The organism is Bacteroides sp. BFG-606 (assembly GCF_024788145.1).
GTDB classification, from domain to species: domain Bacteria; phylum Bacteroidota; class Bacteroidia; order Bacteroidales; family Bacteroidaceae; genus Bacteroides; species Bacteroides vicugnae.
Genome location: NZ_JANUIL010000001.1, coordinates 5,133,716 through 5,364,401, shown reverse-complemented (window position 1 = coordinate 5,364,401; position 230,686 = coordinate 5,133,716). Strand labels below are relative to the sequence as shown.

Below are 230,686 nucleotides of genomic sequence, written 5' to 3'. Positions count from 1 at the left end.
ATGTGACATTCCCATTGATAGCTCACAGAAAGTATCGGAGTGGATGAACCAAGTTGTTTTTATCTCGTTAAAGAGCCCATTTAGTAAACAAAATTCTCGATTGATTTGTTCAATACAATCGGTGTTGCTGGCCATCCCCATTAATCCGCAGATGCGTACATGAGTCAGCTCTTTCCATTCTCCGGCATTCAACATCTCCTTGCATTCTTCGGGACTGAAACCAAATTTGGTTTCTTCCTGCGCAACGTGAATCTGCAACAGGCAGTTCACTGTACGTCCCGCTTTGACAGCTTGTTTGTTGACTTCGACCAGCAGTTTATAACTATCAATTCCATGAATCATCGCTACGTATGGTATCATGTATTTGATTTTGTTCGTCTGCAGGTGTCCGATGAAATGCCATTCAATGTCTTTTGGGCAAACTTTCGTATTTAGCTGTCATTTCCTGCACTTTGCTTTCTCCAAAAATACGCTGTCCCGCCTGATATGCTTCTTCTATCGCTTCATTGGGATGGAATTTTGAGACAGCAACCAGCCGGACTCCTTGCGGGAGTTCGGCCAGCACTTGCTTTAAATTGTCAGCAATACTCATTGTTACTTATGCTTTTGACGGATCAAACTCCGGTTTGTCATTCGGTTCGGCGCTGTAAGGATATACATCCATGAGCGGAGTTTCGGATACCATACCGATCTGATAATCAGCCATGGTTCCTTTCATCCCTTCATCCAGCTTCTTGACTGCGTCACGCAAGTCGGCAGCTTGTACCAATACTTGAGTGGAAGTCTTTTTTTCAGCACCGCTTTTTTCATCCAGAGTGATGAAAATAAGTTTGCATTTGAACCAGCGGTCGGCACTTTCTTCGTCGCTGGGGAAAAGTTCGCTATAGTTGGCACGTTTAATATCCGAAACGGTAAATTCTCCGGAGATAAACGGAGTCATTTCTTCAATAATCCGTGCTTCTGCTTCTGTAAAACTGAGTGCGTCAACAAGATAAGGTTCAGTTACTTTCTTCTGCATTCCGTTTTCCATTACTTTTTCATAACGGATCTTGCACTCAAACCATGTATGCATTGCCATAATTTTCTTCCTTTTTAATTAATTGATTGATGTAAATTGCCTACAAAGATAAACAAAATCCCAAAGTAAGTGCCGAAAGCTTTTTATTTTCTTTTATGTAGATTCTTTAGTTCAAATGAAAGCATGACACGGAAAAGTCCGATGATGAGGAAAGCAAAAGAAATCATATACACTGCGTAGAGCGCTCCTATGGCGGGTTGCCATAATATTAAAAGAGAGCACAGGATGGCAAGAATACCGAAAGCCATGTACCAGCCCCAGTCGCGGGTTCCGTAACGTTTCAGGTCGATGGAATAGCCGGTGGAGGAGAAGCCGCGGAACATAAGCCAGAAGGCGATAATGAAAGGAATAACTTCCATACTGACCATCGGATAGGCAATCAGGTAAATACCTAGAACGAGGTCGATCAGTCCTCCTACGATATACCATCCCCAGCTCGGGACGCCTTTCCGGTTGCTAAGGGCGAAGATGATTTCCAGAATACCGCTTATCAGCATCGATACACTGAAAATGATGCTTAGAGCTACATAGGTGCTTACGGGTGAGAACATGAGCCAAAGGGCTACAATGATATACACGATTCCCAAAAGAAGAGAAGTCCACCAATTTTTTACTGAATGTTGAATCTCATTGAATACAGTTTCCATACATTTTATATTTTAAATTGAACACTAAAGTGATTTCGTTGGTGAATAACAAATTGAATTTAGAAAAGGTTTTCCGTGAACATATTTGGGGGAATAGTTGTTTCCTATATAAAGTAAATTTTAAATATACATGCATTATGGCAACAACAAATTTCAAAGGACAACCGGTGAAACTGATCGGTGAATTTATACAAGTAGGTAAGGTAGCTCCTGACTTCGAGCTGGTAAAAACAGATTTATCTTCTTTCTCTCTGAAAGATTTAAATGGTAAAAATGTGATTTTAAATATTTTCCCCAGTCTGGATACCAGCGTATGTGCAACTTCTGTACGTAAGTTTAATAAGATGGCTGCCGGACTGAAAGATACGGTAGTATTGGCTATTTCTAAGGATCTTCCTTTTGCACACGGCCGTTTCTGTACGACAGAAGGTATTGAAAATGTAATTCCATTGTCTGATTTCCGTTTCTCTGATTTCGACGAAAGTTACGGAGTGCGTATGGCAGATGGACCGTTAGCAGGACTTTTGGCTCGTGCCGTAGTTGTGATTGGCAAAGATGGCAAGATTGCATATACGGAACTTGTTCCTGAAATCACTCAGGAGCCTGATTATGACAAAGCCTTAGCTGCGATACAATAATAAAGTATTAAGTATAAAGTATTAAGTATTAACCGCGGCAAATCAGCGGCTACGACTAATACTTAATACTTAACACCTAATACTTATTTAAACTTTTTGACCTAATGGGAACTGGTAAAAAGGCTTGGTAAACTGCCATAGCTCCGTTCTTGTTAGGTTGTGTTTTTTCTACACTAAACCTCAACTATCATGAACAAAATGAAAACTCTATTCATCGCCCTGTTATGTATGGGCGCTGGAACTTTATCGGCCCAAACTGCCGATAGTACACAAACTTCTCCCTGGACAAAAGAAGGATTTGCCGGACTGAAACTAACGCAAGTGAGCCTCACTAATTGGGCTGCCGGAGGTGATAACTCTGTTGCCTTTGACTTGCAGGGCACTTATCAGATTAACTATAAGAAAGGAAAACATCTGTGGAATAACCGTATTGAACTGGCTTATGGATTAAATAAGACTGGTGATGACGGAACCCGGAAAGCGAATGATAAAATCTATTTGAATACGAATTATGGCTATTCTATTGCCAAAAACTGGTATGCCAGTGCGTTCGCCACTTTCCAGACACAGTTTTCTCCGGGATATGACTACTCTGTTAATAAAGACATTGCTATCTCCGAATTTATGGCTCCTGCCTATTTGACTACCGGTTTGGGCTTTACGTATGATCCGGGTAAGATATTTACCGTTGTATTGTCTCCGGCTGCGTGGCGCGGAACATTTGTACTCAATGACCGTCTCTCTGACGAAGGAGCTTATGGAGTTGATCCGGGCAAACATCTATTATCCAGCTTCGGTGCTAACTTGAAAGGAGAAGCTAAATATGAATTCTTAAAGAATATGACAGTATATTCACGTTTGGATCTATATTCCGATTATCTGCATAAGCCGCTGAACATAGATGTGAACTGGGAAGTACAAATAAATATGATTATCAATAAATGGTTCTCAACCACACTTACTACTAACCTGATGTATGACGATGATGTGAAAATCGTGCAAAAGGATGGTACAAAAGGTGCTCGTGTGCAATTTAAAGAGATATTGGGAGTAGGAGTCCAGTTTAATTTCTGAGTACCAAGTATTAGGTATTAAGTATTACCATGGCTGTTTGATTAATTGTGTAAACAACAATTAGAGCAAAATACCAGCTACGGTTAATACCTAATACTTAATACTTAATACTTATTTTTTCTTTTTCAGCCCTTTATAAGCCAGAAAACCGATTACCATTACCACCACTGCTATAATGACATAGCCAATTTCGTGACTGTATTCGGTTGCCATTACATAGACATCATTAGTCGTTTTGAGGTCTGTAAAACGGTAAATCAGGTATCCGAGCAAAGCTAATATACTGTTCCATATAGCAGCGCCGAGAGTTGTATAAAGCAGGAAAGAACCTATTTTCATGCCGGCTAATCCTGCAGGAATACTGATAAGTTGGCGTACAGCCGGAATGAGGCGGCCAAAGAAAGTGGAAGCTGCACCGTGCTTTCTGAAATATTCTTCCGCATGATGTATTTTTTCTTCATCAATAAGGCACATGTGCCCTAAACGACTGTTAGCAAATTTATAAATGATAGGGCGACCCAGCCAACGGGCGAGGTAATAATTTACTAATGCACCGATATCGGCTCCTATGGTTGCAAATAGGATGACGAGAAAGATATTCATACTGTCGTCAGCCATTGCTTTCCATGCGGCAGGTGGCACTATGGCTTCCGAGGGGAAGGGAATAAAAGAGCTTTCGATAGCCATAAAAATGGTGACTACCCAATAGTTCAAGTTTTCTAATACCCATTTAAGAAGTTCTGCTACTGATTCCATGTTTTTTGAGGATAGAATTTATAAATTGATTTATTTTTTTCCTTTCGGTTTTTTCTTATTCTCTTTTTTCATGCGTTCCCATACTTCTTTGAGAGTTCTTTCGTCTTCTTCTCTATGTTCGGGACTGTTCAACAGATCCAGAATCATGTCTTCTTCCAATGGATGCTCGCATTCCTTATTATATTTAAAGAAGTTGTCGATTTCGCCGTGCATAAGGCAAAGAACACTCAATTTCTCCGTCACGTCTTCGTATTTCGGATTCATCTGGTATGCTTTCTCAAAGTATTCTTTCGCTTCGAACAGATAGTCACTTTCCGAATAAGCAGAGGCAATCATATACCACATTTCTATGTTAGGGTTCGTCTCTATCGCTTTTTCGAAAGAGATGGCAGCTTCGTCTTCCAGTTCCTCTGCGAGGTATAGTTTCCCCTCTGTCAGATAAATCAATCCCTCATTCGGGTTTATCTCTTTGGCTTTTTCGCATAACTCATGCGCTTCTTCATACCTTGCCAGATGTGACAGGGCGAAAGCTTTGCTGGTATAAGTGTCTATCAATAAAATAGACTGTTTGTCTCCGTTTTCTTCAAAACGTGCGATTACTTTGTCGTAATAGTCATCGGCTTTCTGCCATTCTTCTTTATTGCCATAGGATATTCCCATAAACATATAACCCAGTTCGGGGGAATGGATTTGAACTCAATCGCCTTTTGGTAATTCTCGATGGCTTCATCCGAATTGTTCAGATAGAAGAAACAATGTGCCTTGTAGGCGTAAGCTTCTCCGTATTGATCGTCGGCTGCCAATGCAAAATCACAGGCTTCGATGGCTTTGTCTATTTGTTCCTGAACAAAGTAACATTTCACCAGCCCCATCCAGTAGGACGGGTTGAACGGGGATTTGTCAATGAGTTTGTTGTAATAGGTGATGGCCGGTTCTACCTGATGGGTCGATGCCAGATAATCGGCTGTGAGAGCCATATATTCTTCATCTTCGGCATAGCGGGATTTCCCTTTGTCGAGCCATTCTTTGGCTGCTTCCGGATATCCCATGTCCAGATAGAGAAAGACAACATCAATGATTGTTTCCAGTTCGTCGGCATCCGCTATTGTGCTTAACAGCCATTGGGCTTCTTCCAGTTTTCCTCCATTCAGCAATAGTTCGGCTTTCAGCAGTTTCACTTCGGAGTCAAATTCTTCGGTAATTGAATCTGCCACTTTCTTTGCTTTTTGTAGCTTTTGGGTGTCCAGGTAAAGATAGGCTTGTTCTATAAGCAAATCTGTATTTCCCGGATGTATTTTAAGCCCGTAAGTGATTGCTTCTTGTGCTTCTTTGAATTTTCGTTCGGAGGCATACCAGTCAGCGATGTCAGCCAATTGGTCAGCATCCAGATAAAGTTGTCGGTTTTCTGCTTTTGCTTCTTCGTAGTTTGTGATTAGTGTGACTAGTTCCTTTTTTGCTGATGGTGAATTTTTCCTACCCATTTTATTTTAGATTTTTAATTGCTAAGATGGGGCTGTTGCAAAAGTTTTGATGATGATCCTTTTGACACAGCCCCATTGTAAAGTTAAGCTTGAAAGCTTAGTTATTTATTAATCTTCCCCCATGTGTCTTTCAACCCTACTGTGCGGTTGAAGATTAGTTTTTCCGGGGTTGATTCTTTATCGATATTAAAGTAACCGATCCGTTGGAACTGCAGGTAGGAGAGTGGAGGCAGGGTAGCTGCGAACTTCTCTATGTAGCAGTTGGGCAGAATTTTCAATGAGTCCGGATTAATGATTTCCTTCATGGCTTCCAGTGCTTCACAATTTTTTGCTTCGCGGATGGCAGCCAGTTCGTCGCGTGGATTTTCCACTTTCCACAGGCGGTCGTACAAACGTACTTCTGCTTGCAGGCAGTGGTTACAGCTTACCCAGTGGAGCGTACCTTTCACCTTGCGGTTAGCATCCGGCATACCACTGCGGGTATTTGCGTCATATTCGCAATATACTTCTGTGATTACACCGTTTTCGTCTTTCTTGCAACCGGTACATTTCACGATATAAGCATTTTTGAGACGTACTTCCTGTCCCGGTGTCATGCGGAAATATTTCTTGGGAGCATCTTCCATGAAGTCTTCGCGTTCCATCCACAACTCGCGGCTGAACTCGATCAGGTGACTTCCTGCTTCCGGATCTTCCGGATTGTTGATTGCTTCCAGTTCCTCAACCTGTCCTTCCGGATAGTTGGTGATAATCAGTTTTACCGGGTTGATAACGGCAGATATACGGGTAGCACGGCTGTTCAAATCATCCCGGACAGAGCTTTCCAACAGGGCGATGTCGTTCAGGGCATCGTAAGTGGTATAACCGATTTTATCGATAAACTTATGAATGGACTCCGGTGAATAACCGCGACGGCGGAAACCGCAGATAGTCGGCATACGGGGGTCGTCCCATCCGTTTACCAATCCTTCTTTCACCAGTGTGAGCAGGTTACGTTTGCTCATCAGGGTATAGCTTAGATTCAGTTTGTTGAATTCAGTCTGACGGGGACGGTTGTCGTTCAGGTCTTTTCCTTCTTTCAACCAATCGATGAAGAGGTCGTAAAGCGGACGGTGTACCACAAATTCAAGTGTACACAGAGAATGAGTCACTCCTTCGAAGAAGTCACTCTGTCCGTGGGCGAAGTCATACATCGGATAAGCTTTCCAGGTAGTACCCGTACGGTGGTGCGGGTGTTTCACTACACGGTAAATAATCGGATCGCGGAAGTGCATATTCGGATTAGCCATGTCAATCTTGGCACGAAGCACCATGGCGCCTTCTTCGATCTCGCCGCTATTCATTTTCTTAAAAAGTTCGAGGCTCTCTTCGATAGGACGGTTCCGGTAAGGGCTTTCCACACCCGGTTGGGTAGGAGTGCCTTTCTGCTGTGCGATCAGTTCGGAACTTTGTTCGTCGATATATGCTTTTCCCTCCTGTATCAGGCGGATCGCGAAATCCCATAATTGCTGGAAGTAGTCAGAAGCATAATATTCATTTCCCCACTGGTAGCCTAACCATTGGATATCTTCTTTGATAGCTTCTACATATTCCACATCTTCCTTGGTAGGGTTTGTGTCGTCGAAACGAAGGTTACATACACCGCCGTGTTTTTCTGCGATGCCGAAATCAAGGCAAATAGCTTTGGCATGGCCGATGTGAAGGTAGCCGTTGGGCTCGGGCGGGAAACGCGTCTGCACTTTTCCACCATTCTTACCTTCTTTCAAGTCTTTCTCTACTGCCTGTTCAATAAAGTTCAAGCTTTTCTTTTCGCCTGCTTCTTCGTTTTTAATATCTGTCATAACGGTTAATGTTATCTGTATTTAGGCTACAAAAGTAGGACATTTTTTTTATTTAACCGGAATATAACCGCTCTTTTTTATAATGTCTTGTCCGTCGGATGAAAGAATAAACTGAATCAGGGGACTAACTTGTTCCTTATTTTTTACATTATAATAGTAGTAAAGCGGGCGGACGATAGGGTAGGTCTTGTTGGTGGCATTCTCTACCGTAGGGGTGGCGTAGTGGCTTCCGTCATAAGATACGGAAAGCGTTTTGACACGAGGAGATACGTAGGCAAGTCCGACATATCCGATGGCTCCTTGGGTCTGGCTGACGGACTGGATAATGGCACCCGTTGCCGGCATGGAAAGGCTGCTTGCCATGTAGTTTTTATTTTTCAATACGCTCTCTTTGAAAAATTCGTAAGTGCCGGACGATGTTTCACGCGAGTAGACCACTATTTTGCGGTTGTCTCCGCCTACCTGTTTCCAGTTGGTTATCTTCCCCCGGAAAATATCCTCCAGTTGTTGGCGGGTCAGCTGTTTCACCGGATTGGAGGGATGCACCACCACGGCGAGGGCGTCGTAGGCAACAATCACTTCGTTTACTTCTTCTCCTGCCGCTTTAATTTTCATCTTCTCGCTGAACTTGATCGGGCGGGAGGCCATCGCAATGTCCGTTGTATGATCCATTAAGGCGGAGATACCCACACCGGTTCCGCCACCGGTTACTGTGACACGGGCATCCGGATGCTGGTTCATAAACCGCTCTGCTGTCTGTTGTGCGACAGGTAGTACCGTGTCGCTACCTTTTATACGTTGCGCGTTGGCACCGAGCGAGAGTAAGGAAAGGGCGATTAATAAGTTTCTTCTCACTTTCATATTTCTTCTTTTTATTGACTTTGCAAATTAAGCAATCGGATATTACATTTCCATTTCATCCGGAATGGAAATATTGCTTGTAACACAAATGTAATACGATTGAAACATTTCCTTCAAACATTAGTCACACCTCCTTAATAAAGAGACGCTTTCTTTGCATCAGAAATCATAGTAGGTATGAAAAAGGTATTTGAAAGGATTGTGGAAGGAATGTTGACTTGTAGCGGTTTCGTGACAAGTATTACTATTCTGCTGATTGTACTCTTCCTTTTCACGGAAGCTTTCGGGCTGTTCAAGAGCAAGGTGATTGAAGAGGGATATGTGTTGGCGCTGAATAAGAGCAACAAAGTTAGTGTGTTGAGCCCTGCACAGATAAAAAATGTTTTTGATGAGGAGATCACAAACTGGAAGGAGCTCGGTGGGGAAGATCTCCCTATCCGGGTTTTTCGTTTGGAGGATATAACGCAGTATTATACGGAAGAGGAGCTGGGACCTGCTTATGAATATGCAGGCGACAAGATTACGGAACTGGTAGAGAAAACACCGGGTATCGTAGCTTTTGTTCCGCAGAAGTTTATTGTTCATCCGGACGCGGTGCATTTCATAGAAGATAACACCATTTCTGTGAAAGATGTATTTGCGGGTGCCGAATGGTTTCCTACGGCCACTCCGGCAGCTCAATTCGGCTTTCTGCCGTTGATTACCGGTACGTTGTGGGTGAGTCTGTTCGCCATTCTTTTTGCTTTGCCGTTCGGGCTTTCGGTTTCTATCTATATGTCTGAAGTGGCAAACCCGAAAGTGCGGAACTGGCTGAAACCGATTATCGAACTGTTGAGCGGTATTCCTTCGGTGGTCTATGGCTTTTTCGGGTTGATTGTCATTGTTCCGTTGATTCAGAAGTTGTTTAATCTTCCGGTAGGAGAGAGCGGCCTGGCAGGGAGTATCGTACTGGCTATTATGGCATTGCCTACCATCATAACGGTGACGGAGGATGCGATGCGCAACTGTCCGCGTGCTATGCGGGAAGCGAGCCTGGCATTGGGGGCTTCTCAATGGCAGACTATATATAAGGTAGTGATTCCTTATTCTATTTCGGGTATTACATCCGGTGTGGTACTTGGCATCGGACGTGCTATCGGGGAGACGATGGCGGTATTGATGGTGACGGGTAATGCGGCCGTGATTCCGACAACTATTCTTGAGCCTTTGCGTACCATTCCGGCTACGATTGCCGCCGAACTGGGAGAGGCTCCTGCAGGTGGTCCGCACTATCAGGCATTGTTCCTGTTGGGTGTCGTACTGTTCTTCATTACATTGATTATCAACTTTAGTGTGGAATATATTTCTTCTAAAGGATTAAAACGTAGTAAATAAGATGGAAATACGGAGTAATAATAAAGCTAAACACCGTTCGCAGAAATTTGCTTTCGGAATTTTCCGGTTGTTGAGTCTTTGCATTGTATTGATATTGTTTGCGATTCTGGGATTTATCATCTATAAGGGAATCGGTACTATCAATTGGGATTTCATCACTTCGGCTCCTACGGACGGAATGACGGGTGGCGGTATCTGGCCGGCTATTGTAGGTACCTTCTATCTGATGGTGGGAAGTGCGCTGTTTGCATTTCCGATAGGGGTGATGAGTGGTATTTATATGAATGAGTATGCGCCGAAAGGCAGGTTGGTACGCTTTATCCGGGTGATGACCAATAACTTGAGCGGTATTCCTTCCATCGTATTCGGATTGTTCGGTATGGCGCTGTTTGTCAATTATATGGGGTTCGGTGATAGTATTCTGGCAGGCTCTTTGACATTAGGTTTGCTTTGCGTACCTTTGGTTATCCGGACAACGGAGGAAGCCTTGAAAGCCATTCCTGACAGTATGCGTGAAGGTAGCCGGGCATTGGGAGCGACGAAGTTGCAGACGATAGGACGCGTCATTCTGCCGATGGGTATGCCGAACATTATAACAGGGTTGATTCTCGCATTGGGACGTGTTTCGGGAGAGACGGCGCCGATTCTGTTTACTTGTGCCGCATACTTCCTGCCGCAACTGCCTACCGGCATTCTGGATCAGTGTATGGCCTTGCCTTACCATTTGTATGTGATTTCCACCAGTGGAACGGATATGGAGGCACAACTGCCGCTGGCTTATGGCACGGCATTGGTATTGATTATGATGATCCTGTTGGTGAATCTGCTGGCTAATGCCTTGAGAAAGTATTTTGAGAAAAGAGTAAAAACGAACTAAATTAGTATATGGATACAGTGAAAATTGATACGCGTGATGTGAACTTCTGGTATGGGGACTTTCATGCATTGAAGGGCATCAGCATGCAGATTGAGGAAAAATCGGTTGTTGCTTTTATCGGACCGTCCGGTTGCGGCAAGTCTACTTTCCTCCGGCTTTTCAACCGGATGAATGATTTGATTCCTGCTACCCGTCTGGAGGGAGAAATCTGTATCGACGGACATAATATCTATGCGAAAGGCGTGGAAGTGGACGAACTCCGCAAGAATGTGGGAATGGTGTTCCAACGTCCCAATCCTTTCCCGAAAAGCATATTCGAGAATGTGGCTTACGGACTTCGTGTGAACGGAATAAAAGATAATGCTTTCATCCGCCAGCGTGTAGAGGAAACGTTGAAAGGAGCGGCTCTTTGGGAGGAGGTGAAAGATAAGTTGAAGGAATCGGCTTATGCACTGTCCGGCGGACAGCAGCAGCGTCTTTGTATTGCCCGTGCGATGGCTGTCTCTCCTTCGGTATTGCTGATGGATGAACCTGCCTCTGCGCTCGATCCTATTTCTACGGCGAAAGTGGAGGAGTTGATTCATGAACTGAAGAAGGATTATACGATTGTAATCGTTACGCATAATATGCAGCAGGCAGCCCGTGTCAGTGATAAGACGGCGTTTTTCTATATGGGAGAAATGGTGGAATTCGATCAGACGAAAAAGATATTCACCAATCCGGAGAAGGAGGCTACCCAGAATTACATAACGGGACGTTTCGGGTAATGAATTAGGCACGGATTACACGGATTTCACGGTTTTTAGAAATATGCTTGTTTAAAGCAACAGCGTCATCCGTGTAATCCGTGCTTAAAATTTATCTCTGAAATCTAATTAGCAGAATATTAATCATTTATATATAATAGACTATGGTAAAGTTTATAGAATCGGAACTCATCCTATTGAAGAAGGAAATTGATGAAATGTGGACCTTGGTGTACAACCAGCTTGACCGTGCCGGAGAGGCTGTGTTGACCCTTGACAAGGAGTTGGCTCAACAGGTGATGGTTCGCGAACGCAGAGTGAATGCTTTCGAATTGAAGATAGATAGTGATGTGGAAGATATTATCGCATTGTATAATCCGGTGGCGATTGATCTTCGTTTTGTGTTGGCTATGTTGAAAATCAATACGAACTTGGAACGTTTAGGTGACTTTGCGGAAGGGATCGCCCGTTTTGTACTTCGTTGCAAAGAACCGGTATTAGATGCGGAACTGTTGTCTCGTCTTCGCCTGGCAGAAATGCAGGCAGAGGTGTTGTCGATGCTGGAACTGGCGAAACGTGCCTTGAATGAAGAGAGTAATGATTTGGCGGCAGGAGTGTTTGCCAAGGATAATTTGCTGGATGAAATCAATGCGGATGCAACAGGGATTCTTTCAGACTATATTATCGAACATCCGGAAGCTGTACATACTTGCGTAGATTTAGTCAGTGTGTTCCGTAAACTGGAACGCTCGGGAGATCATATTACCAACATTGCCGAGGAGATTGTTTTCTTCATTGATGCCAAAGTGTTAAAACATCGTGGAAAAACGGATGAAAATTACCCGGAAAAGTAATTTTCTGCCGATTTTTAAACAGAAATTAGGGCTCCTTAAAAAATTATCTTATATTTGTCTCCTGTAACGGACAAGTTACAGGAGTTTTTGCTTCAAATGATAATAAATCCAAAGAATTTTCAAAAAGATGTTATATGACATGTTTTATAATTTGGATAGTATCGGTAAAACCGCCTATATTTGCACCGTTATCCTGAAAACAATCTTTTTACCTTAAAAAAAAACTAATACCTATTGAAAACTGAAAAATGGGGCTTTGTGAAAAGCCCTATTTTTTTTGCTCTTATTTTTTAAGCTCCTTTCTAATTCGTATCTTTGACCCTTGCATTAAAAGAGTATTTTCAATCGTAAAATAGTAAATCAAAATAGTAAATAGTAAATCGTAAAATAGTAAATAAAATTATGTTTTCTGGAATCGTAGAAGAATATGCTACTTTGGTAGCACTGGTGAAAGACCAGGAGAATATACACTTTACATTTAAGTGTTCGTTTGTGAATGAGTTGAAAATTGACCAGAGTATTTCTCACAATGGTGTATGCCTGACGGTGGTGACTCTGACGGATGATACGTATACGGTGACTGCCATGAAAGAAACGTTGGAGCGTTCTAACCTCGGTTTGTTGAAAGTGGGGGATAAGGTGAACGTTGAACGTAGCATGATGATGAACGGTCGGCTGGATGGACATATCGTTCAGGGGCATGTGGACCAGACTGCCACTTGTATTGATATTAAGGATGCGGAAGGCAGTTGGTATTTTACATTCCGGTATGCGTTTGACAAGGAGATGGCGAAACGCGGATATATCACTGTGGATAAGGGTTCGGTGACTGTGAACGGCGTTAGCCTGACGGTATGTAATCCGACGGATGATACTTTCCAGGTGGCTATCATTCCTTATACTTACGAGCATACGAACTTCCATACATTTGAGATTGGCAGTGTGGTAAATATCGAATTTGATATTATCGGTAAGTATATCAGCCGGATGATTCAATATAAATAAGGAAATATAAATAAGTGACCGGAGGATTGGAAATGGCATATACTGATTTTCTTCAATTGGTGCAGGCTCGTCAAAGTGACCGTTCGTATGATAAGGAACGTCCGGTGGAGCCGGAAAAGTTGGAACGGGTGCTTGAAGCTGCACGTTTGGCGCCTTCGGCCTGCAACGCACAACCTTGGAGGTTTGTGGTCATCACAGACAAGGAACTGGCTCAAAAAGCCGGGAAAGCTGCTGCTGGCTTGGGAATGAATAAGTTTGCCAAAGATGCTCCCGTGCATATTTTGGTTGTAGAAGAATCTGCTAATATCACTTCCCTGCTTGGTGGAAAGGTTAAAGGCAAGCATTTCCCGTTGATCGACATTGGAATAGCGGCTGCTCATATTTCTCTGGCTGCTGAAGCCGAAGGATTGGGCTCTTGTATTCTGGGTTGGTTCGATGAAAAAGAGATGAAACAACTTGCCGGTATTCCTGCTTCGAAACGTTTATTGCTGGATATTGTCATTGGCTATCCGGCAAAGGAAAAACGTAAGAAGACGAGGAAGCCGAAAGAAAAGGTGATTTCATACAATCGTTATTGATTGAAAAATAATTATATTCTTAGGCTTTTAGGATAAGCATATAACAGAAAGCATCGTTGGTTTAAAAGGAACGTCCCTTTCCTTTAAAACCAACGATGCTTTCCTTTTAAAGGAACGACCTGTTTCTTTAAAACCAATAATGGCTTTTCTAAGGTGTTGATAATTAACTTATTATTGATGCCGCTTTTCCGGCGGCATCAATAATGCAGTATTTATTTCTTTTTTGACAAATCTTTTAATAGGTAGTCTACTGCTGCTTTCAGTTGCGCGTCTTCTCCTTTCAGGCTGGCTGCCGGTTCGTTATAGACTAGAATATCAGGTTGCAAGGTCTGATTTTCGAGATAGTTGCCTTGCATATCCATGCAACCTACCTGTGGGATACCGAATACAATAGACGGATCTATCTGGCGCTCCCACCACACGGCTGTCATCGTTCCTGCCACCGGGGCGCCTATCAGTTTACCAATGCCTAGAGTCTTATATACGTAAGGAGTGCCATGTGCATTGCTGTAATTGTCTTCACAAGTTAGCATGCATGAGGCTTTCAGCCATTTGTTGAATGGATCGCTGCCAATATATTGTCCGCGTGGCACGAAACGTTGATATTCCTTTCCGCTAAGTAAGGTGACCACATCATCGTGCAGCCATCCACCACCATTATGACGGGTATCTACCACTACGGCTTCTTTATTGCGATAACGACCGAGCAATTCGGAATAGATCTTGCGGAAGCTGGGGCTGTCCATACCTTTAATATGTACATAAGCAATGCGTCCGCCGGAAAGCTCTTCAACTTTCTTGGCGCAACGCTCTACCCAACGTTTGTAAAGCAGCTCGCTTTGAGTGCCATAGCTGATTGCTTTTACTGTTTCTTCAAAACGTTTTTTAGTGGAAGGATCGTATACGGTAAGTACTACTTTGCGTCCGACTTTGCCTTCAAATAACGGGAAGTAATCAGCACCGGCTTCCAATCGTTGTGCCGTCTACTTTTTCAATGATGCAACCTGCCTTCACTTCTGTCTTTTTCTGGGTGAAAGGACTTTGCTTCATGATTTCCTTGATCTTTAACCCGGCACCGTTGTATGACTCATCGTAAAAGACTCCCAGAGTAGCGGTAGGCATTGCGCTGCCTCCTGCTGCAAACCGGGCTCCGGTATGGGAGCCGTTCAGTTCGCCGAGCAATTCACTCAACATTTCTGTGAAGTCATAATTGTTACTGATGTGGGGCAAGAAGCGTTCGTATGCTTTTTTATATCCTTTCCAGTCTACTCCATGCAGGTCGGCAATATAGAATTTGTCATTTACTTGCTGGCAAACGTGGTCGAAGATGTATGCACGTTCATCATAAGGGCGGTAATCGAAGAATGCTTCAAATTCTATCGGTGTAATTTTGCTACCGGCAATCTCTATTTTCTTCAATCGGCCGCCTGTGCACATAAAGATATTCTTTCCTTCTTTATCCGGTATGAGTGAGCCGCCGCCAACTCCTTTTAATAATATTTTAGTTGTGTTTTCTTTCAGTTTATGCTCCCAAAGGTCGTAGTCTCCTTCAAAAGCTGCCAGGTAATAAAGAATATCACCCTTCGGACTCATGACAGCGTCACCCAGGCGGGAAGAATTTACAGTTAGACGAACGATACGGTCAAAACGATTTTCCAAATCGAATGTAAGAGGTTTTACCTCTGTACTGTCTTTTTCGCATTCTCATTTTGGGTAGTTTTCTTCTTACTGTCTTTAGTATCTTCTTTCTTCTCTGCCTTTTCTTTCTTGGCTTTTTCTTTTTCTGCTTTCTCTGCCTTTTCCGCTTCTTCAAGTAAGGCAATGTCTTCTTTGCTCATCAGGAAGCGGTTGTAGGCATCGACGTCGAAAAACATAATATAGGTGTCGTCTTCACTTCCCCAGCTACCATGGCTACGGTATCCGGCACGGTCACTGTTCCATATCATCGCTTTTCCACCCAACACCCATTTGGCGTTGCTGTCGCTGTATCCGCTTTCGGTAAGATTGACCATTTCGCCTTTTCCGTCGGCTTTCAGCAAAACGACGTCTTTATTGTTCCAGCCTCCTATGCCGATGAAGTCTGATAGAATCCATTTGCTGTCAGGGCTCCATTGGAACCATTGGTCACCGTCGGCATAAGAATATTGATATTTGGCATCCATCACTGTGCGTACAGCCTTGCTTTTCAGATTGATGACACGGATAGCGGTACGGTTTTCGAGGAAAGCAACCTCTTTACCGTCAGGGCTGAATTGTGGTTGGAAAGAAGCCACTTTGGAGTTTGTCAAACGTTCTTCTTTCAATTCTGTGGCATAGGTGAATTGTTTCTCCTCTTTGCGTACGATGGTGGAAGTGTAAAGCTGCCACAATCCATCGCGTTCTGAAGAATAGACGAGTGTGCGTCCGTCGGGTGCGAAACTGATGTTACGTTCCTGATCGGGTGTGTTGGTGATTTGTTTGGTTGTTTTGTAGTCAATGGAGGTTACGTAAACATCACCGCGCATAATGAATGCAACTTCTTTTCCTTTGGGAGACACAGCGATATCGGTAGCTCCGTTGGATTTGATTTGGCGGATAATATCTTTGTCATTCTTGTCTGCCAGGATACTAATGTTCACCTTTTGGGGTTGTTTGCCCGGAACAAGTGTATAAATCTCACCGTCATAACCATAACAAAGCGTGCCTGTAGTTGAAATGCTTAGAAAGCGTACGGGATGCTTTGTGTGGAAAGTGATTTGTCGGGAAGTAGTGGCTCCGGGAGTACGTTGGAATATATTGAAGGACCCTTTCTCTTCACTTAAATAATAGAATGATTGGCCATCAGGACTCCATACCGGTTCACGGTCTTCACCTCCGAAGGTTGTTTGTTTTTGATAAATAGGGGCTTTTCCGGGAGTGTATGTCCAGATGTCGCGGGCAATAGGGGATACCTGATGTTTACGCCAATAGTCTTCGTATCCTTTCTTGTCTTGATAGAGCATCACTCCCTCCTTATTGATAGAGATGCATTCCATTGGCATGGATGAGAACATAGTGGGGCGTCCTCCCGTCACGGGCACTTCGTATACTTGCTGGAACTGACCGGAAGGAAATCCGGCATCTTCGGCAGAGGGAGCAATGTTGGCTGTGAATAAAATGTGTTTGCTATCTTTGTAGGCAACGGGTTTCTCACTGCCCGAATGAGTGGTCAGTCGCTGGGGCGTTCCTCCTTCACTGGATACGACGAAAACGTCGAGACTTCCCATTCTGTCCGATGCAAAGGCAATCTGTTTGCTGTCGGGACTCCACACCGGTTCCGTATCAAAAGCCGGATTGGTAGTGATTTGTGTGGCACGTCCGCCGGTTGACGGTACCGTGTAGATGTCTCCTTTGTAGGTGAATGCAATGGTGGTTCCGTCTGGCGAAAGAGCGCAGTGGCGCATCCATAAAGGAGATTCTTGTGCAATGCTTGTCCCTGCTAGACAGATGACAAATGCACTTAGCAGTAGCTTTTTCATTTTTTCTAATCTAATTGTGTTAAGTTCTTTTTCGCGATTTAAGTTTTGGCCTTCCTACAAATCCTTCAGTAATACTTTACTTGCTTTTTTATAGTATTCTTCTCTGGATTCGGTCAGCACCTTCCATTCGTCGTTGAATTCTTCATCTTTGTCAATTTTGAAATTCTCGGAGCCGTATGTGTCCAAACGGTCTAGCAGGACAGCCACATTTAATTGATTGATATCCATTGAAGGCTGGTAACCGATTTCTTCACTTTTTTCGTCGGTAACCACCTCGTGAATCAATTCTATTTCCTGTAACTGATAAAGTACCTGGTTTGTCAGCCGGATAGGAATCTGGTGTTCTTCCGATATTTCTGCAGCCGTATAGGGCGGTTTGTTCTTTTCGAATCGTTTGGCTATGAGTGACATAATCAGGATGGATATAAAATCCCGGTATCGTCTGCTGATGTTACGGGTGTCCTGGTCAAAGCTGAAGCTGCGGATATTTTGTCCGGCATACGTCAGTTCAGCTCCAAACAAACAGATTGTCCAGGATATCTGCAACCAAAGCAGAAATAGGGGGAGTGCGGCAAAACTACCATAAATGGCATTGTACTTTGACACCCACAACTGGCTGTTGATGTACAGAAACTGAAAAGCCTGATAAGCGGACCCTGCCAGAATACCTGCAATGAGTGCATGCTTGAATTTCACTTTCGTATTCGGCATAAAGATATACAGTCCGGTGAACATCAGCCATGTCAGGACGAAAGGAATAAGCCGTATCATGAATTTCATGACAGGAGCGAGCAGAACAAAATCATCCATCTGTTTGAGAATGGTGCTCATAAACAGGGAAAGTCCTCCGGATACCACGATCAGAATCGGCATCAGCAGGAACATGGAGAAATAGTCCGTAATCTTGCGATACATGGATCGTGCTTTTTTCACTTCCCAGATACGGTTGAAGGTGATTTCAATATTACTGACCAGATTGATAACCGTCCATAACAACATCACCAAACCGACTCCAATGAAAATACCTCCTTTAGTCTGTGAAAGATAGGAATTGACAAATGAGAGAATGGCCTCCGTTGTTTCTATATTCCCTCCGAAGCCGTTGCGGAACTGATGTTCCATCAGGTTGTCAAATCCGAAACCGCGTGCTACGGCAAACAGAATGGCAAGTATCGGTACAATGGCAAGCAATGTGCTATATGTCAGTGCAGAAGCCTTATTGGCCATTTGGTCTTTGGTAAACCGGTTGATGCAAAGATAGACGGTCTTTATAATATTGTAGAGTGAGAACTTGGTCCGGGTCACTTCGTCTTCCGTAATGCGCCAGATGTCATACGTAAGAAACTTCCATATATCGGTGATTTTCTTCTTCATGGTTCTTCGCTGATTACTAATTGCAAGCAACTAATTACTGATTACAACAGCCTTGCTCGAACAGTCGATCCTCATCCATTAGTCATTTGTAATTAAATGGATAATTAAAAGAAAAAGCAGTCAGCCTATAAGCCGAGTTCTGTACCCCATATAATTTCCGATTATTAATCTTTAATTATATCAGGTGCCTGTCATTTATCTGAGTGGCGTGTCACCACGACACTTTAGCGGTCTACCCTCCGACATGGAGCGAGCAACTCTCATAACGCCGGTTTACATGACCTTACAACTCCTAAGACGTACAGCCCGCATGTCGCCATGCGACTGGTGGGCTCTTACCCCACCTTCTCACCCTTACCTCTCCCCGAAAGGAGCGGCGGTTATTTTCTTCTACGTTACTCTACCCTCGCGGACAGCTTTCTGTTAGGAAGTAGGATGCTCTATGTTGCCCGGACTTTCCTCCTGCACGAAACATGCACGCGACAGACCGGCCAACTGCTTTAGGCTGCAAAAATACGTCATTTATTTTGTTTTAGCCAAAGAAAGTGTCACAAATAGAAATAATTTCTAACTTTGCTATCATTAAAATGGATTTTAATGAAGAAGAATATCCTCCTTTTCTATTGTTTCCTGGCGATGACGGCAGCTAGCCTGAAAGCACAGGAAATACGCCCCATGCCTGCCGATTCGGCTTATGGGGTAGTACATATTTCAGTTTGCAATTTGCGCGAGGAAGGCAAATTTACTTCCGGCATGAGTACGCAGGCATTGTTGGGAATGCCGGTCAAGGTACTTCAGTATAACGGTTGGTACGAGATACAAACACCGGATGATTATACCGGATGGGTGCACCGGATGGTGATTACCCCCATGTCGAAAGAACGGTATGATGAATGGAACCGGGCGGAAAAGATAGTGGTTACCTCGCACTACGGATTTGCGTATGAAAAGCCGGATGAGAGTTCCCAACCCGTATCCGATGTTGTTGCGGGCAATCGTTTGAAGTGGGAGGGGAACAAAGGACATTTCTATCAAGTATCTTATCCCGACGGGCGGAAAGCATATCTTTCGAAATCCATTTCCCAACCGGAAACAAAATGGCGTGCTTCACTGAAACAAGATGTTGAAAGCATCATTGAAACCGCTTACTCAATGATAGGAATTCCTTATCTTTGGGCAGGAACCTCTTCCAAGGGAGTGGATTGTAGCGGACTGGTACGAACCGTACTTTTTATGCATGACATTATTATCCCTAGAGATGCCTCTCAGCAGGCCTATGTGGGCGAACATATCGATATTGCCCCTGACTTCTCTAATGTCAAACGGGGGGATCTGGTGTTTTTCGGCCGGAAAGCGACTGCGGAACGTAAAGAAAGTATTTCTCACGTCGGCATTTACCTCGGAAACAAGCAGTTTATCCACGCGTTGGGAGATGTGCACGTCAGCAGCATGAATCCTGCGGATCAAAACTATGATGAATTCAACACGAAGCGTTTACTTTTTGCTGTCCGTTTCTTACCTTATATAAATAAGGAGAAAGGAATGAATACCACAAATAAGAACCCCTTTTATAAATAAAAGAATGCAGAACAGGAGAGATTTTTTGAAAACGGCAGCTTTGGCTGCTTTTGGTTCGGGGTTAGTAGTCCGTCAGGCATTAGCCGGAGAATCGTCGCTTTCTACCATTCATATAAATAAGCTCGGTTTGGGAGGGAAGATGAAAATGACTTTTTTTCCTTATGAACTGAAGTTGAGGCACGTGTTTACAGTTGCCACTTATTCGCGTACAACAACTCCCGATGTGCAGGTAGAAATAGAATATGAAGGCGTGACGGGGTACGGAGAAGCCTCTATGCCTCCTTATTTGGGAGAAACAGTAGAGTCTGTGATGAATTTCCTGGGGAAAGTGAATCTGGAACAGTTTAGTGATCCTTTTCAGCTGGATGACATTTTGTCATACGTTGACAGCCTCTCACCAAAGGATACGGCAGCGAAAGCTGCGGTAGATATCGCCCTTCATGATCTGGTAGGGAAACTGTTGGGCGCTCCCTGGTATAAGATATGGGGATTGAACAAAGAAAAGACACCTTCCACTACCTTTACGATAGGTATCGATACGCCGGATGTGGTACGGGCGAAAACAAAAGAGTGTGCCGATCAGTTTAATATATTAAAGGTGAAACTGGGACGGGACAATGATAAGGAGATGATTGAAACCATTCGTTCGGTAACAGACCTTCCGATAGCAATAGATGCCAATCAAGGATGGACAGACCGCCAATATGCGCTCGATATGATTCATTGGTTGAAAGAAAAAGGCGTTGTGATGATAGAACAGCCCATGCCTAAGGAGAAGCTAGAGGATATTGCCTGGATAACGCAACAGAGCCCGCTACCGATATTTGCGGATGAATCCTTGCAGCGTTTGGGAGATGTAGCCGCTTTGAAAGGCGCTTTCACGGGAATCAATATAAAGCTGATGAAGTGTACCGGTATGCGTGAAGCATGGAAGATGGTGACATTGGCTCATGCACTCGGCATGCGTGTGATGGTGGGCTGTATGACAGAGACTTCCTGTGCTATTTCTGCAGCTTCACAGTTTTCGCCATTAGTTGATTTTGCCGATCTGGATGGCAACCTGCTTATCTCTAATGATCGTTTTAAAGGGGTGGAAGTGGTGAAAGGAAAGATCACCCTGAATGACTTACCCGGAATCGGTGTCATGAAAATCTGACTTTACTGAATGAATGTCAGAGTGTTAAAGCCATCTGACATACAACGAATGTAAATTTGTCAGGTGTTGTCGTTAACCGCTGTTAAGCTCCAAATATTCTCTGTTAAAAGTGGACAAAAAAGAGTGACAAGTAGAATAAGTGAACGATATTTGTTATTATTTTAACGTCGTAAAAGTTAAAACAATGTCGAATATTAACATTTTAAAGAATTATAAATCATGAAACAAACAACAAAGAACATTCTGGGAGTAGGAGCAATCGTTCTTCTTAGCTCAGGAGTTGCAGGATTGACAACTTACAAATTGTTGCAATCTAACGAAGCTGCCAAAGAGACGTCTTTCAATGAGATGTTCAAGCAGAATCCCAATGTAAAATTGGCTGCTTTTGATGCTGTGAACGCCCAACCTGTTGATTTGACCCAGGCTGCTGAGAATTCGCTTCATGCTGTCGTACATATAAGGTCTACTCAAGAAGCTAAAACAAGAACTGTTCAGCAAGCGCCGGACATTTTCGATTTCTTTTTGGTGATGGACGCGGACAGCAACGTCAGGTACAGTCTCAACCTCGTGTAGGTTTTGGTTCGGGAGTAATCATCTCGAAGGATGGATATATCGTAACGAACAATCACGTGATTGAAGGTGCGGATGAAATCAGTGTGAAACTGAATGATAACCGTGAATTTAAAGGACGCGTGATTGGTACTGACCCTAGCACCGACCTTGCGCTGGTGAAAATTGAGGGTGATGATTTCCCGACTATTCCGGTGGGAGACTCCGAAGCGTTGAAAGTAGGAGAGTGGGTATTGGCAGTAGGTAACCCGTTCAATTTGAACTCTACTGTAACTGCCGGTATCGTAAGTGCAAAAGCCCGTTCTCTGGGAGTATATAATGGTGGTATAGAATCATTCATCCAGACGGATGCTGCCATCAACCAGGGTAACAGTGGTGGTGCACTGGTAAATGCCAAAGGTGAATTGGTTGGTATCAATTCAGTGCTTTCTTCTCCGACAGGTGCTTATGCAGGATACGGTTTTGCTATCCCGACCAGCATTATGACGAAAGTAATTGCCGACCTGAAACAATACGGAACAGTACAACGTGCATTGCTCGGTATTCGTGGTGGCTCTATCGGTAGCAGTTTGATGGACGACCGTCAGCCGATTGACAAATCCGGTAAGACACTGGCAGATAAAGCTAAAGAACTGGGTGTTGTAGAAGGAGTATGGGTCTCTGAAATCGTAGAGAATGGTTCTGCTGCAGGAGCTGATATCAAAGTCGATGACGTAATTATCGGTGTGGATAATAAGAAAGTGTCCAATATGGCTGACTTGCAGGAAGCACTTGCTAAACATCGTCCGGGTGATAAGGTGAAAGTGAAACTGATGCGCGATAAGAAGGAAAAGACCGTTGAAGTAACGTTGAAGAACGAGCAAGGTACTACCAAGATTGTGAAGGATGCAGGTATGGAAATCCTGGGAGCTGCTTTCAAAGAGTTGCCGGATGACTTGAAGAAGCAATTGAATCTGGGTTACGGTCTGCAAGTGACAGGAGTTTCCTCCGGTAAGATGTCGGATGCGGGAGTTCGTAAAGGCTTCATTATCCTGAAAGCTAATGACCAGCCGATGCGCAAAGTCAGCGATCTGGAAGAAGTGATGAAAGCTGCTGTTAAGTCTCCGAATCAGGTATTGTTCCTGACTGGTGTGTTCCCATCTGGTAAACGCGGATATTTCGCTGTCGATCTGACTCAAGAGTAATATATAAAATAAGGTAAGAAGATCACAGGATAAGCTAATGAAATAGAAAAAGGATGCCGCCAATCAACTTGTCGGCATCTCTTTTTGTTTTATTAGATGAAAAATATAGTGTAAAAGTTACTTAATTTTGTATGTTAACAAATTATTTGTCGTAACTTTGCACTCCAAATCTGTTTTTAAAGAATGAGACAACTAAAGATTACCAAAAGTATCACTAACAGAGAGAGCGCTTCTCTTGATAAGTATTTGCAGGAAATCGGCCGTGAAGACCTGATTACTGTCGAGGAAGAAGTGGAACTCGCTCAACGCATTCGTAAGGGTGACCGTGTAGCATTGGAAAAATTGACACGTGCCAATCTTCGTTTCGTCGTATCTGTGGCTAAACAGTACCAAAACCAAGGTTTGAGTTTGCCTGACTTGATTAATGAAGGCAATTTAGGACTGATTAAGGCTGCCGAGAAATTTGATGAAACACGTGGATTTAAGTTCATTAGCTACGCTGTATGGTGGATTCGCCAGTCTATTCTGCAAGCATTGGCAGAGCAGTCGCGTATTGTTCGTCTCCCGTTGAATCAGGTAGGTTCGCTGAATAAGATCAGCAAAGCCTTCTCGAAGTTTGAACAGGAAAACGAGCGGCGTCCGTCTCCCGAGGAGTTGGCAGACGAACTGGAAATTCCGGTTGATAAAATCTCTGATACGCTGAAGGTATCCGGCCGTCATATTTCGGTGGATGCGCCTTTTGTGGAAGGGGAGGACAACAGCCTGTTGGATGTGTTGGTTAACGATGATTCGCCAATGGCGGACCGCTCTCTGGTTAATGAGTCTCTTGCGAGGGAAATTGATAGAGCTCTTTCTACGTTAACCGATAGAGAAAAAGAAATCATTCAGATGTTTTTCGGTATCGGACAGCAAGAAATGACATTGGAAGAAATCGGCGATAAATTTGGCCTCACACGTGAGCGCGTTCGTCAGATTAAAGAAAAAGCAATTAGAAGACTTAGACAAAGTAATCGTAGTAAATTGCTCAAATCTTACTTGGGATAAGTAAGGAATATCAGTTTCTGAAAGAAAAAAGAATTTGAGTCGCATAAGTCGCACTTTTCATATAGAAGAATGTACTTATGCGACTTTTTACATAAGCCCCATTCTATAATTCAATCTTATACTATGCGAGTTTAATGAAAAGGTCAGTTTTAATATCATTGGTTCTTATTGCTTTGGGAGCTGGGATGGTGGCATATGCAAAATGTGCGGCATCCTCTTCTGATTCGGTGCCTGCTAAAGTAGAGCAGCGTTTGCGGGAGAAAGCACAGGCGGGAAAGGCTTATTGTGATAAGAACGGATATAATACGAATTATTGCTTTCTGGTAGATTTCAGTATTCATTCTGGTAAGAGGCGTTTCTTTGTATGGGACTTCAAGGGAGATTCTGTGAAATATGCTAGTCTCTGTGCTCATGGATATGGGAAAAATAGCACTGTGTCCAAGCCTGTATTCAGCAATGTGGAAGGTAGCTATTGCTCTTCGTTGGGGAAATACAAGGTGGGTATCCGGTCGTATAGCAAGTGGGGAATCAATATTCATTATAAATTACATGGATTGGAAGCGACGAATAATAATGCCTTCAAGCGGTATATCGTGTTGCATTCTTATACTCCATTGCCGGAAACAGAGGTATATCCTTTGCATCTTCCGTTAGGAATCAGTCAGGGGTGTCCTGTAATATCTGATGAAGTGATGAGGAAAGTTGACGGGTTGCTCAAAGCGGAAAAGAAACCAGTCCTGTTATGGGTCTATGACTAAGAAATGCTATTTATTTGAGATAAATAGAGGTAATCTCCTCTTTTTTGTTACCTTTGCAAGGTTAAAAATTATATGATATGAAATACGTAAAAATACTATTTGCAATTGCACTTGTGTTTACCATGTGCTCCGCTTTTTCCTTGAAAAAAGACCACTCTAAACCAGTTTATGCTTTTGGAATTTCTGCTTCATTTACGGATACAGTAGTCTATTTCACGGACATTCAGATATTAGATAGTGCGAAGGTCAGCAAGGAAGGTTTCTTGTCTCACCGTGAGTTATATAGTTATCAGTTGAAGAATTATCTGGAGGATAATCAGTTGCAGCAGAATAGTACATGTATGATTTACTTCTCGGAAAACAAGAAGAAATTAGAGAAAGAAGCAACGAAGATTCTGAATAAATACAAGAAGAATAATAGAATGACGGTGTCGCGGATTGATTCCGATAAATTCCATTTTACGAAACCGGAAGAGTAATAAGCAATAGTTGAATTGTTAATATAATAAGAGATGCAGTTTTGCATCTCTTATTTTTTTATCTTTGCCTCGTCATTAATAAAAAATATTATGAGAAAGATTAAAATATTATCCCTTTTGTTCTGTGTTGCAATGTTGGTGGCAGCTTGTCACGATGATGAAGAAGGTCCTATTACACCTCAACCACGTGAACAGGTGGGGCGTACTGTGTTGATATATATTGTAGGTGATAATGGGAACAACGAACTGTCTACTCTCTTTAAAAATAATTTTAGAGACATGAAAAAGGGGATGGAAGAGGTTGACTATTCCAAATGCAACTTAGTGGTTTATAGCGAAATGGTTGATGATGTTCCCCATCTTATTTCATTAAAAAATCAGAATGGTGAAGTAGTGGCAGATACCCTTTTTACTTATGCTGAGCAAAATCCTTTAGATAAGAATGTGATGTCTGCTGTTATTTCTCAAACAGTTAGTTACTTCCCTGCAGATAGTTATGGCTTTGTTTTTCTATCTCATAGTTCTTCATGGGTGCCGGCTACTAAAGATGCAAACTCTCGCTCAATCGGATATTATCGTCTAACCCAAATGAATATCCCGGATTTTCATGAAGTGTTATTGTCTTCTTTTCCTAAACCTCTGAAATTTATCTTATTTGATTCGTGTTCTATGCAGGCTGTTGAAGTAGCTTATGAGTTACGCGATTGTGCAGAATATTTTATTGGTTCACCTACTGAAATACCAGGGCCTGGAGCACCTTATAGTGCGGTTGTTCCGGAAATGTTTACTGAAAATAATTTACCCATTAATATCGCAAATGCTTATTTTGATTATTATGAAAGATATTATACAGGTGAAATACCATGGAGTGATGCTAACTGGACAGGTGGAGTTGCTATTTCTGTGATTAATAGTACTGCTTTAGACAATTTCGCTATGGTTACTAAAACTATTATTCCTAAGTATATCAAAGATGAAAGCGTGGTAGATCGTAATGGTATATTGCTTTATGATTTTAATAATCATGCCAATTATGATTTTGATAATTTAATTCAGACTTTGACGGGAGGAAAAGATAATACAGATTATCAGTTATGGCGTCAATCCTTCGTTGAGACTGTTATATATTCTAAGACTACCTCAAAAAATTATTCGGGAATAACCAAGAATATGTTTTCTATGGAAAAAGCAGAAGGACTTTCTACATACATTCCTAATGGAACGCATAGTTCTGCAATGAATAATTTTTATCGAACATTACAATGGTATTCCGCTGCCGGATGGAATGAAACTGGTTGGTAAATGCGAGAGGGAGTTTTCCAAATACCAACGCACGCAGGAGCCACCCTTGCAAAAATAAAGTCATGAATAGTGGAGCAGGTACAAAGGGGACAGTGGGGACACCGCATAATATTCTCACACACACACACACACACATGCGCGCGTATAATAAGGTAGAAAATAATGAAACGATGGGGGAAGAAGGGGATGGCGGTGAAGAATGAGTGTTATCGGGTAGTGAACCGCAATATCTCATTGTTTTTTTCTCCGAAGCTGACTGGCTGAACTGGTGAGCGTCTTATGAACCACGGAAGTCCTGTAAATGTCCGCAAATAGAGTGATCTTTATTTTGAGGAATAATATCCATAGGTATTCTGCAAACATTGACGTTAACGGAATAGGGCTTATCTGTAAAGCCGGAGCGGACACTTCTACTGCCCATGTCACGCATATTCTGCCGTTCCTTCTTTCTGTAGACATTAGTTATCGTATGAATGTTGATGAGAATTTCTTCTTTGACAAGTAGAGAGCAGAATTGGTCTGTACATAGGTATGGTAGCTGGTGGCTGCCATGAGGTGAAGGAAGATATGTACCCCTCCTGACTTCTGACCCAATGCGGAATGTTTATCAATGTAGCTAGTCAGGGAGCATATATATGTACGCGTGTGTGTGATGGTGCCTCGAAAAAGTGTCCCTACTGTCCCCGCTTGTTATTAACAATGCGGTGATTTGACAATGCTAAAGCGGTGCTTTACGAGTGCTAAAGCTATGCTTTAGCACTCGTAAAACCATAGCTCTTCTAAGGCTTTCCTAATGCATCTGGTATTACTCTCATTTCCTCGTCTATTTCTACGCCCTTCTAATCCTATCAAAAAAATATGTTCTACAACATCGTTCTGCTTCAGCACTTTAGCAAATGTATTCAAAAATAATTAGAAAAAATAGTTTGATATATTTGGATTGTATACCAAAAGGGGCTACTTTTGCACCCGCTTTCCAAGAGAAGAAAGCCTTGAAAAATTGACTTAGTGAAAAAGCGGAATCCCACTTAAAGAAAAGAACAAAAAACTTCCGAAAAAGTTTGGATAGTACTAAATAAAGTTCTTATCTTTGCAGTCCGATTCGCAAAGAAAACCGGCGAGTTCTTCTTTCATACATTCTTTCCCTTTCGCATAGAGAGCCAGAGAAATTGAGTAAAAAGAAAAACTGAAAAAAAACTTCCGAAAAAGTTTGGTAGTTAAAAATAAAGCCCTTACCTTTGCACCCGCTTTTAAAACGAAAGCAACAAGTTCTTTGAAATATTGATAAACAATACAAGTAGTACAAGTAAAAATAGAACCGTCAATACTTGTCTTATGAAGTAGCGATACAATTAAGACTAACAGGTATTTGAATAAGGTCAATAAAATTACGGCGTCCTGAACAGAGCAAAAAGATCATCTTAATCGATGATAAAAATACTTTTACAATGAAGAGTTTGATCCTGGCTCAGGATGAACGCTAGCTACAGGCTTAACACATGCAAGTCGAGGGGCAGCATTTCATTTTGCTTGCAAAGTGAAGATGGCGACCGGCGCACGGGTGAGTAACACGTATCCAACCTGCCGATAACTCGGGGATAGCCTTTCGAAAGAAAGATTAATATCCGATAGCATATCAATCCCGCATGAGATTGATATTAAAGAATTTCGGTTATCGATGGGGATGCGTTCCATTAGTTTGTTGGCGGGGTAACGGCCCACCAAGACTACGATGGATAGGGGTTCTGAGAGGAAGGTCCCCCACATTGGAACTGAGACACGGTCCAAACTCCTACGGGAGGCAGCAGTGAGGAATATTGGTCAATGGACGTAAGTCTGAACCAGCCAAGTAGCGTGAAGGATGACTGCCCTATGGGTTGTAAACTTCTTTTATATGGGAATAAAGTTTTCCACGTGTGGAATTTTGTATGTACCATATGAATAAGGATCGGCTAACTCCGTGCCAGCAGCCGCGGTAATACGGAGGATCCGAGCGTTATCCGGATTTATTGGGTTTAAAGGGAGCGTAGGTGGATTGTTAAGTCAGTTGTGAAAGTTTGCGGCTCAACCGTAAAATTGCAGTTGAAACTGGTAGTCTTGAGTACAGTAGAGGTGGGCGGAATTCGTGGTGTAGCGGTGAAATGCTTAGATATCACGAAGAACTCCGATTGCGAAGGCAGCTCACTAGACTGTTACTGACACTGATGCTCGAAAGTGTGGGTATCAAACAGGATTAGATACCCTGGTAGTCCACACAGTAAACGATGAATACTCGCTGTTTGCGATATACAGTAAGCGGCCAAGCGAAAGCATTAAGTATTCCACCTGGGGAGTACGCCGGCAACGGTGAAACTCAAAGGAATTGACGGGGGCCCGCACAAGCGGAGGAACATGTGGTTTAATTCGATGATACGCGAGGAACCTTACCCGGGCTTAAATTGCATTTGAATATGTAGGAAACTATATAGCCGCAAGGCAAATGTGAAGGTGCTGCATGGTTGTCGTCAGCTCGTGCCGTGAGGTGTCGGCTTAAGTGCCATAACGAGCGCAACCCTTATCTTCAGTTACTAACAGGTCATGCTGAGGACTCTGGAGAGACTGCCGTCGTAAGATGTGAGGAAGGTGGGGATGACGTCAAATCAGCACGGCCCTTACGTCCGGGGCTACACACGTGTTACAATGGGGGGTACAGAAGGCAGCTACCTGGTGACAGGATGCTAATCCCAAAAACCTCTCTCAGTTCGGATCGAAGTCTGCAACCCGACTTCGTGAAGCTGGATTCGCTAGTAATCGCGCATCAGCCATGGCGCGGTGAATACGTTCCCGGGCCTTGTACACACCGCCCGTCAAGCCATGAAAGCCGGGGGTACCTGAAGTACGTAACCGCAAGGAGCGTCCTAGGGTAAAACTGGTAATTGGGGCTAAGTCGTAACAAGGTAGCCGTACCGGAAGGTGCGGCTGGAACACCTCCTTTCTGGAGTGATGCCGTAAACGATGTAATTCTGCATGAATAATGTAAAATACAACATCGTAAAAAAAAGTGACTTTAAAGGTTCTGTTTTTTGTACTACTGGTACTTGTTTATTTATAATATATAGATCAACCATCTATAGAAGTATAGATAGAGATAAACAAGAGAAAAAAGAAGCCGAGTCTAACATACAGGTAGACAAGGTTGAACTAGTCCTATAGCTCAGTTGGTTAGAGCGCTACACTGATAATGTAGAGGTCGGCAGTTCAACTCTGCCTGGGACTACCAAGCTCAAGAACGAGGAAATGCCGCGTAAGCGGAATGCAGTAATTCTTGATAACCTCTTGGGGGATTAGCTCAGCTGGCTAGAGCATCTGCCTTGCACGCAGAGGGTCAACGGTTCGAATCCGTTATTCTCCACGATCTCTGAAAAAGAGAAACGATCTTTGACATGATGTACAAAAAGTAAAATTTTAGTAAGAGCTAAAAGTATATATCAAACCGTACGTGTTCGAGTATGCAATATTGACATCGGGAAGCAATTCCAAAGTCAATACCAATACGAGAATAAGAAGTTTGAAAGAAAGTAAGCAAGGGCGCATGGCGGATGCCTTGGCTCTCGGAGGCGATGAAGGACGTGATAAGCTGCGATAAGCTTCGGGCAGGTGCAAATAACCTTTGATCCGAAGATTTCCGAATGGGACAACCCGGCATTCTGAAGGAATGTCATCCATCCTAGATGGAAGCTAACGCAGGGAACTGAAACATCTTAGTACCTGTAGGAAAAGAAAATAATAATGATTCCCCTAGTAGTGGCGAGCGAACGGGGATTAGCCCAAACCAATGTTGTTACGGCAATATTGGGGTTGTAGGACCACGACATCGCAAGACATTTCATGAGTAGAACCCTTTGGAAAATGGGACCATAGACGGTGATAGTCCGGTATACGAAGTGAAACGAAGCGTAGTGGTATCCTGAGTAGCGCGGGACACGAGAAATCTTGCGTGAATCTGCCGGGACCATCCGGTAAGGCTAAATACTCCCGAGAGACCGATAGCGAACCAGTACTGTGAAGGAAAGGTGAAAAGCACTTCGAATAGAAGAGTGAAATAGTCCCTGAAACCGTGCGCCTACAAGCGGTCGGAGCTGCGTAAGCAGTGACGGCGTGCCTTTTGCATAATGAACCTACGAGTTACTTTTTCCGGCAAGGTTAAGTGTCTCAAGACATGAAGCCGAAGCGAAAGCGAGTCTGAACAGGGCGATTAGTCGGAAGGAGTAGACGCGAAACCAAGTGATCTACCCTTGGTCAGGTTGAAGGTTAGGTAACACTAACTGGAGGACCGAACCGATAAGCGTTGAAAAGCTTCCGGATGAACTGAGGGTGGGGGTGAAAGGCTAATCAAACTTGGAGATAGCTCGTACTCCCCGAAATGCATTTAGGTGCAGCCTTGGGAATTACTACTGTGAGGTAGAGCGACTGATAAGATGCGAGGGCTTCACCGCCTATCAAGTCTTGATAAACTCCGAATGCGCAGTAGTTCGATCCCAGGAGTGAGGGCATGGGTGCTAAGGTCCATGTCCTAAAGGAGAAGAATCCAGACCATCAGCTAAGGTCCCGAAATAATTGCTAAGTTGAACTAACGAAGTCAGATTGCTAAGACAGCTAGGATGTTGGCTTGGAAGCAGCCATTCATTTAAAGAGTGCGTAACAGCTCACTAGTCGAGGAGTTTGGCGTGGATAATAATCGGGCATCAAGCAATTTACCGAAGCTATGGGATCCGTAAGGATCGGTAGGGGAGCATTCCACTCCGCGTCGAAGGTGAAGCGTGAGCTTTGCTGGAGCGTGTGGAAAAGCAAATGTAGGTATAAGTAACGATAAAGGGGGTGAGAAACCCCCTCGCCGAAAGACTAAGGTTTCCTGATCAACGCTAATCGGATCAGGGTTAGTCGGGTCCTAAGGCTCAGCCGAACGGTGAGGCCGATGGCAGAACAGGTTAATATTCCTGTACTACCTTAAAGAGTGACGTGGAGACGGAGGAGTGACAGCGCCGCGGACTGACGGAATAGTCCGTTGAAGGGTGTAGATGTTGATTGCGGCAGGCAAATCCACCGCAAGAGTCGAACCTGATAGTATACCGAATTCTTCGGAATGAGGTAATAGTGCGTGTAAACATACTCCCAAGAAAATCCGCTAAACTTAATCTTTAAGGTACCCGTACCGCAAACGGACACACGTAGTCGGGTTGAATATACTAAGGCGCTTGAGTGATTCACGGTTAAGGAACTAGGCAAATTGACCCTGTAACTTCGGGATAAAGGGTCCCAACGAGAGTTGGGCGCAGAGAATAGGTCCAGGCAACTGTTTAACAAAAACACAGGGCTGTGCTAAATTGAAAGATAACGTATACAGCCTGACACCTGCCCGGTGCTGGAAGGTTAAGAGGAGATGTCATCGCAAGAGAAGCATTGAATTGAAGCCCCAGTAAACGGCGGCCGTAACTATAACGGTCCTAAGGTAGCGAAATTCCTTGTCGGGTAAGTTCCGACCTGCACGAATGGTGTAATGATCTGGACACTGTCTCAACCGTGAGCTCAGTGAAATTGTAGTATCGGTGAAGATGCCGATTACCCGCGATGGGACGAAAAGACCCCGTGAACCTTTACTATAGCTTAACATTGAATTTGGGTAATTGATGTGTAGGATAGGCCGGAGACTTTGAAGCAGGTACGCCAGTATTTGTGGAGTCGCTGTTGAAATACGGCCCTTTGATTATTTGAGTTCTAACTCGCTGCTGCGAGGACACTGTTTGGTGGGTAGTTTGACTGGGGTGGTCGCCTCCAAAAGTGTAACGGAGGCTTCTAAAAGGTGCCCTCAGGACGATTGGTAACCGTCCGTAGAGTGTAATGGCATAAGGGCGCTTGACTGGGAGACAGACAAGTCGATCAGGTAGGAAACTAGAGCATAGTGATCCGGTGTTTCCGTATGGAAGGGACATCGCTCAAAGGATAAAAGGTACTCCGGGGATAACAGGCTGATCCCTCCCAAGAGCTCATATCGACGGAGGGGTTTGGCACCTCGATGTCGGCTCGTCACATCCTGGGGCTGGAGAAGGTCCCAAGGGTTGGGCTGTTCGCCCATTAAAGTGGCACGCGAGCTGGGTTCAGAACGTCGTGAGACAGTTCGGTCTCTATCTATCGTGGGCGTATGAAATTTGCGTGGCTCTGACACTAGTACGAGAGGACCGTGTTGGACTGACCGCTGGTTTACCAGTTGTGCCGCCAGGTGCATTGCTGGGTATCTAAGTCGGGATTGGATAAGTGCTGAAAGCATCTAAGTACGAAGCCAGCCACAAGATTAGATTTCTTAGGGTCGTCAAAGACGATGACGTTGATAGGATGCAGGTGTAAAGGTGGTAACATCAAAGCCGAGCATTACTAATTGCCCGTTCACTTTCTTTCGAACATGTACCGGTTGGGTATATACGTTTAGCTTGCTAGACACTGAAGTTTTACTTTTCATCATGTCATAACCTTATTCAGGTGGTTATAGCACGAGGGTTCCACCTCTTCCCATTCCGAACAGAGAAGTTAAGCCTCGTCACGCCGATGGTACTGCGTAACAGTGGGAGAGTAGGTAGCCGCCGTTTTTGAAGAAGCCCCTTGATTCATTTTGAGTCAAGGGGCTTTCTGTGTTTTATCACTTCTGTTTTTATTAATATTCAACTTCCGTGAGCTTGGTTTCCTGTTTTTTAAGAATTTGGTGAAATACCGATAGCTTTTGTTATTTAATCTTGTATTAATATCCCATTTGCCGTTTTAAGTATCTACATGTTTCCAAATGTCTTTTGGATTTCTTATATTTGTTTTCCGGCTTGAAAAATCCGGTAAATGTGTCATTTAGTAATAAGAAAAGGGCTAAATCGGAACAAAATAGGTGTAGGACTGTAATTTTTTCGCAAATGGTTCTTTTTCTTTTCTTCTTTCTCTTTTTTATCAAATTGATTTTTGTAAATTTGGCGAGAATCTGATAAAGGACACACAGTTAAGTTAATATAGTAATAATACTAAATTCTCCTGTTAATATGGAAAACAAAATTCAAGAGTTGACCGATAAGATTTATCGTGAAGGCGTGGAAAAAGGAAACGAAGAAGCGCAGAGACTTATCGCGAATGCTCAGGAAGAAGCTAAGAAAATCATTGAGGATGCCCGCAAGGAGGCAGAATCAATTGTAAACTCCTCTCGTAAATCTGCTGATGAGTTGGCAGAGAATACTAAATCAGAGTTAAAACTATTTGCCGGTCAGGCTGTGAATGCACTCAAATCTGAGGTGGCTACAATGGTAACTGACAAGTTGATAACCGCTTCCGTGAAAGATTTCGCCCAGGATAAAGATTATCTGAATGCGTTTATCGTAGCATTGGCATCCAAATGGAGTGTAGACGAACCTATCGTTATCTCAACAGCCGATGCGGAATCACTGAAAAAGTATTTTGCAGCTCATGCAAAAGCCTTATTAGACAAGGGAGTGACTATCCAGCAAGTAAATGGTATCAAAACTCTGTTCACAGTTTCTCCGGCGGACGGTTCGTATAAGGTGAACTTCGGAGAAGAAGAATTCATGAATTACTTCAAAGCGTTCTTGCGTCCTCAATTAGTAGAAATGCTATTTTAAAAGAAGCGACTATGAGTAGTAAGTACTATTACTTGGTAGCAGGTTTGCCGGAACTTTCGCTGGAAGACAGCAAACTGAGCTATACAGTAGCCGATTTTAAAACTGAAATCTACAATGGATTGTCTGTTTCAGACCAGAAGTTGATTGACTTGTTTTATCTGAAGTTTGATAATGCAAATGTGCTGAAACTTCTCAAAGATAAAGAAGCGGAAATCGACAAACGGGGAAACTACTCTGCTGAAGAACTCTCTGAATATATTTCTATTCTGAGAGAAGGCGGAGAAATCAGTCCAAAAGAATTCCCAGTCTATCTATCCACTTTTATAACTGATTATTTGAATACTCCGGCTGAAAGTACGGTTTTGCACGAGGATCATCTGGCTGCTCTATATTATGAGTATGCGATGAACTGTGGGAATAAGTTTGTTGCTGCCTGGTTTGAATTCAACCTGAACATCAATAATATTCTTGTCGCATTTACTAGCCGTAAATTCAAATGGGATATTGCTTCCAACGTGGTGGGAAATACGGAAGTATGCGAAGCATTGCGTACATCGAGTGCCCGCGATTTCGGACTGTCCGGTGAAGTGGATGTGTTTGAATCGTTAGTGAAAATCAGTGAGATTACAGAATTGGTGGAGCGTGAGAAGAAGTTGGATGCCCTGCGGTGGAATTGGATGGAGGATGCTATTTTCTTCGACTATTTCACTATCGAACGTATTTTCGCTTTCCTGCTGAAGCTGGAAATGATTGAACGGTGGATTTCACTGGATAAGGAAAGAGGTAATCAGTTGTTCAGAAGCATTATCGAATCGCTGAAGAATGAAGTGCAGATTCCTGCAGAATTCAGATAATAAAATAAAAAAAATATATGGCAACAAAAGGAACTGTTAGTGGCGTTATTGCCAACATGGTGACCCTCGTCGTTGACGGACCGGTAGCTCAGAATGAGATTTGTTATATCTCGACCGGTGGCGATAAGTTGATGGCGGAGGTGATTAAGGTTGTAGGTTCACACGTATATGTCCAGGTGTTTGAAAGCACACGTGGACTGAAAGTGGGTGCTGAAGCCGAATTTACAGGACACATGCTTGAGGTGACATTAGGCCCGGGTATGTTATCGAAAAACTATGATGGTCTGCAAAATGACCTCGACAAGATGGATGGTGTCTTCCTGAAAAGAGGACAATATACATATCCGTTGGATAAAGAACGTGTATGGCACTTCATACCCTTGGCGAATGTAGGTGACAAAGTGCAGGCTTCTGCATGGTTGGGACAGGTGGATGAAAACTTCCAGCCACTTAAAATTATGGCTCCGTTCACTATGAAAGGAACGGCTACCGTAAAAACAATCATGCCGGAAGGTGATTATAAGATAGAAGATACAATTGCTATCCTGACAGACGAAGAAGGAAATGATATTCCTGTGACTATGATTCAGAGATGGCCTGTGAAACGTGCGATGACGAATTATAAGGAGAAACCGCGTCCTTTCAAATTGTTGGAAACTGGTGTACGTGTGATTGATACGCTGAATCCGATTGTGGAAGGTGGTACGGGATTTATCCCCGGTCCGTTCGGTACTGGTAAAACGGTGCTTCAGCACGCTATCTCTAAACAGGCGGAAGCGGATATCGTTATCATTGCGGCTTGTGGTGAACGTGCCAATGAGGTGGTGGAAATTTTTACCGAGTTCCCCGAACTGGTAGACCCGCATACGGGACGTAAGTTGATGGAACGTACTATCATCATTGCGAATACTTCCAACATGCCGGTAGCTGCCCGTGAAGCATCTGTATATACAGCAATGACACTGGCGGAATATTACCGTTCCATGGGATTGAAAGTCTTGTTGATGGCGGATTCTACTTCCCGTTGGGCACAGGCTTTGCGTGAGATGTCCAACCGTATGGAAGAATTGCCTGGGCCGGATGCTTTCCCGATGGATATTTCGGCTATTATCTCCAACTTTTACGGTCGTGCGGGATATGTAAAACTTAGTAATGACGAAACGGGGTCTATTACGTTTATCGGTACGGTATCCCCTGCGGGTGGTAACTTGAAGGAGCCGGTGACTGAAAATACGAAGAAAGTAGCCCGTTGTTTCTATGCTTTGGAGCAGGATCGTGCCGATAAGAAACGTTATCCGGCAGTGAATCCGATTGATTCTTATTCAAAATATATCGAATACCCGGAATTTGAGGAATATATCAAAAATCATATCAACAGTGAGTGGATTGGAAAGGTAAATGAACTGAAAACCCGTTTGCAGCGCGGTAAGGAAATTGCCGAACAGATCAATATCCTCGGTGATGATGGTGTACCGGTAGAATATCATGTGATCTTCTGGAAATCAGAATTAATTGACTTTGTTATTCTGCAACAGGATGCTTTTGATGAAATTGATGCGGTAACTCCGATGGAACGTCAGGAAGACATTCTGAATATGGTAATCGACATCTGTCATACGGAATTTGATTTTGATAATTTCAACGAAGTAATGGATTACTTCAAGAAGATGATTAATATCTGTAAGCAGATGAACTACTCGAAGTTCAAATCGGAACAGTATGAAGGATTCCAGCAGCAACTGAAGGAATTGATTGAAGAGAGGAAACTTCAATCGTAATATAGTAAATTGTTAAATCGTAAATAAGTAAGATGGCAACAAAAGCTTTTCAAAAGATATATACCAAGATTACTCAGATTACCAAGGCTACTTGTTCGCTGAAAGCGACAGGAGTAGGGTATGACGAGCTTGCCACCGTGGACGGTAAACTGGCACAGGTGGTTAAGATTGCCGGTGACGATGTCACTTTGCAGGTATTTGAAGGTACGGAGGGTATTCCGACTAATGCCGAAGTAGTATTCCTCGGCAAATCGCCTACATTGAAAGTGAGTGAGCAGCTGGCCGGACGTTTCTTCAACGCTTTCGGTGATCCGATTGATGGAGGTCCGGACATTGAAGGACAGGAAGTGGAAATTGGCGGTCCGTCTGTGAACCCGGTTCGACGTAAACAGCCGTCGGAACTGATTGCAACGGGTATTGCCGGTATCGACTTGAACAATACACTGGTATCGGGTCAGAAGATTCCGTTCTTTGCCGACCCCGACCAGCCTTTTAATCAGGTAATGGCAAACGTAGCTTTACGTGCTGAAACGGATAAGATTATCCTTGGAGGTATGGGTATGACGAATGATGACTACCTGTATTTTAAGAATGTGTTCTCTAATGCAGGTGCACTGGACCGTATCGTGAGTTTCATGAATACGACCGAAAATCCTCCGGTAGAACGTTTGTTGATTCCGGACATGGCATTGACTGCTGCAGAGTATTTTGCAGTAAATAATAATGAGAAAGTGCTGGTACTATTGACGGATATGACGAGCTATGCGGATGCGCTGGCAATCGTATCTAACCGTATGGATCAGATTCCTTCGAAAGACTCTATGCCGGGATCGCTTTATTCGGATTTGGCAAAGATTTACGAAAAGGCGGTGCAGTTCCCTTCCGGCGGTTCAATCACTATTATTGCGGTGACTACTTTGTCTGGTGGAGATATTACGCACGCTGTGCCTGATAATACGGGTTACATCACTGAAGGTCAGTTGTTCCTGCGTCGTGATAGTGATATCGGTAAGGTTATTGTTGACCCGTTCCGTTCATTGTCTCGTTTGAAACAGCTGGTAACCGGTAAGAAGACACGTAAGGACCATCCGCAAGTGATGAATGCCGCTGTACGTCTGTATGCCGATGCCGCTAACGCTAAGACGAAGATGGAAAATGGTTTCGACCTGACCAACTACGACGAACGTACGTTGGCTTTTGCGAAGGACTATTCCAATCAGTTATTGGCTATTGATGTCAATCTTGATACTACTGAAATGCTGGACGTTGCCTGGGGCTTGTTCGGTAAATATTTCCGTCCGGAAGAAGTGAATATCAAGAAAGACTTGGTGGATCAATACTGGCCAAAACAAAATAATTAGACGATTAGACGATTTACCATTTACGATTGAAGTTTGTTAATTGTAAATGGTCATAAAAGTAATTTCAGTCGTAAATCGTAAATAGTTAAATAGTAAATAGAACATCGTGGCTATAAAGTTTCAATATAACAAAACTTCTCTTCAGCAGCTCGAAAAGCAACTGAAAGTGCGGGTGCGTACGCTTCCTATTATTAAGAATAAGGAAAGCGCCCTCCGCATGGAAGTGAAACGCTGTAAAACGGAAGCTGCCGATCTGGAGGATAGGCTCGAACAACAAATTCAAGCCTATGAAGCCATGTTCGCCCTTTGGAATGAGTTTGACGCTTCATTAATAAAGGTGAATGATGTTCATCTTGGCGTGAAAAAGATTGCGGGTGTGCGCGTACCGTTGCTCGAAAATGTGGAATTCGAGATACGTCCGTACAGTATGTTTAATGCTCCCAAGTGGTATGCCGACGGTATCCATCTATTGGAAGAGCTGGCTCATACGGCAATTGAACGTGAATTTATGCTCGCCAAGCTGAACTTGTTAGAACATGCAAGGAAAAAGACCACTCAAAAGGTGAACCTTTTTGAGAAGGTACAGATACCGGGCTATCAGGATGCATTGCGAAAGATCAAACGATTCATGGAAGATGAAGAAAACCTGTCGAAATCTTCGCAAAAGATCATGAAGTCCCATCAAGAAAAAAGGAAGGAGGTAGAGGCATGATTACAAAAATGAAGAAACTCACATTCCTGGTTTATCACAAAGAGTATGAAGAATTCCTGAACAGTCTGCGTGAACTTGGGGTAGTCCATATTGTGGAGAAACAACAGGGGGCTGCTGATAACACGGAGTTGCAGGAGAATATTCGTCTTTCCAATCGCTTGGCGGCTACCTTGAAGTTGTTTCAGAATCAGAAGCATGAAAAGAATGCTGTGATTGCTACGGAAGGCGGAACGGCCGCCCGTGGTATGCAAGTGCTGGACGAAGTGGATGCCCTGCAAACAGAGCATGGAAAGCTGTCGCAGCAATTGCAAAGCTATGCCAAAGAGAAAGAAGCGCTGGAAGCCTGGGGGCAACTTTGAACCGGATAATGTTCAGAAGCTAAAAAATGCCGGTTATGTAATCGGTTTTTATAGCTGTTCGGAAGGAAATTACAAGGAAGAGTGGGAAACGGAATACAATGCAATGATTGTGAACCGCATCTCTTCTAAAGTATTCTTCGTGACTCTGACGAAAGGCGGGCAGGAAGTGGATTTGGATGTAGAACAGGCGAAATTACCAGCATACTCTTTGGCACATCTTGAAACGCTTTACAATACGACCGAACAGGCCGTTGAAGAGAATGAAAAGAAGCTGGTTGCACTTTCCGAAACGGAAATTCCTTCCTTGAAGGCTGCCCTGAAAGAGTTGCAAAGTCAGATTGAATTCTCTAAAGTCGTGTTAAGTACCGAGCAGACTGCCGGCGACAAACTGATGTTGATTGAAGGATGGGCACCTGCATTCAGTCAAGTGGAGATAGAGGCTTATCTGAATGACGCACATGTATATTATGAGATTACCGATCCGATGCCGGGTGATAATGTTCCTATTCGATTGAATAATAAGGGATTCTTTGCCTGGTTCGAACCGATCTGTAAGTTGTATATGCTTCCGAAGTATAATGAATTGGACTTGACACCGTTCTTTGCCCCGTTCTTCATGATCTTTTTCGGACTTTGTCTGGGAGATTCCGGATATGGTTTGTTCCTGTTCCTGGGAGCTACTGCCTATCGGTTGATGGCGAAGAAAGTGACCCCGTCGATGAAATCAATCATTTCATTGATACAGGTATTGGCGGTTTCAACATTCTTCTGCGGTTTGCTGACAGGTACGTTCTTCGGAGCGAACATCTACGATTTGAACTGGCCGATTGTTCAACGTCTGAAACATGCTGTCCTGATGGATAACAATGATATGTTCCAATTATCGTTGATATTGGGAGCTGTCCAAATTCTATTCGGTATGGTATTGAAGGCGGTGAATCAGACCATTCAGTTTGGTTTCAAATATGCAGTGGCAACGATCGGATGGATCATCCTGCTGGTTTCCATGGCAGTTTCGGCTTTGTTGCCGGAGGTAATGCCGATGGGAAGCACTGTGCATTTGGTTATTCTGGGTGTTTCGGCTGCTATGATTTTCCTTTATAACAGTCCGGGAAAGAATGTTTTCCTGAATATCGGACTGGGATTGTGGGATTCATATAATATGGTTACCGGTTTGCTTGGCGATGTATTGTCTTACGTTCGTCTGTTTGCCCTCGGACTTTCCGGAGGTATTTTGGCGGGAGTATTCAACAGCCTGGCAGTAGGTATGAGTCCGGATAATGTAATAGCAGGTCCGATTGTTATGGTACTGATTTTCGTTATCGGTCATGCCATCAATATCTTTATGAATGTGCTGGGTGCAATGGTTCACCCGATGCGTCTGACGTTCGTTGAGTTCTTCAAGAACTCCGGATACGAAGGGGGCGGCAAAGAGTACAAACCGTTCAGAAATTGAAAATTTGAAGATTAAGAATTAGAAATTGAGAATTAATATTTTAAGAATTAAACAATAAAAAATAGAATAAGATTATGGAAATGAATTTGTTTATCGCCTACATTGGCATCGCGATTATGGTTGGTTTGTCAGGCATTGGTAGTGCTTACGGAGTAACTATTGCAGGTAATGCTGCTATCGGAGCATTGAAGAAGAATGATAGCGCATTCGGTAACTTCCTGGTATTGACAGCTCTTCCGGGTACACAAGGACTTTATGGTTTTGCCGGTTATTTCATGTTTCAAACGATCTTCGGTATTTTGACTCCTGAAATTACAGCTATCCAAGCATCAGCAGTGCTTGGTGCAGGTATTGCTTTGGGATTGGTTGCTTTATTCTCTGCTATCCGTCAGGGACAAGTTTGTGCAAATGGTATCGCAGCGATCGGACAGGGACACAATGTATTTAGCAATACGTTGATTCTTGCCGTATTCCCTGAACTTTATGCAATCGTTGCTTTGGCTGCAACCTTCTTGATCGGTAGCGCACTCGTTGCATAATTTTTAGCAAGAATATTTCCTATAAAAGACTTTCAATCCCCTTGTACATGCAGCTTCGCATGTGCAAGGGGATATTCTTTTTTCATTGTAAGGCAACGTTTCTTTCTTCTTCTTAACTCATATTTTTTGTATAAAGTATTATTTTTCAAAGAATAATGTGTACTTTTGCACTCGCATACTAAAAAGAGTTTTAATATATTATATGGTAAAAGATTTATTAACCCCCGATTATATCTTCGAGTCCAGCTGGGAAGTATGTAATAAAGTGGGAGGTATATATACCGTCTTGTCGACACGGGCAAATACATTACAGGAAAAATTCCGCGACAGAATTTTTTTCATAGGTCCTGATGTGTGGCAAGGAAAGGAGAACCCTCTATTCATCGAGTCGGATAACCTATGTGCTGCCTGGAAAAAGCATGCGCTTGAGAAAGACGAACTTTGTGTCCGTGTGGGACGATGGAATATCCCCGGTGAACCCATAGTCATTCTTGTTGATTTCCAACCTTTTTTTGAAAAGAGAGACGATATATACACAGAAATGTGGAATCGTTATCAAGTAGATTCGTTGCACGCCTATGGCGATTATGACGAGGCTTCTATGTTTTCCTATGCCGCAGGAAGAGTGGTGGAGAGTTTCTATCGCTACAACCTGACGGAAACGGATAAGGTGGTATATCAGGCACATGAATGGATGACTGGAATGGGAGCACTTTATGTACAGGAAGCTGTGCCGGAGGTTGCTACTATTTTTACGACCCATGCTACTTCTATCGGCCGTTCCATTGCCGGTAATCATAAGCCGTTATATGATTATCTGTTTGCTTACAATGGCGACCAGATGGCGCAGGAACTGAACATGCAATCGAAACACTCGATTGAGAAACAGACTGCACACTATGTAGATTGTTTTACTACGGTGAGTGAAATAACCAATAATGAATGCAAGGAATTACTGGATAAACCGGCAGATGTTGTTCTGATGAACGGTTTTGAAGATGATTTTGTGCCGAAAGGAAGCACATTTGCCGGCAAGCGTAAACGTGCACGTGCCTTGATGCTGAATGTAGCCAATAAGTTATTGGGAACAAATCTGGGTGATGATACGTTAATTGTCGGAACCAGTGGACGATACGAGTTCAAGAATAAAGGTATTGATGTTTTTCTGGAATCATTAAACCGTTTGAACAGGGATAAGAATTTGCATAAGAATGTTTTGGCATTCATTAATGTACCCGGTTGGGTGGGAGAGCCTCGCGAGGATTTGCAGGCACGTTTGAAGAGCAAAGAAAAGTTTGATACTCCGCTTGAAGTGCCGTTTATCACCCATTGGCTGCATAATATGACTCATGACCAGGTGCTGGATATGTTGAAATATCTGGGAATGGGCAATCGTCCTGAAGATAAGGTGAAGGTGATTTTTGTTCCTTGTTATCTGGATGGACGTGATGGTATCATGAATAAAGAATATTATGATATATTGCTGGGACAGGATTTGAGTGTCTATGCTTCTTATTATGAACCGTGGGGATATACTCCGCTGGAAAGTGTAGCATTCCATGTGCCGACAATCACTACGGATCTGGCTGGGTTCGGACTTTGGGTAAACAGCCTGAAGAACCAGCATGGCATTAATGATGGAGTGGAAGTGTTGCATCGTTCGGACTATAATGATTCGGAAGTGGCGGATGGTATCAAAGATACGATTACGTTATTTGCGGATAAGACAGAGAAAGAAGTGAAGGAAATCCGTAAGCGTGCTGCTGAAGTTGCAGAGCAGGCTTTATGGAAGCACTTTATACAATATTATTATGAAGCTTATGATATCGCTTTGCGTAAGGCAAGGATACGTCAGTTGAGTTAAGAAAGAAATTATTTATCAATAAGTAAACGAAAACATTATGAAAATCAAAGTTAGTAATGTGAATACTCCCAACTGGAAAGAGGTTACTGTGAAATCACGTATACCGGAAGAGTTGGAGAAGTTGTCTGAAATCGCACGCAACATTTGGTGGGCATGGAATTTTGAAGCGACTGAACTGTTTAGAGATCTAGATCCGGAACTTTGGAAAGAATGTGGACAGAATCCAGTACTGTTGTTGGAACGTATGAGCTATGAGAAGCTGGAAGCGCTGGCAAAAGACAAGGTGATTCTAAGAAGAATGAATGAAGTTTATACGAAATTCAGAGATTACATGGATGTGAAGCCGGATGAGCAACGCCCATCTATAGCTTATTTCAGCATGGAATATGGCTTGAGCAGCGTCCTGAAAATATATTCCGGTGGTCTGGGCGTATTGGCAGGTGACTATCTGAAAGAGGCTTCCGACAGCAATGTTGATTTGTGTGCGGTAGGTTTCTTGTATCGTTACGGCTACTTTACTCAAACGTTGTCTATGGATGGACAGCAGATTGCCAACTACGAGGCACAAAACTTCGGTCAACTTCCTATTGAACGCGTAATGGATGCCCACGGTCAGCCGTTGGTGGTAGATGTTCCTTATCTTGATTATTATGTTCATGCAAACGTGTGGCGTGTGAATGTTGGACGTATTTCTTTGTATCTGCTTGACACAGACAATGAAATGAACAGCGAATTCGACCGTCCTATCACTCACCAGCTTTATGGTGGCGACTGGGAAAACCGTTTGAAACAGGAAATCTTGTTGGGTATCGGTGGTATCCTGACTCTGAAAGCTCTGGGTATCAAGAAAGATGTTTATCACTGTAATGAAGGACATGCTGCATTGATTAATGTTCAGCGTATCTGCGACTATGTAGCTACTGGATTGACTTTCGATCAGGCTATTGAGTTGGTTCGCGCTTCTTCTCTTTATACTGTTCATACTCCGGTGCCTGCAGGTCACGATTATTTTGACGAAGGTTTGTTTGGCAAATATATGGGTGGTTATCCTTCCAAAATGGGTATCTCATGGGATGACTTGATGGACCTTGGACGTAACAATCCGGGCGACAAGGGCGAACGTTTCTGTATGTCTGTTTTTGCTTGCAACACTTCACAGGAAGTGAACGGTGTAAGCTGGTTGCACGGAAAAGTTTCTCAAGAAATGTTCTCTTCTATCTGGAAAGGTTATTTCCCGGAAGAAAGCCACGTAGGATATGTAACGAATGGTGTTCACTTCCCAACTTGGAGTGCAACAGAATGGAAAGAATTATACTTTAAATATTTCAACGAAAACTTCTGGTTCGATCAGTCTAATCCTAAGATTTGGGAAGCTATCTACAATGTGCCCGATGAAGAGATTTGGAAGACTCGTATGACTATGAAGAATAAGTTGGTTGACTATATCCGTAAGTCATTCCGCGATACATGGTTGAAGAACCAGGGAGATCCTTCTCGTATCGTTTCACTGATGGATAAGATCAATCCGAATGCATTGCTGATTGGTTTCGGTCGTCGTTTTGCTACTTACAAACGTGCACACTTGTTGTTCACCGACTTGGATCGTCTTTCTAAGATCGTGAACAATCCTGATTATCCGGTACAATTCCTGTTTACAGGGAAAGCTCACCCGCACGATGGAGCAGGTCAGGGCTTGATTAAGCGTATCATTGAAATCTCTCGCCGTCCGGAATTCCTGGGTAAGATTATCTTCCTCGAGAATTACGATATGCAACTGGCTCGTCGTCTGGTTTCCGGCGTTGATATCTGGTTGAATACTCCGACTCGTCCGTTGGAAGCATCCGGTACGTCTGGTGAAAAAGCTTTGATGAACGGTGTTGTCAACTTCTCTGTATTAGATGGATGGTGGCTGGAAGGTTATCGTGAAGGTGCAGGTTGGGCGTTGACCGAAAAACGTACTTACCAGAATCAGGAACATCAGGATCAGTTGGATGCTGCTACTATTTACAGTATTCTCGAAACTGAAATCATGCCTTTGTATTATGCACGTAATAAGAAAGGATATTCTGAAGGCTGGATCAAAGTGGTGAAGAATTCTATCGCACAGATTGCTCCTCATTATACCATGAAGCGTCAGCTGGATGATTACTATAGCAAGTTCTATTGCAAACTGGCAAAACGTTTCCAGACTTTGGCTGCTAACGATAATGCGAAAGCAAAAGAAATCGCAGCTTGGAAAGAAGAGGTTGTTGCTAAATGGGATTCTATTGAAATCGTGTCCTGCGATACTGTGGAAGAACTGAAGAATGGTGATATCGAGAGCGGAAAAGAATATACTATTACTTACGTTATCGATGAGAAAGGTTTGAATGATGCAGTGGGTCTTGAATTGGTTACTACCTATACAACAGCAGACGGAAAACAACATGTTTACTCTGTAGAACCGTTCAGTGTAATCAAGAAAGAAGGTGACTTGTATACATTCCAAGTTAAACACAGCTTGTCAAATGCAGGTAGTTTCAAGGTGGCTTACCGTATGTTCCCGAAAAATCCGGAACTTCCACACCGTCAGGACTTCTGCTACGTACGTTGGTTTATCTAATAGCTTAAATGGTGGAGGTAGGGAAGTGCTACTTCCTTACCTCTCTGTAGTATAATAAAGATAGCCCCTGCAATCGATCGAATTGCAGGGGCTATTTCATGATGTGCAGGATAAAATTAAGGAAGTTGTACTAGAAGCAGTTGGACTTATATCACAATCAACTACGTTAACGGAAATAGGATACGATTTTAAGAACTGTGCCACCTTATTGTCACAACTGTGCCATCAGTGTGGCACGATTGTGACAATAAGGTGGCACAACTGTGACAATGGAGTGTCACAACTATAACTACTCTGTCAAGTGCAGAACCTTCTCTTTAACCTTTGGGGCTTACTTTACAGCTTCTGCAATTTTAGCTTGAAGTTCTTCTCCGTGCAGACCGCGGGCAATAATCTTGCCGCTACCATCGATCAATACAGTGTGAGGAATGCTGTTTACAGCATAAAGCTGTGCACCTTCACTTTGCCAGAATTTCAGGTCGGACATTTGCGGCCAAGTCATGTCTAGCTTCTTGATTGCTTCTTTCCATGCAGCACCATCCTGATCGAGAGATACACCTACGATTTCGAAGTTTTTGCCTTTGTACTTAGCGTATGTTTCTACCAGGTTAGGCATTTCGCGACGGCAAGGACCGCACCAGCTAGCCCAGAAGTCAACCAATACCACTTTTCCCTTACCTACATAATCAGACAACTTCACGCTCTTTCCTTCCGGAGTCTGCATTTCGAAATCAACAAATTGAGTGCCTACAGCAGTCTTTTTCTGTTTGTCAGTCATCTCTTTGATTCTTACGATTGTTTCGTCATTCTGGAAATTTGCAGGAATTTGTTGCAACAAAGCTTCGTTTTCGTCCGTAGAGTTATTGTAGAAAGTTTGTTTAAACAAGAATACTCCAACCGGGTTGGTGATATTCTTCTGTACACCTTCTTTGATTGCTTTGTCGTATTGTTCTTCCAGCTGGGCACCTTCTTTTTGTTTGGCCTCTTTCTGCTCATCACTTAAAGATGTGTCGCCCATTGCTTCATAAATGGCATTCATTTTTTTGCTGATGTCATTGATTTGAGCTCTGATTTCCTGGTATGCATCGTTGTTGGGAGTACCGGTAACAGCATCATTGTCCTTGGTCAGGGCAACATTGATTTTTCCGTTTTCCAGGAAGAAGTCGATCATCAATGGCTCTCCGTTCACTTCACAAGTGACATAACGGCTAACCACAGAATCTTGTGTGCCTTCGAAGGTAAAAGTGCCTTTGGTGATAACAGCTGTATCTAGTTTGGTCAGATTTCTACCATTGGCTTCTTGAAGATAGACGGTGTCACCATCGCTTGCACCTTCTACTGTGCCTGTGATAGTATATCCGGCTTTGTTTCCGCCAGTACAAGCTATCATGCTTAACGCTGCCGTTGCGATAATTAAATAAGTAAACTTTTTCATGCTTTTGTAAAATTGGTGAATAAATATTTATGCAAAGATAGATTTTTTTTCTGTCGGGCATCGAAAAACACTGTTATATTAGATTAACACGTAGGTAGAAACCGCAGAAATGTGTACCTTTGCAGCCCAAACTTTAGTATGAATATGCAAGAAGATAAATCCATCATTGAGGTGAGCCATGTATCGAAGTACTTTGGCGATAAAACAGCATTGGATGATGTGACTCTGAACGTGAAAAAGGGCGAGTTTGTGACTATACTTGGTCCTTCCGGTTGCGGTAAAACCACGTTGTTGCGTCTCATTGCTGGTTTTCAGACAGCTTCGGAAGGCGAAATCCGAATTTCGGGGATGGAAATAACACAAACCCCTCCCCATAAGCGTCCGGTGAATACGGTATTCCAGAAATATGCCCTATTCCCGCATTTGAATGTGTATGATAACATCGCTTTCGGTCTGAAACTGAAGAAAACACCGAAACAGACCATTGAGAAGAAAGTGAAAGCTGCTTTGAAAATGGTAGGTATGACGGATTATGAATACCGTGATGTGGATTCTCTTTCCGGTGGTCAGCAACAACGTGTAGCCATTGCCCGCGCCATTGTGAATGAGCCGGAAGTATTGCTGTTGGATGAACCGCTGGCAGCACTCGACCTGAAAATGCGTAAGGATATGCAAATGGAGCTCAAAGAAATGCATAAATCTTTGGGAATTACGTTTGTTTATGTCACTCACGACCAGGAAGAGGCACTTACGCTAAGTGATACGATTGTCGTGATGAGTGAGGGAAAGATTCAGCAGATCGGTACGCCGATTGATATTTATAATGAACCTATCAATGCTTTTGTAGCAGACTTTATCGGAGAAAGTAATATCCTCAACGGTACCATGATTCATGATAAACTCGTACGTTTCTGCGGTACGGAGTTTGAATGTGTGGATGAAGGATTTGGCGAGAATGTTCCCGTAGACGTAGTCATCCGTCCGGAGGATCTTTATATTTTCCCTGTTTCGGAAATGGCACAGTTGGTAGGAGTGGTGGAGACTTCTATTTTTAAAGGGGTGCATTATGAAATGACGGTGATGTGCGGTGGATATGAATTTCTGGTGCAGGATTACCACCATTTTGAAGTAGGGGCGGAAGTCGGTCTGTTAGTAAAGCCTTTCGATATCCATATCATGAAGAAAGAGCGTGTTTGCAATACGTTCGAAGGAAAATTGCTGGATGCTACTCATGTGGAATTCCTGGGTTGTAACTTTGAATGTGTTCCGGTGGAAGGAATCGCTTTCGATACGAATGTCAAAGTGGAAGTAGACTTTGAAAAAGTGATTCTTCAGGATAATGAAGAAGACGGAACGCTGACGGGTGAGGTGAAATTCATCCTTTATAAGGGTGACCATTATCATCTGACTGTATTGTCAGACTGGGACGAGAATGTATTTGTAGATACGAACGATGTATGGGATGACGGTGACCGTGTAGGTATTACCATCCCTCCAGATGCTATTCGTATAGTTAAAATAACCGATTAACAGGAAAGGAAGTGAATAAGAGGTTTATAGTCTTTTTGTCATCACGTAAGAGTTGGACTCTCCCTTACATTATTTTTTCGGCGATCTTTGTGATCATACCGTTGTTCTTAATTGTCGTATATGCCTTTACTGATGATAGCGGTCATTTGACACTCGCCAATTTCCAGAAGTTCTTCGAACATCCCGAAGCAATCAATACCTTTGTCTATTCGATTGGTATTGCCATTATTACCACCCTTGTTTGTATTTTGCTGGGTTATCCTGCTGCCTGGATCTTGAGCAACAGCAAGCTGAACCGTTCTAAGACGATGGTTGTACTGTTTATTCTGCCGATGTGGGTGAATATTCTGGTGCGTACCCTTGCCACTGTTGCCTTATTCGACTTTTTCAGTGTGCCGTTGGGCGAGGGAGCCTTGATATTCGGTATGGTGTACAACTTTATTCCCTTTATGATTTATCCTATCTACAACACTTTGCAGAAGATGGATCATAGTTATATCGAGGCTGCGCAAGACTTGGGAGCCAATCCTGTGCAAGTCTTTCTGAAAGCAGTCCTTCCGCTTTCCATGCCGGGGGTGATGAGTGGTATCATGATGGTGTTCATGCCGACCATATCGACATTTGCCATTGCCGAGTTGCTGACGATGAATAACATCAAACTCTTTGGTACGACGATTCAGGAAAATATCAATAACAGTATGTGGAACTATGGAGCGGCACTTTCGCTCATTATGTTGCTATTGATAGCTGCTACTTCCCTGTTCAGCACCGATGATAAGGAAAACTCAAATGAAGGAGGCGGGCTATGGTAAAGAAGATATTTGCACAGACTTATTTGTGGATATTGCTGCTCTTGCTTTATTCTCCGATCGTGATTATTGTGATCTACTCATTTACAGAGGCGAAAGTGTTGGGTAACTGGACGGGATTTTCTACCAAACTTTATTCTTCGTTATTCACTACCGGTGCTCATCATTCTTTGATGAATGCATTGATTAATACAATCACTATCGCTCTATTGGCTGCAACGGCATCTACATTGTTAGGAAGCATCGCTGCTATCGGTATATTCAATCTGAAAGCCCGTTCCCGCAAAGCGGTCGGATTTGTGAATAGTATTCCTATTTTGAATGGTGATATTATCACTGGTATATCACTCTTTCTCTTGTTTGTATCATTGGGAATCACCCAAGGCTACACAACCGTAGTGCTTGCTCATATTACTTTTTGCACCCCATACGTTGTTTTGAGTGTGTTGCCTCGTTTGAAGCAGATGAATCCGAATATTTATGAAGCTGCCCTTGACTTGGGAGCTACTCCTATGCAGGCCTTGTGGAAAGTCATTATTCCGGAGATTCGTCCGGGAATGATTAGCGGTTTTATGCTTGCACTGACACTATCCATTGATGATTTTGCCGTAACTGTCTTTACTATCGGTAATCAAGGTTTGGAAACGCTCTCTACCTATATCTACGCCGATGCCCGCAAGGGAGGTTTGACCCCGGAACTTCGTCCGCTTTCGGCTATCATTTTTGTCGTGGTACTGGCGTTATTGGTTGTAATCAATTACCGGGCAGGAAAAACGAAGAAAAAAGATTAATAGACTATCAAATGTGCTACTACGTAAATAATATGAAAAGAATAATTCCTGCTATCCTGCTCTTATTGGCTTTGACCGGGTGTTATAATTCCGGTGAACCTCGTGAGCGGGTTCTTAAAATCTACAACTGGGCGGATTACATCGGTGAAGGTGTACTTGAGGATTTCCAGGCATATTATAAAGAACAGACCGGTGAGAATATCCGTATCGTTTACCAGACATTCGATATCAACGAAATCATGTTGACGAAGATTGAAAAGGGGCATGAAGATTTTGATGTGGTTTGTCCTTCGGAATACATCATCGAGCGTATGCTGAAGAAGCATTTGTTGCTACCCATCGATACGAATTTTGCCCATTCTCCCAATTACATGAATAATGTGGCTCCATTTATTCGTAAGCAGATTAATAAATTGAGTCAGCCGGGTGAGAAGGCAAGCCGCTATGCTGTATGTTATATGTGGGGAACGGCTGGTATTTTGTATAACCGGGCTTATGTGCCCGATTCGGTAGCTTTATCCTGGGATTGCCTTTGGAATAAAAAGTATGCCGGAAAGATCCTGATGAAGGATAGTTATCGTGATGCTTACGGAACAGCTGTGATCTATGCACATGCAAAGGAACTGAAGGAGGGAACAGTGACAGTGGAAGAGCTGATGAATGACTACTCTCCACGTGCGATGGAGTTGGCTGAAAAATATTTGAAAGCTTTGAAACCGAATATTGCCGGTTGGGAAGCGGATTTCGGCAAGGAGATGATGACGAAAAATAAAGCCTGGCTGAATATGACTTGGAGCGGTGATGCGATTTGGGCGATTGAAGAGGCTGATGCGGTAGGAGTGGATCTGGATTATGAAGTTCCGGAGGAAGGAAGTAATATCTGGTATGACGGTTGGGTGATCCCGAAGTATGCCAAGAATCCGGAAGCAGCCAGTTATTTTATCAACTTTATGTGCCGTTCGGATATTGCCTTGAGGAATATGGATTTTTGCGGATATGTAAGTTCCATAGCCACTCCTGAAATACTGGAAGAAAAGGTAGACACTACACTTCAATATTATTCCGATTTAAGTTACTTTTTCGGACCGGGTGCAGATAGCATACAAATTGACAAAATACAATATCCGGATCGCAAAGTGGTGGAACGATGCGCCATGATTCGCGATTTTGGCGATAAGACAAAAGAAGTTCTTGATATTTGGTCGCGTATTAAAGGAGATAATTTGGGAGTGGGTATCACTATTCTTATTTTTGTTGTCGTTGCGTTGATGAGTGGTTGGATGATTTATAAAAGATGGCAGCGTTATAGCCGTCAGAAACAACAGAGACGCAGAAGCAGAAGGAAAAAGGTCAGGAGGAATTAGTTTTTCTCCGGATTACAAACATAAATAAATGACGCAAAAATAAAAGCGGTATCTACAGAAAGGAATAAGAAGCACGGTGAACGGAATGCTGATGGCAGGATGTTTACCGTACTTTGTTTTTATCGTCTTTTCATTTTCCGGAGAATGTCCTTGGTATCCTTATCTACCCGGAATGACTCGATTGTTTTTTGCAGTGCCTTGTTGTAAGTCCAGTTATCCAATGCGCTATGTTTCAGATACTCCATTGTCTTTTGGGGAAATTTGATAAAACACAGTGATATCATCCATGCCATAGCCATGCGTGCATAATAGGCATCGTGATTGAATGAGTCGGCATATTTCAGTAACGAATCAATATGTGCGTCATCTACATAATGGAAAAGCATCACAATTCCGAAACGTATTTCAAATTCTTTAGAGGATTTCAGATAGGGTTGGATAAATTGCCATACGTTTTCTTTTCCTTTTTTCACGGCAGTTTTCAGTTCACTGCAGAATATGTCGCATACAGCCCAATTATCTATGCGGGGAATGAACATCGTTACGTATTTCATTTGTTCTTCAAGTTCCATTTTTGCTAGTCCGATAATCATTCCCTGAAGCATTGTTTCTTCATAATAGTTAGTCTCGGTTGATTCGACAAATGTGCGCCAGTCTTCTTTCTTTATAATTTCTTTGGCCATTGTTCGCAGTTGGGGGATGCGTACGCCGAGAATGTTGTTAGCTCCCGGGAGGAGGGAAGAGTGAAATTCCTGATATTGGGAATCTACTAGCGCCTGTAATTCTTTCCGGATGTTTTCAGTTATAGTCATTTTTCATATCGTTGGTTATTTCACAAAGGTATAAAAAAGAGTATGCGTACTGTGGCAGGCATACTCTTTTTTGAGACAATTCCCATCATAATGAAAATACTTTGGGAAAGCTTGTCCGATCGGTTACTTCTTGACCATGTCGAAACTGAATGTGGTAATCGGGAAGTCTTTCAACGGCACTCCTTCTACTTCCACCTGGGTTGCTTTGATCACAAAGGTAAGTTTTTTATCTTTATATGTATATTGACCCTGTTCTTCTGCTTCTATGGTTACTTTTACAGTAATTTGAGGATCTTCTTCTCCATCCGCTTTTACTTGGGTCGGGGGCGTATATTTTATTTCCAAAGGTTCAGGTTTCAATTGAAGTAGAATGGAGCCTTTGCCATCATCATTAAAGGCAGCAGTATAAGGAATGTTGTAATTGATATCGTCCAGATTCTCAATGATAACTTCGGCAGCTTCTTCACCGACGATACTTCTGATCAAATCGTCAACCGGAAGTTTTTTAATCATAATTTGATTGTCTTTTACTTCAGCGGTAACTGTGGCTCCTTGCGGTTGTTCTTCTTTGGAGGAGTAGTTTTGTGGATTGACGGATGGAGCGGTTTCTGTCAACATCTTACCGGAATAGTTTCCATCCACATCTTTAAGTGAATATACGGGAATATCTGAATCGTCATCATTGCTGCATGCAGTGAAAGTGCTTATCAGGCCTGGCAATACTACAAGGAGAACAAAGCGATTAAAACAACGAGTTTTTTTTATTTCAGTTAAAATTTTCATACTGTTTAAAATTAGATTATTAATTTTCAAAATTAAGGTGTACGTACATAGAGTAAATGCCGGTATTTGTGAAATACTGCGTATGGAAATAAAAACAAAATGTTTTTTTTGCAGGAATGCTGTTGCAGAGGTCCCATTCATCAGGACCTTTGCAACAGATAGCAGACTTCGTATACTATTGTTTTTTTATAATAGATTCGCTTGGTGTTATTCCGAAATATTCTTTATATTTATGTCGGAAGTTTTTTAGATTCTTTAATCCTATCATTTCCGGAACCACATTTACAGAGTATTTTCCGCTTTCTAACAGTTCACGGGCTTTTTCCATTCGGATTCGGTATATAAAAAATTTAGGTGCTTCTCCTGTCAGCGATTTCCATTTATTGAAGAAAGTAGTTCTACTCATATATAGTTCGGACGCGACTTCATCAATAGTCAGGTTTTCCTGATCTATATTTTTTAGAATATAGTCTTTCACACGATCGATGAATACGTAATTATCTTCATTCAGGTTTTCGTTCTCTTTTATCTTTAAGAATTGTTCCCCGAATATTTTTTGTAGGAATGATTTTCTAAGGAAACGACTATTTTTGATTAGAACGTTTATTTCTATTTTTAAATCTTCTACATGAAAAGGAGTATGTAAAAAGACATCGGCCAGCGAGGCCTCTCTTGTGTTTTGTTGTTTGCCGTCCAGATATGAACCGTAAAGGATAATAGGTATAATAGAGGTCTCTCCGGACGTTTTCAGTCTTGAAGAGAGTTCGTTTCCATACATCCCATGCAACATCATGTCACAAATCACGATGTCCGGGTATTCTTCTCTGATGTATTTCAGGGCTTCCAGACCGTTGTCGAAGCTTTTTACAATGAAGTGTTCGGATAAGCGTGTTTCCAGATAAGACCTGAAGTCTGCATTACTGTCAGCAAGGAGTACTGTAGGCTTGGCTGACTTTCTTTTATGAGTCTCTTTACAGAACAGAGAGTCAATCTTTTTTTCTTCCTGATTGACTGTGAACTGTATGGGAGTATATTCGGACATATTTTTATGTGTATATTTTAATGGAAATCTTAGTAAAACACTCTGTTGGGAGTGATTGATGAGAATCTTGCCGTTGCACAGTCTTAACAGTTTCTTATAAAATATACTTTTATCGAAACTATATTCAAGTTCTTCTCCCCGTTTGAGTAATTGAAGCTTTTTGTATGTGTAACATTGGGTCAATCTCCTGCTTTTGTAACCGGTTATTCTAATTTGCCAGTGTTGAGGGTTTATAGAAATAGCCAAGATAATTGTTTGCTTTTGTCCGGCGTGGTCTATGGCGTTTCTTATGAATTTATCAATGATTGGAGATACCTTACTTTGGTCGAACCAAGTACTGGCATACTTGAATTCTGTCTTTATTTCCAGTTTTATTTGATTGTTGATGGCATGTTCTCTTAAAGAGTCGACTTTGTTCCTGATAAACTTTCCGAGTTCATATTCTGCAATATCCACACTTCCGGAATGGGTGAATAACTGTTTCAAATTCATCAGTCCGGTTAAATGTTCGTTGAGACAATCGATCTTTCGGATTGCCAGTAATAACTCCGTTTTGGCATTTTCGGGACAATGATCATTGTATATTGTTTTTAATGGAGTATGAATCGATGTGATCGGGGTACGAATATTCCCGAAGGAGTCCATTAAATATTGAATCCCTTCTTTTAATAAATTCTTTTCTTTTTGTATAAATATGAAAGACCAAATCCAATAAATTGAAATTCCGCCTGCAATAAACAGTGGGACAAGGTATAATTGATAAATAAGAAGTATAGTTATGACAACGGGAACGAGAGGTGATGTTGTTATTGAGTATTTCATTTTAATTTGTTTTAATGGTGCCACTTAGATGGGATACACCTATTTCCTACGTTTGAGATAAAAGAGTAAATTCACTGTAACTATAATCTCACAGTTATGTATTCATAAACTCAAAATATAAATATTTATGGATTTATATTTTGAGAGGTGATAGTTGAAAGTAAAATTTATATGAGGAGCTTGAATCCTAACAATTTGAATCATTCTTTGAGAAATGGTGGATTTCCTCCTGGCAACAATGATAAATAGATCTATTTTTGTTTATTGAATGTTTTTATTTACCGTGTGGTAATACTGATGAGGGGGGAACGTATTGCATATTCGGTACTATCGATACATATCCCGATAAGTACCACTTTGGATTTTCTCATATAAAGATAGAAAGGAAGTACGATTTATTCCTGCGAAGTAAAAATAATGATAAGTTGTAACAAGTGGATGATGATATGAATATTGGATGACAGTTTATTGTCGTTTGGTGTGTTTGTTGTGAAAGATGGTGAATTATAATTGTGATTTTTTAACCAACTGTCTGTCGTCGATAGAGTAAGGTTCCGTTTTCGTATTCAACTCATATAAAAAGTTGTATCATTAGATGGGCAGGACTATAGAAAGGTGCGGCGATGTTGAGAAAACCATATTTCACTTCTTCGTTGTCGAATCTCAACATATAGGTATGAAAACGTTGGTCGTATGACTTTATCGCTAAGTAGCCGCTTTGATAAATCATCGGAACAGGATTACTGATGTTCGCTCTGTTATCACTCAATGAGGCGGAAGAGACTTCAATGCCATCCAGTTGGCGAAAGTCGAAGTCCTTCTTTTTAAGTATTTCTATCAAGAATGTTGGTGTTCCGCTGGCAAACCAATAATCGCCGAAACGTGACTTGGAAAGGGCACTACATATTCAATATAACAGTACTATATACAAAGGTAACAAACATTTGTATATTACGTAATGAACATTAGTAATAATAAATTCAGGCTTCCTGTTAGCTATTTTATATGGATGTTTTAATCTTGCTGTTGGGTAACTGTAGGGATGCATAACTGAATCAGGCTTATTGCATAAGTCTGTCCATATAAATGCACAAGTGTAATTTCATTGTTGTTTTATTATCTGATAAGTCATGTCGTAAAAAGTGCAGTTCTCTTCTGATAAAATGTGGCAGCATTTAAAGTTTAAGAAATTTCGGTTGCTACTACTCTTATTTTTGCTCGAAACTTTCCCTCCAGTTAATTCTATGAGCATTGGAAGAGTTAGTAGCTTCCGAAGGATAATTGTTTGAATAGGGGAAGACCGGACACTGTTCTGTAATAGAACAGTGTCCGGAATCTTCCTACTTGGTTATTCTTTATTTTTCTGAGTCACCTCGATACCTGCAGGCCACAATACTGCTTTATTATGGGCTTTTGCATCATTCCCGTGGCCGGAGAAATCTTTGGCTATATCGCCTTCGCCTTCGTTGAACTTCCAGTAGGCGCATAGACCCGGGGCATTTTCTGGGTCTTCTATATTATACATGTTTTTGTAGATTTCCTCTTGAGTGCGGGCTGTGTTCCATATGCGTACTTCGCAGATTTCGCCGTCAAGTTGTCGACTCATGTCGTCAGGCTCACCATAAGAGTGGCCTATTTTGAACATGAATTGTTTACCACGCTCTTGCATACCGAGGTTGATGGGTAAGCCGTTTCCGTAGTCTTCGGCGCGGCTTTGTTCACGTCCATCAAGGTAGATGGAGGCGGTACGCGCTTCAGTGTCATAAACTACGGCTACGTGGTACCATTCATTGGGAAGTAGTAGTTTACTGTTGTCAGCGTTGGGTATTTTGTTTTCGTTGGCGGCGAATTGTAGTTGTTGTAAGGGGAATCCTGTATCGCCAAGGCGCAACAGACAATATTGCTCAATGCCCATGATGGTACAGATGTTTTTCGTTTTGGCGCCGTATTTGAAGTCATTCACACGAATGATGGCTTCGTAGGTGAGTTGCTTCAGATCGTTGACGATGTCGGCAGTGGGGCTGTTTTTGTCGAAGCCGGGCACTTCGAAGTAATTATCTTTCAAATTGACAGCGGTGGTGATGGCACTGGAACGTCGGATGATATAGCAGATGGTTTTCGAACCGTCGAGAATGCCGATTCCTCCTGTTGCCTGACTGATGGTGACGGGGAGTAGATAGCCGGCGTCGATAGTGAGTTCGGTGAGGGCGTCGAAGTCAATGGTGACAGGCGCTGAGATGGTTTTACCTTGCGGAATAACGGCTTGCTCGGTGGAGAGAGTGTAGTATTTGGGGGCGAGCAGGGTGTAGTCTGTTTCCAGGCGGGCGTTGTAGGTGTTTACCAAGGTAGGATCTACTTTAATGCTGACGTTGACGTCGCTTCCCGTCGGCTGTGAGAGCTGAGCGGCGATTGTTTGTTGACCGGTTTCGATGAGGCGGTTGAAGGTGAAGCTCGTCACGTCCTTCTGTTGGGCGACATCGAGGTAGACTACGCTGTCGAATGGGGAGGCGTTGCTATAGTCCTTGTTGTCGCAGGCGGCTAGTGACAGTAGCATAGCTGCGGTGAGGCTTGAGAGAGAGGCTGTGCATAGGATGCTTCGGAAGATTTTTGTTGTTTTCATGGCATTTGAATTTTTTGTTTCTTTACGGGATTGATAGATATATGTTGTTTCGAATTTCTTCGTTGATATTCTGTTTTTGTTAGCGTCCGTCCGTCGGGTGTTGCCGATGGGGGGGACGTTGCTGATGCTTCTTTTTACGGGGAAGCATTGTTATAAGGATTAGCGTTGTTCATAGCTGCTGGCTCTGGTTTCGAAATGAGAGAAGCCGGGAGTGCTGCTTGTGGAAGCATAGCTTTCGGAACAGTCTACTTTCGTGCGGACACTCCCGGTCTTTTCTTTTTTTAATTTGCTTTGTTTAGCGCAATGCTTACTTTTCAGCAGCCGTTGCAAAAAATTTAGCTATGAAGGCCATGACCCTACTAGTAGTTTTTAGGATATGAAGTACCGGTATAGCTAACTGTTTTTCCACCCCATACTCGTGAAGCAAAATTGTTCATTGTTCCGGAAGCATCATAATTACGTACATTAAACATCATGATTGCACCATAATCGCCATAGTTTTGCGCAGCACTTTGGATTTGTCTTGCACTAGGATAACCGTCGGTGTATTGTATTGACATACTTGCCCATTTGCTGTTTGAAAATCCGGAAGGAGCACCATATCCGTAACCGAAGTTAGGCCACATATAATTCATAGCGTTCAGAGCATTCTGATTGAAATATTGGGCATAGCCGTAATGGAAAGCAGTAATTAACTTACCAGACATTTTCGGATTCGCGCGTAAGGCTGTAATCAACGAACTGAAGTTAGTACCGCTGGGTGACGGGGTACCTGATATTTTTCCGTATTCAGCATATTCGTCATCAAAGTCTACACCATCAAGTCCATTAACTTCAATACAATCAGCCACTTGGTTAGCGAATGAAGTTATTTGCGCACTGGTTAGATTAGCAAATCCCACACCTGTATGATCACCCAGCAAACCGAGCAATACTTTGATACCCTTGTCCTGCAATGGTTTCACCAATGTATTTCTGTTGTTCAGAATGTAAGTCTGATTCGGGTTGTGATATAACTCTACAGTCGAAACTGTGCCGCGAATGTTCGATGCGAACAATATCACGTGATCCACTACATAGTCTTTGTCCGCTTCTGTACCGGTGAAGTAGTATTCACCCATATTTAACGGATTGATATCGTTTGTCTCGATATACGTTGTCAGTTTCGGTGTTTTAACGGATACACCACGGGTCGCTACCGGCTGGGCATCTTGAGATGCTACTACCAAGTCTTCATTGTTGCTGCAACTTGTAACGAACAATACCATAATTAATGTAACTAGAGTAAAAAATAAATTCTTCATGATTTTTTGATTTAAAAGTTAATAACTAATTGTGAATGGGAATTTTTTCACATATAAACACCTCCTTTTTTCTTTTAATTCTTATTATCTGATTATCATTTTTTATCTTGGTTTCTTTTGGTCAGATTATGATTGATCTTTATTTACCAGTCTTTCCTATAAGGATTGTTTTCAGGACCTCCATTTATCCTATTGTCCAAAGCTTTTCCATCATACAATACATCTCCCCATATTACTTCGTCTCTATTAAAATCCCAACTATCACCGTCATCCATGAATGGAAGAAGGCTATATGTGCCTAACATTATACCAACTGCTGTTTCATAGCCACCATACTCATTACCGATGAGATCATTTCCATAAACTATAATATTGCTTTTTTTATATCCTGCGGATTTCCATTTAGCTATTGTCTCTGCTGCCTGGTCTCTATGTTTTATATCAGTGCTAGAATACAGAGGTACATTTACACTACCGTAACATTTTTCATCCAATCCGGCAATGGGTTTTCGCGTGTATTTACTATAAACCTGTGTACCTTCCGGGTTGGGAGTGATGGCTTGCAAGTCTTCCGTTGGCGAAACGTAGCCGTGCCATGCATAATCAATGTGTTTGCCTACTTCGATGCCTCCACATTTGTTGATGTCGTAGAAATATTCCGTAGCGTCTCCTTTATCTACCAATGTGAGCAATTTGCCGGGTAAGGCTTCACGCAATGTCTTGATCAGCATGGGGTATGAAGTGGTGTTCATTGCCGGTGTTCCTGCTTTGCCGTATTTACTGTCATCATCCAATAGGTTTACGCCATCTAGTTGATAACGATTTACCGTAGCTTTCACTTGACTGACGAAATCGGTTATCTGTGTGTTGGTCATGCTGCAAAAGCCTATTCCTTTGCCACCATTTTCAATACAAATGCATACTTTGTGGTCATACTCCTGGAGATGGCGGATGTATTTATCTCTATGTTCCAATACGTAAGACAGGTCGCTACCCAAGCTGAACAAAGCACGTCCACTGGTAGCGTCATAGTCTATTGTTGCTTTTTTGAGGTTTACAATATTCCCCATGTTATATATTGGTGCAGGCATGGTTGAACCTTCCGCTTTGACACTCCATGCGTTGGCGATCAAAGGCTGATACGTTTCTGTATTTACATAAAATACTGAAGTCAGACCGGGCATCATCGGTGGGATTGGTATTGGTTCGTAGCCAGGTGTGCATGTCGTTATCTTTTCCCGGAAGCTTATTCTGTAATAAATCACTTGTTTGGCAGCTTGCACTTCTATACCTGCAAAGTCCCGTTCGAGCGTAATTGCCAACAGGTAGAGCGTTCCAGCTTCCAGTCCTTCGGGAGAAAGGGTGACACTAATATTTTCGGATACTTTCTTTCCAGTGGGTATGGTGAGTGAACCGCCGTCCTCAAAGGTCACATTGGTGACAGGAAATTCTTTCATTTCGGTGCTGTTGTCACTGTTGTATTTCGCTACGAGTTCCGGTGATGGAACAACTTTTACTGTAACGGTCGTTGTAGCGGGCTTGGTTAGTGCGTAAACTATTTCTTCGGTGGCTGCGCCATCGTCTTCATACATGCCCACGGTAATCATGTGGGAAAGAGTCTTTCCACTGTATAGCTGTCCTCCCATGCTATTCATAGGTGTTTCGTCAGGCAGCACACCTCCGATTTGTGTGATATCTCCTGCGGTGCATCCCGTCAATGCTACCAACAACATGGAAAGGGCGAAGTATTTGAATGAGTTATTCATAAGATTGATTTTATAGTATTTATGCATTGTTTTTTATCATTAGTTTCGGTTTCCTGCAAACTAATATTCCATAATTTCCATCCTCTTACTTTCGTCTACATGGATGGATTCATCGTCTGTATAGCCGTCCGGCAAGTATGGTAATTCTTTTCAGGTTGATAATAATCTTCACCTATGGAGTATATTGCCATTCCTCCCAAAGGACCCAAGCCAACTACACGGTTAGGTATTTCGAGCACGGCGTTATGCCATGTTCCGTTTTCGTCCGCTAACTTGCCGTTCATCTTGGTGGCTAGTATCAGTTGCTTTTTTGATAGCGTTGTATGCGTCTCCAGTGTATTTGCCACAAGCAGTTTCAATGCCACGGCTCTCTCTATGTCGGCGGTGTTGAGCACTACGTAGTTCAGTTTCTCCATGTCGGCAGCGTCTACAAAGGTGGGATCCCCTTCAAAAACGAGTGCTTTTCCTGTGGCGGATAGTTTGGAGACAATTAACCGTGCGGACGCTTTGCGTGCAGCCTGTTCAGTATCCGTACCACCATAAAGTGGTATGCCGCTGAAAGCGAAACCATCCATGTTTAACTCTGCAACAGTGGCTACCGCTTTGTCCAACCATGCGCCCAAAGCGGCGTCATCGGGAAGTTCCGTCATTTTCTTGGCATAATCTACGTGGTAGAGCACGCGGGTACTTTTCTCTTGTAGTCCGGGGATATCCTCACGGTCGGCAGCGGTGATGTTCTCAGAGTTTGCCAACGTAACAAAGTCCAGTGAATCGGGCAGGGAACGGAGATAGTTGCCTTCGTTCTTTGAAGGCTCAACGCCGTTGTTGAAGCTCGCGTATGTGATGTAGTGTTCGCGTTCGAGCTTGTAGATGCGAAGCGATTCCATATAACGTGCCCAGAGTTCGGGATTTTGCTTGTCCGGGCCTTGGATGGTGTAGTCCACCTCTTCCGGATCTGTCCAGTCTTCACAAGACGTAAACAGATATCCTCCGGCTATTGCGATTGTCAGGAGACAAGCCATTAAATTGGATCTCAAATAGCTGTGTTTCATATCTTTTTGTTTTTCAAGGTTTTACTTTTATTAATTATTCGGTTTGCAATCCCACCAGAGGCGAATATTTATTTGGTCTCCTCCCAGCATCTGTGCGGCTTCTTCCACGTGTCCTCCGTTGAGGCTGTATTCACTGGCAGGGTATTGCAGGCGACGTATTCCGATGTTAGTAAGTTCGGAATATGAGCTCTTATTGTCAACGATGGGGAGCATTTTGGGATAACCCGTGCGGCGGCGTTCACTCCATGCTTCGATGCCCAGCGGGTAAATGGCAATCCACTTCTGGGTGATGATGCGTTCGAGGTTTTCTTCAAAATGATCTTCCTTGCTGTCCGTGTTCCACGCGATTTTGATGTTGGATGGGGCACTGGTGTCGTATTTGCCCAGCGGATCGGCATAGGCTGCTGGCACCATGCTGTTGTCGGCAGCGTAAGCTTCGGCTCCCGATGCTCCGTGTTGGGCAAAGGAGAGGGCTATGCCTTGCTCATAGAGGTCTTTGGCCTCTCCACCCATTGCCCATCCCCGCAATGCGCCTTCGGCACGGAGGAATGCCACTTCGGCGGCGGTCATCCAGGTGTAAGGGTCGGTGGCGGTCATGAGGCGGTTGGAGTAGACGCTTTTCAGTTGGTCGTCGGTCACGCCTGTCGGTAGTGTGCCGATGCGGATACCGTAATAGCCTTCTTTACTGCCGGCGGTGCCGTCTGTTTTGCCGTTGCCTTTACCCATGGTGAAGTATTTTTCGCGGCGAGAATCCTGATAACCGTTCATGTAGCATAGAATGTCGGCACCAATCCGATAGTCGTTCCAAGTGTTGAAACAGAGGGCAGAACGGTTTTCGGCTACGTGAAATAGGGCGTTGTCGGCATTGTCAGTAATCACACCCGCCTTCACTGCCGCTTCGGCTATCCGTTGCACTTCTTCTTTCATCTCTGGCACGTAGCAGAGACGCATCGCCATGCGAAGTTGCAGAGAATGGAGGTATTTGCGCCATTGCTCCACGTTTCCGTAATAGACGTCGTCAAGCTTCTTCAGGGCATCGGGGTCGAGTGTGAGGTTGTCCTCAAATGCTTGGTCGGCTTCATCCAGTTCCTTGAACATCTGCTTGTAGATAACATCCTGCGAGTCGTAGGGAGCACTCAATGCAGCGGCTTCTCCTTCCACCACTATCTTGCTGTAGGGGATGGGTCCGAACATGTCGGTAGTGCGTTGCATGATCGCCACTCGCAGCACTTTGGCGATGGCTTGCGGAACGGGCACGTCATTCAGTTTCATCAGATTGCGGTAGTTAGGATAGGTGTTGGTGAAGATGGTGGAAAAGGCTCCTTCCAACCAATCCGACTTGGGATTATATGTTGAAAATTTTTCAATCCATCCGGTGTGCGTGTCACTAAAATATCCACCATAAGCACCACCGCACATGGCTTCCATAAATTGATACAAATGTTCCTGCGTGGGGATCACCTGACCTTCAAGTGTTTTTAATTTGGAACCTACGTTATAGTTGTCTCTCCCCATCTCTTCCTCAGTGGTTTCAAAAGGGTTTCGATTGATATCATTGTCCATGCAACTACTAAAAATAAGCAGCGTGGCAATTGATATCATTGTCAGATTGAACTGTTTTATGTATTTCATGCTATTCATCGTTTTTAGAAGTTAAGCTTAATGTTGAACCCGATGTTGCGGCTGCTCGGCATCATGAAGTAGTCGATACCCTGGTAGAAGTTGCCGGTAGAGGCTACGCTTTCGGGGTCGAACGGCGCTTTATTGTATATCATCCAAAGATTGCGGCCTACAAGTGATACATTGATGTCGCATACGTTGCCTATCCAGCGGCGGGGGATGGTATAACCGATGCGCGCTTCCTGAAGGCGGACATTCGTTGCGCTGTATGTATAGTACTGTGGCAATCCGCTGGAACCGGCGATGACCTCAAACCACTTTTGTGCGTCTACCATCGTACGGCCGTTGACGAGCACTCCACCGGCATCACGGGCGGCAGCGGTTCTTTCGGAAACTCCGTACTCATCCATAGCGGCCTGTGTAGCTGAATATGCGATACCACCGATGCGGGCGGAAATAAGGAATCCCACGTTAATGCCTTTGTAAGAGAAGGAGTTGTTCCATGCCAGATTAGCTTTCGGGAATACGCTTCCCAGTTTGATGTCGTTCAGGTTACCCACTTTGGAGACGTTGCCGGTGGCGTCTATCTGGACTTTTCCCTTGTCGTCGCGCACCACGTCGGAGCGGGTGTAAAGGTCGCCTAGCGAACCACCTTCTTTCAAGATGAACTCAGCCTGTGCCAATCCGCGTCCGTCAGACGTCTTCAGCGGAAGCCGGTCTTTGTTGATGATTTCTCCGGTTTCGGGATGCACGTAGTTTCTTACCAGTTCGGTCAGCGTGTTCTGGTTGCTGGAAATGGTGAAGCTGGTGTCCCAGTTGAAGCCGCTCCAAGTGTGTGCATAGCCTAACATAGCTTCCACGCCCACATTGCGCACGGAACCGGTCTGCACATACAGCTTGTCGTAACCGGAAGATACCGTAATCTGCGGGTCGAACGTTTGGTTGTGCGTGTTGGCGTAATAGAAGGAAGCGCTTATTTTGAAGTCACGGAACAGCGTTGCGTCCAAGCCTACTTCCCAAGAATTGGTGCGTTCGGGATAAAGTGTGCCGATGGGGTAGATGGATTTCTCTTTCCACTGTTGCAGTGTGGCGTCATACGGAAAAGTCGGTATGGTCAGGTAGCGGGGGTAAGGAGAACCCACAGAACTGTATGAACCGCGCACTTTCAGGTAGCTGACCCATTCGGGCAATTTCACCATTTCGGTGATTACTGCCGACAGACCTACCGATGGATAGAAGAAGGAAGGGTCTGTGGTGCCGTGAATTTGTGAAGCCCAGTCGTTACGTCCTGTCAGGGTGAGGTAGAGCATACTTTTCCAACCTACTTCCACGTTGGCGAAGATGGAATACGTTACGTCTCTCCACGCTTCCTGAACGGCACGTTTTTTCACATTGTCGAGGTCGAACACGTTGAATACGTTCGGGATTCCGTTCTCTTGTATCGGTCCACCGTAACTAAAGGTACTGCTGGCATTGTTGCTCAAACTGGTACCGATGTTGGCTACGAGGGTGAAGTCTTTGATACGTTTGTTGATATTCACCAAAAAGTCGGCGTACGTTTGGCTCGTTTCATTCTTAGCAATTGTATAATGCCCCTGGTTGCCGTCGGTCAGCGTGGCGATGGTTCCGGCATAAAGTTTCTGCTCGTATGTATTATTGGAGTTGTCGATACGGATACGCCCCGACAGGTTCAGCCAATCCAGTACATCGTAAGTCAGTCCGGCGGACATCATATAACGCTTCTTGTTGTTCTCGTGGAGATTGCGGTATGAAATCCAATACGGATTCTGCATACGGAGGTTACCTTCGCCCTGTGGCCAGTAAGGTAAGTTGATCTTGCGCGCGTCGCTCCAGCGTTCAAAAATCTTCACCAATGAGAAGTCATCGCTTCGAGGGAACAGGTAAGTCGATACCAAAGGGTTGGAGTATACACCCTGATTAACCATGTTGCGGTCATTCTGGATGATGTAACTGGCTCCTACATCGAGCTTCATCTTGTCGTTAAGGAAACTGGTCGTGTTGCGGAAAGTAAAATTATATCTGTTATACCTATTGTTGGGAACCATTCTGTCGGAATTAGTCGCTGCTGCGGAGAAGAAGGTCTGGTTCTTTTCCGTTCCGGCAGACAAGTTGACGGAGTTGGAATATACTGCTCCCGTCTCGAAAAAATCAGTGGGTTCGTACCCCATACGGCTCGCTTCGTTCAGCTTCGGTCCCCAACTGAGAGTTGTAGAGCCGTTTGCTTTGCCATAGCTTCCTGTTCCGTAGCGATTCTGGAATTTAGGCATTACGAATGGATTCATCCAGTCGATGCCGGTGGACACGCTTGCCTGTAGCTTTCCTACTTTTCCTTTTTTGGTGGTGACAACAATAGCTCCATTGGCTGCGTTGCTACCGTAGAGGGCTGCCGCTGCCGCACCTGTCAGTACGGAAATGCTTTCGATGTCTTCGGGATTGATGTCGGCGATACCTTCCGTAGCACCTTTTGAATCGAATTCCGTACCGCCACCACCGCCGAAATTAAACATCGGGATACCGTCGATCACATACAGTGCATTGCTGCTCTGCTCAATGGACTTCGTTCCACGCATCACCACTTTACTGGCACCACCCACACCGGATGAACTTGAATTGATTGTGACACCCGCTACTTTACCGTTCAGGCTATTAACGAAGTTCGCGTCTTTGATTTGAGTTAATTCGTCTGATTTTACCTGCTGTACATTATAACTTAATGCCTTCTGTTCGCGCTTGATGCCGAGGGCTGTTACTACTACTTCACTTAATTGCTTGGTGTCGCTCAGTAATTTTACGTCATAGATGTTTCTATCTGTTATTTTCACATTTTGAGATGCATATCCTATATAAGTGAAACTTAATGTACTGCCTGGAGAAGCGGTAATTGTGAAATTACCATCTATATCGGTGATAGCTCCTTCGGAACTTCCTTCCACCTTGATGTTTACTCCGATCAAAGGTTCATTGCTCTCGTCAACGACTTTTCCTGTTACTTTCTTTGCAGGAATTTCTTTAGGCTTGTTGTCCGGAATAATCATAATATATTTCCCCTTGAACAGGTAAGTGAATCCGCTCCCTTTAAGGATTTGTGAAAGGGCGTTCTCTAATGTGACAGCTCTTAGGTTAAGATTTAAGACGGGCTTGTCTTTCAACTGGGAATCATTGTATCCGACAGACAAGTCGGATTGTCTTTCAACTTCTTTAAGTGCCTCAATAATAGATATATTTTTCTTTTGAATGGTAATTTTGGCACTGTTTTGCGCAAAGGAGGGGGTCTGCATCAATAACATGCAGAAAAAAAGAATAAAACTTCTTCCCTTTGCTGTTTGGTTTACTATAAATTCATAAATTTGTAGCATTTTCTTAGTATTAGGTTATTAACTAATTTATTTCACGGTAATTAAGAGTAGAACTCTAATATTGAGAATCTTGATTTCATATCCGGGATAGAGTTCGGGCTCTGTTCCGGATACTTTTTTGCATGTCTGTAAAGGGTTAAAAAGGTTTGTTCTATATTGTATATTTTTACTGTTTGCTGTTTTTTCAGGTCATCTGTTACTTGGGAATCAAATAACAGCGTTTTCCTTTTATTTTATAGTCCATTTGACCGACAACATTTACTATAACGTCCATCACTTCTGATAATGTGGCCTGTTCTTTGAACCGGAAACTATATTTGTCTTCTTTTATATTTTTGAGCTGGTACTCGAATGTGTACGGATATTTGCGTTCGAGTATCGTTATTATGTCTTGGATATTCATTTCTCTGAATACTAGCTCACCACGTTGCCAGGCTGTCACATCCATCATGTCGGGGTTGTTCAGACAATGGAAGCGTGTATGCCTGTTGTACGCCAATTGCTCGTTAGGGCTTAAAATGACTTGTGAGTTCAGATTATTATATTCCACAAGTACGCTTCCCGAAATCAGGGTTGCAGCGGTTATCGCATTTTCCGGATAAGCTGACACATTAAACTCTGTACCTAATGCTGTAACTTGAAAGTCGTTGGATTTGACGATAAACGGGTGTTTTTTGTCAGGCTTGACTTTGAAATTGGCTTCACCAAGAAGAAATACACTACGGTCTTTGCCTGTGAATTCCTGCGGATATAAGAGCGTACTTTGTGAGTTCAGTTGCACTTCGGTTCCATCGGGCAGGATAAGAGTCCGTGTTTCTGCTGTCGGGATGTATTGTTGCAGCAAGTCAGGGGTTGCATCTTTTCCTATTGTAGAGAGATAGATGGAAGAAGCTGCCAAAAGGAAAAAGACGGCGGCGACTGCCTGCCAGATATGAACCGGACGAATCCTGCGTTCTTTCCGTATGGAAGGAATATTCGCATTCTTTCTTAATTGCTCGTATGATTGGTGTGTATTAGATACAATCTTTTGTTGAAGAGCTTCCTGCCAGAGAGTAAGTAATGCATCTTCTTTTTCGGAAGTATGTTCTTTGTCTACCAACCATCTGTAAAATTCTTGTTGAGTAGATTTCGGATATTCGCTTCTAGTGAATAAGGTCAATATTTTCTGGAAATAATTTTTCATTTATGCTATTTATTATTGGTGTTATATAAATAGCACACTTGAAGCGGATGAACTACTTACACGAAATAGAAAAAAAATGCAATAAAAATAATCTTTTTTAATTCCAGCATGGTTCGGTAGATTTGATGTTCTACTGTGCGGACGGAAATATTCAGTTTTTCGGCAATCTCTTGATTGCTCATATTTCTAAGACGGCTTAGTACGAAGATTTCTCTACGACGTTCCGGAAGACGGCTCAGAACCAGACGTACCAATAGCTCTGCTTCTTTATAATAGATAGGTTCGAGTGTGTTATCTGTTTGGAAAAGTTCTTCGATGAGGCTTTTTTCGATCACGCTTTCCTGATATTCTTCTACTATTCTTTTATGTTTGATGAAGTTGATAGTGATGTGTTTGGTCATGGCAAAGATATAATTGGATATCTCTGTGCTATCCCGATCCGACCATATTTGAGGTTGCGTCCATAATTTGGTGAAAACATCTTGGGTGATGTCTTCCGCATCCGCTTCGGATTTTAGTAGCATGAAGGCGAAATATTTCACCGCTGAATAATATCCGGTAAATATCGTCTCAAATTCGTGTGCTAGGAGTATGTCATCTCGGCTTTCGGTCATCGAATTAACAAATTGTTGGAAATTGATTGACAAATTTAAACAAATAAATTAAGATACGAAGAAAAAAAGAATTCTTTATAAAAAAAGAAAATAAAATAGTGACGCTATCCGGGTGGGATGGTGTCACTATAAGTGTTGGATAGTGACGGTATCTTATCGGGATAGCGTCACTATTTTTTAGTCTGTATTTTACCAGTTTCTTTTCACTGTACGGTAGCCATAGCCGATAATTACAAGGAAGCAAATAAACGGAAGAACGAATGAAGCGTTGACAGCGGGCAACCAGCCGACTTCTTTCAGATCAATAATGCTTGCTTGTAGCGGAGGGAGAATGGAACCACCCAGAATAGCCATGATGAGACCGGCGGCTCCGAACTTGGCGTCGTCTCCCATGCCTTTCAGTGCGATGCCATAAATGGTGGGGAACATCAACGACATACATGCTGAAACTGCCACAAGGCAATATAAACCGAGGATATTCTGCAGGAAGATGGTACCTAATGTAAAAATACCTCCGAAGATAGCAAGAATCATCAGTAACTTTCCGGCATTGAGATAGCGCAGGATAAAGGTACAGATAAAGCGGCTGATACAAAAAATAACCATTGCCACGATATTATATTGTTGTGATAACACTTCTGCACTTTTTTCGTCCATGCCTTGTGACATAAACAGTCGTGTTCCATACTGAATGATGAACGTCCAGCACATGATTTGTGCTCCCACATAAAAGAACTGGGCTATCACACCTTCACGATAACGTGTTTCCTTGAAAATGCGTTTGAGTGTAGGGAAGAAGTCTATTTTGTGATTCTGATCTCCGTTTTTAGGCATTTTGACGAATCGTATCAATAGCAGCATGGCAACGATAACCAGTCCGATGATGAGATAAGGAGCGATCAGGACACTAAGGTCACTCTCTTTGATCGCCTGAAATTCGCTGTCGTTAAGCAATGCGCGGTCTTCGGTACACATCGGATGCAATTTCGCTTGAATGAACTGCATGGCTACATACATTCCGAGAAGCGACCCCATCGGGTTGAAAGACTGTGCAAGATTCAAACGCCGGGTAGCCGTTTCTTCCGTTCCCATGGAAAGAATATACGGATTACAGCTTGTTTCGAGGAAAGACAATCCGCAGGTCAGAATGAAATAAGCAATCAGAAACGGATAATACTCACCCGTCATTTTGGCGGGGAAGAATAAGAATGCTCCGAAAGCATACATACCCAGTCCTAACAAAACACCTGCTTTGTAGGAATATTTGCGGATGAAGATGGCAGCCGGAAAAGCCATTGCAAAGTACCCTCCATAGAAGGCAACTTGTACCAATGCTCCATCGGTGGCACTCATCCGGAAGATTTTAGAGAATGCCTTTACCATCGGATTGGTAATGTCATTGGCAAATCCCCATAACGCAAAACAGGAGGTAATGAGAATAAAAGGTATAAGATAACTGATGCCATCTTTCGAAAGGATGGACTGCTTGGTGTGTTTCATGGTTGTTTCTGGTATTTTTTTAAGTATTATACAAATGGAACATTCTTTCCATCGGTTTCCATTTCTCTGCGGAACTCATTCCGGGTGCGGCTTGTTGGAAGATAGCCATATATTCTTCCCACTCCTGTTGGCGGGGAAGGGTGTTCAGGCGTTCCATAGCTGTGTCCCAGTCAAAATCAAGGGGAGTTTCGACAATCATAAACAGTCGTGTTCCCAGAATATAAATTTCCATTTCCAGGATGCCAACTTCCCGGATACCGGCAAGGATTTCCGGCCATGCTTCCGCTTGGCTATGTCTTTTCCGATATTCGGCGATTAGTTCCGGAGAATTGCGTAAATCAAGGGTTTGGCAATATCGTTTGACGGGAACGTCATAAGATTGAACCTGATAACCGGTTTTGGATGTTTCCATATACTTTTATTTTTTAGGGTAATATACTTGTGGTGTAACGCTGCGAGTGACAATTTCTCGCAATTCACGAAGATCGGCAATTTCTCCTTTAGCCATTGCCTGCGTCAGAATGTTTCCCATTGCAGTAGCTTCCACCGGACCTGCATAAACAGGAATGCCGAGTTCGTCAGCTGTCAGTTGGTTGAGTAACTTATTTTGTGACCCTCCGCCGATGATATTTAACTGACGGATCGGAGCGGGGAGACAACGGTTGAGCTGTTCCACAGCCTGACGATATTTGAAAGCTAATGACTGGAGTACACATCGTACAGTCTCTGCTTTGCTTTGGGGAACTTGCAAAGCATGACTCCGGCAATAATGAATAAGCGCGTTTTCCATATTTTCCGGATTCATGAATGTGGCGTCGTCTACAGGGATGATTGTATCAATCTTGGCTTTGGCAGCCTGCGGGATGATTATATTATAATCTTGTTCCTCACCACATACTTTCCACTCATTCATCAAGCGTTGCAGAATCCATAATCCTGTTATATTCTGGAGGAAACGGATCTTGCCGTCAACACCTCCTTCATTGGTGAATTGAGCTTTTCTTGCTTCTTCCGTCAGTATAGGTTCGTCCACTTCAACTCCCAGTAGCGACCAAGTGCCGGAACTAAGGAAAGCGATGGGGCTTTCTGTGGCAGGAACTGCGGCTACGGCACTGGCTGTATCGTGTGAACCTACGGCAATAACGTCTACGGCACCCAGTCCGGTTTCGCGTGCGATATCCTCTTTTAGTGTGCCCCTGATTGTTCCGGGAAGAATAATCTTGCCGAACAGATGTTCGGGAAGACCTAAGGCGTGTATGGTATTGAGTGACCAGTTCCGTGATTTGGCGTCCAGTAATTCGGAGGTGGAAGCGATGCAATATTCATTATTGGCTACTCCTGTCAGGAAGTAACTGAAGAGATCGGGCATGAATAGAAGTTGCCGGGCGACTTCCAACTGTATATCTTGATTCTGTTTCATGCTGTAAAGTTGAAACAGTGTATTGATAGGCATCACCTGGATACCGGTCTCGGCATAATGTCGGTGTTCATCTATAAACTTGAATACTTCTGCCGGCATTCCCTCTGTTCTCGCATCCCGGTAACAGACAGGATTTCCTAACAGGTTTCCATGCTTGTCAATCAGTCCGAAATCCACTCCCCAAGTATCAATACCAATACCTCTTACGGCATATCCTTTTTGTGCAGCCAGTTTTAGTCCGGTTTTCATATCTTCGAATAGAGACGGGAAGTCCCAGTAAACATGATTGCCAAGTTTGACCTGTCGGTTGGAGAAGCGGTATACCTCTTCCAATTCCAACTTACCGTTGAAAAGGAAGCCGGCGATGATCCGTCCGCTGCCGCCTCCGAAGTCTGCTGCTAAATAAGTGTGTTTGATGGTATCTTTCATGGTAATGTGCCCGGATGCTAGTTGCTTTTCTTTCCTAATACGTAAATTTCCAAATCTTCAATTTCTGCCGGTGTGAGCACAGAATAATCACCACCGGATTGAACGATGATGCGGCAAGCCATTTCGAAGAAGGTAGCCCGTTCGTATACTTGATCGAAATCTTTTCCGCATACCACTTGCCCGTGGTTAGTCAGTAAAACCGAGTTATGCTTTTGCATGGCTTCTACTACGGCTTTCGCCAGTTCCGGTGAGCCCGGACGATAATATGGAATCACCGGTATTTCCGAACCTACATGGCAAGGAATTTCTGCTGTTACGTTGAAGTTTGCCGGCTTGTTTTTCATGCAGGAGACAGCAGTGGCATATTCCGATTGGAAATGGAGAACGACATTGACGTCCGGACGTTCGCGGAGAATACCTAAATGGAATGTGCTTTCCATAGAAGGTTTTACGCCATTGGAAGGAGTGCCGCTGGCAATATTGCAGATCGAAACTTTTTCTTTGCCAAGTGTGGGAACCCAAGAACCCGTACCGGAAATCAATGCTTCTTCACCGATTCTCCAAGAAAGGTTACCGCTGCTGCAAAGCATTAATTTTGCATCCCCGTAACGGTGTGCTTGTGCAATGAATTGTTCAATATGTTCGTTAGTAATCATAGTGTTCTTATTTAAGTCGTTGTAGGGGAGAGGCTGTTCCGATATTTATTGGGTATACCAGGAGAAGGTAGCCCGCCCCCTACGAACGGCAAAGTTAAAATATTTATTTATACAGGACGAAAAAAACTTGTTTATTTATAGATCGGGCCGTAAGTTGCACAAGCTCTGTAGTCTGCTCCTTCTTTGTCCATGCCGAAGGCATTCCAAGCGGCCGGGCGGAACATCCGGTCTTCTTCCACATTATGCATACATACCGGGATGCGGAGCATGGAAGCAAGCGTGATTAAGTCTTGACCGATATGGCCGTAGCTGATGGCTCCATGATTGGCTCCCCAGTTATTCATAACTGAATATACATCTTTGAAAGCCGGTTTGTCGCACAGGCGGGGTACAAACCAAGTGGTAGGCCATGTCGGGTCTGTACGCATATTGAGTTTCTGATGGATTTCCGGATCGATTTCAACTGTCCATCCTTCTGCAATTTGCAGGACAGGGCCTAAGCCTTTAATCAGGTTCAGACGCATCATGGTTACAGGCATTCCACCTTTTGACAGGAAGTTGGACGAGAAACCACCACCACGGAAGTAATCACGGTCTGCCGGATACCAGGTTGTTGCTTTGAGACAGTTCTCTACATCAGCGTCCGTCAGGTTCCAGGGTTCTTTCATAACCGGATTACCTTCTGCGTCTACTGATTGGCCGGAACCGTCGAGAGTTGTTGCACCTGAATTGATAAGGTGGATGATACCGTTGGCTGCTGCACCGCTCAACTCTTTGCCGGTTACACGTTTTACAGCTTCAGGGCTCCAGTATGTACGTACGTCGGAGAATATTTGTGCGCGGTTGGTCAATAGATGTCCGAACAGCATGGCTACACCGTTGCAAGCGTCATTTTCGGTAGCTACCACAAATGCTTCACGGATGCCGTTCCAGTCGAAAGAAGTATTGAGTAAAGCTTCCGGATAGTCACCGTTAGGATAAAAGTCTGTCCATTGGCGTTGTCCTTGGAAACCGGCTGCAATGGCATTGTGTCCCAAAGCTTCTTCCTTGAATCCCATTTCTTTCAGTTTGGGATTTCCGGTCATCAGGTCGCGCATGATAATTGTCATTTTTACGATGAACTCCCAGTCTGCATCTTTCTGCTCACGGGTTTTACGCTTTTCAGGACGGTTCTTGAAGTCTTCACCTTCGTTGGTCTTGCAATGTTTTTCAGTCCACTCCATTGCTTTGGCGTATTCTTCGTGGTCATAGATACCTTCATCCATCCGGCGGATGATTTCTGTGAGGTCTATTGATTCATTGCGCATTCCCAGATATTCCTGGAAGAAATCAGGATTAACGATAGAACCGGCGATACCCATGGATACACTACCCATTGACAGGTAAGATTTGCCTCTCATGGTAGCTACTGCCTGTGCAGCGCGTGCAAAACGAAGAATCTTTTCCGATACATCTTCAGGGATTGTATTATCGTCCAGATCCTGAACATCACGTCCGTAGATACCGAATGCAGGAAGTCCTTTTTGTGCATGTCCTGCCAATACCGCTGCCAAATATACAGCTCCCGGACGTTCTGTACCGTTAAATCCCCAAACAGCTTTCGGATAATGAGGATTCATGTCCATTGTTTCCGCACCATAGCACCAGCAGGAAGTGACGGTAATGGTAGAGCCTACTCCTTCTCTTTCAAACTTTTCCGCACAGGCGGCACTTTCGGCTACGCGTCCGATAGTGCTATCGGCAATAACACATTCTACCGGGCTGCCGTCGCCGTTTTTCAGATTACTGCTGATTAATTCGGCTACTGCCTTTGCCAGATTCATTGTTTTTTCTTCAAGACTTTCGCGAACGCCACCTTGGCGACCATCGATTGTGGGACGAATCCCGATTTTCGGATACTTTTTCATGGTTTCTATCTATTAAAGGATTAATTAATATCTGTGCTGAACTGTGCTGATTATATTGTAAAAAAAATTAAAGCGACTTTCGAAGTCTTACTTCTGTCGGCAAGAACTTTTGTACCGTTACATTATTAAGAACGAAATTAGCAGCTTCGTTTCCCATCATTTCCCAGTCAATACTCAATGAGGTTATTCCTTCGTCAATCACTTCGTAAGAAGGAATATCATTGTATGCCAACAAGCCGAAATCTTTTCCGCATTTCAGCCCTTCCAATCTGCCTTGTTTCACTACCTTTACCACATCTTGTTGCTTGATAGCAATGTAGGCAACTCCCTTGCATATTGTCAGATTCTCGATATCCTCCTGAACCTCACAGAGGAATCCCTGTTCCTGACAGAAACGGGTGAAATATTCCTTGCTGCTTTGAGGGTGCTTCAGGCTTTTCGGAAACAGAAAAACAAGTTGGTGATAGTTTTTCAGCCTTTCCCTGAGCAAATGCAATGCCTGATAGAAAGATTCGTCGAAATCTTGACAGATATATGAATACTTCTCTTTTTCGAATTTGCCGAAATCAAGAAGTAGCAATTTGGTGGGATTAATTTTATTGAGAGCTGTGCTGAATTTCTCGTTATCGAAATTCATCACGATGTATTTGTTGTATTTTCCTATGGATTCCCGGATGATGGTGTTAAATAACCGTTCGTTGTATTGATGAAACAATAAATCTACCTTATAATTAATAGGCAGATGCTTGACGAAACTATTGTATAATGCTTCTTTGAAAGGAGTGTATTGGTCGAGCAGTAATAAAACATTGGTCACTTGGCTCGTCACGTAATATCCTTTTCCGGGAGTGGAGTCGATCAACCCTCGTTCGCGTAAATCAAGGAAAGCTTTGAAAACGGTGTCGCGTGATACTCCGTATTGAGCACTCAACTGATTGATGGAAGGCAAAGAATCTCCTTCAAGAAATTCTTTCCTGGAGATTGCCTGGCTAAGTGCGTCCGCTAGTTGCGTAACCTTGCTCGACTGTTGTCCGAATGTTGCCTTTTTATCAGTTCGTTTCATGCTGTAAAAATAAGTAATACTGTGCTGAACTATGCTGATGCAAAGAAAGACATTTTATTCTGAAAGAGAATAATTATTTGCTATGTTTTATAGCATAAAGTAATAAAAAAATCCCCTCCGGTGAACAGGAGAGGATTATAGCTTTTTCCTAATTTCTTATTCGGAATCTGCTGAAATTTATTCAGCAGCAGCTTCTGTTGCAGGAGCTTCTTCAGCCGGAGCTGCAGCTTCTTCTGCAGATGCTTCAGCAGCAGCCTTTTCAGCAGCTTCAGCAGCTTTCTTTTCAGCGAGTGCTTTTGCTTTCACTTCGTTGATTTTCTTTTCTGCTTCCAAACGTGCTTTCGCTTCCGCTTTCTTAGCTTCGTCCTGTTTAGCTTTCAAAGTAGCCAAACCTGACTGTTTGTTGTTTTTCCAAGCTTCGAATTTAGCTTCAGCTTCTGCTTCTCCGAATGCGCCTTTTGCTACACCGCCCAGAAGATGTTTCTTCATGTAAACTCCTTCACGAGAAAGGATGTTACGTACAGTGTCACTTGGTTGTGCACCTTTCAGTACCCATGCCAATGCAGCGTCGAAATTCAAATCTACTGTAGCAGGATTGGTATTTGGGTTGTAAGTACCAATCTTCTCAATAAATTTACCATCACGTGGTGCTCTGCTGTCTGCAATTACAATTGAATAGAACGCGTAACTTTTACGTCCGTGTCTCTGCAATCTGATTCTAGTTGCCATTTTTAATAATTGTTTTTAATGATTGATTTGAATTATGCTATTATCTCGTAATAGCGGGCACAAAGATACGGCTTTTCTTTTGATTGACAAACATTTCTCCTCTTTTTTACGAATACCGTTTCGGATAGCGGAACAAGATTGCGAGCAGGGCGCATGCTCCCATTGTAAATGGATAATAGAGATTGCCGATGATACTGATAGGGGAGATGCTGGCAAGTCCTGCTGCAATCAGCATCTGTGCTCCATAAGGGATAATTCCTTGTATCAGGCAGGAGAAAGTATCGAGGATACTGGCTGTTTTTCTCCGGTCGAGATGGAATTTTATGGCAATATCTTTGGCAATCGGTCCGGTTGTGATAATGGCAATCGTGTTGTTGGCAGTGCATAAATTGGCAATGCTCACCAGGGCGGCAATGCTTAGTTCGGCACCCCTCTTGCCATTGACATGGCGGGTGAGTTTCCGGATGATGAAATCAATACCACCGTTATAACGGATGGTTTCGAGCATACCTCCGGCCAGCAGAGTGATGATAATCAATTCTCCCATGCCTGTAATTCCTGTCCCCATGGCGCCAAACCAGTCGAATATACCGAAGCTACTGGTAGCGATGCCGATGATACCAGTAGTCAATATACCTATTATAAGTACGAGCATTACATTAATTCCGGCAATGGCTGTTCCTAATACTATTATATAAGGTATCACTTTGAGCCATTCAATGGTTTGTGTTTGAGTGGGAGCGGTAATGGACAATCCTTGGAATATATAAATACCCAGCACGATGATGGCTGCCGGCACCACTATCATCGAGTTTACCCGGAATTTGTCGCGCATTACACATTCCTGGGTTTTGGTAGAGGCAATGGTGGTGTCTGAAATAAACGACAGATTATCTCCGAAAAAAGAACCACCGACTACGACAGCCACCATAAAAGGGAGTGCTATCTCCGTCTTTTCTGCCAGTCCTACAGCAACGGGAGTGAGGGCGACAATAGTTCCCACGCTGGTTCCGATGGATAAAGAGATGAAACAGGCAGCAATAAAGATGCCGGCCAGCAGCAGATTATCCGGGAGAATATGTAGTGTCAGATTGACGGTGGCATCGATTGCGCCCATTTGCTTGGCGCTTTGTGCAAAAGCTCCGGCAAGAATGAATATCCATATCATCAGGAGGATGTTCTTATTGGCAGCTCCTACTGAGAATTGGTAGATACGCTGGTCCAGTTTCAAGCCGGGGGTAATGGCGATGGCATAACAAGAAGAGACGAGAAAGGCCACAGTGATAGGCACTTTATAAAAGTCGTTGACGAGGATGGACGTCACCAGATAGAGGCAGAGGAATACGAGTAACGGACTCAAGGCCCACCAGTTTCCGGGACGGTTTTTATGTATTTTTTCTTCAGTCATAAATGGACGTTGTGGTATTTATTTTATTCTAAATATTTGAAATAGCGGTGCAAAAGTAGTGTTTTTCGCAGGAAGTGGCAAAAAAGAATAGCTAAAGTAACATATTTATAACAAGCCCGAATATGTTATTGTTTCTAAAGAGAGTGGCTTGAATATATCATCTCCTATTTCATGGTTTTCACGGTCTTAAATAAAATAGGAGATGATATATTTCTTTTACAGTAAGATGATGCGCTTTTGTACGATGTCTATTAATTGGGCTTTTAACTGTTGTGCATTAATAGGCTTAGGCATATAACCGTCGAACCCACTTTCTATCACCTTCTGCTCATCTGAAGCATAGGCAAAGGCGGTAATGGCAATAATTGGCACTTTAGCCGAGTATTTCCGGATTTCTTTGGTTGCTTCGTAGCCGTCCATAACAGGCATATTGATGTCCATTAGTATGATTTGCGGATTATACTTATTGAACATTTCTACTGCTTCTTGTCCATCCCAAGCATGAATCAATTGGTATTCTCCCTTTAATATGGATGCAAATAATTTGTAGTTGCTGTCATTATCTTCTGCAATCAGAATGCTAAGCTTGTTTTTCTCTATGGTTATTGGTTGGAGCTCTGTCTTTGCAGTGTCTTCATCTACAGCCACTGCGGCTTTATATGGTAGTGTAAACCAGAATGTGGAACCTTTTCCTTCTTCCGAATTTACTCCGATAGATCCTCCCATGTGCTCTACTAATGTCTGGCAAATAGAAAGTCCTAACCCTGTACCTTGTTCAAAGCTGTTTAGTTTGACAAAACGTCCGAAAATGCTCTTCTGTTTGTCTTTGGGTATACCGCAACCTGTATCGCTGACATAAAAATAAATTTCTTTGTCGCGAAGTTCATAGCCAAAACGAATATACCCCTCGGTTGTAAATTTGATAGCATTGCTTATCAAATTGATGAGTAACTGCGATAGACGGTTCTTTTCAGTATGGATAAAGCAGGTTTCCATTGTCGGATGACAGCTTAGCTGTACTTTATCCGATTTAATTTTTAGCTGTAATGAGCTTGTTAACTCATTCATCACCTTATTCAAATCAATGTTGGAATACTGAAATTCCAATGTTCCGGCTTCAATCTTTGATAAATCCAGAATATCGCTGATTAATTGTAATAACAGCGTGTTATTATTTTCAATGATGCTCACATACTCCTGCTTTTCTTCTTTTTCGTCTGTTGATGCTAATATACTGGAGAAACCGACAATAGCATTGAGAGGAGTACGGATTTCATGACTCATGTTTGCGAGGAAAGCTGATTTGAGACGATTGGATTCTTCTGCCCGGTCTCTGGCTGTCATCAATTCCATTTCCATCTTTTTTCGTTTGGTGATGATTAAAGAGGAGCCGACCAGAGACAGTGGCTTTCCGTTTTTATCACGAGTCTCTACAGCAGCTTGCGCTTCTACCCATTCTATTCGATGGATGTGATTCTGTATGTTGACTACCCGATATTCTTCCCTAACCTTATCCGAACGTCCTTTTAGCAGATCTTCGTAGGCTTTTTCTACACGTTTGCGGTCTTCTTTGAATATTTTAGAGAAATATTGAGAGTCGGGTACTGCTAATTGTTCTTCACTTATATCTTTTTCATTTGTACTGAGTTCGATGGGTTTGTTGATGTCGCAAAGTATAGTTTTGCTTAATAAATCCCATTTCCAGGGCACAATATTGGCTACGTCCAGTGCCATTGCAAGCTTGTTGTTGGTAGCACTCAATTTTTGTTGGGCTTTGTATAGTTCTGTACTGTCCAGACAGAAAATATCGACAATGTTATTGTGGTGAGTACCTTTCAGGACTATATCATAGAATGCATCTATCTGTTTAAAGTAATATGGGAAAGTGATGGCTTTGTTTTCAGTAAGTGATATTTTGGTGAAATGCAGAAACTCTGGCATGGATTCAGGGAATAACTCACTGGCCTTTTTGCCTATTACGTCTTCTTTGCGGAAGAAGTTTTTTTCAAAGTGAGAGTTTACATTCCGATATATTAATTCTATTGGCGTGCCTTCTTCGTTCATAATTAACTCTTCTTGCATATAAAGTATAGGCATATTGTTAATCAGATTCTTGTAGGAAGTCATCGTGTCAATCTCTTTCTGTTGTAACTTCTTTAATTTATTCAGATGATTGATACGGTATTGAAAGAGTAGAGCAAGCAGTATGAAACAAACGACTGATCCTAAAATGAAATATCCGTATTGTTCCCAAAAAGTAGGTGGCTTGTTAAAGAAAATTGTGTTGGAAGGACATAGATTCGGTGATAATCCTTTACGGAGCAATACACTGTAATTGATTGTAGGGGCGGCATTCGAAGGTTCGTAAAAAGGAATTTCGGCTGCTTGTTTCCCATCTAATATTGCTTGGATTGTTTCTACTATTTTTTTGTTGTATGTATCTTGGTCGTAGACGTATCCTCCTATTGTTCCTCCTGTATTGTCTTTGATTGTCAACATGCCAAGACTGAATAAAGGAGCGGATGTTGTGGGGATTAGCCGGTGAGAATTTATAACCAACGAAGTGTTACCGGCAAATGTGTGTTTGTAGAACCAGGAAGAAAAGAGTATTCCTGTTATTTGGGGGTCAATAGAATAAAGAGTGTCTAACAAATGGTTAATCCGCATCTTTCGAGGAGATATGAATTGATAATTGATATCCGGATGATCCTTTGCTAATTCTTGCTCAATAACTGTGTTGTAAGTCTGGTTGTTTTGCCGTTCATCACCGATAAATATGAAATTCTTTATATGGGGAGTCATTCGGCAAATTAGTTCTATATTCTCTTTAATATAGAAATTAGAATGTAAGAAAGTTAGATTATAAGGTTTGGCTATGTCCGCTATTGGGATTCTTGCAGTTACGTCAATCGGTTTCTTTTGGAGATAAAACTCTTTCGGTCCGATATAATCTTCTTCGGCGCATAGTATAATCGGAACATTCCCCCACATCTTCCTGAAGTCATCCCGTAATATCATACTGGAATTTCCTATCAATATCAGCATTCGTGGAGAATGTTGTCTGTATTTTTCCAGGATCGTTTGTTTGAACTCTTTTAAAGTAGAGTCTGCATCCATCATTAGCATATTCATATGTTCGGTATAGAGTGCTAGTTGAGGAAGAGTTTGAGTGTATTCGGTTATCGCGGAAATCATTCTAAAACTCCAGGGAGCTGCTTCTGTATATGAATTAATAATTAGAAGATAATTGGAAGAGTTTACTGAATCTTTTTGAGCTAGACTCGGAGTGGTGAAAGAAAACAATAAACAGAACGACAAAAAAAGTTTTATAAGATAAGAGGTATTTGCTTTTATTTGATTGTGTGTTGTCATTAAATTTTAATGCTTTTTGATGGTTTATTAAGTTTATGTGATTACAAAGGTATTAATAATAAATGGATTAAACTAAACTTTGGTCATGAAAAGTAAATAAAAGAGAGAAATTTATACGCTTTTTAGACGGGCTTCTTATTTGACTTTATAAGGGTGCGTGAACCAGAAACGGGAACCGGTCCCTAACTTGGATTCAACACCGATAGTCCCCCCGAGGTGCTCGATAATACTTCTGCAAATAGACAGGCCTAACCCTGTGCCTTTTGAAAAAGAATTGAGTTTTACAAAACGTTCGAAGACCCGACTTGCTTTATCCGGAGCAATCCCCATACCCGTATCTGTGACGGAGAACTCTATTTCATCTGTTTCTTTTTTATGATGATATTCAAGGAGAATTTGGCCTTCTTTGGTAAATTTGAGAGCGTTATTTATGAAATTGGTGATTACCTGCATTAAACGCTTTTTATCTGTATAAATATAATATTGAGGTAAGTCCGGAGTCAGCAAAACGGGGACGGGCTTATCTTCTTTTATATCATAATTGCGCATTATATCTTCACAGAAGCTCTTGATGTCCAGATGATCCATGGTGAAGTCGAGTGTTCCGGCCTCTATTTTGGATAAATCGAGAATATCGGATATCAGTTGTAAGAGAAGTTCTGTGTTTTCCTGCATGATATCGACATAATCCTGGCGGTCCTTTTTGTCATCCGATTCGACCAGTAAACTGGCAAAGCCGACAATCGCATTTAACGGAGTGCGGATTTCATGACTCATATTGGCAAGAAAGGCCGATTTTAAACGATCCAGGTTTTCCGCTTTTTCTTTGGCTATTCTTAGTTCTTCCTCTATTGTTTTTTGATGGTTAATATCGACACTGGTGATTACGTGTGCCATCTGTCCGTCTATCCAGTCAAATGCGGCACTGAATACACGAAACCAACATTTGTCAAATGGACGTTGATAATCCCAGGAGTAAACTTTAGTTGGCAACCCGTTTTCATCTATCAAATGTTTCTTCGGGCAAAACTCACATTCTCCGGTTTTATCTTTATATAGAGCCTGCCAGCATTTTTTTCCTTCAAAATGTTCAATTCCTCCGTATGGAGCAGCCATGGATTCATTGGCATATAGCATATCATGAGAGTCGAAAGAGTTTACATAGATGTCAACTCCCATGTTGTTCATGATACTACTTAAAGTCTTGCTTGCCCGTACTTCCCTTTCTTTATATTCACGCACTGCTATTTCCTTGGAGAGTGATCCTAAAATGAGATGAATTATTTGCAGTTCCTCATCGGTGAAAGATATTGCATGCTCCCTGTCTGCAAATCCGATGAATCCGATGATTTTTCCTTCGGAGTCTTGAATTTGCCGGATCAGCAAAGAATTGACTCTATAAAAATCAATGATGTCTACATCATCCCAGGAAGCGTTTTGGGTTCTGCAGGCATAAAAAGGTTTGCTTTTGCCATTTGCGTGGGCAACGTGTTGATTGCTCATTTCACTGATTTCAAAACGCTGGCGCAGGATATTGTCGTTATTTCCAATTGTTTCCTTTAAATAAAAGTAGCGAAATCCGTCCGTTTGATAAATGAATGCTCTTTTAAAACCATAGTATTCGCAAATATCCGTAAGTGATTCTGTGATTTTTTTCTCAATAGAGTCACAGCTATTCAGTCTTTCTAAGAAATGAAGTAAAAATGCATGGTAATTCTCTCTTTCTCTGATCATATTGTTTTAGGCATCTTGTTTGGTTATTTAAACTCGAAAGGAGTATGCTGTTTATCTCTTTCAAATCTTCAAGCTGCTAATATACGGACTTTAAAAAAATGATGAATGCTGTTTCTGATTTTTGTAATGTTCCGTTTTTCTTTTTCTTGGTACGAAAAGAGAATGTAATGAATGATATTTCCCTTGGATTTTAGTTAACTAACAACGATCTTTTAAGAAATAAATAGGTGAACTTGTACGGATTTGTTGAATTAAACGCTGTTGGGGGAAGTTAGTCGGTATTTGAATTTTTCGAATCTGTAAGTGATTGATTATTAATGCGTAATAAATGTGCGTTTTTCCTTTAAAACCAACGGGTCGTTCCTTTTAAAGGAACGACCCGTTGCACACCGAGAAACACCCCATTCCTTTTAAAGGAACGTGCTTTTTCATCTTTAGATGCGTAGATTGATATAATAATGTTTATATTTATTGTTTCATATCTGCGCTGCGAACATTATTTTAGTGCTTCGATTACCTGCGGCATCATTGTCCAAATGGTGTTTTCATCTTGAGCAGTGAAAAAGTTACCATCTATCTCTGATTTCTCATCAGTAGCTGTTCCGTTTTGAATGGCTGGTTTGGCTAATGGGTGAACTGCTAGTTTTTTCCCTTTGGTTATACCTGTAAAGTCAAACATCATTGCGCCGGCGCAATGTCCGATCATCATTTTCCCTTTATCTCCGAAAGTTTTAATGACTTGCATCAAATCTACATTATAGGGCTTATCGGCATTCTGCTGAAATACAGGCACTGCATCGCCACATGAGAAAACGAGTGCATCGAATTCATCTTCGTGTCCTTTCAAATTAGCGATCACGTCATCTACTGTCAGGCTGATTCCCGAATTTGTTTTAATATCCTTCGTATCCGATACGGCAAATACTTTATATGAAATACCATTTTCGAAAAATGCTTCCAAATATTGGAATAGTCCACAACCATTTACCGGATTCACTGCTAAAACTGCAACTTTCTTTGCCATAATCATAATTATTTAAATGAAACAATAGTTATTATTAGTAAGTTTATTACTTTTGTGATGCAAATGTATCTTTCTTGTTTGAAAAATGCAAGAACGTACTTGAAAATAAGGAAGTTACATGAAGGTAACTATTGCTGAATTTCAATAAAATACAAAACGTTAAAGAATGAAAAACTTTCATCCGACAGGAAATTGTCCGGTAAGAGATGTGCTTAGCCGCTTGGGAGACAAGTGGTCGATGCTGGTACTTATTACGTTGAATGCCAATGGCACGATGCGTTTTAGTGATATTCATAAAACGATAGAAGATGTTTCTCAAAGAATGTTGACCGTTACCCTACGTACTTTAGAATCAGACGGATTGGTGGAACGGAAAGTGTACGCCGAAGTGCCTCCCCGTGTGGAGTATTGCCTGACAGATACGGGTGGCACTTTGATCCCTCATATTGAAGGGCTGGTAGGATGGGCCTTGGAGAATATGGATACCATTTTGGATCATAGGCAAATGAATCAGCAGCATTAATAAATGACAATGGTAGAAATGAATAAGGTAGAATTCAATATTTTAAAATATGGAGATAAAGTTAGTAGCTTCGGATAAAAAAGAATTCCTCGATTTATTACTTCTGGCTGATGAACAAGAAAGTATGATTGACCGGTATTTGGAGCGCGGCGATATGTTTGTTCTTTATGATAACGGATTGAAAGCTCTTTGTGTAGTGACTCGTGAAGGGGAAGGTATTTATGAAATCAAGAATATTGCTACCGTTCCTTTCTTTCAACGGCAGGGGTACGGAAAACGTTTAATCGAATTCTTATTTGAATATTATCGGGGAAAGTGTTCTGAAATGTTGGTGGGTACAGGCGATGTGCCTTCTTCCAGATCTTTCTATGAACACTGTGGTTTCACTGTTTCTCACCGGATAAAGAATTTTTTTACTGACAACTATGACCATCTGATCTATGAGGATGGCGAGCAACTGGTGGATATGATTTATTTGAAGAAAACTTTTTAGCGTGTAGTGATGGAAACTCAATCATTTGGATGAAATAAAGAGTTTTGTTCGTTTATGTTACTGCATGAGCAAACAGGCTATTTATATCCTTTGATTGTATGAAAGTGCATTTCTCTATTTTTACATTCGAAGAAGACATTCTTAATAAACGCAATTTCTGTTTATAATAAACTTTTGGGTAGTTTATTATAAACGGTATCAGAGTTTATTAAAAACTATTTTGGGCGTTTGGGAAGATTATACAAAAAGAAAAGTGTATAAATATAAACAAAATAGGGCAATGATCGTCAAATCATTGCCCTATGATATATCTTTGCTAATCCTAAATTAGATCAGCTTGAAAGCTTGTTATGTATCTATTTTTCTTATTATATTCATGTCGTTTATAGATTCTGTTTTCTCAAAGATACAAAATAAAAAACCGTTTGTCAAGTGTTTCTGAAGAAAAGCCGGTTATTCATTGAACCAGTCTATTTTCTTTGAGAAATACATCACTATTGCCAGTATAATAAACAGTCCTAAGCTGCCTGCCAATAATGCGAAAGTCTCTAGCTGAATAAGAACAAATATATAAATATAGAGTATAGCCAACAATCCGGACATGATTAATGACGGTTTCTTTTTTCTGGTGATTCCGAACATATATCCGCCTACCAGTGTGATGGTCAGTGCAGAAGATAATAAATAGGCAGGGTTGAATCCGATGTGTTCGGAGAAGGAGAGGAGCAAACTGTAAAATAGACAGAGTGCCAGTCCTACCAATAAATACTGCAAGGCATGAATACGGGTCTTATTCATAATTTCGGTGAAGAAAATCACTCCGAAAGTCAGTAAGATAATCAGGATTGCATATTTTGCAGAACGCATGGACTGTTGATACTGTTCCACCGGGATTTTGAAGTTAACACCGAAACTGGAGTTCTCAATGTCCTTGATGTTCGAGTGGTTGTAGTCAACCATCACCTGTGAGTAATTCCGGTTCAAATTTAAAACCTGCCATTGTGCGGAGAATTCTTTCTCCGTAATGTTGCGGTTATTGGGCAGATAGTTACCGGTGAAGCTAGGCGTATTCCAGTTGGCTTTCAGATCTACACGGGTTGTTTTACCCAATGGAATAAAGTTGAGTGACTGCGAACCTTTCAGTTTGATTTTTATTTCATAAGGCAGTTTTTTATTCTGTTTCAACTCCGATAAGTTTGCGATCGCATGAACTCCGGTGTTATCTATTCCTCTGTTGTCCATACCCGGTTCGAATATATAAACAGAATCTCCCAGAGTGATGCTGATTTGTTCGCTGATACCCCGCATATCGGTCAGATTCAGACAAATAGCCGCCCTGTCAAATTGCAACTGTTCCATATCTATTCTGCTCTTCTGCAGTTCTTCCGAACTGAATGAGCCTTTCAGTGTCAGTTCCGATTGATATACATTGACCTCGTAGATACTTCTTTTCAGAATTTCAGTCTTTAGTTGCCCGCTGACCATAAGCTCGTCGGGAAAAAGTATCAGGTCTTTCATAGAAACCTTCTTCTCGTCCTTATTTTCAGTGACGACCGGATACTGGAGATTCAGGTAGGGGCCTGTAATGGTCTGTGCCAGACTCCATTTTTCACTTACCTCGTCGATAGCTTCTTCCTGGGTTCGTCCCCGTTCGGAAATAAGATTTTCAATCATGAACATCGGTATCATCAGGAGAAGAATTAATAATCCGATGATGACAACCTTGATTGTTTTGGAGAAACGGTGGAGACATCCCATAGGTTGCTGCGCCTGTTGCTCATTTGAATTTTCATTGAAACCGTCCATAAGTCAGTAGTGTTTTGATGAATTATTTATTTTGATTTTAGAAATTTCTCTAAGGCTTCAATATGAGATTTGAAAGCTTCTCTGCCTTGCGGGGTTGCTTGAAAAACAGTTCGTGGCTTTCGTCCGACAAAACTTTTGTTGCATACGATATATCCCAGTTCTTCCAGGGCACGAGTGTGGCTGGCAAGATTGCCGTCTGTCAGAGAGAGCTGCTCTTTCAGAAAATTGAAGTCAGCTTCCTCATTTACCATCAGAACAGCCATGATACCGAGCCGGACCTTGCTTTCGAATGCTTTATTAATATATTGGAATGCTTCTATCATTTATGATCTCTTTCTTTCGTAGTGTAAATAGAACAATATGCCATAAAGAATATGGAAACCTCCGAAACCGATGGTCCAGAACAGCAGTGAATGACCTTCCCAAAAACAATCTGCGACGCCCAGGCAAATGAAAGCATATCCTAACCATACGATGCTGGAGTAAGTAAACTTGGATACGTTGACCAGTGCCAGTCCGTAAAATAAAAGCATGACGGAGGCCAGGATGTCATAATACTCATGCATTATGATGGAAATACATAAAACACCTCCGGTCAGCATCGGAAGAGAAAAGTTCCACAATGTCCGGTAAGTGAGGCGGCTGAAAAATTTCTGTCCTGTCTTCTTGGCTTTATAATAGGACAGGATGCAGGCGGTGACCGCAGCTGCTACCAATACGAGCGAGGCTATGATAGCCATCAGTTCGAGAGCAACAATTAAATGTGTGCCCGGTGTAATAACTTGTGTGGCGATGTATGCGCCAGCTAATGCGTAAATGCCCGCCATGATTGCAGCGAGACCACTGAGAGAGATAAACTTGGAGGACTTTTCCATCAACTCTTTTATCTCATTTACCGATTCTAATGCTTTATCTTTATTCATATAAAAAGTACTTTGTGATGCAAAGTAAAATAAAAGATTTCAGATGAACAAACTTTTTGCCTGAATATTTTGATGATAAAGATTTGAATGGTATGATAAAACGTTAATATATAGTTGTTTAATAGATAAATGAACGGATAATCGGGAATTATATAAAAATAGTTTGAAAATGAAATTAGTCAAACGTTTGACTAATTCAGGGGAAATACCTAACTTTGCCGCCGAAACGAAACAAGTAAAAAGAGTATAGAAAATGAGAGAAGGAGCAGAGTTTAGAGAACTCATGTTGCAGATTGTTCGTACCCGTATGGCTTTCCGCCGGTCTATGCAACGGACATTGAGAAAAAATAATGCGGGTATTACGTTTGAGATGCTTCAGGTATTGAGTAGCTTATGGCATGAGCAGGGAATTAGTCAGCAGATATTGGCGGAACGCATAGCAAAAGATAAGGCATGTCTCACCAATTTGATGAATAATCTGGAAAAGAAAGGGTATGTTTACCGGAGAGAAGATCCTGCCGACCGTCGTAATAAACTGGTGTTCCTGACCCCCGAAGGGGAAGAATTTAAAGAACAGATTCGTCCGATTCTCGATCAGGTCTATGTATACGCAGAAAAGATTATTGGTATAGAAAGCATTGAGACTATGTTGTCTGAATTAAAGAGTGTATACGATGTACTTGAAAATGTATAAGAAGTATGGGGCTGTTTTATCTTGCCTGTTTTTGGCTACTCAATCCATAAATGCACAAACAGATTCTTTGTTTCTCACTATCGATCAGCTTTTTGAACGGGGAGTACGGCATAGTCTGCAACTTCAGGCGGATGTAATGAAAGAATCCATGGCGCAGGAGCGGATACGGACCGCACGGTCTGCGCAGTTACCGGAACTGCAGATCGGGCTGAAAGGGGGATTTGTAGGGCAGCCTGTTGTTTGGGAACGGGGATTATCCGATCCTTCATATCCGGAAGCACCGGACTGGTCACAAAATTATGCGATTGATCTGGCACAGCCTCTCTATCAGGGTGGTAAAATCCGAAGTGCTATTCATAAGGCGGATATAGAAAAACAAGTTGCCGAACTACAAACGTTAACTGATGAGGCAGAAATAAAGTTACGGTTACTCAATCAGTATATGAACCTGTTTAGTCTATTCAAGCAGCATGAAATATTGATGCGGAATATTGAGGAGTCGGAACTCCGGTTACGCGATATCCGACGGATGAAAAAAGAGGGGCTGATAACCAATAATGATGTATTACGGAGCGAAATGCAGTTGACTAATGACCGCCTGTCTTTGGAGGAAGTGGAAAATAGCATTGCGCTTGTATCGCAGCAACTCAATATCTTGTTGGGGCAGGATGAGAACTTGTTATTACAACCGGATACAACCATTCTCTATCAGGCAGTTGCTTTGCAGTCCTATGATGACTATATTGTTCAGGCGTATGAGAATGATCCGGCGATGAGACTGCTTCGCGCACAGACAGAATTGGCAAGGAATGAAATCCGTTCTGCCCAATCCTTTTCTCTTCCCAGTGTGTCACTATATGCATCGAATACATTGGCACGTCCTGTTTCACGTACATTGGCGGATATGTATAACAATAACTGGAATGTGGGCGTATCGGTTTCCTATCCTTTATCCTCACTGTACAAGAACAATCATAAAGTAAAAGAGAGCAAACTGATGGTGTCTTTGCGGAAGAATGAAGAAGAACAGAAAATGCAGGGAATCCGCATGGATGTACGCTCTGCATTTTTACGCCACAGGGAAGCATTGCAGAGGGTAGAGGCTCTAAAACTGTCTGTCCGGCAAGCGGAAGAGAATTACCGTATTATGCAGAATCGTTATCTGAATCAACTGGCTATCCTGACTGATTTGCTTGATGCGAATTCCGTCCGTTTGAATGTGGAATTGCAGCTGGTCACTGCACGCACTCGTGTGATTTATACTTATTATCAACTTCAGAAGGCTAGTGGACGTCTTTAATAAACAGAACAGATATGGCAATTGAATGGAAAGAAAAACAGAGGAAACTGAAACAAGTAAGAGTTCGTAATATCGTTTTAAATTTAGTATGTGTCTGTTTGGCTGTCTCCGGACTTTGGTGGACTGCTAATTACTTCTGGCGTTATGTGAATTACGAAGTGACTAATGATGCTTTTGTAGATCAATATGTAGCTCCTTTGAATGTCCGGGCTTCGGGTTATATCAAGGAGGTTCGTTTTAAGGAACATCAATATGTCCATCAGGGAGATACTCTGCTGGTGCTTGACAATCGTGAATATCAGATTAAGGTAAAGGAAGCGGAAGCTGCATTGTTGGATGCACATGGCTCGCAGGATGTACTTCATTCGGGTATTGAAACTTCCCATACGAATATTGCCGTGCAGGATGCCAACATTGCTGAAGCAAAAGCGAAACTCTGGCAATTGGAACAGGATTATCATCGTTTTGAACGTTTGTTGAAAGAAGAATCTGTTCCGGAACAGCAGTATGAGCAAGCGAAAGCTGCTTATGAGGCAGCAAAGGCACGTTATCAGGCATTGGTTGCACAGAGACAGGCGGCATTATCACAATATGCGGAGACAAGTAAGAAAACAACCGGCACAGAGGCTGCCATTTTGCGTAAAGAAGCAGACCTGGATTTGGCTAAGCTGAATCTGTCTTATACGGTTCTCACTGCTCCTTATGATGGATATATGGGCAGGCGTACGCTTGAATCCGGTCAATATGTGCAGACCGGACAGACTATTTCTTATCTGGTGCGCAACAAGGATAAGTGGATTACCGCTAATTATAAAGAAACGCAGATTGCTAATATTCATATTGGCCAGCAGGTGCGTATTAAAGTAGACGCAGTGCCCGGAAAGATTTTTCACGGGGAAGTCACTGCGATTTCCGAGGCAACCGGGTCTAAATATTCCTTGGTTCCTACAGATAATTCGGCCGGCAATTTTGTAAAGGTGCAGCAGCGAATTCCTGTGCGTATCGACTTGGAAGATGTTTCTCCGGAAGAAATGGCACAGTTGAGAGCCGGGATGATGTGGAAACAGAAGCTTTACGCAAATGATTACCATGAAGGAATTGGAGGCACCTGTTCGTCAATGGGTGCCCGATTGGCTTGGGCTTATCAGCATTTTCATCGTGATTCTTCCGGTCACTATGCTCAATGGCTCGTATACAGGCAGTATGTTGGAAGTGTCGAACACGCTGGGTACTAATTCGGAAGATATTACGATGGGGTATTACGCTGCTTCAGCGGGTATGGCTATCGCATACCCGATTATTCCTAAGGTGTTGGCAGCCTTTTCCGTGAAATCTCTGTTATTGATTGATTTAGTACTGCAATTCTTCTTGAGTTGGGTTTGTGCACGTACGCAAAACGCGGATATTTTGATTGTCTGTAGTTTTGCTGTCGGTTTCCTGAAAGGGTTTCTCATGTTGTGGTTTATTCGTTATGCCCAGAAGATTTTCAGTCCGAAGAATGTGCGTAGCGAGTTCTATTCTTATTTTTATCCGTTGGTTTACGGTGGGGGACAAGTTTCGATGCTGGTAACGGCTTTACTGGCGTATCATTATAACTGGAAGTATATGTACTACTTTATGATGGTATTGATCTTGATTTCCATTCTGTTTGTTATCATCTGTTTCCGGCACAACCGCCCCAACAAAGCTGTCGCATGGTCTGATCTGCATATCCGTGAGATGTTTGTTATTTCAGCCGGGTTATTGATGTTGATGTACGTTATCAATTATGGCAAAGTGCTCGATTGGATGGCTTCCGGCAAGATATGTATTTATATTGTAATAGCACCTATGCTGATTGCACTGTTCATCTGGTATCAGAGCCATTCGGAGAATCCTTATGTAAGTCTGGCTCCTTTATTCCAGCCCAAAGCGATTGTGGGTTATTTTTATATGATGCTCGTGATGTTTTTCAGTACATCGACCACTTTGCTGACTAACTATCTGACTGTTATTCTGAAAGTAGATACTACGCATACCTATTCTCTTTATATTTATTTGCTTCCGGGATATGTAGTCGGTGCCTTTATCTGTTTTTGGTGGTTTCGCTGGCAACGGTGGCGTTTTCGTTTTCTGATAGCGGGAGGAATGAGTTGCTTTGTGATTTTCTTTGCCATTTTGTATTTTGGCATTTCTCCGGATAGTACGTATGAGATGCTCTACCTGCCTATCTTCTTTCGCGGTTTGGGTATGTTGACTTTGATTATTGCTTTTGCCCTGTTTGCCGTGGAAGACTTGAATCCGAAATACTTGTTGTCGAATGCTTTCTTCCTGATTATTTTCCGTTCCGTGTTGGCACCTATCATGGCAACTTCTTTTTATAGTAATGTACTGTACCGGCTGCAACAAAAATATATGTATTCGTTGTCGGAGACTATAACTGCTGCTGATCCATTGTCGTCAGCACGCTATAGCCAGTCGCTGAACAATGCGATGACACAGGGGCATCCGTATGATGAGGCTGCGCAGTTGGCAACCAACTCCTTATATAATACGCTACAACAACAAAGCCTGTTGCTGGCACTGAAAGAGATTCTGGGTTATCTGTTGGTGATATCTGTTGTCATAGCTGTGATTTCCCGTTTTATTCCTTTCCATAAAACAATCCGCGTTACGTTTAAGAAAACAGGTGATGATATGGTATAACAAAAAAAGAGTTGCTATCCTTCACTCAATGATAAGTTGAACGGGATAGCAACTCTATTGTTTTAACAATGTATCTTTTATCTTCGATATATTTGTTGTATCAGATAGCGACCTGTTTACAAGGTTACCCCTGTTTTAAAGATAGCAATTTCGCGATAGCCTTTCTTCTCGTTGTTTACGAATTCACCGCTTGCCACTTTGATGATATAGTCAATGAAGCGTTCACAAGTCTTTTCCATCGGTTCGTTTTCTACGATCACACCGGCGTTGAAGTCAATCCATCCCGGTTTGTTTTTAGCCAAGGTTGAATTGGTGGAAATCTTCATGGTCGGAACAAAAGTGCCGAAAGGAGTACCGCGTCCGGTGGTGAAAAGTACCATGTGGCATCCACTTGCTGCAAGAGTAGTGGCTGCAACCAGGTCATTGCCCGGAGCAGAAAGCAGGTTGAGTCCTTTTTTCTGTAAACGTTCGCCGTAAGGCATTACGCCGGATACATAACTCTTTCCACATTTTTGGGTACATCCCAGTGCTTTTTCTTCCAGAGTAGAGATACCACCGGCTTTGTTGCCCGGAGAGGGATTTTCACCTACAGGCTCTCCGTGTGACAGGAAGTATTCTTTGAAGTCATTAATCAGATGGACAGTCTGTTCAAACAGTTCTTCGTTTTTACAACGGTTCATCAGGATCGTTTCTGCGCCGAACATTTCCGGAACTTCAGTCAATACGCTTGTGCCTCCCTGTGCAATCAGGAAATCGGAGAACATACCCAACAATGGGTTGGCCGTAATGCCGGAGAAACCGTCAGAACCACCGCATTTCAATCCCACACGAAGTTCGGACAAAGGTACATCGGTACGTTCGTCTTTAGAGGCTTTTGCATACAAATCACGCAGGATTTCCATTCCTTCTTCATATTCGTCGCCTACCTTTTGGGTAACCATGAATTTGACGCGGTCTTCATCAAATTCGCCCAGGAATTCACGGAATACATCCGGCTGGTTATTCTCACATCCCAAGCCTACTACCAATACAGCGCCTGCATTGGGATGAAGCACCATGTCACGAAGAATCTTTTTCGTATTCTCATGGTCGTCACCAAGTTGCGAGCAACCGTAGTTGTGTGGGAAAGCGACAATGGCATCCACTCCCTTACCTTCGGTTTCGCGACGCAGTCCCTCGGCCAGTTGTCCGATGATACCGTTTACGCAACCTACAGTCGGGATAATCCATATCTCGTTTCTTACACCTACATCACCGTTTTTGCGACGGTAACCTTTGAAAGTAAGATCTTTATGAGGAATATCCAAAGAAACCTGAATCGGGTTGTACGTGTAGTCCAACAATCCGGCGAGGTTGGTTTTGATGTTCGTTTCGTTCATCCAGTCCCCCTGTTTCTTTGCCATTCGTGCATGTCCGATCGGGTAACCGTACTTAATTACATTTTCACCTTCCGCAAAATTCTTTAGTGCGAATTTATGTCCGGCAGGAATATCCTCGTTCAATGTAATCTCAATGCCATCTATAGAAAGATGCTCTCCTGCCGGGAGGTTAACAATGGCAACGGCAACGTTGTCGGCAGGATTAATTCTTAAATACTTTGTTTCCATGTAATGTACTTGTAAAGTTGTACTTTGTTGTTATTTGCTATGGTAATAGTCTATTGTCTCTACTGTTAACAGATCAATGGGCATATAGTTGATACGAGTCACTTCTTTCTTGAAAATAAGATGATCGCATAGAGCTTTGATGCCATTGGCTCCTTGCAGTTCCGGCTGCTGGGCGATGAGGAAGGAGATACTTCCTTCTTTCAGGCAGGTGACATTCCGTTCCAGAAGGTCATATCCTATCAGATTGAAGTCTTTCTTTCCACGGCTTTGCAGGTACTCGCCAACGATGTAGGCTTTAGAGTTGAAAGTGATTCCATTCTTAACCATCGGATAGGTACGGAAGAATTCGTCCAGCATCTCGTTGTCCTCGTCGTTGCGTTCGGCATGCAAGTCAAGTTCCAGTATAGTACAAGACGGATGATGTTCTTTCATGTACTGCCTAAAACCGATTTCTCTGTTCTCCTGCTGATTGGATCCTACAATTCCTTCATGTATTTTACGGAAAATCACAATTTCCTTTTCCTCCCGTGCCAGTAACATCATCATTCGAGCAGCGAAATATCCGCTTTGACGTGAATTCTGACCAAAGAAGGCGAGGGGAGGAACCTCTTTAATGTTGGAGTCTATATATATATAAGGTATATCTAGTGCCTGCAACTGATCGGTGAATCCTTTCGTATATTGCGGAGCGGTAGGAGCTACCATCACTCCGTCCGGCTGCAGGGCCAGGATGGCTTCGCTGGCGTTGACGAATGAATGATAATCGTATGGATCGTAATAGTTGATTTTCACCGAAGTATTGAAATCCGAATAGGTTGCAATCGCTTCGTGAATACCGATTTCTACAGCCGTCCAGTATTCGCCTTCCAGATGTTCCGGCAGAAGGCAGATAAACGTATATTTCTTGTTGGAAGCCAGAGCGCTGGCGTACATATTGGGCTGGTAGTCAAGCTGCTTCAGAATTTCTTCTACGCGTTTTTTACTGGCCTCTGATACTCCACTACGTCCGTGAATAACGCGGTCTACTGTTCCCACTGATACATCTGCTAGACGGGCGATGTCTTTGATTCTGATCCTTTCGGGCAATTTATTCATACGATAACCTTTATTTATATAGGTTTTTGTGCTCGCACACAATAATAATCTTAATATTTTCGATACAAATATATAACAATTTTTGTAATTACGAAAATTGTTGTATCTTTGTGCCCGCACACGAAAGGTATGCGATGTTGGTTGTTTTATAGATTAATGCTCATGTAGTCAGTGTGTTAACCCCTAAAATAGGGCTGAAATGATAAATTGAAAGTTCATAATATTAATAACTTAGAATTTAAAACATAAGATTATGGGAAAGAAAGTCGTTACATTAGGCGAAATCATGCTTAGATTATCAACTCCGGGTAATACTCGTTTTGTTCAATCTGATTCTTTTGATGTAGTATATGGTGGTGGTGAAGCTAACGTTGCAGTAAGCTGTGCCAACTACGGACATGACGCTTATTTCGTAACCAAATTACCGAAACACGAAATCGGACAGTCTGCTGTTAACGCATTGCGTAAATATGGCGTAAAGACAGACTTTATTGCTCGTGGTGGCGACCGTGTAGGTATCTACTACTTGGAAACAGGTGCTTCTATGCGTCCTAGCAAGGTTATTTATGACCGTGCTCACTCTGCTATTGCTGGAAGCTGACGCTGCTGATTTCGACTTTGATGCAATCATGGAAGGTGCTGACTGGTTCCACTGGTCTGGTATCACTCCGGCTATTTCTGACAAGGCTGCCGAGTTGACTCGTCTGGCTTGTGAAGCTGCAAAACGTCACGGTGTAACTGTTTCTGTTGACTTGAATTTCCGTAAGAAACTGTGGACTAAAGAAAAAGCACAGTCTATCATGAAACCGTTGATGCAGTTTGTAGACGTATGTATCGGTAACGAAGAAGATGCAGAACTTTGTCTGGGCTTCAAACCGGATGCTGACGTTGAAGCTGGTCATACAGATGCTGAAGGTTACAAAGGTATCTTCCAGCAAATGATGAAAGAATTCGGATTCAAATATGTAGTTTCTACTTTGCGCGAATCTTTCTCTGCTACTCACAACGGCTGGAAAGCTATGATCTACAACGGTGAAGAGTTCTATACTTCAAAACGTTATGATATTGATCCGATTATCGACCGTGTAGGTGGTGGTGACTCTTTCTCCGGTGGTATTATCCATGGTTTGATGACTAAACCTAATCAGGGTGCTGCCCTTGAATTTGCAGTTGCTGCATCTGCTTTGAAACATACTATCAATGGTGACTTCAACCTTGTTTCTATAGAAGAAGTAGAAGCATTGGCTGGTGGTGACGCAAGCGGTCGCGTACAGAGATAAGGATATTTACTATTGGACAATTTACTATTTACTATTTAATACTTTTGCCTGATGACAACGGTTGAACTTAAAAATAGGCTGAAGGTATTAGCAATACGTATTATTAGATTGGTAGATAAATTGCCCAATACTCCTGCCGGTAGAGCTATCGGCAATCAGATTATTCGTTCGGGTACATCTCCTGCTGCAAATTATAGGGCAGCGTGTTTGGGAAAGTCAGATAAGGATTTTCTTAATAAATTGAAGATGGTGGAAGAAGAACTGGATGAGACTTTATATTGGCTGGAATTATTAATGGAAGTTCAATTGGTTAAACCAGAATTGATGGCTGACCTATATAAAGAAAATGAGGAGCTTTTAAAAATAATTGTTAGTTCAATAACTACTATGAAAAGTAGGATAAATGATAAATAGCAAAAGTATCAAATAGTAAATTGTAAATAATAAAATAGTAAATAATAAGATGGCAAAATTCGATAAAATAGCCGTATTAAATAAGATCGGCTCTACAGGAATGGTTCCTGTATTCTATCACAAAGACGCAGAAGTTGCAAAGAAAGTAGTAAAGGCTTGTTATGACGGTGGTGTTCGTGCTTTCGAATTCACAAACCGTGGTGACTTTGCACAGGAAGTATTTGCTGAAATCGTTAAGTTCGCAGCAAAAGAATGTCCTGAAATGGCAATTGGTATCGGTTCTATCGTTGATCCGGCTACTGCTGCTATGTACTTGCAACTGGGCGCTAACTTCGTAGTAGGTCCGTTGTTCAACCCTGAAATAGCTAAGGTATGTAACCGTCGTTCGGTTGCTTACACTCCGGGATGCGGTTCTGTATCGGAAGTTGGTTTTGCACAGGAAGTCGGTTGCGATCTTTGCAAAGTATTCCCGGGTGATGTTTATGGAACTAACTTTGTAAAAGGCTTGATGGCTCCGATGCCATGGTCTAAGCTGATGGTAACAGGTGGGGTAGAACCTACTAAGGAAAACCTGACTGCATGGATCAAAGCCGGTGTATTCTGTGTAGGTATGGGCTCTAAACTGTTCCCGAAAGATAAGGTGGCAGCAGAAGACTGGGCTTATGTAACTGCCAAATGTGAAGAAGCTCTCGGTTATATCGCTGAAGCTCGTAAATAAGATTAGAGAGCGAAAGCTTATCTATGATAAAAAGAGGTTGATGCGACAGCCTCTTTAAAATATGCCTCGAGGGTTAGTTAGTTTAGTTAGTATATGAGGCATATTTTCATTTTGTTTAAAGGTGTTTAAAGGGGATAGGCCATCGGAATGAGTGACTCATTTCGGTGGCTTGTTTTTTTATTTCCTTTTTATATGCTGTCGATGTTCGAATATATAAATGGGCAGGAATATTAATAAGAAGCATAGAACACTGATGAGGGGTAGATAACGGTTGTAGAGATACTCTCCCTCTTGGGGAGGAGCACTTAACAAGCATCTTAAGCAATCGCAGTCCATATCCTGACTGTCGTGTTGGCAAAACAAAAAGCAGAAAGTAAAGAGGACGATGCCTAATAACAGGCAGATGATTAGTAGATTTCTGCGATAATGTGCATGTCTTTTGTCGGGGTTTGATAAAGAAACCATGTTTTGTTCTGATAGTTATCAATGTAAAATGAAAGAAATAAAGGGCAGACAATGCCTGAATAGGATTGTCCTGCCCGATACTATTGATTGGTGGGAAATGTATTTTTTAATGCTTATTCCGGAACATAAATAATCTCACCGTTATCCAGTTCGTAGGCTATCCCCACTTTTCTTCCTCTTTTTCCTGAATCCTCCTCTTTCTGACCGGAAGGCTTGTAAGTATTGATTTTCTTTCCTTCCTTGGAGATGATTTCCATATTTTCCTTACCAGGGTTCTTCACGATGGTGAAATCTTCCTGTCCGAAAACTTCCGTCATATTCATATGCATTACCATTGCTACCATCAATGCTACGGCAAATACCATCGCCACGTCGAACAGGTTTACTACTACACTTAGCGGGTCGGTATCCTCTTCTTTGAGGAATTTGCTGACTCTTCTATTTCTTTTCATTATTGGACTCTCCGGTTGTTTCGTTTAATACTCTTGATACATAATCGAGGTTGTTGACATCTTTGGCATACCAACGTTGTTTGAACTGCATGGATATCAATCCTACAGCACTAATAACCAAACCCACAACAGTCGTCGCAAATACTACCTGCATATTATATGCCATTCCGGAGATGTCTCCTGTAGAAAGTCCCACAAGTGCCGGACTCATGGAAATCAATGTTCCTATCAATCCGAGAACCGGACCTATCTTAGCCATCATTTTAGAAAGAGACACATCTTTCTCTGCTTCATTCTCGAATTTTGTTATCAGGAAGTCAGAGTAATCTGCACTGGCCGGATGGTAGAGCAGATCGCGGAGATAGCCCATATATAGTGAATTGTCTTTGTCGGGTAAAGCTGCTTTCAAATCGTCTATCCGTGCATCTTTAATGAGTTGGTCCAGTGCTTTGTCATTTTTACGTTTGGTCATGTACATGTTGTAGGTGCCTCCGATCAAAATCAGTGAGCGAACGAACAGGCACAGCAAAATAATGATATCGGGTATAAGTAAACTGTTTGCTACCCAGAATAATAATTTAGAAATGAGTTCCATATATATTTTTTATTGATTGATTTTACTTCTTTTTTTTAATTCTCTACGTTGTAATAAAGGCCATTTCAGTTTGTTCCAGGCAAATCCGATAAGAAACAGGACAACGAACAGACCGATGGATAAGATAATAGCTTTCCAGTTGAGCGCCTCTTCGGTGGCAGCATAGGTCGTTTTCCCATTGACAGTGGTCAGTAGTCCGAGGATGCAGATGAATAAGCTGACAAGGAAATGAACTTCCAACCGGAGATCGTCTTCGGGTACAAGATACTTCATCAACCGGCTTAACAATGGGATGGCGATAACCACTGTCCCTGCTAGTGACCAGGCTGTCACTGAAAAGTCTACGCCAGGTAACCGGAAGATAGCTTCTGTGAGATAGTAGAATAATACGGGGAAAAGCAACAAGCTGGGATACCAGCGAAGTAATTCCGCCCACCATACATTTTTCTTGCCATAAAGTCCGCGCAGGAAAGCCACGCAATAGCCGAAGCAGAGTGCTGACTCAAGCGTTATGATAATAGCCATGTTTTGCAATGCTTCCGTGTTCTGCAGATAATCAGCAATCTGTGTCTTTGACTGGAGAATAGCATACTGCCAGGTGCCGGCCACAAAAAGACCGGCAATCAGGCTGTATATTACGGTTTGCCAAAGTTTCCAGAAACTGAGTTTGAAACTGCAGTTAATCACGATAAACAGCATTAATATGTGAATGATTAACTCCATATTACATTACTTTTTCCGTTTCTTTTTAAGTATTAGCAACATGACAACAAATGCTACCAGAACAATACCTGCGATAAGGCTTCCATTCAAAGAGTTTTGCTCTTCCTGTGCCCCTTGTACGGCATCGCTCGATTGTTTCTTCAATACCATGCCTCCTTTGGTCGCTTCTCCGTCCAAGGTGGCTTGTTTCATTTGTTTCAGTTCCTTGTTGTAGTTGGCTGCGGTTTGCGCATCTACTTGAGAGGCGATGAACTGCTGTAATTTGGCATTGTCTCCGGTAAATCCGCTGCCCGAAGGACCGAACTGTCTGACAAGGTCTGTATGCAGCTTGGCAATATTGGAGAGTTGCTCCGGAGAGGCTTTCCAATATCCTTTGCGGGCAGTTTCCATCATCACGGCGGTCACTTCCTGTAAAGCTGCGGGATTCTGTTTTTCAAAGAAGTCTTTTACATTCAGTTTGTATTCGTCTTTGACATATACATCATATATGTTATCCCAAAGTTCCTTGTCGATAGCAGTAGGTTTCATCACATTCCAGCCATACGTATTCGTTACAGTCTGGGCAACCTCGCTTGCAGCAGAAGAACCGCCTTTCATTTTCTCTTTGATATAGGTAGGATTCAGAATCGTTGTGCGGCTTTCTACACCGACTGCTTCTTTAAGTTCCTGCATTTTCATGTTGTTACGGTTCCGGTAGTCGCTAAGATAAGCGTCCGGGTCTTTACCGGTAACATTGCGTACGGCAAGATTCATACCTCCCATAAATTCATATACGTGGTCGAGGCTTAATGCTCCCCAAGTGTTGCTTTGGCGGGGCTGAACGACCACATCAGTACTGTTCAATGCTGCTTCAAAAGCAAATTTCTGAAAGACTTCCCAGTGTTTTTCGTCACCGTAGAAGGCTCCCATATTATTGAGGTAAGTATCTGCAATTTCCGATTCACTTTCCCAACGGTCGCCGGATTCCACCATTCCCTGAATTCCTGTACCATACATGCCATTAGCACCTCCGAATACTCGGAAAGAAGCCATTTCGCGTGCATCTTTCGGACTGACACCCTTTTCGGTCAACACTCTTTCAGCTTCTACCACACTGGCGGCTACCTGATTTTCAAACTTGTCGTCTTTCGCTGCCGCAGCCATTTCTACTGCACGGTTAATCAGGAAGAGGCGGGAAGCGGCGATATCACGGAGTTGTCCGGAAGTCTGGACTACTACGTCGATACGTGGACGTCCCAGTTCGGTTGAAGGAATCAGTTTTAGATCACTGACACGACCGAATGCGTCACGAACAGGTTCTACTCCCAGCATATACAGTACTTGAGCAATAGTAGCCCCACCGGTTTCTATAAATTCGGAAGACCAGAGAGTATAACTCACTTTACGTGGAATTGAATCATTGTGACGTTGCTTGTAAGTATCAATCGTTTGTTTGGCTAAAGCGATACCTTTTTCCCAAGCGGATTCTGTAGGAGTTGCTTCGGCATTGATAGCATACATATTACGTCCGGTTGGTAAAGCATTCGGATTAGCAATCGGATCACCTCCGGGAGTAGGAGCGGTGTATCCACCTTCCAATGCATTCATCAGACTGCTTAACTCTTCTTCGGGACTTGTCAGAAGTGCGTTCTTGTAGTTGCCTACATTCTTGATTGTACGTTCTACTTCAGCGATGGCAAGTGCCAGTTCGATTTCTTCTTTACTGTATTCTTTCGGAGCTTTTCCCATAGCGGCCATCATGGCAGCCATACCTTGGGGCTTTTCTTTATTAGCTTTCATTCCGGCTTCCATTTTCTTCAATGCTTCCGGACTTGCTCCCATAGACTTAGCCATTTTCATAGCTTTTTCAGGATCCATGTTGGCGCCCATTTTCTTCATAGCCTCTTTCATGCTTTCGGGCATTTGACCATGAGGAGAACCCTCTTTAGAGACAGATGCCGGATGTCCTTTACCAGCTTTCTTTTCATCGGATTGTTCACTCTTTGCCGATGCAGCCATCATCATTGCCATCATACCTTTCGGAGCATTGCGGTCTGCTTCTATTTGACGAGCCTTGGCTAGTTCCTGTGCGGTGATACCGGCTGTACGACAAATCAGTTCATCTGTGGCCAGTGCAGGATTAGCGAGCAACTTTTCTACCAGATGGCGAGCAGGAGTCAAGTACTGTTGTGTAAAGAGGCTGCGATGCTTGCTAACAGCATCTGTCGCTTTACCACGTTGCTTGTCAAGAGCCAGCAGACTGTATGCGATAGGTTCTGTAGCCATTGCATAGACGGAAGAAGTGATCCGTTCCGTTTCATAAGGAACTCCCATAGTGTAGAGTTGTCCGGTGATTTTTTCGGTAGCCAGTTCTTCTGCGAAGTTTTCTACACGGGCGATTTCATCTTCCGTATATGGCTTGTTAGCAATGCTATCCAAACCTAAATCACGGTGAATTCCCATTTTCACAGTCAGCGTTTTGACAGCTAATGATTCCTGATCTTTATTCTCTTTGTGAGAGTTATTGTAAATCTTGATTTTTTCCATCAGCTCCCGATAAATGCCGCGTACACTGCTTTCAAGGAAAGGCGGAGTGAGGTATGACTGTATGGTGGCATACGAACGGCGTTTAGCCATCATTCCTTCACCAACATTACCAATAGAGTAGATATAGAAGTGCGGAACTGCTCCAACCAGGCGATCCGGCCAGTCATTGCTGCATAATGCCACTTGTTTTCTGGGAGTAAATTCAAGACTTCCGTGTGTACCGAAATGGATCAGTGCGTCAGCCTTGAAACCATGTTGCATCCATAGATAGGAAGCAATATAAGTATGGGGAGGAGCCATATTAGTGCCATGAATCACTTGGAAGGAGTTGTCTCCGCTTCCGGCAGCATTTTGTGGCATTAAGACTACATTCCCGAATTGCAGACGGGCAATACCCAGTTTGCCGTCGTTGGTCGCCATATAATTGCCGGGGAATTCGCCGAAAGCATCCACCACTTCCTGATATTTTTCAGGGCGGAGTGACTCTTTCACCCAACTTTCATATTGATCTTTGGTGATAAGTTCGGGATGCCCTTTTTGCATAAAGTCATTAAAGGCTCCCTCTGCGTAAGAGTTGAACACAGAGCCTTGAGCCTGTATCATTTTACCCAGTTCTTCTGCATTTGCAGGCAGGCCGGATATGTTGTAACCTTCCTGTTTCATGCGGACTAGAAGATTGTATAGGGAAGGAACCACCTCCATACCGGCAGCGGTCAATGCATTTTGCCCCGGACCTTTATAATAGTAGATAGCTACCTTCTTCTCGCTGTTCGGCTTAGTATTCAGATTCAAATAATTGTTGATTGTGGATACGAAAGTTTTCAAGCGTTCGGGTACTGCATACGAATGGCGCAATCCTTCTTCATCCTCATATTGTGCAAAGAGAGCGAAAGGACGGATGGCACCGTCAATTTCCGGAGTCACGATACTTTGTGACATAAATCCTCCTGCCATTCCCATCGGATCTTTTTCCCATTCATCTACCAGACTGTTGATGGTGAGCGGAGCAAACAAGAGGATGTTCTTAGTTTTCAGATAATCCACCATTTTGTCTCCCATGCGTCCGTGTGCCATGTTGATGATTGCGTCGGGCTGCACTTCGTCAATGAACGACATAAATTTCGTCATTGACTGAACCGGATAAACATTGTAACCTTCTTTTTCAAGAGCCTCAATAAGTCCGGTGGCATCAGCCATTTGTCCGGTTATCATGATTTTACGTGCCCCTTCTTTATAAAGACGGTTGTCCTTCATGAATTTCTCATAATCTGCTACGGTGAGGAACTCCAGTTCATCATCCGGGTTGGTGAGTCCGGCGTGATAGAGCATGTCGCTGGGTCTTTCTGCCGGGTCTTCCACTTCCGGTATGGAAGAGATTTTACCGTCAATAGCTTTACGGATATAATTCAGCATATTCCGGTAGTTGGTCTTTCCTCCGTTGGTCAGATAACCTCGTATCAGATTTTGTTGTACACTGTCCAGATTACAAATGTTATTGGCCGGGTTGGTAGCCATGGAAGTATATACAGGAATACCTTTGTCGGCAGCCTGTTGTATCTGTTGACGTTGTTCCTCGACGATACGCAGACCCATTCCGTTGATGAATACCATGTCGTAACCGGTCAGGCGGTCGAGGTTGTCGAGCGATACTTCACTGAGTTTGATGGATGAATTGTCGTTGGCTTTCGATATACTTCCCTGCTGTATGGTCTGGAAGTTGATGAAAGCAATCTTTGTAGGACTGAACCAGGTATTCCATACGGATATCCCTATCAGAGCTGCAGCAACGATGCATACACCTAAGATGATTTTACTTTTCTTTTTCATTTCTCTTATTTTTAGCTTTGTATGTAGTTTTATCTTTTTTATTTTTTGAAGAACCTGTCTACGTCTAATGCAAGTCCGATGGAGAAGTTAGTTCCCCGGGTATAAGGAGAGTTTGCGTCATAATAGCTCGGAACATAATTAAATATGTTGTTGACGGCCATATTCAGGCTGACTCCTTTCCAGATCCCTTGTGTCAGCGTCAGGTTCCACATCGTATATCCCGGATAAGTCACTCCGGTAGTCCCTTCATCCGGATTATTGCCCACATATTTATTGGTTTCTACTTTGGATAACGCACGTCCGTTCAGGGAAAGATTGAATTGATAATTATCCCATGATTTGCCGTATTCGATACGTGCGGTCGCTGAATGTGGGCGGGTACTGGAGAATTTCATTTGTCCGTCGCGCATAAACTCGTGGAGGTATCCGTAAGAAACACGTATTCCCAGACCACAAGGATATTTGGCGGAGGCGTTGATATCTACACCGGCGATGTCTACTTTCTCTGTATTGATATATAGCTGTGCCCATCTTCCGTCAGTGTCGCGGAATGAAGTCAGGTCGATCCGGTCATTGACAAGGTTGTAATATCCCGAAACGGTAAAATTGTAACGGTTCTTGGTATATTCCGCCGAGAGCGAGAAGTTATGGCTCGTTTCCGATTTCAGGTCGGGATTACCATAAATCATCATGGCATTTGCCATGTCGAAGTTCATATACATTTCTTTGAGGGTAGGAGAGCGGAATCCCTGTGAGTATGAACCACGGAGGGAGCAGTTGGCTATTTTGTACATCAATCCGATGTGCGGAGATATATGACGCACGTTAGATTGTGAGAAATAGTCGAAACGTACCCCGCTGATTACGTTGAAATGTTCGGTCGGGTTCCAGTCGAACTGTCCGAATGCATCTGCCGAGTGCATGGTATAACTTCCATTGTTGGTGAATTGATAAGACAATAGATAGTCACGCATATAATCTCCTCCTACGGTCAGAATGTTTTTATCGTTGAAGGTGTAATTGTAGAGTGCGCGTACGCTATGTTGCACATTGCTGTAATCGCGGACATCGTATTTGTATGAGGTCAGATAATCACTTTTATCATATTGGTCGAATGTATAGGCAACTTCCAGATTACTCATGATGTTGAAATCATAGTTGGCTTTCAGACCTCCGCTGAAATCACGATAACGGTCTTTGCTGTCTCCGGTCTTATCCCGTTCGCGGAAATAATAACCTCCGCGTGCAGTCAGTTTCAACTGTTCAATCGGTCTGTAAACAAGACGTTCTTTCACATTCCATGTGCGGTTTCCGAAGATGGTTGTCACATCTCCTTCCGGTACGTCGTAAGAATCGGACATTGTGTGTTGCACATTCGTCTGGCTGTTGAATTTACCGGCTTTGAAACTGAAAGTTCCGCCATATCGTTGGTCGTTATGTTCACCGAAGCGGCTGTTTATGTTTAAATTCCATGGGTCCTCGGAATCACGGGTGATGATGTTGATTACGCCACCTACTGCACTGGAACCATAGAGAGTAGAGGCAGCCCCTTTTACAATCTCTACCCGTTCCACGTTATCGAGGTTCAATCGGTTGTAGTCGACGTTGTTTAAAGTTTCCCCTGCCAGACGTTCACCATCTACCAGAAAGAGTACAGAGTTTCCTCCGAATCCCTGCATATTGATAGAAACCTGCTGATCCATTGAATAGGAAAACTCAATGCCCGGCAGTTCTGATTGTAATAATTGGCCTACGTTGGTTGCATCTACCTTCTTAATATCGTCTGCTGTGATTACACGAGTGATGATAGGAGCATCTTTCAGTAATTTGGGAGTACGTGTACCTGTGACAACCACTGTTCCCAGGTCAAACTGATCTTCCGACAAACGGAAACTTAGTCTTTTCTCTTTCCCTACAGTCAGTCTTTTTTCTTGTGGTTGATAGCCTACATACGAGGCGGTGATGAGGTATGTACCGGTTCCGGGGAGTTGTAATGTATATGTTCCGTCGACGGATGTGACGGTTCCGGTTCCTTTACCTTTGATGGAAATCGTTGCACCGGGGAGAGGTTCCCCTTCTGTATCAGTAACACGTCCGCTGATGTGATAAGTTGAGTGTTGTGCTAATGTGGTGCAAGTTGCTATAAATGAAAAAAGCAATAATGATATTATAAATGTAGGTTTCATTCTTGTTGATTGGTTTCATTGTTGTTGTCCTCGAACTCAAGCGGATACTGGAAATCGAAGTCAATATATCCTTTTATACCTCTGGCATTCATGTAGTTGGTAAAACGGATTGCTGCGTATGTATTGTCTTTCAAACGTATCAAAAAAACTTGGTTTGACATGGTGTATACCGGAGGCATCGTTGCGGTATTAACGTCCAGCCAGCCGGAAAGAACAGCATTACGGTAAGACTCTGTGTAGATAATGTTTCCGTCCATCATGCCCGACATGTCAATGGCTATTTTATCGGTTGTCCATTCATCTTCTACAAAATCTTCCGCTTTAGGCAGTTTACCTGTTGCTTTAAACTCGTCGATACTTGTGTAAGTTGTTTTGTAGGCAGCACCCTCGTTGGTTTTTATATCATAACGATGAATAGCGAAATCCCATTTTTCAGGAATTTGACTCTCATATTCCTCTCCGATTTTAACGGTGCTAACCGTACGCTCCGAAAGGTTAATGTAGGCCCATTCTGTATATTCAACAGTCTTGACTTGTGAAAAGCTATTCTCCTTGATTTCCATCTCCGTTTCGATGGGGGCATCATAAATATTTTCAAATATTCCATTACAAGCAGAGAGCGACATTGCCGCTCCCAGTACTATAGTATATTTGAAAATAGCGTTCCTGCTTCTTTTCATTGCTTATTTAATCGTTTATTGTGCGCTGTTAGTATTGCTTCCAGTAAAATCTGCTGTAATGTCCCATGGCATACTTCCCGGTTTAAAAACTACAGTAATAGTAGTTGTTCCGTCTGACTTAACAGTACCACTTAAACTCGTACCGGTGATTGCCAGAATTTCTCCTGTAGTCTTTTGGGTGTCTGCTTCAAAGCTATCGATATTGAGTGAGTAACTACCGTCGTTTGCTTTAGTAACATTTACTCCCTTTACGGTGAACTTTTCAAAATAATTCATAGAACCACTTGTGTTATTGAAGCCGCTAATTGTAACATCTACTGTACTGCCTGTTGGGTTTTCGATGATAACTTTGCAATCCTCAGTAGATTCAGTGGTATTTCCTCCTGGAATAGTGACTGAAAGAGATAAATTAGTTTGGTATTTATAAGTATCTTTTATATAATAACCAACAGGAGTTTCTCCTTGTATGAAATCAATCTCCATTTTTCCCATAGGTACAGGAATATCAACATTGGCTTTCAAACTTAACACTTTAGAACCATCTACACTACCTTCTAATGTGTAGTCGTAGCTACCGCCTGTGCTGCCGCCCATAGACATGGCAACTTCACCGGAACCGCTGAAAGATTTATTAGAAGAAAGTTTTAAATTATTCAGAGTGAAATCTCCGGATCCGGATTTATATACCAAATTGATGGTACCATCTTCGTTGGCAGTGATTGTTGCAGTGGATTCATCCCCCAACAAATAATCAGAGAACATATTGCATGCGCCGACTGAATAACCTTTATAAGCTCCTGCTATTTCTTTGGCAAGATTAGATTCATCGTCGTCGTTGTCGCTACAAGAAACGAAAGTAGAAGAAAGAGATAGTGCCATAAGGGCAACCATCCAAAAGTTTAAGATTTTCATACTTAATTTTGATAGATAATGATTAATTAAATTTCCAGCTGCAAAGTTACAGGGATATATATACAGGGGAAATACCTAAAAGAAATGAAAAAATGAAAGGGCTTTAATTATAAGTAGGTATTGGGAGGAGTGGTTTAACTCGTTATTTTTGCAGTCTTTTACTAAATTGATGATTAAAAACTCAAAATAAGAAGAAAATGAAAGGTGGTTACAGTAGAAAAAGTGTATTGACAGGGATTACTTCTTTCCTGATTGTATTGTTTACTATGCCGTTGGGGCATGCATTAATGATTTTTATGGAGCATGTGCTCTCATCCACAGCTCTTCACTATGCGGCTTTCACGATGGGAGCAGCAGGTCTGGTGATGGTGATTATTGGAGTGTTTGCAAAAGGAGATACACGACAGACGTTATGGGGATTATTCGGAGGACTACTCTTCTGGACCGGATGGATAGAGTTTATCTACGTATATTATGCACATCGTTATGAAGTGCAACCATTGCTGAACGCTGCCGGTGAAGTCGTGACAAAACCGGAATATTTAATTATGCCTTCCTCCTTCGGCTTTTGGGTGATGTTTATGCTGATTTACATTTTCAGTATAAAAAGCGGATGCGACTTCTTTACCTATCTTCAAAAAGTCTTTTTCCGTAAGAGTACCACCACGATTGTAGTACGGCCGATGACACGTCATACCTCGATTGTTACTTTTATGGAGTTAAATCTCATCATGTGGACGAGCTATCTCGTGCTACTCTTCTGTTATGATGAGAATTTTGTCGGCGAGCATAGTCCTGTTACTGCTATAGTTGCTTTCGGCTGTCTGGCAGGTTCGTTTTTTATGTTTAAACGCCTGTTGAAAATCACTCAATGGGGATATGCCATGCGCTTTTCTATTGCTACGGTAGTAGTGTTCTGGACTTTTGTAGAAGTATTGGGACGCTGGAATATCTTTCATGAAATATGGGTAGAACCAATGGCATATACGACAGAGATGATTACGATACTTTTGGCTTTCTTTGTTCTGTTGGCATTTCTGTTCTACCAGTCTGCTAAAAAGAAGAATAGTCATAACTAAAATATAGAATCAGAAATTATGTTAGAAAAACGATTGCTCGGAGAAGGAATACATATACGTTATATGGTAGACCGGAACAAATTTCTGGAAAAACTTGCCAGCCGTTAATACTGCCAAAAGCGGAAAGGGATGAACTAATCTCCTGATAAGATGTTTTTTATATAATTAGATATAATAACAATATATATAATGGAACCTCATCATCACGAACATAGTCATCGTTTGACATCGCTCAATAAAGCTTTTATCATAGGTATTGCTCTGAATATTACTTTTGTCATAGTAGAATTCGGAGTAGGATTTTATTATAATTCTTTGGGGTTACTTTCCGATGCCGGGCATAATTTGGGTGATGTAGCCAGTCTGGTGCTTGCCATGTTAGCTTTCCGGTTGGAGAAAGTTCACCCTAATAGTCGTTACACGTATGGATATAAGAAGAGTACGATACTTGTTTCTTTATTAAATGCAGTTATACTGTTGGTTGCTGTTGGCATTATTATTGCCGAGAGCATAGACAAATTATTTCATCCGGTTTCGGTTGATGGTTCCGCTATCGCATGGACAGCTGGGGTGGGAGTGGTCATCAATGCGCTTACTGCATGGCTTTTCATGAAAGATAAAGATAAGGACCTGAATGTGAAAGGAGCCTACTTGCACATGGCAGCAGATACACTGGTATCTGTCGGTGTAGTTGCTTCCGGTATTATTATTACGTATACGGGATGGAGTATCATTGACCCGATTATCGGACTTGGCATTGCTGTTATTATTATTGTCTCTACCTGGGGATTGCTTCACGATAGCCTCCGGTTGTCATTGGATGGAGTGCCGGTGGGGATAGATGCTCAAAAGATACAGCAACTTATCATGGAACAGCCCGGTGTGGAGAATTGTCATCATCTACATATCTGGGCATTGAGCACAACGGAAACTGCCCTGACAGCCCATGTTGTCATTGATGACGTAGAGAGAATGGAAGAGATAAAATGTTCAATTAAAAATAAGTTGGAAGAAGCGGATATTCATCATGTGACACTCGAATTTGAAGATAAAAGTATCTCTTGTGAAACTAAAAATAACTGTTATTAGGTATTACTAAGAAATAATATAGCAATTTGTTGCGATTGTCCGGGCCGCATTAAGTATTTAATTTTGCGGTCCGGATAATTGTTTATAACAAAACGCTAAAATGAGAGCATTTATTATTTCTTTTTTTGTAGTTATTTTCATTTCTGCCATTAGTTTTCAAGCTACCTATGCCCAACAAAAAGACATTGTGCTGACCGGTATGGTCACAGATCATCAGGGAGAACCGCTTCCTGGCGCTACGGTTCGTATTGGAAATACTCAATTTGGTACGGTGACTGATGCTAACGGACGCTATCAGTTGCGTGGAAGATGGAAAAAAGGAGACATGATTATCTTCTCCTTTATCGGAATGAAAGATGTCCGTGAAAAGTATACGGGACAGAATATACAGGATGCAGCTATGCAGCAGGATGCCAAATCATTGGATGAGGTGGTCGTGGTGGCACGGCAGAATATCAATGAGTTGGATATTCGTGCAAAATCCGGTGTAGTGCAGAATGTAGATATGGGACGTCTGAATAGCAAACCTATGATTGATATGTCGTTAGCATTGCAAGGAAGTGTTCCCGGACTGATTGTTACCAATACAGGTGATTTGGGCTCGAAGCCGGAAATTCGTATTCGTGGAAACTCGTCTTTTCGCGAAGGGGATGCTGCGAATGAACCACTATATGTAATGGACGGACAGGTAATCTCATCCGATGCCTTTATGACCCTTAACCCGGCGGACATTAAAGAAATAAAGGTGTTGAAAGATGCTGTGGCATGTGCCTTGTATGGTATCAAAGCCGCCAATGGAGTAATAGAAATCACTTCCTTGCGCGGGAATCCCGATGGACGTACAACTACCAGTTACAGTTTCAATATGGGTATTACTACTCGTGGACGCAGGGGAGTCGAGATGATGGATACGGACGAGAAACTGGAACTGGAGCGCCGATTACAAAATCGTTCTACTCCCGGTTATCGGTACAGTGAGGATTACTATAGGAAGTATTTCGCCAATGATCCGAATTTGAACCAAATGATAGCCGAAGGGCAGGGAATACTCGATTCTTTGCGCACCATTCATACTGACTGGTTCGACGAACTGATTCATTTAAATACCTATCAACGTCATAATCTGAGTGTCAGAGGCGGATCGGAAAAAACGTCTTATTATGTATCTGCCAATTATGCCCAGCAAGGAGGACGTGTGCCGGGGAATGATACACATCGTTTTACTGCCACTATGAGTCTTGACCAGCAACTGGGTAGGGTGGGATATTTGTCATTAAGTGCCAATGCGGGATATTCTGAAACAGATACGCCGAATGGAAGTTCATATTCTCCTACCGATTTGATCTATCAACTCAATCCTTATGAAACAAAGACGGGAAAATTAGTTTCTTTTTCTAATGAAACTTCAGATTACACTTATAATGATTTGTTAAGTCAGTACAACAGTAAATCGACAGACAAACGCGGTGGAGTAAGTGGGAGTTTGAATTTGGAACCTCTGAAAGGATTGAGTATCGATGCTGTAGCAGGTATTGATATGCTTTTGAATGAAGGCATGACGCTGGTGCCTTCTACTTCTATCAGCGAACGAAACAGCGGGGTGGATGAAGCAGAGCGTGGAAAGCTCTCCAAAGAGAAAAACGTGACAACGAATGTTTCATCGAATGTCCGCATCACTTATAACAAGATATTTGCGGAGAAACATGATTTTACTATTGGCGGGAATATGGATTATTATATGACGGATGCGGATAATGTTTCTATTACAGGATATGGAGTGGGTACGCAAATGTCACCATCCGCTATCAACCAGTCTATTTCCGGTAATAGAAAACCTGTGGTCGGTTCTTATAAGGAAAAGACTGCCCAACTGGGAGTGGGGCTGGTGATGGGATATAGTTTTGATAATACTTACGATCTTTTCGCGACCTACAAAGCGGACGCTTCTTCTATCCTTCCTGAATCCAAACGTTGGAATGCCGCATGGGCTATCGGTTTGGGATGGACGATCAGCCAGTATCCTTTTCTGAAAGATAATAATGTAATCTCCCGCTTGAACTTGAAGGCTTCTTACGGGCGAATGGCTAATTTGGCGGGAGTGTCTGCTTCATCAACGATTGGTACTTTTTCTTATTCGACTGATTATTATGGAAATGCACGTCTCCTGCAGTTACTCGCACTTTATAATACCGATCTGAAAGCGGAGCAGACAGCATCTACGGATATTAGTTTGTCGGTTGAACTATTCAAACGTCTGACTTTGGACGCCAACATTTACCGGCGTGAGACAAGCGATGCTTTGCTTGATGTTCCGGTTCCGTTGTCTAATGGATTCAGCACGATGAAACGCAATATTGGCGTGCTGCGCAATGAAGGCTACGAATTGAGCGCTTCCCTGAAAGTACTTGATACTTCTGATTGGCGTCTTTCGCTACGCGGATCACTGGCGTACAATCGTAATAAGGTAGTCGATTTATATTATGCCGATCGCTTATATGCAAGTGAAGAAGCTATTATTCCTGATTATGAGATAGGAAAATCGTATGATATGATTTATGGATTGAAGTCGTTGGGGATTAACCCGATTACAGGCCTTCCCGTATTTCAGGGAGCAGACGGGCGCGAAATACCAGCCACGGAAAATCCGTCGAAAGAGAACATTGTAGCTTTGGGTCATGCGACCCCTCCTTACAGTGGTATATTCAATTTAAGTTTTTCTTATCGTGATTTTGATTTGGATATGGATTTCTATTATGTATTTGGCGGAGTTAAATCTTATAGTTATTCATACGTCCGCTCTTCCGATGACGCTAATAAAAATGCCATAAAAGGGCAATTGCAGAATATGTGGTTTGAGAAAGGAGATGAAGGAAAGACGTACCATTCTCCTTTTTACAGTTCTTCGGCTATCGCCTCACTGGATTATCCGAATACGGAAACTGTTGGAAAGAGTGATTATCTGAAACTGTCAATGGTGTCATTGCGTTATCGTGTTCCGCACACATTTCTGGAGAAGAACTGTAATTTCATTAAATATGCCAACGTTGCTTTCCAGGCATCCAATCTGTTTATGATTACTCCTTATAAGGAATCTGATCCGGAAACAGGTTCGTTGGCGGGTACGATGCAGCCAGTGTTAACCATTAATTTGAGTTTGACTTTCTAAACATGGATGGATATGATGATTGTAAAAATGATAAATAAAAGTCGGATCAAAACTGTGATAGGCAGTCTTTTCCTGACACTTTGTTTCACTGCCTGCTCATTGAATATTCCGTATGAAAATCAGTTTTCGGATCCGGATGCCATAACAACGCCGAATACTGCCCGTGAGTTGTTGGCTACTGCTTACAAGCAGTTGCCAAGTCCGGAATTTGACTTATCGGTATTAGGCGATGATTTTGAAACAACTTCCTGGATTTCCCGGGATGCGAGTTTGAATAATCTTTATAAATGGCAGACGCAACCCATAGAAGATCTCGCCGTTTCCATCTGGTCTGACTATTATGCGGCGGTAGCTATAGCGAATGCAGTGTTGGAACGTGTAGATGGCATATCGGTATCTACAACTGAAGAGACGAAAGAACTGCAAGCAGTGGTGAGCGAAGCGAAATTGTTGAAAGCTTATTGCTACTTCAATCTTCTCCGGCTTTTTGCACCGGATTATGAAGACGGGCCGGAAAAGGATGGAATCATATTGAAGGATCAGCTGGAATTGGAATTTCTGTATCGGTCGAGCATTGAGGAATGTGTGACTGCCATTCGTGAGTTGCTCAAGGAGGCCTTGACGGTGGAGAACAATCCTTCGGATGTTTATTGGTTTTCACAGTATAGCGGTTATTATATGTGGGCGGAATTGGAACTGTATGCTCATAATTATGAGCAGGCGGCAGAGTATGCACAAAAGGTGATTGATGAAAAAGGCGGCTATGATGTGCTTGGTGAAACGGTGTATGCTACATTGTGGAGCAATTCGTCCTGTGCAGAACGGGTGTTTTCTTTGTTTACAAACAGCAGCTATTATACCGGTATAAATTATGATACACATAAAGGGGATTACATGACAGTGAATAGTTCCCTGATAACCTTGTATGCTGATGGAGATATTCGTTCGGGAGCATCTGTATTTACCAAAGAAATGACGGATGATGCATTGGGCAACACGACGATGGAGAATTGTTTGGGTAAATATAATAAAATGAACTGGGAGAAGATAGAGCCGCAATATATCAATAAATATCGTGTGGCTGGTGCCTGTTTTATTCTGGCGGAAGCATACTGTCGTGACGGAAAGGGGCACGATGGACAAGCTGTCGGGGTGATGAACCGGTATTTGGAACAGCGTAATGCCACTTTGTTGGATACGCAGTTGTCCGGCGAGCCTCTTCTAAAGGCTATCTTTCAAGAAAAATGGAAAGAGTTTGTAGGAGAGGGGGAACGCTATTTTGATTTGAAGCGATGTCGTAAGGGAGTACTGTCCGATTGGAATACTTCCGGTACGATGGCAACAGACAAACGTGTTCAGGCGGATGATTACCGTTGGACTTTCCCCATTCCGAGAGGAGAATATCTGTATAATGAGAATGTATCACAGAATGAAGGTTGGACAAAAATAGAGAACTGATAATTTTAATTATAAACGAATCAATAAAATGAAAAAAGAAATGAAGAAACTGTTTGTTTATACAATGGGAATGTTCCTGTTGTCTCTTGTCACATCGTGTGGAGATGATAAAGAAGATACTGGGTATACAGGCGTTAATAAGATTTATTTATCTGCAGAAAATCCGGTGATTGAAGAAGCGGAAGCAACTCCCCTGACGGTAAATGTCGATCTTACTACAGCTTGTGAGCAGGATGTTACACTTAATTTTGAGGTATTGGATGACGAAGCCGGTATTTTAAAACTGGTAAATAATCCGGTGACTATTCAGGCCGGTCAGAAGAAAGCGACTTTTCAAGTTGTATCCAATCAGAAAAATCTGTTGGCTGTAGATACTTATTTTCAGATTGGCATTTCTACTATTCCTGTAGAGAATATGGCTTTGAATGCAGTGTTAAGTGTGCGTGTGAAACCCGATCCGCAAATACCGGAACTTTCCGAGGAACAATTGGCATTGATTGAAGGCTATAAAACTAAATATAACATTGATTTGACAGACTGGCTGGGAATCGTTTCTTGTCACACAGTGGTAAATAGTCCTGCAGATGGATATTTAACTCCTTTTGTTCAAGCGTTCACAAAAGAATACGACGGGAAAACAATTATTACTTTGAGTGAGGAGGCTACGGCTGAAATGCCTGTGTTGAAAATGGTGGACAACCCGATGGGATTAACCGAATATCTATATTGGGTATTTCGTGCCGAAACGGTCGAAGACTCCGAGTATTGGACAGAGTCACCGGCATCACAGACCTTGATGGAACAGATTAATTGGAATAAAGATACCAATGAAAGCTTCTCCGCATCATTGAACGGTATAAAACTTAAAGATATTACTTCTTCTACTGCCACTGTGGACTATATAGGAGAAGGAACAGACTCTTATGGTGATCCGATAAAAGCAGTTCCGTTCTCATATACTTTTAGTGCATGGACCCGGCAACAAGAATTGATGAAAACAGATCCAACTGCTCAAGAAATCTATGAACAGGGGGGAAGGGCAGAACCCGATTATTATTTGTGCAATACAGGTATTGACGAAGATGGTTGGGAAGATCCGGAAAATTTTGAAGAGTCTACCGGTAGTATTGATTTTACTGCTAAAAAGATGACCTTTAAATTTTTGATAGACCACATGAATGCCGGTGGATATACCCATGTAACAGTGACCTATGAGAAGAAATAATAAGAACTTGTATAAGTATGTTTCCATAGCAGCTATTTTAATAGCTGCTATGTGTGTGTATATACCTGGGTATGCGCAATCTGCTCCGATTTCTCTTCCAAAAGGAACTGTAGAGGGGTATTTGCCTAACGGACTGCATTATTTAATATTGAAAAACGCTGTTCCTGCTTCAAGGGTAGAGTTCCGTTTGATTATGCGTGTCGGTTCTGTTCAGGAAACGGAGAATCAGAAAGGATGTGCTCATTTCCTCGAACACATGGCATTTGGTGGAACCAGGCATTTTCCCAAACGTTCATTGGTGAGTTATCTGGAATCTAAGGGAGTGAAATACGGAATTGATATCAATGCTTTCACAGGCTACGATCGTACCATTTATATGTTTGCTGTCCCCACAGATCATGGGCAGGAGGCTGTTGTTGACAGTTCGTTGTTGATTATACGTGACTGGCTCGACGGAATATCTTTTCTTCCGGAGAAAGTGGAGAATGAGAAAGGAATCATTCTGGAGGAATTGAGAAGTTATGATCTCAATGATGAATTCTATCAGTTGAAGATTGGACAGGGTGTTTTTGGAAACCATATCCCTTTGGGTACTGCCGATGATATTCGTAAAGTGACCCCTCAAGTACTCAAAGAATATTATAATAAATGGTATACTCCTTCACTGGCTACATTAGTGGTAGTGGGAGATATTTCTCCCAATGAGATAGAGGCTAAGATAAAAGCAGGTTTCTCTTCATTAAAGAAACGTGTGGCTAAAGATTTTCGCATTTATCCGTTGGAGTATGCAAAAGGTATTCAAATATCGGAAGTCAGAGATTCGTTGCGTAACCATACGAAAGTGGAGTTGATGATTCCTCATCCTTGTGTGGTTGAACGCACTATAAACGATGCTGTCAAGAAAGAAACCGGACGTCTACTGCTTCGGGCAATAACACAACGTTTTCGGGGACGTCACATCAAAGCGGATCTATCTGATTCCTGGTATTTGAGCGATAAGAATCATTTGGTATTGGCAGTAGAGGGAAACGACAGGAGCGAAATACTAAGTACTATAACTATTGCCGTAGCCGAATTAAACTGTTTGATTCGTGAAGGATGGGACAAGGAGGAACTGGCAGATGTCCGTACACAATTCTGCAATCAGCTAGCTGAAGGCAATCCTGACGATGCGCGTTCTTCTATTTATTTCTGTGATGATTTTACTGATTATGTAATATCAGGTGATCGTTATATGACTGCCCCGGCGGAGCGGAAGCAATTGAAAGAAGCCATGTTGCATGTGCAAAATAACGATTTGCAATTACTGCTGAAAGAATGGCTTACTTATCAGAAGCAAGCTATGCTTGTTGCCTGTAATTCTCATCCGGGGTTGGGGATGCCATTGACAAAACAGGAAATAGCAGAAGCGTGGGCAGAAGGTGAACGGGCAGAATGTATACCTTATACTTATGTTCGCCAGGAAGAAAAAGAGGAAGTGCCGGTAGAAACACCCGCTTGTTTGGCTATCCGTCCTCCTTTTGATGCTACGATGATTGCTCATATCAATGTCTATAATGAAATGGGGGTTAGGGAAGTAAAGCTGAAAAATGGTATTCGTTTAATAATGAAGCCCACACAGGATTCTGACAGCACCTTGTATCTGACTTCTTTCGCTCCCCTCGGCACTTCTTCCTTGTCCGACGAAGAATATCCTTTGTTAGAAGGTGTTGGAGGATATATCGATATGGGAGGTCTTGCGAAAGTAGATGGTCAAATTCTTTCAGAATATCTTTTTCAGAAAGAAATGTCAATCACTGTAGCCATGGAAAATCATTGGCATGGTTTTATGGGAATGTCTTCCACTGCTAATGCGCCGGAATTCTTCAACTTGATTTATGAGAAGATTTTTGATCCTGAACTGAAATACGAAGATTTTGAAGAGATACGTCAGGGATTGATGCAGAATGAAGGGAAAGAAACCATGTTGGAGAAAATGCTGAAAAGGGATTCAGGGCGTCAGTTGTCTGCCCGCATCAATGAATTGATGGGAGCATCTATTATGCGTCCATCTATTCGCTCTTTTGCAGAACGGTTGAACCTCGATTCCATAGCCGGATTTTATAAGAAATTGTATACACGTCCCGAAGGAACTACGTATGTTGTATGTGGTAGTTTCAATCCGGATTCGCTCATGCGCCAGTTTGTGTCTGTATTCGGAAGAATTCCGGTTTCAGGAAATACGGTGCAATACTCTTATCCTAGTTTTGAACTACCGGATAAAACCCTTATAGAGGGATTTCCTAATGATAACGAGACACAGACCTTGTTTGATTATTTACTTTACGGTCATTACCAGCCTTGCCAAAAGAACACACTCATGTTGAAATTGATGCGAGATGTAATTCGTAACCGCCTGATTTCAGTCTTGCGTGAGCGGGAGTCATTGGTCTATTCTCCTTATATTTCATTGTTTTATGAGGGAATCCCGTGGGGTACATTCTACTTTGACATAAATGCTTCTGCCGATAACCGGAATATGGGGCAGATAGACCGTTTGTTGAAAGAAATTCTTCAGAGGCTGAAGGAAGAAGAAGTAGATATACAGGAATTACAAACCATCAAGCGCTCTTTCCTCTTGGCAAAACGTGAAGCATTGAATGAAAAATCACCGGCGGCATGGCGTACCACGCTGGTCGGATTACTTAAAAATGGGGAATCATTAGCTGATTTTGAACAATACGAACAATGTCTTGATGAGATAACTCCGGTTGAGTTGCGTAAAGCTTTCAAAGAATGGATTGACTTGGATAATTATGTGCTATTATATTTGAGTAATAATAAATTAAAGAATGAAACAACAAATGATTAAGCGTTTATTAGTTATAATTTGGGGGTGTTTTTGCCTGCAAATGGTAACCTGTGCACAGGTAGGAGTGGACAAGCCTGCCTACGTGTTATATGATAATGCGGGGAAAGCAATTACTTACAGCCAGTTGATAAAGCAACTGGAGAAGTATGATGTCGTTTTCTTAGGAGAGATGCATAATTGTCCTATCACTCACTGGCTGGAGTTTGAAATAACCCGTTCCCTTTACCATATTCATAAGGACAAACTGATGTTGGGAGAAGAAATGATGGAGAGCGATAACCAACTGATCCTGAATGAATATTTGCAGCGTAAAATTTCTTACGATCGTTTTGAAGAAGAGGCTCGTTTGTGGCCTAATTATAGTACGGATTATTCTCCGGTAGTCTATTTTGCTAAAGAGAATAAAATTCCGTTTATTGCCACTAATGTACCCCGCCGTTATGCCAATGCAGTGAAAAACGGGGGACTTGAAGTGCTGGATTCACTGTCAGATGAGGCTAAAAGATACATTGCCCCTTTGCCCATTTCTTTCAATTATGATGAAAAGGAGAGTGAGGCAGCTTTTAGCATGATGAATATGATGGGAGGACAAAAATCCGGAGATAATTATAAGTTGGCACAGGCACAGGCTGTAAAGGATGCTACAATGGGGTGGTTTATAGCTCACAATATGAAAGACAAATTTCTGCATATTAATGGAAGCTATCATTCCGACTGGAAAGGTGGGATTATTCCCTATCTGCTTCAATATCGTCCCGGGACAAGCGTTGTGACGGTTACTTCCGTACGTCAGGAAAACACGGATAAACTGGATGAAGAAAATAAAGGTCGTGCGGATTTCTATATCTGTGTCTCGGAAGATATGGTAACCAGTTATTAAGAAAGTAAAAGAATCAGGTTAGTAAAACTCATAAAAGTCTCCATGATGCTGTGCGTCTGGAGACTTTTTTGTACCTTCGCGCCCTTAAACTAACTAACCTTTATTTTTATGTTTACTGACTTATTGCATTCCTCTTATTTTTCCCTTTTCCTGATTGTCGCATTGGGGTTTATGCTGGGAAGAATAAAAATCAGAGGATTATCTCTCGATGTGTCGGCAGTTATTTTCATTGCCCTTCTTTTCGGGCATTTTGGTGTTATCATTCCTAAAGAATTAGGAAACTTCGGTTTGGTGCTCTTCATTTTTACCATCGGTATTCAGGCTGGGCCCGGATTCTTCGATTCTTTCCGCAGTAAAGGAAAGACGCTCATTCTCATTACTATGCTTATTATTTGTTCCGCCTGCCTGACCGCAGTCGGATTGAAGTACGCATTTGATATTGACACACCGAGTATTGTCGGTCTGATTGCCGGTGCGTTGACCAGTACGCCGGGTCTGGCGGTTGCTATCGACAGTACCAATTCTCCTTTGGCATCCATTGCTTACGGTATCGCATATCCGTTTGGAGTGATCGGTGTGATTCTGTTTGTCAAGCTGTTACCTAAAATTATGCGGGTGGATTTAGATAAAGAAGCCCGTCGTTTGGAAATAGAACGTCGCGGACAATTCCCGGAATTGACTACTTGTATTTATCGTGTCACCAATTCGAATGTGTTTGATCGCAGCCTGATGCAAATTAATGCGCGTGGTATGACGGGTGCCGTTATTTCCCGTCTGAAACACAATGATGAGATATCCATTCCCACAGCTCATACAGTGTTGCGTGAAGGAGACTATATACAAGCCGTAGGTAGCGAAGAAGCGCTGGATCAGCTTGCTGTACTGGTAGGTAAGAGAGAAGAAGGTGAACTGCCTTTGGATAAAACGCAGGAAATAGAATCTTTGCTGTTGACCAAAAAGGATATGATAAATAAACAACTGGGGGATTTGAACTTACAGAAGAACTTTGGCTGCACGGTTACCCGCATTCGTCGAAGCGGTATTGATTTGTCTCCGTCTCCCGATCTTGCTTTAAAATTTGGTGATAAGTTGATGGTGGTCGGTGAGAAAGAGGGGATTAGAGGAGTAGCCCGCCTGTTGGGGAACAATGCGAAGAAACTGTCCGATACGGACTTCTTCCCTATTGCGATGGGGATTGTATTGGGAGTGCTGTTCGGCAAAATAAATATATCTTTCTCTGATAGTCTGTCATTCTCTCCGGGATTGACCGGCGGAGTGCTGATGGTAGCTCTTGTGTTAAGTGCGATTGGCAAGACAGGACCTATTATCTGGTCTATGTCCGGACCTGCTAATCAGTTGTTGCGCCAGTTGGGTCTGCTTCTTTTTCTTGCCGAAGTAGGAACTTCTGCCGGTAAGAATCTGGTAGCCACTTTTCAGGAAAGCGGATTGCTGATGTTCGGAGTGGGGGCTGCCATCACATTAGTGCCGATGCTTGTTGCAGCCGTTGTAGGACGTCTGGTATTTAAAATCAGCCTGCTCGATTTGTTGGGGACTATTACGGGCGGTATGACGAGTACTCCGGGACTTGCTGCTGCCGATTCAATGGTAGACAGTAACATACCGAGCGTAGCTTATGCAACAGTTTATCCGATTGCTATGGTATTCCTGATTCTGTTTATTCAAATCATAGCTTCGGCGGTATATTAACAAAATTTTGTATAATCATTGATTGTTAAATAAATAGTTCGTATCTTTGCCGCCTCAAAGAAAAAATGAGGTGAAACGATTGTTATTGAATATTACACGCTACTTCTTACCGATACTGTTTGTGTCGTATCTGGTAAGCTTTACATTCTTTGCCCACGTGCATGTGGTCAATGGCGTGACAATCGTCCATTCACACCCGTTTAAGAAAGGGGCGGCACATAAACACTCTACAGTCGAACTGCTGCAGATTCATTTTCTGTCTCACTTGACGGCAGACGGTGCAGCTATTGTTTTTGCTCTTTCCCTTTTTATTCCTTTCTTATTGTGTTTTCTGCTCGGACGTTCGCAATATGCTCACTATCACTGTCCGTATCATGGGGTAGTGGGACTTAGAGCACCTCCGGTTATTCGTTTCTCCGTTCTTTGAATGATGATACCGTACCTTGCATGAGGTAGGGCATTGTCTGTCTATCCATGTGAATACTTATCGAAAATGAATAACAAACGAAAAATGAAGAAATATATCTTTTCGCTTGTCTGCCTGTGCTGCGCATTGTTGCCTGCCCTTGAAGGACAAGCTCATGAATATCCGGATCATCCCGAATTACGTAAGTCAGATGCCAATATTATTGGTCATATTCTTGATAAAAACACAAAAGAGCACTTGCCCTATATTACAGTCGCCCTGAAAGGTACTACCATCGGAACAGTGACCGATGCTACCGGGCACTATTTCTTGAAAAAATCTTCCCGAAGGCAATTTTGTGCTTGAGGTTAGTTCGGTGGGCTATAAAACCGTCAGACGAAATGTGACGCTGAAGAAAGGACGTACATTGGAAGAAGATTTTGAAATAGAAGAAGACGCAGTTGCTTTGGATGGCGTAGTAGTATCTGCCAATCGTAATGAAACCACCCGCCGGCTGGCTCCGACACTGGTGAATGTAGTAGATTTGAAAATTTTTGAGAATACCAACTCTACGACTTTGGCGCAGGGGTTGAGCTTTCAGCCAGGCGTCCGTGTAGAGTCCAATTGTCAGAATTGCGGTTTCCAGCAGGTGCGTATCAATGGACTGGATGGTCCTTATACGCAAATCCTGCTCGATTCCCGTCCCATTTTTAGTGCACTCTCCGGTGTATATGGTATCGAACAGATTCCTGCCAGCATGATAGAACGTGTGGAAGTGATGCGTGGAGGCGGTTCGGCCTTATTCGGTTCATCTGCCATTGCCGGTACAATAAATATCATTACTAAAGAGCCGATACGCAACTCCGGTATGTTATCCCATACAATTACGGGAATTGGCGATGGAGACGCTTTTGATAACAGTACGGCATTAAACGCATCTCTTGTGACGGATAATCAACGTGCCGGTTTGTATATCTTCGGTCAGAACCGCCATCGCTCTGCGTATGACTATGATGGAGACGGATATTCCGAGATTCCTAAGTTGCATGGTCAGACAATCGGTTTCCGTTCATTCCTGAAAACAACGACTTATTCGAAACTGACTTTTGAATATCACCATATGGAAGAATTTCGTAGGGGAGGAGACTTGTTGAACCGCCCGCCCCACGAAGCGAATGTGGCGGAGCAGACCGAACACTCGATCAATGGCGGAGGACTGAAGTTTGATTATTTCTCACCTGACGAGAAACATCGTTTCAATGTGTTTGCATCCGCGCAGCATATCAATCGTGACAGCTATTATGGTGGCGGACAAGATCTGAATGCTTACGGAAACACCACCGACCTGAACTGGATGGCAGGATCGCAATATGTTTATAGTTTCGCAAAATGTATCTTCATGCCTTCCGACCTGACTGCCGGAATAGAATTCAATCAGGATAAACTGGAAGATAATATGTGGGGATATAATCGTACGGTAGACCAAAAAGTGAATATCGGTAGTGCCTTTCTTCAGAATGAATGGAAGAATGAGCACTGGGGATTCCTTATTGGCGGTCGTTTGGACAAGCATAATCTGATTGACCATGTGATATTCAGTCCGCGTGCCAATCTGCGTTATAATCCGACTGAGAATATCAATCTTCGTTTCAGTTACTCATCCGGTTTCCGTGCTCCGCAGGCCTTCGACGAAGATTTGCATGTGGAGAATGTAGGCGGTAATGTGGCGATGGTTGAACTGGCGGACAATCTGAAAGAAGAAAGATCACAGAGCTTGAGTGCTTCGGCAGATATTTATCACCGTTTTGGCGCGTTTCAGGTTAACTTTCTGGTAGAAGGATTCTATACAAAGCTGTCAGATGTATTTGCCCTTACCGACGGAGAGACAGTGGACGGAATCCTGACACGTACACGCTACAATGCACCGGGAGCCCGTGTGATGGGATTGACATTAGAAGGAAAGATGGCATATCTGACTAAATTCCAGCTTCAGGCAGGAGTCACTTTGCAGCAGAGCCATTACAGCGAACCGCACGTATGGAACCCAGACGCTCCGGCTGTGAAGAAAATGATGCGTACGCCGAATACTTACGGTTACTTTACAGCAACCTATACCCCGATAAAACCATTATCTATCGCTCTTTCCGGTACATATACCGGTTCGATGCTGGTTCCCCACGAACCTGTGCCGGGATTCCTTGAAAACCCGATAACGGTGAATACCAAAGACTTCTTCGACATCGGTTTGAAGGCTGCCTATGATTTCAAACTTTACAAGTCGATGAACTTGCAGGTGAATGCCGGTATACAGAATATTTTCAATGCTTACCAGAATGACTTCGATAAAGGAGCCGACCGTGACTCCGGTTATATCTATGGTCCGTCGTTGCCGAGAAGTTTCTTTGCAGGGGTGAAGATAAGTTATTAAGATTCGGTTAAGATTTAAAATCGTTATAAATAGGGATTGTTTTGTATAGAGACAATCCCTATCTTTGCAAAAAACAAACTGAACTCTGACTTTACTGCACGGAATAGATGTGCAAAATTACCGGATGAAACAATTGTACCTACATATAATGAAGTATTTTCTGCCTGTACTGTTTATTTCGTACATGGCAGGAATCACTTTGTTTACTCACTCACATGTGGTAAACGGGGTTACGATTGTCCATTCGCATCCATTCAAGAAGGGGAGTGAGCATAGTCATACGACGGTTGAATTCCAGCTACTTCATTTCCTGAATCACATATTGGTGACAGATAGCGGACTATTACCCGCGTTTATTGTTGCCGTTTTCTCTTTCTTGTGTATTCTGCTTGCCCGTCCGCAAGGTATGCGGTATTGTCGTACTTGTCCGGGCGTAATATCTCTTAGGGCGCCTCCTGTCGCTTAGTCTATACTTTTCGGGAATAGCATTTATTATTAGTTAGGAACAACGATTTATGATTGTTGCTTCCCTTTCCCTCTATTATTTTTTTTGAATTAAAACATTAAAAGACTAACGACAATGAAGAAATATCTTTTAGTCCTGGTCGGCCTGTGTTGTGTTCTGTCACACGCATCGGCTGAACATCCGGACTACCCTGAACTGAAGAAATCCGATGCGAATATAATAGGTCATGTACTGGATAAAAAAACGAAAGAACATCTTCCGTACATCACCATTGCACTGAAAGGAACGACCATAGGAACGGTGACCGATGCTACCGGGCATTATTTTTTGAAGAATTTGCCGGAAGGAAATTTTATACTGGAAGTTAGTTCAGTAGGTTACAAGACAGTGACCCGCAACGTAACTCTGAAAAAAGGAAAGACACTGGAAGAAGATTTTGAAATAGAAGAGGATGCGATTGCTCTCGATGGAGTAGTGGTTTCCGCCAACCGGAGTGAAACGACACGCCGTATGGCTCCTACTTTAGTGAATGTCGTCGACCTGAAACTTTTTGAAACCACTAACTCTTCTACTTTATCACAAGGACTGAATTTCCAGCCCGGAGTGCGTGTGGAGACAAATTGCCAGAATTGTGGTTTCCAGCAAGTCCGCATCAATGGTCTGGACGGACCATATACGCAAATTCTGATCGATTCGCGTCCCGTATTCAGTGCCCTTTCCGGAGTGTATGGGCTGGAACAGATTCCTGCCAGTATGATTGAACGTGTAGAAGTGATGCGTGGGGGAGGCTCCGCCTTGTTCGGTTCTTCGGCTATTGCAGGAACAATTAATATAATCACTAAAGAGCCTTTACGCAATTCCGGTCAGCTATCGCACACCATTACTGCTTTGGGAGGAAGCTCCTCATTCGATAACAACACCTCGCTGAATGCCTCATTGGTGACGGACGATCATCGTGCCGGATTGTATATCTTTGGACAGAACCGCCACCGGTCAGGATATGATTATGACGGAGACGGATTTACCGAACTGCCCAAGTTGAAGAATCAAACAGTGGGTTTCCGCTCTTATCTGAAAACGAGTACTTACTCCAAACTGACCTTTGAATATCACCATATGCAGGAATTTCGTCGTGGAGGGGATATGTTGAACCGTCCTCCTCACGAAGCGCATATTGCAGAGCAGTTGCAACATTCTATTGATGGTGGAAGTTTGAAATTCGATTATTTCTCTCCGGATGAAAAGAACCGTCTAAGTGTCTTTGCATCGGCTGCCAATACAGACCGGGACAGTTATTACGGACCGGGCAACGATCCTCTGAAAGCCTATGGAAAGACGACGGATTTAACCGCTATGGGGGGCGCACAATACGTACATACGTTTGGCAAGTGCCTTTTTATGCCTTCTGATCTCACAGCAGGGCTTGAATATAACCGTGACCGCCTGAAAGATAACATGTGGGGATATGACCGTCACACGGATCAGACGGTGAATATTTACAGTGCTTTTCTGCAGAACGAATGGAAGAACGACCGTTGGGGAATTCTGATTGGCGGTCGTCTGGATAAGCATAATATGGTGGATAATGTGATCTTTAGTCCCCGTGCCAACTTGCGTTTTAATCCTACCCGGAATATTAACCTGCGTTTGAGCTATTCTTCCGGATTTCGTGCTCCGCAGGCTTTTGATGAGGATATGCATATTGAAAATGTGGGCGGAACAGTGGCTATGATCGAGCGTGCAAAGGATTTGAAAGAAGAGAAATCCCAAAGTTTCAGTGCTTCTGCAGATATGTATCATCGTTTCGGAGCATTCCAGACGAACTTGTTGATTGAGGGGTTTTATACAAGACTGACCGATGTTTTTGTATTGGGCGAACCTTACGACCGTGGTGATGGTATATTAGTGAAAACACGTAGCAATGGCCCCGGTGCTAAAGTGATGGGATTGACACTGGAAGGTAAAGTGGCTTATCTGTCTATCCTGCAAATACAAGCGGGATTGACTTTACAGCGTAGCCGATACGATGAACCACATAAGTGGCATGATGATGCACCGGCAGAAAAGAAGATTTTCCGTACTCCCGATACATACGGTTATTTTACTGCCACATATACTCCCGTCAAACCTTTGTCTATCGCCCTGTCAGGAACATATACCGGCAAAATGTTAGTGCAACGTATGGATATCACTGCCGAGAATGCCAAACTGGGTGAAATGCCTGAAAGAAAAGCGGAAGCAATCAGAACACCTCGTTTCTTTGATTTGGGAGTGAAACTGGCTTATGACTTCAAGCTATACAAAACAGTTGATTTGCAATTAAACGGCGGAGTTCAGAATATTTTCGAGTCTTATCAGAAGGACTTTGACAGAGGAGCTAACCGGGATTCCGGTTACATTTACGGTCCTTCTTTGCCGAGAAGTTTCTTTGCCGGGGTGAAGATTAGTTATTAACCGGTCATAAAAATAGTTTCCCGGCACGGTACTTTTAGTTTCATGCGTTGAAACTATTTGTTCCCCTATGGGAAACTGTAGTTTCCCCGTAGAGAAACCATAGTTCCCCCATAGGGGAAACAACAGTTCCCTTGCGGGGAAAACATTGTATTCTTTGGAGAAACTAAAGTTTCAAGCGGCTGAAACCAATGTATCGTATAGAGATTCATTCTTTTTCCTTATTGATCATTGATTGATCAGGCAGGGTGATAGGTGATAGATGTGGTGATAGGTTGCAAACAACCTGTCACCATCCCTGAAAGTACCATGAATAAAGGTTTTTAGAAGTGCTGGTGATAGGTGATAGAGGAAAGTGAAAAAATCTCTGTGTAGAGATGGATTAAACCATATCTTTATCGACCCCGAATTTTTCTCCTGTCTGGCATTTACCGGCGGGTTCCACATGTACCAGAATGTCATATACGTTATCTATCGAATTGATAATGCTTTTCTCCACCGAATCGGCAATCTCATGAGCTTGCGTGATCGTGATTTCCGGATTCACTTCTATATCAAGGGTAATCATATAGAGATTTCCTATCATTCGTGATCTGACGCGATGCGGATTACTGGCACCGGGCACTTTCTCTACAGCCTCGAATATCTTGTTGTATACATTGACATCTTTCACTCCGTCCATCAGTTCCACATTCGAATCAATGAAAATACTGATGGAAGATTTGATGATGAAGAGGCTGATTATCAATCCTGTTATTGAATCGAGTATCGGTAATTTGAAGATGAAAGTAAATATCAATCCTAATAAGACACCTGTTGAGATGACAACATCATTCCGCATATTGATGGCATTTGCAGTCAGCATGGAGCTGTCGATCTTCTTTCCCTGTTTGTACTGGTATGAAGCCAGTAAGAGTTTACCGATAATAGAAAATACAGTGACATAGATGGCGATAGCCGATGGTATTTCTTTCACTTCATCCGAAAAGATACTTTTAGTGGACGATAGCAGCATTTGTGCGCCGGCATAGAATATCACGAGTGATAGAATCTTTGTTGCGATCCCTTCCGCTTTCTCATAGCCGAATACATACTTCTTTGAAGGAGGGCGGTTGATGAGGCGTGCCGTAAAAATCATAACGATAGAGATAACAACATCGGTTGCCGAGTCGATACCGTCGCCGACTACGGCTAAACTACCGGCAAACAAACCGATGATGATTTTGGATGCGGACAGGATTGCATTGCCAATTGTACTGATCCATGAGGTTTTGATTAATATTTGTTCTCTTGACATTGAAGTGATTCTTTAGATTTGTTTGTAATGGGATTGGGCAGCAAAGATAAACATTAATAGGAGTTTGTGACATGAAGTCGCAAAAAAAACTTTTTCCGCCTTTTTAGTACTTTATGCCTTTTAGTTGTATTATATATAGATGGTCAATTAAAAACAGGACAAATCATTTATTAAATAGTTAACCGCATGTTCAAAAAATTAAGTAGTTCTTTACTCATTGTGTCAGTTTGTGTTTTTTCTTCTTGTACGTCTACCGTCAAGCAAGAAATTGCAATCTTGCCTACCCCCGTTAGTCTGACCGAGCAGTCGGGCTCGTTTGTTTTAAAAGATGGCATGAAAATCGGAGTTTCCGATCAGTCGTTGTTTCCCGCTGCCGGATACCTGCAGGAAATTCTTCGGAATGTCATATCGTCTTCTGTTGAAGTCACTACCGATAAGAGTCAGGTAGATATGTATTTTCAGTTGAAAGATACTATTGGAAAGCCCGGTTCTTATAAGCTTGAGTCTGCACCGGAGTATATTCGAGTAGAGGCAACTGACTATTCAGGCATTATTTCTGCTATTACTACTATTCGCCAGTTGCTTCCTGCAACGATAGAAGTGCAGGGAGAGAAACAGAATTATTCTATCCCTGTCGTGCAAATAGAAGATGCGCCACGGTTTGAATGGCGTGGGTTTATGTTGGACGCTTCCCGTCATTTCTGGAATAAGGAAGAAGTGAAGCATGTGTTAGACCTGATGTCTTTGTATAAACTTAATAAGTTCCATTGGCATCTGTCCGACGATCAAGGTTGGCGTATAGAAATCGAGAAATATCCGTTACTTACGGAAAAAGGGGCTTGGCGTAAATTCAATACGCAGGATCGTACCTGTATGGCACGTGCGAAAGAAGAAGATAATACCGATTTCCTGATTCCGGAAGATAAGATACGTATTGTGGAAGGAGATACACTGTATGGAGGTTATTACACTCACGATGATATAAAAGAAATAGTAGCCTATGCTGCGCAAAGAGGAATTGATGTCATTCCTGAGATTGATATGCCGGGACATTTCCTGGCAGCTATCGGTCAATATCCGGAATTGGCGTGCGACGGATTAATCGGGTGGGGGGAGACATTCTCTTCTCCTATCTGTCCGGGCAAAGACGCAACACTGGAGTTCTGCCGGAATGTGTTCAAAGAAGTTTTTGAACTTTTCCCTTATGAATATGTGCACATGGGTGGTGATGAAGTGGAAAAAGCCAACTGGAAGAAATGTCCTCTTTGTCAGAAACGGATTCGTACGGAGAAACTGGGGTCGGTAGAAGAACTTCAGGCATGGTTTGTACGTGACATGGAGAAATTCTTCCTTGCCAACGGAAAGAAACTCATAGGTTGGGATGAAGTGGTATCCGACGGATTATCTTCCGATGCTGCTATTACCTGGTGGAGAAGTTGGGCGAAAGATGCATTGCCTACGGCAACTGCACAAAAGCAGAAAGTGATTGCTTGTCCGAATGAATATTTCTATTTCGATTATGCGCAGGATCAGAATTCAGTAAAGAAAATACTTGCGTATGATCCGTGTGCAGACGAGCGGTTATCGCCGGAACAGAAGAAATATATCTGGGGGGTGCAGGCGAATCTCTGGGCTGAATGGATTCCGACCATGAAGCGCATTGAATATTTGATTGTTCCCCGTATGATAGCATTGAGTGAGATAGCTTGGGCGGAGCCGGCAGCTAAACCGGGTCTCGAAGAGTTCTATCGTCAGCTTGTTCCGCAATTTAAGCGGATGGATGTAATGAGGGTAAATTATAGGGTGCCTGACTTGCAGGGATTCTATAAAGTGAATGCATTTATTGATGAAACAACTGTGGAATTGACTTGCCCGTTACCCGGTACTGAAATACGGTATACGACAGACGGCAGTATGCCTACCAAAGAATCAGCTCTTTATAACGGCGCTTTGGAAGTTGGGAAGACTACGGATTTCGCTTTCCGCACTTTCCGTCCGGATGGTTCTCCTTCGGATGTGGTGCGTACCAAGTATGTAAAGGCTCCTTATGCGGAGGCGGTGACTGCTTCGGCTGCTTTGCAGCCCGGCTTGAAAGCAGTATGGCACGATTTCCGTGGTAATCTTTGTGCGGATATGGATGCAGCTCCTGTCAAAGGGGAGTATGTGGTGGAATCGGTATCCATTCCCGAAGAGGTGAAAGGAAATATCGGTCTGGTATTGACCGGCTATCTGGAAGTTCCTGCCGATGGTATCTATACATTTGCCCTTCTCTCGGACGACGGTAGCACATTAATGCTTGACGGTGAATTGTTGGGAGATAATGATGGAGCACATTCGCCGGTAGAGATTATTGTGCAGAAGGCTTTGAAAGCCGGGCTTCATCCGATAGAGGTGCGTTACTTCGATTGTAACGGAGGCGTATTGCAGATGGAATTGGTGAATGAAAAAGGTGAAAAAGAAGTATTGCCAAGTGCATGGCTGAAACATGAATAACTATTCTGTTGTTTCAATCATTACTTATTCGTTATAGTCTGAATAGCAAATTTCATTATTTTTAGGTATTGTCCGTCTTGCCGGCGAGCCGTACCTTTGCAGAAAATAATTGAAAACTTATGCGAATCAGTGAGAGACGAGTCGAGATTAATCATATATCAAAGGTGCACATGCACCGGATTGAATGGGATGAAGAGAGCTTATAGAAATATAAGCTCTCTTTTTTTGAACGATTTCGAATATTGTTCTTTTTTGAAAACAAGCGATAAGTTAAATGATTGTCGAACTTAATATAGATTGAACGTACGTTATGAGTACATTGAAAAAACTTCAGAACTACATGGGTAAACGGAAAGTGCTTTTGCCTGCGGCAATGCTGCTGTCTGCCCTAAGTGCCCTGGCGGGCATGTTGCCTTATATCCTTATTTGGCTGATTGTGAGAGAACTGCTTGAACACGGAGAGATAACCTCTTCCGGTAATGTGGTGACGTATGCCTGGTGGGCGGCAGGCATGGCCGTGGCGAGCATCGTCCTTTATTTTGCCGCATTGATGTCTTCGCATCTTGCAGCTTTTCGGGTTGAATCGAATTTGCGTAAAGAAGCCATGCGCCAGATAGTGCGTATGCCTCTCGGCTTCTTTGACATTAATACGAGCGGACGTATTCGCAAGATTATAGATGACAATGCAGGGGTTACCCATAGTTTTCTGGCACATCAGTTGCCTGATCTTGCGGCTACTTTTCTAGTGCCGTTGGTAGCTGCCATACTGATTTTTGTGTTCGATTGGATACTCGGTCTGGCATGTATCGTCCCTGTAATTATTGCCATGCTGGTTATGGGTTTTATGATGAATGCGGAGGGACGGCAGTTTATGAAAAGCTATATGACCTCTCTGGAGGAAATGAATACCGAAGCTGTAGAGTATGTGAGAGGAATTCCCGTAGTGAAGGTTTTCCAGCAGACCATTTACTCTTTCAAAAACTTTCACCGCTGTATCATGAATTATAATAAAATGGTATTCGGCTATACACGAATGTGGGAGAAGCCGATGTCGCTCTATACCGTAATAATCAATGGTTTTGTGTTTTTCCTTGCTCCGTTGGCTATTTTGCTGATTGGTTATTCAGGTAATTATGCATCGGTATTACTTAATTTCTTCCTGTTTGTTCTCATTACTCCTGTATTCTCCCAAAGTATCATGAAGAGTATGTATCTCAATCAGGCTTTGGGGCAGGCGAGTGAAGCTATCGGACGTCTTGAGAATCTGGTTGCTTATGAGCACCTGACTGTTGTAGAGCATCCACAACCGGTAAAGGAATTCAGTATTCAGTTCGAAAAAGTTTCCTTCAGCTATCCGGGAGCTAATCAAAAGGCGGTGGATGATGTTAGTTTCACTATTCCGCAAGGAAACACAGTAGCTCTTGTCGGAGCTTCGGGCGGAGGGAAAACAACGATTGCCCGTCTAGTTCCCCGTTTCTGGGAGGCAACGGAAGGGAAAGTTTTAATAGGTGGCATCAATGTAAGAGAAATCGCTCCCGAAGAACTGATGAAATATATTTCTTTCGTGTTCCAGAATACAAAGCTGTTCAAGACTTCTCTGCTCGAAAATATCAAATATGGTAATCCCGACGCGACAATGGAGGAAGTGGAACGGGCAGTAGATATGGCACAGTGCCGGGAAATTATCAATAAACTTCCGCTCGGACTGAATACGAAGATTGGTACGGAGGGAACATATCTCTCCGGCGGGGAACAGCAACGGATCGTACTGGCACGTGCAATCCTGAAAAATGCTCCTATCATTGTACTGGATGAGGCGACTGCTTTTGCCGACCCCGAAAATGAGCATCTCATCCAGCAAGCCTTGAAAGAACTGACAAAAGGAAAAACCGTATTGATGATTGCTCATCGTCTTTCAAGCATCACTGATGCCGACAATATCCTCGTCATTGACAAGGGGAAGATTGCGGAACAAGGTACACATGCCAACCTGCTTGGTAAACAAGGCATCTATTATCATATGTGGAATGAATACCAGCAATCTGTTCGCTGGACAATAGGAAAGGAGGTTTCTAATGATTGAAGTAATAAAAAGACGTTTTGCCCTTTCAACTAAAGGAGCGAAAGATTTCTGTAAAGGTGTGTTTTTCACTACACTGCTCGATATTGTATTGATGTTGCCGGCGGTATTTGTTTTTCTCTTTCTTGAGGAATATCTTCGTCCTGTGTTTCAGCCTTCGGCTTCGGTGACGCATGGTATTCTCTATTATAGCATACTCGGTATTGTCTTTATGATAGTCATGTATATATTTGCGGTATTGCAATATCGTAGTACCTATACCACCGTTTATGATGAGAGTGCAAACCGGCGTATCTCATTGGCGGAAAAACTTCGTAAGTTGCCTCTGGCTTTCTTTGGCGAAAAGAATCTTTCCGACCTCACTGCCACGATTATGGATGACTGCACTGATCTCGAGCATACTTTTTCGCATGCGGTTCCCCAGTTGTTTGCTTCCATTATCAGTATTCTGCTTATTACCGTCGGCATGGCATTTTATAACTGGCAGTTGACGATTGCTTTGTTCTGGGTAGTGCCGCTTGCCGCCGCAATTCTTCTTTTCTCGAAGAAGGAAATACAGAAAAGCAATGAAAGTAATTATCTGAACAAGCGGATGGTGACCGAGCATATCCAGGAAGGACTCGATACCATTCAGGAGATAAAATCCTACAATCAGGAGAGAGACTATCTGGAAAAACTGGATGCGAGCATTGATACCTATGAAAAGGTATTGACTCGTAATGAACTGGTGCTCGGCATGTTGGTAAACGGTTCCCAAAGTGTATTGAAACTCGGACTGGCAAGCGTTATTATCGTTGGTGCCAATCTCTTGGCTTCGGGTACGGTTGATTTGTTTACCTATCTTATATTTATGGTTATCGGGTCGCGTGTGTATGCTCCGGTCAGTGAGGTGATGAATAATATTGCCGCTTTGTTCTATTTGGATGTGCGTATCAATAGAATGAATGATATGGAAGCATTGCCGGTACAAAACGGGACTACCGAATTCACTCCTCAAGGTTATGATATCGAATTCAGACAGGTAGACTTTGCTTATGAGCAGGGAAAACAAATTCTGAATAACTTGTCTTTTATTGCCCGGCAAGGTGAAAAAACGGCATTGGTTGGTCCTTCGGGTAGTGGCAAGAGTACGGCGGCCAGGTTGGCGGCACGTTTCTGGGATATCCAGTCGGGAAAGATTACCCTCGGCGGGCAGGATATCAGTCGGATTGATCCTGAAACTTTGTTGAAAAACTATTCCGTTGTCTTTCAGGATGTAGTTCTTTTCAATGCTTCCATTATGGATAATATCCGTATTGGCAAACGGGATGCTACGGATGAGGAAGTCCGGAGAGTTGCCCGCTTGGCACAATGTGATGAGTTTGTCACTAAAATGCCGCAGGGATACCAGACGATTATCGGTGAGAATGGAGAAACATTATCCGGCGGTGAGCGTCAGCGTATTTCCATTGCCCGCGCTTTGTTGAAGGATGCTCCGATTGTTCTGTTGGATGAGGCTACGGCTTCGCTTGATGTTGAGAATGAAACCAAGATACAGGCAGGTATATCTGAATTGGTACGTAACAAAACGGTGCTGATTATTGCGCACCGTATGCGAACCGTTGCCAATGCCGACAAAATTGTAGTATTGGAGAATGGAAGTGTTGCTGAAATGGGAACACCGGAGGAATTGAAAAAGAAAAATGGTATATTTGCCCGGATGGTGAACAGACAGGTTACAAATATGAATTGATAAATAGCAGCGATACTATGCAATTTTTGAAAGGAGATATACAAGAGGGAATCTTGAAGGCAGCCGAAGAAGTGTTTCTGGAAAAGGGATACAAGGATGCCTCTATGCGTGAAATAGCTTCGAGGGCAGGGGTGACGGTGAGTAATATCTATCATTATTTCACCAATAAGGATGAGATATTCCGTACGATTCTGAAACCGGTATTGAATGATCTGTATGCTATGATTTATAATCACGATGCAGATCAGATGACGATAGACGTCTTTATGGATTCGGATTATCAGAAAATGTCTGTACGGGAATATATCAGATTGGTCTCTGAACATCGTGACCGTTTGCGGTTGCTGCTTTTTCAGGCACAAGGTTCTGTTTTGGAGAACTTCCGTTCTGAATATACAGATTTGATGACGCGTACGATTTCTGTTTTTTTTCAAGGGATGAAACAGAAATATCCGCATATCAATATAGCAATAACTAACTTCTTTATTCACCTGAATACGGTATGGTTGTTTGCCCTGCTCGAAGAGCTGGTGTTGCATCCTGTGAAGAAAGAAGAGATGGAGAAGTTTATAGCGGAGTATATCGCTTTTGAAACGGCTGGTTGGAAAGAGCTCATGAATGCATGAGCTCTTTCACTTTATTCTCTTACTGATATAAAAAAACGTCCGGCTTTCACAAGCCGGACGTCCTTGCCTCTTTTAGAATATGTCATCTATTCATATTCCAAAATGAATACATTATATGGTTTTTTCAACTTAACAACCAAATAAAAGAAATGCGGGTGAATCACTTCGGCCGATTTCTATGTATTTTTAATGTGGCTACGTAATATAATTATGACTAATTAATTTAATTCTGATACTGCAAAGATAGGGGCTTTCCGCTTTTCCCGCAATCCCCTAAAATGGGTATTCTTCTATCAATTACTAGCTATATATAGTGGTTCAGGCGTTTGCATAACTATGCATCCCCCCAAGAACATAATTCACCCCGAAATAGGTCATTAAGACAGTCAGGAAAGCAAGAATCATATAGATATGGAAGAATAGAGGCTTGCGGAAAATGCGCAGGCTTTGTGAATGGAAGGCTACTCCATATACCAGAAAAGTAATCAGTGCCCATACTTCTTTCGGGTCCCACGCCCAGTAGCGTCCCCAGGAAACGTTTGCCCAAACTGCTCCCAGAAAGATGCCTGCTCCTAAAAAGAAGGTGGCAGGGTAGAGCAGCAAACGGCTGACTAGCGTCAACTGTTCTATCCGGTTGTCTTGTATAGCGTCGTTTCCGGAGATCTTGTTTTCCGATTCTTTTTTCCGGAGGCATAATGCCAGTATTCCGTTTAGCATGATAAATGCCAATAGGGCATAAGACATCATAATCAATGAAACATGAATACTTAGCCACGGAGAGACGAGCACCGGCATTAATGGGGTTATCTGGGGATTCATTTGTCCCAGATAGGAGACCAACAGAGCAAAGCCGGAGAGGAGGAATCCGAATGGAAGTGTAAATGGGAATCTTCGATGGAGCAGACAGGCTGTCAAAAGAATACAAAGAGCCATGAACTGCATGGTTTCGTAACCGTTGCTAAGTGGAATACGACCGCCAATGTACCAGCGCAGGCAATATCCTGCTAAATGGAATATGAAAGCAAGATAGAGTGTAACAGAAAAGAAAGTTCCTGCCATGCGGGAAATCGTTTTGGCTTTGGGCGAGAGGGTATTTCTTTGCAGGCTGTTATGAAGTAGAAGTAGGAAAGACAACATTCCCAATGACAGGTTAATCATAAAAAGAATCTTGCTGAACGGAATCCGGTTGTAGAGTAATTCTGCTTTTACTTCCATTTCGGAGAGAGGTTGCACGCTGCCATCAGTAGGTAATGGATGGATGAATGTTCCTTTTTCCAACATCAGGATCAGGCCTACTTTTTCATCTGTTTCCTGGATCGCTTTGGCGAGTTTGCTGTCTTTTCCCTGTTCTTGTTGCCAAGTTTTCTGAAGACGGTAGACCGGACCGTCAAACAAATCGGTCAAGCGTGCATAAGAGGTTTTCAAACCGAGTAAATGGTGTAGTTCGGGACTTTTTATATATATCATTGGTTCATTTTTCCATGATTCCGGGTAAAGAATCCAGCCACTTATTACTTGTTCGGGAGTGAATCCTTTATAGTAGGTTTTTCCTGTCAGTTTCTTGACAAAGTCTCTTGCCAGTGTATTGAACGGCACTACACGGTCATGGTAGATAACCTGTTGTTGTGCCAGACTGTCTGCCTGTATTTTGTTTAATACGCGAAGAGGCGTTTCCTGCGCTTGTGTTGTTCCTGTCAGGTAGAAAAGGAATAGAATGAATAATCCTCCTTTTTTCAATAAGGGATGATTTAATAACTGACGAAACTCCCCCCGGCGATAGAAAAGTAGTAAAATCATGGAGATGCCCAGTAGGATGTATCCGCTATAGGTTACTCTAGTACCCCATGGATCATAGTTTACTGTTAGCCAACTTCCTTCACCATCTTCATCAAATGATGACTGGTAAAAGCGGAATCCTTGCATGGCAAATATACGGTTCATTGAGATGCGTTCGTTATGCAAAGAATCTTTCTGGCCGGGAAGTGAGTAGTTGATATAACTGACGTAATCAGCAGGAGCTTCTGTACCCGGATAATACTCTATCCGGAAACTGTCCAGTTTCATTGTAAATGGCAGGTCTGTCTTTTTGTCGCCTTGTGGTGACTGGAAGCTGCTTTTTACTGTATTCAGACGTAAATGCATATATCCTTGTTCACTATAGATAAACGTAATCATGGCCCCCACCAAGATAACGAGGAGGGAGCCATGAAACAGCAAAACAGGGAGCCGGTGCCATAGGGAACGTCGGATGAGGGTAACAAACCCTATTACGGCAATTACTCCCCACAAACAACAAAACCAGATTGTGTGATATATATTTCTTTCTACAAACTCTGTCCCGTATGCTTGCTCTATGAAAGTGGTTGCAGCAAGTAATCCTATCAGACAGATATATAAAATGATAAGTAATCTTTTCAACGGTATATCTTTTAAATGCTATTAATAGGGAGCATATTCCTTATTCTCACAGGTTTTTACTCCCATACATTCCATCTCGATCAACCATCCCGGTCGGCATACCGGTGCATGTACAAATACTTTGGGTGTACAAGGAAAACGTTTGTCGTACATTTCTTTGACGATGGTATAATCTGCAATGTCACGCAGATAAACAATCATTTGCCCCATATCGTCAAATGTACATTCTGCTTCTTTTAGTAGGGCTTCCACATTCTCCCACATCCGTTCTGTTTGTTTACGGATATCTCCCGGACATACCACCTCGCCTTTATTATTAATACTTGCTGTGCCCGAGATGAATACTTGGCGACGATCTCCATAATCTACATACGTTCCACGTTCGAAACTGACGCCGTATTCATAAGTGGGATTCAGGTGTGTCGGCGCATAAAGGAAATGAATCTGTTCGGGTTTGATTCCGTCTACGGCATACGTGTCCATTTGTACAAGAACTTTGGGGTCAGCATGACGTCCGCCGATACCTGTACTGGAAATGTAGTGTGTCTTTTCCGTCAGGTTTTGAGTAACGAATACTTCGTTACGTGCCTTTACTACTCCGGGATAATTCACATCCACATTCTGTACGAAAAACCAGGTACGGATACAGTTGGCGGCTAGTTTGCAACCTTGTTCAATAAGCTGCATGACATAGTCATTTAATAGTAGCCGGGTCTGGTATTCCGAGTTGGCAGCCCGATTGAAAGAGCAACCACCCCAAAGATGTCGGTAGGGGCCATGTTTAACCTCAAAGAGACCATTATGCAGCATTTGTGTTTGCACCTTCGTTTGGAGGTAAATCCATACTGCTACTTTGGTTCCGTTCAACGGTGGCTGTTCGACGATAGAAAGTGCGCAATCCGAACTTTCAGTTGTAAGTGCCAATAAGGTGTCTGCCTGATTGGAAGCGTCGCTCAAGAAATATCGTTTAAAAATGGCGACGGTACCTTGCAACTCTTTTTCCCGTAATTGGTAATATGTATCTATAATGGCGTTTAATTGTTCCTCGTAAGCATCTTTCGGCTGGGTTGCGTGAATCATTAAATGATATTCGGAAACGCCGTCTGCTACTTCGTATTTAAATATTTCAGTTAAAGTTTTTTCTGATCTTAAGGGTGGTTGTTTTCTGCTGTTCATATCAAAGTTTCTGTTACAAGTTAATTGTTTTCGGCTCCTGCTTTTATCCAAGTACGGATTAGAGCACGGACTTCACGTTGTTCAGCTCCATTGAATATATCAATATGATTATCGTGCTCTAATACATCTAATAGATAGCTGTTGTTTAAATCTCCGGGAGTTACATAATTCTTTCCCTCGTCGGAATGGGGAGCTTTTACATTAATCAGTGAATTGTATGCTTTGGCTGCTGTCAGATCCAAGTCTCCGGCCGTTGTTGTACTTCCTCCATGACACATCACACATTTTGCATTGAAAACTTGTGTCTGGATGCGGCTGAACGAGGCCACTTCGATTGTTGTCTCCGGTAAAGTCAACGATTCTTCCGATGCATTAACGGGGAATGACTGATAGGCATGTACCAAAGACATACCGGACGTAACAACTGCTACGGCAATACTGTGCGTGTTTTCGGTTAAGTTGTTTAATGTCACAGTCACGGCTTCCGCTTCGCTGGATGGTTCCAGAATACGCTTTACCAATATGGGAGTAACTCCGTCCTCACCTAAGGAGATTAATGACATACTATTTTTTTGCGGCCAGGCATCCAGATGGGTGAAATGAAGGGTAACAGTAGCCGTACGTCCACTGTCAATCGTGTCGTCCGGATATATTTTACCTTCATCACAAGCTGAACACAAGCTTAGGCAGGTACAGGTTATAAATAAATATTTTAGTCTTTTATTCATAGACAGATTCCTCCTTCTGTACTTTAGAAAGTGAATTGTAACATGGCGGTAACGCTATGGCGTGATAGTCCTATTCCATCGTTGTCACGGTCAGTCTGTGTATCATGTCCGGTTCTGCCCAGATATTGGTACATCATTTGAAGTTTTAGATTAGAACCGACAAAGTAGTAATTAGCTCCAATGGCGGGCATATTCAACAAACCGCCTTCGTCTGTTCCGTTGCGATCAAATAGATCATAACGGAGAGCTGCTTGTAACTTAGGAGTTACAAAATAACCGGCTTGTGCGTAAGCTCCCCAATAATTCTGATCTTTGTCTTTATGCATGATTTCTGTAAAATGCATATTCATGAAATAACCTTCGGCTGCAAAATAGAAGCGGTTCTTTACCATCGCAAACTCTGCACCTATGCGCCAATCGCTACTACTGTGATCTTCTGCTTCGGCATTATAAGAGGTAGAAACACCGAATTGCATTTTATCTTCTTTCAGATTGTTCGGATTACCTTGTGTGGACGGCATTTCTCCTTTGGGCATATATACCAGACGACCGGAGTAAAGCAGTTGAGGCAACCATTTATGATCATCGCACATTCCTTTAGTTGCCGAATTGACATCAATTCCTGTACCATTGAAAATCCCTAACTGATAATTCCATTTTCCATTAATCAGACCATGTATCTGTACTCCTAAATCGAATCCGGTAGCCATGCTTGGTTTTACAGCGTTGATATCGTAGGGCATCAATATACCGCCTGCCACAGAGGTGGGTAATACAGGAAATAATGTTTCGCCCAGTGTGGTCAGGTAAGCATGCATGAACGGGGTTTTAAACTTTCCGACACGAATACGGAATGATTCTTTGAGGGCTACATCAAACCAGGCTTGTTGCAGTAGGGCAGCACCACTTTTTGCCGCATTTAGTGATAAGTTGAATGTGACTTTTCCAAATGCTTTGCCTGTAAATCCAAGGATGGCATTAGGAATAGCAAAACCACTGTTTGCCCAGTTGCGTGCATAGAGGCTTTCCAAACCTTGATCGTCGTATCGGTTGAAAGACAGGCTGGTTTGAACTAATGCATAGGGTTTGAATAGAAAATCACCGGCTTTGGTAGAAAAAGAAAAACCTTTCTTTCCCGCCAGTGAAACAACGTCATTCTCTACATATTTATCATCGATTTCTTTTGTATTTGAGTCTTGAGCATAAGAGTGGCTGCACATAAATGCAGTGAGCGCAAGTACTAGAAATTTTTTTTTCATTGTTGTTGCTGATTATATTATAAACTGTTCAAAAATGTAAGTAAGGCTGCGCGATCTTCTTTCGACATGTGAGAGAAAATAGAACGTGAAGCGGCTCCTTCACCGTCATGCCACATGATCGCTTCTGTCAGGTTACGTGCCCGTCCGTCATGTAGGAAATAGGTATGTCCGTTGACAATTTCCTGAAGGCCGATTCCCCACAATGGAGTAGTACGCCATTCACAACCGCGTGCCAGACCACTCGGATAATCATCTGCCAATCCTTGCCCCATGTCATGTAATAAGAAGTCGGAATAGGGGTGAATGATCTGATTACCCAGCCAGGGCAGTTGAGTTCCATTCAGTAATATGCTGCCTCGTGGGCGGGTATGTAAAGTAACGGTATGGCATAAATGGCATTTTGCCTGATAGAACATTTGCTCGCCATGTTTGATGGTTTCATCATCCACATTGCGGCGTGCAGGAACTCCCAATGTCTGCATATATAAATCGACATCTTCCATGTCACGGGTAGAAATCTCTACACCTTGGTTGGCAAATCCCATCATTTGTGATTGTCCTTCACCAACTTCATGTGGAAAACGGTCGTTGGTTACTCCCAAGTCCGAAGAGAATCCTAGTTCTACTGTTAAATCCTGATGGTTGGCTTTGTTGCCGGATATTCCAATGTCATATTTGCCTTTTTCCGTCACATAATTTAGGCGTCCGCTAATGCCATATTCGGGATAGTTGCTTTGAGCTGCCAACTGTTTCAGTTCATCATGGTTAAGTGCCATCATCTGCCCCATGCCGACATGTCGTAAAGGGGCACGTACCGAAATAATCAGATCTTCGGGCTTTATTTCATAATCATACCAATCTGTTATTTCATAATGAGGAGTTATCAATTCATATTCTTCTCCATCGGGAAATTTGAACTTTTCGGTAGTAGTGGTTATCTTTATTTTACCTTCGGCTTTTACACCATAAATGGACTGATCATGTAATACACGGCCATATTCGGGGAAGTATCCTCCGGTTTTGCGTGTAATATAAACCAGCATAGATGAAAAGCCTGCACCGGAACCACCTGTCACCCATGCAGGAGTCGTACGTCCTGTGTTTCTATGGCAAGCTCCGCAGGAATAACCTCCAAAAATGGGACCTAATCCATTACCACTGCCTGTACCTACTCCACGAGAATTATCATATAAACCATCGCCACGATTGAAGCGTGTTAATAATTCACCGGTGACCCAATCTGCATTGGTGTCGTAAGCGCCACTTACGGTAGAAAAGATAGTGGAAATGCCGGCTGATAATTCCTCCGGTTTCGCTATTTCTCCGTTTGGCTTATAAATAATGCCGTCAAAAGCATCATGATCACAACTTTGTAGGAAGCCTATATTTATCGCAACAAAGAGGATTCTTCCCAATCGCCTTGGGAATCCTCCTCGTAATGCTTTGATAACCGGCTTTCCTAAAAGAAAGAGCTTAGTCATCATAATTAGTATTGTTTATTCTCCTGCTAATTTTGCGCGGACTAAAGCCAGACCGCTACATAAAAATACGCATTGGTTTTGAGCATTCTTAACTTCAGTAGTAGCACCTAAATTGTTACGGAATGGGTGAGGTATATCATTGATTGCTGTGATTGTTTCCTGAATCTGCTTAACAACCATGTCATTCAATGTCGGATTCACTTTTTTCATGATAGAGCACAGACTTGCACTGGCAACAGTTCCGTCTAAACTACCATAGTAAGCATTACGGATGCTGTAAATGTTATCTGTATAATCATCTAAAGAGTTCCAGCTATACCAGGATTCTACGGCTAATACACCACCTTCTTTATCTCCGCTGTTCCACTTATCTACCGGATCTCCGATTTTCGTTGCACCTACTTCATTGGCAATTCCTTCTGCACCATTGTCAGAGTTTAGTATCATTGCAACAGATTGTTTGATATTGCTTATAGAGTAAGTTCCGTTAGGTGCTTTCATTGCATCTTTATAGGCACCGTTCTCCAGATTTTTACCTTCTGTCCAACCTTTTAACAAAAGCTCTGTGTCTTTTGACATACGTCCGACAACAGCCTTGAGGTATCCTATTTTATTAGCATCCAGGTCTGTGATTTTTTTTGCTTCACCGTCTTCAAACAATAAATATTCGGCTGTATGGAAACCACGCAAGTTCTGTGGTGCATCAGCTGGTGCGTCATCATCATCGTTTACATCGCCTCCAACAGCATCTTCCCAATTCCCAGACTGTAGAATTGCATCAATACCTCCTTTATCTAAAGGCCAGCTATCCAGACTAGGATCGAGCTTATTCAAATCTGCAGGACCATATAAAAAGGCCTCACTTTTTTCCCAAGGTTTACGTGCTGCAACCCAGGCGTCTGCTGCATTGGCTACATCATTATCACTGGAGGACGTTGATAACTTTTGTACTGCCGTGTTTAATGCGGTTACTTTATTGTACATATCTTCATAAGTAGGAATCACTACATCATCTACATACGTTGCAACCGCAGCTTTTAATTCATCATCTGTTGCAGTGCCACTGTCCGGGGTATTAAAACCCGCAAATGGATTTGGTGAAACATCTTCTTTTTTAGAATCTTCACTACAAGAGGTCATTGCCATACATACCCCTATTGCCATTATAGGCAAAAATTTCCATGTTTTCATTTTTGTTGTTATTAAAAAGTTATATTTATTTCTTGATAAACCAACCAATATAGGCTATGCCTACAGAGACTAAGTTTTCGTCGTTATATTTTCCACCTCCTATGGAGCGGTGAGTGTAGTCTGCTTTAATCACTAGATTGGGTAGAGCGTAGTAATTCAATCCTGCTGTTACGGCTGATACCTGAAAACGTTTGTCGGCCAACAAACCTGTGTTAGCTTCTGTCTTTTCCATCGGATTGTAATATTCATAACGAATAAAAGGATAGATACGGGGAGCTTTTGAGTTAAAGAAAGAACTTATATTATATCCTGCTTCGCCTCCATAACTGACTGCATTCTGTGCTACTGTTGTATTAGGGTAACCGGAAGCAGCTGAAGAACTGTTATTGATTGTAGTTAAGGCTCCGCTTGCCCCTAAATTTCCATAAACGGCATTTCCGCGTACAATCAGATTGTTATTAAAGCCTTTGTATTGTAAATCACCGGTTACAATAGTTACCGGGAATTTATAACCTGTATTTCTCCAAGGTTTAGTTCCATTCTTTGCAGTCTGGTTGTAATAGAAAGAAGCACCTACTCTTAATCCTTTCACTCCATGGTAGTTAACACGGGCTACAAAAGCCGGGCTAGTAAAATTGTTTACTTCGAAGGCTCCTTGTCTACCGTTTTTTATCCAGTCTTCACTGCGAAAGCCTTGTGGATCAAGACCATTGACTAATTGAAGTTCGTAATCAAATCGTCCTATCTCGCCAAATACGGCAATACCTGTTTCATGCCATGTTGAAGGTAATATGGTTGTTTCACCTTCCGGACGGTAGACTCCAAAGAAATTGATTGGCTCATGGTGGTTATTTGTCAATCCTACCGGTACAATCATATGTCCGAAACGCAGATTGATGTGTTTATTAATGAGGCGGGTGATATGAAATTGTTCCAAAGCTACTTCACCACCTTTTTCAATCTCTGTTTCATACTCGCCATTCTCTTCAAACCATTCTATTTCACGAGCTGCTCCCGTGCCTCCATATTCAAATTCGATTTCGGTGCTCAACACCCATTGGGAAGAGAATTTATAATCGAAGGCTAATACAAAACGTGGAATGGAAATCTCTCCACGATTTAGTTTACCGGAACCATTTGGAGTGAAACGATTAAAATTATAATCTTTATAGCTTGCTGCCATTTCTCCATATCCTCCGAAACGAAATTTAGTATATTCTTCTGTGGAAGAAGTTTTACTGTCTTTAGACTTCTCTTCTGTTTCCTGTGCTGAAAGTGTACAGTAAGATGACAGGAAACAAAGAATAATAATTGCAGTTAATTTTCTCATCTTTTTTATAATTTTTTCGACTGCAAAGTTATGTGAGGTTAAAAATAACCGCAATACCCAATAGTAGGCATAGTTATTTCTTAAATTCAGTATATGTAGGTAATTTAAAACTAATGAGTGAATATAAGGATATATGTAACGAAATAAAACAAATAAAGGTGTATTACAGTATGATGAAATTTACTGAAATACACCTTTGTTTGTTCTAACATGTGAGATTAGTCGGATTAGTATCTGTCGGCTGTCATGGACAAATAGAAAATGCTGCCAATGTATGGGCAGTGTGGTGTGGCTTTTGTTTGTAATTGAGCGAATCGTTTCTTTTACAGCCAGTTCCCTTGAGTATCTCTACCATCAAGAAACAGCCTTTTCAGAAACGATTCAACTCAGATAAACTACATACAAACAAAGCTAAACTTATGCTAAGGTTATCGCTTAAACTGCTATCTTTATACCTTCTTTTTTACTGCAATATCGTTTGCATTGCTGGCAAAGGTCATATCCCAGCATGGCTCCTAAAATAAAATCTTCTTCGGCAGTCAGTTGGTTTAAAGGACGGATGATGATGTGCCGCATGGCTTCCATACATTCTGCCTTTCCAAAAAACAGGTTGATTTTATTGGTTCCTACTTCCTGTATCATATAACTGATCTTTTGATTTTTCAATCGGCGGATGGCAAACTCTTCGTACTCTTTACTCATTGTGTAAAGTACCATGTTGCGTACGCCTTTCTTAAACTCATAAATATGATTAAGAAAAATCCGGATTTCGCCGGGGATGATTCTTTCAGTTGCCATGATGCAAAGTATTCTTTTTATGTTAAGGTAAAATTAGCTAATTTCTTGTTTCACTTGTTCAGCCCATGCGCTGATACGTTCGTCTGTTTTGCTATCTTCGTTGACTTCGTCAAGTGGAAGACCTACAAACTTACCGTCTACGACGGCAATGGAAGAATCGAAGGTATAGCCTGCAGTATCTGTTGCTCCACAGAATTTACAGTGGGTATCTTTTAGGTCTTCATAAAGAATACCTATTGCGTCACAGAATGTGTCGCTATATGAGTCAGAGTCGCCGCAACCGAATAGGGCTACAGATTTGTGGGATAAATCACACTTCTTTAAAACTTTTACTCCATCGTACCAGTCGTCTTGAAGTTCGCCTGCTCCCCATGTGGAAGAGCCGAGCACCAATACGTCATATTCATTGACTAATGCCTCTGTTAGCTTGGATACATCAAATACATCTGCCGATGGTACATCTAATTTCTCTGCAATTCGACGGGCAAGGTCTTCTGTTGTTCCGGTTGTGGAACCATAAAATACACCAATTTTATTCATCTTTGATTCGTTTTTAAATGTAACGCTGCAAAGATAGAGGGTCTTAAAGAAATAGGAAATCCCCATTTATAATGGAAGATTTGTCTCCTTCTCATTATAAATGGGGATATATGGAATAAAAAATGGTCGATCTTTTTAATGGTGGAACAAGCGGATGCCTGTAAATGCCATTGCCATATTGTATTTGTCGCAAGTTCCAATCACATGATCGTCACGTACTGATCCGCCCGGTTGTGCAATATAGCTGACGCCACTCTTGTGTGCGCGTTCTATATTATCTCCGAATGGGAAGAATGCATCCGATCCTAAAGCTACGCCTGTCATCGTATCCAACCATGCCCGTTTTTCTTCGCGTGTCAGTATTTCCGGCTTTTCGGTGAAGAACTGTTGCCAGATGCCGTCTGCCAGTACGTCGTCATAATCTTCCGAGATGTAAACGTCAATTGTATTGTCACGGTCTGCACGACGGATTTTCTCAATCCATGGCAAGTTCATCACTTTCGGGTGTTGGCGTAAATACCAGATATCTGCTTTATTTCCTGCCAAGCGCGTACAGTGGATACGTGACTGTTGGCCTGCGCCAATACCGATTGCCTGTCCGTCTTTGGCATAACATACAGAATTGGATTGTGTATATTTTAAAGTGATTAAGGCAATGATTAAGTCGCGTTTTGCATCAGCCGGGATTTTCTTGTTCTGCGTAGGCATCTCTTTCAAAAGACTTTCATCGATCTTCAATTCGTTTCTTCCTTGTTCGAAAGTTACTCCGAATACATCTTTATGTTCGATAGGAGCCGGGCGATATGCGGGATCTATCTTTATTACATTATAGGTTCCTTTTCTTTTATTCTTTAGAATCTCCAGTGCTTCGGGAGTATAGTCAGGAGCAATGACGCCGTCGGATACTTCACGGTTGATGATGCGTGCTGTTTCTTCGTCGCAAGTGTCGGACAATGCGATAAAGTCTCCGTAAGACGACATACGGTCTGCTCCACGTGCACGGGCGTATGCTGTAGCCAATGGAGATAGTTTCATGTCATCGACAAAATAAATCTTCTTCAGCGTGTCACTCATTTCTACCGCAACAGCAGCACCTGCAGGGCTGACATGTTTAAAAGAAGCGGCAGCCGGCAGTCCGGTAGCTTCTTTCAGTTCTTTCACTAGTTGCCAACTGTTGAATGCATCCAATAGATTGATATAACCGGGACGTCCATTCAATACTTCGATGGGGAGTTCGCCTTCTTTCATGAAGATACGGGCAGGCTTTTGATTAGGGTTGCAGCCGTATTTCAGTTCGAGTTCGTTTGCCATTTTATTAATTACAAATTACGAGTTACTAATTACAAATTGATAGCGACAAAATTACTAAAAAAAGACTAGCTTGCCTAAAGTTGCGCCACAAAATAGTAGCATATAATTAGTATTTGGCTATTTCCGGCGAATTAAAATACCTATAAATGATGATTGCATTTCAGCAAAATATTCCGTTCCTTTGCAGTCTCTAATATAAATAGGTATGATGGATAATTTACAAAAATATAAGCCAACTGATAAGATGATCGATCTCATCAGCGATAATTATTCTTTGTTGCAAGTGATGAGTCGTTTTGGGCTTTCGTTGGGGTTCGGTGACAAGACAGTCAAGGAGGTTTGTGAACTGAATGGAGTAGACTGCCGGACCTTTCTGATTGTAGTCAACTTTATGGCTGAAGGCTTTTCCCGGCTCGATGGAGATAAAGATGATATTTCCATACCTGCATTGATTGATTATCTGCGGCAGGCACATATTTATTTTCTGGATTTTTCTCTTCCTGCTATTCGTCGTAAACTGATCGAGGCAATCGACTGTTCGCAAGACGATGTTGCTTTTCTCATCCTTAAGTTTTTCGATGAATATACACGAGAGGTGCGTAAGCACATGGACTATGAAGAGAAAACCGTATTTAAGTATGTCGATTCATTGATTAAAGGAGTTGCTCCCAAAAACTATCAGATCAGTACATTTTCCAAGCATCACGATCAGGTAGGGGAGAAATTGACAGAACTGAAAAATATCATTATTAAATATTGCCCTGCCAAAGCAAATGAGAATCTTCTGAATGCGGCTCTTTTCGACATATATGCTTGCGAAGCCGGACTGGAATCTCATTGCAAGGTTGAGGACTATATTTTTGTTCCTGCTATTCTGAATTTGGAAAGGAGGATTAGGGAAAATGAAAAATAACGAAGTCGTTCGAATAGCTATTGCAGAGACTTCTGTAATTATTCGTGGTGGATTGACTGCTGCATTGAAGCGTCTTTCTAACGTAAAAGTGCAACCAATAGAATTGTTGTCTGTTGAAGCTTTGCACGATTGCGTCCGGACGCAATGTCCGGAGATGTTGATTGTCAATCCTACTTTTGGTGATTACTTTGATGTAGCTAAGTTTCGAGATGAAATATCCGGTAAAAGAATACGTTTAATAGCCTTGGTTACTTCTTTTGTAGATGCTTCATTATTGGGTAAGTATGATGAGTCTATTTCAATATTCGATGATTTGGAAACTCTTTCTAAGAAAATTGCAGGTTTACTGAATGTGGTTTCCGAAGAAGAAGAGATGGATAATCAGGACACGCTTAGCCAGCGGGAAAAGGAGATCGTCATCTGTGTGGTGAAGGGAATGACAAATAAGGAAATAGCGGAAAAGCTATTTTTGTCGATTCATACGGTGATTACACATCGGAGAAATATTAGCAAAAAATTGCAAATACATAGTGCTGCCGGTTTGACTATCTATGCTATTGTAAATAAGCTGGTTGCGTTGAGCGATGTGAAAGATTTATAGCCTGCGGAAGTGTTATAAAATATAAAACCGTTTGCGCACACGAAAAATATTCGTACCTTTGCAAAGCAGTTGAGAAATTGCTGTTAGTTTATAAGGTAAAAGAAAATATTAAATAAGGTATTAGATTAGATAGTTTTAAGGTATTAAAAGTTTTTTAGTTTAGTTCAATAGGATAAGTTTTTAATAGAAGGTAAAAGGATAACAATAGGTAAGACGTTTTTAGGTAAAAAGAAAATTGGTTTTCAGGAAATTTGAGGTACTATAGAAAAGCCTTTAGGCTTTTCTGATGCAGTGGCGAGTGGTTCTATAAAAAGAATTAGCTCGTTTTTTTATTATATGGGATTTAAGTCGGTCGTATTGTTATGGGTTAAACAGAGAGCATTATTATTAGTCTAGATTATATAGTGGGTTTAAGAATCCCTGTGAGCGTAAAAAAATAGTGACGGTATATGACAATGATACCGTTACTATCCCATACATATCCCGTCACTATCCTTGCCGGATAGCGTCACTATTTTGTGGACGAAAACTTATCGATGAATATGGTTGCTTGATCTTGCAGGTTAGGAGGGTAATAAAAAACAAAATCCCGACGAAATCGCTTCGGCGGGACTCTATTTCATTTTTTACTTAAATGTGGCTACGTAATAAAATTATGACTAATTAATTCAATTCTGATACTGCAAAGATAATGCGTTTCAGAATGTGTCACAATCACCTTTATGAGGTATATTCTGTAGCTATTCTCACTATTTATGGTTAGTAGCAGGTGTTTTCTCTACTTTTTTCCACTCTTTAGTCTCGAAATCGTATGTTTTTATGATTCTTGCAGGGCATCCGGCACATATTGAATAGGGTGGGACGGAATGACTGACTACACTTCCGGCAGCCACTACACAATGTTTCCCTAAAGTTACTCCCGGCAGAATGACCGAATTGGCGCCTACCCATACATCATCTTCAATGATAACGGGCAGTGTGCTGACGCCTTGTTCGTCAATCATCTTTTCTGCATCCTGATAATTATGGTTGAGCCCTGTGACCGTTACATTCTGTGCCAGGTTGACATGATTGCCAATATTAACCGGACCTATGATTGTGTTTCTCAATCCGATGCGTGTGTAATCTCCGATTGTTAAGTTGCCAACTGCATTATTCAGACAGGAGAAGTCTTCGACAACAGAATATCTACCCAAAGAGAACCGGTTGAAAGGAGGGAGGTCTTTGCGTACACTCCGATAGATGACAGAGCCCTTTCCGCGTTTCAGGTATATGAAATCGAAGAGCCGTATCCACCAATTAGGGCGAGTTTTAACGGGATGCATGATAAAACGATGTGCAGCTTGTTTTAAGCCGGGGTTTTCTTTAATTCGCTGTTTAAGTGTTTTCTTCTCCATATTGAATGTTTTTTCTTCTTTTTGTCCTCTACCAGATAATCAGGAATTGCCAGGCTATAAGTGATTAATAGACCGAAAAGTGCAATCCACCATCCGAATGATAAGGTCCAATTATATACGGTAATCAACGAAGCCCAGATACTTACGAAGATACATAATGTAAGCGGAGAAGGCGTTAATTGTTGTACGATCCGGTTGCAGAAACTCCAGTTTCCTTCAAATATGGAAGGGAGTAAGTAGGAAGTTGTTTTTCGAATACGTTTCCGGTAAGGACAGACGGGCGCAGACTGGCAATAAACGATCACATCCGGCAAGTAGTCAATGTATATATTCTGTCGGAATAATTTTCGTTCAATATTAGTCTTAGAACTTTTCATGTTCTTTTGCAGCCATTTTAGGTCGATTGCCATATTAGTCCCCAATAAATTGGATGACAGTCCGAATTGTGTATTGCCGGCTCTGCAGAGGCTGTTTTTTATTTCCTCACGTATGGCTCGGAAGCGATTACGGATGCCTTTGCGGTTTTCTACTACCGTATGTAGTTGGATGGCTTGTACACCGGCATCATAGGCATTATATATCTTATTCAGGAATTGCGGAGATAAAGCGCATGCTGTATTGGACAGGAAGAGAACCAGGGCGTATCGTTCCTGATCTAAACTGTTGATTGTCTGATGCAGATTGCTGTATGTGATAAACTCGTACGCCTCTTCTTTATACATGTCCGGAAGAATACTTCCCTCCGGAACGAGAATGGCGCAACCATATTCTTTTTGAGCTTTCGGGTAGATGATATGTTTGCAATGTGAGGCTATGGCCATCACAAAGAGGTATAGGAGCAAAAGTCCTGTACAGAAGAATACCAGATCATCTATTATGTAGATATAAGAGTCTATCATCTGGAAGGAGATTATACATTCTCTTTTTGAATGAATGCAGTAACTGTTTTCAGAATAATCTTTATATCCAACCAGAAAGAGAATGTCTTTGCATAGGTGATATCCAATTGCTTGCGTTCTTCAGCAGAAAGTTTACCGGCTTCGCCTCTTTTCTCTACCTGCCATAAACCGGTCAATCCGGCCGGACCCATAAAACGGTCGATGTGTTCATCGCTTGTCAGTAACTCGGCTTCATAGAGTGGGAGAGGGCGGTTGCCTACTATTGACATATCCCCTTTTAAGATATTAATAAGCTGGGGTAATTCGTCAATACTATATTTACGTATAATACGTCCAATCTTAGTTATTCGAGGGTCATTTTCCAGTTTGACGAAAGCATTGCTTTTTTCCTTGGACTTCTTATTAATGTAGTCTTCTTCGGAGATTACGAAATCGTCGGATATCAAGAGGATTTCTTCTTCATTGATTTCTTCATTCACTTCCGCTTCCGGTTCTTCTCCCCAAATATCCTCATCTTCCTGCTGGTATTGGTTAAGGGCATTGAAATCTTTTAAATGCTTGTCGGCATCGGTATACATCGAACGGAATTTAAGGAAGTCGAATATCTGATAATTGCTCCCTACTCGTTTGGATTTGTAGATAATGGGACCCTTGCTTTCTATCCGGATAGCTAGTGCAGTAAAGATTAAGAGAGGAGAAAGACATAATATCGCCATTCCTGAAAAGAATATATCAAAAGTTCTTTTCCATAAAGGCAGTCGGAAAGCATTTATATTTTGTGCTTTCAGTTGGAGTGCCTTTATTTTCTGATCTTTTCTTCGTTTAAGGAAAGTTGATAAATTTTTTACAGCCTCCTGGCTTGTTTCATATTTTATCGTATTGTTGATACCGGCTTTAAGGTATTCAGATGCTTCTTCCTTAGATAAGGAGTCGATAACGAGTACCATATAAAGCCCCGGATACTTTTTACGCATGTATTGGATATCTGCAATATCTTTGGATATGTTCACTTGCTCGAAAAATAGAGCGGCGTCGTATTTTTCGCGTATTTTCTCCAATACTTTGACAGCTTTGCTACAGTTGGGCGCAGCATAGAATACCCCAATACTTAGTCGGGAGAGTAGTTCTATTGTTTTGCTATCTCTGCCTATATAAACAAAATATTGCATGTGTAGAAGACCCGGTATTAGTCAATAATCTTTTTGATTCGGATTTTGAGTTCCAAAGGGTTGAATGGTTTCAGGATATAGTCTTCTGCTCCCTCTTCCAATAGTCTGATTCTTTCCGTTGTACTTTCCTCACTGGATAACATAACGATAGGAATTGACTTGAATAATTCATTGTTCTTCATGTATCTTAAGAATTCATCCCCCATCATGAGAGGCATACGAATGTCTGAAATAATGAGGTCAGGTACATTGCCTTCATTAAGCCATTCTATTGCTTTGATGGGATCTTCCAAATAGGTAAAATCATACTCTTTTCCTAGATACACACCGGCCACTTTTCCGATTGTCGATTTATCGTCGACTAGTAATATTTTTTTCTTCATACGAATAGACCTTTCTATCGCTTGCTTTGTTATTTGATTTGTAGATTAAGATTGTTGTCACATAATATTTGTGATACACTGCAAATATAGATATTATTTTAGAATAATCCCCAATCTGGAGAGTAAAATTCGTGATATATCTTTTTTTTCTATTAATTGCAACTTACAGCATCTTAATGAAAAAACACGGATTCCTGTTTTATGAAATCCGTGTTAAAGATTAATTGTTAGGCTTTATTTATATACTCTTGATGAATCAAAAGTTTTCCACCATTCTTCATTCTTAGTACCGCCACTGGTTACCCAACTTTCGAATAACGAGTAAGCAGATTTGATATTCACATATTCCAACGGCCATTTGAAGTCTGTCGGAACCATGATTCCCCATGCCAGGTTATCTTTGCTGATATAATATCTCTTGCGGGAAGTAGAGCTATCGTCGTTGTTTCCTCCGAACAAATCGGTATTTGCCAACTTAGTTGGCTGATAGCCGACAATATGAATCTCCTTACGCTGGTTCCTGTTTCCTTCTACGAAGATGAAAACATTCAGTTTGTTGATATTAAGTTCATCCACAGAGATAGGGTTGTTGAACTTTATAGTGAAGCTGATATTTTTAGGACTCGTATTAGCAGAGTGGTCTGCAATCGTGTTAATCTGTTCGTAACGGTCTCTTCCCAAAGCTTTGTGAGCATCGTCAAATAATGGAATAACCGCATAGTCCTGTCCGTTCTCAATCAGATTACTATTCACATTGAAACCTTTAAAAAGAGAGTTGTCACTGAATTCCACCGGCTGCGTAATGGTGCTGGCAGGAACACCGTCCAGCATGATAGCAGCTCCAATACTCTTGGTAGCTCCGGCAGCCGATAAATCAAGACTTAACGTGAACTCTTCTGCTTTATTGCTCTTGTTGATAGAGATCTTTCTTTCCTTGACAATCAGAACAAGGTCGTTCATATCGTAATCCCCATATAAAGGCCATTGGTCTTCAAACAGATAAGCATAATTACGATTATCATCCATGATGATCGGGAACTTAGGATCTTCAGGATCTCCTCCTTCATTACCATTATTCTTGGTACCTGTACAGACTTCTATCGCAACTTTGGATTCTCCCATTTTGGTAAAGTATGCGCCATTCAATACATGGAAGTTCTCCCACCATTGTTCCTTTTTAACGTGGTTATCACATTCAATAACCAAATTTCCATCATACGTGAAACCTTGTCCGGTGATAACCGGTGATTTTATCATAGAAGTATTTTCGCCTTTTCCATAAAACTTGGCATAACCGGGAGGTATGCTGATACTTGTCGTAGCATCCAGCATAGAACCATCACTTAAATTTACTGTTCCATTAACAAACTCCATTTTAGGAGCTTTCAAATATCCTTGAGTAAAGTTAAACGTCGCTCCGTTGGCATAGAAAGAGGTAGTTGCTTCCATGCTACAAGCGTTATTGACAGTCGTATTGGTAAGACTGATGGTTGTAAACTTCATGATGTTGTTGTTAGTAGCAACAGCGTCGGAATTTGCAATTAATTTCTCTCCATAAATCTCTCCGTTATTTTCCAATGAGAAATTAGACGGCAGATTTAATTCACCTTCCAAACTGATTTTATTGTCATTCACAATTTTCGTATTGGAATTGATTGAGATATTCTTGCTGGCTATGGTTCCTTTGTTGTAGAGTGTTGCACCGGAATGTAGCGTCATCGTGTTTACTACAGTCAGTGTGCCCCAGTTTCTTAATGCGGCAGGTGCTCCATTAGTGAATGATATATCCTCTGCATTTACTTCTCCCTTTTCCATAATGGTCAACATGGAGTTTCTAATGAACGTCATGGTTCCTGATGCTTCAATTTTAGCATTATTCATCACAATGATTTCAATTCCGTTTTGGAATTGGAATGTTGCGGGAATCGTCCATTTGGCATCTACATAAACTTTGGTTGCAATCTCACCATTATAACCGTCAAACTTGAATGTGCCGGTATAGTCGGAGGTGATTTTGTAAGAAGCATCACGCTGCAAAGTGGTTCCTGACATTTCAGTCACTTCTTTTGCATTAGCAGGTATGGAATAGTAATCAGGCTTTTCAAATGAAAAGCCTCTTGTAGCAGCGGCACGACTCATCAACGCCCTATTTTGTGCAGTGGATCCTGCATAATAGAGTTTACAGATCATGTTATCGCTGTTTTCCGGCACATCGAACTGATATACCTGTTCACGTCCTCTAGGGTCGGTTTGCTTCACATAAATACCCTTTTGAGTTGGCAGCAGACTGATAGCGGCTGTAACTTTAAAGTTGTTTTCTTTATTAGCTGTTCTTGTAGCTAGTACGGAGGCATTTTCGTTAGTTAAGGGATCATCTGCATATATTTCAACTAAATAAGCAAATAACCCTCCTTCTTCATCTTTCACTTCGACCGAGACATTTTTAGTGGTTATCATGCTCCAATCGATATCATCGGGAGCAGCAAAGCCATCTCCCATCGGGTTAGGTGTTTCGTAAGACGGATCATAGAGATCCTTTCCAGAGTCAACACAACTAGACATAGTACCTGCCATTGCTATTGCAATGATAGGTACAAATTGAATTGTTTTCTTCATCATAATGTATTATTGCTTGATTGTTTGTAACCAAATCCATTACAAAAATAACTGCATATCTTTTATTGGAAATGTTTTTTCTGTTATTTTATAGAGTGAAAACAACGATACTTCCGTTTTGGTTCTTCTTTGGCTCTTTTAGGTTTGATTCGGCCTTGATGATGATGAAAAGAATGCCCTTGATTTTCACTTTTATACAACTGTTTAAAATGAAAATCAAGGGGTTATAATAGATGGATTTAACTTAAGACTTGGTGATCTCTCCTATTAAGCAGGAGTTCATTTTATATCGGATATCCTTGTTGGGTAATCCATGTCCCAATAAAAACATGAGCTTTGTTATGGCACATTCGGGAGTACTGTCATATCCACTGATTACACCTGCTTCCAGAAGATGCATTCCTGTTTCGTAACGTCCCATTTCTACTGCTCCGGAGGCACATTGTGTAATGTTGACAATGATAATTCCACGATCGGTAGCTTCCTTTAGTTGGCGGATGAACCATTCTTTTTGCGGAGCATTTCCCGAACCGAAGGTTTTCATGACAACCGCTTTCAATCCCGGAACATGAAGCAGAGAAGTCACGATACTCTCTTGAATGCCTGGAAAAAGTGTTAGAATAACCACATTGGTGTCGAACAGATAATGTGGTTTTAACGGTTTTGTCGGGTCTGGTTTCCGAATGAGATTAGGTTCATATTTAATGTGGATACCTACCCGTGCCAATGGCGGATAATTGAAAGAGCGGAAAGCGTTGAAATTCTCCGCATTGATTTTGGTGGTACGGTTACCGCGCATTAAATGATTCTCAAAGAAAATACAAACTTCAGGAACGATGGCTGTACCATCCGGGTTTTTAGCTGCAGCAATTTCGATGGCTGTGATGAGGTTTTCCTTTCCGTCTGTGCGCAAAGTCCCGATCGGGAGCTGGGAACCTGTGAGGATGACAGGTTTACTTAGATTTTCGAGCATGAAACTTAGTGCAGAGGCAGTGTAAGCCATTGTGTCTGTTCCATGAAGGATGACGAAACCATCGAAATAATCATAATTGTAATTGATGATCTTTACCAGTTTTGCCCAGTAAGCAGGTTCCATGTCCGAAGAGTCGAGAGGGGGATCGAACTGGTAGGAAGAGATGCGATAGTTGAATCTTTTTAGCTCGGGCACATGTTTAAGCAAATGATCGAAGTTGAAGTTTTCTAAAGCGCCTGTTTCCGGATTCTCTATCATTCCGATAGTTCCACCCGTGTAAATTAACAAAACGGAAGGGGTTTCTGCTCTCATAATTGTTGAATTACTGTTAAAACACTGACAAAGATATAGATTAATTACGAATTATGAGCAGTAAATGATGAATTTGTATGTAGTTTATGATGAAATGTTATAAATCTGAATAATTATGCGGAATAATCAGATGGATTATAAGAAAATGGCTTCTATATCGTTATAGGTAAATAATCAAAGTAATTAAGCAGAATAACCGTACCAAATCATTCTACTTAATTACTGATTGCCGGATTGCTGTCTGTTGTACTTACTTCAATGCTTCTTTTAATTTCAGAATAGCTTTTTCCGGGTCTTTTTCTTCTTCAAGCAGAGTGACGAACTTGCTTCCGATGATAGCTCCGGAAGCATGCTCACAAGCTGCTTGGAAAGTCGCTTTATTGGAGATGCCAAACCCTACCATCAACGGATTGTTCAGGTGCATATCTTCTATCTTTTTGAAGTAAGCCCGTTTTTGTTCGTTGAAATCCTGTTGCGCTCCGGTGGTTGCTGCTGATGAAACCATATAAATAAATCCGCTGGTATGTGTATCTATCTCGCGTACCCGTTCTTCGCTGGTTTCCGGTGTGATGAGCATAATCACTCTGATGTTATAGCGTTCGGCAATGATACGATAATGTTCTTGATAATCACGGAAAGGGAGGTCAGGGATAATGACGCCGTCGATACCACATTCCACACATTTACGGCAGAAATTCTCAAATCCGAATTGCATGATTGGGTTTAGATATCCCATGAGTACAAGTGGGATTTTTACGTCTTTGCGAATATCCCGTAATTGTTCAAAAAGAAGTTTTAGAGACATACCGTTGCGCAATGCCTGAGTAGCGGCATTCTGAATAACAATGCCATCTGCCATCGGGTCACTGAAAGGAATGCCGACTTCAATCATGCTCACTCCGTGCTTTTCGAGCGTGCGGATTACATCGGCAGTACCATCTAAAGTAGGAGTACCGGCACAAAAATAAATAGAAAGTATGTCTTTCTTGTTGCTATTGAAAAGTTGATTAATTCTATTCATGACGTTGAAATTTTTAGATTATGATTTTAATTCATTTAAAAATGTCCGGATACGCTCCGGATCCTTTTCTCCCGGTTTCAATTCAAAACGGCTGTTGAGATCGTATCCGGCAAGCCGGGGATGCTTGAAGTCTTTCAGGGCATTGGCACTGTACGAGTTAATACCTCCACTCAATAGAAAAGGTATATGTCCATTGTACATATCCAGAATACTCCAGTCGAATTGATTTCCCGAACCACCATATTGTTCGCATTTGGTATCGAACAGAAAAAGATCACAGACTTTTTCGTAGTCATATACCTTTCTCAAATCTTTGGGACGGTCTACTGAAAAGGTCTTGATGATTTTCAATCCAGTGGAATGTAAGGACCGGCAGTATTCCGGCGATTCATTTCCGTGGAGCTGCACATAATTCAGTCCGAAACGATCAGCATACATGCTGATTGTTTGCTTGTCTTCGTTGACGAAAACTCCGACACGCTGAGCGTGAATGGGCAAGTAAGCCGGAAGCTCGTAGACATATCGGGGAGATTTAGGATAGAAGATGAATCCCAGCATATCTATGCCTTCGATAGACTCTACGTCCTGTATGTTTTCAGCTTCACGCATACCGCATACTTTGATAATTTTTCCGTTAATCATAGGGCTGTCCGTTTTGAATAATTAGTTTATTGGATTGCTTGCAGGAAATTCTGTAAAGTTTCTCCCGGTTGCTGTGTTTTCATAAATGTTTCACCGATCAGGAATCCTCGGAATCCGGCTGCCCGAAGTCGTTTTACTATTTCCGGATCGGAGATGCCGCTCTCGGATACCAATACAGCATCTTGGGGGAGTTGTCCGGCCAAGTGGAAAGAGTTTTCTACATCAGTGAAGAAAGTACCTAGATTACGGTTGTTGATTCCTACCATATCTATTTTCTTGTTGATGTATATTAATTCCTCGGAGCTGTGAATCTCCAGGAGAACTTCCAGACCTAGTTCATGAGCTTTTTCTGCAAGTTCATTACATTTCTCCGGTTCTAATGCGGCTGCGATAAGAAGTACGGCATCGGCACCGACAATTTTGGCTTGATAAAGCTGGTATTCGTCAATGATGAAGTCCTTCCTAAGAATGGGGATCTCTACCAAAGGGCGTGCAGTGCGGATATCCTTCAGGCTTCCTCCGAAAAACTTCTCGTCGGTAAGGATGGAAAGGGCGGAGGCTCCTGCTGCTGCATAGGAGGGGACAATCTCTTCCGGGCATGCTTCTTTCTTTATCCATCCTTTGGACGGAGACCGGCGCTTGAATTCAGCGATAATACCCGATGCAGAAGAGGATAATGCCTGCTTCATAGAACGAGAGGTCGGAGCTTCGCTGATACCTTCCTGTAATTGCTCGATGGAGATAGCCTGCTTTTGCAGGTCAACTTCAAATCGTTTGTTTGCTATAATCTCTGATAATATATCTTTCATCAGTTCGTAGGTTTTTATATTTATGATGATTTAGGCACGGGGTACACGGATTTTACGGCTTCGGATTAACAAGAACTGTGTAATCCGCGTAATCCGTGCCTAATTTTACATTTAACTATTTAACTCAATGAATTTCTTCAAAGTTGCTAATGCGCGTCCACTTTCCAATGACTCTTTGGCGAGAGCAATACATTCTTCAATAGTCTTCTCCGGACAAATCACATGGATGGCGAAAGCTGAATTGACTACCACTACATTCTTTTGAGCTTCCGTAGCTTTGTTATTCAGGATCTGGTCGAAAATCTTAGCTGCATCTTCCGGTGTTTGTCCACCATCCAGGTCAGTTTCCTTATAGCGGGAGAATCCGAGACTCTCGGGAGCGTAAATCTTTTCATGATCGCTGGTCGCCACTTTAAACTCATTTGTCAGAGAGATTTCGTCATATCCGTCGAGACTATGAACAACGGCAAATTTCGTCTTGCTTTCCTGATAAGTATAGGTATAGAGGCGAAGTAACGGGAGGTTGTAAACTCCTAAAAGTTGATAGGCCGGTAATACCGGATTAACCAACGGACCGAGCATATTAAAGAAAGTGCGTACTGCCAATCCTTTACGAACCGGAGCTACAGCCTTTAATGCCGGATTGAATAAAGGAGCATGCAGATAGGCAAGATTACATTTTTCCATGCTACGACGCAGTTGATCGACGTCACTGGTGAACTTTACACCGTGTTGCTCCATCACATTACTGGCACCGCTGACTGATGTTGCTCCGTAATTACCATGTTTCACAACCGGGAAACCGGCTCCGGCAACAGTGAAACAAGAAGCTGTGGAAATATTAAATGTATTTTTTCCATCACCTCCGGTTCCTACGATATCTATCGGAGCAAATTCACTTAAATCAACCGGAATACGCATTTCAAGCAATGCATCGCGGAAACCGCATAATTCTTCCACAGAGATATTACGCATCAGAAAGACGGTAATTAAAGAGGCTACCTGTACATCATTATATTTTCCTTGTGCGATGTTCTGTAAAATGGTGCGAGCCTCATCGCGTCCTAGATATTGATGTTCGAAAAGTTTGTATAGAATCTGTTTCATAAGTTTAATCGTTTAAGAAGTTTTTAATAATTTCTTTTCCTTGCGGAGTTAATACTGATTCGGGATGGAACTGAATACCATGTACATGGTAGGTCTTATGGCGGATTGCCATGATTTGTCCTTCCTGACTTTCTGCCGTTATTTCCAGACAATCGGGAAAACCTTCCCGGCTGACTACCCAGGAATGGTATCTTCCGACAGGGATTTCTTTTCCCAACCCTTCAAAAAGCAAATCCTGGTGAAGGATGGTAATCGGAGTCTGTACTCCATGATATACTTCTTTGAGATTTTCCAGACGTGCTCCGAAAGCTTCGCCGATGGCTTGATGACCGAGGCAGACACCCAGAATACTTTTGGTCGGAGCATATCTTTTAATAATAGGTAATAGCAGTCCGGCTTCTTCGGGTATGCCCGGTCCGGGAGACAGGATGATTTTATCAAATCGGTCTACTTCATCAAGCTCTATCTGGTCGTTGCGGACTACTTCTACATCTGTAGCCCCTAATTCTTTCACTGCGTGCAGTAGGTTATAAGTGAAAGAGTCGTAGTTATCTAAAAGTAATATTTTCATTTTTATTGTCATTGTAAAATGGTTGTTCAAATACTATCTCTGCTTTCAATTTTTTAGTTTGACAGCTAAATCAATCGCCTTTTTCAGTGCTCCCAGTTTATTGTTCACCTCTTGCAGTTCGTATTCATCCTGACTGCGGGCTACAATACCTCCTCCGGCTTGGAACCAGAGTTCATTGTTGCGGCTTACAAAAGTACGGATGGTGATAGCCTGGTTTAATTCGCCGTTCAATCCGATAAAACCGATACAGCCACCATAGGCTCCACGATTATGTGGTTCGATTTCGCTGATTAACTGCATAGCGCGTACTTTGGGAGCACCGCTTAATGTGCCGGCAGGAAACGTGTCAATAAACGTTTTTATTTTGTCTGCGCCCTCATTCAACATACCGCTGACGCGGCTTACCAAGTGAATGACATGGCTATAATATTGTGGTTCCTTATAGAATAGAACGCGTACATCATGACAATTACGGGAAAGGTCGTTTCTGGCAAGATCAACCAGCATGACATGCTCTGCATTTTCTTTAGGATCGGCTAGTAAAGCTTCTGTCAGTTCCCGGTCTTTTACTATATCTCCGGTACGGCGGGTAGTTCCGGCAATCGGATCGATGTAAGCACGACCATCTTCGATTTTGCAATGTGTTTCCGGTGAAGAACCGAAGATGCGGTATCCTCCGAAATCGAAGTAGAAAAGATAAGGAGAAGGATTGATGCTGCGGAGTGCGCGGTAAACTTTGAAATCATCTCCGGCATAAGGTTGGATAAATCTTCTGGAAAGTACGATTTGGAAAACATCTCCACGCATACAGTGTGCGATTCCTTTGCGGACATTGGCTTTATGTTCTTCGTCGGTGATAGGGCTGGTAACGGGACCTGTTACAGAGAAGTTGTAAGAAGCATAATTCCGGTTTTCGATGGCTGCTTCCAGTTCCGGCAAGCCGCTTTCTTCTCCTTCGGACAACATTTCAACGAGTGTCAATTCATTTTTGAAATGATTGAAAACAATGACATACTTATATAATATGTATAGCAAATCCGGAGCATCATTTTGCTCATCGTGACTTTCTTTCACCGGGATGTGCTCGAAGTATTTCACAGCGTTAAACGTCGTGTATCCGTAAAGTCCACATACATTCTTATTATCTCCGGTCACTTGGAATTGATTGATAAACCGGTTCATGGCCTTTTCTACATGGAAGGTTTTTGTCAAGGGTTCTTCCGTGCGGCTGTTATCGGGATATTTGGCAGTGACAATTCCACTGTTTATACCGATGCTTGCCAGGGGACAGAGGGCAATAAATGACAAGGAATTTTCTCCGGCATGATAATCGGAACTTTCCATTAATGCAGATTGCGGATACATGTCGCGGACTTTCAGGTAAATGCTGACGGGAGTATGCATATCTCCGAGCACTTGTTTGCTATGAGTTGTATAATTAAATGTTTTCATTTCTATAATTGCTTGATTATTGATTACGAATGATGGTTTACTAATTACTTATTGCTGTTTATTAAACGATAAATAGGTTTCAATATCTTTGTCTCCTCGTCCTGAAACAGTCAATACAACGATATCTTCCGGTTTGAACTTCAATTTTTTCAAAGCTCCTAATGCATGGGCAGATTCCAGTGCAGGGATAATACCTTCGAGTTTAGTTAGTTCGTAAGCGGCTTCTATTGCTTCGTCGTCATTGATTGCCAAAACGTTGGCACGTCTTTGTGCGGCAAGATTGGCGTGTATCGGGCCAATGCCCGGATAATCCAGTCCGGCGGAAATCGAGTAAGGCTCTTCAATCTGTCCGTCTTCGTTTTGGATGACGTAAGTACGCGCTCCGTGGATAATTCCCATTTTACCGAGTTGGATGGTAGCGGCGGTCATTCCGGTTTCTATTCCTTTGCCTCCGGCTTCTGCCAGAATGATGCCTACCCGTTCATCATTGATATAATGATAAATCGTTCCGGCAGCATTACTTCCTCCTCCGACGCAGGCTATCAGATAATCCGGATAGTCACGTCCTTCTTTTTCTTGCAGTTGTTTTTTTATTTCTTCGCTGATAACAGATTGCAGGCGTGCCACCATATCAGGATAAGGATGAGGGCCTACGGTAGAGCCGATGATATAATAAGTGTCGGCAGGATGACAGCACCAGTCGCGGATCGCTTCGTTGGTGGCGTCTTTCAAGGTCATATTTCCGGAAGTAACGGGAATAACGGTAGCTCCCAGCATTTTCATTTTCTCCACATTGATGTGCTGGCGTTCTACATCCGTCTTTCCCATATAAACGATACATTCCATATCCATCAATGCACACACGGTAGCTGTTGCTACTCCATGTTGTCCGGCTCCGGTTTCGGCGATGATGCGCTTCTTTCCCATGCGGCGTGCCAGCAAGATTTGTCCGATGGTGTTGTTGATTTTGTGTGCACCGGTATGATTCAGGTCTTCCCGTTTCAGATACAACTTGCAACCATACTTTTCGGAAAGGCGTTTTGCCAGATAGAGTGGGGAAGGGCGTCCTACGTAGTCGCGTAATAATTGCTCAAATTCCTTTTTAAATTCTTCGCTTTCAATCACTTCGAGGTACTTGTTTGTCAGTTCCTCAACACATTTGTGGAGGATTTCCGGTACGTAAGCACCACCGAATTCTCCGTAATAGCCATCCTGGTCAACTAAAAAACTTTTCATAATCCTATCTATTTTTTATGTTATTATCTAATCTGTTCGAAAATGGGCAAATAAAAAGAGCCCTGCCGCAAGTTGCGACAGGGCTCTTTCAAATCTGTTATATCTTTAATGAGGTATATACATACGAGCACTGCTCCCTTACGACTGTCGGAGTTGTAACGGGTGCCACCACCAATATGTATTTACTAACATTGTTCTCATTGTCTTTTGTAATTTTATGAGGGCAAATATAGACACTTTGTTTGAAACAGCAAACAAAAAATGACTTTTTTTCTCTTTTGCCTTCATTTTTCTGATATAGAACAATTTTCAACCTGAACTGTTCTTATAAATATTGAATATTTAAACAAAAACAATTATGAAACAGAGAAAAGTTTTAGTAGGTATTGCTATTGCCATTTTCATTATATTATTATTGTATTGGTTATTGGTAGCAGAGGATATGAAACCTTGGTTGTCGGCTATGGTTCCTTCCGTGGTACAACAATTCTTCGCTTGATTCTGACAGGGTTCGGATAAATCATGTATCTTTGCAAGGAGAGTGACTGATAACCAAAATAATAACAATAGACTAACGATATGGAAAATTTTATTTTTCAAAATCCCGTGAAACTGATAATGGGAAAAGGGATGATTGCCCGGCTGGCTAAAGAAATACCATCCGACAAGCGTATTATGATTACTTTTGGCGGCGGAAGCGTGAAGAAAAACGGAGTATACGATCAGGTAAAAGAAGCATTGAAGAATCATTTTACAGTAGAATTCTGGGGAATCGAACCCAATCCTGCCATTGAAACTCTTCGTAAAGCTATTGCTTTGGGAAAAGAAGAGAAAGTAGATTATCTGCTGGCTGTTGGTGGTGGTTCCGTTATTGACGGTACGAAATTGATTTCTGCAGGAATTCTGTATGATGGTGATGCTTGGGATTTAGTACTTGCCGGACGTCCAGTCACTCATACTGTACCTCTTGCCACTGTATTGACTTTGCCCGCTACCGGTTCGGAGATGAATAACGGGGCAGTTATTTCCCGTCGTGAAACAAAAGAGAAATATCCTTTTTATGCCAACTATCCAATCTTCTCTATTCTTGACCCGGAAGTAACCTTTACCTTGCCTCCTCATCAGGTGGCCTGTGGTTTGGCTGATACCTTTGTTCATGTGATGGAGCAATATATGACTACTCCCGGGCAGAGCCGCATTATGGACCGTTGGGCGGAAGGCATTTTACAAACTTTGGTGGAAATAGCTCCGAAAATCCGTGAAAACCAGCATGATTATCAACTGATGGCTGATTTTATGCTTTCGGCTACAATGGCATTGAATGGATTTATTGCTATGGGAGTGTCGCAAGACTGGGCAACTCACATGATTGGCCATGAAATTACTGCTTTGCACGGATTGACACATGGTCATACGTTAGCCATTGTTCTTCCTGCCACTTTACAGGTGCTTCATGAAGAAAAAGGAGACAAGCTTTTGCAGTATGGTGAAAGAGTCTGGGGAATTACTTCCGGTACGCGAGAAGAACGGATTGATGAAGCGATTTGTCATACCGAAGAGTTCTTCCGTTCACTTGGGCTGACTACACGTTTGCATGAAGAGAACATCGGACAGGATACTATCTTGGAAGTCGAACGTCGATTCAATGAACGTGGTGCTAAATATGGAGAGAATGGAAATGTAACGGGTGCTGTTGCCCGCAGGATATTAGAGACTGCACTTTAAGCATACTCTTACATTAAAAATATAGGATAAAGAGGATATTGGAACAGACTTTTCACGATATCCTCTTTTATTATTTCTCAATTTTCTCTGACCTTGGAATTCTGAACCAGAAGCAAGAACCTTCTCCTTCTTTAGATTGCGCTCCGATAACCCCGCCCAGTCTTTCTACTATGACACGGCAGATGGCTAGTCCGAGTCCTGTTCCTTTAATAAAGGAGTTCAGTTTGACGAAGCGTTCAAACACTTTATCTATCTTGTCAGCAGGAATTCCGATACCTGTATCTTTTACATAAAAGTATATTTCATCTTTGGCTTCTTCAATCCGGTATCCCATTTCGATAGAACCTTTAGGGGTGAATTTCAAAGCATTATTTGTAAAGTTGATGATAACCTGTGATAGACGTATGCGGTCGGTATACATCACGCATTGATCTGCTTTTTCTGTGAATAAGATTTGAACGTCCGGGGAAGAATTCTTTTCTTGCATTTGCCTGCAAATACCTTCCATCAATTCATTGATATCAGTCTGTGCAAATGTGAAATCCATAGTGCCGGCTTCAATTTTAGAAAGATCGAGGATGTCGTCTATCAGTTGCAATAATAAGATATTATTGCTGGAGATGATTTTTACAAATTCTTTTCTCTCTTCCTCCTCCTCCGTCTGGCAAACCATTTCGGAGAATCCTACAATCGCATTTAGCGGGGTTCGTATTTCATGGCTCATATTAGCGAGAAAGGCAGATTTGAGCCGGTTGGATTCTTCGGCTTTTTCTTTTGCTTCCTGCAGCATTTTGTCCATCTTTAGTTTTTCAGTGATGTTTTCAAAACGAAGTAATCCTCCAATAATTTCAGTTTCCTTTTCGTCGCCGAATACAGGAGTTGCGGTCACTTCAAAATCTACATCGTCTACTCTGATGGTATGCCGGATAATTTTGCCCTGTTCGATAGCTTTCTTGAAGGCACATTGTCCACACGGTTCATTACGAAGTGCACTGGTCTGATAGCAAATTTTTCCCGGTATGTATCGTCTGCCTTTTACCAGGCTGGCTATTTGTCTTGTTTCCTCCCATTGTACGCGGTAATTTTTATCAATATAGATAAGGCCGAAGTCGATACTTTTTAGAGCTAGTTTTTGCTTCTTCAATGCTTTTTCCAGTTCTTCCTTGGCGGCAACTAATTCTCTTTCATAATTCTTGAGTTGTGTGATATCCCACCGGGTTGCCAACAGCCATTTCTTTTCTCCTTCCCATGAAATAATAGATTTAACGGCAATAGTATCATGGGTGATTCCATCGGGAGTGGTGTATTTCTCTTCTTTGCGATATACTTTGCCTGCTTGTATGAGTTCTTTGTCGATATGCCGGTATTTTTCACCTCTTTCTTCTCCGTAAATTTCATAATCAGTATGTCCGATGGCTTCTTCACTGCTAATGCCGGATTGAGCGGCTGATTCTTTATTCCAGTAATAGTATCGGAAATCGTTTGTAATATCTTTTACAAAGATAGGAAAAGGAAGGTTATCGAGAATATCAAAGGAGAAACGGTAGGAATGATTGGTCTTTTTAATCGTTTTTTGTAATTTACGGATTCTATATAGTAAGCTGCTGATGACAAGGAGCAAAATAATTACCAGTAAATAATTATAACCCCAATGAGCTTCGTTGATCCAATAATTTAACAAAATATTGTTTGCCATAAAATGTTTGATATAAATGAGGTGTAAAGATATGAATTGTTCTTTAATTTTCAAAAAAATAATACATAAATATATTGTCTTTCAACATTATATTGTGAGGCTGTAATTATATGTGATGAAGAGATAGTAGAAGTGTGGTATTTTATAGTTCTTGTATAGTATCATATTTAGTTTGATTTAGAATCTTTTTTCGGAGAGAAAATGTATTAAAATATTAAATGATGTCTCATGAACTAAAATCATTTCTAATTTGTTTTAATAACGCTGGAGTATTTTCTATTTTTGTTCACCTGAATTAGTTTTGATAGAGTCAAAATAAAACAATCATTAAATTACGTATGCTAATAACCATTATCATTCTCGTTCTTTCGGCTGTCTTTTTTGTGAACGGCAAGGTTCGTTCGGATATTGTGGCACTATGTGCGCTGATAGCTTTACTTATTTTTCAGATATTAACTCCTGACGAAGCACTCTCCGGTTTCTCCAATTCGGTAGTCATTATGATGATCGGATTGTTTGTAGTGGGAGGGGCTATTTTTCAGACTGGGTTGGCAAAAATGATAAGTTCCCGTATTCTTAAACTTGCAGGAACTAGTGAGATTCGATTATTTCTGTTAGTGATGTTAGTGACTTCGGTCATTGGTGCGTTTGTCAGTAATACAGGTACGGTGGCGCTGATGCTTCCTATTGTTGTCAGTCTGGCGATGAGTGCCGGTATGAATCCGAGCAGGCTATTGATGCCATTGGCTTTTGCGAGTAGTATGGGAGGTATGATGACTTTAATCGGTACTCCGCCGAACCTTGTGATACAGAATACGTTGACTTCCGCCGGACTTGAACCGCTTTCCTTCTTCTCTTTCCTGCCTGTCGGTGTTGTCTGTGTAATTGTCGGTACACTTGTATTAATGCCACTTAGTAAATGGTTTCTTTCTAAAAAGGGTCAGAAAGATGATAATAAACGTTCGGGTAAGTCATTGAAGCAGTTGGTGAATGAATATGGACTTTCCAGCAATCTGTTCCGTTTGCAGGTAATAAAAGATTCCCGGCTTTTAGGTAAAACAATTATTGACTTGGATATTCGTCATAAATATGGTTTGAATATCATGGAAGTTCGTCGTGGTGATGCATCGCAACATCGTTTTTTGAAAACGATTACACAGAAGTTTGCCACACCGGACACGATGTTGCAAGCCGAGGATATTTTGTATGTGACGGGAGAATTTGATAAGGTACAACTCTTTGCGGAAGATTATCTGTTAGAGATTTTAGACGACCATGCAACAGAAGAAACAAAAAGTACAGTTAATTCGCTGGATTTTTATGACATCGGTATTGCTGAAATAGTGTTGATGCCAGCTTCTAATTTGATAAACCAAACTATTAAAGAGGCCGGTTTTCGTGATAAGTTTAATGTGAACGTATTAGGAATCCGTCGTAAAAAGGAATACCTATTGCAAGAGTTGGGAAATGAGCGCATTCACAGTGGTGATGTACTTCTGGTGCAGGGAACATGGAATAATATAGCCCGTCTTAGTAAAGAAGAGGCTGATTGGGTTGTCTTGGGACAGCCTTTGGCGGAAGCGGCTAAAGTAACGTTAGACTATAAAGCTCCCGTGGCGGCTGCTATTATGTTATTAATGGTGGCAATGATGGTTTTCGACTTCATTCCGATAGCTCCGGTTACAGCTGTTATGATAGCAGGTATATTGATGGTATTGACCGGATGTTACCGTAATGTAGAAGTGGCTTATAAAACGATAAACTGGGAGAGTATTGTATTGATTGCAGCTATGCTTCCTATGTCCTTGGCATTGGAGAAAACAGGAGCTTCGGAATATATTTCCAATACGTTGGTTAGCGGCTTGGGAGCATACGGACCTGTTGCATTGATGGCAGGTATTTACTTTACGACTTCGCTGATGACGATGTTTATTAGCAATACTGCTACTGCTGTCTTACTTGCGCCGATTGCTTTGCAAAGTGCCATACAGATTGGGGTGAGTCCGGTTCCCTTCTTGTTTGCTGTGACGGTAGGTGCAAGTATGTGTTTTGCTTCTCCATTCTCTACACCGCCTAACGCCCTGGTGATGCCTGCCGGTCAATATACTTTTATGGATTATGTAAAAGTAGGATTGCCATTGCAGATTATTATGGGGATTGTGATGATTTTTGTTTTACCTTTGATTTTCCCCTTCTAATTATTAACTTTTATTCTTTCGATAGGGAAATGAAGGAACTCGGGATTTTGTAGTGCTCTGTAGTACTGAATCTTTGTTGTTTAATTGAGAGTTGCATAGAATATGCAACTCTTTGTTTTTGCTTCATACTACAAAGCTTATACTTATAAGTTTTTTATTTTCAATGATGTAGCCGATTGTCTTTTAATGAGAATAATTAAAATTATATTAATAAAAGATGTTAACGGTGAGCTGAAAATACAACTTTAACTGTCTTTTATCTATAAATACAATTATCTTTGTGCGTTCATTACTGATTGTTGATTAGTGGTGATTTGTATTTTGTGCAAATAAAGCAAACTTAAGCATTCAAAGATTATGAAACAGAACATTGCAAAAGTCTTCACTTTTTCGTTGTTGGCGTCCTCCATCAGTTTTACTAGTTGTGTTGATAATGAGAAAACTCTGTTCAATGCAGATCAACTGAGACAAACTTACGAAGAAACCTTTCCTGTAAAGAACATCGATCCTAATGGGGATTGGACCATGTCGCATAAAGTGACGGCACATGTGTCGGTTAATGGAGATTTGGGCACAGATTATAAGATACAGATATTCGATGCTGACCCATTAAGCTCGGAAAGTACAGCAAAAATCTTAGCGGAAGGAACTGCCAATCAAAGTACAACTTTGAATGTAGTGATGGACTGTGCAACAGCTCTCAATAAAGTGTTTGTTGCACGTATAGACAATCACGGACATTATATGGTGCAGCCCGTGTCGATTGAAAATGGAGAAGTAACTGCACAACTTGGACATGAAAAGGATGTGCCTACACGCTCTATGTCACGAACTGTGCCGAAAACAGGTATACCGGCTATGGGAGCGCCTTATACAGCCGATGATATTAGTAGTAAAAAAGCGATAGCTACTGATGTTCAAGCTGGTTGGGATTTGGGTGCAGGTTCCGGATGGTTTGAATATGCTAAATTACCTGTATTCAAAGAAAAAGAACGTTGGTTTAAAATTCAGAGTGGTACTTTTAATAAAGGATTTACTACTACTGGAACCAGTGGTGGAGCCCAGGCTGTGAAAGTAATCGTTCCTCAAGGAAGTACATGGATTATTGAAAGTAGTTATCAATTTAGCGATATTACAGAAATTGTAGTTGAAAATGGTGGGAAAGTAGAGATAGCCAAAAATGCGAGCTTGGCGTTGACAAATAAGTCTTATTTAACAGTAATGCCGGGTGGAAGTATCATAGGTGAGGGAACTATTCAAATTACAAATGGTTCTAGTGGATTAAGAAACTATAATGCAGGCACTATTAATTGCTCTGTATTAGATTTCAACGGTGGTGTAGGAGTCTTTTATAATTATGGATTACTTCAGTTGGAACGCTATGAAGCTTCAACAAATGGAATGGAACTGGTGAATCATGGTACTATGGAGACTGAAAGTATCAATGGTAACAATAATACCAATATTAAAAATGGTTGTTATTTGAAAACCGGTAAATTCCAATTTGGCACACTTGTTATGGGGAATACTTCCGAAGCCATTTGCGAGGAGCTTGGTTATAATGGTAATGACAATGACATTGTAATGGAAGCGCAATCCATGTTGACTTGTACAGGTAAGGCCAGCTTATATAGAACTGTTACCGGTCCAACTGTGGGTACTGCTTTATTGAGAATTAATGAGATTGCTAATCTTAGTGGTTTGGCCCAATCTAATTCTAAAGTAACCAATAATATCATTTGTGAAATAACAGATCAGACATATAAAGGTGAAGCGCACTATGACTGGTCTCCTTTTGCATGGCTAGTAAATAAAGGATTGCAGCAAGGCGCTACCTATTGCAATCCGGGTAAGGCTGATTTTATACTTCCTGCTGACGGTGAATGTATCAAAGAAGGATACAATTCTGATGAAAATCCGGATGATGTAGAGATTCGAAATGCAGTTTATTCTTATGCCTTTGAAGACAATTATCCGCAAGCGGGAGACTATGATTTCAATGATATTGTGTTGAATGTCAATTTGCCTGCTGCTGGTAATGATGTGAAAGAATTGAAATATATAGTCGACCTGCGTGCGGTTGGTGCCGTGAAGCAATTAGGTGCTGGTTTAAGAATACGAGAATTCGATAAAAGTAATGTGGAAGAGGTCAGTTTTGGTGCAGGTGCTACCCAACGTACCAACTCATTAAATTCTGGAATATTTGAAAATGCATCTTATGAAACGAACGGTAATGAACTTGTGATTCCTTTATTTGGCGATGCACATTATGTGTATGGATATACTGGATCACAACGTCCTATGTTGAATACGGGGAATGCTAGTACTCCTCTTACAAACATATATACTCTTGAAGTGAACATAAAACTCAAGAATGCAATATCCATCCCTAGTGTGACAGACGGCTTAGATTTCTTTATTGCATATCAGGGGGAGCTCAGAAGAGAACGGAAATTCATCTGAATCAATTTAATTCGCCTACAGCGAACGGCCAATTGGCTGATAAGGAAGTGCTGGATGTAATCAAGGCGGTTAATAATACATGGGCTCTTTGCGTTCCTGAAAAATTTGCTTATCCTACAGAGACAACAGTGATAACGGATGCATATGCTAAGTTCGCCGACTGGGCGCATGATCAGGCCATGAATACTGACTGGTATAATACTGTAAGCAGTAATAAGGTAATGAAGTATTAAGCTATTGATTTTATAAAAAACAAGGTATCATAATATTATATTTACTAAAATATAAAAAGGTGATTAATACGAGGACTTTTCCAAATATTGATCACCTTTTTTTCATATCGTAACATATTACGAACTTATTACAATGTTTATTTGTTATTTTTATATGTCAGTAGAAACACTTATATTCGCAAAAGTATTGGAACAGACTCGGTTAAAAAAATAGAATTTATGAAAACAATGAATTATTCCCTTATTCGTATTCTCTTCGCACTTGTGATTGGATTGGTACTCGTGATTTGGCCTAATGCGGCTGCCAGCTATATTGTCATTACGGTAGGTGTTGCCTTCTTGATTCCCGGTGTTATCAGCCTTTTTGGCTATTTCGGCCGGAAAAGACCGGAAGGTGAAGCTGCTCCCCGTTTTCCGATAGAAGGAATCGGTAGCTTATTATTCGGACTTTGGCTGATTGTGATGCCTGAATTCTTTGCAGACGTCCTGATGTTTTTATTGGGATTTATCCTGATTATGGGAGGAGTGCAACAGATTGCTTCTTTGTCGATGGCTCGTCGGTGGATGCCCGTTTCGAGAGCTTTTTATCTGATTCCTTCGCTGATTCTTATTGCGGGTATCATCGCTTTGTTCAATCCGACAGGAGCGCGTAATACTGCATTTATAATTATTGGTATCAGCAGTTTGGTTTATTCTCTTTCCGAATTGATAAACTGGTTCAAGTTTGCCCGTCGCCGCCCGAAGGCTCCGGTTATGCATGACGATGATGATATTGAAGACGCAAAGATTATCGAATAAAAAAAGAAGAGGACTGCTTCACAGCACCCCTCCCCGCAAACTTAAAACAACCAACAAAAGAAATAGATAATTTCAATAACAGTGAACGGCTAACGGTGAATATTCTGCAATGATAATGCAGTTTGTTCACCGTTTACAGTTTATCGTTCACCGCATTTTTTTCTATCTCACAAATAACAGTTCCCTGTATTTTGGAAGCGTCCACATCTGATTGTCGACAATCAGTTCCAACTTGTCGATGTGATAACGGATTTCTTCCAGTGCCGGGACGATTGTGTCGTGGTAGGCAATGGCTTTTTCCCGTTCGCTTTCTATCTTGTTTGCAACCTTACGAGCCTCAATCATTGCATCTACATGCTCCTTGATGAAAGCTGTGCGGTCGGCAATCTCTTCAATAAGTTCCAGGTTTTTAGCAGACAATTTCGCAGCCTTTTCTGCCGGGAAAAGAGATTGCATCTTATAGACATTATTAATTAAGTCCGTCTGGTATTGAGTGGCAACCGGAATGATATGATTCATTGCCAAGTCACCCAATACACGTGCCTCAATCTGAATCTTCTTCGTATAAGTTTCCCATTTCACCTCGTTACGGGCTTCCAGTTCTTTCTTTGTCATTACACCGGTAGCTTCGAACATGGCAATTGTTTCCGGTTTCAGGTAATTGTCGAAGATAACAGGAACACTGGTTTCGCAATCCAGTCCACGACGGGCAGCTTCTTTTTTCCATTCGTCGCTGTAACCGTTACCGTCGAAATGAATGGCTTTACATTCTTTGATATATCCGCGAATGATTTCAAGAATGGCGGAAATTTTGGGTTCTCCCTTTTCAATCAACGCATCCACGTCCTTCTTAAACTTCACCAATTGATTTGCTACGGCCGAGTTCAATGCAATCATGGCAGAAGCACAGTTTGCTTCGGAACCTACGGCACGGAACTCAAAGCGGTTGCCTGTGAAAGCAAATGGAGAAGTACGGTTACGGTCTGTATTATCGATCAGCAATTCGGGAATCTGCGGAATATCCAACTTCATTCCCTGTTTACCGCTAAGGCTGATCAAATCATCTTTCGTACTGTTCTCGATATGATCCAATACCTGCGACAACTGTTTTCCGAGGAAAGAGGAGATAATTGCAGGAGGCGCTTCATTCGCTCCCAGACGGTGGGCGTTGGTAGCACTGGAGATAGAAGCTTTCAGCAATCCGTTATGATGGTAAACAGCCATCAATGTATTGACAACGAATGTAACAAAACGCAGATTGTCTTCCGGAGTCTTACCTGGTCCCATCAATAAGATACCTGTATCAGTACCCAAAGACCAGTTGTTGTGTTTACCCGAACCATTGACACCTTTGAAGGGCTTTTCATGAAGCAGTACGCGGAAACCGTGGCGACGGCTCACCTTACGCATCAGTGACATAATCAGCAAGTTATGGTCGTTGGCCAAGTTACATTCTTCAAAGATAGGAGCCAGCTCAAACTGGTTTGGAGCAACCTCATTGTGACGAGTCTTGACAGGAATACCCAGTTTCAGAGCTTCAATTTCAAGGTCTTTCATGAAGGCAGCCACACGGGTGGGAATAGCACCGAAGTAGTGGTCTTCCAACTGTTGGTTCTTGGCACTGTCATGTCCCATCAAAGTACGTCCGGTCAGCAATAAATCCGGACGTGCGGCATATAAACCTTCGTCCACCAGAAAATATTCCTGTTCCCAGCCTAGATAAGCAACCACTTTCTTAACTTCCGGATTGAAGTAATGGCATACGTCTACGGCAGCTTTATCTACGGCACGCAGTGCTTTCAATAAGGGAGCTTTATAGTCGAGAGCCTCACCGGTATATGCGATAAAGACAGTCGGGATGCAAAGCGTATCATCTACAATAAAAGCAGGTGATGAAGGATCCCAGGCACTGTAACCACGCGCTTCGAATGTATTGCGGATTCCGCCATTCGGGAAAGAAGAAGCATCCGGTTCTTGCTGCACAAGCAGTTTGCCTGTAAATTCTTCCATCATGCCACCTTTGCCGTCATGTTCGACGAAAGCATCGTGCTTTTCTGCCGTACCTTCGGTGAGCGGTGCAAACCAGTGTGTGTAGTGAGTGGCCCCCATTTCGATGGCCCATTTCTTCATGCCGGCAGCTACTTCGTCAGCAATACTGCGATCTAGCGGAGCACCATTATCAATTGCGTCAATCAGCGCATTGTATACCTTGCTGGGAAGATATTTGAACATCTTTTCCTTGTTGAACACATATTTGCCGAAGTATTCCGAAGGACGTTCAGCAGGTGTTGCTACCTCAACCGCTTTCTTCTTGAAAGCTGTCTCTACTACTCTGAATCTAAGTTTTGACATAATACCTGATTTGATTTGTTGTTAAATATGTTAGAGTTGATAATCTGTTTCATTTAGTTGTAAGCGGACTCTCCGTGTTCGTAGATATCAAGACCTTCTTCTTCGATACGTGCCGGAACACGAAGTCCGTGAATCTTGTCAAGTGCTTTAAAGATTATGAATCCCATACCTGCTGCCCAGACACCGACAACCAGTGCTCCGAATAGTTGTGCACAGAGGAATCCGAAACCGTGTCCGTAGAATAAACCTTCGCTGGTAGAGAACAAACCCGTGAGAACTGTTCCGAGAAATCCGCAAACACCATGTACGGAAGATGCGCCCACCGGATCGTCTATCTTTAAAATCTTGTCTATAAAATCGACAGAGAAAATCATTACAACACCACAGATTGCGCCGATTAGAGCGGCTCCTGCGGGAGATACTGCGTCACATCCGGCTGTAATACCGACCAAACCTGCCAGAATACCATTCAATGTCAGTGACAAAGAAGGCTTTCCGTATTTCATCCAGCTGATCGCCAATGCGAAGAAACCACCGGCACAGGCCGCAAGATTTGTAGTCAGGAATACGTGGGAGATTGCATTTGCATCAGTTTCGGTACTTGCTGCCAATTGAGAACCGGGGTTGAACCCAAACCATCCGAACCAGAGAATAAATACACCTAGTGCGGCAATTGTCAGGTTATGTCCCGGAATAGCTCTTGATTTGCCGTCTTTTCCATATTTACCGATACGCGGGCCAAGAATGGCAGCACCTACCAGAGCAATCCATCCACCTACAGAGTGAACAACGGTAGAACCGGCGAAGTCATGGAAGGTTGTTCCAAAAAGATTCATCATGAAAGACCTCTCTTCACCGTTCATCAGCCAACCGCCACCCCAAGTCCAGTGGCCGGATATCGGATATATCAGTACACTGATGAAAATCGTGTAAACCAAATACATGGAGAATTTGGTACGTTCTGCCATTGCTCCTGATACGATTGTGGCTGCCGTTGCACAGAATACGGTCTGGAAAACCAGAAAACCTTCTCTGGGAAGACCGTTGTCCATGAAAGAAAGGTCGAAGAAGTGGGGCATTCCGATGAATTCTCCTGCGCCAAACATAAGCCCGAAACCGATGAACCAATATAATAAAGAACCGAACATGAAATCAACAAAGTTCTTCATCAGAATATTGGCGGTATTCTTTACTCTTGTGAACCCAGCTTCAACAAGTGCAAATCCCGGTTGCATAAAAAATACCAGCATTGCTGCAAGCAACATCCAGACCGTATTCAGTCCTAAGGCCAGTTCACCAATTGTATCAGGGGTTTCTGCGTCAGTCTCGGCAGGAGCTGCTGTAATTTCAGTTGTCGTCTCTACCACCGTTGTAACAGTATCTGCAACAACTGCGTCTTGTGCTAGCGTGCCGGTGGCAAAACAGCATAACATAAACATGGTAGTGGCTATCCACAGCTTTACGAAGCTATGGCTTTTATATTTTGTATCCATAATGAATTATCTTATTAAATGCCTGTTATTAGTAATATTATAATTTCTTTTTCATATATGCCATCAACGTTTAATCCGCATGGGAATCTGGCCCCGGCATATTGCTGGTTGCTGGATTAGCGTTCTTGTTCAGCATTGTATAGGGCTATATCGCCACGTTCGGCGGTACGGATACGGATAGCGTCTTCAATAGGGATGACGAAAATACGTCCGTCTCCGATTTCTCCGGTTTGTGCCGCTTTAATAATGGCTTGTACAGTTTTCTCGGCATTCTTGTCGCGCACGACAATAGAGATTAAGATTCTTTCGATAGTGCTGGTGTCATATACTACACCGCGGTAGATACGTCCTTGCCGTGCTTTCCCAATACCTCTTACGTCATAGTAAGAAAACCATTCGATGTCCGCTTCGAGAAGAGCTTCTTTCACGTCCTCGAATTTGGTTTTACGGATAATAGCTTCAATCTTTTTCATATACCTTAAATATTAGTGTTGACCTGTAAAAGAAAGAGGTACAGGGGGCAGCCATAGCAGGTTACCATACAACAAACCGATAAAATCTAAACTCTAACTACCTGATCCCTATACGCTCTTTGATATTCTAAATTCTCTATTCTCTCTCCTAAAAATTTAATCCGAATGTGAAGTAAGCTCCTTCTGTTCGTGGATTCGCTGTAACTTTCGCAAATGCCGGGAGTGAGAAAGAATCTGTTATTTTGATTTCTTTGGAAGCTCCGATACTTACGTCTGATACGCAGAATCCACTTGTATAGCCATTGTAGAAAGTTGTCTCCCAAGGAACCATCCCTAAATCTACTGTCCAGTCGAGACCTCCCAATTTGAATGGTGCGCTAAGTGCGAGGTAAGAAGAATAAGCTCTTTTGCCATTTTCTTTCACACCGTCGGCACCTGCAAAGTTTGTATACCAGTTGACTGTCAGTGGTCCGAAGTCATATCCGACTTGTGCTTCAAATACATGAGCTGTTGAATGAGCTCCGTATTGAAAATACTTGTTAGTTGCTGTTTGGGTATTAAACCAATAATCCGTCACTGAAACGCTAAAACCACCCGTCGAATAACCGAGAGTTAAATCGAACTCTTTCGTATCTGTCGATTCGAACCCTACCGATCCCCATGCTCCGAGTGAGAAACCCTTGTAAGTGATTCCCAATGAAGGCTGAATACTAACTCCGCCTAAATCCTGGCCACGCCAGATGTAACCACTTACCAGATCGGCTCCAACGGAAGCTTCCACTTTATCTTGCGCCAACATTGCGGATGGAGCAAACCCTGTCAGTAATAATGCTACTATTATTACTCCCCATTTTTTGTTAATCGTCGTTTTCATCGTCTTTTTACCTTTAAGTTAGAAAAATGTGGATGTACGGTCCATGTATATAGTAGCGCGCGAAATACTATCTTATAACCAGTTTTTTATTCTTCTCATTGCTTCGATACAATCGTTACGTTCGCCAAAGGCAGTCAGGCGGATATATCCTTCACCGCTTGGTCCGAAGCCTACACCGGGAGTACCGACCACATTGGCTTCATACAACATCTGTTCGAAGAATCGCCATGATGAAAGCCCGTTCGGAGTTTTCACCCATAAGTAGGGAGCGTTGACTCCTCCATACACTTTCAGTCCTGTGGCTTCCAATCCCTCTTTCATAATTTGGGCGTTGGTCATATAATAGCCGATTGTTTCTTTAATCTGTGCTTTGCCTTCTGCACTGTAAACGGCTTCTGCTGCCCGTTGGGTAATGTAAGAAGTACCGTTGAACTTGGTGCACTGGCGGCGGTTCCACAATCTGTTGAGTGGGATGCGGTCTCCTTCCAATGTGGCGGCAGTAAGTTCTTTCGGAACTACGGTATATCCGCAGCGTACTCCGGTAAATCCTGCCGTTTTTGAGAAACTACGGAATTCGATCGCACACTTTTTAGCTCCCTTAATCTCATAGATAGAGTGGGGGACATTCTCATCCTGGATATATGCTTCATAGGCGGCATCGAACAGAATCAATGTATCGTTTGCCAATGCATAGTCCACCCATTTCTTCAGTTCCGGTTTGGTTAAGGTCGTTCCTGTCGGGTTGTTCGGATAGCAGAGATAAACAATGTCTATCCGTTTGTCCGGAATTTTCGGAATAAAGTTGTTCTCACTTGTGCAAGGCATATAAGTAACATTACTCCATTTGCCCGTCTCTTCTTCCAGCACTCCGGCACGTCCGCACATGACATTGCTGTCTATATATACCGGATAGATGGGGTCTGTAACACCTACGCTATTGTCATGGCGAAGAATATCTCCTATATTTCCGGTATCGCTTTTGGCACCGTCACTGACAAATATCTCGGATGCCGAGAAGTGAATCCCACGTGGAATAAAGTCATTTTTTATAATTGCTTCAATCAGAAAATCATATCCCTGTTCAGGACCATATCCGCGGAATGTATCTTTGCTGGCCAGCTCTTCTACCGCTTTGTGCATGGCTTCGATACACGCTTTCGGAAGCGGTTGGGTGACATCACCGATACCCAACCGGATAATATCCTGTTTAGGATGTGTTATCTTGAAGGTATTTACCTTTTTCGCTATGTCCGAGAATAAATAGCTTCCCGGTAACTTCAAAAAATGTTCGTTTACTAATGCCATCTTGTTATTGTTTTAAGTTCTGCAAAATCTAATACCTGATACCTAATACTTAATACTTAATATCTGATACTTACTAATACTTATTTATTACTTATCCTCAATCTCCCCATCGAAAACTTTGGTTGCCGATCCGGTCATTAATATATGCCCGGAGATTTCATCCCATTCAATGGTAACTGTCCCTCCATCCATGATTACATCGCTTTTTCTTCCTGTAAGTCCGTTGATGAAGGCGGCTACTGCTGTGGCACAAGCACCTGTCCCGCAAGCTTGAGTGATTCCCGATCCTCTTTCCCATACCCTCATCCGTATGGTGTCTTTGCCGACAATCTGTGCAAACTCCACATTAGTTCTATTGGGAAAAAGAGGATGATTCTCCAGTGCAGGACCGATTTCCGGTAAATCAATCCGGGTGATGTCCTCAACAAATGTGACGAGATGCGGATTACCCATTGATACTTTGGTTGACCGGAAAGGATACTTCCCTTCCCACTGAATCCCGTCTGTTTCCAACGGACTACCCATATCTACGGTGACTGTACTGACTGTTTTTTCCTCTATATGCAGTTTCAGAATTTTTATTCCAGATCGTGTATCCAGCGTAATTTCTGTTTTGTCAGTCAAGCCGTATTCATATACATATTTGCCTACACAACGGCTTCCGTTGCCACACATCATAGCTTCCGAACCGTCCGCATTGAAAATACGCATGCTGAAATCCGCTTTATCAGAGATGCCAATCAATATAAGTCCATCACTTCCGATTCCTGTATGAAACTTGCTCCATTCGATTGCCTTCTTTGCAGGGTCGGTTATCGGATATTGGGTTGTGTCTACATATATGTAGTCATTTCCCGCTCCATGCATTTTTGTGAACTTAATTTTTGATATCATTTTGATTGTTATTTATTGGTTGTTGTATCCTTTTGTTTTATTACGATGCAAAGGTATGACTTTTTGCTTTATATTTTACTAAAAAGTATATCTAATATCTATTTATTTTCCTCAAACTTATAATCGCTTTATATACGGCTGTGTTTAGTTATAATTTGAAATTATACCTATTTATATATTAATAAACTGTTATTTGGGTGAATTGTTTTGCATATTCTTCCATAATATATGAAGAATATTTAGCCTTGATAATCGGTGAAATCCACTATAAAAACAAGAAATATATCCTTTTCCTTTTGACGATATGAAAGTGAAAACCCCTATTTATCTATCATATTGCTCGCCGGATATGCTGAAGAACCTTTTCCTGTATTCATTGTTTTAGCACTATCATTAATATAAAAACGTAGAGATATGAATATAGAGAAACAATTAGAAACAGCAGCTAAGACCAACCATTTGGTGTTGGTAGTATTTTATGCCGACTGGTCACCTCATTATGAGTGGATAGGTCCTGTGCTTCGGACTTACGAAAAGAGAACTGTAGAATTGATAAGAGTGAATGCTGAAGAAAATAGAACAATAGCCGATGCGCATAATGTAGAAACAGTGCCCGCCTTTCTTTTATTGCATAAGGGACATGAATTATGGAGACAGGTAGGAGAGCTTACGGTAGGAGAGTTGAAAGAGGTATTAGATGATTTCCAGTAAATCGTTTGTAATCTTTTATTGGCATATATGAAAATGACCTTTTTCTTTTTCAAATGAAAAAAAAGAGTGTTCTTAATATGCTGGTATTTAGTTTGTTATGAAAGCTCATTTTTCCTTTAAAAGAAACGAAATAGGGCTTCGTGTGCCCCTTAGGGCATATGGAGCCTTTGTTGTACGTTTTCTATCTTTATTATGGGGGTTACTTCTGTATCTGTATTTTTTCATCAGTTTCCTTATGTCCCGTGCTTGCTTGTATACTTGCTTTTTCTCCCTTTCTTCATTCCAATCTCGCTCTTTTTCCTCCTTTTTCTTTCTATCCGGTGTTTTTACCGTGTTTTCCGTTATGTATATCCACAGAGCCTCTCTCCCAGGACTTCATTCTTCCTGTGAACATATTTTCTTCTTCAAAAAGTACCGTTCAGCGGTTTGGAACTTCCTCTTCCGGGTGGCGACCTGGCTGGTCTGAAAACTTCAATTGTAATCATCTGCGCCCCTCCGCAATGCTTGCATAAGTTATACTCCCTCCATTTGTCTTGGCAGAGTTCTTTCCACTTGGCTCTTTTCCTTTTAAGTGGTGCCGGTGGTACTTTCATCCTTATCTGTATGCTTGTCAACTTCCTTCTGTTGCATGCTGCCAGGAATCCGTAATGCCTGATACGTACAAATCCTGCCGGCAATATATGCCTACTGAACCTGTGTACGAACTCTTCTCCCGTGAGTGTCATCATCTTATGTTTTCCCCCATCCCTGTAATCCTTGTAGTCAAACATGACGGATGTATCTGTCATTCCCTTAATCCTGGCATTGCTGATGGCTGCCCTGTGCGAGTAACGCCCTAAGTATTCTATGACTCTTTCCACGCCCTTGAACGGTGCTTTGCTATATACCACCCATTCTTTTTCAAACAGCTTCTTTCTTGTTGCCTGGGGTACTTTCACATGTTTGCTCCACTCTTGCATGAACTTGGCTCTGAACACCCTGCCCATGGCCCTGACCGGGAATAGAAAAGGACTGTCCTGATTTGCCCCTGAGATCTTCCTCCATTCCCCCTTGTCATCTATCCCTCCTTCGGGCACTACACAGTGCAGGTGGGGGTGGTAGTGCAGGTTACTTCCCCATGTATGCAGGATGGCTACCATTCCCGCCTGGGCGCCTTTATTGGCAGCGAAGGCTGCGAGTGTCTTCCAGGCAGCGGCAAACAGGCATGAATAGGTGTGTCTCATATTACCCAGTGCCAGTGAATGCAAGTCGGCCGGCAAGGTAAATACCACATGGAAGTATTTCACGGGCAACATATCCTCTTTGCGTGCCTGTATCCATACCTCACGTTCGGCTCCCTGGCATTTGGGACAATGCCGGTCCCGGCAGCTGTTGTAACTAACACGTACGACTCCACACTGGGGACAGGCATCCACATGCCCTCCCAGGGCGGAGGTACGGCACTGTTCCAGGCGTGAGAGGACCTGAAGAACCCTGCCGCAGGGATGATGTTGGCTGATAAAGGAGGATTTGAAGCGGGAGATAATCTGACCGACCTCAAACTCCGTCCTCATGGTCGCTTATTGTTACTTCCCACCCCCTCAAGACGGTCCAGGGGACTGAAGGCGTAACCTCCGGCAGGAAGATTGACAAGGTGAAGATAAACCAGTGTTGTCTTTATATCGGCATGTCCCAGAAGGTCACGGATGCGAAGTATATTTTCGCCCATCTCCAGCAGGTGCGTGGCGTAACTGTGACGAAGGGTATGAAGCGTGCAGGGTTTAAGGATGCAGGACGAATGAACCGCTTGTTTAAAAAGATAGCGGATCTCGGAATCTTCGATTTGTCCGCCGAAACAATTGTTGAAAAGATATACCGCGGGTCTGTACTGGATGAAATACTCCCTGAGAAGAAGCAACAGGTTGCCGGAAAGGGGGACGTACCTGTCTTTTCTACCTTTGCCTTGGCGGATGAAAACCTGCATGCGCTTACTGTCAATATCACAAATTCGCATATTGACCAGCTCACGTAAACGCAGGCCGCAGGAATAAATCAGAGCCAGCAGGGCTTGACTGCGGATACTCCCGCAGTGACGCAAAAGGCTGCTCACTTCCGACTGTGAAAGAACAACCGGAAGTTTCTTCGTGCTACGGATACGGGGAAGAGAAAAATTAAGTTCACTAAGATGCATTGTCTTGCGATAACAGCGAAGACTGTAAACGGTGTGCTTGAAATAGCTCAAACCCGGTGAAGGAGTGCGAGAGAGCAACATGCTGAAATAATCGCGGCAATCATCTTCGCTTAAGTGTTCAGGAAGTTTTTTGAAGTGAAAGCTGATAGCAGCCAACTTATGGCCATAACTTTTTATACTACCAGGAGAATACTGCTCAATAAGAAGTTGTTTGGAAAATTTTTCGTAACTTTGACCAAACCCCGAGATGGAGTCACTGGCACGCTGAATAAAATTTGCCATAGTGGAGAATGTTTATTGGTTGAACATTGGAAATATCACCACTAAAATCAGCAAAAAAAGGAATCCCGCATACAGATAGCAAACTTTAGCTATTACGTATGCGGGATTTAGTACAACGGGTGGTTCCTTTAAAAGGAACCACCCGTTCGACACCGAGAAACATCCTGTTTCTTTTAAAGGAACGAAATAGGGCTTCGTGTGCCCCTTAGGGCATATGGAGCCTTTGTTGTACGTTTTCTATTTTTTATGGGGGTTACTTCTGTATCTGTATTTTTTTTCAGCAGTTTCCTAATGTCCTGTGCTTGCTTTTATACTTGTTTTTTCAGCCTTTCTTGATTCCAATCTCCCTTTTTTCCTCCTTTTTCTTTCTATCCGGTGTTTTTACCGTGTTTTCCGTTATGTATATCCACAGAGCCTCTCTCCCAGGACTTCATTCTTCCTGTGAACATATTTTCTTCTTCAAAAAGTACCGTCCAGCGGTTTGGAACTTCCTCTTCCGGGTGGCGACCTGGCTGGTCTGAAAACTTCAATTGTAATCATCTGCGCCCCTCCGCAATGCTTGCATAAGTTATACTCCATCCATTTGTCTTGGCAGAGTTCTTTCCACTTGGCTCTTTTCCTTTTAAGTGGTGCCGGTGGTACTTTCATCCTTATCTGTATGCTTGTCAACTTCCTTCTGTTGCATGCTGCCAGGAATCCGTAATGCCTGATACGTACAAATCCTGCCGGCAATATATGCCTACTGAACCTGTGTACGAACTCTTCTCCCGTGAGTGTCATCATCTTATGTTTTCCCCCATCCCTGTAATCCTTATAGTCAAACATGACGGCTGTATCTGTAATTCCCTTAATCCTGGCATTACTGATGGCTGCCCTGTGTGAGTAACGCCCTAAGTATTCTATGACCCTTTCCACGCCTTTGAACGGTGCTTTGCTATATACCACCCATTCTTTTTCAAACAGCTTCTTTCTTGTTGCCTGGGGTACTTTCACATGTTTGCTCCACTCTTGCATGAACTTGGCTCTGAACACCCTGCCCATAGCCCTAACCGGGAATAGAAAAGGACTGTCTTGATTTGCCCCAGAGAGCTTCCTCCATTCCCCCCCTTTCATCTATCCCTCCTTCGGGCACTACACAATGTAGATGTGGGTGATAGTGCAGGTTACTTCCCCAAGTATGCAGGATGGCCACCATTCCCGCCTGTGCGCCTTTATTGGCCGCGAAGGCTGATAAAGTCTTCCAGGCGGCGGTGAACAGGCAGGAATAGGTGGGCCTCATATTCCCCAGTGCCAGTGAATGCAAGTCGGCCGGTAAGGTAAATACCACATGGAAATATTTCACGGGCAACATATCCTCTTTGCGTGCCTGTATCCATACCTCACGCTCTCCCCCTGGCATTTGGGACAATGCCGGTCACGGCAGCTGTTGTAACTAACACGTACGACTCCACACTGGGGACAGGCATCCACATGCCCTCCCAAAGCGGAGGTACGGCATTGTTCCAGACGTGAGAGGACCTGGAGAACCCTGCCGCAGGGATGATGTTGGCTGATAAAGGATGATTTGAAGCGGGAAATAATCTGACCGACCTCAAACTCCGTCCTCATGGTCGCTTATTGTTACTTCCCACCCCCTCAAGACGGTCCAGGGGACTGAAGGCGTAACCTCCGGCAGGAAGATTGACAAGGTGAAGATAAACCAGTGTTGTCTTTATATCGGCATGTCCCAGAAGGTCACGGATGCGAAGTATATTTTCGCCCATCTCCAGCAGGTGCGTGGCGTAACTGTGACGAAGGGTATGAAGCGTGCAGGGTTTAAGGATGCAGGACGAATGAACCGCTTGTTTAAAAAGATAGCGGATCTCGGAATCTTCGATTTGTCCGCCGAAACAATTGTTGAAAAGATATACCGCGGGTCTGTACTGGATGAAATACTCCCTGAGAAGAAGCAACAGGTTGCCGGAAAGGGGGACGTACCTGTCTTTTCTACCTTTGCCTTGGCGGATGAAAACCTGCATGCGCTTACTGTCAATATCACAAATTCGCATATTGACCAGCTCACGTAAACGCAGGCCGCAGGAATAAATCAGAGCCAGCAGGGCTTGACTGCGGATACTCCCGCAGTGACGCAAAAGGCTGCTCACTTCCGACTGTGAAAGAACAACCGGAAGTTTCTTCGTGCTACGGATACGGGGAAGAGAAAAATTAAGTTCACTAAGATGCATTGTCTTGCGATAACAGCGAAGACTGTAAACGGTGTGCTTGAAATAGCTCAAACCCGGTGAAGGAGTGCGAGAGAGCAACATGCTGAAATAATCGCGGCAATCATCTTCGCTTAAGTGTTCAGGAAGTTTTTTGAAGTGAAAGCTGATAGCAGCCAACTTATGGCCATAACTTTTTATACTACCAGGAGAATACTGCTCAATAAGAAGTTGTTTGGAAAATTTTTCGTAACTTTGACCAAACCCCGAGATGGAGTCACTGGCACGCTGAATAAAATTTGCCATAGTGGAGAATGTTTATTGGTTGAACATTGGAAATATCACCACTAAAATCAGCAAAAAAAAAAAGGAATCCCGCATACAGATAGCAAACTTTAGCTATTACGTATGCGGGATTTAGTACAACGAGCTGTTTCTTTAAAGACGGATATTAAATAGTTTACTTTGTAATGATTTTATCTTATTGATGTTTTTTCAGTTCTTCTTGTAAGATGACTGGTTCGTTGGTGGTAATGAAATCTACTTTCTGTTCGATCAGCGATTTCATATCTTCCACTTCGTCCACAGTCCACACATTTACTTTCAAGCCGAGCTCATGAGCTTCTTTGATCCATTCGGGGTGTTTCTTAATCACTCCCATGTGATAATCAAGACCGGCAGCACCAAGTTCCTTTAATTCTTTGGGAGACAGTTCCCCGTTAAGGTAAAATACCGGAGTACCGGCAGGAGCCAGGCGGATAAACTCTTTCATGGCATGTAGGGAGAACGTGATATATTCCATGCGGTTTTCCAGTCCCATTTTCTTCACCATGGCAAGGATTCCCTGTACGGCTTTGGTTTCACGTTTCTTATTGCTATGTGCTTTCAGTTCGAGAATCAGTCGGGTATTACAGTTTTTCCCGGCTTCCAGATATTGTTCCAGGCTAGGCAAGTTTTCTCCGTTGGATAATTTAAGTCCGGTCAGTGCGTCACCTTTGGAATACTCCATCGGTCTCATCTTGTATACAGGATCATGGTTGACCACCAACTTGTTATCCTTAGCGATCCATACGTCAAATTCTGAACCGTAACAACTGATGGAGTCTGCTTTTAGAAGTGATGAAATACTGTTTTGTGATGATCCCGGAGTTTTCCAGAATCCGCGGTGGGCTATCACTTTTGTCTGTGCCTGCATACAGCAAGCAGCCATTAGAAGGGCAGAAGCCATCATCATTTTTTTTAAATTCATTTGTTTGGTCTTTTAAAAGTTTGATAGATTTAATTGGGTTTGGCCTCAAAATTATAAAAAAGAAAACGCAAATCAGACAATAATATGCTAATCTGCGTTAATCCTTGGGATTTTAAAATAGAAATGCTACAAAAGAATAACAGAATCTGCTCTTTCCGTTATTTTTATCAGTTAAGTATAGGCCTCTTCGTGTATTCCTCTCACCGCACGTCCGCTAGGCTCATTCAGGTTCCTGAAAGCAATATCCCACGCCAGCGCTTCTGCTGTGGAACAGGCCACACTGGGAACACTCGGTACGCTGCGTGCTGCACTTTCACTGGGGAAATGCTCTTCAAAGATACTACGATAATAGTATTCTTCCTTGTTTTGCGGAGTATGGATGGGGAAGCGTTCGGCAGCATGTTCCATTTGCTCATCGCTAACGGCAGCCGCTGTGATTTCTCTCAAAGTATCGATCCATGAATATCCCACACCGTCACTGAATTGTTCTTTTTGTCTCCACGCCACACTTTCCGGTAACATATCGGCAAAGGCTTCGCGAACAATCCGTTTCTCAATATCCTTTCCGGGGCACATTTTAGCTTTCGGATTCAGGTTCATGGCTACGTCGAGAAATTCTTTGTCAAGGAAAGGGACGCGTCCTTCTACGCCCCATGCTGACAGACTTTTGTTGGCACGGAGACAATCGTACATGTGTAACTTTGAAAGTTTACGTACCGTTTCTTCGTGGAATGCCTGTGGAGTGGGGGCCTTGTGGAAGTATAGATACCCTCCGAAAACTTCATCGGCACCTTCACCGCTCAACACCATTTTAATCCCCATCGATTTGATGACACGTGCCAGTAGGTACATGGGAGTGGAAGCGCGTACCGTGGTTACATCGTATGTCTCGATGAAATAAATGACATCACGCAGGGCATCCAGACCTTCCTGAACAGTATAGTTTATTTCATGGTGTACAGTACCGATATATTCAGCCACTTCACGTGCTTTAATCAAATCGGGAGCACCTTTGAGTCCGATGGCGAAGGAGTGGAGTTGAGGCCACCACGCATCACTCGCTCCGTCTGTCTCTATACGCTTTGCCGCATATTTTTTGGCAATAGCGGAGATGACGGAACTGTCCAGCCCACCCGAAAGAAGCACTCCATAAGGTACGTCACTCATTAACTGGCGATGTACGGCATCTTCTAATGCTGTTTTCACATCACCGGTTTGTGCGTCATTGTCTTTGACGGCTTCATAAGCTGTCCAGTCGCGTGAATACCAACGTTTCATTTTTCCTTCTTTGCTATGGAAATAATGTCCGGGAAGGAATACTTCATATTCGTCGCAAAATCCTTCAAGTGCTTTCAGTTCGCTGCCGAAGTAGATTCTTCCTTCTTTATCTTTTCCTATATATAAAGGAATAACCCCTATCGGATCACGGGCAATCAGAAATTCATCCTTTTCTTCATCATAAAGAACAAAAGCAAAGATACCGCTAATATCTTCCAGGAAGTGGATGCCTTTCTCTTTGTAAAGAGCAAGAATGACCTCACAGTCACTTCCTGTCTGAAAGTTATATTTTCCGGCGTATTGAGCGCGAATGTCCCGGTGGTTGTATATCTCACCGTTTACGGCGAGCACCTGTTTACGATCAGGAGAGTATAACGGTTGTCCGCCGCTCTGCGGGTCGACGATTGACAGGCGTTCGTGTGCCAGGATGGCACTTCCACCTACATAGATTCCACTCCAGTCCGGTCCGCGATGACGGATTTTCTGGGCCATCTTCAGTGCTTTATCTCTTAGTTCTTTCGTTTGAACCTTTATGTTGAGTATACCTGCTATTCCACACATAACTTTAAGTTTTTGGGGGTGATTGAATATGTTGATTGTTTATTCGCAGTTTCTAAGAAGCCCGATTGCTATTATTTATTCGTTCTACCTAGGTTGACTTTTCGTTCCACCATGGTTGTCTTTAAATTCTACCTAGGTTATCCTTAAGTTCCACCTAGGTGGAACGAACCGATAATAGCAGTCAGACTTCTTAGTATTCCTTACTTCGGAGATTATTTCGTCAAATAAGTGTCTATTTCTGCAGCCGCTTTTCTTCCTCCTGCCATGGCACGTACGACGAGGCTGGCTCCTGTATCCGCATCTCCGGCAAGGAATACATTTTCGGCAAACTTCGGCTGTTCCGGTTTCAGGAATCCCATCGCCAGCAATACCATGTCCGCTTCGATGACTTCCTTTTTTCCTGTCGGTTTCATCGTGGGACGTCCGCCATCTGTTGCCGGAATCCATTCCACTTCTTCCACTTCTACGCCTGTCACTTTTCCATTCTTTCCGAGAAACTGATTGGAGGCCAGACACCAACGGCGTGTACAACCTTCTTCATGGCTGGAAGTCGTCTTGAAGACTACCGGCCATTGAGGCCATGGAGTAGCCGGATTGTATCCGACAGGAGGTTTCGGCATGATCTCTATTTGGGTGACACTGACGGCTCCTTGTCGCACGCTGGTTCCGATACAGTCGGAACCTGTATCACCGCCACCTATCACGAGAACCTTTTTGCCTTTGGCATTTACCAACTTGTCTTTCGGGAAAGTCTGTCCTGCCAAAATCCTGTTCTGCTGTGCCAGCATTTCGAGTGCGAAATGAATCCCTTTCAGTTCACGTCCCGGAATACTCAAGTCACGTGCTGCCGGTGTTCCGGTACAGATGCAGTAGGCATCGAATCCTTCCGGTAAATGATTGACATCTATTTCCACTCCCATCTCAAACCGGATTCCTTCTGCGGCCAATATCTTCATCCGCCGGTCGATTACATTCTTGTCCAGTTTGAAATTAGGAATACCAAATCGTAGTAATCCTCCGGGAGCTTCATCCTTATCGAATAGAGTAACGCTATATCCTTTTAGATTTAACTGATTGGCGACTACCAGTCCGGCAGGACCTGCACCAATCACCGCTACTTTCTTTCCGTTTCTTTCCGGAGTCTTTACCTGTATATATCCTTCACGAAAAGCCGCTTCCACGATTGCCGCCTCATTCTCACGAATGGTTACCGGCTGATCGCACGAAAGTTTCAACACGCATGATTTCTCGCAAAGGGCAGGACAGATACGTCCTGTAAATTCCGGAAAATCGCAAGTAGATGACAATACTTCGTAAGCCTCCTTCCATTTTCCTTTGTATAATGCATCCTGCCATTCCGGTTGTTTATTTCCTATCGGGCATGCCCAATGACAGAAAGGTACGCCGCAATCCATACAGCGTGACGCCTGCAATTTACGGCTATTTGTATTCAATGTCTGTTCCACCTGACTATAGTCAGTGATTCGCTCGCTCACAGGGCGATATCCCGCCTCCTGCCGAGCTATATTTAAAAATGCTCTAGGATCCCCCATCTTGTTATTTACTATTTGACGATTTACGATTTACTATTTCTAGACTATCTTGTCATTTGCTATTTGACTATTTACAGACTATACATTCAAATAGTAAATTGTAAATAGTCAAATTGTAAATCTAATAGTCTCTTTGCATATCTGCAATTTTTTGTTGTAACTTTCTCATTTGTTCTTCCTGCAGTACTTTTTTGTATTCGATGGGCACTACTTGGATGAATTGGTCTACGTAATGATTCCAGTTGTCGAGTAGGATGCGTGCCAGTTTCGAGCCTGTGTAGAGGTAATGCTGGCGGATTAGTTCGTGCAACTCTTTCCGGTAGCTGGCTTCTTCGATGAGTGACAGTTCCACCATTTCCATGTTGCAGAAATAATCGAAGTTACCGTCCTTGTTCCATACATAAGCCACACCGCCACTCATACCGGCTGCAAAGTTACGTCCGGTTTGTCCGAGGACTACCACACGACCTCCGGTCATGTATTCGCAACAGTGGTCACCCACGCCTTCCACTACGGCGACTGCGCCGGAGTTACGAACAGCAAAACGTTCTCCTACACGGCCGTTGATATATACTTCACCGCTTGTTGCGCCATAAAGCAAGGTATTACCGGCGATTGTATTTTTTTCGGCTTCGAAGTGGCTGCGGATAGGAGGCAATACGGAGATACGTCCGCCACTCAATCCTTTGCCCAGGTAATCATTCGCTTCACCTTCCAGTTTAAAGTTAACTCCCGGTACGAGAAAAGCTCCGAAAGACTGACCTGCCGAACCTTTGAATTTTACATTCAGCGTATGTTCCGGCAATCCTTTGGCACCGTATTTCTTGGCGATCACTCCGGAAAGCATAGCACCTATTGCACGGTCTGTATTGGCAATCGTATATTCTAAAGAAATCTCTTTCTCATGTTCGATAGCTTCCTGTGCGGCATCGATGATGGTTACATCCTTTACAGTAGAAATTCCATGATCCTGGTCGATGACATGACGGATAGCCGCACTGTTGTCAACACGTGCCAACAATTTGCTGAAGTCGATTAAAGTATGCTTCGGATTCGGGTCATTGGCATCGGACTTGCGTTCGATTAAGTCTGTACGTCCGATGATGTCATCCATCCGGGTGAATCCCATTTCAGCCAAATGCTCACGGACTTCCTGTGCCAGGAATGTGAAAAAGTTTACTAAATATTCACTGCGTCCATGAAAGCGTTTACGTAACTCTTCATTCTGCGTGGCAACTCCTACCGGACAAGTGTTCTGATGACATTTACGCATCATTACACAACCCAATACGATTAATGCGGAGGTGGCGAAACCATATTCTTCGGCACCCATTAATGCCATTAAGATGATATCCCGTCCGGTTTTCAGCTGTCCGTCGGCTTGCAGAACTACTTGGCCACGAAGTCCGTTCAGAACCAGTGTTTGCTGTGTTTCGCTCAATCCTAATTCCGGTGAGATACCCGCATAGCGGATAGAAGAAGCGGGAGAAGCACCCGTACCCCCTTCAGCGCCGGAGATGACAATCAAATCCGCCTTTGCTTTTGCCACACCGGCGGCAATTGTACCGACACCGCTTTCTGCTACCAGTTTCACGCTGATTTTGGCCTGTGGATTTACATTTTTCAAATCGAAGATCAGTTGAGCCAAATCCTCAATCGAATAAATATCATGATGGGGCGGGGGAGAAATTAGCGAAATTCCCGGAATGGAATGACGTGTTTTCGCAATCACATCATTTACTTTAAATCCCGGAAGTTGTCCCCCTTCACCCGGTTTGGCTCCCTGTGCTATCTTAATTTGAATTTCGTCCGCATTCACCAGATACTCTGCCGTTACACCGAAACGACCGGAAGCTACCTGTTTGATCGCACTTCGTAAAGAACTGCCATCCGGCAACGGTTGGAAACGCGCGGCATCTTCACCACCTTCACCAGTATTGCTGCGTCCATGGATTTTATTCATGGCAACAGCCATTGCCTCGTGGGCTTCCTTGCTGATGGAACCAAAAGACATAGCTCCTGTGACGAAACGATGCAGAATATTTTCCACCGGTTCCACCTGATCGATAGAAATAGGATTACGACGGAATCCCAGGAAGTCACGAAGGAAAATAGGCTTCTCTTTTTCGTCTACCAGATGGGTGTACTCTTTAAATTTCTTATAACTCCCCAGTCGTGTAGCCAATTGCAGCGTGCTGATTGTTTCCGGATTCCATGCGTGCTTTTCTCCATCTTTACGGAAAGCATACAAACCGTTGTTTTTTAATAACTCTTCATTTTTAATACCTTCAAATCCATCTTTATGGAAAGCAATGGCATCTCTGGCTATTTCTTCCAGACGGATACCTCCGATCGGTGAACCGAGTCCTCCGAAATAAGCCTTGCTCAACTCTTCACTCAAACCGACAGCTTCGAAAATCTTAGCGCCACGATAGGAGCGGATCGTAGAGATACCCATCTTACTCATGATTTTAAACAAGCCTTTACAGATGGATTTGATATAGTTCTTTTCGGCAGTGGTATAATCCAACTGAATATCCTTGTCTTTTACCAGTCGGTCGAGGACGGCAAATGCCATGTATGGATTCAGGGCACTTGCTCCGAAACCCAACAATAACGCGGCGTGCATCACTTCACGTATTTCACCGCTTTCTACAATCAATGCCGTTTGTACCCGTTTACCAACTGAAATCAGGTGGTGATGAACAGCGCTTACTGCCAGCAATGATGGAATGGCAGCATGGGTAATATCCACCTCACGGTCGGTCAGTACAATGTAGTTTACACCTTCCGTCACGGATTCTTCCGCCATTTTACAAAGATGGGCCAGTGCTTCCTGCAATCCGGCTTTCCCTTTTGCAACCTCAAACAACATAGGGAGTTTGACCGTTTTGAAGCCTTTGTACCGGATATTACAAAGAATATCCAGTTGTGTATTGCTCAAAATCGGGTGGTTCAGGCGTACCATTTTACAATGACTTTCACTGGGTGTCAGAATATTCATGCCGACTGCTCCGATATATTCCGTCAATGACATCACCAGTTCTTCGCGAAGCGGGTCAATAGGCGGATTGGTTACTTGTGCAAATTGCTGACGGAAATAGTTGTAAAGCAACTGCGGCTTATCTGAAAGTACGGCTAGCGGAGTGTCATTGCCCATTGAGTTGATCGGTTCTGCTCCGGTACTTGCCATCGGCATAATCAGTTTTTCGATGTCCTCCTTGGAGTAGCCGAAAGTACGAAGCATACGGTTGTAGTTTTCCACCTGATGGGGAACTTTGCGTCCGCTTTTCAGTTCGTCTAGTTCGATCCGGTTGGTAGATAGCCAGCTGCGGTAAGGTTTGGCTTCAGCCAGCTGCTTTTTCAGTTCACCGTCATAGTAAATTTCACCTTTCTCCGTATCCACCAGCAGAATTTTGCCGGGCTGTAAGCGACCTTTTTCTTTAATGTCTCCCGGTTCGAAATCCATAACACCGACTTCCGAAGCTACCACCATCATATCGTTTTTAGTAATCAAATAACGGGCAGGGCGCAGGCCATTGCGGTCGAGCATACCTCCGGCAAATCGTCCGTCGCTGAAAAGTAGTGCGGCCGGTCCGTCCCATGGTTCCATCAGGATGGAGTGGTATTCGTAGAATGCTTTCAGATCTTCACTGATCGGATTCTTTTCGTTGAAAGATTCTGGTACGAGCATAGCCATGGCATGTGGCAGGCTCAATCCTGACATCACCAGGAACTCTAGCACATTATCCAGAGAAGCACTGTCGCTCATGCCCGGTTGTATAATCGGGCGGATTTCTTTTATATCGCCTAAAGTGGGAGTGGAGAGTACACTTTCACGGGCTTCCATCCATCCTCGGTTGCCACGGATAGTATTGATTTCACCGTTGTGTGCCAGCAGACGGAACGGCTGTGCCAATCCCCATGTGGGGAATGTATTGGTACTGAAACGAGAGTGCACCAATGCCAGTCCGCTGGTAAAATAGCTATTTGTCAGGTCCGGATAGTAGTTGCGCAGTTGTAATGATGAAAGCATACCTTTATATATAATGCTTTTGGTAGAGAGCGACACAACATAAAAATCGTCTTTTGCCGGAATAGATGACAATCTGACTTTATTTTCGATTCTTTTCCGGATCAGGTATAACTTCCGGTCGGCAGTTTCCGTTTCCGTAAATCCGGTGATGAATATTTGTTTGATATCCGGTTCGTTTGCCAGAGCTGATTCTCCCAGGATTTCGGGGCAGGTGGGCACATTGCGCAGATGCATCAATGTGAGTCCTTCTTTTTCAATTTCTTCAATAATAATACTTAGAATAGCTGCCTGGTCTTTTTCGTTTTTCGGCAAAAATAACAATCCTGTGCCGTACCGTCCTTTTTCGGGGACAGGAATACCTTGTAATAAAATAAATTCATGCGGAATTTGAAGCATGATACCTGCCCCGTCACCGGTCTTGTTATCCGCACCCTCGGCACCGCGATGACGCATGTTCTCTAATACCTTTAAAGCCGACTCAACAATGTCGTGTGACTTTTCTCCATGAATGTTAACCAGCATACCAACACCGCAGGCATCGTGTTCGTATGCCGCATCGTACAAGCCCATCTGTTTGGGCTGTCGTTGGTAAGGGAATCCTTCTGTTACGTTGTTAAAAAGTTCTTGTTTCTTCATTCTTAATAGCTTTATTGTATGATAATACCTGTTTGATGTATCAAATTGTTTGGCAAAGTTAGTGTTTTAATTCCAAAATGATAGCAAAATTTAGCTTTTGTGTGACGCGAAATAAGAATAGGAATCTTTATTCTTTTAAATTGTTATTAAAAACAGGAAATTTACTTTTAATTTGTTAGCTTATTTATCCTTATTTGAAACTGATTGTAATTTGTTTCTTTTTGAGCTAAAAATAATATATTATTTAACTTTTTGATGTGTTTGAAACTTTTTTATGCGTTTCTGTCAAATAAATCTGTTTTTTGTTGTCTTTATGTTATTTGTAATGTGTATATTTGCAGGCGAAATAAAAATATCATAATATGTGTGGAATAGTAGGCTATATTGGTAAACGAAAAGCCTACCCTATCCTTATCAAAGGGTTGAAGCGACTGGAGTATCGTGGATATGACAGTGCGGGGGTAGCAATCATTAGTGATGACCAACAGTTAAATGTGTATAAGACGAAAGGGAAAGTCTCCGATCTTGAAAATTTCGTCACACAGAAAGATATTTCCGGTACAATCGGAATTGCCCATACCCGTTGGGCTACTCACGGGGAACCTTGTTCCGCTAACGCCCACCCTCATTACTCTTCTTCCGAAAAGCTCGCTCTCATTCATAACGGTATTATTGAAAACTACGCCGTTCTTAAAGAAAAACTTCAAGCCAAAGGCTATCTTTTTAAAAGTAGTACAGATACCGAAGTCCTCGTTCAATTAATAGAATACATGAAAGTCACTCATCAGGTCAGTCTGTTGACGGCTGTTCAGTTGGCGTTAGGGGAGGTGATTGGTGCTTATGCGATTGCGATTCTTGATAAAGAGCATCCTGATGAGATTATTGCTGCCCGTAAGAGTAGTCCGTTGGTAGTGGGGATTGGAGAGAATGAGTTCTTTCTTGCTTCGGATGCTACTCCGATTGTAGAATATACCGACAAGGTGGTTTATCTGGAAGACGGGGAAATCGCTGTCTTGAATCTGGGGAAGGAGTTGAAGGTGGTCAACTTGAGCAATGTTGAAATGATACCTGAAATAAAGAAGGTGGAACTCAATCTCGGTCAGTTGGAAAAAGGGGGATATCCGCACTTTATGTTGAAAGAGATTTTCGAACAGCCCGATTGTATTCATGATTGTATGCGCGGACGTATCAATGTGGAAGCTGATAATGTGGTACTTTCTGCTGTGATAGATCACCGGGAAAAGCTGCTGAATGCCAAACGGTTTATTATTGTTGCTTGCGGAACTTCCTGGCATGCCGGACTGATCGGTAAGCATCTGATTGAGAGTTTCTGCCGCATACCGGTAGAAGTGGAGTATGCTTCCGAATTCCGCTACCGTGATCCGGTGATTGACGGGCAGGATGTGGTGATAGCAATCTCCCAGAGTGGTGAGACGGCAGATACATTGGCTGCTGTGGAATTGGCGAAAAGCCGCGGGGCATTTATATATGGTATTTGCAATGCGATCGGATCCTCTATTCCCCGTGCCACTCATACCGGTTCGTATATTCATGTGGGTCCGGAAATCGGGGTGGCTTCTACCAAAGCATTTACCGGACAGGTCACTGTCTTGGCGATGCTGGCATTGACACTTGCCAAAACGAAAGGAACCATTGACGAACAGCATTATCTTTCAATCGTACAGGAGTTAAATCATATTCCGGAAAAGATGAAAGAGGTGTTGGAATTGAATGATACTTTGGCGGAGTTATCGAAAACTTTCACTTATGCGCATAATTTTATTTACCTGGGACGCGGATATAGTTATCCCGTAGCTCTGGAAGGTGCATTGAAATTGAAAGAAATATCGTATATTCACGCCGAAGGTTATCCGGCTGCGGAGATGAAACACGGACCGATTGCCTTGATCGATGCGGAAATGCCGGTAGTGGTGATTGCTACGCAGAATGGATTGTATGAGAAAGTAGTAAGTAATATTCAGGAGATCAAGGCACGGAAAGGAAAAGTGATTGCGTTCGTGACGAAAGGAGATACCGTTATCAGCAAAATCGCTGATTGTAGTATCGAACTTCCTGAAACAATCGAATGTCTCGATCCGTTAATAACTACGGTACCTCTCCAACTTCTTGCTTACCACATTGCGGTATGCAAAGGGATGGATGTGGATCAGCCGAGAAATCTGGCGAAGTCGGTAACAGTAGAGTGATGTGATTTACAATTAGACAATTTACGATTTACGATTGAAGAATCAATGATAGATAGTAAATTGTTTGATTGGCAGGTGGTAATTTAAATCGTAAATAGTAAATCGTCAAATTGTAAATAGTATAGATGGAACAATTGAAACATGAATGTGGCGTTGCCATGATACGTTTGCTCAAACCGTTGGAGTATTACGAGAAAAAGTACGGGACATGGATGTACGGTCTTAATAAACTCTACCTGTTGATGGAGAAGCAACATAATCGTGGACAGGAAGGTGCGGGACTGGCATGTGTGAAACTGGAAGCAAATCCGGGCGAAGAATATATGTTTCGTGAACGCGCTTTAGGTTCCGGAGCCATTACGGAAATCTTTGAAAACGTTCAAAACAATTTTAAGGATCTCACTCCCGAACAGTTGCACGATGCAGCGTATGCCAAACGAACTTTACCTTTTGCCGGTGAAGTATATATGGGACATCTTCGTTATTCCACGACGGGAAAATCCGGAATCTCTTATGTGCATCCATTTTTAAGAAGAAATAACTGGCGCGCCAAGAATCTGGCTCTCTGCGGAAATTTCAATATGACGAATGTAGATGAGATATTTGCCCGTATCACTGCCATCGGTCAGCATCCGCGTAAATATGCCGATACATATATTATGTTGGAGCAGGTGGGACACCGTCTTGACCGTGAAGTGGAGCGTGTATTCAATCTTGCTGAAGCCGAGGGGCTTACGGGCATGGGAATCACTCATTATATAGAAGAATATATTGATTTGGCAAACGTGTTGCGTACTTCCAGCCGCGAATGGGATGGGGGATACGTGATCTGCGGATTGACCGGAAGCGGCGAGTCTTTCGCCATCCGCGACCCGTGGGGAATCCGGCCTGCATTCTGGTATCGGGATGATGAGATAGCTGTTCTTGCTTCCGAACGTCCGGTGATCCAGACTGCTTTGAATGTTCCGTTTGAGGAAATCAAAGAATTGCAACCGGGGCAAGCATTGTTAATCAGCAAAGAAGGTAAAATCCGTACTTCGCAAATTAACAAGCCGCGCGAAAATCATGCTTGTTCTTTCGAACGTATCTATTTCTCCCGTGGCAGTGATGTCGATATTTATAAGGAAAGGAAACGGTTGGGTGAAAAGTTGGTTCCGAGAATTTTGAAAGCGATCAATAACGACATCGATCATACGGTTTTCTCTTTTATTCCCAACACTGCGGAGGTTGCTTTCTACGGAATGTTGCAGGGACTGGACGATTACTTGAATGAGGAGAAAGTGCAGCAAATTGCCGCATTGGGGCATCATCCGGATATGGAGGAACTGGAAGTCATTCTTTCCCGTCGTATTCGTAGCGAAAAGGTGGCAATCAAGGACATCAAACTCCGTACGTTCATTGCCGAAGGAAACAGTCGTAATGATTTGGCTGCCCATGTGTATGATATCACATACGGAAGTCTGGTACCCGGTGTCGATAATCTGGTGATTATTGACGACAGCATTGTGCGTGGTACTACGCTGAAGCAAAGTATCATCGGTATTCTCGATCGTCTGGGTCCGAAGAAGATTGTGATAGTATCTTCTTCTCCACAAGTGCGTTACCCTGATTATTACGGTATTGATATGGCAAAGATGAGCGAGTTTATCGCTTTCAGGGCTGCTGTCGAACTGTTAAAGGAGCGGGATATGAAAGATGTGATTGCGGCTGCCTACCGTAAATCGAAAGATCAGGTGGGACTGCCGAAAGAGCAGATGGTAAACTATGTGAAGGATATCTATGCTCCGTTCACCGATGAGGAAATCTCTGCCAAGATGGTGGAACTGCTGACGCCCAAGGGGACAAAAGCGAAAGTGGAAATCGTCTATCAACCGCTGGAAGGACTGCACGAGGCTTGTCCGCATCATAAGGGCGACTGGTATTTTAGTGGCAATTACCCTACCCCGGGAGGGGTGAAAATGGTGAACCGGGCATTCATCGACTACATAGAACAAATGTATCAATTCTAACAACCATACAACGATTCAATAATAAGAATGAGAAATGTGACATTAATCCTTGACGACGGGAGCCGGTTTTCCGGTAAGTCGTTTGGCTACGAGAAGCCGGTGGCAGGCGAAGTAGTTTTTAATACTGCCATGATCGGATATCCGGAGAGCCTTACTGATCCTTCCTATGCCGGACAGTTGATGACGCTTACCTATCCTTTGGTAGGCAATTACGGTGTTCCTCCTTTTACCATCGAACCGAATGGACTTGCCACTTTCATGGAAAGTGAGAAAATCCATGCGGAAGCGATTATCGTAAGTGACTATTCTTATGAATACAGCCATTGGAACGCAGTGGAAAGTCTCGGCGACTGGCTGAAACGCGAGCAAATTCCCGGCATCACAGGCATCGATACGCGCGAGCTGACTAAGGTTCTTCGTGAACATGGAGTAATGATGGGGAAAATCGTTTTCGATGATGAGCCGGATAATGTGCCTGAAGCAGCATACGCAGGCGTCAATTATGTAGATCGTGTATCTTGCAAAGAGATTATTTGCTATCTTCCTGCCGGAACTTCACAAACTTTCTCCATAAATAGCTCCTATGCGCAGCTTAATTCTCAATTCTCAACTTTCAATTCTCAATTTAAGAAGGTTATCCTGGTAGATTGCGGTGTAAAGACAAATATTATTCGTTGTCTGCTGAAACGTGGTGTGGAAGTAATCCGTGTGCCTTGGGATTATGATTACAACGGACTCGAATTTGACGGATTATTTATCTCCAACGGACCGGGCGACCCGGATACTTGTGATGCTGCGGTGCAGAATATTCGCAAGGCGATGGCAAACGAGAAATTGCCTATTTTCGGTATCTGTATGGGAAACCAGTTGCTTTCAAAAGCAGGCGGAGCCAAAATTTATAAATTGAAATATGGACATCGTAGCCATAACCAGCCGGTGCGTATGGTAGGTACGGAGCGTTGTTTTATTACTTCACAAAACCACGGTTATGCTGTAGATAATAATACGTTGAGTGCAGACTGGGAGCCGTTGTTCATCAATATGAACGATGGATCCAATGAGGGAATCAAACATAAAAAGAATCCTTGGTTTTCTGCACAATTCCATCCGGAAGCGGCGAGCGGACCTACAGATACGGAATTCCTGTTCGATGAATTTGTAAACCTGCTAAAATAACCGACAATCATGAAAGAAAATATAAAGAAAGTATTGCTGTTGGGTTCCGGTGCCCTGAAAATCGGTGAGGCCGGTGAGTTCGACTATTCCGGTTCGCAGGCACTCAAAGCCTTGAAAGAAGAAGGTATTGAAACCATTCTTATTAATCCCAATATTGCTACGGTACAGACATCTGAAGGAGTGGCGGATCAGATTTACTTCCTTCCGGTGACTCCATATTTCGTAGAGAAAGTGATTCAAAAAGAAAAGCCGGAAGGTATCATGCTGGCATTCGGTGGACAGACGGCTTTAAATTGTGGAGTGGCTTTATATAAGGAAGGCATCCTTGAAAAATATAATGTAAAGGTGCTCGGCACTCCGGTACAAGCTATTATGGATACCGAAGATCGTGAACTTTTCGTTCAGAAATTAAATGAAATCAATGTAAAGACCATTAAGAGTGAGGCCGTAGAAAATGCGGAAGATGCTCGTCGTGCAGCGAAAGAGCTGGGTTATCCGGTAATTGTTCGTGCGGCTTATGCATTGGGTGGCTTGGGTTCCGGTTTTTGTGATAATGAAGAACAACTGGATCTTCTTGTAGAAAAAGCATTCTCTTTCTCTCCGCAGGTATTGGTGGAAAAATCACTGCGTGGTTGGAAAGAAGTGGAATATGAAGTGGTGCGTGACCGCTTTGACAACTGTATCACCGTTTGTAATATGGAGAACTTCGATCCGCTGGGTATTCATACCGGTGAATCTATTGTTATTGCTCCGTCTCAAACGCTTACGAATAAAGAATACCATAAACTTCGCGAGTTGGCCATACGTATCATCCGCCATGTTGGTATTGTGGGTGAATGTAATGTACAATATGCCTTCGATCCCGAATCCGAAGATTATCGGGTTATTGAAGTGAACGCCCGTCTTTCCCGTTCTTCCGCTTTGGCATCCAAAGCAACCGGTTATCCGCTGGCTTTCGTTGCTGCCAAATTGGGATTGGGTTATGGACTCTTTGACCTGAAGAACTCTGTAACCAAGACTACTTCCGCTTTCTTCGAACCGGCATTGGATTATGTCGTATGTAAGATTCCTCGTTGGGATTTGGGTAAATTCCATGGGGTTGATAAAGAATTGGGTTCTTCCATGAAATCTGTTGGTGAAGTAATGGCTATCGGACGCACTTTTGAAGAAGCGATTCAGAAAGGTCTTCGTATGATCGGACAGGGAATGCATGGTTTTGTAGAAAACAAGGAATTGGTTATTCCGGATATTGACAGGGCATTACGTGAACCGACTGACAAACGTGTTTTTGTCATTTCGAAAGCGTTTCGTGCCGGATATACCATCGACCAGGTGCATGAACTGACGAAGATTGATAAATGGTTCCTCCAGAAGTTGATGAATATCATGAACACTTCCGAAGAGTTGCATAGTTGGGGAAATAACCACAAACAGATTGCCGATTTGCCGGACGAATTGCTTCGTAAAGCTAAAGTTCAGGGTTTTTCTGATTTCCAGATTGCCCGTGCCATCGGTTACGAAGGTGATATGGAAGATGGAATTCTTTATATTCGCAATTATCGTAAGAGTGTGGGGATCCTTCCGGTAGTGAAACAGATCGATACGTTGGCAGCCGAATATCCGGCACAAACCAATTATCTGTACCTTACTTATAGCGGTGTAGCAAATGACGTACATTATCTGGGCGACCATAAATCCATCGTCGTACTGGGTTCCGGTGCTTATCGTATCGGTTCTTCCGTAGAATTCGACTGGTGTGGCGTACAGGCTTTGAATACCATTCGCAAAGAGGGATGGCGCAGTGTCATGATTAACTATAATCCTGAAACCGTATCTACGGACTACGATATGTGCGATCGTTTGTACTTCGACGAATTGACCTTCGAGCGTGTGATGGATATTCTGGAACTGGAGAATCCGCATGGCGTGATTGTATCTACCGGTGGTCAGATTCCGAACAACCTTGCTTTACGTCTGGATGCACAGAATATCCATATTCTTGGTACAAGTGCCAAGAGTATTGACAATGCCGAGGACCGTGAGAAGTTCTCTGCCATGCTCGACCGTATCGGTGTGGATCAGCCTCGTTGGCGTGAGTTGACTTCTATGGATGACATTCAGGAGTTTGTTGAAGAAGTCGGTTTTCCCGTACTTGTTCGTCCGTCTTACGTGCTTTCGGGTGCTGCAATGAATGTTTGTTCTAATCAGGAAGAATTGGAACGTTTCTTGAAACTGGCAGCCAATGTATCGAAGAAACATCCGGTGGTAGTAAGCCAGTTTATCGAACACGCCAAGGAAGTGGAAATGGATGCGGTGGCGCAGAATGGAGAAATCGTGGCATACGCTATTAGTGAACATATCGAATTTGCGGGAGTACACTCCGGTGACGCAACGATTCAGTTTCCGCCACAGAAGTTATATGTAGAAACTGTTCGCCGTATTAAGCGTATCAGTCGTGAGATTGCCAAGGCTTTGAATATCTCCGGTCCGTTTAATATTCAATATCTGGCGAAAGACAATGATATCAAGGTGATTGAATGTAATCTGCGTGCCAGCCGTTCTTTCCCGTTTGTCAGCAAGGTGTTGAAGATCAACTTTATCGAACTGGCAACGAAAGTAATGCTCGGTCTGCCTGTGGAGAAACCGGAAAAGAATCTCTTCGAACTGGATTATGTAGGAATCAAGGCTTCCCAGTTCTCCTTTAACCGCTTGCAGAAAGCCGATCCGGTATTGGGGGTAGATATGGCTTCTACCGGTGAAGTGGGCTGTATCGGTATGGATACTTCCTGTGCCGTACTCAAAGCAATGCTTTCTGTGGGCTATCGTATTCCGAAGAAGAATATCCTGCTGTCTACGGGAACAATGAAACAGAAAGCTGATATGATGGATGCGGCCCGTATGTTGGTGAATAAGGGATACAAACTCTTTGCAACGGGTGGTACACACAAAACGCTTGCAGAGAATGGAATCGAGAGTACTCATGTCTATTGGCCGAGTGAGGAGGGGCATCCGCAGGCATTGGAAATGCTTCATCGCAAGGAAATCGATATGGTAGTCAATATCCCGAAGAATCTGACAGCTGGAGAATTAAGTAATGGGTATAAAATCCGTCGTGCTGCCATTGACTTGAATATACCGTTGATTACAAATGCCCGTCTGGCTAGTGCATTTATCAATGCCTTCTGTACGATGAGTGTGGATGATATAGCTATCAAGAGCTGGGTAGAGTATAAGTAAGGGAATCAGTTGTTATGTAATAACTGGAAGAAGCCGTTTCTATATTTTTAGGAGGCGGCTTTTTTAGTTGTATCATTTAAACGTAAATAGAATTTGGCTACTTTCTCTCATTTTCCTTGTAGAATTAGACATTTTGGAGTAAATTGCGCAATTATTTAAAAAAAACAGGAGAATAACAGGTATGGATAATCATGTTGTAATAATGGCTGGTGGCATAGGGAGCCGCTTCTGGCCGATGAGCACTCCGGAATGTCCTAAACAATTTATTGATGTAATGGGATGTGGCCGGTCGCTGATTCAGTTGACGGCAGATCGTTTCGACGGTGTTTGCCCTAAAGAAAATATGTGGGTCGTAACTTCTGAAAAATACATTGATATTGTTCGGGAGCAGTTGCCGGAAATTCCGGAAAGTAATATTTTGGCGGAGCCTTGTGCGCGCAATACTGCACCCTGCATTGCTTTTGCTTGTTGGAAGATCAAGAAAAAACATCCGAATGCTAACATTGTAGTAACTCCTTCGGATGCATTAGTCATTGATACGGGAGAATTCCGTAGAGTGATGGAGAAAGCCCTTCGTTTCACAGATGATGGCAGCGCCATTGTAACGATAGGTATCCGGCCAACTCGTCCGGAAACCGGATACGGATATATTGCTGCTGCCGATCAGCTCCAGACAGATAAAGAGATTTACACCGTAGATGCATTTAAGGAAAAACCGGATAAAGAGACTGCCGAAAAGTATCTGGCAGAAGGCAATTTCTTCTGGAATGCGGGAATCTTTGTATGGAATGTGCGTACTATTACTTCCGTGCTGCGTGTATATGCTCCGGGCATCGCACAAATTTTCGATCGCATTTTCCCCGATTTCTATACAGAGAAAGAAAATGAAACGATCAAGAAGTTATTCCCTACTTGCGAAAGCATTTCTATCGACTATGCAGTGATGGAGAAAGCACAGGAGATTTATGTACTTCCCGCTTCTTTTGGCTGGTCAGATCTGGGTACATGGGGAGCACTTCGCGGTTTGCTTCCACAGGATAAGTCTGGAAATGCAACCGTAGGAACCGATATCCGTTTGTATGAAAGTAAAAATTGTATTGTGCATGCCAGCGAAGAAAAACGAGTAGTCATTCAAGGCTTGGATGGATATATCATTGCAGAGAAAGATAACACATTATTGATCTGCAAGCTGGAAGAAGAGCAAAGAATTAAGGAATTCTCGAAATAAATTTTATTTCGAGAATTGATATTCATGTGGTGTCATTCCTGTCATTCGCTTAAAGAACTTCGAGAAAAAAGAAGGATTAGGGAAGTTCAATTCATCAGAAATTTGATAAACAAGCAGATTGCTATGTTTTAGCAATACTTTAGCTTCTAATATAATGGACTGGTTTATCCAGTCGTAAGCATCCGATAAAGTACCCGTTTTCTCTGTCATATTTTCATAGCACCTTTGCCTGTGCAATATTGCATGAACTTCTAACATATTTTCATTATGACAAAAGAACAATTTACCTCTTTACAGGAACTGCATCGTTTAAGCGGTCTGAGTCTTCTGAAATTTCTGCAACGTGAACATGTCAGTTACTCCACGTACAATTATTGGAAACGTAAATCTTCCAGTGTTCCTGATCACGAGACATCTGCTCCCCAATCAGTCTTAGCCCCCATCAGCCTGACGTCCCCCTGTATTGCTTCCTCCTCTTCTGTTTCCGGAATGACCCTGTTGTTTCCTAATGGCGTCCGTGCCCATTTGGGTGCCGGTATGGAAGAGGCCGCTTCCCGTTTGATTAACCAATACGCCTGTTGCCATGTTCTGCCTGAATGATACGATGCGGTATTTTCTCTGCCCCGGCAGGACTGATATGCGCAAGGGTATCAGTTCTCTCTGCGGTGTGGTACACGAGCGTATGGGCTGCAGTGTCAGGAACGGTGATGTATTCATCTTCATTGGCAGCAGCCGTAAATTGATGAAGCTTCTCCATGCCGAGGATGGCGGTCTGGTGATGTATGTCAAGCGCCTTGAAGCCGGTCATTTCAAGATTCCCGAATATGACGAGAAATCGTGCAGCTATCCGATGGAATGGCGCGATCTTGTCATTATGGTGGAAGGAATCCGTGAATCTCCCGGGCAGCGTTTGAGACGTCTGAGGGCGGAACGAAATGTATATACTGTATAAAAATAGATGTCGTATTCCTTGTCTGTCCGGGATATATTTTGTACATTTATAGTGTAATTAAAAGAAACGGATTATGACTCAGGAAGAGATGCTTTCACAGATGAACTCAATGCTGCAGTCCCTGCAGCAGGTGAACGCATCCCAGGCTGAGACCATTATCAGGCTTACCCGGCAGAATGAATCCTTACAGAACCGTCTCAATGAGCTGACGGCTCAAGTCGCATGGCTGAACCGCCAGCTTTTCGGTCACAAGTCAGAGAAACTCCCGTCTCTTGATTCCAACCAGCCTGACCTGTTCGGTGACTTTCTTCCTGATAACGCGGCTGAACTGGAAAAAGCGCGTGAAGTAGCGGTGCAGACAATCACAAAAGAAACGGTGGAGAGCAAGAAACGGGAACGGAATAACCGCAGGATAATGGAAGGTCTTCCCGTACTTGAAAGGGTAATCATCGAGCCGGAAGACATTGACCTGGAACTGTACAGGAAGATTGGTGAGGAAGTGACCCGTGTGGTGGAACATAAGCCCGGACAACTTTATATAAAGGAGATTGTACGGCCCAAATATGCCCTTAAAGACAACACTTCACTTCCACCGGTCGGCAGAAAAGGAGTGGAGATAGCCGCCATGCCGCTGTTGCCTATATACAAAGGAATAGCGGGACCTACACTTTTGGCGGAGATACTCCTGCAGAAATATGAGTATCATCTTCCCTTCTACCGCCAGGTGAAACAGTTGCATCACCTGGGCTTCAAAGCTAGTGAAAGTACCATAGACGGATGGTTCAAGCCTGCGGTTGAACTTCTCAAGCCACTTTACGAGGTACTCAGGCAGGAAATCATGAAATCCGACTACATACAGGGGGATGAAACGACCGTACCTGTACTGGACAAGGCAGGACATCAGACCAACAAGGAATACTTGTGGATGGTCAGGGCGGTAGTCGAACGACTGGTGCTTTTCCATTATGACAAAGGATCACGGTCAGGTACGGTGATAGGGCAACTGGCTAAAGACTTCAAGGGTTATTTCCAATGTGACGGCTTTGAGGGTTACGAATCGGCTTTCAAGGTCAACCCGAATGTGCGCCTTGTTAACTGCATGGCTCATATACGCAGGTATTTTGAGCAGGCACTTGCTGAAAACAGGCAGATGGCGGAACATGCCTTAAAAGAAATACAGCTTCTATATCGCATAGAACATGACTGTGACCAGAAGCAGCTTACAGAAAATGAACGAATGGGAAAACGTCAGGAACTTGCCGGACCTATTATGGATGCCTTGAAGCTATGGATGGAAACAGAAGGGATAAAATACAGCCCAAACAGCCTGACCGGAAAGGCGATAACCTATGCCTATACCCGCTGGGAGAATATGATGAGGTATCTGCAGGATGGACGTATCCATATTGATAACAATCTGGCGGAAAATGCCATCCGACCAATCACATTGGGTAGAAAGAACTACTTGTTCTGTGGAGACCATCAGGCGGCCGTCAGCATGAGTGTCGTCTGTTCGTTACTGGCTACGTGCAAAGCGCATAAAGTAAATCCGCGCACTTATCTGAATGACGTTATAGCAAGAATACCATATATGCAGAAGGCAAATTATGAGGAACTGTTACAAATGTTGCCACACAAATGGAAGGAAAAGAATAAAGAATGATGGAGATACAACGATAGATGGCTGCTTACCAGGAAAGGAGATACAGCCATTTTTTTATAGTGTACTTTATCGGATGCTTACATCCAGTCCATTACTGTTTGTTGACTGGTTTGGCGGATGATAGTGTTAAGATAGCGGGGAGTGAGACATAGCTTATCCGCATAAAAACTAACATTACGTTCTCTCTTGCTATAAGCATTGACTAAAGAAATGAAACGCTGGAAAATCTCTTCCTGATGTGTCTGGCAGCTCTGTTCTTTTTGATTGCTGTTTTTGACAAGATATTCTATATTGCACAGAATACTGATCAGTAGATATTGAATAGCTTCCCGTCGGAATGTCGGTTCTTGTAATATATTCCATATTAAAGCAAAGTAACTCTTAAACAAGTCGTACTCATGTGAGGTCAGAGATAATATGAGGTTTTTCTGTAACTGTGAAAGATGAGTGAAGAAATTGTCTTTTCCGGCTATAGAAAGAAATTCTGCGTCCATGGCTACCATCTGCATATCAAAATCCGGAGAGACTTCTATAATCTGAAGAATGGAATTCGGAACAATTAATAGTAGCTTGTCCCGCTGAAAGGTTTCTTCTATCAGGTTGATTAATACGCGTGCATATCCCTGTTTGATGACTGCGATGCGTCCTTCTTTGATACGATAAGGCTGGCCCAGTATGATAAGATTGGATTCTAATTGGGCGAAGCTATTTACGAATCCAAAATGCGGAGATATGTAACGGAATTCGTTATGTCGGACGACATCCGGATTTTCTAAGATTTCGAGACCTATATTCAATGGTATTTTCTTTTCCATCTCTATCTGTTTTTTCCGTCAAAGATAATAAAAATCAGCAAATAGCCTTTTATTCTTTCTCTTTATCGAACTATTGGGATATTTTTACTAACTATCGGAATGTGAATGTATCTTTGAAATCTCTATCTTTGTCTTTTGAAGAAATTAAAGAAATGATGTGTATGAAAAGAATGTTTTTCAGTTTCTCCTTTTTATTGTTTGTATCGGGAATAAATGCGCAGATAACGTTGGAAGAATGTCAACGGAAGACGCAGGAAAATTATCCGTTGGTACATCAGTATGGTCTGGTGGAGAAAACAAAGGAATATAATCTTGAGAATGCGGCAAAAGGATATTTGCCACAGTTTGCCCTTTCGGCTAAAGCTTCTTATCAGAGTGAGGTAACAGAAATTCCGGTGAAGCTCCCCGGAGTGGATTTGAAAGGACTGCCGAAAGATCAGTATCAGGTGATGTTGGAGTTACAACAGAAAATCTGGGATGGCGGAGGAATCCGGATGCAGAAGAAACAAACGACTGCGGAAGCGGAGATAGAGAAAGAAAAGCTGAATGTGGATATGTATGCGCTGAATAGTCGTGTAAATGACCTTTATTTTGGAATTCTTTTGTTGGATGAGCAGTTGATACAGAATGCATTGTTGCAAGATGAACTGGAGAGAAATTATCGCCAGATTGCTGCCTACGTAGAAAATGGCATTGCCAATCAGGCCGATTTGGATGCTGTGAAAGTGGAACAGCTGAACACAAAGCAGAAAAGAGTAGAACTGGTTTCATCGCGTATGGCATATTTGAAGATGCTTTCACTTCTGGTAGGAGAGAAGTTGCCACAGGAAACGGTTTTGGAGAAACCTGTTCCTCAAGATGAGGTTTCGGCTGTCAGTGAGATTCGTCGCCCGGAATTGTCTTTGTTTAATGCGCAAGGAGTCGGATTACAAGTACAGGAGAAAGCTTTGAATGTGCGTCATCTTCCACAGTTCGGATTGTTTGTGCAGGGAGCTTATGGAAACCCCGGATTGAATATGCTGAAAAATGAATTTTCTCCTTACTATATTGCGGGTGTTCGCCTTTCATGGAATTTCGGTAGTTTGTACACCTTGAAGAATGACCGGAAGGTAATTGAAAATAAACGCCGGCAATTGGATAATAACCGGGATGTATTTCTTTTTAATACAAGATTGGAGATGACACAACAGGATCAGGCTATCCAATCATTGGAAAAGCAAATGCAGGATGATGATGAGATTATCCGTTTGCGTACCAATATTCGCAAATCGGCAGAAGCCAAAGTGGCGAATGGAACATTGACGGTGACCGAGATGCTTCGGGAATTGACCAATGAGAGTTTGGCACGTCAGTCGAAAGCGTTGCATGAAATTCAACGGTTAATGGGAATTTATCAATTGAAATATACTACGAATGATTAATATAACTTCTTTAGATATGGAACGAATGACAAAAATAGGAATGGTTGGAGTGGCATTGATAATGTTGGCTGCTTGTGGTAAGGGAATACCCAGCTATGATGCAACCGGTACGTTTGAAGCCACGGAAGTGATAGTCTCTGCCGAAGCTGCCGGAAAGTTGTTGCGACTGGAGGTAGAAGAGGGGACAAGGCTGAAAGCAGGTGAGGAGATTGGACTGGTGGATACGGTGCAATTGTATTTGAAGAAATTACAACTGGAGGCCAGTATGAAATCTGTGGAAAGCCAACGTCCGGATCTTGCTAAACAGATAGCTGCTACCAAACAGCAAATAGTAACAGCTGAACGTGAAAAGAAACGCGTGGAAAACCTGCTTGCTGCTGGAGCGGCGAATCAGAAACAGTTGGACGACTGGGATGCACAAGTCAAATTGCTTGAAAGGCAGCTTGTCGCACAGGAATCATCATTGCAGAATAGTACAAATAGCCTGATAGAACAAGGAAATTCGGTTGCCATACAGGTTGCACAGATGGAGGATCAGTTAGCTAAATGTCATGTCCAGTCGCCTATCGAAGGTACAGTATTGGCAAAATATGCAGAAGCCGGTGAATTGGCGGCGATAGGCAAACCTTTGTTTAAAGTGGCTGAAGTGGATCGCATGTATTTGAGGGCTTACATTACCTCCGAACAGTTGTCGCAAGTGAAATTGGGAGATGAGGTAACTGTGTATGCTGATTATGGAAACTCGGAGCAGAAAGCTTATCCGGGGGTAGTGACATGGATTTCCGACCGTTCGGAGTTCACTCCCAAAACGATTTTGACGAAAAATGAACGTGCTAATCTGGTATATGCAGTGAAAATTGCCGTGAAGAATGACGGAGCATTGAAGATTGGTATGTACGGAGGAGTGACATTGAAAAATTAATGATTAAAAATTAAACGCAAGGAGATGGAAAAGGGAGAACCCATAGTGGTTGTGAAAGAAGTCGGCAAGAACTATGGAAAGGTGGAGGCGCTGAAAGAAGTTTCTTTCGTTGTGGAACGGGGAGAAATCTTTGGCCTGATAGGGCCTGACGGTGCCGGTAAGAGTACCTTATTCCGTATTCTGACTACTTTGTTGCTGGCGGATAAAGGAACGGCCATGGTTACCGGGCTGGATGTGGTAGCGGATTATAAACAGATTCGTACGAAAGTGGGATATATGCCCGGTCGTTTTTCACTTTACCAGGATCTTTCTGTAGAAGAGAATCTGGAGTTTTTTGCTACCGTGTTCCATACGACAGTTCAGGAGAATTATGATTTAATTAAAGATATCTATCAGCAGATAGAACCGTTCAGGAAAAGAAGGGCAGGAGCTTTGTCAGGTGGTATGAAGCAGAAACTGGCATTGAGCTGCGCTTTGATTCATAAACCGGATATTTTATTTCTGGATGAACCCACTACCGGAGTGGATCCTGTGTCACGTAAGGAATTTTGGCAAATGCTCCGAAATTTGCGTGAACAGGGTATTACCATTGTCGTTTCTACTCCCATTATGGATGAGGCTCGGCAATGTGACCGGATTGCTTTCATCAATCATGGACAGATTCATGGCATTGATACTCCCGAACGTATTCTTCATCAATTTGCGTCTATCCTTTGCCCTCCTTCCTTGGAGCGGGAGGAAGTGAAGCATGAAGTAGCTCCGGTCATTGAAGTGAAGCAGTTGACAAAGTGTTTTGGAGATTTTACCGCAGTAGATCATATCTCCTTTCAGGTGAACCGGGGCGAGATATTTGGCTTTCTGGGTGCTAATGGAGCAGGAAAGACGACAGCTATGCGTATGCTTTGCGGATTAAGTAAACCGACATCAGGCATCGGAAAGGTGGCAGGATATGACATTTACCGGGAGGCCGAACAAGTAAAGAAAAATATCGGCTATATGAGCCAAAAGTTTTCGCTATATGAAGATCTGAAAGTGTGGGAGAATATCCGTCTGTTTGCCGGAATTTATGGCATGAAGGAACAGGAGATAGAACGGAAGACAGAAGAATTGTTGGATCGTTTGGAGCTTACAGCCGAACGGGATACTCTGGTGAAGAGCCTTCCGGTGGGATGGAAACAGAAATTGGCTTTTTCAGTATCAATATTCCATGAACCGAGAATCGTTTTTCTGGATGAGCCGACCGGCGGAGTAGACCCTGCTACGAGAAGGCAGTTCTGGGAATTGATCTATCAGGCAGCCGATCAGGGTATTACCGTATTTGTCACTACCCATTATATGGATGAAGCGGAATATTGCAACCGGATATCTATCATGGTAGACGGTCAGATAAAAGCACTTGATACACCTGCCCGTCTGAAACAACAATTCGGTGCGGAAACGATGGATGACGTTTTTCAGAAATTAGCCCGCGGTGCGGTGCGCAAAGCAGATTGATTATGAGACAGTTTATAGCTTTTATAAAGAAAGAGTTTTATCATATTTTCCGTGACCGGCGAACGATGCTGATTTTGTTGGGGATGCCGGTCGTGCAAATTATTCTATTCGGTTTTGCTATCACTACGGAAGTGAAAAATGTTCGGTTGGCGGTACTCGATCCTTCTAATGATGTGGTAACGCGAAAAATAATTGATCGTTTGGATGCCAGTGAATACTTCACCGTTACTGCACGTTTTCATTCGCCCCGGGAAATGGAAGCTGCTTTCTTGAAGAATGAAATTGATATGGCGATTGTCTTTAGCGAACGGTTTGCGGATGATCTCTATACGGGTGATGCTCGTGTACAGCTGATAGTAGATGCAACAGATCCTAATATGTCGACTTCGCAAGTTAATTATGCGACAGGAATCGTTTCTATGGTAGGCCAGGAGATGATTCCTCCGAATATGTCGGCTGCCCGCCTGACTCCTGATATCAAATTGCTCTACAACCCGCAGATGAAGAGTGCTTATAACTTTGTTCCGGGAGTGATGGGCTTGATTCTGATGCTGATTTGCGCCATGATGACCTCGATTTCCATTGTTCGTGAGAAAGAAACAGGCACGATGGAAGTATTATTGGTTTCACCTGTGAAGCCGCTATTTATTATTTTGGCAAAGGCTGTACCTTATTTTGTGCTGTCGTTCGTCAATCTGATAACGATCCTTTTGCTTTCGGTCTTTGTGTTGGATGTTCCGGTGGTAGGAAGTTTGTTCTGGTTAATCACGGTATCTTTGCTGTTTATCTTCGTATCCTTGGCATTGGGCTTATTGATTTCATCAGTCACACGTACACAGGTTGCCGCCATGCTGGTTTCCGGATTGATGCTGATGATGCCCACGATGCTTCTATCGGGTATGATTTTCCCTATAGAGAGTATGCCGGTGATACTTCAATGGATTTCGGATATACTTCCAGCACGTTGGTATATACAGGCTGTGCGTAAACTGATGATTGAAGGAGTACCAGTTGCATTGGTGTATAAAGAGATTGGTATCTTGTTATTGATGGCGGCGGTACTTATTACGATCAGTATCAAGAAATTTAAGTATAGATTGGAATAATATGTCGATATGCCAATTGATTGTATGAATATTATACAAGTGTGCTAATGGGCAGATTGATAAATGGAAGAATTATTTATGATAAAGTTCCTGATAGAAAAAGAGTTTAAACAATTGCTTCGCAATTCGTTTCTTCCGAAATTGATTCTTGTATTTCCATGCATGATTATGCTGCTGATGCCTTGGGCGGTAAATCTGGAAATCAAGAATATACAGCTGAATATTGTGGATAATGACCATTCGGCTGTTTCACAACGTTTAGTCAATAAGATTGCCGCCTCTACCTATTTCCGTCTGGTGGAAGTGCCGGCTTCGTATGAAGAAGGCCTACGGAATATTGAAATTGGAACGGCGGATATTGTGATGGAAATTCCGAGGCATCTGGAACGGGATTGGATGAATGGAGAAGATGCCCACATACTGATAGCAGCCAATGCCGTGAATGGAACAAAAGGAGGGCTGGGGAGTTCGTATCTATCTTCTATTGTTAATGATTATGCAGCCGAACTGCGTTCTGAATATCCTGCAACTGCTACAGTCTCCGGTGCTTTCCCTTCGATAGGCATTGATACGCAAGGGGTGTTTAATCCGAATCTGAATTATAAACTCTATATGATTCCGGCATTGATGGTCATGTTATTGACTTTGATTTGTGGCTTCTTGCCTGCATTGAATATAGTTAGTGAGAAGGAAGTAGGAACAATCGAGCAGATTAATGTGACTCCGGTTTCGAAATTTGTCTTTATTTTGGCAAAGCTCTTGCCTTACTGGTTGATTGGTTTTGTCGTGCTGACTGTATGTTTCATATTAGCTTGGTTAATTTATGGCATAGTGCCAGTCGGTCATTTTCTATTGATTTACTTTTTCGCAGTTCTTTTCGTTTTGGTAATGTCCGGTTTCGGACTTGTTATTTCCAACTACTCGGCAACGATGCAACAATCTATGTTTGTTATGTGGTTCTGTTTGTTGGTTGTAATTTTGATGAGTGGTTTGTTTACTCCTATTAGCAGTATGCCGGAATGGGCTCAAATAATTACCAGGCTCAATCCTTTGAGGTATTTTATGGAAGTGATGCGAATGGTGTATTTGAAGGGGAGTGGTTTCTTTGATTTACTGCCGCAGTTTGGAGTATTGTTGTTTTTTGCAGTAGTGTTTAATAGTTGGGCAGTGATTAGTTATCGGAAGAATAACTAAGGGCGATAAGGAGGCGTTGTCTGCAATAATAATATAAAAACAGCTCGTTTCCCTTTCAGGGAAAGAGCTGTTTTATTACTTCTCATCACCGTTTCCGGTGAACAGCAAGTGGTTACCGTATTACTTTATTTCGATTTGCCGATTTGGCTTCTTCACTTCTTCTTCAGAGAGTTTAGGAAGTTCGATGTTTAAAACGCCATGTTCTACGGATGCAGCAATTTTTTCTTTGTCCACATTGTCCGGTAGAATCATTGTTTGCTGGAACTTAGAGTATGAGAATTCGCGACGCAGATAGCGACCGTCTTTCTTTTCCTCCTTGTTTTCAGTCTTCTTCTCCATGCTGATAACGAGGTTGTTGTCTTCATCAATGCGAACATTGAAATCATCCTTCGTCATACCAGGAGCAGCCAATTCCACTTTGTATTCTTTTTCTGTTTCCAAAACATTAATTGCAGGTGCAGTAGCATTTGCTTTTACCATCCAATCGTTATCAAAGAAATCATTAAAGATACTTGGTAACCAACCTTGAGTTCTTCTAACAGGCATCATAATTTTAGTCTCCTATCTTTAAGTTAAACATTCAATTAATAAATCTTGAACTTCGGCGTTTTCACTTCCGATGGTATCGGTTATCCCGCCTTCCATCGTCCGCTCTCGAACCGTTGTTCGCTTCTATAAATGCAAACCTTATGCCAAGAGATTTTGGAGACTAAAATTGTCTATTTGTCATTGTAATAGTGCCAAATTTGCAATACAGGTGACAAAATGTATTCTGTTTTTATTTATTTTATATAAGATAGATATTAATTTGATAACCTGTTTACTTCTTCTCGATCAGTTTGAATCTTATTCTTAGTGTTTGCCTTTCTTCGTCATAATCATGACTAATGATTTTGAAGGTACCCACTTCAGAAGTATTGGATACATGCAATCCGATGCAGGCGCAGGTATCATAATCTCCAATGCGGACAATGCGAAGAGTTTCGCTTGCATCGGCAGGTAGTTTACTTAAATCTACGATGTCTTTGGCCTGTTCATGAGTCATAAACTCAACAGTCACAGGTAGGTTCTGACTGATTACCTCGTTCACTCTATCTTCAATAGACTGGATTTGTTCCGCTGTCGGACATGACGAAAGTATATAGTCACATTTGCTCTTTTTCCTTTCGATGTGTGCATTGCGAGAACGTGGGCAGCCAAAGGTTTTCACCATGGTTGCATTGAGTAAATGCTCTGCTGTATGCATAGGAGGGTATTCCTGCTTGTTGTGATCGTTGAGCTGAATTTGCTGTTGCATAATTTAATAAGTTATTTCAAGTTTATTATTCAAAGCATAATTATCTGCACTATTTTCTGATTTGTAGTTTACTGTTTTATTATAAACTGACCATGTATTGACACAATGTCCGATTTCATGCATTAATAAACGTTCAAGATAATATCTTCTTGCACTTTCTTCTGTGAATTCAATATACCAGTTACCTCGTTCTTTTACAGGTTCAGACGCATAGCCTTTATACCATGTCAGTAGTTTGTGACTGGGTTTGCTTTTTCCTATGGAGATTTTGTTGTTTTTAGGAAATGGATATAATATAATGGCATATACTCCACTACCCGTAGTAAAATAACCTTGGCAATTTACTTTAGAATTAGGTTTGCGTAGCCATATGTGTGTTATACATGATACATCTTTTTCGGGTAATTGATTCAATACACTTTCAATATGGTCTATTGTTATTGGAAAATAGAAATCTCTGGACGGATTTTCCATTATATAAATGGGGCATTTATCAAATTCTGTTGGTTTTAATAAAGAGTGTTCTCTTTTCACTATATTGTCCTTTAATTTGATTCGCATTCTTCCTCCTTTAATGTCACCAAAGGTGCGACTTTTCTTCCAGGCTGTTTTTTTCTTATTTTGTTGATGTCTCATAGGTTTTATCTTTTGTGTTTATTCATGGCATTTTATATTTAGTCATTTATTGTTTTCAATAATGATTTTCTCTCCCAAGAAATGAGGTTGTTTATCTGTTCCTAAATCTATGAACATTTTGACTCTTGCGAGTAATTCCCGGATGTTAGTTTTCAGTCCGGCATAAGCATTTACATTTTGGGCGTTGTACCCGATGGCGTCTATTCCATTTTTCTCTGCAAGATAGATTGCTCGTTCGTTATGGAATCGTTGGGAGATGATGGTCAGACGATTTTGTCCAAACACCTCTTTGGCACGTACAACAGAGTCGAGAGTCCGGAATCCGGCATAATCTAAATAAATGGATTTTTCAGGAATACCTTTTTGCATGAGTGCTTTCTTCATTTCTTCCGGTTCATTGTAATCCTCTTTACGGTTATCGCCACTGATGAGGATATATTTAATTTTCCCGGCTTTATATAACTCTACTGTTGCAAGAATCCGATAATCGAAATATAAATTGTTATTTCCATTTTTCAACTTGGGAGAAGTTCCGAGAAGTAATCCTACATTGTTGGAGGGGATAGTATTTACTTCCGTATATAGTTTGGAGACTGTGTGTTTCTTGATTGTCCTGTTACATACAATTATGCTGATTACACACAGGATAGCTATTATTAGAGTGGTATAAAGTAGTTTGCGTTTCATGTTTCGGATAATAATTGTGACTTTACAAAAATACCATTCTTTTTTAAGAAATCAAGCATATAGACATAAAAAAAGGAGCAACGCCTTGCTCCAACCTTTGTTAACCTTAAATCTAATACTATGAAAAACACAGTGCAAAGATACGGACTGCTATGGAATTAGCAAATAATCCAAGAAAAAACGCATGTTATATAACATAGATTAAGAAAAAACTCCTTCGACTTAACGGTTATTTGTTGTTTTGGATGCCTATATATGGAGTTTTTTTTATCTTTGCATAAAATATTATATTACTAATACTTAATATAAACATGGATAAAAGAAGATGGGGCCAATGGATATTATTGGCTGTTGTTTGCTTGAGTTTCTCGATAGGAGAAAGCTATGCACAGAAAAATGATTTTGCTAATCTACGTCGTTATTCAAAAGAAAATGCTGCACTTCCACAAGCGACCAAGAAAGACAAACGGGTTATTTTCATGGGAAATTCCATTACGGAAGGATGGGTAAGGACTCATCCGGATTTTTTCAAATCAAACGGTTATATTGGCCGTGGAATCAGTGGGCAGACTTCCTATCAATTCTTGTTACGTTTTCGGGAAGATGTGATTAATCTTTCTCCTGCTTTAGTGGTGATTAATGCCGGAACAAATGATGTCGCTGAAAATACACAAGCTTATAATGAAGATTATACATTCGGAAACATCGTTTCTATGGCGGAACTGGCGAAAGCAAATAAAATAAAAGTAATTTTGACTTCCGTATTGCCTGCTGCAGCATTTAAGTGGAGAATGGAAATAAAAGATGCTCCGCAGAAAATTAAATCTTTAAATGACCGGATAGAGGCTTATGCAAAAGCAAATAAAATTCCGTTTGTTAATTATTACAAAGCAATGGTGGTTGACGAAAACCAGGCCTTGAATCCTCAATATACTAAAGATGGAGTTCATCCGACGAGCGAGGGATATGATATTATGGAACCGTTGATTAAAAATGCCATAGAGAAGGCGCTTTGATTTATCATCACTTGAAGTAGGAGTAATCCAACTATAAAAAATGGGGAGGATTGCAGGAATAGATTCAGTCGTAATGAACGATCAGTCTATATCTGCAATCCTCCTTATTTATTCTTTAGAGAGTTTCCGTTATATCTTTCCAGCTGAGGCGTATAGACATAAAAAAAGGAGCAACGCCTTGCTCCAACCTTTGTTAACCTTAAATCTAATACTATGAAAAACACAGTGCAAAGATACGGGATTCCGGTAACTTTGCAAATTATCAGCCCTTAACAGGTGTTTTTATAACACTAATTAATAGACTAAATACGAAGTTACAGGTTTGTTAAGAGTTTCAACCCTTAACAATCAGGCTATGATAGGTGAACAATGGGGAAATTTTATCCCCATTTCTCTTTCATCAAGTCCTCCAGTTTCAATAATTCGTCACGATATTGTGCGGCTTCGATAAATTCGAGTTTCTTGGCTGCTTCCTGCATCAGTTTGCGGGTACGCTCGATACTCTTTTCCATTTGCGCTTTACTCATATACTGCACTACCGGATCTGCGGCGATATTCGGAGTAGAAGGTTCTATATAAGCATGTCTTTCTTTTAACAGTTCATCTGCCTCTTTTGCATTGCCGAATACAGACAAGTTTCTGGCCTTTTTAATCTGTTGCGGGGTAATTCCGTTTGCCTCATTATATGCCAACTGCTTTTCGCGGCGACGGTTCGTTTCATCAATCGTCAGTTTCATGCTATCCGTCATCTTATCAGCATACATGATTACCTTACCGTTCACATTACGCGCGGCACGTCCCGCAGTTTGTGTCAACGAACGGTGGGAGCGGAGGAACCCTTCTTTGTCTGCATCGAGAATAGCGACGAGAGACACTTCCGGAAGGTCGAGACCCTCACGAAGCAGGTTCACTCCGATAAGTACGTCATAAACTCCTTGCCGGAGATCATCCATAATCTTCACACGTTCCAGTGTGTCGACATCGCTATGGATATAGGTACATCTCACATTATTATTAAGAAGATATTCTGCCAGTTCTTCTGCCATTCGTTTGGTTAGTGTAGTGACGAGTACACGTTCTTCCTTTTCAATACGGAGCTGGATTTCTTCCATTAAATCGTCAATCTGATTGAGGCTCGGACGCACTTCGATGATAGGATCAAGCAGACCGGTAGGACGAATCACCTGTTCCACGACGATACCTTCCGACTGAATCAATTCATAATCCGCCGGTGTAGCACTGACGTAGATTACTTGTTTTGCCATCTCCTGAAACTCTTCAAATTTCAACGGGCGGTTGTCCATAGCGGCAGGCAATCGGAAACCATATTCCACAAGATTGATTTTTCGCGCACGGTCTCCTCCATACATTGCACGGATTTGGGGTACGCTTACGTGGCTTTCGTCGATAACGATCAGGAAATCATCCGGAAAGAAATCGAGCAAACAATAGGGGCGGGTACCGGCAGCACGGCCGTCGAAATAACGGGAGTAATTCTCAATTCCGGAACAATGTCCCAATTCCCGGATCATCTCCATATCGTAAGTTACTCGCTCATACAATCGCTTGGCCTCGTATTCTTTGCCGATAGATTCGAAGAAAGCTACTTGTTTGGTCAAATCATCCTCTATTTCATGAATAGCGCGGAGAGTAGCCTCTTTGGTAGTCATGAACAGGTTGGCCGGATAAATCTTATAGGCGTCAAATGGCGCGATAGTGACTCCTGTGATGGGGTCTACCTCTTCGATACCGTCAATCTCATCTCCCCAGAAGGTGATACGGAGCAGGTTGTCGGTATAAGCCAGATAAATATCCACCGTGTCGCCCTTGACCCGGAAATTTCCACGGTTCAAGTCAATATCATTGCGGACATACAAACTGTCTACCAAACGACGTAGAAACACATTGCGGTCCATCATCCGTCCCCGTTCTATTTCGATGACATTTTTGTAGAAGTCCGAAGGATTTCCCATACCGTAGATACAAGATACCGAAGAAACCACTACCACGTCTTTTCGCCCGGAGAGTAGGGCGGAAGTGGTAGCGAGTCGGAGCTTGTCGATTTCGTCATTGATGGCGAGGTCCTTCTCTATATATGTATCACTGCTCGGCAGATAAGCTTCCGGCTGGTAATAATCATAGTAAGAAACGTAATATTCTACCGCATTATTGGGGAAAAATCCTTTAAACTCACTATATAGCTGGGCAGCCAGTGTTTTGTTATGGCTCAAAATCAAGGTGGGTTTATTGATATTGGCGATTACATTGGCAATGGTAAATGTTTTTCCCGACCCGGTCACTCCCAATAAAGTCTGTGCGGGAACTCCCTGAAGTACCCCTTCAGTAAGTTGTGCTATAGCTTCCGGCTGATCTCCGGTAGGTTTGTAAGCTGATGTTAGTTCATAATTCATAGTTAAATCCTAAAAAGTGGAGCAATATTCGGTAAAATAATCGAGATAACAAATCATTTTTCCAAATAAATCCTTTACTTTGCAACATATTAATATCAAAAAACAGATTCATACAACTAGTAATACCGGAAACACATGATTTGGAATGAGAGCATTGAGTGTATGGACCGCGAAAGTCTTCGCAAGATTCAAAGCATACGACTCAAGAAAATTGTAGATTACGTCTATCACAATACACCTTTCTATCGAAAGAAGATGCAGGAAATGGGGATTACTCCCGATGACATCAATACGATTGATGATATTGTAAAACTGCCGTTTACCACGAAACATGATTTAAGAGATAATTATCCGTTCGGACTTTGTGCCGTGCCGATGAGCCAGATTGTACGTATTCATGCTTCTTCCGGAACAACCGGAAAACCTACGGTTGTCGGATATACCCGTAAGGACTTGGCTTCATGGGCGGAATGTATATCGCGTGCTTTTACCGCTTATGGAGCGGGACGTTCTGATATTTTTCAGGTATCTTATGGATACGGACTGTTTACGGGAGGATTGGGAGCACATGCAGGAGCCGAAAATATCGGTGCTTCTGTTATTCCGATGTCCAGTGGCAACACGGAAAAACAGATAACCTTGATGCACGATTTCGGATCGACAGTGCTTTGTTGTACTCCTTCCTATGCGCTTTATCTGGCAGATGCTATCAAAGATTCCGGTTTACCACGTGAAGAATTCAAACTGAAAGTCGGTGCTTTCGGTGCAGAACCCTGGACGGAAAATATGCGTCATGAGATAGAAGAAAAGTTGGGAATCAAAGCATACGATATTTATGGATTGAGTGAGATTGCCGGACCGGGTGTCGGGTACGAGTGCGAATGTCAGCACGGGACTCACTTGAATGAAGACCATTACTTCCCGGAAATCATCGACCCGAATACATTGCAACCGGTGGAATCCGGTCAAACGGGCGAACTGGTATTCACTCATTTAACCAAAGAGGGTATGCCGTTGCTTCGTTACCGTACGCGTGATTTGACGGCTTTGCATCATGATAAATGCTCCTGTGGCCGTACATTGGTACGTATGGATCGTATTTTGGGACGTAGTGATGATATGTTGATTATCCGCGGTGTGAATGTATTCCCGACGCAGATTGAATCAGTCATTCTTGAAATGGAAGAGTTTGAACCGCATTATTTGTTGATAGTGGGTCGTGAAAACAATACCGATACAATGGAACTCCAGGTTGAAGTACGTCCGGAATTCTATTCGGATGAGATCAACAAAATGCTGGCTTTGAAGAAGAAACTGGGAGGACGTTTGCAAAGCGTACTCGGACTGGGAGTCAACGTGAAACTGGTAGAGCCTCGCAGCATTGAACGCAGCGTAGGTAAAGCGAAACGTGTAATTGATAACAGAAAAATGTAAATAAGTATTGGGAAACAAGTATTAAGTATCAAGTATTATCGCAGCCATTGGCATATGTCTGCATAGCTAATACTTAAAACTTAAAACTTGATACTTGATGCCAATACTTAAAACTTAATACTTAATACTTAACAATGATGGTAGCAAAACAACTTTCTATTTTTTTGGAAAATAAGTCAGGCCGTTTGACGGAAGTGACTGAAGTGCTGGCGAAAGAAAATATCAACCTTTCTGCCTTGTGCATTGCCGAAAATGCTGATTTTGGTATTTTGCGTGGAATTGTATCTGATCCGGATAGAGCATACAAAGCTTTAAAAGATAATCATTTTGCAGTGAATGTGACTGATGTAGTAGGTATAAGCTGTCCCAATGTGCCGGGTGCTTTGGCAAAAGTGCTGGGATATTTATCAGAAGAGGGCGTATTTATTGAATATATGTATTCGTTTGCCAATAACCATATTGCAAATGTAGTGATCCGCCCCAGCAACCTGGATAAATGTATCGAGGTACTGAAAGATAAGAAAGTCGATCTATTGGCTGCAAGTGACTTGTATAAACTGTAAATATAACAGTGAGCAATAAATAATGAACGGTAAACAGTTGTGTTATCCAACTCAAGGACAACGCAACTGCTTACCGTTTTTACTATAAATATAGTGACGCTATCCAGTGAAGATAGCGACGGTATATGCTAACGATACCGTCACTATCCCGAACACATACCGTCACTATTGCGAGTCGTTTATAATCTGCTGTTTATAGTTTGTCGTTTGCAATTCGACGTCATTTTCTCTCCTTTTGTCGATGTTTAACGCCTTTTATGTATTAAAAAACACAGATTAATTGCTAAATTCCCAGCGAATAAGTAACTTTGCGCATTATTTTAAAATAGGATGAAGAAAAATATCATTATAACTTTGCTTGCGGCGGCTACTCTTACATCATGTGGAGAGTATAATAAATTGCTGAAAAGCACCGATTACGAATACAAGTACGAAGCCGCCAAAAACTATTTTGCGAAGGGACAGTATAATCGTTCAGCCACGTTGTTGAATGAGTTGATAACCATTCTGAAAGGAACTGATAAAGCGGAAGAATCTTTGTATATGTTGGGAATGAGCTACTATAATCAGAAAGATTATCAGACAGCTGCCCAGACATTTATCACCTATTTCAATACATATCCTCGTGGTACTTTTACCGAACTGGCACGTTTCCATGCAGGTAAGGCTTTATTCCTGGATACTCCGGAACCACGTTTGGATCAGTCAAGCACTTATCAGGCTATCCAGCAGCTGCAGATGTTCATGGAGTATTTCCCGAACAGCACAAAGAAGCAGGAAGCACAGGATATGATTTTTGCTTTACAGGATAAACTGGTTTTGAAAGAGCTTTATTCAGCAAGGCTATATTATAATCTGGGTAATTATTTGGGCAATAACTATGAGTCTTGTGTAATCACAGCTCAAAATGCATTGAAGGATTATCCTTATACTGATTATCGTGAAGAACTTTCCATTTTGGTTCTGCGTGCAAGACACGAAATGGCTATCTATAGCGTTGAGGACAAGAAGATGGATCGTTACCGCGAAACGATTGATGAATATTACGCTTTTAAGAATGAATTTCCTGAAAGTAAATATTTGAAAGAAGCCGAGAAGATATTCAATGAATCACAAAAAGTAATTAAAGACTAAATTTAAATAGATTTATGGACTACAAAAAAACGAATGCTCCTGCTACAACAGTAACCCGTGACATGATGGAACTCTGTGCTGATACAGGTAATGTTTATGAAACAGTTGCCATTATTGGTAAGCGTGCTAATCAGATCAGTGTAGAAATCAAAAACGATCTTTCTAAGAAACTGGCAGAGTTTGCTTCTTACAATGACAATTTGGAAGAAGTGTTTGAAAATAGAGAGCAAATCGAAATTTCTCGTTATTATGAGAAATTGCCGAAACCGGACTTGATTGCTACGCAAGAATACATCGAAGGGAAAATATATTATAGAAATCCGGCTAAGGAGAAAGAAAAACTTCAGTAATTTATTTTCTGACGAAGAATTTGATAGTCAAGTAGTAAGTGGGATGATGATCCCTACTCCTTATTGCTTGGCTATTATTGTTTAACTCAACTACTATTTAGAATACTTATGATTCAACGAATTCAAACTGTTTATTTATTGATTGTTGCAGGATTGCTGATTACAGCCATGTGTTTGCCGATGGGCTACTTCATTGATGCAATGGGAGAACATCCTTTTAAGGCATTAGGATTGGAAGTAAACGGTGCTATTCAGTCTACATGGGGCTTATTCGGAATTCTGATGGTTAGCACCATCGTAGCTGTGGCTACTATCTTTTTGTACAAGAACCGTATGTTGCAGATTCGCATGACAATTTTCAATAGCTTATTATTGGTAGGTTATTACATTGCTGCCCTTGCTTTTTATTTTGCATTGAAGAATGATGAAAATATGTTCCGTATAGGCTGGGCATTGTGTTTGCCGCTTGTTTCTATCATCCTGAATATACTGGCTATCCGTGCTATCGGACGGGATGAGGTGATGGTAAAGGCTGCGGATAGATTACGATAAAAAGGACTAAAGCTCCCAGAAATAGAAATCCCCGCTAATTCGTTTAGAGTTAGTGGGGATTTTTTTAGTTCGTTGTGAATGGGATTTTGTTTATAAATAAGAGGTTTTAATCTCTTCCTCCTTGAAAGAGGGGTTATTTCTTCAAATCAAATAAATATGTGAGCTTTATGGTAATTGTACCATGTGCTGCACGGGCGAAATAATCTTTCTTAGTAGTGCTGTAAAAATCAGACAGGGCAAAGTAATAGCGGCCTTCAACGATGAAGCTACCGGCTTTCTTTGTTCTAAGTTCTACACCACCGCCACCGGCAATACCATAGTCAAATTTATTTTGAATCTTAACTCCGTATAGGGCTTTCTGTGTATCAGATAAGCTATTCATGTCAATACCTTTTATTGTTTCCGATTCACTGATTAGAAAGCTGATTTGAGGACCTGCATGGACAAAGAATTGCAATCCTCTGTCTCGTCCGAAAGCGAGGTGAGCGAGGAAAGGAATATCTATATAAGTCATTTTGCGGGTGTAAGTTTTAGTAGGGTCCTTCGAAGTGACTTCATATCCGTTGGCGTCCAGTGATATTGTTTCAAATAATTGGTCCCAACCTCGTTGCGAAACATTCAACTCGACTTGTGCACCACAAATCATGGCAAAATACTTCTCGGATATATAACGTGCTGTCAAACCTCCGGTAATTCCCATCAGGCTATTTTGCTTGATGGTGGGGGTAAAAGAAACACTGTTTAAATTGACACCTCCATTGATACCTACCGATAAATTGCTTCGTGCTTCCCCGATTTGGGCAGCGGCAGGAAGGGTAAATCCTGTAAGTAGGAGTGTTGCGATCAAAAATGGTTTTATCTTTATCATTTTCGTATTATTCGAAGTCAAGTTTTACTAATTCAAAATTCTTAGTGAAACGTATGAAGAACACCTTTTTATTAATAAATCCTCCCCAGTTATTCACACGTTGGAATTTGAATCCCGTCTGGATAGGAGTCAGGTTCATTTTAGGCAGATTGTTTTCCAGTTCCGAGCCGTAAAGTGATAATCCTTTCAGAAAGAAGAAAACGGTGTCAAAACCCAGCATTGCGTAATTAGGGTATTTGCTTGCCAAGTCTTTGCTATACCATTTATGGTAAGCGTTGGTAAACTGCACAGCTGCCGGGAACAACGTATTTGTATAGAATGAAGAATAGAAATATACATCCAACTCAAAGAAATTTTCCAGATGATCTCTGGTATAGGTCTGCCATTCCGGATAGCCAAACAGATGAATATTCTCTGCAGGATTCTCTCTGACTAACAGCGTCAGTTGAGGAAGTATCTTAATCAGTAAGACGTTGTTGCCTGATGTCGGAATAAAGATGTTTTCTTTATCACTGCGGAGCGCTGCTTTCAGCGTTTCTTTCGTTGCGCTTTCGCTGACAGTTTTCATAGAGATGCCTTTGCTTTTCAACTCTTGTTTCAAGCCGCTGATAAATTCCGCTTTCTCCTTGTCAACGCTCACCGGTTCTATGAAGATAACGTTTGCATTGGGGAATTGACGGGTGAAGTGTTCATAAACCTCTGAATATAAGTAAGATTGAGGTGTGTTGATCTGATAAACTGCCGGGTTGTTGAATACCTCTTCTCCTTTTTGAGAGAAAGGAATCACCAGGCGTATGTCGTTCTTCTCTGCGAAGTCGGACAATGGCTTTATTTGATTCTGATGCATCGGACCGAAGATGATATTCATACTTTTCATCTCGTTCTTGGCAAGAATCGTATTTAATGTAGAAACGTCTTTTCCGCAATCATATACATATAGATCAAGAGAAATACCTGTACGCTTCAGACTGTCTACTGCCATCAGGAAACCTTCGTAATATTCCACCATGCGTTTGTCTTCCTGGAAAGGCAACAATAAAGCTGCTTTAATGGTAGACAGCTTTTGGGGAGTCTCTTTACTTTTGCGGAAAAGCTCGCTATTGCTGGGAGGAATAGCGTAAGGATCTTCCTTCTGTGTAGGTTGCACGGTCGTTGCTGCCGGGTAAGGGATGCAAAGGAATTGTCCCTTTTTCATGCTTTTTTTCAGTTCCGGGTTAGCCGCAATTAACTCCTGCTCGCTGATTCCATATTCACGACTCACGCTAAAAATAGTCTCTTTGCGCTTTACCTTATGCATATCCTTGCATCTCGGAACAACAGGGCCTTGAATGGTGGTCTGTTCAGTAGGCGTTGGAGTGGCAGTTTGCTCTTCTTTTTTCTGCGGAATCAGGATAACCTGTCCGATACGGAAATTTTCGGCACTCAAACCGGGGTTTGCTTCACAAATATCTTTGGCGGATACATTATACATGGTTGTCAGTTTGTATAGTGTTTCTCCGGCTTGAATCGTATGGAATGTTTCTCCCTTCTGACTCTCTTTCCCCGTAGGAATTTTGATTGTCTGTCCGGCATAGATCTTTTCGTCACAGCCCGGATTCAGACGTATGATGTCTGATGTAGTGACATTATACATCTTGGAGATGGAGTATAAACTTTGTCCTTTTTCGATGGTATGCAAGAAATAGGATTGGTTTTCTTGTGCATAACTGATAGCATATGAAACGCTTATAAAAAGCAAAAATAAGAATATACGGTTTATCGGTTTCATCAAATTATAACTATTGGTTCTTGAAATCAAGGAACAAAGGTACAAATAATGCCCTATATCTTCATAAGATTTGAGTTAAGAAAATAATATTGTGCTTTTTTAGGAGCATATTTCGGGCGGAAACATTAATTTTGCAACATTTATGGAAGGATATGAATATGCAGGAAACAGAATATATTAATGTGTACGGTGCGCGCGTGCACAATTTAAAGGATATTGATGCCGAAATTCCCCGTAACAGTTTGACTGTTATCACCGGATTGAGCGGTAGTGGAAAATCTTCTTTAGCCTTCGATACGATTTTTGCCGAAGGACAGCGTCGCTATATCGAAACTTTTTCAGCGTATGCCCGTAACTTCTTGGGCAATCTGGAGCGTCCGGATGTCGATAAGATAACTGGTTTGAGTCCGGTTATCTCCATTGAGCAGAAAACAACGAATAAAAATCCCCGTTCTACTGTAGGAACGACTACGGAGATATATGATTATCTCCGTTTGCTGTATGCCCGTGCGGGAGTGGCTTATTCGTATCTGTCGGGTGAGGAGATGGTGAAATATACCGAAGAGCAGATTCTGGACTTGATTCTGAAAGATTATAAAGGAAAGAAAATATATCTGCTGGCTCCGCTAGTTCGTTCACGTAAGGGACATTACAGGGAACTTTTCGAACAAATACGTAAAAAAGGATACCTGTATGTACGGGTGGATGGTGAAGTGCGTGAAATAACGCATGGCATGAAACTCGACCGCTATAAAAATCACGATGTAGAAGTGGTTATTGATAAATTAGTGGTAGCGGAGAAAGATGACCGGCGTTTGAAACAGAGTGTGGCAACCGCTATGCGTCAGGGAGACGGGTTGATGATGATTCTGGATGCCCAGTCTGAAAGCATCCGTCATTATAGTAAACGGCTCATGTGTCCCGTCACCGGATTGTCTTATCGTGAACCGGCTCCGCATAACTTCTCATTCAATTCACCGCAAGGAGCATGTCCGAAGTGTAAGGGATTGGGAGTAGTCAATCAGATTGATGTGGACAAAGTGATTCCCGATCGTGAACTTTCCATTTATGAAGGAGCGATAGCACCTTTGGGAAAATATAAGAATGCGATGATTTTCTGGCAAATCGGTGCTTTGCTCGAAAAGTACGACGCAACACTGAAAACTCCGATAAAGGAGTTGCCGGACGATGCGATTGATGAAGTCTTGTACGGTTCTGATGAACGGATTAAAATCAAGAGTTCGTTGATCGGTACTTCCTCCGATTACTTTGTTACTTACGAAGGAGTGGTGAAGTATATTCAGATGTTACAGGAAAAGGATGCTTCTGCAACAGCACAGAAATGGGCGGAACAATTTGCCAAAACAACGGTTTGTCCCGAATGTAAAGGGGCTCGTTTGAATAAGGAAGCTTTGCATTTCCGTATCCATGATAAGAATATCAATGAGTTGGCGAATATGGACATCAATGAATTGTACGACTGGTTGATGAAGGTGGATGAGTTCCTGTCCGATAAGCAGAAGAAAATATCGGTGGAGATTCTGAAAGAGATTCGCACCCGTTTGAAGTTCTTGCTGGACGTGGGGTTAGATTATCTGGCATTGAATCGTAGCTCTGTTAGTCTTTCCGGTGGTGAGAGTCAGCGTATCCGTTTGGCTACACAGATTGGTTCGCAATTAGTGAATGTACTTTATATTCTCGACGAGCCGAGTATCGGTCTGCATCAACGTGATAATCTGCGTCTTATCAACTCGTTGAAAGAACTCCGCGACATGGGGAACTCCGTGATTGTAGTGGAACATGATAAGGATATGATGCTGGCTGCCGACTATGTCATCGATATGGGTCCGAAAGCCGGACGTCTCGGAGGCGAAGTCGTTTTCGCCGGAACTCCGCAGGAAATGCTGAATACAGATACGATGACTTCGCAATATCTGAATGGCAAGATGAAGATAGAAATCCCTGCCAAGCGTAGAAAAGGAAATGGGAAATCTATCTGGCTGAAAGGAGCGAAGGGGAATAACCTGAAGAATGTAGATGTTGAATTTCCGTTAGGTAAACTGATTTGCGTAACTGGTGTATCAGGAAGTGGAAAATCTACCTTGATTAATGAAACTTTGCAACCGATTCTTTCACAGAAGTTCTATCGTTCCTTACAAGATCCTTTGGAATACGATTCGATTGAAGGGCTGGAAAATATAGATAAGGTAGTAGATGTGGATCAATCACCTTTGGGACGTACACCACGCTCCAATCCTGCGACTTATACCGGTGTGTTTTCTGATATCCGTAACCTGTTTGTAGGTCTGCCGGAAGCTAAAATTCGCGGTTATAAACCGGGACGTTTCTCCTTTAATGTTGCAGGTGGGCGTTGTGAAGCATGTACGGGAAATGGTTATAAGACGATTGAAATGAATTTCCTTCCTGATGTATATGTGCCTTGTGAGGTTTGTCACGGTAAACGTTATAACCGGGAAACACTGGAAGTACGTTTCAAGGGAAAATCAATTGCCGATGTACTTGACATGACGATCAACCGTGCTGTGGAATTCTTTGAAAATGTGCCGCAAATCTTGAATAAGATTAAAGTCTTGCAGGATGTCGGACTCGGATATATAAAACTGGGACAATCTTCTACCACTCTTTCCGGTGGAGAAAGCCAGCGTGTGAAACTGGCAACGGAGCTATCAAAAAGAGATACGGGCAAAACTCTTTATATCCTTGACGAACCGACTACCGGACTTCATTTTGAAGATATCCGTGTATTGATGGGAGTATTGAATAAGCTTGTAGATAAAGGTAATACTGTTATCGTCATCGAGCATAATCTGGATGTGATTAAAATGGCGGATTATATTATCGATATGGGCCCTGAAGGTGGTAAGGGCGGGGGAGAACTCCTTAGTCACGGAACACCGGAAGAAGTTGCGAAGAGCCCTAAAGGATATACACCTAAGTTTCTTCGCGAAGAGCTGGGGCTCTAATTTAAATCATAGAGTGCCAATTTATCGGACAATCTTCGATGAGTTGGCACTTATCATATCATATTCTTTATTTATCAGATACAGAACTTATAAATACAACGAAAATGAAAATCAATAAAACAAATGCCGCACGGCTGTTAGATAAGGCTAAGATAGCCTATGAGTTAATTCCCTACGAAGTAGATGAAAACGACTTGAGTGCTGTTCATGTGGCAGCAAGTTTAGGAGAGAACATCGAGCAGGTATTTAAAACGCTTGTTCTGCACGGCGATAAAAGCGGATATTTTGTCTGTGTCATTCCGGGGGAACATGAAGTTGATTTGAAACTGGCGGCTAAAGCTTCGGGTAACAAGAAGTGCGAGTTGATTCCCGTAAAAGAACTTCTGCCACTTACCGGATATATCCGCGGAGGTTGTTCGCCGATTGGTATGAAAAAGCATTTTCCGACTTATATTCATGAAACCAGTCAACAATTTCCGTATATTTATGTAAGTGCCGGTGTACGGGGACTTCAGATAAAAATAGCACCGGAAGATTTGATTCGTGAATCCAGAGCGGAAATTTGTCGTTTATTTGAGGAGTAAGTCTTATTATTTGTAGAGTAAATATGACTACATATTC

The 230,686-nt window shown here is 42.5% G+C and carries 164 protein-coding genes, 2 tRNA genes, 3 rRNA genes, 1 other RNA gene and 13 pseudogenes (1 of these 183 only partly in view); 88 read left to right on the top strand and 95 right to left on the bottom strand.

Annotated features, from left to right (window positions below; all coding sequences use genetic code 11):
• The 3 genes and pseudogenes from NXV01_RS20670 to NXV01_RS20660 all read right to left on the bottom strand — a co-directional run.
• Positions 1–592, bottom strand: a pseudogene (locus tag NXV01_RS20670) (YggS family pyridoxal phosphate-dependent enzyme); it reaches 78 nt to the left of the window's first position.
• A gap of 6 nt (positions 593–598) precedes the next feature.
• On the bottom strand, positions 599–1,078 hold the full coding sequence (locus tag NXV01_RS20665; RefSeq protein WP_004296648.1) for a DUF4494 domain-containing protein: 480 nt from the start codon (positions 1,076–1,078) through the stop codon (positions 599–601).
• A gap of 83 nt (positions 1,079–1,161) precedes the next feature.
• Positions 1,162–1,725 (bottom strand): HdeD family acid-resistance protein, encoded by a 564-nt coding sequence (locus NXV01_RS20660; protein ID WP_004296649.1) that lies wholly within the window; start codon positions 1,723–1,725, stop codon positions 1,162–1,164.
• A gap of 137 nt (positions 1,726–1,862) precedes the next feature.
• On the opposite strand from NXV01_RS20660, the gene tpx reads away from it, so the two are divergent.
• The gene (tpx, locus tag NXV01_RS20655) at positions 1,863–2,363 is read left to right on the top strand and encodes a thiol peroxidase (protein WP_074559007.1); all 501 of its coding nucleotides are present in this window, start codon (positions 1,863–1,865) and stop codon (positions 2,361–2,363) included.
• Positions 2,364–2,552: 189 nt separating this feature from the next.
• Complete coding sequence (locus NXV01_RS20650) at positions 2,553–3,437, top strand: DUF3078 domain-containing protein (RefSeq protein ID WP_074558996.1); 885 nt, start codon at positions 2,553–2,555, stop codon at positions 3,435–3,437.
• 111 nt (positions 3,438–3,548) lie between these two features.
• On the opposite strand, the gene NXV01_RS20645 is transcribed toward NXV01_RS20650, so the two are convergent.
• The 4 genes and pseudogenes from NXV01_RS20645 to NXV01_RS20630 form a co-directional block, all read right to left on the bottom strand.
• The gene (locus tag NXV01_RS20645; RefSeq protein WP_074558997.1) at positions 3,549–4,193 is read right to left on the bottom strand and encodes a DedA family protein; all 645 of its coding nucleotides are present in this window, start codon (positions 4,191–4,193) and stop codon (positions 3,549–3,551) included.
• A gap of 30 nt (positions 4,194–4,223) precedes the next feature.
• Positions 4,224–5,674, bottom strand: a pseudogene (locus NXV01_RS20640) (tetratricopeptide repeat protein).
• 101 nt (positions 5,675–5,775) lie between these two features.
• Positions 5,776–7,515: a glutamine--tRNA ligase/YqeY domain fusion protein gene (locus tag NXV01_RS20635; protein WP_074638588.1), complete on the bottom strand. Its 1,740-nt coding sequence runs from the start codon at positions 7,513–7,515 to the stop codon at positions 5,776–5,778.
• Between the two features lie 48 nt (positions 7,516–7,563).
• On the bottom strand, positions 7,564–8,376 hold the full coding sequence (locus NXV01_RS20630) for a PstS family phosphate ABC transporter substrate-binding protein (RefSeq protein WP_099147584.1): 813 nt from the start codon (positions 8,374–8,376) through the stop codon (positions 7,564–7,566).
• A gap of 177 nt (positions 8,377–8,553) precedes the next feature.
• On the opposite strand from NXV01_RS20630, the gene pstC reads away from it, so the two are divergent.
• The 6 genes from pstC (at position 8,554) to NXV01_RS20600 (ending at position 13,810) form a co-directional block, all read left to right on the top strand.
• Positions 8,554–9,750, top strand: coding sequence for a phosphate ABC transporter permease subunit PstC (gene pstC / locus NXV01_RS20625; protein ID WP_234133887.1), 1,197 nt, complete (start codon positions 8,554–8,556; stop codon positions 9,748–9,750).
• Position 9,751: 1 nt separating this feature from the next.
• The gene (gene pstA, locus NXV01_RS20620; RefSeq protein ID WP_259023148.1) at positions 9,752–10,627 is read left to right on the top strand and encodes a phosphate ABC transporter permease PstA; all 876 of its coding nucleotides are present in this window, start codon (positions 9,752–9,754) and stop codon (positions 10,625–10,627) included.
• Positions 10,628–10,635: 8 nt separating this feature from the next.
• A complete protein-coding gene (pstB, locus tag NXV01_RS20615; protein ID WP_099147582.1) occupies positions 10,636–11,394 on the top strand; it encodes a phosphate ABC transporter ATP-binding protein PstB in 759 nt (252 codons plus the stop codon).
• Between the two features lie 143 nt (positions 11,395–11,537).
• Positions 11,538–12,227, top strand: coding sequence for a phosphate signaling complex protein PhoU (phoU, locus tag NXV01_RS20610; protein ID WP_004296659.1), 690 nt, complete (start codon positions 11,538–11,540; stop codon positions 12,225–12,227).
• A 402-nt stretch (positions 12,228–12,629) separates the two neighbouring features.
• Complete coding sequence (locus NXV01_RS20605) at positions 12,630–13,232, top strand: riboflavin synthase (RefSeq protein WP_004303876.1); 603 nt, start codon at positions 12,630–12,632, stop codon at positions 13,230–13,232.
• A gap of 32 nt (positions 13,233–13,264) precedes the next feature.
• A complete protein-coding gene (locus NXV01_RS20600) occupies positions 13,265–13,810 on the top strand; it encodes a nitroreductase family protein (protein WP_148367913.1) in 546 nt (181 codons plus the stop codon).
• Between the two features lie 212 nt (positions 13,811–14,022).
• Here NXV01_RS20600 and NXV01_RS20595 read toward each other — a convergent pair.
• From NXV01_RS20595 to rnpB, 3 genes and pseudogenes are all read right to left on the bottom strand, one after another.
• Positions 14,023–17,307 (bottom strand): annotated as a pseudogene (locus NXV01_RS20595) (S41 family peptidase).
• Between the two features lie 54 nt (positions 17,308–17,361).
• Positions 17,362–18,681 carry a YihY/virulence factor BrkB family protein gene (locus NXV01_RS20590; protein WP_099147404.1) on the bottom strand — a complete coding sequence of 440 codons (1,320 nt, stop codon included), beginning with the start codon at positions 18,679–18,681 and terminating at the stop codon, positions 17,362–17,364.
• A gap of 112 nt (positions 18,682–18,793) precedes the next feature.
• An RNA gene (gene rnpB, locus NXV01_RS20585) (RNase P RNA component class A) lies at positions 18,794–19,180 on the bottom strand.
• Positions 19,181–19,278: 98 nt separating this feature from the next.
• On the opposite strand from rnpB, the gene NXV01_RS20580 reads away from it, so the two are divergent.
• From NXV01_RS20580 to NXV01_RS20475, 22 genes and pseudogenes are all read left to right on the top strand, one after another.
• Positions 19,279–20,259, top strand: a complete 981-nt coding sequence (locus NXV01_RS20580) for an NlpC/P60 family protein (protein ID WP_234133884.1) — start codon at positions 19,279–19,281, stop codon at positions 20,257–20,259.
• 4 nt (positions 20,260–20,263) lie between these two features.
• Complete coding sequence (locus tag NXV01_RS20575; RefSeq protein ID WP_148367907.1) at positions 20,264–21,415, top strand: dipeptide epimerase; 1,152 nt, start codon at positions 20,264–20,266, stop codon at positions 21,413–21,415.
• Positions 21,416–21,634: 219 nt separating this feature from the next.
• A pseudogene (locus NXV01_RS20570) lies at positions 21,635–23,169 on the top strand (trypsin-like peptidase domain-containing protein).
• A 183-nt stretch (positions 23,170–23,352) separates the two neighbouring features.
• Positions 23,353–24,213, top strand: a complete 861-nt coding sequence (locus NXV01_RS20565) for an RNA polymerase sigma factor RpoD/SigA (protein ID WP_002561589.1) — start codon at positions 23,353–23,355, stop codon at positions 24,211–24,213.
• Positions 24,214–24,347: 134 nt separating this feature from the next.
• Complete coding sequence (locus NXV01_RS20560) at positions 24,348–24,971, top strand: murein L,D-transpeptidase catalytic domain-containing protein (RefSeq protein ID WP_148367909.1); 624 nt, start codon at positions 24,348–24,350, stop codon at positions 24,969–24,971.
• A 77-nt stretch (positions 24,972–25,048) separates the two neighbouring features.
• The gene (locus NXV01_RS20555; protein WP_004296669.1) at positions 25,049–25,450 is read left to right on the top strand and encodes a hypothetical protein; all 402 of its coding nucleotides are present in this window, start codon (positions 25,049–25,051) and stop codon (positions 25,448–25,450) included.
• 90 nt (positions 25,451–25,540) lie between these two features.
• Positions 25,541–26,752 carry a clostripain-related cysteine peptidase gene (locus NXV01_RS20550; protein WP_148367910.1) on the top strand — a complete coding sequence of 404 codons (1,212 nt, stop codon included), beginning with the start codon at positions 25,541–25,543 and terminating at the stop codon, positions 26,750–26,752.
• Between the two features lie 62 nt (positions 26,753–26,814).
• Complete coding sequence (locus tag NXV01_RS20545; RefSeq protein WP_259023147.1) at positions 26,815–26,955, top strand: hypothetical protein; 141 nt, start codon at positions 26,815–26,817, stop codon at positions 26,953–26,955.
• Between the two features lie 1,242 nt (positions 26,956–28,197).
• Positions 28,198–29,726: ribosomal RNA gene (locus NXV01_RS20540) — 16S ribosomal RNA — on the top strand.
• Positions 29,727–29,934: 208 nt separating this feature from the next.
• A tRNA-Ile gene (locus NXV01_RS20535) sits at positions 29,935–30,011 on the top strand.
• Positions 30,012–30,069: 58 nt separating this feature from the next.
• Positions 30,070–30,143, top strand: a tRNA-Ala gene (locus NXV01_RS20530).
• A gap of 160 nt (positions 30,144–30,303) precedes the next feature.
• Positions 30,304–33,184, top strand: a 23S ribosomal RNA gene (locus NXV01_RS20525).
• Between the two features lie 77 nt (positions 33,185–33,261).
• Positions 33,262–33,372 (top strand): 5S ribosomal RNA (gene rrf, locus NXV01_RS20520).
• Together the 16S, 23S and 5S rRNA genes with 2 tRNA genes alongside form the textbook arrangement of a ribosomal RNA operon.
• A gap of 435 nt (positions 33,373–33,807) precedes the next feature.
• On the top strand, positions 33,808–34,398 hold the full coding sequence (locus tag NXV01_RS20515) for a V-type ATP synthase subunit E family protein (RefSeq protein WP_008999644.1): 591 nt from the start codon (positions 33,808–33,810) through the stop codon (positions 34,396–34,398).
• An 11-nt stretch (positions 34,399–34,409) separates the two neighbouring features.
• Positions 34,410–35,252, top strand: a complete 843-nt coding sequence (locus NXV01_RS20510; RefSeq protein ID WP_148367583.1) for a DUF2764 domain-containing protein — start codon at positions 34,410–34,412, stop codon at positions 35,250–35,252.
• Positions 35,253–35,269: 17 nt separating this feature from the next.
• The gene (locus NXV01_RS20505) at positions 35,270–37,030 is read left to right on the top strand and encodes a V-type ATP synthase subunit A (protein ID WP_074559273.1); all 1,761 of its coding nucleotides are present in this window, start codon (positions 35,270–35,272) and stop codon (positions 37,028–37,030) included.
• Positions 37,031–37,062: 32 nt separating this feature from the next.
• A complete protein-coding gene (locus NXV01_RS20500) occupies positions 37,063–38,391 on the top strand; it encodes a V-type ATP synthase subunit B (protein WP_004297639.1) in 1,329 nt (442 codons plus the stop codon).
• A gap of 106 nt (positions 38,392–38,497) precedes the next feature.
• Positions 38,498–39,103, top strand: a complete 606-nt coding sequence (locus NXV01_RS20495; RefSeq protein ID WP_004297640.1) for a V-type ATP synthase subunit D — start codon at positions 38,498–38,500, stop codon at positions 39,101–39,103.
• Positions 39,100–40,918, top strand: a pseudogene (locus tag NXV01_RS20490) (V-type ATP synthase subunit I). The gene NXV01_RS20495 and the pseudogene NXV01_RS20490 overlap by 4 nt, the downstream one beginning before the upstream one ends.
• 74 nt (positions 40,919–40,992) lie before the next feature.
• A complete protein-coding gene (locus tag NXV01_RS20485) occupies positions 40,993–41,457 on the top strand; it encodes a V-type ATP synthase subunit K (RefSeq protein WP_004316776.1) in 465 nt (154 codons plus the stop codon).
• A gap of 202 nt (positions 41,458–41,659) precedes the next feature.
• A complete protein-coding gene (locus NXV01_RS20480; protein ID WP_148367587.1) occupies positions 41,660–43,321 on the top strand; it encodes a glycogen/starch synthase in 1,662 nt (553 codons plus the stop codon).
• A gap of 37 nt (positions 43,322–43,358) precedes the next feature.
• Entirely contained in the window at positions 43,359–45,923 is a 2,565-nt protein-coding gene (locus tag NXV01_RS20475) for a glycosyltransferase family 1 protein (RefSeq protein WP_259023146.1), read from the top strand.
• 331 nt (positions 45,924–46,254) lie between these two features.
• Here the strand turns inward: NXV01_RS20475 and NXV01_RS20470 are convergent, their stop codons facing one another.
• A complete protein-coding gene (locus NXV01_RS20470) occupies positions 46,255–47,358 on the bottom strand; it encodes a redoxin domain-containing protein (RefSeq protein WP_148367590.1) in 1,104 nt (367 codons plus the stop codon).
• 138 nt (positions 47,359–47,496) lie between these two features.
• Between NXV01_RS20470 and potA the strand changes: the two genes are divergently transcribed.
• The 4 genes from potA to NXV01_RS20450 are packed head-to-tail and all read left to right on the top strand — an operon-like array spanning position 47,497 to position 51,852.
• Positions 47,497–48,888 (top strand): polyamine ABC transporter ATP-binding protein, encoded by a 1,392-nt coding sequence (potA, locus tag NXV01_RS20465; protein ID WP_099147245.1) that lies wholly within the window; start codon positions 47,497–47,499, stop codon positions 48,886–48,888.
• Between the two features lie 11 nt (positions 48,889–48,899).
• Positions 48,900–49,700, top strand: coding sequence for an ABC transporter permease (locus NXV01_RS20460; RefSeq protein WP_004308090.1), 801 nt, complete (start codon positions 48,900–48,902; stop codon positions 49,698–49,700).
• Positions 49,694–50,488 (top strand): ABC transporter permease, encoded by a 795-nt coding sequence (locus tag NXV01_RS20455; RefSeq protein ID WP_148367591.1) that lies wholly within the window; start codon positions 49,694–49,696, stop codon positions 50,486–50,488. The genes NXV01_RS20460 and NXV01_RS20455 overlap by 7 nt, the downstream gene beginning before the upstream one ends.
• A gap of 32 nt (positions 50,489–50,520) precedes the next feature.
• Positions 50,521–51,852 carry an ABC transporter substrate-binding protein gene (locus NXV01_RS20450; RefSeq protein WP_148367592.1) on the top strand — a complete coding sequence of 444 codons (1,332 nt, stop codon included), beginning with the start codon at positions 50,521–50,523 and terminating at the stop codon, positions 51,850–51,852.
• 119 nt (positions 51,853–51,971) lie between these two features.
• Here NXV01_RS20450 and NXV01_RS20445 read toward each other — a convergent pair whose 3' ends face one another.
• The 23 genes and pseudogenes from NXV01_RS20445 to NXV01_RS20335 form a co-directional block, all read right to left on the bottom strand.
• Complete coding sequence (locus NXV01_RS20445) at positions 51,972–52,664, bottom strand: DNA alkylation repair protein (protein WP_259023145.1); 693 nt, start codon at positions 52,662–52,664, stop codon at positions 51,972–51,974.
• Positions 52,665–52,787: 123 nt separating this feature from the next.
• Positions 52,788–53,447: a DUF4840 domain-containing protein gene (locus NXV01_RS20440; protein WP_004303851.1), complete on the bottom strand. Its 660-nt coding sequence runs from the start codon at positions 53,445–53,447 to the stop codon at positions 52,788–52,790.
• Positions 53,448–53,622: 175 nt separating this feature from the next.
• Positions 53,623–55,311 (bottom strand): response regulator transcription factor, encoded by a 1,689-nt coding sequence (locus NXV01_RS20435; RefSeq protein WP_148367595.1) that lies wholly within the window; start codon positions 55,309–55,311, stop codon positions 53,623–53,625.
• A gap of 572 nt (positions 55,312–55,883) precedes the next feature.
• Positions 55,884–56,218: pseudogene (locus tag NXV01_RS20430) on the bottom strand (AAA family ATPase); the annotation flags it as partial.
• Between the two features lie 441 nt (positions 56,219–56,659).
• On the bottom strand, positions 56,660–57,931 hold the full coding sequence (locus tag NXV01_RS20425) for a DUF1735 and LamG domain-containing protein (protein ID WP_259023144.1): 1,272 nt from the start codon (positions 57,929–57,931) through the stop codon (positions 56,660–56,662).
• Between the two features lie 359 nt (positions 57,932–58,290).
• Positions 58,291–59,235 carry a glycosyl hydrolase family 18 protein gene (locus tag NXV01_RS20420; protein WP_195650491.1) on the bottom strand — a complete coding sequence of 315 codons (945 nt, stop codon included), beginning with the start codon at positions 59,233–59,235 and terminating at the stop codon, positions 58,291–58,293.
• 143 nt (positions 59,236–59,378) lie between these two features.
• On the bottom strand, positions 59,379–61,001 hold the full coding sequence (locus NXV01_RS20415; protein ID WP_229128695.1) for a BT_3987 domain-containing protein: 1,623 nt from the start codon (positions 60,999–61,001) through the stop codon (positions 59,379–59,381).
• Between the two features lie 95 nt (positions 61,002–61,096).
• Complete coding sequence (locus NXV01_RS20410) at positions 61,097–62,053, bottom strand: glycoside hydrolase family 18 (RefSeq protein ID WP_229128694.1); 957 nt, start codon at positions 62,051–62,053, stop codon at positions 61,097–61,099.
• A 30-nt stretch (positions 62,054–62,083) separates the two neighbouring features.
• A complete protein-coding gene (locus NXV01_RS20405; protein WP_272225279.1) occupies positions 62,084–63,685 on the bottom strand; it encodes a RagB/SusD family nutrient uptake outer membrane protein in 1,602 nt (533 codons plus the stop codon).
• 14 nt (positions 63,686–63,699) lie between these two features.
• Positions 63,700–67,050, bottom strand: a complete 3,351-nt coding sequence (locus NXV01_RS20400; RefSeq protein WP_259023143.1) for a SusC/RagA family TonB-linked outer membrane protein — start codon at positions 67,048–67,050, stop codon at positions 63,700–63,702.
• 196 nt (positions 67,051–67,246) lie between these two features.
• The gene (locus NXV01_RS20395; RefSeq protein ID WP_195650487.1) at positions 67,247–68,233 is read right to left on the bottom strand and encodes a FecR family protein; all 987 of its coding nucleotides are present in this window, start codon (positions 68,231–68,233) and stop codon (positions 67,247–67,249) included.
• Between the two features lie 56 nt (positions 68,234–68,289).
• Positions 68,290–68,847 carry an RNA polymerase sigma-70 factor gene (locus NXV01_RS20390; protein WP_195650486.1) on the bottom strand — a complete coding sequence of 186 codons (558 nt, stop codon included), beginning with the start codon at positions 68,845–68,847 and terminating at the stop codon, positions 68,290–68,292.
• 189 nt (positions 68,848–69,036) lie between these two features.
• A complete protein-coding gene (gene fucP / locus NXV01_RS20385; RefSeq protein WP_195650485.1) occupies positions 69,037–70,347 on the bottom strand; it encodes an L-fucose:H+ symporter permease in 1,311 nt (436 codons plus the stop codon).
• Positions 70,348–70,366: 19 nt separating this feature from the next.
• Positions 70,367–70,759, bottom strand: a complete 393-nt coding sequence (locus tag NXV01_RS20380) for an L-rhamnose mutarotase (protein ID WP_004303848.1) — start codon at positions 70,757–70,759, stop codon at positions 70,367–70,369.
• A gap of 6 nt (positions 70,760–70,765) precedes the next feature.
• Entirely contained in the window at positions 70,766–72,196 is a 1,431-nt protein-coding gene (locus NXV01_RS20375) for a rhamnulokinase family protein (RefSeq protein ID WP_259023142.1), read from the bottom strand.
• Between the two features lie 17 nt (positions 72,197–72,213).
• The gene (locus tag NXV01_RS20370; protein WP_148367598.1) at positions 72,214–72,852 is read right to left on the bottom strand and encodes a class II aldolase/adducin family protein; all 639 of its coding nucleotides are present in this window, start codon (positions 72,850–72,852) and stop codon (positions 72,214–72,216) included.
• A gap of 131 nt (positions 72,853–72,983) precedes the next feature.
• Entirely contained in the window at positions 72,984–74,759 is a 1,776-nt protein-coding gene (fucI, locus tag NXV01_RS20365) for an L-fucose isomerase (RefSeq protein ID WP_259023141.1), read from the bottom strand.
• Positions 74,760–74,826: 67 nt separating this feature from the next.
• Entirely contained in the window at positions 74,827–75,822 is a 996-nt protein-coding gene (locus NXV01_RS20360; RefSeq protein ID WP_195650483.1) for a GntR family transcriptional regulator, read from the bottom strand.
• Between the two features lie 177 nt (positions 75,823–75,999).
• Positions 76,000–76,551, bottom strand: a complete 552-nt coding sequence (locus tag NXV01_RS20355; RefSeq protein ID WP_259023140.1) for a 30S ribosomal protein S16 — start codon at positions 76,549–76,551, stop codon at positions 76,000–76,002.
• Between the two features lie 106 nt (positions 76,552–76,657).
• On the bottom strand, positions 76,658–77,959 hold the full coding sequence (locus NXV01_RS20350; protein ID WP_148367602.1) for a Na+/H+ antiporter NhaC family protein: 1,302 nt from the start codon (positions 77,957–77,959) through the stop codon (positions 76,658–76,660).
• A gap of 216 nt (positions 77,960–78,175) precedes the next feature.
• Entirely contained in the window at positions 78,176–81,331 is a 3,156-nt protein-coding gene (locus NXV01_RS20345; protein ID WP_148367603.1) for an ATP-binding protein, read from the bottom strand.
• A gap of 135 nt (positions 81,332–81,466) precedes the next feature.
• Positions 81,467–83,065, bottom strand: coding sequence for a HAMP domain-containing sensor histidine kinase (locus NXV01_RS20340; RefSeq protein ID WP_195650480.1), 1,599 nt, complete (start codon positions 83,063–83,065; stop codon positions 81,467–81,469).
• Positions 83,066–83,561: 496 nt separating this feature from the next.
• A complete protein-coding gene (locus NXV01_RS20335; RefSeq protein WP_195649945.1) occupies positions 83,562–84,089 on the bottom strand; it encodes a DJ-1/PfpI family protein in 528 nt (175 codons plus the stop codon).
• Between the two features lie 166 nt (positions 84,090–84,255).
• Here NXV01_RS20335 and NXV01_RS20330 point away from each other — a divergent pair, with 166 nt between their 5' ends.
• Together NXV01_RS20330 and NXV01_RS20325 are read left to right on the top strand one after the other, a co-directional pair.
• Positions 84,256–84,612 (top strand): helix-turn-helix domain-containing protein, encoded by a 357-nt coding sequence (locus NXV01_RS20330; protein ID WP_148367606.1) that lies wholly within the window; start codon positions 84,256–84,258, stop codon positions 84,610–84,612.
• Positions 84,613–84,661: 49 nt separating this feature from the next.
• Entirely contained in the window at positions 84,662–85,105 is a 444-nt protein-coding gene (locus NXV01_RS20325) for a GNAT family N-acetyltransferase (protein WP_148367607.1), read from the top strand.
• Between the two features lie 453 nt (positions 85,106–85,558).
• On the opposite strand, the gene creD is transcribed toward NXV01_RS20325, so the two are convergent.
• From creD to NXV01_RS20310, 3 genes are read right to left on the bottom strand one after another with little or no spacing between them, the layout of a single operon-like run.
• The gene (gene creD, locus NXV01_RS20320) at positions 85,559–86,911 is read right to left on the bottom strand and encodes a cell envelope integrity protein CreD (protein ID WP_148367608.1); all 1,353 of its coding nucleotides are present in this window, start codon (positions 86,909–86,911) and stop codon (positions 85,559–85,561) included.
• 26 nt (positions 86,912–86,937) lie between these two features.
• Entirely contained in the window at positions 86,938–87,234 is a 297-nt protein-coding gene (locus NXV01_RS20315) for a transcriptional regulator (RefSeq protein WP_148367609.1), read from the bottom strand.
• On the bottom strand, positions 87,235–87,834 hold the full coding sequence (locus NXV01_RS20310) for a hypothetical protein (RefSeq protein WP_259023139.1): 600 nt from the start codon (positions 87,832–87,834) through the stop codon (positions 87,235–87,237).
• Positions 87,835–88,087: 253 nt separating this feature from the next.
• On the opposite strand from NXV01_RS20310, the gene NXV01_RS20305 reads away from it, so the two are divergent.
• The 4 genes and pseudogenes from NXV01_RS20305 to NXV01_RS20290 all read left to right on the top strand — a co-directional run bounded on the left by NXV01_RS20305 (position 88,088) and on the right by NXV01_RS20290 (position 92,513).
• Positions 88,088–88,528 (top strand): MarR family winged helix-turn-helix transcriptional regulator, encoded by a 441-nt coding sequence (locus tag NXV01_RS20305; RefSeq protein WP_148367610.1) that lies wholly within the window; start codon positions 88,088–88,090, stop codon positions 88,526–88,528.
• Positions 88,509–89,828: a TolC family protein gene (locus tag NXV01_RS20300; protein WP_259023138.1), complete on the top strand. Its 1,320-nt coding sequence runs from the start codon at positions 88,509–88,511 to the stop codon at positions 89,826–89,828. The genes NXV01_RS20305 and NXV01_RS20300 overlap by 20 nt, the downstream gene beginning before the upstream one ends.
• A 14-nt stretch (positions 89,829–89,842) precedes the next feature.
• Positions 89,843–90,912: pseudogene (locus NXV01_RS20295) on the top strand (HlyD family secretion protein).
• The gene (locus NXV01_RS20290) at positions 90,909–92,513 is read left to right on the top strand and encodes an MFS transporter (protein ID WP_259023137.1); all 1,605 of its coding nucleotides are present in this window, start codon (positions 90,909–90,911) and stop codon (positions 92,511–92,513) included. The pseudogene NXV01_RS20295 and the gene NXV01_RS20290 overlap by 4 nt, the downstream one beginning before the upstream one ends.
• Positions 92,514–92,629: 116 nt before the next feature.
• Here the strand turns inward: NXV01_RS20290 and NXV01_RS20285 are convergent, their stop codons facing one another.
• Together NXV01_RS20285 and NXV01_RS20280 are read right to left on the bottom strand one after the other, a co-directional pair.
• Entirely contained in the window at positions 92,630–94,120 is a 1,491-nt protein-coding gene (locus tag NXV01_RS20285; RefSeq protein WP_148367613.1) for a UxaA family hydrolase, read from the bottom strand.
• A gap of 30 nt (positions 94,121–94,150) precedes the next feature.
• Positions 94,151–95,215 carry a LacI family DNA-binding transcriptional regulator gene (locus NXV01_RS20280; RefSeq protein ID WP_004308063.1) on the bottom strand — a complete coding sequence of 355 codons (1,065 nt, stop codon included), beginning with the start codon at positions 95,213–95,215 and terminating at the stop codon, positions 94,151–94,153.
• Between the two features lie 253 nt (positions 95,216–95,468).
• Between NXV01_RS20280 and NXV01_RS20275 the strand changes: the two are divergent.
• The 3 genes and pseudogenes from NXV01_RS20275 to NXV01_RS20265 all read left to right on the top strand — a co-directional run bounded on the left by NXV01_RS20275 (position 95,469) and on the right by NXV01_RS20265 (position 97,627).
• Positions 95,469–96,495, top strand: a pseudogene (locus NXV01_RS20275) (PfkB family carbohydrate kinase).
• Between the two features lie 51 nt (positions 96,496–96,546).
• Positions 96,547–96,909, top strand: coding sequence for a four helix bundle protein (locus NXV01_RS20270; RefSeq protein ID WP_148367614.1), 363 nt, complete (start codon positions 96,547–96,549; stop codon positions 96,907–96,909).
• 49 nt (positions 96,910–96,958) lie between these two features.
• The gene (locus tag NXV01_RS20265; RefSeq protein WP_004300153.1) at positions 96,959–97,627 is read left to right on the top strand and encodes a bifunctional 4-hydroxy-2-oxoglutarate aldolase/2-dehydro-3-deoxy-phosphogluconate aldolase; all 669 of its coding nucleotides are present in this window, start codon (positions 96,959–96,961) and stop codon (positions 97,625–97,627) included.
• Positions 97,628–98,205: 578 nt separating this feature from the next.
• Here NXV01_RS20265 and NXV01_RS20260 read toward each other — a convergent pair.
• Genes NXV01_RS20260 through NXV01_RS20230 form a run of 7 tightly spaced genes read right to left on the bottom strand, consistent with a single transcriptional unit; the run spans position 98,206 to position 107,993 of the window.
• Entirely contained in the window at positions 98,206–98,544 is a 339-nt protein-coding gene (locus NXV01_RS20260) for a DUF2149 domain-containing protein (protein ID WP_004300151.1), read from the bottom strand.
• Positions 98,531–99,139: a MotA/TolQ/ExbB proton channel family protein gene (locus tag NXV01_RS20255; protein ID WP_148367616.1), complete on the bottom strand. Its 609-nt coding sequence runs from the start codon at positions 99,137–99,139 to the stop codon at positions 98,531–98,533. Before NXV01_RS20255 ends, NXV01_RS20260 begins: the two co-directional genes overlap by 14 nt.
• Before the next feature lie 9 nt (positions 99,140–99,148).
• On the bottom strand, positions 99,149–99,862 hold the full coding sequence (locus NXV01_RS20250; protein WP_195649948.1) for a hypothetical protein: 714 nt from the start codon (positions 99,860–99,862) through the stop codon (positions 99,149–99,151).
• Between the two features lie 6 nt (positions 99,863–99,868).
• Positions 99,869–104,215, bottom strand: a complete 4,347-nt coding sequence (locus tag NXV01_RS20245) for a cobaltochelatase subunit CobN (protein ID WP_259023136.1) — start codon at positions 104,213–104,215, stop codon at positions 99,869–99,871.
• Positions 104,216–104,253: 38 nt separating this feature from the next.
• A complete protein-coding gene (locus NXV01_RS20240) occupies positions 104,254–106,401 on the bottom strand; it encodes a TonB-dependent receptor (protein WP_259023135.1) in 2,148 nt (715 codons plus the stop codon).
• Complete coding sequence (locus NXV01_RS20235; protein WP_148367620.1) at positions 106,398–107,081, bottom strand: HmuY family protein; 684 nt, start codon at positions 107,079–107,081, stop codon at positions 106,398–106,400. The genes NXV01_RS20240 and NXV01_RS20235 overlap by 4 nt, the downstream gene beginning before the upstream one ends.
• A 15-nt stretch (positions 107,082–107,096) precedes the next feature.
• On the bottom strand, positions 107,097–107,993 hold the full coding sequence (locus tag NXV01_RS20230; protein WP_229128657.1) for a calycin-like domain-containing protein: 897 nt from the start codon (positions 107,991–107,993) through the stop codon (positions 107,097–107,099).
• A 197-nt stretch (positions 107,994–108,190) separates the two neighbouring features.
• Here NXV01_RS20230 and NXV01_RS20225 point away from each other — a divergent pair, with 197 nt between their 5' ends.
• The 12 genes and pseudogenes from NXV01_RS20225 (at position 108,191) to NXV01_RS20170 (ending at position 127,202) form a co-directional block, all read left to right on the top strand.
• Entirely contained in the window at positions 108,191–109,072 is an 882-nt protein-coding gene (locus NXV01_RS20225; protein ID WP_148367622.1) for a hypothetical protein, read from the top strand.
• A gap of 189 nt (positions 109,073–109,261) precedes the next feature.
• The gene (locus tag NXV01_RS20220; RefSeq protein WP_148367623.1) at positions 109,262–110,161 is read left to right on the top strand and encodes a cation diffusion facilitator family transporter; all 900 of its coding nucleotides are present in this window, start codon (positions 109,262–109,264) and stop codon (positions 110,159–110,161) included.
• 100 nt (positions 110,162–110,261) lie between these two features.
• Positions 110,262–113,327, top strand: coding sequence for a SusC/RagA family TonB-linked outer membrane protein (locus NXV01_RS20215; protein ID WP_148367624.1), 3,066 nt, complete (start codon positions 110,262–110,264; stop codon positions 113,325–113,327).
• A gap of 12 nt (positions 113,328–113,339) precedes the next feature.
• The gene (locus NXV01_RS20210; protein ID WP_195649951.1) at positions 113,340–114,785 is read left to right on the top strand and encodes a RagB/SusD family nutrient uptake outer membrane protein; all 1,446 of its coding nucleotides are present in this window, start codon (positions 113,340–113,342) and stop codon (positions 114,783–114,785) included.
• A gap of 28 nt (positions 114,786–114,813) precedes the next feature.
• Positions 114,814–116,010: a DUF4929 family protein gene (locus tag NXV01_RS20205; RefSeq protein ID WP_148367626.1), complete on the top strand. Its 1,197-nt coding sequence runs from the start codon at positions 114,814–114,816 to the stop codon at positions 116,008–116,010.
• A complete protein-coding gene (locus NXV01_RS20200) occupies positions 115,997–118,861 on the top strand; it encodes a pitrilysin family protein (protein ID WP_148367627.1) in 2,865 nt (954 codons plus the stop codon). Before NXV01_RS20205 ends, NXV01_RS20200 begins: the two co-directional genes overlap by 14 nt.
• Complete coding sequence (locus NXV01_RS20195; protein WP_148367628.1) at positions 118,842–119,741, top strand: ChaN family lipoprotein; 900 nt, start codon at positions 118,842–118,844, stop codon at positions 119,739–119,741. Before NXV01_RS20200 ends, NXV01_RS20195 begins: the two co-directional genes overlap by 20 nt.
• Before the next feature lie 108 nt (positions 119,742–119,849).
• Positions 119,850–121,448, top strand: a complete 1,599-nt coding sequence (locus NXV01_RS20190) for an aspartate:alanine exchanger family transporter (protein WP_148367629.1) — start codon at positions 119,850–119,852, stop codon at positions 121,446–121,448.
• Positions 121,449–121,494: 46 nt separating this feature from the next.
• The gene (locus tag NXV01_RS20185; RefSeq protein WP_148367630.1) at positions 121,495–121,875 is read left to right on the top strand and encodes a hypothetical protein; all 381 of its coding nucleotides are present in this window, start codon (positions 121,495–121,497) and stop codon (positions 121,873–121,875) included.
• Positions 121,876–121,959: 84 nt separating this feature from the next.
• Positions 121,960–124,282, top strand: a pseudogene (locus NXV01_RS20180) (TonB-dependent receptor).
• A gap of 124 nt (positions 124,283–124,406) precedes the next feature.
• Positions 124,407–124,748 (top strand): hypothetical protein, encoded by a 342-nt coding sequence (locus NXV01_RS20175; RefSeq protein ID WP_148367632.1) that lies wholly within the window; start codon positions 124,407–124,409, stop codon positions 124,746–124,748.
• Between the two features lie 114 nt (positions 124,749–124,862).
• Positions 124,863–127,202 carry a TonB-dependent receptor gene (locus NXV01_RS20170; RefSeq protein ID WP_234133661.1) on the top strand — a complete coding sequence of 780 codons (2,340 nt, stop codon included), beginning with the start codon at positions 124,863–124,865 and terminating at the stop codon, positions 127,200–127,202.
• Between the two features lie 379 nt (positions 127,203–127,581).
• Here the strand turns inward: NXV01_RS20170 and NXV01_RS20165 are convergent, their stop codons facing one another.
• Positions 127,582–128,496, bottom strand: a complete 915-nt coding sequence (locus NXV01_RS20165; protein ID WP_148367634.1) for a cation diffusion facilitator family transporter — start codon at positions 128,494–128,496, stop codon at positions 127,582–127,584.
• Positions 128,497–128,682: 186 nt separating this feature from the next.
• Here NXV01_RS20165 and NXV01_RS20160 point away from each other — a divergent pair, with 186 nt between their 5' ends.
• From NXV01_RS20160 to NXV01_RS20145, 4 genes are all read left to right on the top strand, one after another.
• The gene (locus tag NXV01_RS20160) at positions 128,683–130,989 is read left to right on the top strand and encodes a family 20 glycosylhydrolase (RefSeq protein WP_259023134.1); all 2,307 of its coding nucleotides are present in this window, start codon (positions 128,683–128,685) and stop codon (positions 130,987–130,989) included.
• A gap of 310 nt (positions 130,990–131,299) precedes the next feature.
• The gene (locus NXV01_RS20155) at positions 131,300–133,072 is read left to right on the top strand and encodes an ABC transporter ATP-binding protein (protein WP_004300133.1); all 1,773 of its coding nucleotides are present in this window, start codon (positions 131,300–131,302) and stop codon (positions 133,070–133,072) included.
• The gene (locus NXV01_RS20150; protein WP_195649956.1) at positions 133,065–134,801 is read left to right on the top strand and encodes an ABC transporter ATP-binding protein; all 1,737 of its coding nucleotides are present in this window, start codon (positions 133,065–133,067) and stop codon (positions 134,799–134,801) included. Before NXV01_RS20155 ends, NXV01_RS20150 begins: the two co-directional genes overlap by 8 nt.
• Positions 134,802–134,818: 17 nt before the next feature.
• Positions 134,819–135,427, top strand: coding sequence for a TetR/AcrR family transcriptional regulator (locus NXV01_RS20145; RefSeq protein ID WP_004300131.1), 609 nt, complete (start codon positions 134,819–134,821; stop codon positions 135,425–135,427).
• A 318-nt stretch (positions 135,428–135,745) separates the two neighbouring features.
• On the opposite strand, the gene ccsA is transcribed toward NXV01_RS20145, so the two are convergent.
• The 10 genes from ccsA to NXV01_RS20095 all read right to left on the bottom strand — a co-directional run bounded on the left by ccsA (position 135,746) and on the right by NXV01_RS20095 (position 147,659).
• On the bottom strand, positions 135,746–137,845 hold the full coding sequence (gene ccsA / locus NXV01_RS20140; RefSeq protein ID WP_259023133.1) for a cytochrome c biogenesis protein CcsA: 2,100 nt from the start codon (positions 137,843–137,845) through the stop codon (positions 135,746–135,748).
• Between the two features lie 21 nt (positions 137,846–137,866).
• Positions 137,867–139,021, bottom strand: coding sequence for a Rid family hydrolase (locus NXV01_RS20135; protein ID WP_234133664.1), 1,155 nt, complete (start codon positions 139,019–139,021; stop codon positions 137,867–137,869).
• A gap of 20 nt (positions 139,022–139,041) precedes the next feature.
• The gene (locus NXV01_RS20130; protein ID WP_195649959.1) at positions 139,042–139,749 is read right to left on the bottom strand and encodes a hypothetical protein; all 708 of its coding nucleotides are present in this window, start codon (positions 139,747–139,749) and stop codon (positions 139,042–139,044) included.
• Positions 139,750–139,772: 23 nt separating this feature from the next.
• Positions 139,773–141,008 (bottom strand): porin, encoded by a 1,236-nt coding sequence (locus tag NXV01_RS20125; RefSeq protein ID WP_148367641.1) that lies wholly within the window; start codon positions 141,006–141,008, stop codon positions 139,773–139,775.
• 17 nt (positions 141,009–141,025) lie between these two features.
• Positions 141,026–142,492 carry a di-heme oxidoredictase family protein gene (locus NXV01_RS20120; RefSeq protein WP_370540847.1) on the bottom strand — a complete coding sequence of 489 codons (1,467 nt, stop codon included), beginning with the start codon at positions 142,490–142,492 and terminating at the stop codon, positions 141,026–141,028.
• Positions 142,493–142,504: 12 nt separating this feature from the next.
• Entirely contained in the window at positions 142,505–143,680 is a 1,176-nt protein-coding gene (locus tag NXV01_RS20115) for an imelysin family protein (protein WP_148367642.1), read from the bottom strand.
• A gap of 25 nt (positions 143,681–143,705) precedes the next feature.
• The gene (locus tag NXV01_RS20110) at positions 143,706–145,010 is read right to left on the bottom strand and encodes a hypothetical protein (RefSeq protein ID WP_259023132.1); all 1,305 of its coding nucleotides are present in this window, start codon (positions 145,008–145,010) and stop codon (positions 143,706–143,708) included.
• Positions 145,011–145,445: 435 nt separating this feature from the next.
• Positions 145,446–145,808 (bottom strand): DUF2023 family protein, encoded by a 363-nt coding sequence (locus NXV01_RS20105; protein ID WP_259023131.1) that lies wholly within the window; start codon positions 145,806–145,808, stop codon positions 145,446–145,448.
• Positions 145,809–145,841: 33 nt separating this feature from the next.
• On the bottom strand, positions 145,842–146,348 hold the full coding sequence (fldA, locus tag NXV01_RS20100; RefSeq protein ID WP_004311873.1) for a flavodoxin FldA: 507 nt from the start codon (positions 146,346–146,348) through the stop codon (positions 145,842–145,844).
• 135 nt (positions 146,349–146,483) lie between these two features.
• Positions 146,484–147,659, bottom strand: a complete 1,176-nt coding sequence (locus tag NXV01_RS20095; RefSeq protein ID WP_148367645.1) for a phosphoribosylaminoimidazolecarboxamide formyltransferase — start codon at positions 147,657–147,659, stop codon at positions 146,484–146,486.
• A 208-nt stretch (positions 147,660–147,867) separates the two neighbouring features.
• Here NXV01_RS20095 and NXV01_RS20090 point away from each other — a divergent pair, with 208 nt between their 5' ends.
• Positions 147,868–148,572 (top strand): hemerythrin domain-containing protein, encoded by a 705-nt coding sequence (locus NXV01_RS20090; RefSeq protein WP_008651739.1) that lies wholly within the window; start codon positions 147,868–147,870, stop codon positions 148,570–148,572.
• Complete coding sequence (locus NXV01_RS20085; RefSeq protein WP_074559659.1) at positions 148,562–149,173, top strand: LuxR C-terminal-related transcriptional regulator; 612 nt, start codon at positions 148,562–148,564, stop codon at positions 149,171–149,173. Before NXV01_RS20090 ends, NXV01_RS20085 begins: the two co-directional genes overlap by 11 nt.
• A gap of 749 nt (positions 149,174–149,922) precedes the next feature.
• On the opposite strand, the gene NXV01_RS20080 is transcribed toward NXV01_RS20085, so the two are convergent.
• The 13 genes from NXV01_RS20080 to trpB all read right to left on the bottom strand — a co-directional run bounded on the left by NXV01_RS20080 (position 149,923) and on the right by trpB (position 163,760).
• Entirely contained in the window at positions 149,923–150,570 is a 648-nt protein-coding gene (locus NXV01_RS20080; protein WP_259023130.1) for a DapH/DapD/GlmU-related protein, read from the bottom strand.
• Positions 150,522–151,469: a glycosyltransferase family 2 protein gene (locus NXV01_RS20075; RefSeq protein ID WP_217722513.1), complete on the bottom strand. Its 948-nt coding sequence runs from the start codon at positions 151,467–151,469 to the stop codon at positions 150,522–150,524. The genes NXV01_RS20080 and NXV01_RS20075 overlap by 49 nt, the downstream gene beginning before the upstream one ends.
• A gap of 11 nt (positions 151,470–151,480) precedes the next feature.
• Positions 151,481–152,638, bottom strand: coding sequence for a sugar transferase (locus NXV01_RS20070; protein WP_217722515.1), 1,158 nt, complete (start codon positions 152,636–152,638; stop codon positions 151,481–151,483).
• A gap of 17 nt (positions 152,639–152,655) precedes the next feature.
• On the bottom strand, positions 152,656–153,021 hold the full coding sequence (locus NXV01_RS20065) for a PleD family two-component system response regulator (RefSeq protein ID WP_004300114.1): 366 nt from the start codon (positions 153,019–153,021) through the stop codon (positions 152,656–152,658).
• 234 nt (positions 153,022–153,255) lie between these two features.
• Complete coding sequence (locus NXV01_RS20060) at positions 153,256–155,640, bottom strand: LruC domain-containing protein (protein WP_259023129.1); 2,385 nt, start codon at positions 155,638–155,640, stop codon at positions 153,256–153,258.
• A 241-nt stretch (positions 155,641–155,881) separates the two neighbouring features.
• Entirely contained in the window at positions 155,882–156,922 is a 1,041-nt protein-coding gene (locus NXV01_RS20055) for an asparaginase (protein ID WP_004300111.1), read from the bottom strand.
• Positions 156,923–157,172: 250 nt separating this feature from the next.
• Positions 157,173–157,943 (bottom strand): tryptophan synthase subunit alpha, encoded by a 771-nt coding sequence (trpA, locus tag NXV01_RS20050; protein ID WP_195649966.1) that lies wholly within the window; start codon positions 157,941–157,943, stop codon positions 157,173–157,175.
• 18 nt (positions 157,944–157,961) lie between these two features.
• Positions 157,962–158,585 (bottom strand): phosphoribosylanthranilate isomerase, encoded by a 624-nt coding sequence (locus NXV01_RS20045; protein WP_148367650.1) that lies wholly within the window; start codon positions 158,583–158,585, stop codon positions 157,962–157,964.
• A gap of 26 nt (positions 158,586–158,611) precedes the next feature.
• On the bottom strand, positions 158,612–159,394 hold the full coding sequence (trpC, locus tag NXV01_RS20040) for an indole-3-glycerol phosphate synthase TrpC (protein WP_259023128.1): 783 nt from the start codon (positions 159,392–159,394) through the stop codon (positions 158,612–158,614).
• Positions 159,395–159,505: 111 nt separating this feature from the next.
• Positions 159,506–160,501 (bottom strand): anthranilate phosphoribosyltransferase, encoded by a 996-nt coding sequence (trpD, locus tag NXV01_RS20035; RefSeq protein ID WP_148367652.1) that lies wholly within the window; start codon positions 160,499–160,501, stop codon positions 159,506–159,508.
• 4 nt (positions 160,502–160,505) lie between these two features.
• Complete coding sequence (locus NXV01_RS20030) at positions 160,506–161,072, bottom strand: aminodeoxychorismate/anthranilate synthase component II (protein WP_217722523.1); 567 nt, start codon at positions 161,070–161,072, stop codon at positions 160,506–160,508.
• A gap of 45 nt (positions 161,073–161,117) precedes the next feature.
• Positions 161,118–162,524 (bottom strand): anthranilate synthase component I family protein, encoded by a 1,407-nt coding sequence (locus NXV01_RS20025; RefSeq protein ID WP_148367654.1) that lies wholly within the window; start codon positions 162,522–162,524, stop codon positions 161,118–161,120.
• Between the two features lie 48 nt (positions 162,525–162,572).
• Complete coding sequence (trpB, locus tag NXV01_RS20020; protein ID WP_259023127.1) at positions 162,573–163,760, bottom strand: tryptophan synthase subunit beta; 1,188 nt, start codon at positions 163,758–163,760, stop codon at positions 162,573–162,575.
• Between the two features lie 358 nt (positions 163,761–164,118).
• Between trpB and NXV01_RS20015 the strand changes: the two genes are divergently transcribed.
• Positions 164,119–164,259: a hypothetical protein gene (locus NXV01_RS20015; RefSeq protein ID WP_167511910.1), complete on the top strand. Its 141-nt coding sequence runs from the start codon at positions 164,119–164,121 to the stop codon at positions 164,257–164,259.
• 80 nt (positions 164,260–164,339) lie between these two features.
• The gene (locus tag NXV01_RS20010; protein WP_148367656.1) at positions 164,340–165,485 is read left to right on the top strand and encodes an iron-containing alcohol dehydrogenase; all 1,146 of its coding nucleotides are present in this window, start codon (positions 164,340–164,342) and stop codon (positions 165,483–165,485) included.
• Positions 165,486–165,555: 70 nt separating this feature from the next.
• Here the strand turns inward: NXV01_RS20010 and NXV01_RS20005 are convergent, their stop codons facing one another.
• A complete protein-coding gene (locus tag NXV01_RS20005; protein WP_259023126.1) occupies positions 165,556–167,181 on the bottom strand; it encodes a PAS domain-containing sensor histidine kinase in 1,626 nt (541 codons plus the stop codon).
• A gap of 338 nt (positions 167,182–167,519) precedes the next feature.
• Here NXV01_RS20005 and NXV01_RS20000 point away from each other — a divergent pair, with 338 nt between their 5' ends.
• The 3 genes and pseudogenes from NXV01_RS20000 to NXV01_RS19990 all read left to right on the top strand — a co-directional run bounded on the left by NXV01_RS20000 (position 167,520) and on the right by NXV01_RS19990 (position 172,873).
• Positions 167,520–169,379 carry an SLC13 family permease gene (locus tag NXV01_RS20000; protein WP_259023125.1) on the top strand — a complete coding sequence of 620 codons (1,860 nt, stop codon included), beginning with the start codon at positions 167,520–167,522 and terminating at the stop codon, positions 169,377–169,379.
• A gap of 357 nt (positions 169,380–169,736) precedes the next feature.
• Positions 169,737–172,075: pseudogene (locus NXV01_RS19995) on the top strand (LruC domain-containing protein).
• Positions 172,076–172,294: 219 nt separating this feature from the next.
• Positions 172,295–172,873, top strand: a complete 579-nt coding sequence (locus tag NXV01_RS19990; protein ID WP_259023124.1) for an HdeD family acid-resistance protein — start codon at positions 172,295–172,297, stop codon at positions 172,871–172,873.
• A 162-nt stretch (positions 172,874–173,035) separates the two neighbouring features.
• Here the strand turns inward: NXV01_RS19990 and NXV01_RS19985 are convergent, their stop codons facing one another.
• The 6 genes from NXV01_RS19985 to dapF all read right to left on the bottom strand — a co-directional run bounded on the left by NXV01_RS19985 (position 173,036) and on the right by dapF (position 180,264).
• Positions 173,036–175,225 (bottom strand): glutamine synthetase III, encoded by a 2,190-nt coding sequence (locus NXV01_RS19985; RefSeq protein WP_148367542.1) that lies wholly within the window; start codon positions 175,223–175,225, stop codon positions 173,036–173,038.
• A gap of 53 nt (positions 175,226–175,278) precedes the next feature.
• Positions 175,279–176,718: an ammonium transporter gene (locus NXV01_RS19980; protein ID WP_259023123.1), complete on the bottom strand. Its 1,440-nt coding sequence runs from the start codon at positions 176,716–176,718 to the stop codon at positions 175,279–175,281.
• 116 nt (positions 176,719–176,834) lie between these two features.
• A complete protein-coding gene (locus tag NXV01_RS19975; RefSeq protein WP_143866860.1) occupies positions 176,835–177,191 on the bottom strand; it encodes a P-II family nitrogen regulator in 357 nt (118 codons plus the stop codon).
• 148 nt (positions 177,192–177,339) lie between these two features.
• Positions 177,340–178,065, bottom strand: coding sequence for a hypothetical protein (locus NXV01_RS19970; protein ID WP_217722536.1), 726 nt, complete (start codon positions 178,063–178,065; stop codon positions 177,340–177,342).
• Between the two features lie 72 nt (positions 178,066–178,137).
• Positions 178,138–179,370: an LL-diaminopimelate aminotransferase gene (locus NXV01_RS19965; RefSeq protein ID WP_258981039.1), complete on the bottom strand. Its 1,233-nt coding sequence runs from the start codon at positions 179,368–179,370 to the stop codon at positions 178,138–178,140.
• Positions 179,371–179,457: 87 nt separating this feature from the next.
• On the bottom strand, positions 179,458–180,264 hold the full coding sequence (dapF, locus tag NXV01_RS19960; protein ID WP_259023122.1) for a diaminopimelate epimerase: 807 nt from the start codon (positions 180,262–180,264) through the stop codon (positions 179,458–179,460).
• 414 nt (positions 180,265–180,678) lie between these two features.
• Here dapF and NXV01_RS19955 point away from each other — a divergent pair, with 414 nt between their 5' ends.
• Positions 180,679–180,975 (top strand): thioredoxin family protein, encoded by a 297-nt coding sequence (locus NXV01_RS19955; protein WP_143866853.1) that lies wholly within the window; start codon positions 180,679–180,681, stop codon positions 180,973–180,975.
• Positions 180,976–181,379: 404 nt separating this feature from the next.
• Here NXV01_RS19955 and NXV01_RS19950 read toward each other — a convergent pair whose 3' ends face one another.
• The 9 genes and pseudogenes from NXV01_RS19950 to gltB all read right to left on the bottom strand — a co-directional run bounded on the left by NXV01_RS19950 (position 181,380) and on the right by gltB (position 194,941).
• Positions 181,380–182,528 carry an IS91 family transposase gene (locus NXV01_RS19950; protein ID WP_259023121.1) on the bottom strand — a complete coding sequence of 383 codons (1,149 nt, stop codon included), beginning with the start codon at positions 182,526–182,528 and terminating at the stop codon, positions 181,380–181,382.
• Positions 182,525–183,226: a tyrosine-type recombinase/integrase gene (locus NXV01_RS19945; protein ID WP_259022929.1), complete on the bottom strand. Its 702-nt coding sequence runs from the start codon at positions 183,224–183,226 to the stop codon at positions 182,525–182,527. The genes NXV01_RS19950 and NXV01_RS19945 overlap by 4 nt, the downstream gene beginning before the upstream one ends.
• Before the next feature lie 660 nt (positions 183,227–183,886).
• Positions 183,887–184,622: pseudogene (locus NXV01_RS19940) on the bottom strand (transposase).
• A gap of 143 nt (positions 184,623–184,765) precedes the next feature.
• Positions 184,766–185,035: a transposase zinc-binding domain-containing protein gene (locus NXV01_RS26070; RefSeq protein WP_409012940.1), complete on the bottom strand. Its 270-nt coding sequence runs from the start codon at positions 185,033–185,035 to the stop codon at positions 184,766–184,768.
• Entirely contained in the window at positions 185,032–185,733 is a 702-nt protein-coding gene (locus NXV01_RS19935) for a tyrosine-type recombinase/integrase (RefSeq protein WP_259022929.1), read from the bottom strand. The genes NXV01_RS26070 and NXV01_RS19935 overlap by 4 nt, the downstream gene beginning before the upstream one ends.
• A gap of 376 nt (positions 185,734–186,109) precedes the next feature.
• Positions 186,110–186,877 (bottom strand): glycerophosphodiester phosphodiesterase family protein, encoded by a 768-nt coding sequence (locus tag NXV01_RS19930; protein ID WP_167511904.1) that lies wholly within the window; start codon positions 186,875–186,877, stop codon positions 186,110–186,112.
• A gap of 171 nt (positions 186,878–187,048) precedes the next feature.
• Positions 187,049–188,716: an asparagine synthase B gene (asnB, locus tag NXV01_RS19925; RefSeq protein ID WP_148367531.1), complete on the bottom strand. Its 1,668-nt coding sequence runs from the start codon at positions 188,714–188,716 to the stop codon at positions 187,049–187,051.
• A 212-nt stretch (positions 188,717–188,928) separates the two neighbouring features.
• Complete coding sequence (locus NXV01_RS19920) at positions 188,929–190,269, bottom strand: glutamate synthase subunit beta (protein WP_234133496.1); 1,341 nt, start codon at positions 190,267–190,269, stop codon at positions 188,929–188,931.
• A 121-nt stretch (positions 190,270–190,390) separates the two neighbouring features.
• A complete protein-coding gene (gene gltB / locus NXV01_RS19915; RefSeq protein ID WP_259023120.1) occupies positions 190,391–194,941 on the bottom strand; it encodes a glutamate synthase large subunit in 4,551 nt (1,516 codons plus the stop codon).
• Between the two features lie 362 nt (positions 194,942–195,303).
• Between gltB and glmS the strand changes: the two genes are divergently transcribed.
• From glmS to NXV01_RS19890, 5 genes are all read left to right on the top strand, one after another.
• The gene (glmS, locus tag NXV01_RS19910) at positions 195,304–197,148 is read left to right on the top strand and encodes a glutamine--fructose-6-phosphate transaminase (isomerizing) (RefSeq protein ID WP_148367525.1); all 1,845 of its coding nucleotides are present in this window, start codon (positions 195,304–195,306) and stop codon (positions 197,146–197,148) included.
• A 125-nt stretch (positions 197,149–197,273) separates the two neighbouring features.
• Positions 197,274–199,157 carry an amidophosphoribosyltransferase gene (locus NXV01_RS19905; protein ID WP_259023119.1) on the top strand — a complete coding sequence of 628 codons (1,884 nt, stop codon included), beginning with the start codon at positions 197,274–197,276 and terminating at the stop codon, positions 199,155–199,157.
• A gap of 27 nt (positions 199,158–199,184) precedes the next feature.
• Positions 199,185–200,333: a glutamine-hydrolyzing carbamoyl-phosphate synthase small subunit gene (carA, locus tag NXV01_RS19900; RefSeq protein WP_259023118.1), complete on the top strand. Its 1,149-nt coding sequence runs from the start codon at positions 199,185–199,187 to the stop codon at positions 200,331–200,333.
• Positions 200,334–200,342: 9 nt separating this feature from the next.
• Positions 200,343–203,570 (top strand): carbamoyl-phosphate synthase (glutamine-hydrolyzing) large subunit, encoded by a 3,228-nt coding sequence (carB, locus tag NXV01_RS19895; protein WP_259023117.1) that lies wholly within the window; start codon positions 200,343–200,345, stop codon positions 203,568–203,570.
• 181 nt (positions 203,571–203,751) lie between these two features.
• The gene (locus NXV01_RS19890; protein ID WP_148367492.1) at positions 203,752–204,798 is read left to right on the top strand and encodes a mannose-1-phosphate guanylyltransferase; all 1,047 of its coding nucleotides are present in this window, start codon (positions 203,752–203,754) and stop codon (positions 204,796–204,798) included.
• 3 nt (positions 204,799–204,801) lie between these two features.
• Here NXV01_RS19890 and NXV01_RS19885 read toward each other — a convergent pair.
• A pseudogene (locus tag NXV01_RS19885) lies at positions 204,802–204,972 on the bottom strand (helix-turn-helix domain-containing protein); the annotation flags it as partial.
• A 93-nt stretch (positions 204,973–205,065) separates the two neighbouring features.
• Between NXV01_RS19885 and tnpA the strand changes: the two are divergent.
• The 3 genes from tnpA (at position 205,066) to tnpC (ending at position 207,413) form a co-directional block, all read left to right on the top strand.
• Positions 205,066–205,398 (top strand): IS66 family insertion sequence element accessory protein TnpA, encoded by a 333-nt coding sequence (gene tnpA, locus NXV01_RS19880; RefSeq protein WP_217723764.1) that lies wholly within the window; start codon positions 205,066–205,068, stop codon positions 205,396–205,398.
• Positions 205,382–205,750 carry an IS66 family insertion sequence element accessory protein TnpB gene (gene tnpB, locus NXV01_RS19875; protein ID WP_195650752.1) on the top strand — a complete coding sequence of 123 codons (369 nt, stop codon included), beginning with the start codon at positions 205,382–205,384 and terminating at the stop codon, positions 205,748–205,750. Before tnpA ends, tnpB begins: the two co-directional genes overlap by 17 nt.
• Before the next feature lie 73 nt (positions 205,751–205,823).
• On the top strand, positions 205,824–207,413 hold the full coding sequence (gene tnpC, locus NXV01_RS19870) for an IS66 family transposase (RefSeq protein ID WP_259022514.1): 1,590 nt from the start codon (positions 205,824–205,826) through the stop codon (positions 207,411–207,413).
• An 80-nt stretch (positions 207,414–207,493) separates the two neighbouring features.
• Here the strand turns inward: tnpC and NXV01_RS19865 are convergent.
• Positions 207,494–208,228, bottom strand: a pseudogene (locus tag NXV01_RS19865) (AraC family transcriptional regulator); the annotation flags it as partial.
• 161 nt (positions 208,229–208,389) lie between these two features.
• On the opposite strand from NXV01_RS19865, the gene NXV01_RS19860 reads away from it, so the two are divergent.
• The 5 genes from NXV01_RS19860 to NXV01_RS19840 all read left to right on the top strand — a co-directional run bounded on the left by NXV01_RS19860 (position 208,390) and on the right by NXV01_RS19840 (position 214,365).
• Positions 208,390–209,649, top strand: a complete 1,260-nt coding sequence (locus tag NXV01_RS19860; protein WP_217722161.1) for a TolC family protein — start codon at positions 208,390–208,392, stop codon at positions 209,647–209,649.
• 16 nt (positions 209,650–209,665) lie between these two features.
• A complete protein-coding gene (locus tag NXV01_RS19855) occupies positions 209,666–210,571 on the top strand; it encodes an HlyD family secretion protein (protein ID WP_148367575.1) in 906 nt (301 codons plus the stop codon).
• 24 nt (positions 210,572–210,595) lie between these two features.
• On the top strand, positions 210,596–212,065 hold the full coding sequence (locus tag NXV01_RS19850; RefSeq protein ID WP_099146955.1) for an ATP-binding cassette domain-containing protein: 1,470 nt from the start codon (positions 210,596–210,598) through the stop codon (positions 212,063–212,065).
• 2 nt (positions 212,066–212,067) lie between these two features.
• Positions 212,068–213,171 carry an ABC transporter permease gene (locus NXV01_RS19845; RefSeq protein WP_217722159.1) on the top strand — a complete coding sequence of 368 codons (1,104 nt, stop codon included), beginning with the start codon at positions 212,068–212,070 and terminating at the stop codon, positions 213,169–213,171.
• A gap of 78 nt (positions 213,172–213,249) precedes the next feature.
• A complete protein-coding gene (locus NXV01_RS19840) occupies positions 213,250–214,365 on the top strand; it encodes an ABC transporter permease (RefSeq protein ID WP_148367573.1) in 1,116 nt (371 codons plus the stop codon).
• A 120-nt stretch (positions 214,366–214,485) separates the two neighbouring features.
• Here the strand turns inward: NXV01_RS19840 and NXV01_RS19835 are convergent, their stop codons facing one another.
• The 4 genes from NXV01_RS19835 to NXV01_RS19820 all read right to left on the bottom strand — a co-directional run bounded on the left by NXV01_RS19835 (position 214,486) and on the right by NXV01_RS19820 (position 216,985).
• Complete coding sequence (locus tag NXV01_RS19835) at positions 214,486–214,914, bottom strand: Hsp20/alpha crystallin family protein (protein WP_139164968.1); 429 nt, start codon at positions 214,912–214,914, stop codon at positions 214,486–214,488.
• A 271-nt stretch (positions 214,915–215,185) separates the two neighbouring features.
• Entirely contained in the window at positions 215,186–215,662 is a 477-nt protein-coding gene (locus tag NXV01_RS19830; protein ID WP_217722157.1) for a hypothetical protein, read from the bottom strand.
• A gap of 3 nt (positions 215,663–215,665) precedes the next feature.
• Entirely contained in the window at positions 215,666–216,298 is a 633-nt protein-coding gene (locus tag NXV01_RS19825; RefSeq protein ID WP_074558378.1) for a hypothetical protein, read from the bottom strand.
• A 42-nt stretch (positions 216,299–216,340) separates the two neighbouring features.
• On the bottom strand, positions 216,341–216,985 hold the full coding sequence (locus NXV01_RS19820) for a vancomycin high temperature exclusion protein (protein WP_074558377.1): 645 nt from the start codon (positions 216,983–216,985) through the stop codon (positions 216,341–216,343).
• A 311-nt stretch (positions 216,986–217,296) separates the two neighbouring features.
• Here NXV01_RS19820 and NXV01_RS19815 point away from each other — a divergent pair, with 311 nt between their 5' ends.
• Positions 217,297–218,001 carry an SGNH/GDSL hydrolase family protein gene (locus NXV01_RS19815; protein ID WP_074558376.1) on the top strand — a complete coding sequence of 235 codons (705 nt, stop codon included), beginning with the start codon at positions 217,297–217,299 and terminating at the stop codon, positions 217,999–218,001.
• A gap of 380 nt (positions 218,002–218,381) precedes the next feature.
• On the opposite strand, the gene uvrB is transcribed toward NXV01_RS19815, so the two are convergent.
• A complete protein-coding gene (uvrB, locus tag NXV01_RS19810) occupies positions 218,382–220,412 on the bottom strand; it encodes an excinuclease ABC subunit UvrB (protein WP_074638405.1) in 2,031 nt (676 codons plus the stop codon).
• A gap of 135 nt (positions 220,413–220,547) precedes the next feature.
• On the opposite strand from uvrB, the gene NXV01_RS19805 reads away from it, so the two are divergent.
• From NXV01_RS19805 to NXV01_RS19785, 5 genes are all read left to right on the top strand, one after another.
• The gene (locus tag NXV01_RS19805; protein WP_074558373.1) at positions 220,548–221,846 is read left to right on the top strand and encodes a phenylacetate--CoA ligase family protein; all 1,299 of its coding nucleotides are present in this window, start codon (positions 220,548–220,550) and stop codon (positions 221,844–221,846) included.
• A gap of 137 nt (positions 221,847–221,983) precedes the next feature.
• Entirely contained in the window at positions 221,984–222,409 is a 426-nt protein-coding gene (locus tag NXV01_RS19800; protein WP_148367570.1) for an amino acid-binding protein, read from the top strand.
• A 330-nt stretch (positions 222,410–222,739) separates the two neighbouring features.
• Entirely contained in the window at positions 222,740–223,543 is an 804-nt protein-coding gene (locus NXV01_RS19795) for an outer membrane protein assembly factor BamD (protein ID WP_004299990.1), read from the top strand.
• Between the two features lie 14 nt (positions 223,544–223,557).
• Complete coding sequence (locus tag NXV01_RS19790) at positions 223,558–223,893, top strand: DNA-directed RNA polymerase subunit omega (protein ID WP_004299989.1); 336 nt, start codon at positions 223,558–223,560, stop codon at positions 223,891–223,893.
• Positions 223,894–224,001: 108 nt separating this feature from the next.
• Complete coding sequence (locus NXV01_RS19785) at positions 224,002–224,445, top strand: DUF4293 domain-containing protein (protein ID WP_074638409.1); 444 nt, start codon at positions 224,002–224,004, stop codon at positions 224,443–224,445.
• A 133-nt stretch (positions 224,446–224,578) separates the two neighbouring features.
• On the opposite strand, the gene NXV01_RS19780 is transcribed toward NXV01_RS19785, so the two are convergent.
• Both NXV01_RS19780 and NXV01_RS19775 read right to left on the bottom strand, forming a co-directional pair.
• Positions 224,579–225,313 carry a porin family protein gene (locus tag NXV01_RS19780; protein WP_148367475.1) on the bottom strand — a complete coding sequence of 245 codons (735 nt, stop codon included), beginning with the start codon at positions 225,311–225,313 and terminating at the stop codon, positions 224,579–224,581.
• A gap of 7 nt (positions 225,314–225,320) precedes the next feature.
• Entirely contained in the window at positions 225,321–227,081 is a 1,761-nt protein-coding gene (locus NXV01_RS19775) for a LysM peptidoglycan-binding domain-containing protein (protein ID WP_259023115.1), read from the bottom strand.
• A gap of 158 nt (positions 227,082–227,239) precedes the next feature.
• Here NXV01_RS19775 and uvrA point away from each other — a divergent pair, with 158 nt between their 5' ends.
• A complete protein-coding gene (gene uvrA, locus NXV01_RS19770; RefSeq protein WP_074558399.1) occupies positions 227,240–230,065 on the top strand; it encodes an excinuclease ABC subunit UvrA in 2,826 nt (941 codons plus the stop codon).
• A 104-nt stretch (positions 230,066–230,169) separates the two neighbouring features.
• Positions 230,170–230,649 (top strand): Cys-tRNA(Pro) deacylase, encoded by a 480-nt coding sequence (ybaK, locus tag NXV01_RS19765; protein ID WP_004309260.1) that lies wholly within the window; start codon positions 230,170–230,172, stop codon positions 230,647–230,649.
• Positions 230,650–230,686 lie beyond the last annotated feature (37 nt).

What these genes read in the sequence shown, in the direction of transcription:
- NXV01_RS20175 (WP_148367632.1), top strand. Translation starts at nt 124,407, where the DNA reads ATGAAACAATTGTACCTACATATAATGAAGTATTTTCTGCCTGTACTG.
- dapF (WP_259023122.1), bottom strand. Translation starts at nt 180,264, where the DNA reads ATGATATCAAAAATTAAGTTCACAAAAATGCATGGAGCGGGAAATGAC.
- NXV01_RS20395 (WP_195650487.1), bottom strand. Translation starts at nt 68,233, where the DNA reads ATGAAAAATTATTTCCAGAAAATATTGACCTTATTCACTAGAAGCGAA.
- NXV01_RS20480 (WP_148367587.1), top strand. Translation starts at nt 41,660, where the DNA reads ATGGTAAAAGATTTATTAACCCCCGATTATATCTTCGAGTCCAGCTGG.
- NXV01_RS20150 (WP_195649956.1), top strand. Translation starts at nt 133,065, where the DNA reads ATGATTGAAGTAATAAAAAGACGTTTTGCCCTTTCAACTAAAGGAGCG.
- NXV01_RS20300 (WP_259023138.1), top strand. Translation starts at nt 88,509, where the DNA reads ATGTACTTGAAAATGTATAAGAAGTATGGGGCTGTTTTATCTTGCCTG.
- NXV01_RS20375 (WP_259023142.1), bottom strand. Translation starts at nt 72,196, where the DNA reads ATGAAAGATACCATCAAACACACTTATTTAGCAGCAGACTTCGGAGGC.
- NXV01_RS20350 (WP_148367602.1), bottom strand. Translation starts at nt 77,959, where the DNA reads ATGACTGAAGAAAAAATACATAAAAACCGTCCCGGAAACTGGTGGGCC.
- NXV01_RS20485 (WP_004316776.1), top strand. Translation starts at nt 40,993, where the DNA reads ATGGAAATGAATTTGTTTATCGCCTACATTGGCATCGCGATTATGGTT.
- NXV01_RS20195 (WP_148367628.1), top strand. Translation starts at nt 118,842, where the DNA reads ATGAAACAACAAATGATTAAGCGTTTATTAGTTATAATTTGGGGGTGT.
- NXV01_RS20515 (WP_008999644.1), top strand. Translation starts at nt 33,808, where the DNA reads ATGGAAAACAAAATTCAAGAGTTGACCGATAAGATTTATCGTGAAGGC.
- NXV01_RS20155 (WP_004300133.1), top strand. Translation starts at nt 131,300, where the DNA reads ATGAGTACATTGAAAAAACTTCAGAACTACATGGGTAAACGGAAAGTG.
- NXV01_RS20190 (WP_148367629.1), top strand. Translation starts at nt 119,850, where the DNA reads ATGTTTACTGACTTATTGCATTCCTCTTATTTTTCCCTTTTCCTGATT.
- NXV01_RS19950 (WP_259023121.1), bottom strand. Translation starts at nt 182,528, where the DNA reads ATGAGGACGGAGTTTGAGGTCGGTCAGATTATCTCCCGCTTCAAATCC.
- NXV01_RS20260 (WP_004300151.1), bottom strand. Translation starts at nt 98,544, where the DNA reads ATGAAAAGAAATAGAAGAGTCAGCAAATTCCTCAAAGAAGAGGATACC.
- NXV01_RS19990 (WP_259023124.1), top strand. Translation starts at nt 172,295, where the DNA reads ATGAAAACAATGAATTATTCCCTTATTCGTATTCTCTTCGCACTTGTG.
- NXV01_RS20270 (WP_148367614.1), top strand. Translation starts at nt 96,547, where the DNA reads ATGACAACGGTTGAACTTAAAAATAGGCTGAAGGTATTAGCAATACGT.
- tnpC (WP_259022514.1), top strand. Translation starts at nt 205,824, where the DNA reads ATGACTCAGGAAGAGATGCTTTCACAGATGAACTCAATGCTGCAGTCC.
- NXV01_RS20550 (WP_148367910.1), top strand. Translation starts at nt 25,541, where the DNA reads ATGAGAAAGATTAAAATATTATCCCTTTTGTTCTGTGTTGCAATGTTG.
- NXV01_RS20070 (WP_217722515.1), bottom strand. Translation starts at nt 152,638, where the DNA reads ATGCAATATTTTGTTTATATAGGCAGAGATAGCAAAACAATAGAACTA.
- NXV01_RS20545 (WP_259023147.1), top strand. Translation starts at nt 26,815, where the DNA reads ATGAATAGTGGAGCAGGTACAAAGGGGACAGTGGGGACACCGCATAAT.
- NXV01_RS20000 (WP_259023125.1), top strand. Translation starts at nt 167,520, where the DNA reads ATGCTAATAACCATTATCATTCTCGTTCTTTCGGCTGTCTTTTTTGTG.
- NXV01_RS20265 (WP_004300153.1), top strand. Translation starts at nt 96,959, where the DNA reads ATGGCAAAATTCGATAAAATAGCCGTATTAAATAAGATCGGCTCTACA.
- NXV01_RS20280 (WP_004308063.1), bottom strand. Translation starts at nt 95,215, where the DNA reads ATGAATAAATTGCCCGAAAGGATCAGAATCAAAGACATCGCCCGTCTA.
- NXV01_RS19845 (WP_217722159.1), top strand. Translation starts at nt 212,068, where the DNA reads ATGAGACAGTTTATAGCTTTTATAAAGAAAGAGTTTTATCATATTTTC.
- NXV01_RS20130 (WP_195649959.1), bottom strand. Translation starts at nt 139,749, where the DNA reads ATGAATAAAAGACTAAAATATTTATTTATAACCTGTACCTGCCTAAGC.
- uvrB (WP_074638405.1), bottom strand. Translation starts at nt 220,412, where the DNA reads ATGAATTATGAACTAACATCAGCTTACAAACCTACCGGAGATCAGCCG.
- NXV01_RS19975 (WP_143866860.1), bottom strand. Translation starts at nt 177,191, where the DNA reads ATGAAAAAGATTGAAGCTATTATCCGTAAAACCAAATTCGAGGACGTG.
- NXV01_RS20345 (WP_148367603.1), bottom strand. Translation starts at nt 81,331, where the DNA reads ATGACAACACACAATCAAATAAAAGCAAATACCTCTTATCTTATAAAA.
- tnpA (WP_217723764.1), top strand. Translation starts at nt 205,066, where the DNA reads ATGACAAAAGAACAATTTACCTCTTTACAGGAACTGCATCGTTTAAGC.
- NXV01_RS19935 (WP_259022929.1), bottom strand. Translation starts at nt 185,733, where the DNA reads ATGTTGCTCTCTCGCACTCCTTCACCGGGTTTGAGCTATTTCAAGCAC.
- NXV01_RS19890 (WP_148367492.1), top strand. Translation starts at nt 203,752, where the DNA reads ATGGATAATCATGTTGTAATAATGGCTGGTGGCATAGGGAGCCGCTTC.
- NXV01_RS20125 (WP_148367641.1), bottom strand. Translation starts at nt 141,008, where the DNA reads ATGAAAAAAAAATTTCTAGTACTTGCGCTCACTGCATTTATGTGCAGC.
- NXV01_RS20225 (WP_148367622.1), top strand. Translation starts at nt 108,191, where the DNA reads ATGAAAGGTGGTTACAGTAGAAAAAGTGTATTGACAGGGATTACTTCT.
- NXV01_RS19800 (WP_148367570.1), top strand. Translation starts at nt 221,984, where the DNA reads ATGGTAGCAAAACAACTTTCTATTTTTTTGGAAAATAAGTCAGGCCGT.
- NXV01_RS20250 (WP_195649948.1), bottom strand. Translation starts at nt 99,862, where the DNA reads ATGGAGTTAATCATTCACATATTAATGCTGTTTATCGTGATTAACTGC.
- NXV01_RS20605 (WP_004303876.1), top strand. Translation starts at nt 12,630, where the DNA reads ATGTTTTCTGGAATCGTAGAAGAATATGCTACTTTGGTAGCACTGGTG.
- NXV01_RS19905 (WP_259023119.1), top strand. Translation starts at nt 197,274, where the DNA reads ATGGAACAATTGAAACATGAATGTGGCGTTGCCATGATACGTTTGCTC.
- NXV01_RS20135 (WP_234133664.1), bottom strand. Translation starts at nt 139,021, where the DNA reads ATGAACAGCAGAAAACAACCACCCTTAAGATCAGAAAAAACTTTAACT.
- ybaK (WP_004309260.1), top strand. Translation starts at nt 230,170, where the DNA reads ATGAAAATCAATAAAACAAATGCCGCACGGCTGTTAGATAAGGCTAAG.
- fldA (WP_004311873.1), bottom strand. Translation starts at nt 146,348, where the DNA reads ATGAATAAAATTGGTGTATTTTATGGTTCCACAACCGGAACAACAGAA.
- NXV01_RS20580 (WP_234133884.1), top strand. Translation starts at nt 19,279, where the DNA reads ATGAAGAAGAATATCCTCCTTTTCTATTGTTTCCTGGCGATGACGGCA.
- NXV01_RS20565 (WP_002561589.1), top strand. Translation starts at nt 23,353, where the DNA reads ATGAGACAACTAAAGATTACCAAAAGTATCACTAACAGAGAGAGCGCT.
- NXV01_RS20105 (WP_259023131.1), bottom strand. Translation starts at nt 145,808, where the DNA reads ATGGCAACTGAAAGAATCATCCCCGGCGAAATCCGGATTTTTCTTAAT.
- NXV01_RS20410 (WP_229128694.1), bottom strand. Translation starts at nt 62,053, where the DNA reads ATGAAACACAGCTATTTGAGATCCAATTTAATGGCTTGTCTCCTGACA.
- NXV01_RS20240 (WP_259023135.1), bottom strand. Translation starts at nt 106,401, where the DNA reads ATGAAACCTACATTTATAATATCATTATTGCTTTTTTCATTTATAGCA.
- pstB (WP_099147582.1), top strand. Translation starts at nt 10,636, where the DNA reads ATGGATACAGTGAAAATTGATACGCGTGATGTGAACTTCTGGTATGGG.
- NXV01_RS19860 (WP_217722161.1), top strand. Translation starts at nt 208,390, where the DNA reads ATGAAAAGAATGTTTTTCAGTTTCTCCTTTTTATTGTTTGTATCGGGA.
- NXV01_RS19780 (WP_148367475.1), bottom strand. Translation starts at nt 225,313, where the DNA reads ATGATAAAGATAAAACCATTTTTGATCGCAACACTCCTACTTACAGGA.
- NXV01_RS19825 (WP_074558378.1), bottom strand. Translation starts at nt 216,298, where the DNA reads ATGAGACATCAACAAAATAAGAAAAAAACAGCCTGGAAGAAAAGTCGC.
- NXV01_RS19930 (WP_167511904.1), bottom strand. Translation starts at nt 186,877, where the DNA reads ATGAATTTAAAAAAAATGATGATGGCTTCTGCCCTTCTAATGGCTGCT.
- NXV01_RS20010 (WP_148367656.1), top strand. Translation starts at nt 164,340, where the DNA reads ATGGAAAATTTTATTTTTCAAAATCCCGTGAAACTGATAATGGGAAAA.
- NXV01_RS20630 (WP_099147584.1), bottom strand. Translation starts at nt 8,376, where the DNA reads ATGAAAGTGAGAAGAAACTTATTAATCGCCCTTTCCTTACTCTCGCTC.
- NXV01_RS20420 (WP_195650491.1), bottom strand. Translation starts at nt 59,235, where the DNA reads ATGAAGAATTTATTTTTTACTCTAGTTACATTAATTATGGTATTGTTC.
- NXV01_RS20160 (WP_259023134.1), top strand. Translation starts at nt 128,683, where the DNA reads ATGTTCAAAAAATTAAGTAGTTCTTTACTCATTGTGTCAGTTTGTGTT.
- NXV01_RS20170 (WP_234133661.1), top strand. Translation starts at nt 124,863, where the DNA reads ATGAAGAAATATCTTTTAGTCCTGGTCGGCCTGTGTTGTGTTCTGTCA.
- NXV01_RS20355 (WP_259023140.1), bottom strand. Translation starts at nt 76,551, where the DNA reads ATGGCAACTAGAATCAGATTGCAGAGACACGGACGTAAAAGTTACGCG.
- NXV01_RS20235 (WP_148367620.1), bottom strand. Translation starts at nt 107,081, where the DNA reads ATGAAAAGAAGCAGGAACGCTATTTTCAAATATACTATAGTACTGGGA.
- NXV01_RS20220 (WP_148367623.1), top strand. Translation starts at nt 109,262, where the DNA reads ATGGAACCTCATCATCACGAACATAGTCATCGTTTGACATCGCTCAAT.
- NXV01_RS20380 (WP_004303848.1), bottom strand. Translation starts at nt 70,759, where the DNA reads ATGGAAACATCCAAAACCGGTTATCAGGTTCAATCTTATGACGTTCCC.
- NXV01_RS20030 (WP_217722523.1), bottom strand. Translation starts at nt 161,072, where the DNA reads ATGAAAATATTACTTTTAGATAACTACGACTCTTTCACTTATAACCTA.
- NXV01_RS20415 (WP_229128695.1), bottom strand. Translation starts at nt 61,001, where the DNA reads ATGAATAACTCATTCAAATACTTCGCCCTTTCCATGTTGTTGGTAGCA.
- NXV01_RS20440 (WP_004303851.1), bottom strand. Translation starts at nt 53,447, where the DNA reads ATGAAAATTTTAACTGAAATAAAAAAAACTCGTTGTTTTAATCGCTTT.
- NXV01_RS19830 (WP_217722157.1), bottom strand. Translation starts at nt 215,662, where the DNA reads ATGCAACAGCAAATTCAGCTCAACGATCACAACAAGCAGGAATACCCT.
- NXV01_RS20390 (WP_195650486.1), bottom strand. Translation starts at nt 68,847, where the DNA reads ATGACCGAAAGCCGAGATGACATACTCCTAGCACACGAATTTGAGACG.
- NXV01_RS20660 (WP_004296649.1), bottom strand. Translation starts at nt 1,725, where the DNA reads ATGGAAACTGTATTCAATGAGATTCAACATTCAGTAAAAAATTGGTGG.
- trpD (WP_148367652.1), bottom strand. Translation starts at nt 160,501, where the DNA reads ATGAAACAGATTCTATACAAACTTTTCGAACATCAATATCTAGGACGC.
- NXV01_RS19855 (WP_148367575.1), top strand. Translation starts at nt 209,666, where the DNA reads ATGGAACGAATGACAAAAATAGGAATGGTTGGAGTGGCATTGATAATG.
- NXV01_RS20635 (WP_074638588.1), bottom strand. Translation starts at nt 7,515, where the DNA reads ATGACAGATATTAAAAACGAAGAAGCAGGCGAAAAGAAAAGCTTGAAC.
- NXV01_RS20340 (WP_195650480.1), bottom strand. Translation starts at nt 83,065, where the DNA reads ATGATCAGAGAAAGAGAGAATTACCATGCATTTTTACTTCATTTCTTA.
- NXV01_RS20665 (WP_004296648.1), bottom strand. Translation starts at nt 1,078, where the DNA reads ATGGCAATGCATACATGGTTTGAGTGCAAGATCCGTTATGAAAAAGTA.
- NXV01_RS20060 (WP_259023129.1), bottom strand. Translation starts at nt 155,640, where the DNA reads ATGATGAAGAAAACAATTCAATTTGTACCTATCATTGCAATAGCAATG.
- NXV01_RS19985 (WP_148367542.1), bottom strand. Translation starts at nt 175,225, where the DNA reads ATGTCAAAACTTAGATTCAGAGTAGTAGAGACAGCTTTCAAGAAGAAA.
- NXV01_RS20215 (WP_148367624.1), top strand. Translation starts at nt 110,262, where the DNA reads ATGAGAGCATTTATTATTTCTTTTTTTGTAGTTATTTTCATTTCTGCC.
- NXV01_RS20290 (WP_259023137.1), top strand. Translation starts at nt 90,909, where the DNA reads ATGATTACCATGAAGGAATTGGAGGCACCTGTTCGTCAATGGGTGCCC.
- carA (WP_259023118.1), top strand. Translation starts at nt 199,185, where the DNA reads ATGAGAAATGTGACATTAATCCTTGACGACGGGAGCCGGTTTTCCGGT.
- uvrA (WP_074558399.1), top strand. Translation starts at nt 227,240, where the DNA reads ATGCAGGAAACAGAATATATTAATGTGTACGGTGCGCGCGTGCACAAT.
- NXV01_RS20005 (WP_259023126.1), bottom strand. Translation starts at nt 167,181, where the DNA reads ATGGCAAACAATATTTTGTTAAATTATTGGATCAACGAAGCTCATTGG.
- NXV01_RS20045 (WP_148367650.1), bottom strand. Translation starts at nt 158,585, where the DNA reads ATGATTAACGGAAAAATTATCAAAGTATGCGGTATGCGTGAAGCTGAA.
- trpB (WP_259023127.1), bottom strand. Translation starts at nt 163,760, where the DNA reads ATGAAAAGTTTTTTAGTTGACCAGGATGGCTATTACGGAGAATTCGGT.
- NXV01_RS20095 (WP_148367645.1), bottom strand. Translation starts at nt 147,659, where the DNA reads ATGGCAAACGAACTCGAACTGAAATACGGCTGCAACCCTAATCAAAAG.
- NXV01_RS20145 (WP_004300131.1), top strand. Translation starts at nt 134,819, where the DNA reads ATGCAATTTTTGAAAGGAGATATACAAGAGGGAATCTTGAAGGCAGCC.
- NXV01_RS26070 (WP_409012940.1), bottom strand. Translation starts at nt 185,035, where the DNA reads ATGAGGACGGAGTTTGAGGTCGGTCAGATTATTTCCCGCTTCAAATCA.
- NXV01_RS19785 (WP_074638409.1), top strand. Translation starts at nt 224,002, where the DNA reads ATGATTCAACGAATTCAAACTGTTTATTTATTGATTGTTGCAGGATTG.
- NXV01_RS20255 (WP_148367616.1), bottom strand. Translation starts at nt 99,139, where the DNA reads ATGGAACTCATTTCTAAATTATTATTCTGGGTAGCAAACAGTTTACTT.
- NXV01_RS19815 (WP_074558376.1), top strand. Translation starts at nt 217,297, where the DNA reads ATGGATAAAAGAAGATGGGGCCAATGGATATTATTGGCTGTTGTTTGC.
- NXV01_RS20325 (WP_148367607.1), top strand. Translation starts at nt 84,662, where the DNA reads ATGGAGATAAAGTTAGTAGCTTCGGATAAAAAAGAATTCCTCGATTTA.
- glmS (WP_148367525.1), top strand. Translation starts at nt 195,304, where the DNA reads ATGTGTGGAATAGTAGGCTATATTGGTAAACGAAAAGCCTACCCTATC.
- NXV01_RS20310 (WP_259023139.1), bottom strand. Translation starts at nt 87,834, where the DNA reads ATGAATAAAGATAAAGCATTAGAATCGGTAAATGAGATAAAAGAGTTG.
- NXV01_RS20425 (WP_259023144.1), bottom strand. Translation starts at nt 57,931, where the DNA reads ATGAAAACAACAAAAATCTTCCGAAGCATCCTATGCACAGCCTCTCTC.
- NXV01_RS20600 (WP_148367913.1), top strand. Translation starts at nt 13,265, where the DNA reads ATGGCATATACTGATTTTCTTCAATTGGTGCAGGCTCGTCAAAGTGAC.
- trpC (WP_259023128.1), bottom strand. Translation starts at nt 159,394, where the DNA reads ATGAAAGATATATTATCAGAGATTATAGCAAACAAACGATTTGAAGTT.
- NXV01_RS20090 (WP_008651739.1), top strand. Translation starts at nt 147,868, where the DNA reads ATGGATAATTTACAAAAATATAAGCCAACTGATAAGATGATCGATCTC.
- NXV01_RS20445 (WP_259023145.1), bottom strand. Translation starts at nt 52,664, where the DNA reads ATGACTATAACTGAAAACATCCGGAAAGAATTACAGGCGCTAGTAGAT.
- NXV01_RS20085 (WP_074559659.1), top strand. Translation starts at nt 148,562, where the DNA reads ATGAAAAATAACGAAGTCGTTCGAATAGCTATTGCAGAGACTTCTGTA.
- gltB (WP_259023120.1), bottom strand. Translation starts at nt 194,941, where the DNA reads ATGAAGAAACAAGAACTTTTTAACAACGTAACAGAAGGATTCCCTTAC.
- NXV01_RS20560 (WP_148367909.1), top strand. Translation starts at nt 24,348, where the DNA reads ATGAAAAGGTCAGTTTTAATATCATTGGTTCTTATTGCTTTGGGAGCT.
- pstC (WP_234133887.1), top strand. Translation starts at nt 8,554, where the DNA reads ATGAAAAAGGTATTTGAAAGGATTGTGGAAGGAATGTTGACTTGTAGC.
- NXV01_RS20555 (WP_004296669.1), top strand. Translation starts at nt 25,049, where the DNA reads ATGAAATACGTAAAAATACTATTTGCAATTGCACTTGTGTTTACCATG.
- NXV01_RS20120 (WP_370540847.1), bottom strand. Translation starts at nt 142,492, where the DNA reads ATGATGACTAAGCTCTTTCTTTTAGGAAAGCCGGTTATCAAAGCATTA.
- NXV01_RS20475 (WP_259023146.1), top strand. Translation starts at nt 43,359, where the DNA reads ATGAAAATCAAAGTTAGTAATGTGAATACTCCCAACTGGAAAGAGGTT.
- NXV01_RS20455 (WP_148367591.1), top strand. Translation starts at nt 49,694, where the DNA reads ATGGTAAAGAAGATATTTGCACAGACTTATTTGTGGATATTGCTGCTC.
- NXV01_RS19775 (WP_259023115.1), bottom strand. Translation starts at nt 227,081, where the DNA reads ATGAAACCGATAAACCGTATATTCTTATTTTTGCTTTTTATAAGCGTT.
- NXV01_RS20335 (WP_195649945.1), bottom strand. Translation starts at nt 84,089, where the DNA reads ATGGCAAAGAAAGTTGCAGTTTTAGCAGTGAATCCGGTAAATGGTTGT.
- tnpB (WP_195650752.1), top strand. Translation starts at nt 205,382, where the DNA reads ATGTTCTGCCTGAATGATACGATGCGGTATTTTCTCTGCCCCGGCAGG.
- NXV01_RS20330 (WP_148367606.1), top strand. Translation starts at nt 84,256, where the DNA reads ATGAAAAACTTTCATCCGACAGGAAATTGTCCGGTAAGAGATGTGCTT.
- potA (WP_099147245.1), top strand. Translation starts at nt 47,497, where the DNA reads ATGAATATGCAAGAAGATAAATCCATCATTGAGGTGAGCCATGTATCG.
- NXV01_RS20055 (WP_004300111.1), bottom strand. Translation starts at nt 156,922, where the DNA reads ATGAGAGCAGAAACCCCTTCCGTTTTGTTAATTTACACGGGTGGAACT.
- phoU (WP_004296659.1), top strand. Translation starts at nt 11,538, where the DNA reads ATGGTAAAGTTTATAGAATCGGAACTCATCCTATTGAAGAAGGAAATT.
- NXV01_RS19945 (WP_259022929.1), bottom strand. Translation starts at nt 183,226, where the DNA reads ATGTTGCTCTCTCGCACTCCTTCACCGGGTTTGAGCTATTTCAAGCAC.
- NXV01_RS19835 (WP_139164968.1), bottom strand. Translation starts at nt 214,914, where the DNA reads ATGATGCCTGTTAGAAGAACTCAAGGTTGGTTACCAAGTATCTTTAAT.
- NXV01_RS20650 (WP_074558996.1), top strand. Translation starts at nt 2,553, where the DNA reads ATGAACAAAATGAAAACTCTATTCATCGCCCTGTTATGTATGGGCGCT.
- NXV01_RS20025 (WP_148367654.1), bottom strand. Translation starts at nt 162,524, where the DNA reads ATGAAAACATTTAATTATACAACTCATAGCAAACAAGTGCTCGGAGAT.
- NXV01_RS20450 (WP_148367592.1), top strand. Translation starts at nt 50,521, where the DNA reads ATGAAAAGAATAATTCCTGCTATCCTGCTCTTATTGGCTTTGACCGGG.
- NXV01_RS19795 (WP_004299990.1), top strand. Translation starts at nt 222,740, where the DNA reads ATGAAGAAAAATATCATTATAACTTTGCTTGCGGCGGCTACTCTTACA.
- NXV01_RS20315 (WP_148367609.1), bottom strand. Translation starts at nt 87,234, where the DNA reads ATGATAGAAGCATTCCAATATATTAATAAAGCATTCGAAAGCAAGGTC.
- NXV01_RS19970 (WP_217722536.1), bottom strand. Translation starts at nt 178,065, where the DNA reads ATGAAAACGACGATTAACAAAAAATGGGGAGTAATAATAGTAGCATTA.
- NXV01_RS20400 (WP_259023143.1), bottom strand. Translation starts at nt 67,050, where the DNA reads ATGCTACAAATTTATGAATTTATAGTAAACCAAACAGCAAAGGGAAGA.
- NXV01_RS20435 (WP_148367595.1), bottom strand. Translation starts at nt 55,311, where the DNA reads ATGAAATACTCAATAACAACATCACCTCTCGTTCCCGTTGTCATAACT.
- NXV01_RS20360 (WP_195650483.1), bottom strand. Translation starts at nt 75,822, where the DNA reads ATGAAACGAACTGATAAAAAGGCAACATTCGGACAACAGTCGAGCAAG.
- NXV01_RS20200 (WP_148367627.1), top strand. Translation starts at nt 115,997, where the DNA reads ATGAGAAGAAATAATAAGAACTTGTATAAGTATGTTTCCATAGCAGCT.
- NXV01_RS20115 (WP_148367642.1), bottom strand. Translation starts at nt 143,680, where the DNA reads ATGAAAACATGGAAATTTTTGCCTATAATGGCAATAGGGGTATGTATG.
- NXV01_RS20645 (WP_074558997.1), bottom strand. Translation starts at nt 4,193, where the DNA reads ATGGAATCAGTAGCAGAACTTCTTAAATGGGTATTAGAAAACTTGAAC.
- NXV01_RS20080 (WP_259023130.1), bottom strand. Translation starts at nt 150,570, where the DNA reads ATGGAGAAGAAAACACTTAAACAGCGAATTAAAGAAAACCCCGGCTTA.
- carB (WP_259023117.1), top strand. Translation starts at nt 200,343, where the DNA reads ATGAAAGAAAATATAAAGAAAGTATTGCTGTTGGGTTCCGGTGCCCTG.
- NXV01_RS20285 (WP_148367613.1), bottom strand. Translation starts at nt 94,120, where the DNA reads ATGGAAACAAAGTATTTAAGAATTAATCCTGCCGACAACGTTGCCGTT.
- NXV01_RS20110 (WP_259023132.1), bottom strand. Translation starts at nt 145,010, where the DNA reads ATGAGAAAATTAACTGCAATTATTATTCTTTGTTTCCTGTCATCTTAC.
- NXV01_RS20165 (WP_148367634.1), bottom strand. Translation starts at nt 128,496, where the DNA reads ATGTCAAGAGAACAAATATTAATCAAAACCTCATGGATCAGTACAATT.
- NXV01_RS20500 (WP_004297639.1), top strand. Translation starts at nt 37,063, where the DNA reads ATGGCAACAAAAGCTTTTCAAAAGATATATACCAAGATTACTCAGATT.
- NXV01_RS20205 (WP_148367626.1), top strand. Translation starts at nt 114,814, where the DNA reads ATGAAAAAAGAAATGAAGAAACTGTTTGTTTATACAATGGGAATGTTC.
- NXV01_RS19920 (WP_234133496.1), bottom strand. Translation starts at nt 190,269, where the DNA reads ATGGGGGATCCTAGAGCATTTTTAAATATAGCTCGGCAGGAGGCGGGA.
- NXV01_RS20245 (WP_259023136.1), bottom strand. Translation starts at nt 104,215, where the DNA reads ATGAAAAAGAAAAGTAAAATCATCTTAGGTGTATGCATCGTTGCTGCA.
- NXV01_RS19840 (WP_148367573.1), top strand. Translation starts at nt 213,250, where the DNA reads ATGATAAAGTTCCTGATAGAAAAAGAGTTTAAACAATTGCTTCGCAAT.
- fucI (WP_259023141.1), bottom strand. Translation starts at nt 74,759, where the DNA reads ATGAAAAAGTATCCGAAAATCGGGATTCGTCCCACAATCGATGGTCGC.
- NXV01_RS20210 (WP_195649951.1), top strand. Translation starts at nt 113,340, where the DNA reads ATGATGATTGTAAAAATGATAAATAAAAGTCGGATCAAAACTGTGATA.
- NXV01_RS20305 (WP_148367610.1), top strand. Translation starts at nt 88,088, where the DNA reads ATGAGAGAAGGAGCAGAGTTTAGAGAACTCATGTTGCAGATTGTTCGT.
- NXV01_RS20505 (WP_074559273.1), top strand. Translation starts at nt 35,270, where the DNA reads ATGGCAACAAAAGGAACTGTTAGTGGCGTTATTGCCAACATGGTGACC.
- NXV01_RS20575 (WP_148367907.1), top strand. Translation starts at nt 20,264, where the DNA reads ATGCAGAACAGGAGAGATTTTTTGAAAACGGCAGCTTTGGCTGCTTTT.
- NXV01_RS19790 (WP_004299989.1), top strand. Translation starts at nt 223,558, where the DNA reads ATGGACTACAAAAAAACGAATGCTCCTGCTACAACAGTAACCCGTGAC.
- trpA (WP_195649966.1), bottom strand. Translation starts at nt 157,943, where the DNA reads ATGAATAGAATTAATCAACTTTTCAATAGCAACAAGAAAGACATACTT.
- NXV01_RS20370 (WP_148367598.1), bottom strand. Translation starts at nt 72,852, where the DNA reads ATGATTACTAACGAACATATTGAACAATTCATTGCACAAGCACACCGT.
- NXV01_RS20075 (WP_217722513.1), bottom strand. Translation starts at nt 151,469, where the DNA reads ATGATAGACTCTTATATCTACATAATAGATGATCTGGTATTCTTCTGT.
- fucP (WP_195650485.1), bottom strand. Translation starts at nt 70,347, where the DNA reads ATGAAACACACCAAGCAGTCCATCCTTTCGAAAGATGGCATCAGTTAT.
- NXV01_RS19850 (WP_099146955.1), top strand. Translation starts at nt 210,596, where the DNA reads ATGGAAAAGGGAGAACCCATAGTGGTTGTGAAAGAAGTCGGCAAGAAC.
- NXV01_RS19980 (WP_259023123.1), bottom strand. Translation starts at nt 176,718, where the DNA reads ATGGATACAAAATATAAAAGCCATAGCTTCGTAAAGCTGTGGATAGCC.
- NXV01_RS19820 (WP_074558377.1), bottom strand. Translation starts at nt 216,985, where the DNA reads ATGAAACGCAAACTACTTTATACCACTCTAATAATAGCTATCCTGTGT.
- creD (WP_148367608.1), bottom strand. Translation starts at nt 86,911, where the DNA reads ATGGACGGTTTCAATGAAAATTCAAATGAGCAACAGGCGCAGCAACCT.
- NXV01_RS20510 (WP_148367583.1), top strand. Translation starts at nt 34,410, where the DNA reads ATGAGTAGTAAGTACTATTACTTGGTAGCAGGTTTGCCGGAACTTTCG.
- NXV01_RS20405 (WP_272225279.1), bottom strand. Translation starts at nt 63,685, where the DNA reads ATGAAATACATAAAACAGTTCAATCTGACAATGATATCAATTGCCACG.
- NXV01_RS19805 (WP_074558373.1), top strand. Translation starts at nt 220,548, where the DNA reads ATGATTTGGAATGAGAGCATTGAGTGTATGGACCGCGAAAGTCTTCGC.
- NXV01_RS20065 (WP_004300114.1), bottom strand. Translation starts at nt 153,021, where the DNA reads ATGAAGAAAAAAATATTACTAGTCGACGATAAATCGACAATCGGAAAA.
- NXV01_RS20470 (WP_148367590.1), bottom strand. Translation starts at nt 47,358, where the DNA reads ATGAAAAAGTTTACTTATTTAATTATCGCAACGGCAGCGTTAAGCATG.
- NXV01_RS19955 (WP_143866853.1), top strand. Translation starts at nt 180,679, where the DNA reads ATGAATATAGAGAAACAATTAGAAACAGCAGCTAAGACCAACCATTTG.
- tpx (WP_074559007.1), top strand. Translation starts at nt 1,863, where the DNA reads ATGGCAACAACAAATTTCAAAGGACAACCGGTGAAACTGATCGGTGAA.
- NXV01_RS20015 (WP_167511910.1), top strand. Translation starts at nt 164,119, where the DNA reads ATGAAACAGAGAAAAGTTTTAGTAGGTATTGCTATTGCCATTTTCATT.
- NXV01_RS20590 (WP_099147404.1), bottom strand. Translation starts at nt 18,681, where the DNA reads ATGAAGAAGAAAATCACCGATATATGGAAGTTTCTTACGTATGACATC.
- NXV01_RS19965 (WP_258981039.1), bottom strand. Translation starts at nt 179,370, where the DNA reads ATGGCATTAGTAAACGAACATTTTTTGAAGTTACCGGGAAGCTATTTA.
- asnB (WP_148367531.1), bottom strand. Translation starts at nt 188,716, where the DNA reads ATGTGTGGAATAGCAGGTATACTCAACATAAAGGTTCAAACGAAAGAA.
- NXV01_RS20230 (WP_229128657.1), bottom strand. Translation starts at nt 107,993, where the DNA reads ATGAAAATCTTAAACTTTTGGATGGTTGCCCTTATGGCACTATCTCTT.
- pstA (WP_259023148.1), top strand. Translation starts at nt 9,752, where the DNA reads ATGGAAATACGGAGTAATAATAAAGCTAAACACCGTTCGCAGAAATTT.